We start from the raw sequence: 230686 nt of genomic DNA, 5'->3' as shown, positions 1-230686 counted from the left end.
ATGATTGGGACGGCTGGATCGCGCTGAACGAGGCCTTGGGGGACCGTGTACAGCTTGTCGGTGACGACCTGTTTGTGACAAACCCTGCCCGTCTGGCCGACGGCATCTCCCGCAAGGCCGCGAACTCGATGCTGGTAAAAGTGAACCAAATCGGTAGCTTGACGGAAACACTTAAAGCAGTTGAAATGGCGCACCGCGCGGGTTTCACCAATGTGATGTCCCACCGCTCGGGCGAGACAGAGGATGCGACGATTGCAGACCTCGCCGTGGCGACCAACTGTGGCCAGATCAAAACCGGCAGCCTTGCGCGGTCTGACAGGCTGGCGAAATACAACCAGCTGATCCGCATCGAAGAAGCGCTGGGTGCCACAGCCGAATACGCAGGCCGCAGCATTCTCAAGTAAGCAGGCCTGCTCAAAGACACGCACAGCGGCGACAAAATTCGCACGCCGCTGTGCACCCCTATTTCATTAAATATTAAAAGGTTACAGAATGACCCTCATCCGCCAAGCGGTTTCAGACGCTGATATTGCCGTGGTCGCGCAGATGGGCTGGGATTACCGCGCCCATGTCGCCTCCATCTCGCCGGTTGAAGCCGAGTTGATGGAAACATTCTACCCCATTCCGAAATACACCAAGCTGATGGATACGCTCGCCACAGCACATGCCCGTCCCCGCGGCATTATTCTGCTGGCTGAAATTGACGGTACTCCGGTCGGCTGCGCCATGACGCACGCACTGGATGAGACAACAGCCGAAATCAAGCGCCTGTATGTCACCGATGCCGCCCGCGGCCATGGGGTTGCCGCCAAGCTGATCCACGCGTTGATGGACCAGGCCCGCAAAGACGGCTATACACGTGTCGTGCTTGATACGTCCAAAAACCTCACACCGGCCCGCGCCCTCTATGCCAAGCTAGGCTTTGTCGAACGTGGACCCTATCAGGATATTCCTGACACGGCCTTGCCGCACCTCGTCTTTTTCGAGGCCGCTTTATGACCCGAAAACGCACTATTGGCCTTGCTGCGATTGCGTTACTGACCGCTTTCGCCCTGATCGACATAGTCACCCACCGCGATCCGGTTTTCCCTGCCACTGTGATCGGTGTTGTCGAGGAACAGCGTTCAAACGGCGCGGATCATTGGTTTCTGGATATCGCGCTCCCCGAGGACGAGACCTTTCGTATAAAATACTACAGCCTGCGTCCCAACCGGACCCTGGGTGAACGTGTTTGCGTGCAAAAAAGCAAACGTGGTCTGTTCGGCACGTCCTATCAGGTTACAGCACAGATCAACTGTTAAGTTACGGCAGGCTCACGATGCCGCCGCCGACTGCGGCCCGCACGCCTGTGGTGCCCGCACAGCTGGTAGGCAAACCGCGCGCGACCCGCACCGCAAGATAGGCAAATGCCTGCGCCTCAAGCATATCACCATCCAGACCGACCTCTTCGATGGCAGCGACTTCGCAATCCAGCGACACACGTAGCATTTCCATCAACACAGGGTTTTGCCGACCGCCTCCCGTGACCAGCACGCGGGATGGCGGACGCGGGCAATGCTGCATTGCTTCGGCAACACCAGCGGCACACATAGCAGTCAGCGTGGCCGCCGCATCGGCATCCGGCAGTTCTTCGACCAAAGCCACCATTTCGGCGAAATCGTTTCTATCCAGCGACTTGGGCGGCATTTTCGCAAAATACGGCTCTGCCAGAAACAGCTCAAGCGCGCCGGTCTCAACCGTACCACGCCGTGCAACAGCACCGTCGCGGTCATAGGGTTGGCCCAGCCGTGTTTGCATCAGATCGTTCAGCGGTGCATTTGCGGGGCCTGTATCAAATGCCAATAACGCCCCTTCAATCTGCGGCTCGGCCACCTGTGGGTCCACCCATGTCAGATTTCCGACCCCGCCAAGATTGAGAAAGGCAACAGGTTCCTGTGCGCCGATAAATTGCGCGCAGGCGTGGTGAAAGAACGGCGCCAAAGGCGCGCCCTCGCCGCCCATCTGCACATCCGCGCTGCGAAAATCCCAAACCACCGGCACGCCCAACTCACGGGCAAGCATCGCCCCGTCGCCGACCTGCAAGGTGCCTTGCGCGCGCGGCGCGTGGGAAAGGGTCTGCCCGTGAAAGCCGATCAGATCGACATCGGTAAACTCTGACAGCACCGCCAGATGCGCATGCTCAACGACCTGTGCGGCGGTGTCGACCTCTGTGCCGGACCATTTGCCAAAGCCTGCGGCGATTGCAGCGCGTTCCTCCGCATCATAGCTGCGGTAGGCGCTGCGGCCAAAGCCTGCGATCTGTCGCCCGTCCGTCCGCAACACCGCAACATCCACGCCGTCCAGCGATGTGCCCGACATTGCGCCTGCTGCGGTCACGACACCTGTCTTTGCGATGGAATTCATAACTGCGCCCCGCCCATATTCTTGCCTTTTCCTTTGGCTTTGCCCGCCCTATAGATGCCCTGCAATCAAACCCGAGGGCAAGAGCCATGACATACCATCCGAAATCCGAATTTGTCGCCGTAATGATCGAACGGGGCTTCCTTGCCGATTGCACCGATTATCAAGGTTTGGATGAGGCGCTGCTCAAAGGCGCACAGCCTGCGTATATAGGGTATGACGCCACAGCAAAATCGCTGCACGTGGGGCATTTGCTGAATATTATGATGCTGCGCTGGTTGCAGAAGTCCGGCAACAAACCGATTACCCTGATGGGCGGCGGCACCACCAAAGTGGGCGATCCCAGCTTTCGCGCGGATGAGCGCCCCTTGCTGTCACCTGAAATGATCAATGAAAACATTGAAGGTATGCAAAAGGTATTTGCGAAATACCTGAACTATGGCGACGGCCCGTCTGATGCCATCATGCTCAACAATGCCGAGTGGTTGGACAATCTCAACTACCTCGAATTCCTGCGCGACATCGGCCGCCATTTCAGCATCAACCGGATGTTGTCATTCGAATCCGTGAAATCCCGTCTGGACCGCGAGCAAAGCCTCAGCTTTCTCGAGTTCAACTATATGATCCTTCAGGCCTATGATTTCATGGAGCTTAACCGTCGCTATGGCTGTATCCTGCAGATGGGCGGCAGCGATCAATGGGGCAATATCGTCAACGGGATCGACCTGACGCGGCGTGTGATCGATAACGAAGTCTACGGCCTGACCTCGCCTCTGCTGACCACTTCGGACGGCAAGAAGATGGGCAAATCCCAAGGCGGCGCGATCTGGCTGAATGGTGACATGCTGTCGCCTTACGAGTTCTGGCAGTTCTGGCGCAACACCACGGATGCGGATGTGGGTCGCTTCCTCAAGCTGTATACCGAGCTGCCCGTGGATGAATGTGACCGCCTCGGCGCGCTGCAAGGGTCCGAGATTAACGAGGCGAAAATCCGTCTAGCCAATGAAGTTACCGCACTGCTGCACGGTCCCGATGCAGCCGCAGCTGCCGAAGCCACAGCCCGCGAAGTCTTTGAAAAAGGCGGCGTTGGGGATGACCTGCCCACGCTCACGCTCTCGGCTGCGGATATTGGCGATGGCATTTCGATCGTGCAACTCATCGTTAAATCCGGTCTTGCCGGCTCAGGCAAAGAGGCCAAGCGCCTCATTTCCGAGAATGGCGCACGGTTGAATGATGAACCGCTCAGCGATGCGGGCATGATGATTGATGCAGCGGCTCTTGCTGCGCCGATCAAATTGTCGGCGGGCAAGAAACGACACGCTTTGGTGCAATTGGGCTAAGACTTGGGGCGGCATTAAGCCGCCCTTAACCAAGCCAAGGCGATGCTGAGCATATGTTTGATGCCAGCCCCTCGTCCAAATCACACGCCTTGATGCAAGACCACAGCTTTGCCGCGGCATTGCGTCTTTGTGGTCAAACCCCTGTGACCTTGCCCTCGGGCCTTGTGCTGTTGCGCCGCCGCATTGCCGGTGCGCCGTTGCTGATGCTACCGCGGGCAAAGCCCCCCGCCGATCTGGACGTGCAGCTTTCACAGGCTGGGCTGCACCGCCTGCCTTTGATCCTATCGCCAGAACACCCTTGTAAAATTTCCCAAAGCCTACGCCTGATGGCACCGCGCAGCTTGTTTGATGTTGATTTGAGCAGCCCCAAATCCGAACGCCGCGCACGGCTGCATCAAAACTGGCGTCACCAGCTCAAACAGGCCGAAAACGGCCCGCTGCGCGTGCTGCACCGCCCGCTTGAGCCGCTGCATCCGCTGCTCACCCTTGCGGCCACCCATGCGCGCAAGCACCGCTATGCCACATGGCCCACAGCACTATCCGCCGCCTTTGCCCGCGCAGCGCCTGAGAAAACGCATCTGTTCACCGCGCTCCTGCGGGGGCATCCTGTGGCCTATATGTTGTTTTTAACCCATGGGGACCGCGCGACCTATCATATAGCATACAACACCGATGCGGGACGCACTGAGCGTGCGCATAACCTGCTGATGTGGGAGGCGATGAACGTGCTGGCGGCACGCGGCATCACGCGGTTGGACCTTGGGCCAGAAACAACGCCAGAAATTGACCGCTTCAAACGCCGCGCTGGTGCGATTGCGCAGCCCACAGGCGGCACATGGATCAGATGGACGCCGCTGGCACGACGCCGTGCCTAGCTACCGGCTTTTTCTTCCAGCATCAGCCATTCTTCTTCGGCCTCGGCCAGCTTTTCATGGCGCTGCACCAGCGCATCGCTGGCTTTCTGGAACTTTGCAGGTTGTTCAGTGAACAAGGCCGGATCGCCCAACAGCTCTTCGAGCTTGGCAATCTCTGCGCCCAAACGCTCGATCTCGGCGGGCAGCGCCTCAAGCCTGTGTTTTTCGGTAAAGCTCAGGCCTTCGCTTTTCTGCGTTTTCGCTTGGGCTTTGGGTGTAGAGCCTTTGGCCTTTACAACGCTCTCAGAGAAATCTTCCATCCCGCGCTGTGCAATATAATCGCTCCAGCCGCCAGCATAGACCGTGGCTTTGCCGTCGCCTTCCATGGCGATGGTCGTGGCTGCAACGCGGTCAAGGAAGTCACGGTCGTGGCTAACCAGAATAACCGTGCCGTCATAGCTGCCCAGCAGTTCCTGCATCAGATCAAGAGTTTCGACATCCAGATCGTTTGTCGGTTCATCGAGCACCAGCAGGTTGCTTTCGCGTGCCATGAGTTTGGCCAGCAATAGACGCGCGCGTTCCCCGCCAGACAGGCTGCGCACGGGGGCGCGGGCCTGTGCCTCGTCAAACAGGAATTCTTTGAGGTAGCCGACAACGTGTTTGGGGTTGCCCCGCACCAAAATCTGGTCGGCCTTGCCACTCACCCGCATTTCAGGATCGCCTGTCAGGCTGTCCCATAGGGTCATATCGCCGTCCAACTGCGCGCGCGCCTGATCGAACAACGCCAGCGCCAGATTCGTGCCAAGCTTGACCTCACCACTGTCGGGCTGTTCTTTGCCGATCAGCATGTTCAGCAGCGTGGTTTTACCCACACCGTTTGGCCCCACCAGTGCGATTCTGTCACCGCGGTTCACCGTCAGGGAAAAGTCGCGCAGGATAACCTTATCGCCAAAACCTTTGGAGATGTTGATTGCTTCCATGACCTTGCGGCCGGATTTCGGTCCAGCCTCCAACGCCATCGCAGCAGTGCCTTGGCGTTTGATCTGGCTGCTGCGTTCGGCCCGCAGCTCTTGCAGGGCGCGCACGCGGCCCTGGTTGCGCTTGCGCCGCGCAGAAATGCCTTCAACCGCCCACCGCGCTTCTGACTTGATCTTGCGGTTCAGCTTGTGGCGCTGCATGTCCTCTTCTTCCCAGACTTGATCACGCCATGCCTCAAATCCCTGAAAGCCGATTTCCTGACGGCGCACAGCACCACGGTCAATCCACAGGGTGGCACGGGTCAGCGCATTCAAGAACGCGCGGTCGTGGGAGATAATCAGATAGGCCGCACGGGTCGATTTCAGCTCATTCTCGAGCCAAGCAATCGCTTCGATATCAAGGTGGTTGGTAGGTTCGTCCAACAACATCAGCTCGGGCTCCAGCGCCATCAAGCGCGCCAATGCCGCGCGCCGCCGTTCTCCGCCCGATGCTGTGGCCACAGGTCGGTCAGGGTCGAATTTGAGCCCCTCGCCTGCCCGCTCGACCTTATAAAGCTCACCGGGTTCCAACCCATGCGACGCAAATTCGCCCAAGGTCTCGAAACCCGTCAGATCGGGGTCTTGCTCCATATAACCGACGCTGACGCCGGGGCCTGCGGTGATGACGCCGCTATCGGCCTCTATCGACCCGGCCATGACTTTCATCAGGGTCGACTTGCCCGAACCGTTGCGGCCCACAAGGGCCAGACGGTCATGCGGCTGAATCACCAGCGACAAGTCATCAAATACAGGATCGCCGCCAAATGTGAGGGCGATTTCGGAGAGCTGGAGAAGGGGTGCGCGTGCCATACCTGTCGCCTACTGCGGACAGCCCGTCACGTCAATCAGACAAGTGCGCGGAGCAGCCTTTTACGCGCCGGCGGAATCGCGTCGATCTCGACGGCGGTGAACACATGCAGTGTGCCCAGATCGCGATCAATGACCGCATGATCGCTCACCCAGCCGCCCATCATCAGATAGGTCCGCAACAACGGCGGCATAGCAGCTGTCGCGCGCGCCAGATCGGGTGCGGATTGCAAAGTCATAGCATAGGGATAGACCTCGACGGCCTTTTGCTGTGCCCGCCATTGCGCAGGTGCCAGATGCCGCGCCTTGAGCAGAGCAAAGGCATCCTGATAGGGTGCCGGGTCCGTTCCCTGGAACGAGGCGCAGCCAAACAGCAGCTTTACCCCCGTCTGGTCCACATGCGCGGTCAGCGCCGCCCATGCGAGCCGCAAAATATCGGGGTCGTAATATTCGGGATGGACGCAAAAACGCCCCAGCTCCAGCAACAGCCCTCCGAAATTTTCAAGCGCGCGGATATCGTAATATTGCGAGGCATAGGAGTTCGAAAGCTGCGAGGGTTCTAATACCGACATTCGAAAGGCGGCAACGATCTGATCTGTTGTACCATCACAAACGACAACCTGTTGCGCGGTCGTATCAAAGCGATCTTCGGCCCCGCCTGCTATCCCAAAGCATTGCATACGCAGCGCCAGAACCGCCTGCATATCCATATCCCCGCCCACCAAACGGGCAGAGTATTTTCCTTTTTTCAGGGGAGTCATCTGCGCAACGTCACGCCCATTGCGCGACACTGCCAGACAATCAGCTACCAATGACCGATGCGGGGTTGAACCGGCCGATACCGCTCAACAACTGACGCAGGATGCTCTTATCCCTGACGCCCGCTGTGGTCACACGGCGGGTCAATGGCACAACCTGCCCCCGTTCCAACCCAAAGCTTTCGATATTGGTGACAACGCCTTCCGAACTAAAGCTGATGGCCAGAACCGTCCGTTCGATTTCTTTGGGCGCAAAAGCCCCAAGCGTGCGACGACGGCTGCGCACATAGTAAAATCCGCTATCATTCGCCACACCAGCCGTAGAGGGCGCGCCAATGCTTTCGGCTACAGTTTCGCGGGTGTCTACACCGATTGTGATCTGCTCAAGATCTTCGGCGGGCGGGATATAGCCATGATTCTTGAATTGGGGTGTGCAAGCCCCCAGTGCGACAGCAAATCCCGTTGCAAGCAGCACATGGCGCATCGCGCCTTTAGTGTTTGAGATACCCATGGTACGACTGCCCCTTGCCCTTAACTAGTCCGGCTTTTATCCCGCTTACACCAAATACCTCCCATGGTTCAAGAAACGAAAGCAGATGCGCATGTCACCTACTCCTCCTAATGCGACCGCCTTGCGTGTTGCAGCCCTGTCCCAGTCAACGCCGACAGCGTTTTCGCTCATTCCAGACGCGGCCGAGTTCGCGGCGCTGGTCGATGCCTTAGGTCTGGTTGGGCTGCGCAAGCTACGTTTTGAAGGCACTGTGCGCCCGCTTGGCACCGCGGATTGGCAGCTAAAGGGCAAACTGGGCGCGACTGTCGTGCAATCATGTGTCGTCACGCTTGAACCGGTCACAACTCGTATTGAGGCCAATGTGCTGCGCGTCTTTTTGAGGGACTATCAGGACGTGGATGAAGCCGAGGTAGAGATGCCCGAGGACGAGAACGCCGAACCATTGGGCGTCTGGATCGACCTTGAGGCAATCATGGAAGAAGAGCTGGCACTTGCACTGCCGGCCTACCCCCGCTGCGATGACAGCCCCGAACCCACAACCCTGCGCGTCACCGAACCGGGTAAAACCCCGATGACCGACGAACAGGCCCGCCCCTTTGCCGGTTTGGCCGCACTCAAAGCCGAACTTGAGGATAAAGATAAAGAATAATCCTCGCTAATCCCCCTTTATTGCAGGCCCGACTGGCAAAAACCGGCTTGCAGTAACGCAATTTCGCAGTATTTTGCGACGAAACCCCGAATTAGCGTTGGACAAGCGACCGGCACTTGCCTAAACGCACCCCACGCCCTTCATGGGATTGACCCGAAACCCCGGCCACCGGCACCCGACGTGCAGGCACTGGCCCCGAATACAAAGGCACCAGTCATGGCTGTCCAACAGAATAAAGTCTCCAAATCACGCCGCAACAACCGTCGTGCGCACGATTCGCTGACTGCAGCGAACCCGAACGAATGCACCAACTGTGGTGAGCTTAAGCGCCCCCACCACGTTTGCCCTTCTTGCGGCCACTATGCCGACAAAGAAGTGATTGCACAGGTCGACGAGATTGATCTCGAAGACGACGCGGCGTAAGCTGATCTAACCTACAACAACTAAAGGCATTCGCACGCGATGACGGCCCCGACCGATCAGACATCAGCGACTGCCCGCACCCTCATCTCGGTCGATGCGATGGGGGGAGATGAAGGGCCGGCAGCCGTGGTTGCCGGTTGTCTCATTTCGGCAAAGGCAAACCGCGATATTTCGTTTATCCTGCACGGCCGCGAGGCCGAGCTGCGGCCGCTTGTGTCAAAGCACCCCGAGCTTGAGATTCGCACTCAAATTCGCGATGTGGAGGGTGTGGTAAGTATGGACGACAAGCCCAGCCTTGTCGTCCGTTCGGGCAAAGACACCTCTATGTGGTCCGCTATTGATTCCGTGCGCACCGGCGAGGCCGCTGTTGCCGTTTCTTGCGGGAACACAGGCGCGTTGATGGCCATGTCCACGATCCGGCTGCGCAAGCTGCCCGGCGTGAACAGACCTGCTATTGCGGTGCTCTACCCCTCCTCCAACCCCCAGCGTTTCAACGTCTTGCTAGACGTTGGTGCAGATATTCGCGCCGATGCCGATGATCTGCTGCGGTTTGCCATGATGGGCAGTTCTTATGCGCGCAACGGCATGGATATTGCGCGGCCTCGTGTCGGGCTGCTCAATGTCGGGGTTGAGGAACACAAAGGCCGCGTCGAGCTTAAAGAAGCCTATGATCTGATTCGCGACCGCAGTCAGGATTCGAATTTCGAATTCGTCGGCTTTGTTGAAGGTGGTGATATTTCGGGCAACCGTGCGGATGTCATCGTCACAGACGGTTTTACCGGCAATGTCGCGATCAAGACCGGCGAAGGTACTGCCAGTATGATCGGCAGCCGCCTGCGCGAAGCCTTCAAGCACTCGATCTTCTCACGACTTGCTGCCTTGTTGGCCTATGGGTCATTGTTGCGCCTGCGCAAAATGGTTGATCCAAGCCGTGTGAATGGTGGCGTTTTCCTCGGGCTGAACGGGACGGTTGTAAAATCCCATGGCGGTGCCGATGCCAGAGGAATTTCGGCCGCAATCAAACTGGCCGCGCAACTGTCCAAAAACGGCTTTAACGATAAGCTGGCGGCGCGTGTTGCAACCACCCTAGCCTCGCAGGAGCCTCCCGCCCAATGACACTGCGCGCCGTCGTAAAAGGGGTGGGTCACTACCTTCCCAGCCGAGTAGTCGAGAATGCCGAATTCGAGGCAACGCTTGATACAAACGACGAGTGGATTCGCACACGGTCAGGCATTGAACGGCGCCATTTTGCAGCCGAAAACGAAACAACATCCAGCATGGCCACAGCAGCCGCACAGGCCGCATTGGATATGGCACAGCTGACTGCCAATGATGTGGATGCGCTGATCGTGGCCACTTCGACCGCCGATCTTACATTCCCCTCTGCAGCAACAATGGTTCAGGCCCAGCTTGGCATGAAATCCGGATTTGCCTTTGATATTCAAGCTGTTTGCGCCGGTTTCATCTTTGCGCTGAGCAACGCCAATGCGCTGATCCTATCCGGTCAAGCCAAGCGTGTTCTTGTTATCGGTGCCGAGACTTTTAGCAAAATCCTTGATTGGACCGACCGCAGCACTTGCGTGTTGTTCGGTGACGGTGCCGGGGCTTTGTTGTTAGAAGCGCAAGACGGCGAAGGGACAAGTGCCGACCGGGGGATCCTGTCAACGGACCTTAACTCTGATGGCACCTACCGCGATCTGCTTTACGTTGATGGAGGTGTCTCTACGGGCACGTCTGGCTACCTCAGGATGCAAGGAAATCAGGTCTTTCGCCACGCGGTTGAAAAACTTAGCTCAAGCGCCACTGCCGCCATGACCGCTGCCAAGGTCGAAAGCGCGGATGTCGATTGGATTGTTCCGCATCAAGCAAATATCCGGATCATTCAAGGCACGGCAAAAAAACTGGGCCTGTCGATGGATAAGGTCGTTGTCACCGTGCAGGATCACGGAAACACCTCAGCTGCATCGATTCCACTGGCGCTATCGGTCGGCGTCGCGCGTGGTCAGATAAAACAGGGTGATCTGCTGGTAACCGAAGCCATCGGCGGTGGTTTGGCCTGGGGCGCGGTTGTACTGCGCTGGTAGCCGCCACTCTATCGCCGCGACATGGGAATATTGCAGTGCTGTATTGACTTGCAAGCCCAAGCTAGCCAAAGTTTCCCTAAACTAATGAGGGCCAAGATGACCAATAACACACTGACACGCATGGATTTGAGCGAAGCCGTTTTTCGTGAAGTCGGGCTTTCCCGTAATGAGAGCGCCCAATTGGTCGAAACGGTTCTCGAAGAAATGTCTGACGCGCTGGTGCGGGGCGAACAGGTCAAGATTTCGTCTTTCGGGACGTTCTCGATCCGCGATAAATCTGCCCGCGTTGGTCGTAACCCGAAAACCGGCGAAGAGGTTCCAATCAACCCACGCCGCGTGTTGACCTTCCGTCCCTCTCATTTGATGAAAGACCGCGTCGCAGACGGGAACAAGTCCTGATCTGATGCCCAAATCCCCTGACGCTTTTCGCACCATCTCGGAAGTTGCTGACTGGCTTGGTATTCAGGCGCATGTCCTGCGGTTTTGGGAAAGCAAGTTTACACAAGTTAAACCGATCAAACGGGCCGGTGGGCGTAGGTATTACCGCCCCGTTGATATGCAATTGCTGGGCGGCATCAAACGTCTGCTGCACGATGACGGCCTAACGATCAAAGGCGTGCAAAAAATCCTGCGCGAAGAAGGCATGAGCCACGTGGCCGCACTTTCCGGCCCGCTTGACGATGCAGATGGCGAGGCGACGATTGAGACACGGCCAACGCCTGCCCCGCAACCCGAGCCCCAGCCAGAAGCTGTTGTTCTGCCCTTCGAGGCCCCGAAAGACCCCGCAGAGGATGCGTCTGCCACCCAAGCCGAGGATGCGACGGTGCAGGAAGCTCTGCAACCGGAAGAGCAGCCAACAATTGCCGCTTCTTCGTCAGATCCCGAAGAACCTGCAATCCAAGATGAAACCCAGCCGGAGGAAGACTCCGGTGCGATTGCCGATCCTGTTCCACAGGATATGGCAGCGCCCGAGCCCGAAGCCCCCCCTGCGGATACGGCCCCAGAGGCAACAGAAACAGCTGCTTCCCTATCCGACCACGACGATCCTCTGCCCACGGCACAGGACAGTACCGCGTCCCCTCAGGAACCAACGCCTCAAGCAGATGTCTCATCCAAGGACGAGCCTGCAGCCGAGCCGGAGACCGCAGCAGTAGACAGCCCGCAGCCCGAAGCGCCTACGGCCGCCGCACCCGAGATCGCAGCGGCAACCGAAACCTCTCTGGAAGACGCCCCTTCAGAGGAACCAGTTTCAGACGTGCCCGATGTGCAGCCCACTGCAGATGCCGCAGAGGAAGACAACGCCACGAAGACACAACAGGACGCGATCGAGGCCCAACCGGAGCCCGATGACGAGGCCCCTGTCGAAACCTCCGCATCAGAGGAATCGCCACAGATCGAAACCGAGGCCGCAACAAAACCTGTCGAAGAAAATTCGACGCTGGACATGTTCGCGGATGAGCTTCCTCAGCAAAATGAAACACCGTCAGACGCGGAAAAAGCGCCAGAGCGGCCAGAACCGCTGCAAGAGCCTGAATCTGATGACGCGTCAGAGGAGACAGCGCAGCAGACCGCAGAACCGTCGCCTGCCATCGAGGAAGAGGCACAAGAGAGCCCCCAAGCGCTCGAAGAAGCGGCGGCAAAGCCAAAGCCACGCGATATCGGTATGCCCTTTGTTGCCTCGGAAACCGATATCCCCGCAGACGTGGCCACCCTCACCCATGCACATCGTGTAACCGCTCTGGATGCTGAAACCGCAGAAAAAATGAAACCACTGCTGGCGCAATTGTCCGCTTTGCGCGACCGAATGGCTGCGCAGCGCGGTGGCGGCCAAGCAAATTTCTGAACCATCGAGCAAATGCATGAAATTGCCTCTTGCGCGCCTGCGTTTATAAGGTATGAACAGCGCCATGTCGGGCTATGGCGCAGCCTGGTAGCGCGTCCGTCTGGGGGACGGAAGGTCGCAGGTTCGAGTCCTGCTAGCCCGACCACGACATACTCAAAACGCTCGCATCCCCTCGGGTGCGGGCGTTTTGTGCATCTGAGGACCACGTATCAAAAGGACCGCCCATGCCCGGTGTAATTCCCAACCAACAGCTTGAAGCGATGATCCGTGATGGTGCGATTACCGCAACGCCAGCCGTAGACGCGGCACAAATCCAACCCGCCAGCCTGGACCTTCGGTTGGGCACAGTGGCCTACCGCGTGCGCGCGTCCTTTCTGGCAGGGCATGGTGCAAAGGTTTCCGACCGCTTGCAGGAATTCGAAATGCACCGCATTGACCTGAGCCAAGGTGCCGTTCTGGAAAAGGGCGCGGTTTACGTGGTGCCATTGATGGAGCAGCTCGCCCTGCCCCAAACTGTGAGTGCGGTCGCCAATGCAAAAAGCTCGACCGGGCGGCTGGACCTTCTTACCCGTACCATCACCGATGGTGGCGCGGAATTTGACCGCATTGCTGCGGGATATCATGGCCCGCTTTATGCAGAGATATGCCCTCGTTCTTTCTCGGTGCTGGTGCGTCCGGGCATGCGACTGAATCAGATCCGTTTTGGCACCGGCAATGCCGTATTGGATGACGATGCCCTGCGCGCCCTGCACACCGAGATACCCTTGGTGGACGGTACTGCCGTGATCGACGAGGGTTTGGGTTTTTCTGTTGATCTGCGCCTGAAGGATACCACGCTGGTGGGTTACCGCGCCAAACCCCATACCGGTGTGATCGATCTGGACCGCATTGGCGAATATGCCCCTGCGGACTATTGGGAAGAAGTGCACAGCGATAATGGTCAGATTATCCTCGACCCCGGAGCGTTCTACATTCTTGTCAGCCGCGAAGCAGTGACCATCCCGCCCAACTATGCCGCCGAAATGGCTCCTTACCTTGCTATGGTCGGGGAATTTCGCGTGCATTACGCCGGCTTCTTTGATCCCGGTTTCGGCCATGACACAGCAGGTGGTGCGGGATCACGCGGGGTGCTGGAAGTGCGGTGTCATGAGGCACCATTTGTATTGGAGCATGGGCAAGTTGTCGGACGTCTGGTGTATGAACGTATGGCCGAAGCACCTTCGCAACTGTATGGCGCGGGTATTGCGTCAAATTATCAGGGACAGGGATTGAAACTGTCCAAGCATTTCAAAGCGCCCTAGGCACCAAAGGGGGCGCTGCCCCCATGGGCCATATGGCCCATCCCCCCGGAGTATTTCGGGCTAGAGAAAATAGGGTCAGAGCTTGCCCACGCGACGGGCGACTTTCATGGCCTGCTTGGCCTGTGCAGCACCCTGTTTGTTTTGCCTTTTTGCGCGCCGCGCTGCGCGTACTTCTTGCTGGGTCGGGCCGTCAGGCTGATTACCGTAGTCGTCGAGCTGCGGCTGTGGTTTACGGTTGCGTCCTATGCTGGCCGCTTTGTTGAAGCCGGCATCAATGCCTTTGTTGAGCATTTTACGCATCACGATACGCATCACCATGTTGATAATCTGGTTCATCTCGCGTTCCTTTGACTGGCCTTTGATTGCTAACATAGCGTGAATTGCGGCGATATTGGGGTTAATCTTCGAAAAGTTCGCTTTGGCCTTCTGTAGCCTCTGGTTCGTCCTCTCCATCGCCGACCTGTGGCATCAGGCCCATGGGCGGACGGTTTTCCAGCAACCCGGCTGAGCGGAGCTCTTTGAGGCCCGGGAGGTCGCGGGCATTCTCGAGACCGAAATGGTCGAGGAACGTTTCTGTGACCACAAAAGTCACAGGGCGTCCCGGGGTCATCTTGCGGCGCCCGAAACGGATCCATTCGAGTTCCAGTAATTGATCTACCGTGCCGCGGCTCACGGAAACGCCACGGATTTCTTCGATTTCGGCACGGGTGACCGGCTGTTGGTAGGCAATGATGGCAAGGGTTTCGATTGCCGCGCGGCTGAGCTTGCGCACTTCAACCGTTTCCTTCTGCATCAGATACCCCAGATCGGCCGCAGTTCGCATCGCATAGGCATCGCCGATTTTCATCACCTGTACGCCGCGTCCTTGGTAGCGACGGCGCAGGTATACCATTGCTTCGGCGGGATCCGAGCCATGGGGCATACGGGCCTGGAGTTCTTTGATCGTCACAGGTTCCGCGCTGGCAAAAAGCACGGCTTCGATCATCCGCTCTTGTTCGGCCATAGGAAGTGCCGCGAAAAGGCTTTCTTCTTTTTCTTCAGTGTGTTCGGTCATTCTATCAATCTTTCTTGCGCAACTGGATCGGTGCGAAAATATCGGATTGGCGGATCTCGAGGTGGCCTTCTTTGACCAATTCCAATGAGGCCGCAAAAGTCGCAGCGGTGGCCGAGCGGCGTCGCACCGGATCGACCTCCCAGCCCTCGGGCAGGTAGCTTGTCAGATCGCCCCAATCGCCGGCAAAGCCAATCAAACCGCGCATCCGGTCCAAGGCTTCCTCCATGGTAAAGACGTTTTCGCGGTCCATGACAAAGGGGCGGAATTCGTCCCGGGTGCGGGTACGGGCATAGCCCTGCATCAAATCCAGCAATGTGGCAGTATATGTGACGTGGCGCACGCGTTCGACTATCTGCACCTCGCCACGGGCGAAGAAATCCCGCCCCAGCTGGTTTCGTGCCATAAGACGGGCTGCCACATCGCGCATCGCCGCGAGCCGCTCGAGCTGGAAGGCAAGATGGGCGGCAAGCTCCTCGCCGCTGGGTCCCTCATCTGCGGGATCGGGGGGCAAAAGCAGACGTGATTTCAAGAAGGCGAGCCATGCCGCCATCACCAGATAATCAGCCGCAAGTTCAAGCCGCAGCGCTTTGGCCTTGTCAACAAAGGTAAGATACTGGCGCGCCAGCTGGAGTACCGAAATAGCACGCAAATCGACCTTCTGGGTACGGCTAAGCGTCAGCAACAGGTCAAGCGGCCCTTCAAACCCCTCGACGTCGACAATCAATGCCTCGGCAGCCACCCGTTCGGCGACCGATACGGCATCTTCTTCAGCGGTGTTTTCAGCCATGCACGCCCTCGCCCAAAAGCGCCTCTAGCTGCGCTTCGAGGGCGGTAATATCAATATCGTCGGGCTTTTGGCGATAGCTAAGTGCACGCTGCGCGCGGCGTAGCGCGGCTTCGCCCATCTCGCCTGCGGCCTGTGCGACCTCAGCCCGCTCGGCCAGCGTGCCGTTACAATGGAGAATTACATCACAGCCCGCAGCGATTGCTTCACGGCTGAGATCGCTCAACGAACCGCTGAGCGCCTTCATGGAAATATCATCGGTCATGATTAGATTGTCGAAACCGATATCATCCCGAATAACCTGCATCATACGCGTGGAAAGCGTGGCCGGTGCCGTATCGATGGCTTCGTACACCACGTGGGCAGTCATCCCCATGGGCGTGTCGCGCAGGGCTTTAAAGGGCGCAAAATCCACCCGTTCAAGATCGGCATGGGGTGCCGTCACCCGGGGCAATTCGAAATGGCTGTCTGCAGTGGCACGGCCATGACCGGGGATATGTTTGATCACCGGCAGCACACCGCCCGCCAGCATCCCGTCATTAGCCGCCTGCCCCATCATCGCAACCGATGCTGCATCCAACCCGTAACAGCGATTGTACAGGAACTCATGCGTATCCACGCCGGGCACGTCTACCATGGGTGCGCAATTGCTGTCGATTCCGAGTGCGTAAAGCTCATGGGCAATCAGACGAAAGCGGATATACATCGCTTCGGCTGCCTTCGCACCCGCGGCCTTTACAAAATCCAGCGGAGGTTGCCATTCGCGCCATGTGGGCGCACGCAGGCGCTGTACACGGCCGCCTTCCTGATCAGTCGTGATCGGTGCATCATGGCCTGCAGCCTCGCGGAAATCATCGCATAGGGCGCGTACCTGATCGGGCGTATCGATATTACGGGCAAACAGGATAAAGCCAAAAGGCTTGCTGTCGCGGAACAGCGCCTTTTCATCTGCCGTCAGGCGGTGGCCTTCGGCATCAAGGATCGTGGCACCAAAACTATTCACCGTGTCACCACAGGGATGCAGTCGACGCTTTCGGCCAGCAGAGCCGAGCAGAACCGGCGGGCTTCGCCGATATCATCAAAACCATGCGCGCGCAGGCGATAGAACGTACGGCCGCCTGATTTGGCTTCCATCACGACACGGTCTTTACCTTCCATGAAAGGCGCAAACCGCGCACTCAACTGCCCCCATTGGGCGCGGGCGATTTCAGGAGAGTCGAACGCCCCCAGCTGAACCAGCCGCGTGCCGACCGGCAAGCTGCTTGCGGGAATTTCTTTCGGGCCGGATGAGGCCGCCGGAGCAGTTGCTGCAACCTGTGTCGGGCGCGCCGCACGGCTGGGGCGCAGGGTCGGACGTAGCGAAACACGTATGCCCGCCCCGCCAAGTTCGGCACCGGAAATCGAGGCTTTTACAGGGATTGTTTCCCCCTCAAGCGGCTCAAGCGGCGCGACACCGTTGGTCAATTGCGCGACAAGATCTTCTACCGAACCGTCCTCGAAGGCTTTCGCGACGTCTTGTACCACCGCAGCCTCATAGACCTGCTCGGGCGATGGTGCGGGTGTCTCCGGCGTCGCGGCAACATCTTGAGGAATAAGGATAGGCTCGTCTTCTTCAGCAAGTTCAATGGGTTTCGGCGCGAGCTTCAATTGATCAGCGTGGGCTTCTGCTGCGCCGACTTCGGCGACGTTGTTCACCGAAAGGCCCTGATGCTGCGCCAATTGGCCGCCGGGCTCTTCGGGACGCACACGCATCTCACCTGCGGCGGCGCGCACGACGGGGATGCCGCTCACGTCGCGAACCAAAAGCTTATATCCCCAGACACCGACACCTACCACAAGCGCCAGCGAAATGGCGGCACCTGCTATATTTGTCGCCTTACTCAAGGGGTTGGACGGAGCCACAGCGTACTCGGATTGCACATGGGGGGCCACGCCCCCATAGGGGGATTGGTTGTAATCTGCCATCTTTGCCTCTCTGCCCGCGCGATACATTGCCGCTTGGGTCTGGTCGTCGTTTGCCTGCTGCCCTGCGGCGCGATGCTTAACGCATCTCTTCCGCAGGGGTCACGCCCAAGATACCCAAGCCTGCCGCGATTACAATCGCGACGGCACGGGCAAGGGCAATTTTCGCCTGTGATGTTGCAGGATCGTCCTCCTGAATGAAACGAAGGCCTGTTTCGGCATTCCCCAAATTCCAGAAACCGTGCAAATCCCCTGCGATTTCATATAGATAAAAGGCAATCCTATGGGGTTCATTGCTGCGCGCGGCCGTTTCAACAAGGCGCGGCCATTCTGCAACTTTACGCAGCAGCGCCAGCTCGGCCGCATGGTCGAGCTTTGTCAAATCGGCAGATTTCAGCGCCTCATCGCTCACATCAATCCCCGCAGCACTCGCCTTGCGCAGCACACTGGCCACACGGGCGTGGGCATATTGCACATAGAATACAGGGTTCTCGCGCGACTGCTCCATCACCTTGCCGAAATCGAAATCAAGCGGCGCATCATTCTTACGGGTCAGCATGACAAAACGCGTTACGTCTTTGCCGACCTCCCGGATCAAGTCGCTCAGCAAGACAAAGTTGCCTGCCCGTTTGGACATCTTGAACTCTTCGCCGTTCTTGAACAATTTCACCAGCTGGGTCAGCTTGATGTCCAATGGCACTTTACCATCGGACAGCGCGTGCACGGCCGCTTTCATCCGTTTGACATAACCGCCGTGATCCGCACCAAAGACGTTGATCAACTGGTCATAACCGCGTTCGACCTTGTCATAGTGGTAGGCAATATCAGGCGCGAAGTAGGTCCATGCGCCATCATGCTTTTTGATCGCACGGTCCTGATCGTCCCCGAATTCGGTGGATTTGAACAGCGTTTGTTCGCGCGCCTCATAATCGTCGGGCAGCTTGCCTTTGGGGGGCTCCAATGTGCCCACATAGATCAGGCCCATCTTATCGAGCTTATCAAGGCATGCTTCGATCTTGCCGGTGTTATACAGCGACTTTTCAGAAAAGAACCGGTCCATTTCAACACCAAGCAACGCCAGATCTCCGCGGATCAGCTCCATCATTGCATCGGTTGAAAAATCACCAATCGGGCCCAGCCAGACGCTTTCGGGCTGGTCGATATATTGCTCACCCACCGTTTCTTTGAGCTTTTGCCCAACCGGAATAAGGTAATCGCCCGGATAGGTCCCGTCAGGAAAGGCCACTTCGCGGCCGTGAGCCTCAAGATACCGCAGATAGACCGACCGCGCCAACATCCCGATCTGGCCACCGCCGTCGTTAATCACATATTCGCGGGTCACATCCCAACCGGCAAACGCCAGCAATGATGCCAGCGCGTCACCAAACACCGCACCACGCGTATGACCCACGTGCAGCGGGCCCGTAGGGTTTGCCGATACATATTCGACATTCACGGTTTTGCCTGTGCCAATGGTTGCACGGCCATAATCCGTACCGCTTGCCAGAACGTCTGCGGCAAGGTTCTGCCACACCGCGGGCACCAGCCGCAGGTTCAGGAACCCTGGTCCGGCTACTTCAGCGGCGGCGATCCGCGAATCTTCGGTCAGGCGTAGTGCCAATTTATCCGCAATATCACGTGGTTTCATGCCCGCAGGCTTTGCCAGCACCATCGCGGCATTGGTTGCCATGTCGCCATGGGCCGCATCACGCGGCGGCTCGGCGGTGACGTTATCTGTGCTCAGACCGGCAGGTAGGTCGCCAGCAGCGACCATGGCGTCAAGCGCGCTAATAACAAGGGAACGGATATCGGCAAAAAGATTCATGTCACTGCTTTCGGGGGTCATGGTTTGCCTTCATGTACCATTTAGACGCCCCGCGTCAATCACAGCCGCAATTCTGTCCCATTGAGCGGTCCCATTGACCGCGCCAGCAAGCCGATCACTGCCGGACGCGCCGCAGCATCGGCTCGGGTGCCCATATTCACAAGGTTAAGCGCAAGCCCGTCACGCCGCAGGGCATCAACAAACGCCCCCTGCGTAGACAGCAACGCGGGCACCATCGCCCCTGCCTGAACCTCCAACGCCTGTTCAGGGCGGCGCGCCACGGTCACGATCTGCCCCTCACTCGCCGTCAGCGCGGGCATAAATGCCTGCACTGCGGCCTGTAAGACGGCCACATTCAAATCTATCCTGCCCGGTTGGCGCAGCGGCATCAGGTTGACGACCGCATCCAGCCGCGCCTCTCCCCATGCGCGGCCCACGCGGCGCAATGCGTCTTCCGGCTCTCCTTTGAGGGCCAGAGCTACGGCTTTTCCGATCCGGTCAAGGCCCTCACCGGCAGCGTCGGCAACCACAACCTGCGCACCGCAGCCCATCATGGCGCGCGCCATGCTGCGTCCAAAACCGCAACAAGCCCCAAGAACGATGATCCGCTTGCCGTGTAAAATACCTTTGGCCTTTGGTCTTTCGGCCTGTTCCATCTGTCTGTCCAACATAAAGGTCCCCTTCCCTCAGGCGCCCGCGCGGGGGGTGCCCCCGATCAGACGGCTATGTTCATGCAGCGCAAAGCGGTCTGTCATGCCGGCGATATAATCGGCCACGGTGCGCGCCAACATTGTACGATCATTGCCCGCCACGGCAATATGTTTCGCCCAATCTTCCGGCATCAATTCGGGCTGATCCACAAACAGGGCAAACAACCCCTCGACCACGCTACTGACCTCTGCGCGGATTTTCATCACCGAGGGCGCGCGATACATCCGCGTAAACAAAAACCGCCTTATTTCACCCAGATCGCGCCACATACCGTCTGAAAAGCGGATCACCGGCCTGCCAAGCCTGCGAATATCCTCGACAGAGTGCGCTTCGCACAGCACCAATTGATGGCGCGATGTGTCAATCACATCAGCGACCATCATGCCAAACACCCGCCGCAAGGCCTCGTGGCGGCGGCGATAAGGGTCGAGTTCGGGGTACAACGCATCGACTTCGGCAAAGGCGGTGCCGACCAGTGGCAGCGCGGCAATCTCTTCTTCGCTGAACAGCCCTGCCCGCAGCCCGTCGTGCAAATCATGGTTATTATAGGCGATATCATCCGACAGCGCGGCAACCTGCGCCTCGGCGCTGGCGTGGGTGTGCAATTCAAGATCATGCAGCGCGTTGTAGTCAGCCAAAGCATGGGGCAACGCTGCAGGCGCGTCACTTAAAGGCGCGGCAATGACGGGGCCGTTATGTTTGGCGATACCTTCTAGCGTCTCCCACGTAAGGTTCAGCCCGTCGAACTCGGCATAGTGACATTCCAGCGCTGTCACAATCTTGATCGCCTGCGCGTTATGATCAAACCCGCCATAGGGCGCCATCAGCGCATGCAGCGCATCCTCGCCAGTGTGGCCAAAGGGCGGATGACCCAGATCATGGGCCAGCGCGACGGCCTCGGTCAGCTCGTCGTTGAGATAAAGCGCCCCTGCGATCGTGCGCGCGACCTGAGCGACCTCGATACTATGGGTCAGGCGTGTGCGGTAGTAATCGCCCTCATGCTCCACGAACACTTGGGTCTTATGCTTGAGCCGCCGGAAAGCGCTGGCATGGATGATCCGGTCACGATCCCGTTGGAAGCAGGAGCGGAAGCTGCTTTCCTCCTCCGATATGCGCCTGCCACGGGCACGGTCGGGGTCTGAGGCGAAAGATGCACGCATGAACCGGGTCTCCTGTTGCGTCGGTGCTTGTACCGCGCTTATGGGCTTTCTATATTACGAGCGTGACCCAATGGAAACACTGCGGAGTGACCGACATGAACCTGCCCCCAAAAGTGACCGACCGCGCCTTTGAACGACTCGCTGAAATTGGCGCTGCCACTGACGGCAAAGCGCTGCGCATCGCTGTTGAGGGTGGCGGCTGTTCCGGCTTCCAATACGAGATCGCGCTGGATGAACCCAAAGATGACGACCTCAAACTGCAAGGCGCGGGTGAGACCGTTGTGGTTGATTCTGTCTCCCTGCCGTTTCTGGCAAATGCCGTGATTGATTTCAGCCAAGAGTTGATCGGCGCGCGGTTTGTGATCGAAAACCCCAACGCCACATCCTCCTGCGGCTGCGGCACGTCGTTTTCAATGTAGCAACCGCCACCGCGGGTCCAACTACGCTCGACCAGCCTGCTTGCCCCTTGTGCGCATTTGCGCGATAGCTTGCGCTATCCACGCATAAGGAGCCTTGCCCCATGAAGATCGCCACATTCAACATCAACGGTATCAAGGCCCGCATCAACGCCCTGCCCGACTGGCTGGATGAGGCGCAACCCGATGTGGTTCTTATGCAAGAGATCAAATCCGTGGATGAGGCTTTCCCCCGAGAGATTTTCGAGGACCGTGGTTATAACGTCGAGGTCCACGGGCAGAAGTCATTCAATGGCGTGGGCATCCTGTCCAAACTGCCCCTAGAGGACGTCACCTGTGGCCTACCCGGTGACGACAGCGACGAACAGGCCCGCTATATCGAGGCGACAGTCGTCGGTGAAAACCACTCCGTGCGGCTGTGCGGTTTGTATCTCCCCAATGGCAACCCTGTTGAGTTGGAAGAAGACGGCACGCCCGTTGCGGGGGGCAAATACGCCTATAAGCTGGGTTGGATGGACCGGCTTCACGCCCGCGCCCAAGAGCTGCTGGCCGAAGAAACGCCATTTCTGATGGCCGGCGATTATAACATTATTCCCCAACCCGAAGACGCCGCCAAACCGGAAAGCTGGGTTGGCGATGCTGCTTACCGCCCCGAGAGCCACGCCAAATGGCGCAACTTGCTGAACCTTGGCCTGACCGAGGCCTTCCGCGCCCGCCACCAAGGCCCCGGGCACTATAGTTTCTGGGACTATCAAGCGGGCGCATGGAACCGCAACAACGGCATCCGCATCGACCATTTTCTGCTTTGCCCCTATACAGCCGACCTGCTGCGCGATTGCCAGATAGACAAGGACACCCGCGGTCGTGACAAGCCCAGTGATCACGTGCCTGTCTGGATTGAACTGGACCTGTGACCGCTCCTCTCGCAACATTTCCGGAAGTTTTCTTGGAACGTTAACGGCTGCGCCTCGTTGTATAACCAGCACCCCGCGACGATGGGGAAATAAACTGGAGTATAACGATGACTAACTTTGTAGTGAACACAACCGCCGCCGTAGCCCTGACCCTGATGGGCACCGCATCCTTTGCCGATAGCCTGACCACATCGGCGTCTGCCACCGCTCTGCCCACCGTCGACAAGATCGAAGTGACCACAGAGCTGGACGCAGTCGAGAACGCTGAAGCGGCAAAAGTATGGGCCAACATTGACGACGACCTGACGGCCAAACTGGTTGACCGCCTGCAAGGCCGTGCCGACACAGAGGGTTCGGACATCGTGATTGATATCGACGAAGTCTCGCTGGCCAGCAGCTTTGAACAGGCCGTCGGTGATGAAAAAGCATATCTCAAAGGTGATGTTGTCCTGCGCAACCCCGGCCCAGACGACAACGAATATTACACGCTGACCGTCCATGCGGAACAAGCACAGGCTTATTTCCCCGATGGCAAAGTCGTAACAGACCTGTCTACAGGCAGCCGTGTGTATTATCAGGCCATGCTGGATGCTTTCGCCGATAACGTCATTCTGAACCTTGATAAGTCCAATCTGAACAAGGGCTAATCAACCCAAAGTCAGAAAATAGCGCCGCTTGTCGGCGCTATTTTTTTGTCTGCCCTTCCGAGAGTTCCACGCAGACAGGTATAAAGCCGCCTTTGGCGTCTTGGACGCCGCGATCAATCCGCACAAATTGCGCCTCACCCATCCCCCTGCGCCAAGCGACAAGGCTTGACCGGCCCTGCGAATAGCTTAGAAATGTGGGGATTTCCTAAAATAAGGTCCCCTGCCATGGCCGCTGCCCCTTTGTCCCAAGATCCGCACCGTATCCGCGAAGGGCGCGAAAAAGTTCTGGAGGTTGCGATTGGCCGCGAAGTACGCGCGCACCGGCGCAAACAGGACATCACCGTGGCGGATCTATCGGTCTCGACGGGCCTCTCAATCGGAATGTTGTCCAAAATCGAGAACGGCAATACTTCGCCCTCACTGACCACGCTGCAATCGCTGGCAAATGCACTGGCGGTGCCGATCACATCCTTCTTTCGCGGGTTTGAGGAAGGACGCTCGGCCGTGCATACAAAAGCCGGCGAAGGCGTCGAGCTCGAGCGCGAAGGCACCCGCGCCAATCACCAATACAATCTGTTGGGTCATATCGGATCGAACTCTAGCGGCGTGATCGTCGAGCCCTATTTGATTACTCTAAACGAGGAATCCGACATCTTCCCGACCTTCCAACATGGCGGGATCGAGACGATTTACATGTTAGAGGGCGAAGTGGATTACCGCCACGGCGATGCTGTCTATCCGCTCAAACCTGGTGATACGCTATTTTTCGACGCGGATGCGCCGCACGGGCCCGAGGTATTGGTCTCCCTGCCCGCGCGGTATTTGTCGATTATCAGCTACCCGCAAAAGGCCTGACAGCTCAGGTCTGCAACGGTGGCTCTGTCTCCGGTTCGGGAAAGATGCCCGGACTTGTGGGCAACCCGTCGTCAAATTGCGACAGATAGTCCAGCATCATCGGCCGGTTGTCGATAAACCCCTTATAGGTGGCCAATTCATCGGGCAGATCGCGCACGACGCGGTGCAAGCGGCGGCCCCATTTCGGCATGGTCATCAGGTCCTGAAAACTGCACAGGTAACAACGGATCGGAAAGGCCAGCGCATTCGAGCGCGGCAAGCGGTAAAATGTTTGCAGTTCAACCCGCAGATGTTGCTTTGATCCGATATTTTCCGGCGTCAGTTCGGTCTTTTGGATGCCCCATTTATGGTAGTTCTCGGGCGAGGTATCCAGCAGCGGGTTCACCGTCATTGTCCAGTTCAACCGTCGCCCCGGAGAGCCCTGCGGGATGTTGAGCAAATATTTCAACGCGCGTTTGAAAATACCCAGCTCATGGGCCATCGGCACGGGCGCGTGCCATTCGAAAAAGTTCATACCGATGTCAAAATCAAGCGACCAATCCGCCTGCGTCGTGATCATCCCTGCATCCATCCACAGGTTGTTTTCGCGCTGATCCAAAATCGCGAAATCCCCTTGGGATTGGCGGGTGATGTATTCCATGGGGCCGTACGGCAGTGTATCTTCATCAAGGAACGTAAATGTATCATCAATTCCAAGCGGCTTGTTGATCCAGCGCCATGTATTGCCATCGCGGTGCAATTCGAACAGGTCGGGATAGTCTTCGGATTTCGAGACCATGATCAGCTCCAGCAGGTCCCACCCCGCCAGCGTCATATGCGGCAAAGACTGGCAGCGCAGCGGATCATCCGCCAGTACCTGCGCGCGGTCACGCATCTCGGACACATAATGCTCATCCACGTCAAAGCGTTTTTCATAGACCGAGCCTTCGGGCCCGCCGCGGTGCTGCTCGGCGTTCATGGAGTACATATAGCTGTCTTCATGAAACGGGAACGGAAAGCGTTTGATCGCCCATTCCGAGTTGTGGAATGAGTAATCATCGCGGAACGTCTCATTGTTGAACTGGATGCTCATCGGTCAATCTCCAACATTTCGCCGACAAAGCGGCTGACACAGGGCATGATCTTTTTGCCGCTGGCACGGTCATCATCCTCGAGCCAGTGGTCGCGATGGACAAACGCGCCATCGGCGGCAACCACAGGGGTCTCACACTGGCCGCATGAACCGGCGCGGCAAAGAAACGGTGCATCAACGCCTTCACGCTCCAATGCTTCGAGCAGGCTTTCATCGGCCCCCACGGTGATGGTTTTGTCGGATTTGCACAGACGCACCTCAAACGGCGCACCCGGCTCTGGTGCAAGGAATTCTTCGGCGTGTAGATGCGTATCCGCCCACCCCAGCCCCAAGGCCGCATCGCGCACCCCGTCGATCAGCCGCTCTGGCCCGCAGGTATAGGCGTGGGTGCCAAGGGGTTGACCCGCCAACACATCGCCAAGCGCCACGCGCGCGCCCGCGCTGCCGTCATACAGATGCACTTTAGCAGGGTGTTTCCCCTTGAGCATATCGCCGTAAGCAGCTGATAGCGCATCACGGCTGGTACAATGCAACTCCCAGCGGCCGCCGGTCTGCTCAAGCTGGGCAATCATTGCCATAAATGGTGTGATCCCGATGCCGCCCGCAAAAAACAGATGCTTTTTGGCGCGTAAATCAAGGCTGAACAGATTGACGGGATAGGCGATGGTCATCGCATCGCCCGGCCGCACCTGTGTGTGCATGAATAATGATCCGCCGCGCCCCTCATCATCACGGCGCACGGAAATGGCATAGGTCGACAGATCGGCAGGGTCTGACATCAGCGAATAGGGGTTCAGGCGGGTCACGTCGCCGTCTTGCATGCTGACAACCGTATGCGCGCCGCCCGAAAACGGAGGAAAGGCGCCGCCATCGGCGCGGGTGAATTCGAACCGTGTGACCAGATCGGTCACGGGCACAACGGCGCTGACAATCACGTCAATCTGGGCGGGGCCTGCTTTGGCTTTTTGCGGCGCGCTCATTCGTAGATCCCCTTGGGTGTGGGGACGTTTCCGGGGTCTTCTGCATCTACGCAAACCGCCTGATAGGCGGCCAAACGGCGCGAATAATGATCGCGCACAAACAGGTTCAAGCCGCAATGACTGCACTGGAACGGGTCTATCTCGACATCCTCGGTGAAGCCTTTGCAGTGCACGCATTGCATCCGCCGCGCGGTGGAGCCGCGATGCTCTGTCTGGATCGCGTCCAGCGGCACACCCGCCGAAGTGGCCTCGTTCATCGCCTGCCCCATCAGGCTTTCTGTGCCGGACAGATAGACCTGAAGCCCCATCTTTGCATCGCTCAGAACCCGCTTGATCCGTGGCAGCGCAGCGCCATAGCTTGGCCCCTCATAGAATTGCGCAGGTGCCAGCGCGCGCAGCTGTTCGCTGTAATCCGCACCACGGCTGATAAAGATGATGTGAGACTGCGCCATCAGCTCAGGCGTGGCCATATCCACGATCGCCTCGGCACCTTGCGCATCCGCAATGAACAGATGCGCCGCGCCTGCACGCGGGGTCAGCACGCCCCAGACGGGGCGGCTTGAGATGCTGGGTGGAAACGCAAACTTTGCCATAACGCCCCTCCTCAGCCTTTCGCCGTGCGGATGGTTTTATCCTTGTCATAAAACGGCATTTCTTCGGCTGTCGCTGCCAGTTCGGTGCCGTCAGGTTGTACCACGACCAGCTTTGTACCCGGCACAGCCGCATCAGGGGCAATCCGCGCAATGGCCACGGAATAGCCGTTCAGCTCGGAGGACAGCCCATAGGTGATCACGCCAATATCTGTGCCATCGCGCAGCACGCGCGCGTTCATTTCCATCTGCTCCATACTGTCAGACAGCTTTACGCCGTAAATCTTGAACCGCTCTTTGCCTTCCATGGCATAGTGGTTTTCCGCGCCGATAAAGCCCGTCTTGCCCGGTGATACGGTGAAATCGAGGCCCAGCTCCCACAGGGTGTCGCCGCATGGCTCATCCGCAAAGGGGAAGGTTTCCGAGTTGTCGCCCGGATAAAACAGCAGGTAGCTTTCAATGCGCAGCATATCGAGGGTGGAGAATTGCACAGGGCGCACGCCCATATCCTTGCCCGCCTCCAGAATGCTATCCCACAGATGGGTGGCATCCTTGGCGCGGCAGAAAATCTCATACCCCCGCTCGCCGGTATAGCCCGTGCGGCTGATCATCACGTCACGACCGTAAAGGCGCGTTTGCATAATGCCGAAATAGGCCAGATCGCGGATGCCGGGGATTTCTTGCGCCAGCAGGTCAACCGAAACGGGACCCTGCAGCGACATGTCATGCAGATCATCGTCAAACAGGATTTCACAACTTTTGCCCGCCGCAACGCTGGCAAGCTGTTCCATACCCGTGCCTGTGCCGTGCACAACCAGCCATGAATTCACCGCGAGGTGGTAGATGATGCAGTCGTCGACGAACTTACCATCCGCGTTCAGGATAGACGCATAGGTCGAGCGCCCCGGCGCGATTTTCTCGACATTACGGGTGGTGACACGGTCGATCACATAGGCCGCATCAGCCCCCACAACATGCACCTTCTTAAGGCCGGACACATCCATCAACCCTGCCTTGGTGCGGATCGCCTCATAATCGGCTTTTGCGCGTTCTGGCGTGTCGTCATAGAACCACGCGGTGCCCATCCCGTTCCAATCTTCCAGCTCCCCGCCGATCCCTGCGTGCCGGTGTGCCAGTGCGGATGTTCTCCAAATAATCGCCATGTCTTTTCCAGTCGAAGTTTAATTTCGTTAAATCCAGTCAGCCTTAGACTGGCCTGACAGGTCAAGACTGAGAGTTAATAAAATTTCCTCCAAAGCAAAAAGGGCCCGCAAAGCAGGCCCCCATGCATCATAATTCAGCGCCTTACTTGGACTTGCCGTATCGCTTGTATTTGGCATAGCTTTTCGCTTCGGCTTTTTGCCCGATCACAAGGGCCGCTATACACAGCACGATCGAAATCACGCTAAAGATACCGGGCCATGCGCCACCCAAGCCCATAAAGATCGCGCCAGAGACGCCTTCCCATGTCGCAGTTTCAAATGGAAATCCCATAGTAGTTACTCCTTAAATTCAGGCTTTTGTTGCACTTGGGGCAGAGATCGAAATCCCTTCGGGGTAGGCTTGCGCAGGCACTTTCACAGTGTCCAGACCGGCCAGCTCGGCGGCAGCGGGTACGCGCAACATGCCAAACATCTTCAGCACAAAGGAGGTCGCGAAACCGGTACCAAAGCCAAGAATGATAAAGACGACACAACCGACAAACTGCCCGACAAGGCTGATGGTTGGTGCGTCCGGTCCACCCAAAGCAGGATAACCCGCCGCAGTAATCCCGAGAACCAACATGCCGTAGATGCCGCAAGTACCGTGAACAGTCACCGCGCCAACCGCGTCATCAATGCCGAATTTCTCCAACAGACCAGCCGCAGGTTTCAGCAACAGACCGGCACCAACAGCAATGATAAACGCCAGACCGGGCCAGTAGAAATCAATGCCGGAAGCGGTCGAGATAATACCAGCCAGAGCGCCGGACATCATCCAGAACGGGTCTTTGGTGAATACCCATGCGCCGATGATACCGCCGCCGATGGCCATCAGGACGTTGAACGCCAATGCGCCAAGGTTGGTTGGTGTGCCGTAAATGGTGGCATAGTTGCCGCCCCACGACCATGCTTCACCGCCGACAACGACGCAGCCCATCAAGAAGCCCCAGAAACCAACGATAATGATCATCAGACCAGTAGCCGTCAGCGGCATGTTGTGACCGGGCAGGTCATTTGCCGTGCCGTCTTCATTGAATTTACCAAGGCGTGGACCAAGGTTGATCAGAACACCCAAAGCAAAGAAGGCCGCGACCGCGTGCACAAGCCCCGCCGCGCCAAAGTCATGCACACCCCACTGTGTGACCAACCAGCCATCCGAATGCCACGCCCATGCGGCCGCCAGCGTCCAGCTAAACCCGCCAAGGACAATGGCACAGATCACAAAGCCGACCGTCTGGATCCGCTCGATTACCGCGCCGGACATGATGGACGCAGTTGTTGCCGCGAACAGAGCGAACGCGCCCCAGAACACACCATCAATCTGGTCTTCGGTGTTTGGCCCCATGTAGGCGGCGCTTTCGCCCCATGGCCATGCAATCGCATTGGCATAGGCTGCGCCGGAAATGCCGTTTGCCCCTTCGGACAGGGTCAGACCTGTGGGGAAGCCCCAATAGACCCACCAGCCAAAGAAGTAGAACGCCGGAATGACAAAGGCGAAGGCGAGAATGTTTTTCACACCGGACGACAGCGCGTTTTTGGCCCGCGATGCGCCCATTTCATACGCAAGAAACCCTGCGTGGATAATGATCATCAGCGGGATGGTCAGATAGTAATATAGCTCTGCAAACATCGTGTTCGTCAGATTGCCTTTCGTTTCTATCGCAGCGACCTGCGCCACCAATTCGGCAAGTTGTTCTTCCACGGTATTGTCCCCTTGTTTTCCCTGTAGGTTGTAGACGGGCCCTGTTCATGTCGGGCCACTGCAAAAAATGAACCACGTGTTAACTTACGTGAAAAGAACTTTTTGCCCCCCATGAATAAAAGTTTCTTATTGTTGATAACGGCAAATCACAGTGATAGTTTTCGATTCGACCAACCTGCGCTGTGCAGGAAATTTTATGAGGGTAACAAAATGTGTGGGATTGTCGGGTTATTCCTGAAAGACAAGGCGCTGGAACCACAGCTGGGCGCATTGCTGACGAAAATGCTTGTGACGATGACAGATCGCGGCCCCGACAGTGCGGGCATTGCGATTTATTCAGATGATTCAACGGCTAAGTCAAAGATTGTCGTGCAGTCCGACACGCCTGATGCCGATTTTGCAGAACTTGATACAGCCCTTAGCAGCGCCATCGGCGCGCCTGTGACCATGACGACGGCCAGCACGCATGCGGTTTTATCAATTCCGCTGGGCGCGATTGAAAACGCCCGCGCGGCGTTGAAAACCGTCAATCCTGCCCTGCGCATCATGAGCCGCGGCGATAATCTAGAAATCTACAAAGAGGTCGGCCTGCCCAAAGATGTGGCAGCACGCTTTGATATTGAGCAGATGGCAGGCAGCCATGGCATCGGTCACACCCGTATGGCAACAGAATCAGCCGTCACGACGATGGGTGCTCACCCGTTCAACACCGGTGATGACCAATGCCTTGTGCACAACGGGTCGCTGTCCAACCATGCCAGCCTGCGCCGCAAGCTGCGCCGCGAGGGCATTCACATCGAGACCGAGAATGACACCGAGGTCGGTGCTGCCTATCTCACATGGCAGATGCAAAAGGGCGCGACCTTGGGCGAAGCCTTGCAAAGCAGCCTTGAGGATCTCGACGGGTTCTTCACATTTGTTGTCGGCACCAAGGACGGCTTTGGCGTCGTGCGCGACCCTATCGCGTGCAAACCGGCGGTGATGGCCGAAACCGATCAATATGTGGCCTTCGGATCAGAATACCGCGCATTGGCCGACCTGCCCGGTATCGAGAACGCCCGCGTCTGGGAGCCGGAGCCCGCAACCGTTTACTTCTGGAGCCATACGGACCAGCCCACTCAAGAGAAAGTCGCCTAAATGCAGACGATAGACATGGCAGTCACCGAGCTGCGCGAATTGAACGAGACCCTTCACGCACAGGCCGAAAATACAAACCAGACCGCTTGGGAAATTCTGAACCCCAAGGGGGCCCATGCGATTGCCTGTGGTCTGGATGCGCCGATCGAGGTCACGGTAAAGGGCTCGACGGGGTATTACTGTGGCGGCATGAACCAGCAGGCCACGATCAACATCAAAGGCTCCGCCGGTCCGGGCGTGGCCGAGAATATGATGAGCGGTGCCATTGTGATCGACGGGGACGCCAGCCAATATGCCGGTGCCACAGGTCATGGCGGGCTGTTGGTGATCAAGGGTAATGCCTCGTCGCGCTGCGGAATTTCCATGAAGGGGATCGACATCGTTGTGCATGGCAATATCGGGCATATGTCGGCCTTTATGGCGCAATCGGGCAATCTGGTGGTCTGCGGCGATGCGGGCGACGCATTGGGCGACAGCCTGTATGAAGCGCGCCTGTTTGTGCGCGGCTCGGTCAAATCGCTTGGCGCGGATTGCATCGAGAAAGAAATGCGCCCCGAGCATCTGGAAATTCTTGAGGATCTGCTGGCACGCGCAGGCGCGGACGCCAAACCGGAAGAGTTCAAGCGCTATGGATCGGCGCGCCAGCTGTATAATTTCAACATCGACAACGCATATTGAGGACCAGCCATGACTGATACATCTAACGGCGCGCCTCGGACTGCGCCCATTCAATCCGCGACATTCTCTAACCCGGTGAACGCCGAAATTCGCCGTGCAGCGGCGACAGGCATCTACGACATCCGTGGCGGTGGTGCCAAACGCAAGGTACCGCATTTCGATGACCTGCTGTTTCTGGGCGCTTCTATGTCGCGCTACCCGCTCGAAGGCTACCGTGAGAAATGCGAGACATCCGTGACCCTTGGCGGCCGTTTTGCCAAGAACCCGATCGAGCTGGATATCCCGATCACCATTGCGGGCATGTCCTTTGGTGCCTTGTCCGGCCCTGCCAAAGAGGCGCTGGGCCGTGGTGCGACCCTTGCGGGCACCTCGACCACCACAGGCGATGGTGGCATGACCAATGAGGAACGCGGCCACTCAAACAAGCTGGTCTATCAATATCTGCCCTCGCGCTATGGCATGAATCCTGTAGACCTACGCCGCGCCGATGCGATCGAGATTGTTGTGGGCCAAGGGGCCAAGCCCGGCGGCGGCGGCATGTTGCTGGGTCAGAAAATCAGCGACCGCGTGGCCGAGATGCGCAACCTGCCAAAAGGCATCGACCAACGCTCGGCCTGCCGCCATCCTGATTGGACCGGCCCTGACGATCTCGAGATCAAGATCCTCGAGCTGCGCGAGATCACCGGTTGGAAAGTCCCGATCTATATCAAAGTTGGCGGTGCGCGGCCCTATTTCGACACCACACTTGCCGTCAAAGCGGGCGCAGATGTTGTTGTGCTGGACGGGATGCAAGGCGGCACGGCAGCCACGCAGGATGTGTTTATCGAAAACGTGGGCCAGCCCATTCTGGCTTGTATTCGCGAGGCTGTGCGCGCGCTGCAAGACCTCGGCATGCACCGTGAAGTGCAACTGGTTGTCTCGGGCGGTATCCGCACCGGTGCGGATGTTGCCAAAGCTATGGCCATGGGCGCGGATGCCGTTGCCATCGGTACCGCAGCGCTGATCGCCCTTGGCGACAATGATCCCAAATGGGAGGCCGAGTATAACGCATTGGGCACCACGGCTGGTGCCTATGACGATTGGCACGAGGGCCGCGACCCTGCGGGCATCACCACCCAGGATCCCGAGCTGATGAAACGCTTTGACCCGATCGAGGGCGGGCGCCGCTTGAACAACTATCTCAAGGTGATGACGCTGGAGGCGCAAACCATCGCGCGGGCCTGTGGTAAAAACCACCTGCACAATCTCGAACCCGAGGATCTGTGCGCGCTGACAATGGAGGCCGCTGCCATGGCCAAAATTCCGCTGGCCGGCACCGATTGGTATCCCGGCAAGCCCGGCACATCCTACTGAACCTAAAACGAGGGCGCGGCCATGCGGCACGCGCCCCTTTCTTTGCACCACAGGGAACACCGCTATGACCACAGATCTGGCCCAATTTGCCGCCGACAATAACGTCAAATATTTCATGATCAGCTTTACCGACCTTTTCGGCGGCCAACGGGCCAAACTGGTGCCCGCCCGCGCCATCGCCGATATGCAGGAAGACGGCGCAGGCTTTGCCGGTTTCGCCACATGGCTTGACCTGACCCCTGCCCACCCCGACATGCTGGCCGTGCCTGACCCCGAGGCGGTGATCATCCTGCCATGGAACCGCGAGATCGCATGGGTGCCCGCCGATTGCGTGATGGAGGGCGAACCCGTCGCCCAAGCACCGCGCAACGTGCTGCGCCGTCTTATCGCCGAGGCAGCCGATGAAGGCATGCGCGTGAAAACCGGCATCGAGGCAGAATTCTTCCTGCTCACCCCCGACGGCGAACAGATCAGCGACCCTTTCGATACCGCCGCCAAACCCTGCTATGATCAGCAGGCATTCATGCGCCGCTTGGAGGTCATTCAGGAAATCAGCGATCACATGCTCGAGCTGGGCTGGAACCCGTACCAGAATGACCATGAGGACGCGAACGGCCAGTGGGAAATGAACTGGGATTTCGACGACGCGCTCAAGACCGCTGACAAACACAGTTTCTTTAAATTCATGGTCAAAACCGTCGCGGAAAAACACGGCTACCGCGCGACCTTCATGCCCAAGCCTGTTGAGGGTCTGACAGGCAACGGTTGTCATGCGCATATCTCGGTCTGGGATCTGGACGGCAAGACAAATGTCTTTGCCATGGAAGCAAACGACAGTAGCCAGACGGCTGAATTGGGCCTGTCCGATCAGGGGCGTAACTTCCTTGGCGGGATTATGAAACACGCAAGTGCCCTGCCCGCCATCACCAACCCGACCGTCAACAGCTATAAACGCATCAACGCGCCGCGCACCATGTCAGGGGCCACATGGGCGCCCAATACGGTCACATGGACCGGCAATAACCGCACCCATATGGTGCGTGTGCCCGGCCCCGGCCGGTTTGAGCTGCGCCTGCCTGATGGTGCGGTAAACCCCTATCTGTTGCAGGCGGTCATCATCGCCGCCGGTCTGTCCGGCGTGCGCAGCAAGGCCGACCCCGGCCCGCGCCATGACATCGACATGTATGCCGAAGGCCATCTGGTCAAAGACGCGCCGCTACTGCCGCTCAACATGCTGGACGGGCTGCGCGCGTTTGACGCCGACAGCGGGCTCAAGGGTGCCATGGGCGACGAATTCGCGGCCTCCTACATCAAGATGAAGACGCAGGAATGGGACAGCTTTGTCGGTCATTTCAGCCAATGGGAAAAAGACAACACATTGGATATCTGATGTGCCTAGTTGCGCGTCACCCTGTGGTGGCGCGCGCTTTGTGTGGCCCTTTTATGTTGAGGGCCACGCCTATTTGTGATCGACTTTACCTATGATTTACCGCGCAGACATCGGCAGCCAACGCTTTACATGGCCCTCCCTGAAACAGCTTTTGGCCCATGCAAGCCCTGCGCGCACGGGCGATGCTTTGGCGGGGCTGTCGGCCAGCGGCCCTGTAGAGCGTATTGCAGCACAACATTGCCTTGCAGATGTGCCGCTCAAGGCATTTCTTGACGACATTCTCGAAGTTGATGGCGATGATGTTACCGCGCTGATCATGGACCAGCATGATCCTGCGGCATTTGCCGTTATCTCGTCGTTGACTGTGGGCGGTCTGCGGGACTGGCTGCTGGACGGATCGGTCACCGGCGATGATCTGGCGGGGATTGCATGGGGGCTGACGCCGGAGATGGTCGCCGCTGTGAGCAAAATCATGCGCGCACAAGACCTGATCGCCGTGGCCGCCAAAATCGAGGTTGTGACCAAGTTCCGCTCGACCATCGGGCTGCGCGGGCGGCTGTCTACGCGCAACCAGCCCAATCATCCCGCCGATGACAGCCGCGGCATCGCGCTGTCGGCGATTGACGGGCTGTTGATGGGCACAGGCGATGCGGTGATCGGCGTGAACCCTGCCACAGATACCGTGCCCGACTATATCCGCATCTGCGAGGTACTGGAGGCCATCCGCACCCAGCTTGATATCCCCACACAGCATTGCCTGTTGGGCCATGTCAGCACCGCGATCAAGGCCATGGAGCACAACGCCCCCGTTGATCTGGTGTTTCAGTCGGTCGCGGGCTCCACCAAAGCAAACGCCGGCTTCGGGGTCACCCTGCCGATGTTGGACGAGGCTTTTGACGCCGTGCACAGCCTGAACCGCGCGCCTGCGGGCAGCAACCTTATGTATTTCGAGACAGGACAGGGTGCCGCCCTGTCGGCGGATGCCCATCACGACATGGACCAGCAAACCATGGAAACCCGCGCCTACGCCGTGGCGCGACAGTATAAGCCGTTGCTGGTCAACACCGTCGTCGGATTTATCGGGCCGGAATATCTGGCGGACGGCAAACAGATCATTCGCGCAGCGCTTGAGGATCATTTTTGCGGCAAGCTGTTGGGTCTGCCGATGGGGGTTGATGTCTGCTATACCAACCATTCCTACGCGGATCAGGAAGATATGGATGTGCTGCTGACAGTCCTGTCCGCCGCTGGCGTCAGCTTTGTCATTACTGTGCCTGGCTCGGACGATATTATGCTCAACTATCAAACGCTTTCGCATCACGATGCGCATTTCATCCGCGACACGCTGCATCGCCCGCCTGCGCCGGAATTCGAGGCATGGATGGCGCGGATGGGCATTGGCACCCCTGATGTCGCATTACCCTCGATCGAGGGCGCGCTGGGGCAGCTGAGGTTGCCAGCAGCATGAGCGATGATCTGACCCCGCGCAGCGCCCTCCGCGCCATGACCCAAGCACGGCTTAGCTTTGGTCCGCCGCGCCGCGCAGCGGACACCTCCACCACGCTCAATTTCGCGCTGGATCACGCCCGCGCGCGTGAAGCTGTCACCTCCGAGCTGGATCTGGGCCGTATCACTGCTGATCTGGCCAAGGCGGGGCTGGCGCACGATCTGGTCACCAGTGCCGCGCAGAGCCGCGATACCTATATCACCCGCCCTGATTTGGGGCGGCAACTGCCCGAGGCACAGGCAAAACAGCTCTCGCAGCATCCCACGCCGGATGTGGCCATCGTACTGGGAGACGGGCTATCTGGCGTGGCGGTCGCGTTGAACGGTGCGGCCTTTGTGGCGCAGCTGAACACGCTTCTGAGCGATGCCGGAGTGTCCTGTAGCCCCGTGATCCTTGCCCAACAGGCGCGTGTCGCCTTGGGTGATAAGATTGCACAGGCCATGGGCGCAAAAACCGTGGTGATGGTGCTGGGGGAACGCCCTGGCCTGTCGGCAGCGGATGGGTTGGGCGTCTATATCACGCAAAATCCCGACGCACAGACGGCCGATAGTGCGCGCAACTGTATCTCGAATGTGCGCGCCGAAGGTCTGCCCATCGACAAAGCCGCCCAGCAAACCTGTGCGCTGATCCGGGAAATGCGCGCTGCGGGATGCAGTGGCGTGGCCCTCACGCAAACCCGCAGCCTGCCGCTCAGTTAACGCAGCCAGCCGCGCGCCCGTGCCGCCCGCGCAATTACCAAAAACACCACTGCAACAATCAGCGATACGGCCAAGCTCAGGATCACATTGCCAGCCATCCCCAGCGCCGCAGCCGTATAGGCCAATGCAACAGCCCAAGCAGCCAATGACAGCCCGAACAATTGCACCGCCACACGGCGCCGCAATAGCAACAAGATACAGCCCACCGCCCCCGCAAATGCCGCAACAATAAACACAGCCGAAGCCCAAACGGGCCGTTGCGCGATAAACCCCTGATAGGGCTCGGGCAATTGCCCCAAAGAGGCCGCAGCCGTTTGCGACAGGTAGTTCATGCAGCCCATCAGATGCCAAAGCAGCCCCAACACCGCAATCGACCAGTAGCTCAAGCTTGGTTTAGTCATACCCGTCCTTTTATCCTGCGTTACTTGGCCAACAGACGCCTGCTGCAGCGGAAAAATTTTGAAAGCGCTGAAGTTTTGTTCACCATAAAGAATATTTATTGACTTATAGTATCATTCGCGCTGCACTCCGGCAACTGACAATAAAAGGAACCTGCCATGACCAAACGCATTGCCATCCTCGGTGCAGGCCCCTCCGGCCTTGCCCAGCTTCGCGCATTTCAATCCGCCCAGGCGAACGGCGACGAGATTCCGGAAATCGTCTGTTTCGAGAAGCAATCGGATTGGGGCGGGCTTTGGAATTACACATGGCGCACAGGGTTGGATCAATACGGCGAACCTGTGCACGGCTCTATGTACCGCTATTTGTGGTCAAACGGTCCAAAAGAGGGGCTGGAATTCGCGGATTATTCGTTTGAAGAACATTTCGGCAAACAGATCGCCTCTTACCCGCCGCGCGCGGTATTGTTCGACTATATCCAAGGACGCGTGCAAAAGGCGGGCGTGCGCGACTGGATCCGCTTTGAAACCGCTGTGCGCTGGGTCAAGAAAGACGGCGACAAGTTTCAGGTCACGGCCTGCCACCTGCCCGAAGACCACACCTATACCGAAGAATTTGACCATGTGATTGTCTGCACAGGCCACTTCAGCACGCCCAATGTGCCGCAGTTTGACGGGTTTGACGCCTTCAAAGGCCGCGTGCTGCATGCCCATGATTTCCGCGATGCGATGGAGTTCAAGGATAAGGACATCCTGATTGTCGGCACCAGCTATTCCGCCGAAGACATCGGATCGCAGTGCTGGAAATACGGCGCAAAATCTATCACCGTCAGCCACCGCACTGCCGCTATGGGATATGACTGGCCCGACAATTGGGCCGAGGTGCCGCTCCTGACCCATGTGGACGGCAACACGGCCCATTTCAAAGACGGCACATCAAAAGACGTCGACGCCGTGATCCTGTGCACCGGTTACAAACACCACTTCCCCTTCCTGCCGGACGATTTACGCCTCAAGACCGCAAACCGGTTGGCAACGGCAGATCTGTATAAAGGGGTCGCTTATGTTCATGATCCGGCGCTTTTCTACATCGGGATGCAGGACCAGTGGTTTACCTTCAACATGTTTGATGCACAGGCGTGGTACGTCCGCGATGTGATCATGGACCGCATCGCCGTGCCGGATACAGACACGATGAAGGCAGATGTTGCGGACCGGATCGCGCGCGAAGACGCAGGTGAGGATGACTATGACGCAATTTGGTATCAGGGAGATTACATCAAAGAGCTGATCGCGGACACGGATTATCCGACCTTCGATGTCGAGGGGGCCTGCAAAGCCTTCAAGGAATGGAAAGGTCACAAGAAAAAGGGCATCATGACCTTCCGCGACCACGGCTATAAATCCGTGATAACGGGCACCATGGCGCCCCAGCACCACACCCCGTGGAAAGATGCGCTTGACGATAGTCTTGAGGTTTACCTACAGAACTAGCTGGGTTCACTACAAATACAGACGCCATGCCGACCGCCCCTGCCAGTTGGGGCGGATACCGGTGCACCAACACGGTTAAACACGAATACAACTTCAACAGGACTTCTAATGAGCAAATACGCCCTCACCGTGACATGCCAATCCCGTCGCGGCATCGTCGCAGTCATTGCAAATTACCTCGCGGATAACGGGTGCAATATCACCGATTCTGCGCAGTTCGACGATAAGGAAACCGGCAACTTTTTCATGCGCGTCAGCTTTGAAACCGAGACTGACGTCACGCTGGATACCCTGTCCGAAAAACTAGTCCCCACGGCGGACGAATTCGGCATGGACTATGAATTCCACGACGAAGGGCAAAAGATGAAAGTCGTGATCATGGTATCGCGCTTTGGTCACTGTCTTAACGATCTGATGTACCGCTGCAAAATTGGTGCGCTGCCGATTGATATCGTGGCGGTGATTTCAAACCACATGGATTATCAAAAGGTCGTCGTGAACAACGACATCCCCTTCCACTGCATCAAGGTCACCAAAGAAAACAAACCCGAAGCCGAGGCCAAGATCATGTCAGTGGTCGAGGAATCCGGTGCCGAGTTGATCGTATTGGCGCGCTACATGCAGATCCTGTCGGATCAGATGTGTCAGAAAATGTCGGGTAAAATTATCAACATCCACCATTCTTTCCTACCCAGCTTCAAGGGGGCAAACCCCTACAAGCAGGCGTTCCAACGCGGCGTAAAGCTGATCGGGGCAACATCGCATTATGTGACTGCTGATCTGGATGAAGGTCCCATCATCGAGCAAGACACCGTGCGCGTCACCCATGCGCAATCGCCAGAGGATTATGTATCCTTGGGCCGCGATGTGGAAAGTCAGGTTCTGGCCCGCGCAATTCACGCGCATATCCACCGTCGTGTCTTCCTGAACGGCAACAAGACTGTCGTCTTCCCGGCATCGCCAGGGTCATACGCCTCCGAACGGATGGGTTAACAAAACATCGAACGCCCGCGATCAGGATCGCGGGCGTTCTTTCTTTGGATCATAGGCTGCCAGATCGGCACGGACGACCGCGGGCAGCCGTTTCTGGTGTCCATCCAACTTACCAATCTCGACCGCTGTGCCAGCCTCGGCATGCGCCACATCAATCCGCGCCATTGCAATATTCTTACCCAGCAGCGGCGAACGCATGGCCGAAGTCACCTCGCCCACCTGAGCGCGGCCGATATGGATGCAATCGCCATGGCCCACCTCGACCTCGCTGCCGATGTCGAGACCGACCAGCTTGCGCATGGGGTGCTCCTTGCGCCGGATCAACGCGTCACGGCCGATAAAATCGTCAGGCTTTGACTTCAGCAGCACGGTAAAGCCGATGCCCGCTTCGAACGGGTCCGTTTGATCCGAGAAATCATAATCCGCAAAAACTAGCCCCGCCTCGATGCGCACCATATCCAGCGCCTCGAGCCCCATAGGGCGCAGGCCATATCCCTGCCCCGCCTCCCAAATCGCGTCAAAAACCTCGGTCGCGTGTTTCGGGTGGCACATCACCTCATAGCCCAGCTCGCCGGTGTAACCGGTGCGCGAGATGACAAAGGGCGTGCCCAGCTCATTGCGCAGGCGCGCAGGGCAGAAACGGAACCACGCAAGCTGGTCGAATTCGGGGTTATGCGGCGCGGTCCAGACCAGATCACGCAGCAGGTCGCGCGACTTTGGCCCCTGCACCGCCACATTGTGCAACTGATCTGTCGAAGAACGGACCAAAACCTTCAGCCCCAGCTTGTCCGCCTGTTCGCGCAGCCATTCGCCGCCGTAATCATTCCCGCCAATCCAGCGGAAGTTATCACGCCCCAGCCGGAAAATTGTACCATCGTCGATCATCCCGCCGTGCTCGTAGCACATAGCCGTATAAACAACGCCGCCCACGGGCAGCGTTTTCATGTTGCGGGTAAAGACATACTGGCACAAGGCTTCGGCATCAGGGCCGTTGATCTCGAATTTGCGCAGGGGGGACAGATCCATGATCACCGCATCGCGGCGGCAGGCATGATACTCGGCGATTGGCCCTTCACCCGCAAAGCAATTGGGCATCCAATAGCCGTTATATTCAACGAAATTGCGGGTATGTTTGGCAAAACTCTCGTGGAAACCGGTTTGCTTGGTCATCTTGGGCTCCGCATCTGGGGTCACGCGTGTGGCGATTGCGCGTTGAAAGGTTTCTTTGCCGGAGTAGGTCCGGATGTGGATGTCTGTGGGGTTCCACCCGTTGGCGGCAGTGGTGTCATCGGGGCACGCGCTTGAGACGCAGACAATATCGGTAAGCGCACGCAGAAGCACATAATCACCCGGCCGCGACCATGGCTCATCCGCGTACATGACGCAGTGGGCATCAATGCCGGTGTTGAAGAAAAAATTGATCGCCATCCAACCGGGGCGCCCTGTGACGCCGTATTGCGTCAAGGCCGTGTTGAAGTTGTCTGAACAATTTACATGCCCCGGATAGCCGATATCATCGTAATATTTAGCCGAACACGCCAAGGCAAACGCATCATGACGCCCGCAGGTGTCTTGGACCACCTCAACCAGCGGCACCATTTCCTGATCGTAGTATTTCGCGTGCAGACCCGGCATCGGGTAGGCGTGGCCCATCAGGGTTCGCGTGGTGGTGACATCCAACGCATGCTCGATCCCCTTATCCAGCTTACGCGCGCTGAAACATTCAAAATCAGTGCATTGCCGCCCGTCCACATCCAGAATTTGGATGTAATCCCCGGCCTTCACAAAATAGGCTTCGGCGGTTTGGGAATGCACACGGATGTCCTGCAATGGATCGGCAAGCGGTGTGGGCAACTCGAACCGCACCGTTTGCTTTATCACAGCACGTTTAATCGTAACCGTCAGCGGCGTGCAGGTATCTTGCGCCTCAAGGTCCATGATGCCACCCGGTGCCGCGATGATCACACAACCATCGCGCGTCGCGGTAAAGCTTTGCTCGGTTTTCGCCGGTGTGGTTGCCTCAAACAGATGCACAGCCCCTGCACCACCGATGTCGATCTTGCGGGCGTCCAATCCCATGCGCAGCCCCCGCAACGAGCGATCATCGCCCGTCAAAAGCGATTGCAAGCCCCTAGCAGGTCCCTGCCCCTGCGCGCCAATGATACCTGCATCAATCCGCCCCGCGCCATCACATGCCAAAACCTCGCAGCGCTGCCCCCCCTCGTCATTTGAAATGGTGATCAGGTCCCCGACGGACAATGCCAGCAACACCGCGCCGCCACCTTCAACAGGATAGCGTTCCGTCCCGGCAGGCAATGAAAACACGCGAGGCTCAAAAATTCCGCTTGGCTTTGGTGGCCCTGAGCGTAGTCTAAAGAAATCGTCCTGCATCATCGCCTCGCATGTTGCATCACTGGAAATAATATTTAACGTCAAGAATGCATTCAAATGCAACATCCGACAGATGAATCAGACACTGCGGACATGGAATTCGGGATCGCCTGCCCAAACGGACAGCGCATCCCCTGATTTGGAATAGGTGATTTTTGATCTCTCTTGCTTTTGGACTGGTCGCGGCGGCGTGCTGGGGCATCCACGATTTTTGCATCCGTTTCATCAGCCAGAATATACCCGTAAGCGCGAGTATGCTTGCGGTTATGGTGTTTGGGCTGATTTTCCAGCTGGGCCTTCTTGTGGTGACTGGCAGCTACACCAGCATCCCCGCGCAAGGCGTCTTGCCCCTGATCGGTGCAGGCATTTCCTTCACGCTTGCCAATGTGGGGCTATATCTGGCCTTTCAACGTGGTCCCGTCTGGCTGGCGGCCCCTTTGGTCGCCTGTTTTTCGGTCTTCTCGGTCGGAATTGCGATAATTGGCGGGGCCAGCTTTTCGATCGGGCAAGGCGCTGCAATTTTGTCGATCCTTGCAGGGATCACGATCATCGCCGTACTGGCAGACAAGGAACTCGTTCCCACCGAGGGAAAAATCTGGACGGTCATAACAGCATTGTTAGCAGCAGCCGGTTTTGCAGCGACATTTGCCTTTGGACAGATTGCCACCGAAATGACCAACGGGCTTGTCTCATCTGTCGTAATGCGGGTCGTCGCAATCGGGATTATCCTGACAGGTATCCTTGCGCTCGGGCTGCCGCTTTGGCCCAAGGCAGGCACATGGCGCATTCTGGCCATCATGGGGGTTCTAGACGGTATCGCGATTTTATCTGTGGTAACCGCAGGGAATTACCCCAATCCCGAATACGCAGCGGTTGCTACGGCCATCTACGGTCTGCCCACCATCTTGTTGGCCTCCGTCTTTCTCAAAGAGCGGATCAACGCCAAGCAATGGGCCGGCTGCCTGCTAGTCTTTAGCGGTATTGCCTATCTGGCGCTTTAGCCCGGGCGGTCAGGAGACCCGTTTCCCCGCGCTCCATGTTTCGTGCAATACAGGCAGGCCGTCAGAGATACCAAAGCGGATGATGTCAGCCCGCTGACCGACGGCCAGCCGCCCCCGATCTTTCAGTCCAACCGCGCGCGCGGGAGCAGAGGTAACCGTGCGCATACCCCGCGCGAGATCCCCCCACAGATCGCCAAGCTGCACCGCTGCCAACAACAGTCCCGCAGGCACATAATCCGATGATAGAATATCCAACCTGTCCATTTTCGCCAGATCAGCCGCCGCGACATTCCCAGAATGAGACCCTCCGCGGATCAGGTTAGGTGCGCCCATAATCGTTGCAATGCCGCGGGCATGGCAGGCATCGGCAGCCGTGGCAGTGGTCGGGAACTCTGCCACCCGCACACCGTAAAAATGGCTTGTGCTGACCTGTTCGCCGGTTGTGTCATCATGACTGGCCAATGTCGCGCCCAGCCGTTTGGCTGCGGCAACGGTTGCCGCCTCATGTTTAATGCCCAAGCGTGATTGAAGATCATACAAAAACGCGACATAAGCCTCCCACTCGGTATCCGAATAGCGACGTTTGCCGCGAATGTAGGTTTCGAATTTCGACACATCAACGAATTGCCGTTGACCCGGTGTGTGGTCCATCATTGATACAATGCCGATACGGTCCCGGGATGTGAATTCGTCCAGCTCTTCGATAAGCGTCTCGGAGCAGATTTCGGCGCGCAAATGGATATGGTGACTGATCCGGAACAAACCTTCCGCCTGCACGGCCAGAATTTCATCCGTCATCTGGCGTGCGTATTTGGCATAGCCCGCCCCCGTATTGGACACGATCGAGCCTACACGAATAGCGTCGAAAACGGTGGTAATCCCGACACCGGCCAATTCGCGGTCATGCGCCAAGATCGCTGCACGAAAAGGCCAGTTTACCTTTGGGCGCGGCTCTAGATGGCGCTCGACGTTGTCGGTGTGCAGCTCTACCAAACCCGGCGCAAGATAATCCCCGCCCACGTCAACCGCGCCCTTGGGCACAGTGCTGCCGCTGCCAATATCTGTGATTACACCATCGTTCAAAACCAACGAACCGGTGACAATTTCGTCGTCGAGGATCAGCTTGGCATTTGAAAAAATCATGCTGTTTGTCATATCTGGCTCACGGTTGTTGTGCAGGTGCAAGCATCTACGGGAATGTTAAAGGCGTCGGGTTGGAGAAAGATGCCCAAATCTCGACCTCCCCTATGCGCTGACCGGATAGAGCAGATCGCAGACCCGTTGAACCGTATCAGACAAAGCGCCGCTGTTATCTACAGTATGAACCCGAAGTCCTGTCGGCAAAGGCGATCCCACGCGGTCAAGGCGCTCAGCGATTTGCGCCGCAGTTTCGCGCCCGCGTGCCCTCAGCCTTTGTGCGAGGATATGACGGGTTGCTGTCAGCTGCACCACCTCCAGATGCGCAAAGCGCGCATGCGCCAGTGGCAATACCGTGCGTGAGAGATTGGCCAACACATCTTTGCCCATCAACAGATCGGCCTCGGCCTTGCATGCAATGGCATAAGACAGACCATGGGCAGACCAATGCAAGGCGAACCCATCCGCAGCTAAAGCCGCGTCATATGCGGCCTGCGTCACCGCATCGAAATCCTCTCCGCCCGCGTCGGCAGGTCGGGTGATCATCCGGCGCGCCAGAACCATGCGCGGCTCTTTTGCGGCGATGGCCCGCATGACGCTGTCCTTGCCCACCCCTGACGGACCGACAACCGCAATAAAGCGCCCGCTCACGCCGCCAGCCCCGGTGTGTAGCCCGTCAGGTCAAACTGTTTATCGCAGATGGCGTCGCGGGCAGCATGATCGTGGAAAATGCCAATGATCGCTGCTCCACGTGCCTTGGCTTCACTGATCATCTCCAACACGGTTGCGCGGTTGGTCGGGTCTAGACTGGCCGTTGGTTCATCCAGCAACAGCGCCGGATAAGGAAAGGCAAAACCGCGCGCGATGTTGACCCGTTGTTGTTCACCGCCTGAAAATGTCGTTGGGCTTAGCTGCCATAGACGTTCAGGGATGTTCAAACGGGTCAGCAGCGCCGCGGCTTTATCATGCGCGCCCCCACGGTCAGTGCCGGTGGCAAGCAATGGCTCTGCCACAACATCCAAGGTCGAAACCCGCGGCACCACACGCAGGAACTGGCTCACATAGCCAAGGGTGTCACGGCGCAGGCGAATGATCTCCCGCGGGAGGGCTGTGGCCACATCCACCTTCCCCACAATGATCCGCCCCGAAGCGGTCAGGTAGTTGCCGTAGATCATCCGCATCAGCGTAGATTTCCCCGCACCAGAGGCCCCGACAAGCGCGACACATTCACCGGCTGCAACTGTAAGGGATGCCTCCTGCATGACGGGTATTTCGGCTGCACCCTGATTGTGCAGCACGAATGATTTTGAAACATTTTCAATGGAAATCATGTAATTACACCTGCAAAACGGATGAAACAAGAAGCTGCGTATAGGCGTGCTGTGGATCGTCCAGCACCTGATCGGTCAGGCCAGTCTCAATTACACGCCCGTCTTTCATCACCATCAACCGATCCGCCAACAACCGCACAACGGCCAGATCATGGGTCACGATGATCGCACTCAGGTTCATCTCGCGGACCAGACCGCGCAGCAGATCCAGCAGTCGCGCCTGTACTGAGACATCAAGCCCGCCTGTCGGCTCGTCCATGAACACCAATCGTGGGCCCGTCACCAGATTGCGCGCGATCTGCAGCCGTTGCTGCATTCCGCCCGAGAAAGCTGTGGGGCGGTCGTCAATGCGGTCTTCGGTAATTTCCACCCGTCCCAACCAATCAATCGCCTCAGCGCGGATATCGCCATAGTGGCGGGCGTTCACAGCCATCAGGCGCTCACCAACATTGCCGCCGGCACTTACGTTCATGCGCAGACCGTCGCGGGCATGTTGGTGCACAAATGCCCAATCGGTGCGGCCCAGCATCCGGCGTTCCGGGTCGGACATGGTGAGTGTGTCGCGCAAGCCTTCGGCGCGGGTGTCAAAACGCACCGCGCCACGGTCCGGCGTCAGATGTCCGGCCAGACAGTTCAGCAATGTCGACTTCCCCGATCCGCTTTCGCCGACGATCCCCAACACTTCGCCCGGATAGAGATCAAAAGACACATCCGTGCAGCCGATCCGCGCACCGTAGTTTTTGGCGATATTTTCGACCTGTAGCAGCGGGGTGGTCATGCCGCGTCCTCCGTATGGGGCAAGCCTTGCGCGCCGATATGGCCATCTGCACGCCGCGCGCGGCAATAATCCGTGTCCGAGCACATAAACATGCGCCCGCCCTCATCATCGACAATCAACTCATCAAGATAGCTGTCTTGCGCTCCGCATAGATCACAGGCGTGATCCGCCTTGCTCGGCTCGAACGGGTAGTCCTCGAAATCAAGGCTCACCACCTGCGTGTAGGGCGGGATTGCGTAAATGCGCTGCTCGCGTCCTGCCCCGAACAGTTGAATACCCGCCATTTCCAGCTTGGGGTTGTCGAACTTGGGGATTGGTGACGGGTCCATCACGTAGCGCCCCTCAACCTTGACCGGATAGGCATAGGCTGTGGCGATATCGCCGTGCTGGCTGATATCTTCATAGAGCTTCACATGCATCAGCCCGTATTCCTCAAGGCTGTGCATTTTGCGGGTTTCGACCTCTGACGGCTCGAGAAAGCGGAGCGGTTCGGGAATGGGCACCTGATAGACAAGGATCTGATCCGCGCGCAGCTTTTTCTCGGGGATGCGGTGGCGGGTCTGGATGACGCTCGCCTCTGCTGTGGCTTCGGTCACGGCAACACCTGCGGTCTTTTGAAAAAACCGCCGGATCGAAACAGCATTTGTTGTATCATCAGCCCCTTGGTCAATGACCTTAAATCGGTCATCCGGCGTCAGCACAGCGGCAGAAACCTGCACCCCGCCCGTGCCCCAACCATAAGGCATGGGCATCTCGCGGCTGGCAAAAGGCACCTGATAGCCGGGGATCGCCAGGCCTTTCAGGATCGCGCGGCGGATCATGCGTTTGGTCTGCTCGTCGAGATAGGCAAAGTTATAATCGCTCATTCTGCGGCCTCCTGCGCGGTGCTTGCCTGTGCCTCGCGGCGCAGCTTGCGGATCAGTTCAAGCTCGGACTGGAAATCGACGTAATGGGGCAGTTTGATATGTTCCAAGAACCCCGTCGCCTGAATATTATCGCTGTGATAGAGGACAAATTCCTCGTCCTGAGCAGGTGCGCCAAGGTTATCCTCACCAAGCTCTTGCCAGCGCAATGCGCGGTCAACCAAAGCCATCGAAATCGCCTTGCGCTCAGACATGCCAAACACCAACCCATACCCCCGCGTGAATTGTGGCGGCTGGGTCTTAGAGCCTTGGAACTGGTTCACAGTTTCACATTCCGTTACCGTGATCTCGCCAATATCTATCGCAAAGCCCAGCTCGGGGATGTCCATCTCAACCGCCACCGCACCGATCCGCAGCTCTGCGACAAAAGCGTGGTTGCGCGCATATCCACGTTGCGTGGAATAGGCCATGCCAAGGATAAACCCTTCGTCCCCACGGGTGAGCGCTTGCAAGCGCAAGGCGCGACTGGCGGGCAGCTCAAGCGGGGCACGGGTCAGATCGTCGGGTACATCCGCGCCCGATGGTTCGGGCTGGATCAGGTTTTCACGATCCAGAAACGACATGATATGCGGGGTGGCCGTTTGCTGTGCTGTAGCACCGGGTGCTTGCCCCGCCTCCCCGTCCGCGGCCAGTTTAAAATCCAGCAAACGGTGCGTGTAATCAAATGTCGGCCCAAGGATCTGGCCACCGGGCGCGTCTTTGAACGTCGCGGACACGCGCCTGTCGCATTGCATATCTTCGGTCGCGATCGGGATCGAACCGCCAAAACGCGGCAATGTCGTTCGGTAGGCCCGGACAAGAAACACCGCCTCGATCAGATCGCCCCTCGATTGTTTGATCGCCAGCGCAGCAAGGTCGGGATCAAAAAGAGACCCCTCGGCCATGACGCGATTGACTGCCAATGCCATTTGTTCGCGGATTTGATCCACGCTCAGCTCGGGTACATCCACATCGCCGCGCCGCTCTTCAGCGAGCCACGCATGTGCGTTATCAATCGCGCGCTCGCCCCCTTTTACCGCAACATACATCAGCTTACCTTTGTCGTACGGGGCAGCGCCGCAAAGCGGTCTGCGCTAGTAAAAATAAAGTCCAACCCCAAAGGAAATCGCCGCGCATTGTGCTGAAAGGCTTGTGTTTCGGGCAATGATAGCTGCGCGTGTGTCTCGATCCCCGGCCCGGTGAGCATCATACCTGTGGCGGTTAGATCAGCCTGCTCGACAATCAAAGTGGCCGAGCGATCAGGGTATTCCGGCGTCCCGCATGAAAAGTCACCCAAAGGCAGATCCCTCCAAGCGCCGATCGCAAACATTGCATCCTGCGCCCGCACGAATGGCGCACCGATATGAAAGGTGATCCAGTCGCGCAGCGGGCCCGTGTCATATCCGCCACCCAGAAAAATCGGGGTCTCGGGGTCGCACAGGGTCAGGAGGACAACCCCAGCAGCAACGCCAAGCGGTGCAGGTGGCTCCGCCCCGCCTACGCTCAGGATATCACCGGGGCGCGCCATCGCTGTCATCACCGCGCGAAACGCATGCGAAGCATCCACTGCCGGATCGTCAAAACCGCCCTCAAGAACATCCGCCTGCATCAATCTTCCCCCCGCACCATGGTAAAGAAATCCACTTTTGTGGCCGCCGCTTTGGCCAGACGGGTGTTTTTGCGTTTGGCCATAGCATTGCGCAAAGGGGTCAGCACATCCGCCTCCAACCTATCGGCCATGTCCGTTTGCATCAGCGCGTCGATCAAGGCGGCCTGCGTTGCATGGGCTTTGTCCCTGCCCTGCACATACCCATGACCAACCGCTCCGCTGTCCAGCTTGACCGAGGCCCGCGTGACAGTCATTTCGCCCAGATTGAAAGGCGCACCCACTGCGCCTGCGCGCCCTCGCACCATGACGCCTCCGATTTCGGGGGTGCGCAAGACAGTACGCACGGGGGCCATATCCAGCGCCGTCCACAGCCTGGCCACATCACCTGCGGGCGATTTTGCCAACAAGCTCAGCCATTCTTTACGGGCGGAGTTTGGATCGCTCATCACATTCATCTAGACACCTTCCGACCATAACTATACAACTAGACAAATACTAGCTAGTAATGCCTCTTCCGCCAACCCTGCATAGTGTGAAGTTTTAATGACATGACCTCCCGCACCCCGATCTGGAAAGCCATCGCAACAACCCTGCGCAGCGAGATTGCCGAAGGCATGTATCAAAAAGGGGATAAGTTACCGACCGAGGCCGCCTTTGCCGCGCGGTTTGGTGTGAACCGTCATACGGTACGTCAAGCCGTTTCGGCCTTGGTGGCGGAAGGGATTGTTCATTCCCGCCGCGGCGCTGGTGTGTTTGTAACCATGCAACCGGCAGATTACCCCATTGGACGCCGTGTTCGGTTTCACCAAAACCTGACCGCCGCAGGCCGCACGCCGGCCAAATCCGTTCTATCGCTTGAAACGCGTATTGCCCGCCCCGCCGAAGCCGAGGCGCTTGACCTTGAGCGTGATGCGATGGTCCACAGCTATGAGGGGCTATCACTGACCGAAAACCAGCCAATTGCCCTGTTCCGCAGTGTTTTTCCCGCTGAGCGCTTTCCACAGATGTTGGACCATCTGCGCGACAACCCGTCAGTCACAATGGCGCTCGCGCAGTTTGGCATTGATGACTACACCCGTGCCTCCACGCGGATTAACGCAAAGCTGGCAACAGCGACCCAAGCGCTGCACCTGCGGATAGCCGAAGGCGCGCCGATTTTACGGACAATCAGCGTAAATGTGGCCACAGACGGCACGCCCGTTGAGGTCGGACGCACCTGGTTTGCGGGGGATATGGTGACGCTGACGTTATCGGACGATTAAGGCGCGTTTATGCGTAGCGTTCCAGAAAAGCCTCGGCACCCAAGGTCCGGAAATCATCCAACGCCGTGCACAGCCGCTCATGCGGCCAGTCCCACCACGCCAGCGTCATCAGCCGCTCCGCCACCGCGCTGGTAAATCGCGCACGCAAAGGAACCGCCGGCACACCCGCCACAATCATATAGGGCGGGACATCCTTGGTCACAATTGCTCCACTGGCAACCACCGCGCCGTGGCCGATTGTAACGCCCGGCCGAACCTGTGCGCCGTGGCCCAGCCATGTGTCATGGCCAATCGTCGTGCGCCGGCTACGCCTGTGGACGAACCATGCCTCGTCATTGCTGGCATCGTCAAAATAGTCGCCTGAACGATAGTGGAAGTGATGCAGACTCGCCTTCTCCATCGGGTGATCCGTTGCCCCGATCCGCACGAATGCCGCGATATTCGAGAACTTGCCAACAGTGGTATTGGCGATGTCGCAAAACCGATCGCAATACGTGTAATCGTCGAAATGACTATGGGCCATGCGGGTGGCGCGCCCGATCTCGACGTATCTGCCAAAGCTGGCATCGGTCAGCTCACACTCGGGGTGCACAAACGGCTGGTCTGCTCGCAGACGGGCCATAATTAATGCCCTCCCTCGTCGCCCTGGATCAGCTTGCGGCGCAGCCAACCGGACAATGTATCCATCGCCATCACCAACATAATAATCAAAACGATGTAATATGTGACCTCTTCCCAGTCCTTCTGCGTGGCAATCGCCTGTGTCAGCAGCAAACCGATACCGCCGCCGGTAATTGCGCCAATGATCGTCGCCGAGCGGGTGTTGGATTCGAGATAATAAAGGATCTGGCTCAGGAAAACCGGCATCACCTGCGGGAAAACACCAAATCGGTAGCGTTGCGCAGGCTTCGCCCCTGTCGAGCTGATGCCTTCGATCTGCTTGCCGTCCACATTCTCCAGTGTTTCGGAGAACATTTTGCCGAAGGTGCCGGTATCTGTCAGCAAAATCGCCAAGGCACCGGTGAGCGGCCCGGGCCCAAAGGCGCGGCTTAGCACAATGGTCCAGATCAACCCGTCCACGCCGCGCAAAAAGTCGAACACCCGACGCGCGGCAAACCGAAATACGCCAAGGGGCGTGAAATTCCGCGCCGCTAGAAACGCCAATGGCAAAGCGACAATGGCCGCACCGAATGTTCCCAAAAATGCCATCAATAACGTCTCAAGCAATGCCCAGAACACATCGCCATGCCGCCACATCTTGTTGGTCCAGAAGTCCTGTACAATGGCACCCGCCTCGCCATGCAATGCACGGTCCAGCAATTGCAACAAACCCATGCCGTGATAGGGGCTGTCGAGTGTGAAAAAGAACAATTCCCAGCCGTAGCTATATTTGAAAACCTCCGCACGGGCGCGGGTGATGGTCAGCCGCCCTGCGTCTGTGGCAATCATCACGCGGTTCTTAGAGGCATTGATATAATCGGGCAGATCGCCCGCCGGAAAGACTGCATGTACGCCGCTGCGATCCGGCCGCGCTGTCACCAGCCCGTAATCCGGGATGTCATAGCGAACCTGCGGGCCAAGCGTGACCACGTTACCCTCACCAAGATCGACAATTGTCTCCTCGCCCAAGGTGACCCAATCAGGGGCCATGCCTTCGGGGTATTGGCCCTTGCGTTCACCTTCGACCGCAATTGTGACCGCGCCGTTGCGGTTATCCTGCTGCACATGGGTTTTGTAACTATAGCTATCGGACACTAATGTACGCGCGTTATCAAGATTGATCCGCTGGCTAAGACCAGCCACATCGAACGAAACACAGATATAGGCAAAATAGCCAAGAACCACCAAAGGCGCGGCAATCGCCAAACGTGTTTTGCGGCTAAATTGCCTAGTCGTAGCGGCATAGATGCTGGCCGAGGTCATGCGGTCACCTGTGAAGTTGCTGTGCCATGTGTCAGCCGGTTGCGCAGAACGCTGGAAAGTTGATCGACTGCGACAATTGTCAAAAAGAGCAGGATAAAGATTGCTGCGGCCTCGTCATATTTTCCGACGCCCCAGCTCATTGTGTTGCGCAGGTCATAGCCGATGCCCCCTGCCCCGACAAAACCCAGAATGGCCGAAGCACGGATGTTGACCTCAAAGCGCAGCAGCGCATAGCTGAGGTAATTCGGGGCCACCTGCGGGATAATGCCCAGCCACATCTGCTGGCTCCAGTTTGCCCCGACCGAGGCGAGCCCCTCTATCGGCTTGAGAGAAGCATTCTCATTCACTTCTGAGAAAAGTTTACCCATCGCGCCCACCGAATGCAGCGCAATGGCGATCATTGCAGGGACAGGCCCGCCGCCAAGTGTAAAAATCAACACCAGAGCGATCACAATTTCAGGGACCGCACGCAGAATATCCAGCAGGCGCCGCAGCGGAGCCACAAGCCACGGCACAGGGGCAAGGCCGCGGGTCATCATCAAGGACATCAGCAACCCCAAAAGCCCGCCAAGCAAAGTAGACGCCGCAGCAATATTGATCGTTTCAATCAACGAAGGGAAGTATTTCACAAGGTAGCCCGGCATCAGCGGAGCCCGCTCGACCGCTTCGCTCAGCATTGCTGCGGGAAAGTCGAAGATATTGCTGATCCCGTCCCAGAACCCGCCTGCATTGCGGCTATCAGCGGTGTAGAATCCCGATACCAGCAGGGCCAGAAAAACAATCAGGAAGATGGAGTTCATCAACCGCTTGCGTTTGATCTGCGCAAGATATGCTTCACTGCGCTCCACGGCCTGTACGCCGCGTATTCTTTTTTCAGCCATGCCGGCCCCCGTGAAAATAGCTGGCCCCGGATGAGCATCCGGAGCCAGTATTTATTGCAAATTCAGTAGCTTTAATTGGATTTAGCCAAACGGGCCGCAACGATGGACGTATATGCATCATGGGTGATCGGATCAAAACCGCTGACCTCACCGCCCGCCAGTGCAGTTGCGCAATCGGGGTCGGTTTCGCCCATTGTGTCGATGATTTCGGTCACTTTCGCACGTACGTCGTCAGGCAATGCATTGCGAAGAACCACAGGCTCACCGGGGATCAGTTTTGAGCGCCAGATCTCAGAAATGTCGTTCATATCGATCAGACCGGCATCAACTGCCTTGCGCAGCGCGCCGAAGGTATAGCCGTCTTCCCAGTCACCCTGTCCATCCGTCCATGTCACACCTGCATCCACATCGCCATTGTTCACGGCAACGATGGTTTGCTCATGGCCGCCAGTGAATTTCACTTCGCCGAAATAGTCGCCATTTTCCATCGTCGCATTGATCTGGCCAGGGATCTCGACCGAGGGGATCAGATAGCCGGAGGTCGAGTTCGGGTCACCGAAACCGAACACTTTGCCCTTCATGTCATCAAGCGATTTTACGCCGCTGTCATTGCGTGCGAAACCAACCGAATAGTAACCTGTGCTGCCGTCAACATTCACTTTCACTAGGATCGGGGACACTGCATCTTTATCTGCGATGTGAACCGCTGCGTAGGATGACGGGCCCATCAGCGACAGATCAATTGTGCCGCCCAGAAGCCCCTGAATCACCCCGTTATAATCCGCAGGCGCGAAGAGTTTGGTCGGCACGCCAAGCGCATCTTCGATTTTGGTGCGCAGGCATTCATTGCTGTTCATACGGTCTTGGGCATTTTCCCCGCCCAGAATACCGATGCGGAATTCATCAATGGCTTGCCCTTCGGCGAATGCGCCAGTGGCCAGTGCAGTGGTCATAAGGGCAAGGGTGATCGTCTTTTTCATCTGTCTTCTCTCTTGAATAATGCACCTGCAGGTGCGCGTTTTTCGGGCGTGTTACTGGGCTGCAATTGCCGAGACAGCATGCAACGCAGGCGCGGCTGTCTCGATCTGCGTAGAGGTTGTGGCTTCGGAAAAGCTTGCGTCCGCGCCATAGATCTCGCGGGCGGTATCGGTGGTAAGTTCCTCTGGAAGGCCATCAAAAACGATCTGACCGCCGCGCATACCAATCACACGGTCGCAATAGCGGCGTGCCGTATCCAGCGTGTGCAGGTTGGCAATGACCATCCGCCCGTCTTGTTCATGGATGTCGCGCAAGGATTGCATCACGACCTGCGCATTCATCGGGTCGAGCGAAGCAATCGGCTCATCCGCCAGAATAATCCGCGGATCCTGCATCAAGGCGCGCGCAATAGCGACACGCTGTTGCTGGCCTCCCGACAGGGCTTCGGCGCGTTTTGGCGCGTGCTCGGCAATGCCCAGACGCTCCAGAATATCAATGGCGCGGTGAATGTCCTCATCAGGGTACAAGTTGAACATCGTCGCCATAGTCGAGCGTCGGTTCAGGGTCCCGTGAAGCACATTGGACACCACATCCATACGCGGCACCAGATTGAATTGTTGGAAAATCATCGCGCATTGCGACTGCCAGCGGCGTTTGGCTGCGCCACGCAGCCCCGAAACGTTTTGCCCGTCAAAGCTGATACTACCCGAAGAGGTATCTGTCAGACAGTTCAGCATTCTCAGCAGCGTGGACTTGCCCGCCCCTGATCGTCCGATGATACCGATCATCATGGGCTTATCGACGACAAAGCTGGCCGCGTGTACGGCGGTGTTTGCTCCAAATGTTTTCGTGACTTGATTAAATTTCAGCATAGCAATCCCCTACGTTGGAAGATCCCTACGGTGTCGAGGAGACACATTTGCGATAATTTAATTAAGCTATTGTAACAAGGTTTACTAAAACTGCACCAAACCGGAGCCATGCGCCATTGGGACGGCTGCATATATATCACACACATAAACCTGTGCGTGCCTAGTTAAATCTCCTTACAAATTATTAACGTTTATATCTCCATGTTTACATTATGATGCTAAAAATATTGACAAATTGCCGACACATTCAGGTGTTACAGTATAACTGGACATCCATCAAAGAAAGCCCACGCTATCGTGAACACACCCGCCACCTTCACGGCTTTCGTATCTGAAACAAAAATGGCAAGCCGCCCCGAAAATTCCCCAAGCACCGAACGCCAATCCGGACTATACTCATGGTTGTAGTTCACCGCTCAGAATCACATGGATCCTCAAAGTGACGCAGAATTTAGAAAACCTTTCTTACGAAGAGCGCATTGCGCAGGTTCGCAAGCGTTTCATCCATACGCTGGAAGAAAAGTTGGGTGATATTGCAGATGCTATTCAAATGGCACCTGAGACCTGTTCTGACGAAACCCAAGCCCACAAGCTCCACCGAATGCTCCATGACATGGGCGGAAATGCTGCTATGCTTGAATTTGACGAAATTGAAAAAATCATCCGTTACGGCGTGGATATAGCCGAGAAGGCGGATATCGAGGGTTCCGAATTGACCCAAGACCAAAAGACCCGCCTCGCTGCGATTGTGGATGATGCTATTGCCGCCGGTGCCCTATTGAGAGAGCAGTATTGAGATTATGAAGAACTTTTTCCTTCTGACCGCGTCGGTTAGTTTTTTAGCACTTGGTGCTCACGCTCAACCCCTCACCGCACAGCAAGGCACCGCCCCGGCGGCGCAGCAGCCTGCTTTGGGTACCTTAATTCGCAACACGACATTTCGTGATCTAGGTTTCAGCGAAGGGGTGTCATTCACCCAGCTGTCCGGTCAGTCAGAGCTCTTTTTCCCGATCCCCGATGCGGCGCCGCTGCGCGCGGGCGAACTGACACTGAATATCGAACACGGTGCCACCAACGCTGTGGAGCGCTACCTGCAGGTCAAGATCGGCAACCGGATTGCCGCCTCAATCGGCCTTGAGGTCGAGGGCGGCAAGATTACCCTGCCTGTCGAAATCCGCCCCGACGACATTCGCAACGGATTTTTGACAGTAGGCCTAGCCTATTCCGGCGCATTTTCCGAATTCATCTGCGTAGACGAACGTGCCTCGGGTGATTTTGTGCAAATCGCGCCCGACTCCGCACTTTCGCTTACACTGGACGCGTCCGAGATTGACACACCTGTCGAATTCAACGGCTTTCGCCCGTCTAAAGTATACGTAAAGACACCCTCGGGCACTGAGGCTGCCGGCCTCGCGGCGCTTGTCCGCGCGGCAACCCTGTTCGGGGCCGAACAAGGCGGCGTGGCATTCGGCGCAGCACCACTTGCACCGGACGGGGCTGAATGGACATCCAGTGCCATTGCGTTGGATGTGACGACAACTGGCCCCGAAAGCGAGATGGAAGTCGTTCAATCCGGCACCCGCCTCACCTTGCAAGTAAGCGGCACCGATCCCCAACTGGGGCTGTCACAACTGGCGTCACAATGGGCCGGTCTGGCCGATGGGGACACCAATGTGGTCCGGACCATTGATACCCCGACCACCTCGGCCAATTCAGTAAGCTTGGCCACGCTGGGTGGTGATCTGCGTGAAAAGCTGATCATTTCGTCCGATCAATATGTGATCCCGTTCCAATCTTCGGATTTACCCGCAGGCAAGACAGTCTCACAAGTGGACCTTATGCTGGCCGCCGCACTTGATCCTTCGGGGACCGGCGCGAGCGCGACCGTCTATCTGAACGATACGCTTCTTGGCGCACGGTCATTGGAGCGCGGGCAGCCCGAACGTGTAAAATTTGATGTACCTGATGGGTTGATCAGCCGCGACAACGTCTTGCGCGTCTCCTTCCAACGCCAACCCTCGGGCGGTCAATGCCGCGTGAAACCCCAAGGGTTTGCCGTACAGCTACTGCCCGGCAGCACACTGGAGCTAAAAAACCTTCCGGGCGGGGATGAGAATTTCTTCCAGCTTCGTCAGGAATTTTCCCGAGGCGCGCAGGTCTTTGTGGATCCCGCACTTGAACTGAGCCAAACTGCCCTGATGCCTTGGCTTGGCAGCGTCGCAGGCACGATCATTCCCGACAGCGCCCCGATTATTGCACGCAACGCGCTGGTCGACATTAACGCTGACGCGCCATTCCTGATCGTATCGGCCGAAAATCCGGGCGATGGTGAGCCGCTGATAACAGCCGACAAAGGCCGCATTGAGATACGCGACCGCAACGGCGATCTGATGTTTGACGGCGAGGCGCTGGAGCGTTTCGGCATCGTACAGATGATCACCCGTAATGGTGTCAACGGTATCTGGCTTCGCCCCGGCACAGGGCCGGCCCCTGATGCGTCCCAACAAACGCCCTTTGTTCTGGACCGTGGCGATTTTGCCTTGGTCGGGCAGGAAGGTGTGGTCGTGTCCACATCTACCCGGAGCAATTCGTTGATTGATGTCGTCTATCCCGACCAGACGACCTTTGTAGAGATCCTTGATAAATACCGGCCATGGATTGTCGGCGGTGTCTGGCTTGCCCTGACGTTGATGGTTCTGGCGGTTTTCCAGCGGATCTATCGCCGCCGCCGCGACGCAAAGACGGACGCCTAGACCGTCATGGCGCTTGATGCCGACAGTGAAGCCATAGGTGATTTGCTGCTCGATCGGGAGGTGATTTCTCCCGATCAGTTGCAAGCCGCCGAAGAGCTTGCCGAAGACTGGGGTGTATCCTTGGTCAAGGTGCTGCTGTCGCGCCGTTGGCTCACCTCGGACCAACTGTATGAAAGCCTTGCCTTTCACTATCAGCTTCCCCTGCTCAATCTGATGGAGCAACCACCCGATGATGCGCTGATCAGGCAGTTTGATCCGCGCACGATGAATGACCGGATGACCGTCCCGTTGGCCAAAGCGGATGGCGTGATCACAGTCGCCACAGCCCGCCCCGGACCGGCCACTCTTTTGCATGTGCGCGAAACATTCGGGGCTGATACACAAATCGTTATCGCCTCGCATTTTGATATCTCATGGTCCTTGCAGCGCGCCTTTCGCGAACAACACTCCCATGATGCGGTTTTTGCATTGGCCGAATTAGACCCCGAAATGTCGGCGCAAAACGTGATTACGCCGCCGCAAATTCTGGTGCTCTACTTACTCTTGTCCGCCTTTTTGCTGGGTATGATGTTTGCGCCTATCGGCACGCTTATCGCGATCAACGTTGTACTGACCGTGTTTTACACCGGCAATTTCCTGTTCAAGGCGATACTGGTCTGGGTTGGCGGCTCCGCACAGGAGCATTCCTCCCGCGCGATTGCTGCAGAGGCCGGATTGCTGCGTGACGAAGACCTGCCCACCTATACCGTGCTTGTGCCCATGTTCCGCGAGCCCGAGGTGTTGCCCATCCTCACCCAAGCGCTGCGCAATCTGGACTATCCTTTGGCCAAGCTCGACATCAAGATTGTGCTTGAAGAGGACGATCACGAGACGATTGATGCCGCACGTAGCCTCAATCTCGAGGGGGTGTTCGAGATCATCCGCGTGCCAGCCTCGCATCCTCAGACCAAACCCAAGGCGTGCAACTATGCCCTGCGGTATTCACAAGGTGATTTTCTGGTTATCTTCGACGCGGAAGACAAACCCGAACCCGATCAGCTGAAGAAAGTTGTGGCGGCATTCAACCAGTCACCCGATAATACGGCCTGCATCCAATGCCGGCTGAACTACTACAATGCCCGTGAAAACTGGCTGACGCGGATGTTCACGCTGGATTATTCTCTGTGGTTTGACCTGATGCTGCCGGGCCTTGAAAAATTGAAAGTCCCGATCCCTTTGGGTGGCACGTCAAATCACTTTCGTATGGACGTTTTGCGCGAACTCAACGCCTGGGACCCTTTCAACGTCACCGAAGACGCGGACCTCGGCATTCGCCTGACGCAAAAAGGCTATCGGGTCGGCGTGATCGACTCCACGACCTTTGAAGAGGCAAACGTATCTATCCCCAACTGGATCCGGCAACGCTCCCGTTGGATCAAAGGGTATATGCAAACCTTTCTGGTCCACAGCCGCCGCCCCGTTCACCTGTGGCGGACGGTCGGTCCGGCCGGTGTCTTTGGCTTTATCTTCTTTATTGGCGGCACTTTTCTGTCCGGTTTGCTGAATCCGGTTTTCTGGTCGGTCTTTGCCATCTGGATGATCTTTGGCGAAGACGTAATCAGCCCCTATTTTCCGCTTCCGGTGTTGTATCTGTCGCTGCTCAACTTGCTGGCAGGGAACGGGCTGCTGATCTATCTCACGATGGTGGCCCCGTTCAGGCGCCGCTGGACCGATCTGGCCCCTTGGGGAATTACCGTGGTCGGTTATTGGGGCTTGATGACAGTTGCCTCCTACAAGGCGTTGTCCCAACTTGTCTTTAACCCCTTCTATTGGGAGAAGACGCAGCACGGCCTGTCCAAACACACAGCCAGCGAAGTCGCCGAGGCCAGCCTCGAGAGCGAGGATGCCACCGGATGACGCGCCACGCGGGACAGCTTGCCTTTTTTATCCTGATTTTCATTGCGCTTTTGCTGACATTGGCATGGGCGCAAGGGCATGGGTTTGTGGCCGAGAGGGTCACTGTCTTATGGGCCAAAGCGATCATGCAGGTCGACGGACCCGTTAGATATAATGCCACCGATGCGTTTTTCCCGCCCTTACCCTTTGTGCTGACAATCGGGCTCCAGTGGATCACAGGCGGCACAGCGGTGCCGACACCCTTTCTTCTGTCAGCCGCACTTGGCGCTTTGATGGTCATGATGTTCTATAACAATCTGCGCGACAACGGCGGTGTTTCTGCTCTTACCAGCGCGGTTTCGGTCCTACTTTTGACGGTGAACCCGTTTTTCCTACGGGCCTTGGCAGATGGTCCCGAGGCCATCCTGACGCTGATCGGTACGTGGGTGTTTGCCCGCGGGATCGTAAACTTGCGGATTGCAGGCAATGCGCCTGATATGATGAAAGTCGCTGTCGGCTTGTTGATCGTGTCGTTGTCCAACAGTTACGGGCTGTTGATTTGTCTGGGCTCCCTGCCCTTTATGATTGTGGCTGCAAGGCCCAGTATGCTGACCGCCTCGCCCATCGGGTATCTGGTGGCTATGTTCTACCCCGTTTTGGCCGCGATCCTTTCGTTGATCTTTATATCCAAGATTTTCGACAGCGCATTGATGCCGCAGCTCGTAGAAGCGCCGCTGAACATTACCCTATGGGGGCATTTTGCAATCCTTGCCGGGCTTGCTCCGGTGACGTTGTTGGCGGCTCTGCGCAACATCGTGACGCCACAATATGTTTTGCCGTTGATTGCCGCCTTCGGGACCGTTCTCGGAGCATATTTGCTCAATACAATGTTACACGTTGAATCCGACCCGGCCTTGGCAATCGCACCGATGCTTGCGGTTCTGGTTGCCGCGATCCGTTTCTGGCCTCTCAACGCGCCCCGCGAACCTATTATCATTGCATTGCTCGCGCTGAGCCTGCTGCTGTCCCTGCTCTCACTGCGCGCCAGCCCTGACACGGAAACACGCAACTGGTTTTACGCCGCCCAAGGCAACAAACTCCCCGGCGCAAATTTAACGCAAGATGTAGCAAATTTTCTCGAGGGAAAAGACGGCATTATGGTAGACGTCGAACGAAACCCACAGATCGTGCCCACAATTGATAATATGTCACGGTTCATCGTGTCCGGACAGACGATGTACGATTGGGCTTTGCAAGGAGGCTTGATGCGTGCACCGTATATTCTACTGCGAAACACCCAAAAGGATGGCGTGGAAACTGATCGTATTGCACGACGTTTTCCAGAGCTTTCCACAAATGAGATGCCGTTCTACGACGTGGTTTTTTCGAATGAGCGTTGGCGCGTTGCAAAGCGTGTTGGTTTAAAAGGAGCGACAGAATGAACCAACGGATTATGGCGATTGACGATTCTGATATCGCGCAAGATTTTATTCGCAGCAATCTCGTTGAACTTGGCTTCAACGATGTGGTCAGCTTTCTTGACCCGCGCGAGGCACTCGAGGCCATCGAGGCTGGCGAAACCAATGCCGACCTGATTTTGATGGATATCATGATGCCGGTTATTGACGGCATCGAACTTTGCGCGCGGATCAGGGGGATCGACGCATGGCGTGATGTTCCCATCATCATGCTTACCAGTCGCAAGGATATGGATGCGCTGACCCGTGCCTTCATGGCCGGCGCGAATGATTTCGTGACCAAACCGTTCAACCGCATCGAACTGCAAGCCCGCATGAGAAGCAGCCTACGCCTGCGCGCAGAAACCGGCCGAAGACGGGCAAGCGAAAGCCGCGGCACCAAAAGCCCCGCCTCCGGTTTCGGCGGACGTGCGCAGGGCGACGCCCAGCAGAACATGCTTGGCACACAATTGGGGCTACAGAATGATCTGATGGCTTTATCCGCCGATGCGCAGTCCTCTGTTGGTATAATCGCGCTCAAAATCGACAACCTCAAAAACGAGGCCGATCTGCCAGAGGCCACGACCTCCCAGATCATTCAGGATGTGGCGCAAACACTATCCAAGGTGAACATCCGCGCCGGAGATAGCTTTGTCCATTGGGAAGATGGCCTGTTCTGTTTCGCCGGGGCCGGACTGGCTGATGATCTGCTAAAGGCGCAAGCCGAAAATTTCATCCAAGCCGTCAAAGACGCCGACCTATCAACACCACAAGCCTGGCGGCAAGTGCCCGTCACCATCAGTGCCGCTGTTTGTGTGGCCTGCGAAGCCACCACCGTTGGTCACCGCCTTGGGCAGGCGCTGAAACTGCTCGAGACGCAGACATCAGTAGACACGGCTGGCACAGTTCAAATCGTAAATGTTTAGAAAATTAATGCATACGCTATCATGAAATTGCATCGTAGTCTGGGGCGGAACAACGCCCGAAAAGTAGACGGGCGTTCCTTTCTTCCGTCGATAGCTCTGCTTTTGGTCGTCTTCATTGTCGGGACGACCTATATGGTCCGCTACGATTATACCCGTACGATGACGGACGCGCGCAACCAGCTTGCCAGTGTCTCCGAACTGTTTGAACAGTCTCTTGATTCCAAATTTGCAATCGCCAATGTTCAGATGTGGAATTTGATCAAGCTCTACGCATCCAGGCCCTCCATCGCGATTGAAGATGTCGAAGCACGCTATGGCGATCTGATGCGTCAGACCCTTCAGCAGATTGATCAGATCGACAGCCTGTTATTGCTCGACACGGACGGAACAGTTACATGGGCCTCCGTCCCCCAGATGGCCGGCATGCAGCTTGCGGATCGTCGATACTTTCAAACAGCATTAGAACTTGGCCTGAATGAATATGCTGTTGGTGTCCCGATTTACTCCAGCAGAACGGGCCGCCGCCTGACGCCAATTGCCTGGCCTGTGGTCTCTCCCTCTGGCGAGGTGCTTGGCGTGATTGCGTCCTCTCTGAGCGAGACATATTTTTCCGATGCCCTCACTCTGGAAGACATTCCCGAAGACATGCATGTCGAAATCCTCGCCGCCAACGGGGCACCTGTATTCGAGTCCCAAGAATTGGCGCAGGAGGCGGGAAAAAAAGAAATCGTCGAGTCCCGTAAAATCTCTACATTGGGCCTCACGATCAATGTGACGCGGTCGCATAACTCTGTTTTGTTACCATACTACAAACGTACATTGGGCTTTCTTCTGATCGCGACGACCCTTTTCGTAAAATCGATTAGCATGGCAATGAAGCTAAATGCCAAATCGATCCAGCTTTCCAGCAGCCTCAAGCAATCGCGCGAAACCAACCACAAACTACTCGCCGCACAACGCGAGTTTAATGCAATTTTCGACAGTGTCGGCGAAGGCATCGTGATCTTTTCCAAAGATGGCAAATTCAACCGGACAAATAGAATTGCACGCGAACTTTTAAGCCAGCAGGATAATGATCTCGCGATTGAACAGCTACGTGCCATGCTTCCGGATTTCTCTAAGATTCCCAAAGAGCTACATGTACACCGCTGCACGACCCCCGATGGTCGGGCAATCAAATGCCGCATGATGAAACTGACGTCGAACAATCAGGACGTCGCATATTGCGTACTTGCCAATGCAACCGATGAGGAACGTCTGGCCGCGGCAAGGGACAGCTTCGTGACCTCGGTAAATCACGAATTGCGCACGCCGCTTACGTCCCTATCAGGTTCGTTAAACCTGCTGGAGAACCGGTTTTCGGACGGCATTCCCGACCCTGCCAAACGTCTCATCGTCCTTGCCTCACGAAACGCCGAACGGCTTTTGATGCTGGTGAATGACATTTTGACCCTACAGGCGATTGATCAGGGGCAATTCAACCTGCGTACCAGACCGGTTATGGCCAGTGACGCGTTGGAAGAAGCCGTGGCATCAAATTCGGGATACGGATTCAATGCCCAAGTGAATCTGGCCTGCGAGCGGAGCGAGGAAGCGATCATCAACGCCGACCCTGACCGTTTGCAGCAAATATTCTCTAATCTGATATCCAACGCGATCAAATATTCCCCCCCCGGTAGCACGGTGAATATTGGCGCGGTTCAGAACGGTGATGCCTTGACTTTCTATGTGCGTGACAATGGCCCCGGCATCCCGAGCGTCGCACGTGAACGGCTATTTGACCGCTTTGCCCTGCCAGTGCACGATGGCGATGTTCAGGTCAGCGGCACAGGCCTTGGCCTTGCGATCACAAAACAGCTTGTCGAACGGCAAGATGGCAACATTAGCTTTGACACCCAAACCGCCGTTGATGATACCGGATCGACTGGTACAGTGTTCTTTGTGACATTCCCGTGCCATATCGCACACACCGCGCCCACGGAGGAAGATACATGAAAGTTCTGTTTGTCGACGACGAGGCCGATATTCGCGAGCTGATCGAGATTTCGCTGATGGTAGAGGACGACATCGACACTACGTTTGCCGCGACGGGTCAGGAAGCGATCGAATTACTCAAAGCTCAGGATTTCGACGTGATCTGTCTGGATGTTATGATGCTGCCACCCGACGGCAAAGAAGTCCTTCGCACCGCACGCAACATGGAGCGCCACGCCCAGACAAAGATTGTCATGTGCACTGCCAAAACCTCTCAGGAATCCGAAATCGAACTGATGTCTTTGGGCGCAAACCAGATTTTGCACAAACCGTTTAAACCCGTTAAGCTTGCTGAATACTTAAGAGCCGTATGAGCACGCATTTCAACCCGACCCGCCTTTCGTAAACTCTGTGACCGGTCAACGACAATATCCCCCCTACAGTTACCGAACCTTGAATACCGAAAAGCAATCTAACCTAAAAAGGTATTACCCGTGCCAAACTTTAAGCCGTTATCCTACGCAAGCGCAGCTGCCTTATTGTCATTCAGCTTATCGAACGCAGCCCACGCTGATGCCTTTCCACGTGGCGAAGGCCGGACCTTTCTATCGACTTCGATCCAGACGGAAGTGGACGGCGGCAGCTCGTCATTTGCATCGTTGTTTTATGAATACGGGCTGACAGAGGATTTGACCTTTGGCATCGACGGCGGCAGCAATGTGGCCTCGCAACAGACCACCGGAATTGCGTTTCTGCGCAAAACGGTCTCCTATGGTACACATCTGTTTTCATACGGTCTTGGGGTCGGCGTCGAAGATAGCGACGATGGCCAACATGGTGCCATTCGCCCCATCGCAGCATGGGGGCGCGGGTATAGCGCGTCTTGGGGGAACGGCTGGTACGGCATCGAAGGCAGGCATTCATTCTTTACCAATGGTGACGAGCTAACGGGTATTGATACCACTTTTGGCATCAACAACCCCGACAGCTCGCTTTCGATCATCCAGCTGCAATATTCCAAGCGCTCGAACGAGCGCAGCTTTATCGCTTTTGCGCCCTCCTATGTTTTCAAACTGACGCCGGTGTTCTCGGTCGAGCTGGGGGCGAATTACCAATTCAGGACTGACACAACCGCGCTCAAAGTCGGACTTTGGACCCAGTTCTAGGGCCCGCGCGGCAGCAGCTATCCTGACGCATCGTTTTGCAGGTTTCTGCGACAGAAATACAATGCGGTAACGTATCAGCAGTAATGCGTTACAACAGTAGGATATTTCCGATGGCACAACCGGCACACCAACTATGGCTGGTTACAGCCTTTCTTTGCTCCGCGCCTGTAGCAGCCTTCGCACATGCAAACACCGATAGCGTTGCAGATACGGCCTTGGTCGAACCGGCCAAGATTGTCGACTGCACATTGGAAAACGGCGATACGGCGCAATGCGCCGCCTATGAGGTCAAATACCTGCCGGACACCCTTGAGATCGGCCCGTTTTGCCCTGCAACGCTGGATGATGTCGGCGGTATCTGGGACTGGGACGGCGAAAATGCCGGTCTGTACCGTATTGATGGCGCGTTTCTTAGCATGCTTTCGGATATGGGCTATACGTTCTACGATGAGAATGGCGTGGTAAATATGTTTGATATTCGTGTGGAAGGGCCTGAGGCCGATCACGAATGTATCTCGGCATCATTGGATTCAGAGGTTAAGATGACCCTCCTTATCCCCGTCAAACCCGTCATGGCCGATGCGCCCCAGCAGCTTGGGACAGTTTCAAAAGTTGGCATTGGCCTTGATGGGGTGCCTATTTTCTCCGATGCCCCTTCCGTGCTGGACAGATCACATATGCCCGCACTTGATACCTGCGGCGGGCATGTCGATCCCGGTGGCTGGTATCACTGGCACACAACCGCGACCGATATTGACACGGTCTACTCGAACGAAGACGTCGCCGCCTCCTGTGAAAATGTTACCCAAGACCCAAGCGCACAATTCGCTTATGCTTTTGACGGCTTTGCAATCTATGGCTCACGCGAAGCAAATGGCAGCGAACCTGTCGGGCTTGACCAATGTGGGGGGCATGTCGATGCCGAAACCGGTATCTACCATTATCACGCCAGCGATACCTTCCCGAACCTGCCCAGCTGTCTTGTCGGGGTTGTGGCAAAAGACAATTTCTCCACCACTGCCAGTGCGGGGATTGGCTCAAAAAATGCGCAAGGCGGGCCCGGAGGCAGACGTCCCGACCTCACAGCTATTGCGGCAAAACTGGGTGTGGCGACCGGTGATTTACGAAGTGCGATCAAGGCCGAAGGCGGTCCGGGCGCTAATCTTGCACAGGTTGCCGAACGCCTTGGAATCTCTGCAAGCAAGCTCCAAGCAGCCTTCCCCCGCCGACCTTAAGACAGGCCGCCCAAACGACACAAGCAGGCCGGTCAGCCCACCGCGATATTGTCGATCAGTCGAACGCCAGCCAACCATGCGGCAACAAACAGACGCGCGGGAACGTCGGGTCTTTGCAGCAGGCGCAAATCATCGCTGGCGCGCAGCTCAAAATAATCAACCTTGGTAAAACCTGCACGCTCCAACCGCGCCAATGCCGCCGCACGGGCCTGCGCCATATCATTTCCCGCCAGAACACTTTCGGCGACATCCTCCATCGCGCGGTTTAACTCTGGCGCGTAAACCCTTGCACGATCTGACAAAAGAAGGTTTCTGGATGACATCGCCAAGCCGTCTTCCTCGCGGATGGTCGGACATGGGACGACCTTAATCGGAATATCCAGATCACGCGCCAAACGTGTGACCACTTGGACTTGTTGAAAATCCTTTTCTCCAAAAAACGCCTGATCCGCCTGACTTTGCAGAAAAAGCTTGGTCACAACCGTGGCGACCCCGTCAAAATGGCCAGGACGTGCAGCACCGCACAACACATCCACCACCCCGCCAACCGACACAGTCGTCGAAAACCCTTCAGGATAGATTTGATCCCCATCCGGCACATAAAGCGCATCCACATTGAACGGCTTGAGCTTTTGGGCGTCCTGCTCTTCGGTCTTTGGGTAATTCGCCAAATCCTCGGCCGAGTTGAACTGGCGCGGGTTTACAAAGATCGTCACAATCACCCGGTCGCAGGCGGCTTTTGCTGCTGCGACCAGTGATAGATGCCCCTGATGCAGCGCGCCCATTGTCGGGACCAAGCCGATGGTTTCGCCCGCTGCTTTCCAGCTGGCAACCTGCGCGCGCAGATCGCTAAGCTGGCGTATCATCGGCGCGGTCATGATTTCGCCTCTGGCGCCGCATCACCAAAGACGTGCTCGACCGCCGGAAATTTCCGCGCGCGGACCTCATCTGCGTATGCGGACACCGCCGCACGGGCATCATCGCCCAAGTGGGCATAGCGTTTCACAAATTTCGCCTTGAACGCCGTAAACAGCCCCAACATATCGTCCACCACAAGGATTTGACCATCACATCCCGCCGATGCGCCGATCCCGATGGTCGGGATCGCAATTCTGGCTGTGATATCATCCGCAAGGTTCTGCGGCACTTTTTCCAGCACAACGGCAAATGCGCCCGCGTCACTGACCGCCTGTGCATCCGCCAAAAGCTGCTCTCCCGCGTCACCGCGCCCTTGAACCTTATAACCGCCAAGCGTGTTGATGCTTTGGGGTGTCAGGCCGATATGGGCCATCACCGGAATACCTCGTACGACAAGAAAGGCGATCGTGTCGGCCATCTCCACGCCCCCTTCCAGCTTGACCGCACCTGCGCCGGTCTCGGCCATGATGCGCGCCGCATTGGCAAAAGCCAGCTCGCGGCTTTGTTCATATGAACCAAAGGGCATGTCCACCACCATCATCGAGCTATGCAGCCCACGTGCGACGGCCTGCCCGTGCAGGATCATCATCTCCATCGTCACGCCCAAGGTCGACGGCAAACCGTGCAGCACCATGCCCACTGAATCGCCAACCAGCACAAAATCGCAAACACCGTCCATCAGCTCGGCCATTGGAGTGGTATAGGCTGTCAGCGATACCAACGGCACGCCGCCTTTACGGGCACGGATGTCATCTGGCATCGGTGCTCTTTTTGGTGCGGTTGCGCTCATATCTTGGCTCCTTTGAGGCAGCGGGTCGGCGTCGCGTTTACCAATCCTGCGCCCCTACCGCCAGCCCCTCCCTCACGGCAGCGCGAGTTGATGTTGATATCGCGGCACCAACACGGACAATCGCAAAGGTATAAACCTGCGTTACCTCGCCCTTTGGCCTTAGCTTCCGAGAATTTCCTTCAGCGTTGCACCCACATCATGTGATTTCGGCAGCTCGATCGAGGAATGTAGATCAACCAGATGGCTCCGCATGAGGGCTTCGGCGGTCTCTGCCTCATTCGCCGCGATTGCGTCGACCAGCGAATGATGCGCATGGCGCTCACACAGTGCGCTTTCCCGCTTCCAGTAGAGCGCGACAATCAGCGATGAGCGGGCAATCAGATGTTCGATAAAGCCCGATATCGTCGTCTGGTCCGCAATTCGGGCAATATGCACATGCAATTGTCCTGACAAATATAAGGCGCGGCCGGAATCGGACTGTGCCAATGCCTCATGTTCTTGTGCGATATGTGCACGCAAAAGCGCCACATCGGCCTGTGTGGCCTTCTGTGCCGCCATATGCGCAGTGCGCGGTTCAAGTAGCTCCCGGGCCTCGAAGATCTCGCGTGCTTCTTTAGGGGTAGGTTTGGCGACAAACGCGCCGCGATTGCGCCGGATCTCGACAAGCTGGCTATGAGCAAGAGACTGTAACGCCGCACGGATGATGGTGCGCGACGTCCCGTAGATCTCTGCTAGGTCCCCCTCGCCCAGCTTTGTCCCCGGTGCCAGACGATGTTCATGAATGGCACGCGACAGGGCAGCGACCACAAAATCGCCTGAGGGTGATGTACCGCGCCCGACAAGCGCAGCAGCAGCGTCGTGAGTGCTCATGCCGATTTCCTTCTATTCGCGTCATGCCACGGCTTTGTCTGATCAACAAGAGCATCACCGATTGAGCACAATCGTCACCACAGTTGTATACAATATTGTGCTCAAAAAAGTGGCCGCGATATAAGATCGGCGATTAAACACGCGCCACTTGCGAAACCAGCTAAAGATTTCGTCGATTTTTCCTTTCAGAATCTCCCGACGGCCCGCGTTGTTAAGCGCAACAAGGGGGTGTCATGGTCGCAATAAAACAAGATCTGGAGCTGGTCTCAGTCGTCAAAACCTATGGCGCTACGGTCGCGGTGGATCACGTGAGCCATCATTTTAAAACCGCAAGCTATACCTGCCTTCTGGGGCCATCGGGCTGTGGCAAATCATCAACGCTCCGCATGATCGCAGGTCACGAGACAGTGTCGGACGGGTCGATCCTTTTGGCAGGGCGGGACATTTCACACCTGCCCCCCGCCAGCCGCGGCACGGCAATGATGTTTCAGGATTACGCGCTTTTTCCGCATCTGAGCGTGCTCGACAATGTATCTTTCAGCCTCAAAATGAAGGGGATCGACAAGGTCGAGCGCCACAAAAAAGCAGGTGAGATGCTGGAACTGGTTGACCTTGGTGCCTTAGCCAACCGCCTGCCTGCGCAATTGTCCGGGGGGCAACAACAACGTGTCGCCCTTGCACGCGCATTGATAACGCGGCCGCAGGTTTTGCTGCTTGATGAGCCGCTCTCGGCTTTGGATCCGTTCTTGCGGATCAAGATGCGCAGCGAATTGCGCAAGCTGCAAAAAGAACTCAACATCAGCTTTTTACACGTCACCCACGGGCAGGACGAGGCGCTTGCGCTGGCCGACGAGATTGTGGTGATGAACAACGCTGTCATCGAACAGGCCGGGCCTGCGCGCGATGTCTTTAATGCACCCAAGACCAAATTTGTGGCCCGTTTCATGGGCGGCCACAACGTGATCGCCCTGCCCGAGGGCCATGTCGCGGTGCGCACAGACGCGGTAAAGACCACCGCCCCGCAGAAAGGGCGCGTCGATGCCGTGGTTCTGGGCGTCGAATATCAGGGCACCCATGTATCCATCCTCACCAAGATCGCAGGCGATCAGGAAGTCACCGCGCTGATGCCCGACGCTGACTTTTTCGCCAAGCCCCACCATCCCGGAGATCAGATTGGTCTGATCTGGGATCACACGAACCAACATAAATTGACCGCATAAAATGCGGCATTCACGACCGACAAGGAGAGACTGATGACACTTTATACCAAACGTAACGGCCTTAGCCGCCGCACCATGCTCAAATCCGGCGTCGCCGCAGCTGCCGGCACATTGGCCGCGCCTATGGTCTGGGCGCAGTCCAATATCGTTCTGCGACAAGCCGGAACAGGCGTATCCGCCTTTAACGAAATTGCCGCCAAAGCCAAGGAAGATCTTGGCATCACAATGGAAATGACCGCGCTTGATTCCGACAGCGTGACACAGCGCGTGGCCACACAGCCCGACAGCTTTGACATTGCTGACATCGAATACTGGATCTGCAAAAAGGTCTGGCCCACAGGTAATCTGCAGGCGATGGATACGTCCAAGATCAAGAACTACGACAAGATCGCAGCCACATTCACCACAGGCAAGCTTACCCCTGACAGTGTCGTCGCCCAAGGCACCGCGCCCAGCACAGTCGGCTTTGTCGAAGGCAAGGACGGCAAACAATTTGTACAAGAAGAATCCGGTTGGATGACGCTGATCCCGACGATCTATAACGCGGATACATTGGGCATCCGGCCCGATTTGATCGGACGCCCGATCAAGAACTGGTCCGAGCTGTTGAACCCCGAGTTCAAAGGCAAGGCATCCATCCTTGATATTTCCTCTATCGGGATCATGGATATGGCAATGGTTTGTGAGTCCATGGGCGAAATCGCATATGGCGACAAAGGCAATATGACCCGCGAAGAGATCGACAAAACCATGGCGATCTTCACCGAAGCCAAGAAGGCCGGCCAGTTCCGCGCGTTCTGGAAATCGTTTGACGAAAGCGTCAATCTGATGGCCTCGGGCGAGGTCGTGATCCAGTCGATGTGGTCTCCTGCGATCACCGCGGTCAAAGGGCAAGGCGTTGAATGTATCTATCAACCGCTTGAGGAAGGCTATCGTTCATGGGGCGGCGGTATGGGGCTTGCAGCCAGTCTTGAAGGGGCGAAACTTGATGCCGCCTATGAATATATCAATTGGTATCTGTCAGGCTGGACCGGCGGTTTCCTGATGCGGCAGGGCTATTATTCGGCTGTTCCCGAGACCTCAAAACTATTCATGTCCGAGAATGAGTGGGGCTATTGGTACGAAGGCAAAGCCGCTACCGATACCATCACCTCGCCCACGGGGGACACATTGGCACAGGCAGGTGAAATGCGCGATGGCGGGTCGTTCCATGACCGTATGGGCGCTGTGGCGTGCTGGAACTCTGTCATGGATGAAAACCAGTATATGGTCCGCAAATGGAATGAATTCATCTCGGCCTAAGCCCCATGGGAGCGCCACGTGGCGCTCCCGCACTCCCTCAACGTGCTGGATAAAATGCAGAAAATATTCAAGAATAACGCGATCGTGGGCTGGTTGATGATATCGCCATTGGCGATTGTCCTGCTTATTTTTTTGGTTCTACCCATCGTGATGATCACGGTTGTCAGCTTTTGGCAGGCCACCGAGTTCTCGATCACCCCTGCTTTCCAGTTCGAGAATTACGAATTTCTGTTCGGCTCACCGGTGACCTATACGGTGTTCGTAAACACGTTCAAATACGCCATTCTGACGTGGGTTTTTACCTTTCTGATCGGGTTTACCGTGGCCTATTATCTGGCCTTCCATATCCGCAGCCAGACATGGCAAATCGCTCTGTTCTTACTGTGCACGATCCCTTTCTGGACATCGAACATCATCCGCATGATCAGCTGGATTCCGTTTCTGGGTCGTAATGGCATCGCCAATTCGACTCTGATTTCATGGGGTGTGATCAACGAACCGTTGGAGTGGCTGCTGTTCAGCGATTTCTCGGTCGTGCTGGCCTTTGTGCATCTTTATACGCTGTTCATGGTCGTTCCTATCTTCAACACCATGATGCGCATCGACAAATCCTACATCGAAGCCGCCCGTGACGCGGGTGCCTCTGGCGCGCAAATTCTGTGGAACGTGATCATCCCGCTGACCAAACCCGGTATCATGATCGGAACAATCTTTGTTGTGACTTTGGTGATGGGCGATTTCTTTACCGTACGGATCATGTCAGGCAGCCAGTCGGCCAATGTGGGGCGTCTGATTTCGAATGATATCGCGTTGCTGCAATATCCCAGCGCCTCCGCCACGGCGATTGTCCTGTTGCTCACGGTGCTGATCACCATCGGGATTTTGCTGCGCTTTGTCGACATCCGCAAGGAGCTATGACCATGCCCAACGCACTCTTCAGAAACAAGTTTTCCGCGCGGGTCTGTGACAACCGCGGCCTGCGCACGCGCCCCCTAACACTTCTCAGACAGGAGGCGACCTGATGGAACCGCGCCCCCGCTCGTTCTACTTTCTCACGGGGTTCTTTATCCTGTTTGTGGCCTTTCTTTACGGCCCGACGATCACCATCGGCATCTTGTCGTTTCAAGGGCCGGGCGGTGGCCTGACCTTCCCTATGCGCGGGGTGTCGTTGTATTGGTTTTATGATCTGTTTCAGGATCAGGCGGTCGGCGATATCTGGGGCAGCTTCCGACGATCAATCGTGCTGGGCCTGATGGTCATGATCACCACCGTCACGGTATCGGTCATGGGCGGGCTTGCATTTCGCAAACGGTTCCCCGGCTCAACGGTGTTGTTTTACCTGATTATCACGGCCCTTGTGATCCCCTCGATCCTGATCTCGCTGGGGGTCGGTCTGTTATTTTCCCAAGCGGGTATCAACGTGCATTGGGCAACCTCCGGCTTTGGCGCACAGCTCACATGGACCTTGCCCTTTGGTTTGCTGATCATGTTTGCTGTCTTCAACCGTTTCGACAAAAGCTATGAAGAAGCGGCCCGCGACCAGGGTGCCACTGCATGGCAGACAATCCGCTATGTCGTTTTGCCAATCATTGCGCCCTCGCTTATCGGGGTGGCCCTGTTCGGCTTTACGCTCAGCTATGATGAATTTGCGCGTACCCTGCTCACATCGGGTAGCCGCAACACATTGCCGCTCGAAATCTACGGCATGACGACCAATGTCACCTCGCCGGTGCTCTATGCGTTAGGCACGCTAACGACAGTTTTTTCACTGTTGATTATTGGTGGGTTCCTCGGCTTTGCCGTGCTCGTCAACCGGCGGCGCGCGTCCAAAGGTAACGATGCGGGCAAAGGCATGATATGATCGTCATCATCAACCCCAACAGCACCCACTCGATGACTCAGGCCATGCTCGACACCGCACGGGCCGCCTGCCCCGACATGTCTTTCGAAGGCTGGACCTCACATGACGGGCCAGCAGCGATTCAAGGCCCGCAGGATGGCGAGGCCTGCATCCCGCCGCTGCTGCGCCTTGTAGATAAGGCATCTGCACAATCCGCCCGTGCCATCATCATCGGTTGTTTTGACGACACCGGACTTGAGCAAGCCCGACAGGTCGCAAATTGCCCTGTGATCGGGATCGGTCAGGCCGCCTATCATTTCGCCTCCATGGCAGGCCCCCGTTTTTCAGTGGTCACGACACTGCCGGTCTCTACGGCTATTCTGCAAAACAACATCCAAAACTATGGGCTGGCCGGTAATCTTGGCCGTGTGCGAGCGTCAGGCGTGCCGGTTCTGACGCTAGAGACAGAGGCAGACACTGCCGCTGCCCGCGTGCTGGACGAGATACACGCCGCACAGACAGAGGATGACGTTCAATGTGTGGTGCTGGGCTGTGCTGGCATGTCCCATATCCCTGCCCGCGCAGGTCCGCAGATCACCGTGCGCCTCATTGATGGTGTCATTGCCGCAGCCCATATATGCGCCGCGCTTTAGCCCCACCGCAGCCGTGCGGGCCTATCGTCGCAACCCCTCCCGCATGGCTCGGGCTTAGCGCCATGATAGGGTAATGGTCGTCCCTTGCGGTGTCATTTCAATATCAAAATCGGCCGAGACATTTCTGGCCCGCTTTTTCATATTGGGTATGCCAAAACCGCCATTGACCCCGACAGGACGATCAGCCATCTCCGATTTCTGCCCTACGCCGTTATCCGACACAATCACTGACTTGCGGTCCATTTTAACGGTAATAAGCGTGGCATTGGCGTGTTTGACCGAATTTGTAACGGCTTCCTGTACAATGCGCAGAACATTAAGCACCAATGAAGGTCCAGTGACAGGCGCTTCGAGTTCTTCTTCGATTTGCCAATTGAACGACACTCCGGCGCGGCCCAGCAGTGGCTCCAACCGCGCCCTCAGCATACCAAGCGATGCCGCAAGGCTGTCGTGTAATTCATGGCTGTCGATCATCAGGGCCAGATCCTGCAATGCCCCCTCAATAGCCTCTTGGACGCGCACATCAGGGGCCGGATGGGATTGCATATAGGCAAGCGTATTCACCAGATGCCCTGCGACCCCGTCATGTAATTCAAACATGATGCGCTGCCGCTCTTTGTCGAGCATCTCGAGCTGGCGGACTTCGGCAAGCTCATCGTAAGATGCCTCCAACGCCTCGCTGGCCGCCTCGACCTTGGCCTGCAACCTCCGGTTCAGATCCTCGTTTTGGCGCATCGAACGCGTAAGATCTCGCAAGATCTGCCATGCGGCGACCCCCATGATCAGCGGCAAGGCCAAATGCCCCGCCTGCACATTAACGGGCGACGGGCGCAAATAGAAAAACATCAAATCGCTGATGCCAGCGGCCAGCGCCATTGAGAAGGAAAAGAACGGAACAAAGAATACGAAGAACCCGTCGCGATGATAATACCTCACATGCCGCAGCAACCCCAATGCGACGATAACCCCCGTCACAATGCCAAGCACGCCAACCATCTCGAGCAGATATTCCTTTGGGCCGAAAACCAGCGCAAAGGTGAAAAAGACCACAACCATCCAATATCTGCGTTCGAACGGTTTCGGGGCGTCCCCCAGTGAGGATTGCGAGAAGCGATATAATCCGCACACAAAGACATGCAGCGTCAGGCTCCACACAATCGTCCATGTCTCAAAAGAAAAAGGTGGAACAATCACTGCATAATTCAGCGCAAAAACCGGTGCGGCGGTGCTGACCAATGCCAGCCAGCGGTATTCCTCAACCTTAGGGCTGGCGATAATGAGGGTGCAGAAGGCCAATGCCGACAGAACCATCAAGGCAAACCCGATAATCGCCATATCTTCGGTGAAAAAAACGCGCAAAAGGTAATGGCTTTCCAATACCTCCGCAGGACCAAAGTAAAACGGGTGCAGGCCGGTTCCCTCTTGCGGATATCCTGCTGTGACAATCTCGACAGTGTTTCGGGGCTCCAAAAGCACCGATGGCACAGACGCAAACACCGGTCGTGACCAATGGCGCACCGGCGGCGCGTTTATATCACCTGATTCATAGATGAGCTGGCCGTTCACCTTGATCCAGACCGCATCAGCGATCTTGGGCAGGTACAACGCAAAAATATCCGCACTGCGCGGCGGCATGGCCAATTCGGCCTTAAGGGTCATCACAAGATGTGATGGCGCATGTCGGTCACGGTAGAGCGTGGGCAGCTCTGCCGCCATGTATTTGGAGTTGTCTGAGCAAGCCTCACCGACCGGCGCGATTTGCGTGCAGCGTGATGCCGTATCGACCAGCGCAGCCCCCTTGATGGGTTGAGGGCTCTGCCGCGAAAAGTACAAAACAGCAGCAAGTTCAATGCCGACAATGAATATAACCAAAAGCATCTGTTTCGAATGCATCAGAAGCTTGGAAACGGTCATAATATTCCCAGCGAATTCGCCTCTGAAACAGCCTCGATGCCAGAGCGCACCTCAAGCTTTTTGTAGATATTGTTTATGTGATTACCGACGGTTCCGATTGCGATGCCCAGAATGTCGGCGATCTCTTCCCGCTTAAAACCTTTTGCAATTGCGTTGAGGATCTCGACCTCGCGCGGGGTCAATGAAACAGCGCTGCCAGCGGGCTGTTTGGCGGAGGGTGAAGAGGTGAACTGGCTAATCAGATGCCGCGCGATCTTGGGGCTGATCGGGCTGCCCCCTGCGATCACCGATAAGGTATCGCGGGCGATATCCTCATTGGGGCTATTCTTGAGAATATAGCCCTTTGCCCCTGCGCGGATCGACCTGAGTATCCGCTCTTCATCCCCGAAAACACTGATCACAAGACAATCACAGGTCCACTCAGCCGCTGCGATCGCCTTCACAATTTCGATGCCGTCACCATCCGGCAGGCCCAGGTCAGTCAGAACAATGCGTGGTTTATGCAGCGCCAACGCGTCTAACCCTGTGCGCAGATCATACGCAATTGCACAGGTCGCAAGCGCAGGCTCTGCGTCAATGCTGGCACCGAACCTTGCGGCTGTATGGACGTGATCATCGACAATCAGGACCGAATAGACATCGTTCTGCATGGCATCATCTAAAATCATTGCAATCATGGATGCTAGCTATTTCGCGCCACAGTTGCAAAAATTCCGATCCACCGTAACGAAAACTAAAGGCCAACCATAATGCCGGACATAGATGTTTCCATGCATAGCCTTCCCCGCCACACGCGGTAGCTATTGCGCCACCGACACACAGCGGAGGGAATATTATGAGCCGCATATGTCACAGGCTATCGCAGTTTAACGCCTTTACAGCATCTGATCTTTCTATCGGCGACGGGAATTGGATCAGACCCGGGGACCGCGTCGTCCTGCCCGCAGATGCCTCGGCCCGGATTTCGGTCCCCGACAGCGGACGTTTTGTTTTGGGATCTGATTACGTCAATCAGACCGGTGACGACCCACGCGGCGAAAGCGTCGACATTGCATTGAATGGCGTATTGATCGTCCGCAATGTCCAGGTCTACGCCGGAGATTACTACACCCTGCAAACGCAGGATGGGCAACGTCACTGCCTTGTGGAGATCGAAGTAATTGGCGGTGCGCCGACACCGCATGATTGTTATTTTGCCTTCGATGGCCCGCAGCCGCCCAGCGAGGCAGAGCTGATCGTGGTTGGCCATTACACCGCTCTGCACAACACTGCATCACACAATGCCATATCGTCTGAATCAATTCCTGCCTGAACGCCCTCGAGGTTGGCGCAAAGGCTTTCGTTAACCGCCCCCCGTCAGGCCGTGCCAGATCCCCGCGCGACATCGTCAAGGCACTCAACGGCTTTCTCGATGAAGGTGCCCTCGTATTCACGCAGATAGGAGGCAGACAGAGTGAGCGAATTGGGGCTCCAGCCGGGGTCGAACAATGCGACACGCCCGCTTTCGATGCTCCTGTGTGATGTTAATTTGGGAAAAGCCCCCGCGCCGATCCCTGCCCCCACCAATTCGAACCCGGTCGACAAGGCACTTGATGGGAAAACACGTACACCCGACCCATGCAGACGCGTCAAATGGGCGTGGATTTCCTGAAACGGTCGGGATTTTCGGTGAAATGTGATCACGGGGGTCCGGGATAGGTCAGGATCATCCGTTCCCGCCTGTTTGAACCACCCCATTTCCACAGATGGGAGCGGTACATTGCTCACTGTGTAATCCGATATAGGCCCCATCAACACCGCCAGATCAAGCGAGCGTTCCAAAATCTGTTCGCGCAGGTTCACCGAGATATCGACCGACACCTCGACCACGACACGTGGGTAAAGACGGTGAAACCGCGTCAGAAATTCCGCAAGCCAGCTTTCCGCAGCTGTTTCAATCACGCCCAACCGCAGAACGGATTCGAACAATTCTGACGACGCCAGCTCGGCGCTGATTCTGTTCATCGTCTGCTCGAGCACCTCGGCATGGGGCACCAGCAAAATCCCCGCCCTGCTAAGCTGCATACCGCCGCCACTCCGGTCGAAAAGGGTGACGTTCAAATCCTTTTCCAATGCACGAATTCTATTTGAAACAGCTGGTTGAGATACATTCAACGCGGCAGCAGCACGGCGGACCGCGCCCAAGCGGGCAATCGCAAGAAAGGTTTTGACCTGATCGAAATTCATGGTTCACGCGCCCGTGGTGATAACTAAAGATTATCAGCTGATATCATAATTTAAAATTTGACAAAATACCCTCCTACATTGAGCCTTACGGCAAGGATGCTGCCATTGCGTCCATCGCCAACAGAGGTTTCCCCAATGAACAAAATTACATTCACGCTTGCCGCCGCCTTGCTTGGCACCGCAGCCCACGCCCAAGACAGCCTGTCTGTCGTCGGCAGCTGGAGCGGTCTGCCGTTGCACAAAAACTTCGAGGCCCCGTTCTGGACCACCGCCTTACCGCAGGCCGCCGGCGGAGATATCGAGGTTGCCTTGACCACCCATGACCAGATGGGCATCGCCGGGGGCGATGTATTCCGGATGATGTCACAGGGTGTGTTTGACGTCGGGATGACAGCCGCAGATTACGCCGTCTCGGACAGTGCTGCGCTCGAAGGGCTCGACGTTCCGCTGGTGGCCAGCGATGCCAACGAGGCAAAAGCTGCCCTCGATGCCGCCCGTCCCATGATGGATGATATTTTCGAAACCGTATTTAATGCCCATGTCATCGGCACCGCGCCCTATCCTGCACAAATCGTTTTTTGCAATGCGCCGATCACAGGCCTTGGTGATCTCAAAGGTCTGAAGGTCCGCGCCTCTGGCCGGATGACCGCCAATGTTCTGGAAGGTTTGGGTTCGGAAGCGGTTACCATGGCCTTCGGTGAAGTGCCCGGTGCCCTTCAGCGCGGTGTGATTGATTGCGCCGTGACAGGTGCCGGATCGGGCTATAGCTCCGGTTGGTGGGAGGTTTCCACACATCTGCTTCCGCTCGCACTTGGTGGTTGGGACCCCGTGGTTGCCGCCATCCGTCTGGACCGCTGGAATGCGATGGACGCAGACATGCAAACTACCCTTACCACATCCTTTCAAGAGCAGATTGAAGCACCTGCATGGGCCGAGGCACAGGCAAATATGTCAGCCGAAATCGCCTGTTTGACCGGCGGCGCGGAATGCCCCTTGGGTGACACGCGTGATATGACGCTGGTCGAGGCGACCGCCGCAGATGAAGCGCTGGTAAAAGATCTGTTGATCACGACCATTCTGCCAGAATGGTCAGCCCGCGCAGGCGGCGACTGGGGTCAGCGTTGGAATGATACCGTTGGTGCGACCACCGGCGTCACTTTCGTCGCGAACTGAGGCGCGTTGAATGCAGGGCCTTGTCCAGACCTTATCGCGCATCAACGGCTACATAGCCCTTGCTGCGGGTGTCATGCTGCTCATGGCGGTGATTGCGATCCTTGCAGATGTAGCGATGCGCGCCTTTGGGCATCCGCTGGGCGGCACCGATGAGCTGTCCGGCTATGTCATGGCGATTGCGACCGCTTGGGGAGTTAGCTACGCGCTCACCGAGCGGGCCCATGTCCGCATCGAGCTGATCCGCAACAAACTGGTCCCCGCGGGGCGCGCATGGATGGACCTGCTTTCATTGGCCGCTATGGCCGTCACCGCCGTAATTATCGGATGGCGTGGGTGGGGGGTTCTTGCCTCCACCCTTGCGAATAATTCGCGGGCGAATACCGCATTGGCAACGCCTCTGGCATGGCCTCAAACCTTGTGGTTTGCCGGATGGTTGTGGTTCGCAATCTCTACGCTGCTGCTTTTGATCTGTGTTGTGGCGTTCATGCTTAAACGGGACTGGAACGCGGTTGACCAAGCTGCCGGATTTGAGGGTGAGTTATGATCCTTTTTACAACAACCGGCCTGTTCACGCTGCTTTTGGCCTCCATTCCCGTGGGGATCATTCTGATCCTTCTATCCATCGCTCTTGATACTTTTTTCTCTCCGTTTCCTTTGATGCGCGGGTTGGGTCAGGTGGTCTGGTCCTCGTCCAATTCCGGCACGCTAATCGCCATTCCCTTCTTTGTACTTCTTGGCGAAATACTTGTCCGCAGTGGCGTGGCCAGCCGGACCTATAACGCATTGAACAGTTGGCTGTCGTGGCTACCGGGCGGGTTGATCCACGCCAATATCGCCACATCGACGTTGTTTTCGGCCACCTCGGGCAGCTCGGTTGCCACCGCCGCGACTGTTGCCACTGTTGCGACACCCCAAGGAGACAGGCTCGGCTATGATCCGCGCCTGTTCACAGGGGCCATTGCGGCCGGGGGTACGCTGGGAATTATGATTCCGCCTTCGATCAACCTGATTGTCTACGGGTTTCTCACCGAGACCTCGATCCCGCGCCTGTTTCTGGCGGGATTGCTTCCGGGGATCCTTTTGGCCCTCTTGTTCATGGCCGTGGTCATTGGCTTATGTGTCTGGAAACCTTCGCTTGGCGGGCAACGCCCTGACTATAGCTGGGGTGAACGGATGCGCGGGCTTCCCGATCTGCTGCCGGTGATGGGCCTATTCGCGACAATTGTTGTCACGATTTACGCAGGCATCGCGACACCCACAGAATCCGCAGCATTGGGGGTGGTTTTTGCATTGGGAATTGCCGCGTTGAACCGGGCGGTCACGCGCGAGATGCTCAATGACGCGCTGCGCGGCACTGTCAAAACCACCGCTATGATCATGCTGGTGGTGATCGGTGCCTATGTCCTCAATTTTGCCCTGACCGCTTTAGGGATCAGTCGACAGCTGCAACAGTTGCTCGAAGGTTTGGGACTGGGCGCTTATGGCACATTGCTGGTGATCGTGTTGATCTACATCGTGCTGGGCTTTTTCATCGAAACATTGTCGTTGATGGTGGCCACTATTCCGATTGTTGTGCCGATCATCGAAAGCTTTGGATTTGATAAAATCTGGTTTGGCATCCTGATGATTGTGCTGATCGAAATGGCACTGATCACGCCCCCCGTCGGGTTGAACCTCTATGTCGTCCAATCGGTGCGCAAACGCGGCAAAATGGCTGACGTCGTCGCAGGAGCCATTCCCTTTGTTCTCGTCATGCTGGCCATGGTCGGACTTCTTATCCTCATTCCGGGACTGGCCCTATGGCTGCCCGAAACCCTTTAAATACATAGGACTATCATGCGCTTTGAAACACCTACCGGTCCCGTCACATTCGACATTGATCACCTTGTCGTTGCGGGCTGGACCGGCCGCGACCAAGAAAAAGTCCAACATCATATTGATGAGCTGGCCGCAATTGGCGTGGCTCCGCCCTCGCAGGTTCCCTTGTTTTACCGCACATCCGCAAGCCTGACGCAACAAAGCGATCACATTCAGGTTCTCGGTGCAGGCACATCCGGTGAAATCGAACCCCTGATCGTCCATGCAAACGGCACCTTCTGGTTGGGCCTTGGCTCAGATCATACCGACCGCCCTCTTGAGGCCCATTCAGTGGCCGCATCAAAACAGGCCTGCCCCAAACCGGTTGGCACATCTCTTTGGCCGCTGGACGAAGTCAAAGACCACCTTGGTACGCTAGAGCTACACTGCGAGATACAAGAAGACGGCGCGTGGGTTGTGTATCAAACGGGAACCCTATCCAGCATCCGGCCGCTGACAGAGTTGATCAATAGCTCCAAACTGCCGAACGGAGGTGCCATGTTATGCGGCACATTGGGCGCGATTGGCGGTGTCCGCGAAGCAACCGCCTACCGTATGCGATTGGCCGACCCTGTCCTGAAACGGGAAATCACACTGACATATACCGTTGAAACCCTGCCGGTCATTGCATGACACAGCCCCCGCACCACAGCCTCGGGCGTTTCCGCCTGACACCTGCACCGAGGCGCGCCTAACAGATGGCCGAGCTGCCGCCCACACTGCGCGGGATAGATCCGACGAGGCACGCCAAACGGCGTGCCGCATTGCTCGATCTGGCCAAAGAACAGCCTGTTGCGGTCTTTGGCATGGGCAGCGCCACAGGTGCAGGCACACGATCACACGGTGGCATGCGGTTCCTGACCGGTTGGGACAGCCACGAAAGCAACGCGCTATTGTTACTGAGCCAGCATGAAACGCGCCTCTTGCTGACCAGCCCTTTTATGCTCCCCTCGGCCCTTGAAACGGTCCCTGACCTATCTCCTCAATACCTGCCCGCCGCGCAATTGCCCCAAACAGTCGCGGCATTCATGGACGGACAGACACCTGCCTTGATCGGTGTCGACGAGATGCCAATGGGCATGTACCGCCTTCTGGCCCCCTATTGGGACAACGGCAGCGACTTCACATCGCGCCTTGATGATTTGCGACAGGTAAAAGCCCCCGCAGCCCTCGAACTCCACCGTTACGGGGCCGCTATTTGCGACAGGATTTTTGCGGCATTGCCAGAGGTCATCCAGTACGGGCGGCGCGCCCGTGACAGCCAGCGCATTCTGGAAAACCTCGCGCGCGAACAAGGTGCCGATAGCTGCCGCACGTGGCTGACCATCGGACCGCAGGCTGACTACCCGCGTTATTGGCCCGAAGAAACCCAAAGGCCCGCCCAAGCAGGCGATCAGATGTTGTTTGGCGTTGCCTTGACCGTCGATGGGCATTGGGCACACGGGCTGCGCATGGGGCACATTGGTGCGGTGCCACCAGCCATTTCACGGCTTCATGCCGGGGTCGCGAACGCTATGGATCTGGGAAGGGCTGCGTTGCGCCCCGGACGGTCGATATCGGATGCGGTAAAGGCCATGGCATCCTGTCTTGATGCTGCCTCCGATGGGGCAAAAAACAGCAGTTTCCGGACAGGCCATGGATTGGGGCTGACCTACGAAGAACCGGGGCTGACCGCTGCATTTCCGCAAAGTTTTGGCGCGGCTCCCGAACCCCACCCCCTCGATGACGGGCCAATACTGAAGGCCGGCATGATCCTTGAGCTGCACCCGAACCTCTTCATAAACGGTATTGGCGGGGCGGCATTGGGCCAGATGATCGAGGTCACGCAGACCGGCGCGAAACCCCTCCTGAAATCGCCACTGGAGCTGATTACACTGGTGTGATGGCGCGGCATTTCCAAGCGGCGCACAGGCTAGGCAGGCAAACGGTTCAAGCGCGCGGAATCGTTCCCAACTGCTGATGTTCGACGGTGACCTTACGCCAATGGGCCAATCCGCACGCAATGCAGGTAATTTCAAAAGACAGCCGAACAAGCCTCAACAAAACGATGTAAGTATATATTTCAAATGCATAAATAGATTGTTGATTAAATTAATAAGATTTGGAGTTGATGCGATAGATTTTTCATGACACCAAGTGGCCAACATTTTTATTTTGTTAACCCCTCGGAGACTCACCATGAAATCTACTGCTCTTTCAGTGATCGCGCTGATGGCTGCTTACGCGTCACCTGCCCTCGCCGACACCCGTACAGATGTCGTCACCAACTATGCAAATATCGCTGCTGCCGGTTACGAAGACAGCGCCATCACGGCCAAGACACTGCAAGCCGCCGTTGACGCGTTGATCGCCGATCCCTCCGAAGTTACCCTGCTGGCCGCGCGTCAGGCATGGCTGAACGCCCGCGTGCCCTACATGCAAACCGAGGTCTTCCGTTTCGGCAATCCCATCGTGGATGACTGGGAAGGCAAAGTGAACGCATGGCCCCTTGATGAAGGGTTGATCGACTATGTAGACAGCAGCACAGTCTTTGATGACGGTGAGAACGCTGCCGCGACCTTGAACGTGATCTCGACCCCTACTTTCGAGCTGAGCGGAAAAACCGTCGATGCAACAGTTATCACAGCCGACCTGCTTGAAAACATCCTGCAAGAAGCTGACGAGAACGAAGCCAACGTGGCCACCGGCTATCACGCCGTTGAGTTTTTGCTGTGGGGACAGGACCTCAACGGCACCGGCGCAGGCGCAGGTGAGCGTCCCTATACCGATTACGTGCAAGGCGATGACTGCACCGGTGGCAACTGTGACCGCCGCGGTGAGTTCCTGAAAGCCGCAACAGATCTGCTGGTGGCTGATCTGGAGTGGATGGCCGCACAATGGGCCGATGGCGGCGATGCGCGTGCAGCTGTGACAGGCGATGCAGATGCAGCTATTTCTGCCATGCTGACCGGCATGGGCTCACTGTCTTACGGTGAGCTGGCGGGCGAACGCATGCGTCTTGGCATCATGTTGAACGATCCCGAAGAAGAGCACGATTGCTTCTCTGACAACACCTACAACAGCCACTACTACGACGCTCTGGGCATCCAGAACGTTTATCTGGGCAACTACACCCGCGTAGACGGCACCAAAATCAGCGGCGCATCGCTTGCGGATCTGGTTAAGGAAGCCGATGCCGGCCTCGATCTGGAAACGCAGGTAAAGCTTGGCAACACCATGCGCGCCATGGCCGAAATGAAAGCCGTTGGCGAAGCTGGCGTAGCTTACGACCAGATGCTGGCCCGTGGCAACGGATCCGGCGAAGCGGTGATCATGGCCGGTGTGAACGGTCTTATTGATCAGACCAAAACATTTGAACGTATTGTGACTGCATTGGGTGCCAACGTAGGCGGATTTGAAGGCTCCGACAGCCTTGATGATCCAAGCAGCGTCTTCGAATAAACCGTAAATACAAGAATGATTTGACCGGTGCCGATTACAGCATCGGTCAAATCACCCATACCCAGCAGGAGACCCCTATTTAGTGGTCGAATGCGCCCCCTCCCTTAACGAGTAAAAAATGCCGGCCCGGGCCGTCCCTCCGGCGTTGTATTTTATAGGATAATCCAATGCAGCACGCTTTCTCCCTTGGTCTTGCCATACTGGCATTCACCGCGCCCCAAGCCTTTGCGCAAGACGCCAAGCTGGGCTTCTCCGCCGAGTTTTCGGTCGAAGTCGAAAACGATTTCACCTTTGACGCTACCGATAGCGGTGCCGAGGTGAATAACCTGAACGCCACAATCGAAGGTGCCATCACCTACCGTTTCTCACCGTCTACCTATCTGCATCTGGGGCTGGTGTTTGAACAACTGGGCGACCCCGAAGGCGATTCAGAATTCGAAGATCACGGCCTATATGCCGAAGAGCTATTCCTCAGCCATGATTTCGGCCGCTTTACCGGCTATACCGGTAAATTCAACGTTGCATATGGTTTGGCCAATGACGAAGCGCCCGGCATCTATGGCACCGATTTCGTCGAAGACTACGAGATCACCGAAAGGGTTGGTGCCGGTCTGTCGATCCCTGTTGAATTCGCAGGCGGCAGCCATGAAATCTACGGCGCTCTCTTTCAGGCCGACCGCTCGTTCCTGAGCGATTCAATCGGCTTTGAGCGCGGCCAGCTTGATCTGGATGACGGCGGTGTTTCCAACACCAAATCCCTCAGCTCCTTTGTTGCCGGTATCACGGGCGAAGTGTCAGGCACTGCCTACTCCTTTGCGGTTCAGCGACAGGCCGAAGGCGAAGGCGATACAGACGACCAGACCGGTGCAACATTCAGCGCCACACATGACTTCGGTCAGTTTGTCGGCATCGGCGAAGTCGCCTATTTCGACAGCTTTGATGGCACAAACGACTCCGCGACTTACATCTCGGTCGGGGCTGCGGTACCATTGGCTGACAACATCAACCTGTCGGGTGTCTATGGTTACCGTGACATCGAAGGCGGCACGGAAGACACGCTTGCCACCCTTACGGTAGAGTATGAATTTACCAGCGGTGTTGTTGCGGCAGTCGGATATCGCTACGGGGATGAAGACGGCGTAAAAAGTGACACGCTGGGTGTGCTGGTCGGCTACGAGTTCTGATCACAGCCGGATCATTTGAACAAAAAAGGGGACAGTCATGATGAAGTTGAACAGACGGGCTGTCCTGCTTGGAACCGGTGCAATTGGGGTCGCTGCCTTGGGCGGCAGCCTATTGGGTTCGGGGCGCCCTGCCCAAGCGGCCACCGCGATCAATTTGACCACGCGGCGCACCTCTTTTGCCTTTAACGGCCCGACAACACAGGGCGTTGTCAGCACCGTCGACAACGCCCCGCCGCCGGTCCTGCGTCTTAAGCAGAACGTCGAGGCCGTGCTGAATTTCACCAACGGGTTGCCCGATTATACGACCATGCATTGGCACGGTATGCGCATACCCAACGCCATGGATGGCGTGCCCTATCTGACACAATTCCCCATCGCCGAAGGGGAGACATTCGAATACCGCTATACCCCGCCCGATGCGGGGACATTCTGGTATCATCCCCACTGCATGACCGGTGACCAGATGGCCGAGGGTATGACCGGCCTGCTCATCGTGGATGAGGCCGAAGACCCCGGTTTTGATATTGACCTGCCATTGAACCTCAAAGGGTTCAGGCTGGCCGAAGATGGCAGCTTCCTTCCCTATTATACTGCACGCGGCGCAGCACGTGGGGGCACCAACCCTAATGTCATGACCACCAATTGGGATATCTCCCCCACTTACGAAGTTCCGGCGGGCGGGCTTGCAAGGATCCGCCTTGGCGTGACCGACATCACACGGGTCTACAAGATCGTATTCCCCGATGTAGCGGGCCGTATCATTGCGTGGGATGGCCATCCGATTGAGGAAGAGGTTCCTTGGCCCACCGCCGAGGCACCGCTCATTCTGGGTCCCGGCCAGCGCGTAGACGTGGCCATCGAGGCACCCGCCGACGCGGAGGTTGAGCTTGTCTTCAACCACATAATCGGTGCACGCAGTATGCCTTTGGCGACCCTCCGCACTACTGGCCCCGCTTTGGGCCGGACATTGGCACAGCTGGCCCCGTTGCCGGAAAATCCAATTGCAAAACCCGATATTGAAAACGCTGAAGTCATCGAAATGGTGTTTGGTTGGTCACCCTCCGACCAGATCCCCTATAACGGGTTTTGCGGTGGCCTACCCTTTACGTTCTGGTCAATCGACCGCAGCCCATGGCCCGGCGATGCAGCAGACGGTACAGGACCCGTAGCGACGCTGGAGATGGGCAAGGACTATATCCTGCGGATGCGCAACGAGTCCCCCAATGACCACCCGATCCATCTGCACGGGCTTGTCTTTGTGCCGATCAGCTCGAATAAACGGAAAATTCCGGCCAATTATACGGATACGGTGCTGCTGCAAAAAAGCGAAACCATCGAGGTCGCCTTGCGTGCGGACAATCCTGGCGATTGGGCTTTCCACTGCCATGTGATTGAACATCAAAAGACCGGTCTGGCCGGATTTATCCGTGTGGTTTGATCCGGCGTGCGCATTGCAGGCCCTCATCTGACAGAGGGCCTTGCAATACTGTTTATTTCGTCAAAATCAGCTTGCCTGCACGGGTGATCCGCAGGGTATAGACCGCCCCATCAAGGATCAAATGGGCTTGTCCGCCTTCTTCAACAATGTCGCGCACATCATATCCCGGCAATACAGCCTGTTGGGCGGGTGCCGCAACGACGCTTGGCGGTTTCATGGTTATCGTCATCCTACCATCCTTTTCATTTCCTTGCCCGAGGCCACCGATCGCCACAGCCCTGTGGCCGCGCACATCAACGGAATCCCCCGATCTCTATATTTACAAAATACTACTTTAACTGGATACGCAATATTTCTGACTAAATTAGTCAGTTATATTTCCAGAAAATCCCAGACTCTGCACTTTTTGCGTCAATGCCCTATCGAAGTCGCCATTTGCGGTAGGATGAAGGGCATATTCCCCGCTGGGAGGGCATTTGCTTTTAGGGTGCAGCGATAGGCCTGCGATAGCGTTTCATCGGTCATAACCTTTGCCGGCGTATCTGACGCAATCAACGAGCCACCTGCCATCACCATCACACGGTCCGCATACATCGCGGTGAGGTTCAGGTCATGCATCACCGCAATCACCCCCCCGCCAGCATTGGCAAAGTCACGAAGGATTTGCATCACTTGCAACTGATGTCCGATATCAAGGCTCGACACAGGTTCATCGACAAAAAGCCAACGAGGTACACCCTCTTGCACGGGCTGCCAAACCTGCGACAGCACGCGGGCCAATTGGACCCGCTGCTGCTCTCCGCCGGACAGATCATGCAGGTGCCTGTTCGCATAGCACTCAAGGCCCACGCGCCCTAATGCGGCCAAGGCGATGTGTTCGTCCCCACCAGCGGTGCTTTGCTGGAGCCCCATACGCACCACCTCGATCACCGTAAAGGGAAACGCCAACGTGCTGGCCTGAGGGAGTACCGCGCGCAGGGATGCCAAATGCCATGCAGGCAAGACGGAGATATCAGCCCCGCCCAGCGATACACGGCCCTGATAGGCAACATCTCCGGTCACGGACCGCAATAGCGTGGTCTTGCCGGACCCGTTTGGCCCGACAATCGCAGTGAGCTGGCCTGCCTCGGCCTTGAATGACACTCCGTTAAGGACAGGCGTGCCGCCTAATGAGACCTTAATTTCGCTTGCCTCGAGCATATCAGAACTCCACCAATCCGCGCTTGCGCAGCAGGATCCACAAAAACACCGGAGCACCAAGAACAGCCGTGACAATGCCAATCGGCAATTCCGCCGGTGCAATGACAACACGGCTGATCATATCTGCGATCAAAAGCATACTGGCCCCCAACAGCGCCGCATTGATCAACAACGTCCGGTGATCAGGTCCGGACCAAAGCCGTAAAAGATGCGGGACCACGATCCCGATAAAACCGATACCACCTGACACAGCCACCGCTGCCCCTGTGGCTGCAGCAACTGTCAGGATCGCGATGTTCTTCATCCGCTGGACCGGTATCCCGATATGATGCGCAGTTGCTTCGCCCAAGGCCAACCCGTTGAGCCCCCGCCCCAGCGTACATGCAATACCAACGGCCAGTATAATCAATGGTGCCGCGACCATTACCTTGATCCAGCTGGCCCCCGCCAGTGACCCCAGCCCCCAAAATGTCAAATCCCGCAGCTGGTCGTCATCAGCGGCATAAACCAACAGCCCCGATGCAGCGCCGGCCAATGCACCCAATGCGATCCCCGCCAACAACATCGTCGCCACCGAGGTACGCCCCGCGCGTGTTGCGACGCGGTACAACACCAGCGTGGACAACCAACCGCCCAGAAAGGCCGCGACCGGCACCAGATAATTGCCAGCCCATGCGGCCAGTGAGACCGGCAACAAGCCGCCCAGCACAATCGCACTGATGGCCCCCAATCCAGCCCCCGCACTCACCCCGACCAGCGCAGGATCGGCCAGCGGGTTGCGAAACAACCCCTGCATCACCGCACCGGACACAGCCAATGCAGCGCCGACGCAGATGCCAAGGACCAGCCGCGGCATGCGGATATCCCACAACACGACGACTTCGGTCTGTGTCAGGGCGCGACCTTGCAGGAGTTTGACCATGACCTGCATCAAAGATGTCCCCGACGCGCCACTTGCAAGGCTAGCACAGCTCACCACAGCCAGCAAAATCGCCAGCCACACGTGCAAACTGCGCGCCGTTTGAAGACGGTCCAGAACTTGCGGGGGATTGCTCAAAACCGCCATGATACTAACCTCCGTAAAGGGCGGCGTTCAGGTCAAGCGCTGCCTGCGCCGTGCGAGGACCAAAGCCCAACAGGTAAAGCCCGTCCATCCGTACAACCGATCGCGTCTGTGCCGCAGCCGTCGTAACGATCGGAGCCATTGCAAAAAGCGCATTATCATCGGCACCGTGACCATCTGATCGGTCCATCATCAAAATCACATCTGGTGCAGCAAGAGCGACGGCTTCATCCGTGAGAGGTTTATACCCTTCGAATGCCGTGACCGCATTCACCGCGCCTGCCATCTCGATAATGCCATGTGCTGCGGTTCCCGTCCCCGACGCAAGGATACGACCACCTTGGGTGCTCAGGATAAAGAGCACCCGTTTAGGATGCTCCACCTCCGCCATGCGTGCCTCTGCCTGTGCGAAATCTGTGGTGATTTGCGCGGCAAGCTCCTCTGCTGCCTTCTGTGCATCCAATGCCTGTCCCACGGCCGTGATTTTGGCAACAACACCTTCGGCGCTATATTCATCCGGGATCGTGACAAAAGGGATCGCGGCCGCTTGCAATGCTGCGATCGTTTCGGGCGGCCCTGCGCCCTCTTCTGACAATATCAGTTCGGGGGCGACCGATAGCACCCCTTCGGAGGAGAGCGCGCGCATATACCCTACATCGGGCAGGTCATTCGCCTCTTGTGGGTAAGTTGATGTGCTGTCGCGCGCAACAAGACGGTCCTGTTGCCCCAAAGCATAGACAATTTCGGTCACAGAACCACCAAGCGCCAGAACCTTCTCCGCCTGCGCCTCTTCACCTTTGCCAATGGACGGCAAAGCACCAATTGCAAAAGCCAACGCAAGCGCGCCAGCGCCCAAACGGAACTGTGCCGATTTAGAGAGAACCTGCCGCATCATGCCGAAATCCCCTCTTCAAGACCTTCAAGCTCGCCCACGATCTTTTGCCATTCAGGCCGACTGTCACGGCCCTGTTTGCCAACACCGAACACCTGCATAATCAGCGCCCCGTCCTTGTCGAAGGCTTCGACTGACACGGCCATGCCGCGTTGCGTCGGCTTTTCAACGGCCCATGCTTCAGCAATGTGATCAAGGCGCAGATGAAGATTGAATCTCGGGTCCAGCACGTTCTGCCATGGCCCCATGCTGCGCAATGTTTCAATCGGGCCGGTGTGTATCTGGATGCAGCCCTTATTCCCGACGAAAACCATCACCTCGATCCCGCGCTGCTGCACAAGGCCCAACATCTGATCCACCGCCAGCGGCAGCAAGGGGCGTACAAAGGGCGCACCCGCAATCCGGTAAGCACCAAGACGGTTCATCTTGAGCTTGCTGCACAAACGCAAAAACTGATGGGTATCGGTCAAACGCGCCCATTCCTTGCGCAGGACATCCAGCTTGGACAAGTCGGACTTTGGTGCCTCTGGCGCCTGACGTGAATCAAGCTCTAGCGTCTGGCTTTGGTCCGCCAATGCCAGTTTTTCCTTGATCTGTTCCCATGCGTCGATCCGCGCCTCATCACGTAAAAATATCTTATGGACCGCATCACCTGCCCCATCAAAGACCTGCAAGGAACGGCGCAAGCCATTTTCGGTCTCGGTTTCGACCGCAAAAGCATGGCGCCAGTGCTGTGGAAAAATGCGCAGATCAATATCTTCGGTAAGCACCATCCCCGCGTGCGGGCCGGGATGATAATTGGCATAGGTGCCTGTCTTTTCATGCACACATGACGCCATGCGCGTCAGGGCCATCACCTCTCCCAGCTCTTGTGCGGCGCCGATAATCCGGTCCGGATGCGCATCCAGACGGGTGGTGCTCTGCCCTGTATAGGCCGCCAGCAATGCCGCCTCGGAGATTTTGTTTTGTTCGGTAAAATCACGCGCGCGCAGGTTCGGGCTGCGTTCTCGCATGTTGCGGATGTCGTTCGGGGTCAGCTCGGTCATGGTGATACCTCGGTCCAATGCAATTCGGGAATGGGTGTTGAATCGGCTGGCACAAGAAAGCGGCTGGCTTTGATCGATACGCCTCGATCATTGTTGACAGTTTTAATCAGGTATTGTAGCGACTGCAAGAGGGTGAAAGCACCCGACCAAAAACCAATTAAATTTCACGACACGCCAGCCTCACCGCAAGCACAGTCGAAGGACATGTTTGTTAGGGGACCAAATGTCTAATCCATCCACACGCGCAGCATTGCGCGCAACGACTGCTTGCCTGCTCACAATCGGCAGCGCCTCCATCGCTTTTGCTCAGGACGAAGATATTGATCTGGGCGTGATTGTGTTGGGCGAAAGCAAGCGCGCAGTCCAGACAGATACCGCGACCGCCGTGACGCAGATTGACCAGGAAGAAATCCTGGACCGGCAACCCGGCACCATTGCAGAGCTGATCGATACTGTACCGGGCGTTAATCTGGTCAACGGCTCAACCCCGCAAGGATCAGGCATTAACGTCCGCGGCTACGGCGCGAATAGTACGTATGGCACCGACCAGAAAGTTGCCGTCATTGTCGATGGAGCCTCGGTCGGGGCAGAGGAAATCTACCGGATCGGCACGCAACTGTTTACCGACCCCTTCTTGTATAAATCTGCCGAAGTGATCCGCGGCACTGTAGGCAGCTTTGAATATGGCTCTGGTATCGTGGGCGGGGTGATCAAGCTCGAAACAAAAGACGCTTCAGACTTCACCGGTGGTGAGCTTGGCTTTGCGGGCTCGCAGACGCTGGAATTTTCGTCCAACGGCGAAGGCATCACCAGCTCGACCAATCTGGCATGGCAACCGACCGATCAGCTTGAATTCCTGCTCAATTACACATGGCGGGATCAGGACACACAGCAAAGCGGTAACGGATCTGACATCGGCAACAGCGCGTTCAACCTGCCCTCCTACCTCATAAAAGGGCGCTACACCTTCGGTGATAACCGCGAGCACTCAATCTCGTTTTCCTACACCGACTCCGAGACAGACGAATCCGATGTACCCTATGACACATTCCTCACCACCGGCGGGGTATTCGGAAATGTGGACCGGACAGTGAATTCGCGTACCGCTGCGCTGACTTACACCTATAATCCGGCCAATGAGCTGATCGATCTCGAAGTTATCGCGTCCTACGCGGATCAGGAAATCGACCAGGAATATGTAGAAGGGTCATCAACCTGTGATGATCCAAGCAATCCTTGTGGATTGCCCGGCGGCTTTACAGCTGGCGGCTTTGGCACCGTCAACGCCGACCACCGGTATGAAACGGCCAAACTTACCGTCAAAAACACCGCCGCTTTCAACACCGGCAGCGTTGGGCACGAATTGCGCACGGGGGTCGAGCTGATCCATAAAGAACGCAAGGACGCAGATTCCGCCCCGGGTGGCACCGACAAACGTGTGGCAGTCTTTGCGGTCGATACAATCTCGATCAATGATGCATGGACCATCACACCTGCCGTCCGTTACGAGCATTCGCATATCGAAGGCTCGACCGCTCCGAATGACGATACCTATAACAACGACGCGCTTATGGGCGGCGTGTCGCTACGCTATGCCTTCGGGAACGGGTTCGCTGTGTTCGGTAGCGCCGCCTATACTGAAAACCTACCGATCCTCGATGATCTGGGCACAGTCGCCTACATGACCCAATCTGAAAAATCGCACACATTCGAACTGGGTGCCTCCTATGCGGGCCACGATCTGATCCGCCCTGATGATAGGTTCGCGATCAAGGCCAACCTGTACCATACCGAATTGCGCGATGTGACATCCTACTCGGTCTTGGGCTCGGCGACGATTGACCGGATTGAAACCGAAGGTCTGGAGCTGGAAGCCTCTTATGCCATGAGCAGCGGGTTCTATATCGACATGAACACCAACATCGTGAGCGGAACGGAATTCCAGTCAACCGGAGACGAGATCGACTGGCGCGGCCTTCCTGCGGACAGTATGCGGCTGACGCTTGGCAAAAAGTTTGGCAAAAAACTTGATGCCAGCTGGGAAGTTGTAGGCAATCGCCGCTTTGAAAGTGACGACGAAACCGTACCCGGTTCTGTCATTCACAATTTGCGTGCCACGTACAAACCCCAGCGCGGTTTTCTGGAAGGCAGCCAAATCCGGTTTGGCGTCGAGAACCTGTTCGACAAGGAATACACCCCGCGCCTGTCCACGCGCCCTGCCCCCGGACGTAACTTCAAACTGAGCATGTCGACCACATTCTAAGTGGTCGACCCTCTCTAGAAACCGTCCAAGAAAGGTCGAAAAATGAGCCCGCAGAACAAACCTTCACATCAAACCCATAGCAAACGCGACATCAAAGGCCAGATAAAGGCACTGGTCGCCGATCAACGCTATGACGAGATCGAGCAGCATCTGCTGGAGACTGCGCGGCTATTTTTCGTGGCGTTCAGTCATCCGGAAACCCAGTTCTGGATGCACGCCTACCGCTATTGCGAGGCCGCCTTCCCCCAAGAACAGGGGGCAGCGATAGCGCAAAGCATTCTGCACATGCTTAACGTGATGCGTACGACCCGCCCGCATACATTCAACTACACCGATCCTCGGTGCCGTGCGTGCAGTAAATTCCTCACACCCGAAGAGCGATACCTGATGCAAAGCTTCCGCCAAATCCGCGCAGGAAAAATGCAGCTCGCCCATATGAACGCGCTGTTGCTGTGTGAGGGAAAAGACCCGGCGCGTTTTCTACAAGCAACACAAGAGCTAGACCAGCGTTTCGCAAGCTTCGTCCACTAGCCACAAACAAGGCGGGGGCATAAGTTGCTGCATGCCCCCGCGACCTGAAGCAACATATCAAAACCACATAGCAAACAACCAGATACCGCGACGGCACCTGCGAGTGTAATATCTATGATACTCCGAAAATGAGTATAGCGGCCGGTGAGCCAAAACCAAACTACAGCGGAGTTTCGGAGACCACATGTATTACTCCGAGCGATATTTGTGGCAATATTTTCCTCCAAGATACTGGATCCTGCCACATCAAACCGGCCTGCCAGGCCCCTTCCCGCTTTAGAATAGCTAATTTTCCCTAGCGGTTTGTGGCCGCCATTTCACGGCGCATCCAGGCTACGAAAGCTGAAGCACCGGGCGTGATGCGTTCTATCGGTGGCGTTACGGTCAAATATTCCCCGAATGAAAGCGTGGCGTTTCCAAAGGGACGTGTAATCCACGCCTTCGACAACGCCTCTGCACCAATGATGCCGTCGTTGATCGCAAAACCCGAACCGGCCATCGCAAGGGAAAGGGCCGCCTGTGTACCCGAGGCGTAAATTGCGCGGCGCGGTTTGATCTGCTCTGCACCGACAGCAGCGAACCAACGCGCCCAAATCTCTCCGTCATCCTCGTGGATCAAGGTTTCGCCTTCCAAATCCTCTGGCACCATCTTGCGATCTGGCCCCGGAGCGCACACAGGAAACATTTCAAGGCGTGTTAATGTCTCGACACGCATGCCCTCAAATTGAGCGTTGTTGAAAACAACGGCCGCGTCGACCTGAGCCAGATCCGATGATGTTGCGGCCGATGCAACCCTCAACGAAAACGTCAAATCCGGGAACAGCTCCAGAAAGCGCGGCAAACGCGGCACCAGCCATTGAGAGCTGAAGGCCGAGGTTGCAAGAACTGTCAGGCTCGAGGAGAACGCATCCTCGCTTACTTGCGTGGCCGCTGCCGAAATCGCCTCAAGCCCTTGTTTCACTGCAATAAGAAAACGTTTCCCATCAGGTGTCAGCGCAAGGCGGCGTCTGTTTTCTTCAAACAGCGGACGCCCCAGAGCTTTCTCCAAAGTACGCACCTGATGGCTGACTGCACTTTGTGTCAGGTTCAGCTCTTCGCCTGCGCGCCGCATATTCAAATGCCGCGCTGCGGCTTCGAAGCCCTGTAGCGCATTAAGCGGGAGATGTTTTGAACCGATACGCATTAAGACAAATATTTTTTGTTGAATTCGGGAAATATCATCATTTTACACAAACCAATTTTGCTCGCAACCTTTTGGAAACCTCTAACATGACAGGAGCAGATTCGATGGAAGCCAGTTTCTCACGCCGCAAGCTCGTGGCACCCACCCGCATGCGTGAGCTAATGCAACGCTCCGATTTGCGCGGCGCGCTTCAGCTCGGCAGTCATTTTGGAGCTATCGTGGTCACAGGTGTCGCTCTCTGGACCCTATGGGGCACATGGTGGACGGTGCCCTTGTTCATGATGCATGGCGTGTTGCTTAATTTTCTCTACGCGGGCCAGCATGAATTGAGCCATGAGACCGTCTTTAGAACGAAATGGCTGAACGAGGCCTTTGGTCGTCTGATCGGTTTTTTGATGATCTTCCCCCGTGATTTCGACAAAATACAGCACTGGGCACATCATCAGCACACCCAAAACTGGGACAAGGACGGCGAATTGGTGCGCGAACCCTACACGCTACGCAGTTACCTGTTGTGGTTCTGGGGGCCGACCTATTGGTACTCGCGCGTAGCTCGCATCGTGCGCTTTTGCCGCGGCGTTGTGATCGAACCCTACATTCGTGAGGGCGAGCACGCAAAAGTCATCCGCGAAGGGCGCATTCACGCCGCACTTTATGCCGCCATCGCAGTTGTCTCACTGATCAGCGGCAGTTGGGCAGCTGTGATCTTGTGGATCGGACCTATGGTCGTGATGAAGCCCGTGCACCAGCTACAAAACACCATTGAACACCTTGGTCTCAGCCATAAAGACGACATTCTTGAAAATACGCGTTCGACGCGCACCAATGCGGTGATGCGCTGGCTGTGCTGGCAGATGCCCTATCACACCGCGCACCACACATTTCCCAGCGTGCCATTTTGGCAATTGGCCAACTTGGACGCCGAAATCCGCAACAGCGGCGCGGTCCCGTATAAAATGGGATGGATCGAATTCCAGATCGAAGTGCTGCGTAAGTTGGCATCGAAATCCGAAGACGAATACCCCTATGACGAGGTATGGATCGTTCCGCGTGCGAATGGCGGCACCCAGCGCATCGAGGCCGCATGAGACGCCTGCAAGTTTATCAATCGCTCTGGTCCATGCAGCCCCATGATGCATCCGGCGAGATGTTACCGCTGGACCGCATTGCCGGGATGGTCGCCGATGCAGGATACGCAGGTCTGGCGATTGATCTGGGCGCGTCGGATGTCGAGGTGGCCCATGCCATGCGACCCCACCTCGAGCGCGAAGGGCTGACGCCTATGATCGTGGCCTTTCCGCGGTCCGTTGAAAGCCTGCGTGAGACGCTGGTCATGGCACAGGATTTCGGCGCGCCATACGTGAATGTGGTCGGTCAGGTTTTCCCGCTCACGGTTGAGGGCGCGATCCCCGTCATTCGCAAGTGGATCGAAATGTCGGACCAGATCGGCATGCCGATCCACTTTGAAACACATCGCAACTGTATCACCAATGACCTCTTTGCGACGCTGTCGATGCTGGATGCCATCCCCGAGATGAGGCTGGCAGCAGATCTTTCGCATTACATGGTGGACCGCGAGTTCAAACTGCCGCTGGCCAAATGGGAGCGGGATTTGATGTCGCGGTGTCTGGCGCGCTCGGACAGCTTTCAGGGGCGGGTAGCAAGCCGCCAACAAATCCAGTTACAGATCGACTTTCCGCAGCACGCACAATGGGTTTCCCTGTTTCAAGAGTTCTGGCGCGAGGGGCTTGCTGACTGGCGTGCCCGTAATGCGCAGGGCGATGTCGTATTCCTGTGCGAACTCGGCCCGCCGGAATATGCGATGACCGGTGCGGATGGGCGCGAGATGTCGAACCGCTGGGAGGAAGCGCTCAAAATCAAGGCAATGGCCGAAAGTATATGGGCTGATTTGGGTGGGAATGCGTGACCGGTCGCAAGTCAATGCATAGGCTGGGAATGTCCCTATGACGACGAAAGATGCTCATATGACCAGTCGCAAACAGGCCGCGGAAATTTGTGCAACAGGTATCGGCAAGCGCTTTGGCACGTTCGATGCTCTCAAGGATATCTCCCTCACGATTGGTCGCGGAGAGTTCTTGACGTTTTTGGGCCCCTCTGGCTCTGGCAAATCGACCATGCTGATGGTGCTGGGCGGGTTCGAGCCCGCTTCCTCCGGGACCCTTTTGCTCGACGGTGTCGACGTGACCCACCAACCGGCCGAGGCGCGCGGATTTGGGATGATGTTTCAAGGCTATGCCCTGTTCCCCCATATGACCGTTGCGCAAAACATTGCCTTTCCGCTCAAAGTGCAGCGGCGGTCCGCCGGGCAGGTAAAACGGCGCACTGAAGAGATGATCGAGATGGTGGGCCTTGGCGGGCATGGCCATAAACGCCCCGCGGCCTTATCGGGTGGCCAGCAACAACGTGTGGCTCTGGCGCGTGCGCTCTCTTATGAGCCTCCTGTTCTTCTGCTCGACGAGCCATTTTCGGCGCTTGACCGGAATTTGCGCGGCCAGATGCAAGACGAAATGCGCCGCATCCATCGAGACACCGGAACGACATTTGTCTTTGTCACCCACGACCAGTCCGAGGCGCTGGCCCTGTCCAGCCGCATCGCTATTTTCAGCGCTGGTACATTACAGCAAGTCGCCACACCCCGCGAGATATACGAGCGCCCAGTCAACCGATTTGTTGCGGAGTTTCTGGGCGACATCAATATCCTTCCCCTTCAGGACGTAAAGCAAAGCAGCACGAGCACGGCCGCGTGTTTTGAAGGATCGATCCTCCATGCAACGCCAGATGCCGGCACGCCAACTTCCCTACTGGCGATCCGCCCCGAACATATGTCGATCACTTCATCCCCCCCCGAGCAAGGCAACGCCATTCCGGCGAAAATTGCAGATGTGACCTATATGGGGGCCGAGACACGACTGTCGGTCCTGACCCCCGCGGGCCAAGCGCTGACTTTGACCGCAGGAACAGAATACATGTCCACCCCCTTGCAAGCGGGCAACGATATCTGGGTCAGTTGGCCCAAGGAACGCGGCGTCTTTCTATAAATAATTACAAGATAACAGACCGGAAAACGGCATCCTTTTATCCAACGGAGAAAAAACATGAACGATCCCTTTATAAAAGACAGCATTGAAATTCTGGCGGACAAAGCCCGCAATGGGCGCATTTCGCGCCGCCAGTTCACCCAATTGGCCGCAGGTTTTTTGGGTACCACAGCGTTGGCGACCACCGGCATGCCGGTGATGGCTGCCGACGGTCAATTGGTGTTTGTAAACTGGGGCGGAGATGCCATGACTGCATATGACACCACCATGGGCGCCCCCTTCACCGAGGCGACCGGCATCAAGGTCCTGCAAGACGGGTCCGGCCCGACTGAAGGTTCTATGAAGGCACAAGCCGAAAGTGGTAGCCCCAGCTGGGACATCTGCGATGCGGACCCGTTTTCAGCACAAGCGCTTGGCAAACAGGGCCTGATGGAAGAGATCGACTATAACGTCGTCGACCCCGCGAAATCGCGCGAAGGATTTGGATGGGAATACGCGGCTTCCACCTACTTCTTTTCTTATGTCATCGCCTATGACAGCACGCAATTTGACACACCTCCGACCAGCATGGCGGATTTCTTTGATGTCGAAAAATTCCCCGGCAAACGCGCAATGTATAAATGGGGTGCAGGCATGTGGGAGGCTTTGCTACTAGGCGACGGCGTGGCCCGCGATGCCCTTTATCCGCTGGATCTGGAGCGTGCGCATGCAAAACTCGAGGCGTTCAAGGAAAATGTCGTCGCATTTTGGGGCGGCGGTGCCGAAAGCCAGTCTTTGATGCTGAACGGCGATGCCTCAATGGCACTAGTCTGGTCCACCCGCGCCAAGATCCTCGAAGAGGACTCAGAGGGTGATATCAAGTTTATCTGGGATGACGGTCTCATCTCGCCCGGCTCTATGGCGGTGATCAAGGGCAACCCTGCGGGCCGCGACGTAGCCATGCAGTATATTGCCGCGGCTCAAGACCCTGAAAAGCAGCTCAAGATGTTTGAATTGGTTGGGCAAGGTCCCAGCAATCCGGCAGCGGATGCGCTGGTACCGGAGGAACTCAAACGCTTTAGTCCGGCGGATCCTGCCAACTTCTCCAAACAAGCCGCGCTTGATATGGGCTGGTATGAGGACAACTATGGCGCAGCACTGGATGCCTATCTTGGCATCGTGTCAGCATAAGGGCTTGGGTGCCACAGCATTGTCTGTGGCACCCGTCATATGATGTCCCCGTCCTTGCGCACCTGCATTCTCATTGGCCCGCTGATCCTGTTTCTGGCGGTCTGCTACTTGCTGCCGTTCATCGGCATCTTGGGGTGGAGCGTAACCCTCCCCGAACCCGGCATTGGTCAATATGAAACCGCCCTGACCGACCCGTTGGTGCATTCCGTCGCGTGGCGGACCTTGCGCATCTGTGCGCTGGTGACCGTGTTCTCGGTTATTGCCGCCTATACGGTTTCGCTGGTCTGGGTGCGTGGCAGCCCCCTGCAGCGCATGCTGGTCGAGCTGTGTATCTTGATCCCCTTCTGGATATCGGTCTTGACCCGCGCATTCGGCTGGCTGTCACTTTTGTCAAATCGGGGGATCATCAATACATTTTTGCGAGATATCGGCCTGATTGATGCGCCCTTGGCGCTTGTGCGCAATGATTTCGGTGTCGTGATTGGTATGGTGCATTTTCTCATTCCTTTCGCCGTCTTCCCCATCGCTTCTGCCATGCGCAGTGTGGACGAGCGTGCCTTGATGGCCGCGCGCGGCATGGGTGCGGGACGCAAACGCATATTTTGGCAAATATTTGTGCCCATGACGATGACCGGTATCATAGGGGCCGCGCTGATCGTCTTCGTGTTTGCGCTTGGCTTTTTCGTCACCCCCGCAATCCTTGGGGGCGGACGTAGTGTGATGATCGCCGAGCTGATCTATCTACGTATCTTTCAAAGCCCGAATTGGGGTCTGGCCGCCGCAATTAGCGTGCTGATGATGCTCGCCGTAGGCATGTTCCTGTCGGCCCTCATGCGTCATCTTTCTCCAAGGTCTAACCAATGAAGAGCCGCTTGAGCCCCATAGCCGTTATCTGTGCTGCCTTTGTAGGCGCCTTTCTGCTGCTCCCCCTCATCGCGGTTATACCTGTGTCCTTCACGCCCAAGCGGTTTCTCTCCTTGCCGGAAGATGTTTGGTCACTGCGCCATTACGAGGCGTTGATCGACAAGCCGCAATGGTTAGAGGCCACTCTGACCTCTGTGCAAATTGCCGCCCTGTCGGGGCTGCTGGCAACCAGTCTTGCATTCGCCTTTAGCCTCGGGATCTGGATGATGCGCCCGCGGTATGCCGGATTGCTGATTGGCATTGCGTTGTTACCGATGGTGGCGCCACCGGTTGTCTCGGCCTTGACGCTGTATTTCTTCCTCATTTTGATCGGCAAGGTGAATTCACTGATAGGGTATGACAATATGGCTGGGGTTGTACTCTCACATACGGTGATGATCGTTCCCTTCGCGGTGATCTTGATCTCGGTCTCGCTCGCACAGGTGGATCGACGCATTGATCTGGCGGCACGGGCCATGGGCGCAGGTCTGCTCACGCGTATCTTCGTCGTGCTTCTACCCAACATCCGCTTTGCGGTTCTTACGGCATTTTTTCTGACCTTTGTGCTGTCATGGGAGGAAATCGGCGTAACGATTTTCATCACCTCCGTGCAGGTAATAACCTTGCCGCGCTTGATGTGGATGGGGTTGCGGGACAACATTGATCCGGCGATTGCAGCAGCATCGGTGGTACTGATCGCCATCGTGGCACTTGTTATCGTCTCTCGTGCGATCCTAACCGCTATTTTCGCAAACGAACGCCCTCACGAGTAAATATTCATTCCCCTTCTTTGCCCAATCACAAGAAAGGTCAGCACCATGACAGACGCTCCGATCTCATTCCAACCCGTGTCTGCTATGGAGGTTCCGCGGTTTGCGGGCGTGCCTACATTTATGCGTATGCCTTTTGTCCCGCTCGAGTCCCCGCATATCGCGCAGGTCGATATAGGACTGGTCGGCGTGCCTTGGGACACGGGCACAACCAACCGGCCCGGCGCGCGCCACGGGCCGCGTCAATTGCGTGACTTGTCCACCATGATCCGCGCCCGCCACCCTGTATCGGGAATGGAACCGTTTGGTACGCGCAATTGTGCAGACCTTGGCGATTGCCCGGTCAATCCTGCTGACACCGTGGATACGCTTGATCGGGTCACCGCTTACTTCAAATCACTCAAATCTGCGGGCATTACGCCTTTGGTGGCAGGTGGCGACCACCTTATCACTTTGCCGGTGCTGCGCGGATTGGCTCAAGACGGCCCTCTTGGACTAGTGCAGTTTGATGCACATACTGATCTCTTTGATAGCTATTTCTCAGGGTGCAAATTCACCCATGGCACCCCATTTCGACGGGCTATCGAGGAAGGCCTGATAGATCCTAAACGCATGATCCAGATCGGCATCAGAGGCACGCGCGGCGGCGACGATGTGGAATGGGGTTTGGAGCAAGGAATACGGATCGTCACCATCGAAGAACTCTACGACCTAGGACTGGATGCGGTAATGGCAGAAGCCCGCAGCATTGTAGGCGACAAACCAACCTATCTGACTTTTGACATCGACAGCATCGACCCGTCTTTTGCGCCGGGTACAGGCACCCCCGAAATTGGTGGATTTACCACTTTCGAGGCGCAGAAAATGGTGCGCCAGTTGTCGGGACTAAACCTCGTGGGTGCTGATGTAGTTGAAGTCAGCCCCCCCTTCGATCCGTCAGGCGGCACCGCTTGGGTCGGTGTGTCGATGATGTTCGAAATGTTGTGTTTGTTGTGTGAGTGAACTTGGGTGCAAGTGCAGCCATTCAGCATTTCCGATAGTGTTCCCGCTGCTTGCGATTGCCTGCAATTCACTTGGCGTGCTTCATCATGTCAGGGCGCGCCAGCACTCGACGCCGCCAGCCCTTTATTTCAGAGCGGGCTGGGACTGGCTCATCTCATATCGAAACTGTGCCGCTTACAATATCGCCCTCTGGTTTGATCTTAATATCTAAGCCGCGCAAAACTATTAAACTTGCGCGGGGACATTGGACAAAACCGCAAGGCGACCGCTTGGCAATATCCATCAAGTTTTCTTTGTTGGCATGGATATAGGATGTTGTTTTGGGAAAAACTACACTCCAGTGTGGAGTTTTATGGCGGACAGACAGGGATTCGAACCCTGGAGACGGTCTCCCGCCTACACACTTTCCAGGCGTGCGCCTTCGACCACTCGGCCACCTGTCCGTTGGGCGTCTTTAACAAGCCTGAGCATCAAAGTGCAAGCCCGAAAATGGCCTAAAGCGCTGTAAAAAATCAGCTGTCCAGATGAAGGTAGATACGGCGGTTCATACCGCCCTTTTTTTCGATCTTGCCCAAGCGCAACGCACCGATCTCGCCAGTACGTGCGACATGGGTGCCGCTGCAAGGTTGCAGATCAATCCAGTCGCTTTCTTCACCGATGCGAACCAGCCTGATATCGCCTGCCCCGCGCGGTGGCTTTACCGCCATTGTCCTGACCAGCTGCGGGGCCGCAACCAGCTCGGCTTCGCTGATCCAGCCATCGCTGACGCGGGCGTCCTGTTCGACAAAATCATTGAGCGCCTGTTCCAGTGCCTCGCGGTCATCAGGGGCGTCGGGCATGTTGAAATCAAGCCGCCCGTAAGTGGCCGATATCGCCCCGCCTGTTACCGCGAAAGGCACTGCGACCGACAGAAGGTGAAGCGCCGTGTGCACGCGCATATGTTTGTGCCTCCGGTCCCAATCCAGATGCTGCATCAGGTGGGCACCGACAGGCGGCAGGGCAACGGGTTCGGAAGGGACAAGGACGATCTGACGTCCCTCCCCCTTAACCGCCGTAGCGATGGGAAGACGCGAACTCCCCCACTCAAGCCAGCCGCTGTCGCCCGGTTGCCCACCACCCGTGGGATAAAAAACCGTAGCTTCCAGCACCACACCGCCTTCGGCTGTATGGGCTACAACATGCGCTTGGGCATCGCGCATATAAGGATCATCGCGAAACAACATACGGGTCATTGATCACCGTCCCCGTCCGGATCGCCGTCTGTCGGGTCGGGCTGTGGTACAGACCCCTTGCTGGCGGGCGCTGCCTCCGCGCCCTCCTCCGCCGCGGGTCGGGCCGCTGGTACCGGGGGCTGTAGCACTTCGGGATTACGCAGCCAGACATCCTGCTGAGGAAAGGGAATCTCGATCCCTTCTTCGGCAAAGCGGCGGGCAATTTCGTGGTTCACATCGTTTTTCACCGAGTTGATCCAGCTGATATCACGCAGGAAAATACGGATTTCAAAATCCAGAGACGAAGCGCCAAAGCTCAGGAATAGAACCTGTACTTCGGGGATAGCCAACGCCATGGGCTGCGCATTCGCGATCTCGAGCAGGATTTTTTCGACTTTGCGTGTATCGGTACCGTAAGCCACGCCTACCGGAATAATCACACGGCCCAGCGTATTGCCCCGTGTGTAGTTAATGACCGTGCCGCTCACCAGATCGGCGTTAGGTACGATCACATCGGTACGGTCGAAGGTTTCGATCCGTGTAGAGCGCACCGAGATGTCGCGCACATAACCCATCTGGCCGCCAGTAACCTCGATCCAGTCGCCCTCTGATATCGGGCGTTCAATCAACAAGATGATCCCCGAAACAAAATTGGACACGATGTTTTGCAAACCGAAACCGATCCCGACCGATAATGCACCAGCCACGATAGCAAGGGAGCTTAGATCAATGCCCGCACCGGTGATCGCTGCAAGGGCGGCGAGGAAAATACCGACATAACCCACGCCAGACACGATGGCGTTCTGGCCGCCTTTGTCGATCCGGGTCTTGGGCAGGACATTGGACTTTAAAGCCCCTTGTGCCAAACGGGTGGCAAAATAGCCCACCGTAAAAATCAGCGCAAATGCCAGAAAATCCGTAGGCGATATGCGCGAGTTACCGATTTCAAAACCACGACGAAAACCGGTCCAGATCTCTGTCAAATCAGCAACACGAGCCCCCCAAGCCAGTGCCAGAACTGGCAAGGCAAGCAAAAGCAGGAAAAGCCCCAGAAAGATCGGGAACAAGGCTTCGCGAGCCTGTTTGCCCTGCCCCGTGATGGCACCATAAACATCCGCCCCGAACCGCTGGAGCGCCAACACCAGCCCCAGAATGGCAAGGGTCAGAACCGTCGGGCGCAGGATGTAGGTCGCCGCATTGTAATAGCCTGTGGCCTGTAGCAATGGCGCAAGAACCGCCACAATAACCGCCAATGTCCCGAGGCTGCGCACCAAACGCCCCATCGTGCTGGCGCGGGTCATTTCGTCGTCGTTATCCTCAGGCTCAGGGTTATAACGCCGCAAGACCAGACCGATGCAAAACACCCCGATGGCGATCAGCACCGTTAGCGGGAAGCTGGCGACGGTTGTGGACACCGTATCACCGCCGCTCAGCTTTAAAACGCGCATCAGCAGGGTGTTGCAAACAATCATCAAGGTGACCATGCTGACATAAAACCGCGCTTCGCGGCGGTCTTTGGCCGGTAGCGTGATCAGTGCCTCGTCGTCTTCACGGGCGAACACCTGATCCGCCACCCAGCGAAAGCCCAACATGACCCCGCCCAGATAGGGGATCAACGCAACCAGATCATCCCCGCGCGCGCCCAGATACCCCGTCGCCTGCGCAGCATAGGCCAGCAGGTACAAACCCAAGAGCGGGAATGCGATGCGCAGCAGCGACACAATAAAACGCCACACGTTTAGGCCACGCGTCCCGATCTTGCGCAGGCCGCTTACAATAATATTCGACCACAAACGTCCGCGGGCGATCAGGATAAGCCCTGCGATTGTCGCAAAAACGATGAGCGGCAGATTGCGCAGCAGCGCCGCACGGCGCTCTTTTGCGCCGGCTGGGTCCAAATGGTTCCAAAGCTCTGAAAAGGCCGTCTTTATGGAACTGATCGCAACGGGCCAATGAACCGGATTGATCGGGCTTTCGACCACTTCGAACAATGCCTGCGTCTGGCGTGTCCGCAAAATTCTGTCGATCTCCTCAACCAGCCCGTTTGCCCGGGTAAATCCGGTTTCAGCGACTTGGACAGGCGCGGTAAGCACCCCAAGCTGGGCCTCCAGATCTTTGCGGCTGGCGGTAATATCAGCGGGTTCAACAGCGGTTTCGCCATCGGTTGACGTGGTGGGCTCCAGCTGTGCGATCTGGTCGCGCAAACTGGCGATCCGACTGGCGTTAGCACCGCTAGCCTGTGAAAACTGACTGCGATATGAAACGATTTCATCGCGCAGCCTCTCAAGCACCTCATCGCTGGTATCGGCATCATCCACCGCAGCTTCGGCACTTTCAGCCAGCTTGCCCCATGCGGCCATATCGATGGCCGAATTCTCCTGCGCGAAGGCAAATGTCGTGCAGAGTAAAAGCAGGCTGGCAATCGCGGCCAGCCGTTTGATAATCGCGGTCATTGCGCCTCGTACATCACCGGCAGATCGGCGGCGTCGCGATCCAGCCACTCGGGAACGGGTAATCCTTTTTCACGCAGGAACGCGGGATTGAACAATTTTGTCTGATAGCGGGTGCCATAGTCGCACAGGATGGTCACGATGCTATGGCCCGGCCCCATATCGCGCGCCATGCGGATCGCACCCGCAATATTGACGCCCGAAGACGCGCCCAGGCACAGCCCCTCATTGGCCAGCATGTCAAAAACGATTGGCAGCGCTTCTGAATCGGAGACATTACACGCGAAATCCGGGGTGAACCCCTCAAGGTTACGGGTGATGCGCACCTGCCCGATGCCCTCTGCGATCGAGCCCCCCTCGGTGGCGAGCTCTCCTGTGGTGTAATAGCTATAAAGCGCAGCCCCGTCCGGATCAGCAATGCCGATCTTCACGCTCTTGGGCTGAAGCGCCATGCCCACACCGGCCAATGTCCCCCCCGAGCCTACAGCACAGATAAAGCCGTCAACCTTACCGCCCGTCTGTTCCCAGATTTCGGGGCCGGTTGTCTCGATATGGGCTTGGCGGTTGGCGGTATTGTCAAACTGGTTGGCCCAGATCACGCCCTCATTGGTCGTGCGCGCCAGCTCTTTGGCCAGTCGTTCGGAGTAATGGATAAAGTTGTTGGGATTGCGGTAAGGTGCCGCGGGCACTTCAACCAGCTCGGCCCCGGCAAGGCGCAACATCTGCTTTTTCTCATCCGATTGCGTTTCAGGGATAACAATCACAGTTTTGAACCCCATCGAGGCGCCCACAAGCGCAAGACCGATGCCGGTATTGCCTGCTGTGCCTTCCACGATGGTCCCGCCCGGTTTGAGCTCCCCGCGCGCGATGGCGTCGCGGATGATGAACAAGGCCGCGCGATCCTTGACCGATTGGCCCGGATTCATGAACTCGGCCTTGCCGTAAATGTCACAGCCCGTAAGCGCGCTGGCCGCGCGCAATTTGATCAGGGGCGTATTGCCCACTGCGTATTCCAGATCGCGCGCTACATGCATGACAAAACCCTCACTTGTGTTCTTTAAACAGGTGTATCCTCGCCGCTCTCGGACCTCAACCTGCTTCGGTGATGGGCCAGCCAATAAGCCAGCAACGTCAGAGGCGTATTCGCCAATGCCTGACGTTCCGCCATTGCGATAAATTCATCCAATGGAATCAAGCGCGAGCGGATGTCTTCATGCTCTGTAGCCAGCCCGCCCAAGCCCGCAATTTTTTCTGGCAGATCCGCCAGCCCCACAAAAATATGAAAATAGCCGGTTGAATCGCCCGGGCTGGGATAGCCACGCGCAACAATCTCGAGCCGCTGAATATCAAGCCCCGCCTCTTCTTGCGCTTCACGCAGCGCGGCCTCTTCGGCGGTTTCACCGGGATCAATACGGCCTGCGACAGGTTCCAAATGCCACACTTCGGAATCGCCACGCCCCAGCGGCCCCATGCGCATCTGCTCTACCACCAGCACACAATCGCGCACCGGATCATAAGGCAGCACCAATGCCGCGTCCCCTGCGATAAAATAGGACCGCGCCAGTTCGGGCGACCATGTGCCGTCAAAACGCGAATGGCGCAGGTCAACTTCGTTTACTGCAAAATAGCCGGTGTAGGCGCGACGCTGCGCGATGATCTCGATCTCGCCTGCGCGTACAGCTTGCCCCGCGTGGGTTTGCCCACCTAGAACCCGCGACCATGCCCGCCCGCGGATTTGCGGGAAATGCGCGGCAACCTGATCACGGGTCAGGCTGCCATAATGGCCCATCACCTCTACAGCGGCATGGCACGACATTTCGCCCCAGCGCGCGCACCAATCCTCGAAATCCCACGGTCCTTGCTGCTCCCACCGATCGGGCGCACAAATATAAACCTGCGCCATCGTCCCGCTCTCAAGCACGACCTCAACCAGATCATAGTCAAAGCCGCCTTCGTAAAAATCAAGCCGCGCGATATCTTGCGCGGTGAGCCCCGTCACGACCAAGCCATCAGCACGCGCGCCCTGCTTGGCAATCAATGTCGGAAACGGCCCTTCGGCAACACGGTGCACGCCGTAGTCGTTCAAAACAGCATCTTGAATGGCAATCCCGTCAGCCTTGTGCCCCAAAACGATCTCGAGCAGCGGCTTGTGGCGCAATGTGCCGTAGAAAAACAAACTGTCGGTCAATGCCTTAGCGCCATGTCTTTGCAGCATATTCTGTAGCCAACCCGACAACCACCGCACCAACAAGCGCGGCAAGCAACATAGGAACCGTGGCAATCATATACGCAAACTCCGATGCGATCAGGAAGATGCCGGCAATCGCTTCCATCGGGCCGTCATACCGGTTGCGCATCGCAAGGCGGAACATTTCATAGCACGCATGCGTGCCAATCGTCCAAATGAACAAAAGCGCCGTGCCTGTCAGCCCGTTGTTGATCCCCGGCACCAAGCCGCGCCCGCCACGGCTGCCGACCGCGACCCAGCCAACGCACAGGCCGATAAAAGCATTCACATAATTAAAATATCCGAAATCAGTACCTTCAGGCATCAACGGCCGCACCAGATCCGACAGGATATAGGCGAGAGCGGCCATTAATATCGCGGCAACTAGTCGTGCAGCTGTGGGCATAGAGGAGTTCCTTTGATCCGCACCGCGCCAAGGATTAGCCCGGTTTGCGTACCGTAATCTGCGTCACGTCGCAATTTCCACTATCAAATGTTGCAGCGCAAGAAGTGAGGTAAAAATTCCACATCCGCTTGAACCGCTCATCAAAGCCCAATGCGGCAATCTCTTCCCAGCGATCGTTGAATGTCTGATGCCAGCGGCGCAGCGTGATGTCGTAGCTTTTGCCGAACTCTACTGATTTCTCGACATGCAAACCCGCTTTTGTGATCTGTTCGCGCAAAATCACAGGACTGGGCAGCATGCCGCCCGGGAAAATGTATTTTTGAATAAAATCGACGCCGCGCTTGTAGACATGCCAGCGACGGTGAGCGACCGTAATGATCTGGAACGTCGCCGTCTTCCCTGGTTTGAGCCTGTCGCGCACGGTCTGGAAATAGGTCGGCCAATATTGCTCGCCCACGGCTTCGAACATCTCGATGCTAGCGATGCCGTCATAAACGCCTGTCTCGTCGCGGTAATCTTGCAACTTGATCTCAACAACATCGGAAAGACCTGCCTTTTCAATGCGATCTACCGCATACTTAAACTGTTCCTCAGAGATCGTAAGACAGGTCACCCGCAGGCCACGCTGACCTGCGGCGTATTCTGCAAAACCGCCCCAGCCACAGCCGATCTCGAGCACATGATCGCCGGCGGCCACCCCCATTTCATCCACCATGGATTTATATTTCTCGATCTGGGCGGATTCCATGCTTTGCTGTGGATCGCGGAAAATCGCGCTGGAATAACTCATCGTTTCATCCAGCCACAGGCCGTAAAAATCATTGCCCAGATCGTAGTGGAAAGAGATGTTTTTGCGGGCCTGCTTTTTGGAATTACGCTGCAACCAAAATCGCAACTGCTCGAACCGACGCACAAGGCCCATACCCGGGAAGCCGTCATAGACATCTTCATTGTCCGCATGGATGAAATCCATAAAGGCCTGTAAATCAGGTGTGCTCCACCAGCCATCCAGATAGGCATCGCAAAATCCGAGATCCCCCTCCCGGATCAGCCGCGCAAAAAGATCCGCATTATGAATGTCGATCTCGGCGATGGGCCCCGGGTTTTCACCTTCTGCGCGAAACCGGCGGCCATCAGGCAAAACAAAATTAATCTGGCCATAGCGCAGCGATGAGGCCATGCCCATAACCCGCGCAAAATAACGCGGCAGGTTTTTCTGGCCATGCGTAGAGGTCAAAATCATTCAATAGTCCATTCTGTCTGTCGTCGATAATATTCTAGGGTCGGTTTTTCGGAAAAAACAACTAGAACCCTCTGTTTTCATAGGCGTGCAACGCCCGCTTTCGCCCATCGGCGACATCAACAACAGGGTCGGGATAAAGATCATCAGCTGCCATCGGCCAGCTTTGCGGGATCGCGTCGAAATACGACAATGCCGTATCGCTTGGGTCCTGCATGCCTTCGGCAATCCATCGGCCCGTATAATCGCGATTTTTATCAAACTTATCCAGCTGCGTGACCGGATTGAAAACACGAAAATATGGCGTCGCGTCAGGACCCGATCCAGCCGACCACTGCCACCCCATAGCGTTGGCTGCCGGATCCCAGTCTATCAGGCAGTCTTCGAACCATTTTTGCCCGATACGCCAATGGCATAGCAGATGTTTGGTAAGATAGCTGGCCACAATCATACGACCGCGGTTATGCATGCGCCCCGTGACATACATCTCTCGCATGGCCGCATCGACAAAGGGAATGCCCGTGCGTCCTTGCTTCCATGCCTTTACCTCGGCGCGCCGTTCATCCTCGTTCCAATCGAACGCTTGCCATTCCTCGCGCCAGTTTTCGGTCAGGATGCGGGGCGTGTGATGCATCAGATGGTAGGCAAACTCACGCCAGACGAGTTCTTTGAGAAAAACCTCCGCATCGCCTTTTCCCTCGTGCAATGCGCGTTGGCCTGCGTGCCAACACTGATGCGGGCTTATTTCACCCAGCGCGAGGTTTTCACTCAGACAAGAAGTCCCATCCACCCCCGGCAAGTCCCGGGTAGTATTGTATTTATCCACCTTTTCTCCCAGAAACACGGCCAGACGGTTCTGTGCTGCTTCCTCGCCCAATTGCACATAGGGGCGCAATACATCCGCGCCGCGCCGCATCGCAGCAGCCATCCGCCAATCCTCTAGGGCATCTGACGCGGGCCAGCTTTGTGGCGGGTTCATCGTTGAGGGCGCAGCCAGCGGTGCCTCGACGTCGCGGGTTTTAACCGCACGCCAGAAAGGCGTGTAGACCTTGTAATAGCCGCCTGTCTTGGTCTCGACGGTCCAGGGCTCAAACATCAGATGCCCGCCGAAGGACCGCGCCTCGACCCCTTGTTCGCGCAGCGCCTCTTTCGTTGCCGTGTCACGCTTGATCGCATCGGGATCATATTGCCGGGTCCAGAACACGGCCCCCGCGCCTGTTTCGTCGACCAGCTTGCGCAACTCGGTCAAGGCATCACCGCGCCGCAGGATCAGACGGCTGCCCCGCTGCTCGAGCGTCTTGCCGAAATGTTCAAGCCCCAGACCAAGCCGGAATTTTGGGGCCGCGCCCAAGGTTTCACATTGCGGATCAAGAATAAAAACCGGGATGACAGAGCGCCCGCTCTCAACAGCAGCAGTAAGCGCGGGATGGTCACTAAGCCGGAGGTCACGGCGCAACCACAGCAGTACGGGAGATTTATCGCTCAACAATATCAGCCTTTTCTTAACACATTGGGAGTGAGTTAGCTCACCACCGCAAGGATCAAGGCATACCAGCTACAAAACATCCATCAGAGCAGTCGAAAACGGCCATTTTCATCTATCGAGGGAGAATAGCAGCAACAAACGCGCAGCTATTCCCCCAAAATCCAAATCATCACCGCCATGGCCAATGGCGCAGATCAGGCGTTTACATCAACGACCACACGCCCTTTGACCTGACCGTTCAGAATATCCCCCCCAAGCTTGGGCAGATCCGAAAGCGTCGCAGGAACCACCATCGCCTCAAGCTTGTCCATAGGCAGGTCTTTTGCGATCCGCTCCCATGCCCGCAGACGGTTATCATAGGGCTGCATCACGGAATCGATGCCCAGCAGGTTCACGCCGCGCAGCAAAAACGGGATAACACTTGCGGGCAAAGCCGCTCCGCCTGCCAAGCCCACAGCCGCTACCGAGGCACCATATTGCATCTGTCCCAACAACCGCGCCAGCATTTCACCGCCCACAGCATCCACACAACCGCCCCAGACTTCACCCTCCAGCGGGCGCTTGACCGTCTCGTTGAGCTCTTCGCGCGCTACAATTTTCGTAGCCCCCAAGGACGCCAGATAATCCCCTGTTTCGGGGCGCCCTGTGACAGCGGCCACCTCGCACCCCAGCGCGGCCAATATCGCCACCGCAACCGACCCTACGCCACCCGCAGCGCCCGTGACCAAAACCGGCCCCGATTTGATACCATGATCCTCAAGCGCCATTACCGCCAACATCGAGGTAAAGCCCGCTGTGCCCACGGCCATTGCCTGCCGCGCATCAAGCCCAGTTGGCAGCGGCACAAGCCAATCGGCTTTGACCCGCGCCTTTTGCGCATAGCCACCCCAATGCGCCTCTCCGACGCGCCAACCTGTCAGGACAACCTTGTCCCCGGCCTTGTACCGCCCATCTGATGACGCCTCTACAGTCCCTGAAAAATCAATGCCTGGAACATGCGGGTAATTGCGGACAAGCCCGCCACCGCCAGCGCTCATGCACAGGCCGTCCTTATAGTTCACGGTGGTATATTCCACCGCTACCAGAACCTCTCCTTCTGGCAGATCATCCACGGACATCGGCGCGATTGCCGTCGATGTCTGCCCCGCGTCGTCCTTGTTCACAATAAGTGCGTTAAACATTGTCTCTCCTTTTGGGGCAAAGCCCCGTTATATTATCTGATCAACCAAACGCCGGCGGCGTCACATGTCATGCGGCACGAACACCGGATCGCTCTCCGGCGGATCAATCGCCCTAGCGTGTAACATCGGGCTAATTTGACCGCGGTGCTGGGTCTGCTGGTTAGATACACGGGTCACGCAAAGACCTTTTTAGCAGCGTGGAACCCTACCCCATAGCATGCAAACTGTAACTTTATTTTCAAACCACAATACATTGATTTAAATATATTAATAGGCATTATATCCCCCTTCTAGATCATCCCTCTCCATCCCCTCTGATCACCTATGCAGGTCAATCCTCCCGACCAGCCAATGCCCCTCCCCAAAGGCGTTGCAAAAGTAATGTCAGACATTTAAAGTTTTGCCAAACATTAAATGTAAGACATATGAAACTTGATCCTGAAAACACTGCCGATCTCTCGGCGCAAATTGCCACATCAATCCGGGACGAGATCGTTTCGGGACGCCTGATCGTAGATGCGCGCCTGCCCTCGGAAGCTGAACTGGCCGACCATTTCGCGGTCTCGCGCCCGACTGTGCGCGAAGCGCTCAAACGGCTAGCCGCGCAATCGCTGATCCGAACACAGCGCGGCGCCACAGGAGGCGCGTTCGTCAATCGCCTCAGTTTTCCTGACGCCTACGCCCAGCAGATCACAACGTCGACGCTGTTGCTGTCCATGAACGACGTGAGCTTCGAGACCGCCTGCGAGGCGCGGTTCGCCCTTGAGCGGTCCTGTGCCATGCTAACGGCCCAACGGCGCAGCGCTGATCACCTTGCCGGTATGCGTGCTGAAATCCACCGCCAGTCCCAGCCAGAGCTGACCGATGTGGCATTTTGCGCCTCCGACATCGCATTTCACCGCGCATTGGTGGATGGTGCGGGCAATCCGGTCCTATCCTACCAACTTGCCGGTGCGGTAGAGGCCATGCAACCGCTGATGAACATGATCACCTTTGGTGCCCGTGACCGCGCACGCATCGTGGATTTGCATGTAAACATCGCCGATGCCGTGGAGGCCCGCGATGGCAAAGCCGTTAGCGCAGGCCTCACAGCACTCGAGGAAGAAACACAGCAGCTTGGCGCAGGTGTTTTTGCCGCTCGCGCCGCCCGCCCCTAGGATACGAAACCCATCATGCCCCTTGAACTGCGCGCCCCTTGCCTCTACTTGTGAGATGTCCTTCGGGACTATGGATATAAACGCGCTCGTAATAAGCGGTTCGGACCCGGGGGCGGTACCCGGCGACTCCACCAATCATCCGTCATTTGCGGATCATGGGGTCGAAACAGGATCGACGAACGTCTAAAGGGGTTAGCTTTATCTCGGCTGGGTGCCACCGTATCGGCCCAAAATGTACAATTGCAAATGACAATCGTGCTCCAATGGCGATGGCCGCGTAAGCGACCGGAACTATTGAAACCTTAAGTCCTAGCGTTTAGCGACCCTAGGCGGGGCCCGCCGGAGCCTGGCAACAGAATCCGGCACTTTCCCCTCTATATCAACACATTGCTCATCCACGTTGACGCCTTTCTTAGCCGGTGAGAGAGTGCCGCGAAAAGATATGGTGCGGGTTTTCGAGCGGACCGGCCTGTTTTCTCTTGGTGGGCCCGCGCAACGGATCACCCTGATGCACCGCGAATTGGTCGAAACCCGCGACTGTTCAAGCAAACACGGCTTTTGCGCGCGCTTGGCCTGTGCAGGTTTTGGTCGTCACGGTATTTTGTGCGCTCGCGCTCACGCTCATCTAACGGCAGGCCCTTTCATCCCGCCCGGAATCACCTATGATGATGCGAATAGAAAGAAACACAGGGGATAGGCCATGAGCCGCACCATCGATTATGGCAACCTCATGCATGACGCTATGCGCGGCCTTATCCGCAATGTATTGCAGGATGTTGCCGACAATGGGCTGCCAGGCGCGCACCATTTCTTTATCACCTTTGACACCTCGCACCCCGATGCCGAATTGGCCGACTGGCTGTCAGACCGCTATCCCGACGAGATGACGGTGGTCATGCAGCACTGGTATGACAACCTTGAGGTTACAAAGGACGGGTTCTCCATCACGTTGAATTTTGGCGATGCGCCCGAGCCACTTTATGTGCCCTACGACGCGATCCGGACCTTTGTCGATCCGTCGGTGGAATTCGGACTGCGGTTCGAACAGCAGGACGAGGAAAACGGCACCGCCGGCATCCATGAGGTTTCCGACGAAGACGAAGACGCCCTGCCCCAAATCGAAGAATCAGAACTAGAAGTCGAAGAAGCACCTGCAAAGGCCGCAGAAATCGTATCTTTGGACAGTTTTCGCAAAACATAAGGTGGCGCGATGCGCCGCTTGCGGCTAAACACGCTCTGACCATTCAAAGATCAGGAGCGCCCCATGGCCGATACCCGTACCGAGACCGATAGCTTTGGCCCGTTGGAAGTGCCGTCCGACAAATATTGGGGCGCACAGACACAACGCTCGATCATGAACTTCCCCATCGGCTGGGAAAAACAGCCCGTCGCCATCGTGCGCGCGCTTGGCGTGATCAAGCAAGCCTGCGCCGAGGCCAACATGGCCCAAGGATCGTTGGACGCAAAGCGCGGTGAAGCAATCGTTCAGGCCGCATCCGAAGTGGTGGCAGGCAAGTTTGACGATAACTTCCCGCTGGTGGTTTGGCAGACCGGTTCTGGCACACAATCCAACATGAACGCCAATGAGGTCATCGCGAACCGCGCGATTGAAATCATGGGCGGCGTCATCGGATCAAAAGACCCCGTGCACCCCAATGACCACTGCAACATGGGCCAATCGTCAAACGATACCTTCCCCACAGCCATGCACATCGCCACAGCGACCACCGCGCGCGATGTACTGCTGCCCGGTCTGAAAAAACTGCATGCAGCGCTGCAGGCCAAAGTCGAAGAATTTGACGGTATCATCAAAATCGGCCGTACCCACACCCAAGATGCCACCCCCCTGACGTTGAGCCAGGAGTTCTCGGGCTATACCCATCAGGTTGCCATGGGGATCAAACGCGTCGAAGAAGGTCTGGGCCGTATTTATGAGCTGGCCCAAGGCGGCACCGCCGTTGGCACCGGCCTGAACACCAAAAAAGGTTGGGCTGAAACTGTAGCTGCCAACATGGCGCGGATCTCTGGCCTGCCCTTCATCACAGCCCCTAACAAGTTCGAAGCGCTGGCCGCCCATGACGCGATGGTGGAAATCTCTGGCCATCTGAAAACCGTTGCCGCATCCCTGTTCAAGATCGCCAATGACATCCGCCTGCTCGGCTCTGGCCCGCGCTGCGGCTTGGGTGAACTGATCCTCCCCGAGAACGAGCCCGGCTCGTCCATCATGCCCGGTAAAGTGAACCCCACCCAATGCGAAGCGCTGACCCAAGTTTGCGCACATGTCTTTGGCAATGACGCCGCTGTCGGCTTTGCCGGTTCGCAAGGCCACTTCGAGCTGAACGTCTACAAGCCCATGATGGCCTATAATGTTCTGCAATCCATGCAGCTATTGGGCGACGCGGCCTCTGCGTTTACTGACAACCTTGTTGTAGGCCTTCAGGCGGACGCTGACCGTATCGAAAAACTGATGCGGGAGTCGTTGATGTTGGTCACTGCGCTGGCCCCTGAAATCGGCTATGACAATGCGACAAAGGTTGCCAAAACCGCGCATAAGAACGGCACCACACTGAAGGAAGAAGCAATCGCTTTGGGCTTTGTGGACAGCGAAACCTTTGACCGCGTCGTGCGCCCAGAAGATATGATCGGGCCAAAATGACCACTCCGCTGAACCTGAACAAATTTCGCAAGGAACGTGCGCGCGCCGATCGTAAGGCGCGCGCGGACGAAAATTCTGTTCGGTTCGGTGAAGGCAAAGCGCAAAAACAAGCGCGCAAAGCAAGCGAAGCGCAGGCCGTCCGCGTGTTGGACGGCCACAAACGCACCATATGAGCGCACGACCCGTCAAGCACTCTGTGACCTTGCACGGGCACCGCACCTCAATATCGCTCGAGGCCCCCTTTTGGGAAGAACTGCGCCTCATCGCAAAAGAAAAATCATTACCTATCAACGCATTAGTCGCGGAAATTGATGCTGAACGCGGCATGAATTCCGGTCTGGCCTCGGCCATCCGCGTTTATGTTCTTGAGACAATAAAAGCCCGCTAAACAAGCCATACCATTGGAAACGCGGGCCGGATCATCATCCCAAACAGACAAGAGCCGCCCCGCGTATTCATAAAGCCGTCATTGCAAATGCTTCACCGGTCAACCGATTGGCACGCCCTGCCTGCTATGCCACTGATGCGGCGTAGATCTTTTCGATGTTGGTGCCCAATACTTGGCTAAATTCAGCGTCGGACATTTGAAAAGTCAGCCCCTCGGCCAAGGCGCGGCTGAAGCTTGCGATCATCTTGGGGTTTTTGGATAGCAAGGCAGAGGCCTCATCCGTCGAATACCCGCCCGACAGCGCGACAACCCGCAGCACACGCGGATGATCGGCAAGCGTGTCATACAGCCCCGCCACAGTCGGGATCGTTAGCTTTAAAATTACATCAACATCAGCTGGCAAGGTATTGAGATGAGTTGAAATCTCAGCCTTCAGGATTTCCTCGGCCTCTGATTTCGTATCGCTATTAATGTCTACTTCCGGCTCAACAATCGGGACCAAACCAGCAGCAGCCACCTGACGTGCCACGTCGAATTGCTGCGCCACGACATCCGCAATCCCTTTGGCATTGGCCTCAAGGATCAAGGAACGTTCCTTGGTGCCAAAAATACCCTTTGTATTCGCCTTGGCCAAAAGTGCATCCAGATCGGGCATGGGTTTGAGCATTTGCACCCCGTCTGCCTGATCTGCGAGACCCTTGTCGATCTTCAGAAAGGGCACAACGCCACGATCTTCCCACAAGACCTCAGCGGTGGGTTTACCGTTGATATCGCTATCCATGGTACGTTCGAACAGGATCGCGCCAATCACCTTTTGCGATGAAAACGTGGGATCGGTGATGATCCGGCTACGCATGGCATGAACGGCGGCGTACATTTCCGCTTCACCACTATAATCGGATGGCTGGACCCCATAGGCCGCCAATGCCTTTGGCGTTGATCCCCCCGATTGATCCAACGCAGCAATAAAGCCGGGGTCAGTTGAAATACGGGTGCGTTGCGCATCTTTCGAGGACATATTGTTGCCTTTTGGTTCAGAAGTTTCCGATACAAGTCCTAGAACACTCATTCCCCCTGCGCCAGATGTCACAGCGATGTTATCGCAAACTAGTATACCTGTTAGCGCTCACGCCGCGTAAGAGATAGCCGAATCCCGTCTTTTGACCGTACCGTCAGGTGTGCAACAGGCACCGGAACGGCATTTGAAGCCACTTTATAGTCGCGTAGAATCCGACTCAAGATCAGGGGTCCTTCAATCATCGCAAAACCGGCACCGGGGCAAACCCGAGCGCCCGCGCTAAACGGTATAAACGCTTCGCGTTGACAGGTTTTACCATTTTCGGTGGCCCAGCGGGTCGGGTCAAAGCCGTCAGGATTATCCCATAACCGGTTGTGCCGATGTAGATGCCACGGGCTTACCACCAATTGCGCGCCCTTGGGCACGGTACGGTCGCGCATCTGTTGCGGGCAGGTGTTCTCACGCACCATCATCGGCACAGGCGGATAAAGGCGCAGTGTTTCGCGAAATACATCGCGGCTTAGCCGCAGTTTGGACATCACGTTGAAATCGCATGTCTCCATGGCCTGTGCTTCTGCTGCCAAACGGTCCTGCCATTCGGGATAAAGCGCCATCAGGTACAACGCCCAGGCAAGGGTCGAGGCGCTTGTCTCATGACCTGCAAGGAAGAATATCGCAACCTGATCCACCATTTCTTCGGTGCTAAAGGTCTCACCTGTTTGCGGATCAACTGTTGTCATGATCTTGGTCGCAAGATCATCGGGCGCGCTGCCGGCGTGAATGGCTTCGGCCCGATCCTGGGTGAGTTGTGTGATCAAGGCGCGGATGCGCGCCGCGCTGCGGGTTGTGTCCCGACGAAACAGCCGCGGCATCCAGCGCGGCAATGGAACAAGCGCCGCAAGGTTCAGGATCGGCTGGCTGCGTTGATAAGTTTTAAATTCCTCGAACACATCGCGCGCCAAATGGTGTTCAATCGGCAAGGAAAACAATGTGCGAAAAATCACATCCGCAGCGGCATGGCTGGTTTCTTCCTCAACCTCGATCTGCGTCCCTACCCGCGCATCGAGCCGCGCAGCACAGGCCTCTGCTGCGTCCCACATGGCAGGAAACGTCTCACGCAAACGCCCCCCTTCAAACGCAGGATCAATAATGCGGCGCTGGCGTTTCCATGTTTCACCATTGGTGACAAAGACCGAATTCCCCAGCAAAGGCCGTAGCCCTTCATTCACACGGGTCGATTTGGGGAAATCATCAGGGCGCTCTTTCAGGACCCGCGCCACCAGATCAGGCTGGTTGAGTAGATAGCTGCGGAAAAAAGGCGTGCGAAACTCGGCCATCCACGCGCGGTATAGCCTTGCCGGTTGTGCCGAAAGGATGTCTGCGCGGAATAGTTTGGCATACTGCCAAAGCGATACTCGATCCGGTCGGCTGGGGGGTTTGGGGGGCTGTATCACGTGCCTATGCTCGTAAATTTATTCACCGCTGCAGTGATCCGTGATCGGGAATGACCGCGACCGTGATAGCGCGCAGCCAGTGTTTGGGGGCCCGCCGTGATGCGGAAATAGTCATAATCGCGCGGGCGATCAAAGGCGCACATATATTGGAAATGCAGACGGAAGAACTTCCACCGCAGCGCCTTCCACCGCTCGGGGCTTAGCGTTTGGGTGAAGGCGGCGGAAAACACCAAAGGCCAACGTTGATCACTGGCGGCGACGCCACTCACCGCGACCGGATCGCATAGCGCAAAGGCGCAGCCATCCCCAGGTGCCGTCACATCTACCCATGTCAGCGCATCCGAACTGCCCAAATACGCAAGATCGCCCCGCAGCCGATGGGCATTCTCCAGAAAAGACACCATAGGCACCACCTGACCCAATGATAAAAACCCCAAGGCGGGGCCGTTCTTGGGCACCTTGCCTGCACGGATAAGATCTGCCAGCACGGATACCCCCAGATGCGCGCCCGATGAATGGCCAACCACCAGCACTTCATCCACATCATCTGCCAGCGCCTCGGCAATCGCATCACCGAACTCAGCCATGCGCGCCTCTAACGCAGGCGTATTCGCGCCGCGTGTCGCAGCACCATAAGCATAGTCATGCATCAGGTAATAAGCGAAAAACTTGCCATCTTTGGCCTTGAACCAACGCAACAGCCCGATAAACACAGCAAGCCCGATCAAAACGGCAATCGCCGATGCCGCCCCCGCCAGCAGCGGGGTTAAAACCGCCGTGATCACATAGAAGGACACCCTTCCAGCCAGATAGGCCAGCAACAGCTGCCCAAGAAGCATCAAGACAGGGTAAAGCGCGGCCAGCACCGGACCTTTGCGCAACCGCATCAACCGCCATAGCGCGCCACTGCCCATATAAACCCAAGCAGTGCGTAAAAGCTGACCATAGGTGCCGATGATCGAGGTATCCATGCTGTCGCGGACGATATCGGACCAGACCAATACATCAACGCTCGCAGCGACCTCGCTGCCCTCTATCGACGCTGCCACATCCCAACCGTATCGCGCCCCGCCCTGACGGGCATGAAGGACGATATCATAGCCCGATATCGCCGCCTGTGCTGCGGATTCTTTGCGGTAAAGTTCGCGGTAGCGGCGCGGATGGATGGGGTCATAGCCGGGGATGTAGAACACCCGCCGGCGCGACACTGGATTGTCAGGGACAGCCATGGGTCTGCATCAGGCCTCGTTATTGTTTGGCCAATGCTAGCGTGCGTTTTCGGCCAAAGTAAGGCCTTTGGTTAACCCAAATTCCCCAGCGCCGGGAAACTTTCCAACAACCAGAAGCTAAAGGTGGTGAATGCACCTGTAAGCATCGCAATCCCCACAACCAAAAGCAGCAACCCCATGCCGCGCTCGATCGCTTTCATATGGCGTTTGAGGTGGTTCATCACACCGGTTGCACGGCTCATGAACATCGCGGCCAGCAGGAAGGGAATGCCCAGACCCAGCGCATAGACACCCAACAAAAGCGTGCCTCGTGCCACCGAAGCCTCACCCGCCGCAAGCGACAGGATCGCGCCAAGTTGCGGGCCGATGCAAGGCGTCCAGCCAAAGGCGAACGCAAGACCAAGAACATAGGCACCAAAGGATGATCCGCCTTTGTCACCCGCATCCAGACGGGCTTCGCGCTCAAGAAACGGGATGCGGAATATTCCAAGGAAATGGATACCGAAGATAATCACCACAACACCCGATATCTGGCTGAACAGGATCTGGTTTTGCAGGAAAAACGCGCCAAAAGCCGATGCCGTAAACCCGAGGATCAGGAAAACCGTGCTAAGCCCCATGACAAAGAACAACGCCGCCATGGTTGCCTTGCGGCGTGCGACCTTTTCCGAACTCATATCATTGAGGCTAACGCCGCTCATATAAGCCAGATACGGCGGCACAATGGGCAGCACACAGGGCGACAGGAAACTAATCACACCCGCCACAAGGGCGATGGTGATCGCGGGAAGAAGACTTGCGTCTATGATATCGATTCCAAACATATGCCACAGCTATACGCTGGATCGCGGACCGTCACCTGTCAGATGGTCACAAGGTTGTGGACAGGCTGTAACATGCAGCCTACATCCAGATGCATGATACATGACCTTGATGCCACGGGCCTGCTGTGCCCCCTTCCCGTCCTCAAAGCCCGCAAACGTCTGGCCGGATTGGCCGCCGGCGACCGCTTGCGCCTGCGCGCGGATGATCCCGCAGCAGTCATTGATGTGCCTCATTATTGCGCGGAATCCGGTCACATGCTGATCGAGAGCACCCAAGAAGGCGACACGCAGATCTATCTGATCGAAAAATCCGGTTAAATCCGGCGACACAAAACAAAAAAGGCAGGCGCTATGCCTGCCTTTTCTCGTTTCAGGATGCGGCGGGCTTACCCGCGTCCAAGTGACCACCACCCCTTGCGACGCGGCTTGGCCGCTTCTTCTGCAGGGGCTTCAGCGGCTTTTTCCTCGACCGCAGCACTGACCACTGGATCTGCTGCAGGCTCGGACGCAGGCATTGGTGCTGCTTCGGCCGGTTTGACCTCTGCTACCTCAGGCTCTGCTTTCGGAGCTTCGGCCTTTGGTTCTACTTTTGCCGGCTCGGCTTTCGGCTCCTCAACAGCGGCTTCAGCCTTGGTCGGTGCTACCGCGTCATCAGCTTCTGGTGCTGCTGCCGCTTTCTTGGTTGTAGTCGTACGCGGCTTACGCGGCGCACGGGGTTTGGGCGCAGGTTTGGCCTTTGGCTCTGCTTCGGTTTCGCCCTTCGCAGGTGCATCCGCCCCTGTGGCCTCTGCCTCAGCTGCGGCTGCCGCTTCGGCGGCAATTGCCGCTTTGGTCTTGCGCGGTGCACGGGTGCGCTTGGGCTTTGGTGCCGGTTCTTCTGCGGCTTCCGGCGCAGCCTCAGTGGCTTCTTCTGGCGCAGCGGTCACTTCGGCAACCGGGGTTGGCTCTTCCTTTGGCTTGCGCGTGCGAGAACGGCTACGGGTTTTGGGCTTGGCCGCCTCTTCCCCATCGGGTGTCGCCGGCGTTTCAGTGGCCGCTTCTTCTGCCTTGGCTTCACCCTCGGCAGATTGCGCGTCTGATTGCGTTTCTTCGTTTTGCGTCTCTTCAGTGGTCGTACGGCCACCACGGCTGCGACGACGACGACGACGCTTACGCTTTGGTTTGGCCTCACCATCCTCACCGACGGTTGCAGATTGATGACCACCCTCAGCTGTTTTGGCCTCTTCTGCCCGATCCGCAGCCTCCGCTGCTTCGGCTGCGGCGGCATCGGCTTCGTCGATCTGATCCATCAACGATGTATCTACGGATACAACATGGTTGGACGCAGCCACCACGCGGGTCGCCGTCTTGAATTTCTCCATCGAGAAATCAGGGCTGACCAAATGGGGGTCCCCCTCGATCCGGACGCTCATGCCGTAACGGGCTTCGATATGCGCGATATGTTCGCGCTTCTGGTTCATCAAGAAGTTGGCGATCCCGATAGGAGCCTTGATCAATACCTCACGAGAACGGCGGCGTGTGCCTTCTTCCTCGATGGCGCGCAGGATCGACAGCGCAAGGTTGTCGTCCGAACGGATCAGGCCGGTACCATGACAGGCGTGACAAGGCTGTGTTGTCGCCTCGATCATGCCAGGGCGCAGACGCTGACGGGACATTTCCATCAGGCCAAAGCCGGAGATGCGGCCCACCTGAATGCGCGCGCGGTCCGTCTTGAGCTTGTCCTTCATCATTTTTTCGACGGCAGAGTTATTGCGCCGCTCGTCCATGTCGATGAAGTCGATCACGATCAGGCCCGCAAGGTCACGCAACCGCAGCTGACGTGCCACTTCGGCAGCAGCTTCAAGGTTGGTCTTCAGAGCGGTCTGCTCGATGCTGCCCTCTTTCGTCGCACGGCCCGAGTTCACGTCAACGGCCACAAGCGCCTCGGTGGTGTCGATCACGATATAGCCGCCCGAGGGAAGCTGAACCGTGGGATTGAACATCCCCGCAAGGTAGCCTTCAACCTGATAGCGCGCGAACAGAGGCAGCGTTTCCTCATAGCGCTTCACGTTTTTCGCGTGGGACGGCATGATCATCTTCATGAAGTCCTTGGCGATGCGGTAGCCGCGCTCACCCTCGACAAAGACTTCGTCGATGTCGCGGTTATACAAATCGCGGATCGAGCGTTTGATCAGATCGCCTTCTTCGTAGATCTTGGCAGGCGCGATGGATTTCAACGTCAGCTCGCGGATCTGCTCCCACATACGTTGCAGATACTCATAGTCGCGCTTGATCTCGGCCTTGGTGCGCTTGGCCCCTGCTGTACGCACAATAAGGCCGGCACCTTGCGGCACTTCGATCTCTTGCGCGATTTCTTTGAGCTTTTTGCGGTCGGCAGCATTGGTGATCTTGCGACTGATGCCACCGCCACGGGCTGTGTTCGGCATCAAAACGCAATAACGCCCTGCCAGCGACAGGTAGGTCGTTAAAGCAGCGCCTTTGTTGCCGCGTTCTTCCTTGACGACCTGAACCAGCAAAATCTGGCGTACCTTGATAACTTCCTGAATTTTATAGCGGCGAGGACGGGGTTTACGTACTGGACGGATGTCTTCGCTGTCGTCTTCATCCGCGACCGATTCAATGGTCTCGTCTTTTTCGGCAGCATCACTTTTGCCAGCCTCTGAGGCGTCATCGTCGCTGTCATCACTGTCAGCTTCTTCGCTTGTCTCAGGTGTTTCGACAGGGGATTCCTTGACCCGCTCCATCGGCGAAGACGCCTCATCCTCGGACACATCTTCCTCGTCCAGATCGACGGTTTCCATGCCGTCAATCTCGGTTGAGGTCTTTGCATCCTCGGTGACTGCTTCTTCTGCCTTGGGCTTGCGTGATCGTGTGCGGCGCTTGGGCTTTGGCTCTTCTTCATCCTTAGCGGCTTGCGCTTTGGCATAGGCCCGCTCTTCTTCCAGCAGCGCCTCGCGGTCGGCTACAGGAATCTGGTAGTAATCAGGGTGGATTTCCGAGAACGCAAGGAACCCGTGACGGTTGCCGCCGTAGTCGACAAAGGCCGCCTGAAGCGACGGCTCTACGCGCGTTACCTTGGCGAGATAGATATTGCCGGCCAGCTGGCGGCGATTCTCGGATTCGAAATCGAATTCCTCGACTTTGTTTCCGTCGACCACAACAACGCGGGTTTCTTCCGCGTGGGTGGCATCGATAAGCATTTTCTTAGGCATTTTACTCTTCTGCACAGGCGCGACGGCGCTGGCCTCCCTAAGGGGGCTAGGCGGTGCGATATGTGTCTTGTCAGGGCGATGTATGACGGCACAGCGGTGCAGGCCCGTAGGCCGCTCCCGATACTGTATTCAGTTTTTGCGCGCGTCATCGCGGTTCTTCTCCGATGCAGGGTGCGCAACCCGAACAGGCAGGGCGCGCCGAACATCCATTAAAAACTGTGTCATTTCCGGCGATAAACCATCAAATTCCATCAGCGTCTCACTGCCGTTTCCGGCACTATCGGTCTGTGGCACATCCGATATGTCGGATGGCAACAGCGAAACTCATCTTTCGGGGTACATAGGTGGCGTATTTCACGCGAGCTATGCCCTTCGTCCTAAGTAAAAGCACGCGGGGTGCAAACACAATGGGCAATCACGCTCAAATACGTGCAAACCCGTAATTAGAATGAAATTCTGCGAGGATATGCTCATGGTTTCCCCATGCATGCATGTTGCCGCCCGAGTTTATTAGGGATACGGTTATTTGAAACAATCAAGGTGCATGCGCACCAATGCTGCACTTCAGGAGACACAATGACGTTACTTTCCCGCCCCGCCGTATTTGGCTGTATGGCTGCCCTCGCCCTCACTGCATGTGATGTGGCCGAGTTCGATAAAGATCCCGAAGTACGCCGCGAAGCACGCGCAGCACGTACCTGCATCAGCGCCGTGAAGAACCAGACCAAATCGGACGCAACGCTCAACACTACCCTGCCCGTGATCGAGGTAAACCAATATATCGTTGATGCGCCCGCTTTGCAGGAACGCTGGATGTGCCTGACCGATGATGAAGGCAACGCGCAGCAATTGGTAAAAATGGACGCCAGCTAAAGCTTTTTAGCGCAATACACGACATTCAACAAAAAGGGGCGCATCCGATGCGCCCCTTTTTCGTAGATCATTACGAACAGGTTACAGGTAGTCGGATCGCTGCAACTGATATTTGGCCATTTTTTCGTTCAACGTCCGGCGCGGCAGACAAAGTTCATCCATGACACTGGCGATTGACCCTTTGTGCCGGCGCATGGTGTTGTCGATCAGCATACGTTCAAAGGCTTCCACATATTCTTTGAGCGGCTTGCCTTCTGTTGTCATCACCTGCTGCATCTCGTCATGATCCGACATCAACAGCGACGCGATAGTGCCCGAACCGCGGCGCGATTGCAGAACAGCACGCTCTGCCACATTGATCAGCTGGCGCACATTACCCGGCCAAGGGGCCTGTAGCAGCTGCGCGGCCTCTTGTGCGGTGACTTGAGGCGCTTCACAGCCATATTCATCCGCGAACTGGTCACTCAGACGGGTGAACAGGGTCAAGATATCTTCGCCACGCTGGCGCAGCGGTGGAACGGTAATCCGCAAGGCCGCCAATCGGTAAAAGAGATCAGAGCGCAGCACATCCTCGGATGTGCGCCCTGCCTCCTGCAGGTTTGATATCGCCACGATGCGTGTTTCCGCAGGGGTCCCCTGTTCGTTGATCGCGGAAAGCAAACGTGCCTGCAAAGTCTCTGAAAGCGCCTCGACATCCTCAAGAACAAGCGTTCCGCCGCGCGCCTGCTCGATCGCGGGCAATTGCGCATCCTCGGGCATCATCGGGCCGAACAAACGCTTGGCCAACGCCTCTTCTTCAAAGGCGGACGCGCTGACCAGAACAAATTTCTTACCCGCACGGCTACCGACTGCATGCAGCGCATGTGCCACCAGCGTCTTGCCCGTGCCCGTTTCACCGTCAATCAGGACATGACCATCAGCCTGCCCCAGATCAAGGATATCCTCGCGCAAACGCTCCATAACGGGGCTTTGGCCAATCAGCTTTTTCATCAGCTGCCCACCATCGCTCAGCTCGCGGCGCAGCAGACGGTTATCCATCACCAAACGGCGCGATGCTGTCGCCTTTTTGGCAAGCTCGCTCATCCGGTCGGGATTGAACGGTTTTTCGAGAAAATCAAACGCCCCTACACGCATGGCTTCGACGGCCATGGGCACGTCGCCGTGACCAGTGATCATGATCACCGGCAAGGCAGAATCCGAACCCATCAGTTTTTTCAGAAACTGCATACCGTCCATGCCCGGCATCTTGATATCAGAGATCACAATGCCCGGATAATCCGGCCCCAATACCTTGAGCGCATCCTCAGCGCTTGGAAAGGTTTCCGTGTCATAGCCTGACAAGGCCAGCCATTGGCTGATGGACTGCCGCATATCCTGCTCGTCATCCACAATCGCAATCTTCATCGCCTGAGCCATTATATTACTCCGCCGCTTGTGTTTCTCTTTTGCCATCATAGACCGGCAATTGTATCTCGAATACCGCGCCGCCCCCTTGGCCGTTGCGCGCCGTCAGTCGACCACCAAGGTCGCTGACAATCCCCGACGAAATGGCAAGGCCAAGCCCCACCCCATCGCCGGGCTGTTTGGTAGTGTAGAACGGCTCAAAGAGCGCATCCAAGTCTTCAATCCCCGGACCGTTGTCGCGCACTGTCAATGTTACTGTCTCTCCTGCGCTCAACATAATCTCTACTTTCGGGCTCCGCTCTGATTTGGTGGCATCCAATGCGTTGCGCAAGAGGTTGACCAAAACCTGTTCCAACCGCATCCGGTCACCCAACGTATACACCGGCGTATCAGGCAGGATTTGCGCGATCTGCACCTGCCTCTGACGTAGCTGCGGCTCCATCATCGACAAGGACCCACTGAGCGCATCCGCCATATTTACCGGAGAAAAGGCCTCTTGCCCCTTGCGGGCATAGGATTTCAACTGGCGGGTGATGGCCCCCATACGTTCGATCAAGTCGTCAATGCGCCCGAAACTGCTGAGCGCCTCATCGGGGCGGTTGCGGCGCAAAAGCAGGCGTGCGCCTGCCAGATATGTTTTCATTGCTGCAAGCGGTTGGTTCAATTCATGGCTTACCGCCGCCGACATTTCGCCCAATGCTGCCAGTTTGCTTGATTGCTCCAGTGTCTGTTCCGCCACAGCCAGCGTTTCCTGCACGCGCTTACGCTCAGCGATTTCCCGCTGGAGTGCGGCGTTCAATGCGCGAAGCTCTGCCGACTCGCGTTGGAAAATCGCCGCGCGGCCCGCCGTACGGCGGCTGAGGAAATAGAAGGCCAGCGCCAACAGGATCGCGAATCCCATAACCTCAAGCGCAAGCACCCCGTTCACACGTTCGCGTACGCTGGCGTATGTGGTGTAGCTCACCATCCGCCAGCCGCGAAAATTGACCCGTGCATCCAGACGCATCACCGCCTCGCCCTGTAGATAGGCATCGGGCGGCAAGGCAGTCCAATCTGCGGTTGCCTGAATTGCACGCTCGATCGCGCTTTGAGGGGTCTGGTTTGCCAGCGCTTCTGCTTCTGTCTCCCCGCGCCAACGCGGTTCGGTCGCCAAAAGAATTTGCCCCGTGCTGTCAGTCACGATGACCGCGTCGGAAATCCCCGCCCATGCGCGTTCGAATTTCTTGAGATCGACCTCTACCGCAATCACGCCAATGGTGTTGCCACCATTCTGGATACGGCGGGAATAAAAGAATCCATACCCCCCTGTTTCCAGCTCGATCACACTGAAGATGGTCGAATTCGCCCGAATGGCATCCACAAAATATGCCTCGGACCGAAAAGACGAACCAAGGCGGTTGCGATCCGTGGCCGCAACAATGCGCCCGTCATTATCCAACAACATCAAAGATGCAGCGCCGATTTCCTCAACAAAGGAGATCAACCGCTGGGTAGAAAGCGAATAATCGGCACTTTCCAATGCAGAAATAAGCGTAGGGTCACGGCCCAAAAGCTGCGGCACAATCGCGTTCTGTCGCAGTTCGGCCAGAAGGTTGCCGCCATAAAGCGCGATGCGCAATTCGGCACGGTTGCGTGTGCTTTCGGTGAAACGATCTGTCAAAAGCCGGTTGGTGATCGAGATGACAACAATCGCCAACACCAAAAGGCCAACTAATGCGATGCGCACCCGCCAGCTGATTGCCGACGGCTGCCATGTATCGGGATCACGGAATTGGGTTTGGTCCATTCCTGCACTCTATCACACAGTAAAGCGTGCTCAAGTCAGGCTGTGGTCAGTGCACCCGCCAATGCGCGGAAGAGCGCCACACCATCGGTGCCACCATGGCCAGCATCCGCTGCCCGCTCGGGGTGCGGCATCATACCAAGCACGCGGCGGTTGTCCGACAGGATGCCTGCGATATCATCGCGTGCGCCGTTCGGGTTGTCCGTGTAGGTAAAGGCCACACGGTCCTCGCCCTTCAGCATCGCCAAAGTGTCGTCATCCGCGAAATAATTGCCATCGTGGTGGGCAATCGGAATGTCGATCACATCACCAGCGTTATAGCCTGCGGTGAAATCGGATGCCGAAGTCTCGACCTTCAAACCAACGGTCTTGCAAATATATTTCAGCCCTGCGTTGCGCAACAAGGCACCAGGCAGCAGGCCGGTTTCGGTCAGGACCTGAAAACCGTTACAAATCCCCAAAACATACCCACCGCGTCCGGCATGGGCCGCAACGGATTTGCAGATCGGAGAGTTTGCCGCAATCGCGCCACAACGCAGATAGTCGCCATAAGAAAACCCGCCCGGAACGCCGACAATGTCGACACCTTCGGGCAGTTCGCTGTCCTTGTGCCAGACCATGGTGACATCGGCACCGGCCTGCTCAAAAGCGACAGCCAGATCGCGGTCACAATTGGACCCGGGAAATACAACGACAGCAGCGCGCATCAGGCCAGCTCCACCGAATAGCTTTCGATCACCGTATTCGCTAGCAGCTTTTCACACATCTGCTCAACGTCAGCCTCTGTGGCACCGTCGGCCAGATCCAGCTCGATCACTTTGCCTTGGCGAACGCCTTGCACACCGTCAAAGCCCATGGCCCCAAGCGCGTGGCGCACGGCCTCGCCTTGCGGGTCCAGAACACCGTTTTTCAACATCACATGCACCCGAGCTTTCATCGTGCCACACCCTTTTCTTTCGTTTCCAGATCCGACGCAGGCGTCAGTTGATCAGCGTTGGTTTTGTAATCGGCGTTGAGGTTTTAGGCATAACACCCAACCGTTTAGCCACTTCTGTATAAGCATCCGTGAGCGACCCCAGATCGCGGCGGAACACATCTTTGTCCAGCTTTTCACCGGTCTCGATGTCCCACAAACGGCAGCTATCCGGCGAAATCTCGTCTGCAACGATCAAACGCTGGAAGTCACCATCAAACACACGGCCAATCTCGATCTTGAAATCGACCAGTTTGATACCGACACCGTACATGACACCGGACATGAAATCATTCACCCGCAGCGCGAGGCTCAGGATGTCTTCCATGTCTTGCTGGCTGGCCCAACCAAAGGCTGCGATGTGCTCTTCGCTGACCAACGGATCGCCGAGGGAATCATCCTTGAGGCAATATTCCACGATCGGGCGCGGCAATTGCGTGCCTTCTTCAATGCCCAACCGCTTGGACATGGTGCCCGCAGCATAGTTGCGCACGATCACTTCCAGCGGCACGATCTCGACCTGACGGACCAGTTGCTCGCGCATATTGAGTCGCTTGATGAAATGCGTCGGTACGCCGATCTGGTTCAGACCAGTCATAAAATACTCGGACAAACGGTTGTTCAGGACACCTTTGCCGTCGATCACGTCCTTTTTCTGCGCATTGAACGCAGTGGCGTCATCTTTGAAGTATTGCACAATCGTGCCAGGCTCCGGGCCTTCATAGAGAATCTTTGCTTTGCCTTCGTAGATTTTCTTGCGGCGGGCCATGGGCGTCCCCTGTCTGGATGGGTGCGGGACAGTCCCGCTGCGTGTTTGCGCCTCTCTTAGTGTATGGGCGGGTGTGCTGCAAGCTTCCAGCGCTGACATCGGCTGCAAGCCATGGACACGCCGGCATTTTGAGGCCACCTCATAAACAAGATGAAGAATATGAAGTTGCACTCAAGTCCAGCACATGAAAGCAGCGCAGGGAAATCTTCAGGACATATTCCCATGAGCAATCTTTTTGACGATCTACTTGCCGAAAAAGGCTTCCTGCTGGCCGATGGGGCTACGGGCACCAACCTGTTCAACATGGGTCTGGAATCAGGCGAGCCGCCAGAGTTCTGGAATACAGAAAAGCCGGATAATATCCTCAAGCTCTATCGCGGCGCTGTGAATGCGGGCTCGGACCTGTTTCTGACCAACAGCTTCGGCGCCAATGCCTCGCGCCTGAAACTGCACAATGCGGCCAAACGCGCCCATGAGCTGAGCCGCGTCGCAGCCGAGCTGGCCCGCGAAGTCGCCGACACCGCAGGGCGCAAGGTCATCGTTGCAGGCTCCGTCGGTCCCACGGGCGAGATCATGGAGCCCGTAGGCACGCTCAGCCATGCCAGCGCTGTCGAGATGTTCCATGAGACGGCAGACGGACTAAAAGCAGGCGGTGCCGACATTGGATGGCTCGAGACAATCTCGGCCCCCGAAGAATACCGCGCCGCGGCCGAAGGCTTTGCGCTGGCTGGTCTTCCCTGGGTCGGCACCATGAGCTTTGACACCGCAGGGCGCACGATGATGGGCCTTACCTCTGCCGGCATGGTCGAAATGGTTGGCCAGATGCAGGCCGCCCCGCTGGCCTATGGGGCCAACTGCGGCACCGGCGCATCCGATCTGCTGCGCACCGTGTTGGGATTTGCCACTGCGGGTGCCACCCACCCGCTTGTTGCCAAAGGCAATGCAGGCATTCCCAAATACCACGATGGCCACATCCACTATGACGGCACGCCCGAATTGATGGCAACCTATGCCGTGATGGCGCGCAACTGCGGCGCGCAGGTCATCGGCGGATGCTGTGGCACCATGCCCGCCCACCTCGAAAAGATGCGCGAAGCTCTGGACAGCACCCCAAAAGGCAGCCTGCCCGAACTGGCCGAGATCTCCAGCGCTCTTGGCGCGTTCTCTTCCGAAAGCGACGGCACAGACGGCGCTGGCCCCACCCGTGCGCCACGCAGAAGCCGCCGACGCGCCTGAGCAAGTAAAATCTGCGACACCGCGTCGCGGCTTGCCGCTGTGAGGTCGCAAATGATTTAGTATTTTGGTCGCAACCTGCGAAAACAGAATTTACCAGGTTCAAAAGCCCAGCAATAAAGGGGAATGCCATGTCTGACGAAGACGAAATCATCCTGTCCGAACTCGACGACGAAGAACTTGTCCAGCAAATGTTCGACGACCTGTATGACGGTCTCAAAGAAGAGATCGAAGAAGGCGTGAACATCCTGCTCGAACGCAAATGGGCCCCTTACGACATCCTGACCAAAGCGCTTGTCGGTGGCATGACCATCGTAGGAGCGGATTTCCGCGATGGCATCCTTTTTGTGCCCGAAGTGCTGCTGGCCGCCAACGCCATGAAAGGCGGTATGTCTATCCTCAAACCGCTGCTGGCCGAAACCGGTGCCCCCCGCGTCGGCAAAATGGTTATTGGCACGGTAAAGGGCGACATCCACGATATCGGCAAGAACCTTGTCGGCATGATGATGGAAGGGGCCGGCTTCGAAGTAGTCGATCTTGGCATCAACAACTCCGTCGAAGCCTACCTCGAAGCGATGGAAAAAGAAGGCCCTGACATCCTCGGCATGTCCGCGCTACTGACAACCACAATGCCCTACATGAAGGTCGTGATCGACACGATGGTCGAACAAGGCATCCGCGACGACTATATCGTGCTGGTCGGCGGCGCGCCCCTGAACGAAGAATTCGGCAAAGCCATCGGTGCAGACGCCTATTGTCGTGACGCAGCCGTGGCTGTGGAGACAGCAAAAGAGTGGGTCGGCCGCAAACACAACAGCATAAACGCCTGATCCTGGCATATGCGCTTCCCCAAAGGCCCTGCATGATGCGGGGCCTTTTTTCGTGGCTCATCCCCGCCTATCTTACAAAGGTAAAGGAGACATCCATGCCAATCCAATCCTTCGCTCTTCTTCTTGCTGCTGTGATATCAGCCAGCGGCATCACCCTCTGGGCTATATCCCTTGGCGGTGCCAGCCTCATGGCCCTTCCCCTTCCTGCCCTTACGATTGCAACCATCGCGGCGCGGGTTGCTCTCAAATGACCCTTAGTGACACCCAACTGACCGAGGCAGGCCTGCCCCTCGCTGCGCAGCAAGGGCGTGTCCTGATCATTGCCTGCGGCGCCCTCGCCCGCGAAATCCTAGATCTAAAAGCCGCAAACGGCTGGACCCATCTGGACCTTACCTGCCTGCCGGCCAACTATCACCTCTACCCCGACAAAATCACCGATGCCGTGCGCAATGCTGTCGCCAAACATCGCGACTCTTACGCCGACATCTTCGTCGCCTATGCCGACTGCGGCACAGGCGGCCACTTGCAAGCCGCCTGCAAAGAACTTGGCGTGCAGATGATAGCAGGGCCTCATTGCTACAGCTTTTTTGAAGGCAACGACCGCTTCGCCGCCTCCAGCGCCGATGAAATCACGACCTTCTACCTAACCGATTTTCTCGTTCGGCAATTCGACGCATTTATCATCAAACCCATGGGGCTCGATCGCCATCCCGAACTGCGCGACATGTATTTCGCCAATTACGAAAAACTCGTCTATCAATCCCAAACAGAAGACCCTGCCCTGCTCGCCCGGGCCAAAATCTGTGCAGATCGCCTCGGCCTTGCGTTTGAACACCGGCATACCGGCTACGGCGACCTGAAAACCGCCCTCTCAAACCTCTGATCCCTATTTTCTCTAGCCGGAAATACTCTGGGGGAATTGGCCAAAGGCCAAGGGGGCAGCGCCCCCCTTCCTTGCTAAACCTCTCGCGCCGCCGTTTCGCGCACCCGCTCGATCATCGCCCGTAATCCGTTTGATCGCTGTGCCGATAGATGCTCATTCAGCCCCAACCGTCCCAATTGCGCCCTTGCGTCCACCGCCATCACCTCGGCAGGTGTCAGCCCGTTATAGAGCGTGCGCAAGACCGCGATCAGCCCCGAAACAATCATCGCATCAGAGGCACCGTCAAAATGCAGCCGCCCGTCTTTCATCTCGGCATGAAGCCACACCTGACTGGCACAGCCATCCACCTTGGTCGCCGGAACGCAAAGCGCTTCTGGCAATGCCTCCATAGCCTTACCCTGATCAATCACATGGCGGTAACGATCCTCCCAATCCTCGAGAAATTCGAAATCCTCAACCAATTCTTCAAATTGCGCGGTGCTCATGGCCTGCTCCTGTGATGTCTTATCCGCTCTGAGGTATGCCTTTGCGGCACTCAGGTCCAGTGCTGCCTCTTTTCTTGTGCGCCTAGATGAAGTAGGTCACAAAGGAACGGCAGTATCATTCGGCAGGTCCCATGCGCATTTCACTTTCCGCCCTTCTCGTTGCATCTCTTACGCTTGGCGCTTGCGGCGGTTCTTTGAACCCTTTCGGCTGGTTCGGGCGAAGCACATCCGAAGTTGCCCCCCCCCAAGACGACCGGCCGGTGAATCCGCTTATCCCGACAGGCGGCGATCGGAGCCTTTTGAAAAGCGTCACAGGCATCGGGGTCGAACCTGTCTATAACGGAAAACCCTTCGGCGAAGTGGTCCAACTGGTGGTTGAGCGTCGCGATGGCGGGGCGATCGTCCGTGTCACCGGTCGCTCTGACCGTCAGGGCGTCTACGATGTACGGCTGACCACAATGAATGAAGACGAACAACCCGTAGACGGTGTGCTCACTTACCGTCTTGAAGGGCTTGAGCCGACCAATACCCGCGTGGGCAGCCCTGCCAGCCGTGAGGTGACAGTTGCGCGCAGCCTGACCGACCAGAAGTTGCGCGGCGTGCGTTCAATCCGGGTCGAAGGGCTGCGGAACTCCCGCGTGGTACGCCGCTAAAGACGCGCTGCACCTCGCGTCATCTTAGCGCGCAATCAATTGAATTATATTATAAATTTGTGCAGGCTTAGACCTGCACAACTTTGACTTCATTGCCAGCGGCGGTAAGCGCAATCTTACCCTCGCATAGCGCCAGCGCATCAGTACCGAATACCTCCATACGCCAGCCGCTCAACGCCTGCACATCCCGCGCACCCGAGGCAATCGAATCCAGATCAGCCGCAGTTGCGATCAATTTCGCCGCCACACCGGCGCTCTCGGTTTTCGCCTTCAGCAAGACGCGCAGGAGATCGGCTAACGCAGGGTTTACCTGCAATTTCTCACGACTGCGATCGGGTTGCGGTAGCTTGTCATTCGGACAGGCAACACCTTCGGCCACCGCTTTGAGAATACCCTCTGCAATCTCGCCCTTACGCGCATCGCGCAGCAAAAGCCGCGCGCGGCCCAGCTCTTCGTGGTTCTTAGGCTTGTTGGATGCAAGCTCGACCAGCGCATCATCCTTGTAGACACGGCTACGCGGGATGTTGCGTTCTTGGGCATATGCCTCCCGAAAGGCCGCCAACTCGCGCACAATTGCCAAAAAGCGCCCCGAGCTGGTGCGGGTTTTTACCCGCTTCCATGCATCTTGCGGGGCGGTGATATAGGTGTCCGGTGATGTCAGCACCTTCAGCTCTTCTGCGACCCAGCTGTGGCGGCCTGTTTTCTCGAGCTTGGCCGCAAGGAATTCATAGATCTGCCGCAGATGGGTTACATCCGCCAAGGCATAGCTTTTTTGGGCCTCTGTCAGCGGGCGGCGGGACCAATCGGTAAAACGCGATGTCTTATCCACGCCTTCCTTGGCAATCTTGCGCACCAGCGTTTCATAGCCCACCTGCTCTCCAAAGCCGCAGACCATTGCAGCAACCTGCGTATCAAACAGCGGTTCGGGAAAGACTTGCGCATCGACATAGAAAATCTCAAGATCCTGCCGCGCCGCATGGAAGACTTTGACCACGGATGTATCGCGGAATAATTCATAAAGCGGCTCGAGCGACAGGCCTTCGGCCAGTGGATCCACCAACACAGCACCGCTGTCATCAGTGCCCGGCATGGCAAGCTGCACTAGACACAGTTTAGAGTAATACGTCCGCTCGCGCAGGAATTCGGTATCAACGGTGACAAAGGGATGGGTTGCTGCCTCTGCACAGTACTCTGCAAGGTCTTGAGTCGTTGTAATCGTACGCATATCGCTAAATTCCTGTGGCTTACCCTAGCGGTACAACCTACGCGCGGGATTTACCAGTCAGCTTTGCAACATCACTGGTGTACGATCACCCGCTGCAAAGCGGCGCAGCACCGTAGGATACAGGCGGTGTTCCTGCACCAGCACACGCGCAGCAAGGGTTTCGGGCGTATCACCGGCTAAAACCGGTACTTCGGCTTGGCCTAAAATAGGGCCATCATCCAACGCCGCTGTGACTTCATGCACACTGCAACCATGTTTACTGTCACCAGCCTCCAACGCCCGGGCATGGGTGTGTAGGCCTTTATATTTGGGCAACAGCGATGGGTGGATATTAATCATCCGGCCGGTCCACTGTTCGATAAACCCACCCGTCAACACCCGCATAAAGCCCGCGAGGCAAATCATATCGGGCGCATAGGGTTCAAGCGCCGCTGAGATTGCCGCTTCAAATGCTGTACGGTCGCCTTTGAACGGGCGGTGATCTACGGCCACTGTCGGTACACCACGTTCGCGCGCGCGCTCCAGCCCACCCGCATCAGCACTATTGGCCAGCACCACGCAGGGCATACCTGCATGGCCGCTACGCGCCATATCATCCAGCAGCGCCACCATATTCGAGCCGCCACCGGACAGAAAAATCGCAACCCGCTTCATTAAACGAGGCTACCCTCATAGGTCACACCTTCGTCTTCGGTCACCTTGCCGATTACGAAAACAGTCTCACCCGCGTCCTCAAGCATCTTGCGCGCGGCATCTGCTTTGTCGGCAGGCACAACAGCAATCATGCCAATGCCGGAGTTATATGTCTTGAGCAGCTCGGTCTCATCCATACCGCCATGCGCTGTCAGCCAGCGGAAGACAGGTGGCAGTTCCCAAGCATTCAGATCAATCTGCGCGCCCATCCCGTCAGGCAGGACACGCGGCAGGTTTTCTGTCAAACCGCCACCGGTAATATGGGCCAGCGCATTCACCAAACCTGCGCGGGCAGCCTCAAGCGTCGATTTCACATAAAGCTTTGTGGGCGTCAGCAACACTTCACCCAATGTACCGGCATCCCATGGGCACGGGTCATCCCAGCTTAGGCCCGAATGCTCAACGATCACCCGCACAAGGCTGTAGCCGTTGGAGTGCACTCCATCGCTGGCCAGCCCCAACAGAACATCGCCTGCGGCCACATCGCGGGGCAAAGTGCCGCCACGCTCCATCGCGCCAACACTGAACCCTGCAAGATCAAAATCACCCTCGGGGTACATGCCCGGCATTTCAGCGGTTTCGCCACCGATCAACGCACAACCAGACAGTTCACACCCTTTGGCGATGCCTTCGATGATGCGGGCAGCCACATCAAGGTCAAGCTTGCCAGTGGCAAAATAGTCCAGGAAAAACAGGGGCTCTGCGCCTTGGCATACCAGATCGTTGACACACATGGCCACCAGATCAATGCCCACGCCGTCAACATTGCCGGTATCGATCGCGATGCGCAGCTTGGTGCCGACACCGTCAGTCGCTGCGACGAGAACCGGATCATCATATCCGGCCCCTTTGAGGTCGAACAACGCGCCAAAACCACCCAGACCGGACATCACCCCCGGGCGTGAGGTGCGTTTGGCGGCCGGTTTGATCCGTTCCACCAGTTCGTTTCCGGCGTCAATATCCACCCCTGCGTCTGCATAGGTGATCCCGTTTTTCTGGTCGCTCATAGCTTTATGTACCGTTTGCCCGTTTGCGTTGCACACCCGATACCGCAGATGCGCACCGTGAGCAATGCAATCACACAAGCGAACTGCCGTCTTGCCCGCGCTGGCCGCATAAATGCAAAAGGGAAGGCCCGCTCGGCCCTCCCTCCCGCCTGGATGGGATCAGGCTTGCGCTGGTTCCAGCTCGACCGACCAAAGCTCGATATCCGCGCTATCCATCAACCGCACGGTCATCACCCCCGTATCTGCCGCAATGTCGACCTTGCCAAAGAATTGCATCCCATCACTGGGAGGCAGGTTCGCCTGCCCTTCCTCGGGGTGTTTGGCAAAACGCACTTCGGGCCCGAAGGTATTGTCATAGTCGGAGGGGCCAAATGTGCCTGCATGCAGGGGGCCGGACACAAACTCCCAGAATGGGTCAAACTCCTGAAATACCGCACGATCAGGAGAGTAATGATGCGCTGCAGTGTAATGCACATCCGCAGTGAGCCAGACAGTATTCAGGATTTCAGCCGTTTTGATAAACGACAACACGGCTGCAACGTCCTTTTCACGCCCCAGAACCGGACCATCCCCGTTTGTCCCGTTTTCCATATTGGCTTCGCCGTCGCGCACCATCATGCCAATAGGCATATCAGAGGCGATGACCTTCCACGTAGCCGTTGAATTAACCATCTCGCGCTTGAGCCACGCAAGCTGCTCTGCTCCCAGATAGGGCGTGCCTTCGGCTTCGGTATTGGCCGTGTTGTCACCACGGTAGGTGCGCATGTCGATGATAAAGATATCCAGCAACGGCCCGTATGACACCTTGCGATAAACGCGATTCGGCTCTGCAAGGTTCTGACGTGTCGGCATCATCTCGTGGAACGCATGTGCCGCGCGGGCCGATAGCGTCTGTAGGGATTTGACCGTATAGCGATCATCCGCTGCCAGCACCTCGTTCGGGTACCAGTTGTTGGTCACTTCATGATCATCCCACTGCGCAATGATCGGCACATTGGCGTTGAAAGCACGCACATTGCGATCCAGATAGTTATACAGATGCTGCCCGCGGAATTCATCCAGCGTCTCGGCCACTTTGCGCTTTGCGGGGGTGACAATATTCTTCCACAGGCTCCCGTCGTCCAGCGTGACTTCCTCCTGCATGGGCCCATCCGCATAGACGGTATCCCCCGAATGCAAAAAGAAATCAGGGCTGTGGCCCTGCATTGTGGCATAGGTCGTCATGCCGCCACGGTCCTCATCAATACCCCAGCCCTGCCCCGCAGTATCCCCCGACCAGACAAAGCTCACGTCCCGGTTGCCCATGGGCGCAGTGCGGAAGGTGCCTGTGGTAGGCTCGGACATTGTGCCATCGGCCAGATCGGTCATCGTCACGCGGTAAAAGATATCCTGATCGCTGGGGAGCCCCGTCAAGGCCAGCTTGCCCGTGTAATCGGACGGCGATCCAACTGCCAAAGCAGGCACTGCCCGTGCATCTGTCATGCTTTCCGAGGTGGCCCATTCCACCAGCATCTTGGCCTCACGGTCAGCACGGCTCCAGATGACGGCACCGTCATGGGCGACATCACCCGACATAACTCCGTGGGTAATTACAGGGCGCGCGCTCGCCCGCGACAAGGACGGCACCGCCAATGAGGCACCAAGGGCGGCAGATCCAAGAAGGGCATCGCGGCGTGTAAAAGAAATACGTGGCATGTGAACGCTCCAGAGCTGTTGATACAGCCTGCTGTGTCCGCCTTGCCAGTAACGGTTCATTGACAGGGATATGACAGCTTGATGAAGTTTTGTGCCCGCACATACCGGATATCACAAAAATAGACGGCCAATGCGCAATCGCACAGCCAGAAAAACGGAAGGTTTGAGAATAGGCGGTTTCAGCTAAGTCGCTGAAAATGTTGGTAGGCCCGGCAGGACTTGAACCCGCAACCAAAGCGTTATGAGCGCTCTGCTCTAACCAGTTGAGCTACAGGCCCGCCTGGTGCTTGGGTATTGCGGTCGCTTTTCCGCGTCAAGAGGGGATGCGGGATAAATGCTTAATTACGGATCGGACTGACGTACCAGTTAACCTTCATCTCCACGACCGTTTCGTCCTTCGCGTTGCGAATATCGATCTCTACATCAAAAGCCACCTTGCCATCACGATCAATCAACGCCATCAGATCAGCGCCCTTGTGCGATGTTGTTGCTGTCGCATAAAGCGTACCTTCGGCGAACTTTTTATAGGTAATTTCCGCCATCGCAGCGACCGGGCGCATCTGCAAAATAACCGGTGCCAAAGCGCCGGCTACAGCAGCGCCCGATGCCGCCTCGCCCAATGTGAACATCGCGCCTGCGTGCTGGCCCTTGATATGGTTTTCCGTATCCCGACGCTGCGCCAGCCGCGCTTTTGCACTGCCGTCCGAGATCTCGAGCAACTCGACACCTGTGTGGGTGGCATAAGGGACTGCCTGGCCCAGATGGGCTTTGATCAGCTCGTAAGGATCCATAACTCACTCCAATCTGAGGTTGAAATATGATGACACAACCAAGTAACCAGTCAACGGCATGAGCGGCTTACCGCCCGACAACGATATCGGCACGAAGCCCGCCCAACCGCTCGGATACGCCAAGGCGTAAAACGCCACCGTGGCTTCGCGCCACGTCCACAGCGATCGCCAGCCCCAGACCTACGCCGCCGCCCTTATCTTGATTGCGTGCAGGGTCCAACCGGGTGAAGGGGCGCGTGGCCTGTTCGCGTTGTGCTTCGGGAATACCCGGACCATCATCCTCAATCCGAATACGCAGGGTTTTATCGGTCAACATGACCGAAACCTCGGCCCGCGCGCCATAGCGCACACCATTGGAAATCAGGTTATCGACGGCGCGGCGCATGGCAACCTCACGCATGACGACCGGCCCCTGCCCCTCACCCTCTGCGGTGAGCAAGGTGACATCACGCCCGCCGCGCTGTGCTTTTTCCACGATATCAGCGATCAGGACATGCGGATCAACGGACGCGGGTTCCCCTTCGGCAGCACCTTTGGCAAAACTGAGGAATTCATCCAGCATCCCCTGCATATCCGCCACATCGCGCAGCATTGGCTCCGCTTCCTCATCATCCAGCATGGACAGACCCAGCCGCAAGCGTGTCAGCGGTGTGCGCAGATCGTGGCTCACCCCCGAAAGCATGAGGGTGCGCTGTTCAATATGCCGCTCAATCCGGTGGCGCATGTCCAGAAAGGCACTGCCCGCCGCACGCAGCTCAATCGCGCCGGCAGGCGTATAAGGAACATGCTGCCCCCGCCCGAATGCCTGCGCCGCACGGGCAAGCCGCTTGATCGGGCGCAATTGCTGGCGCAGGTAAATCCGCGCCACAAACGTCAGAATCAATCCGAAAAATATTGTGTAAACGAACATCTGATGTGGATTGCTGGCCGATATGCGCCGCCGCTCAAACCCCAACGCGAACAAGCCCTGATTGTTCTGCACAAATACGGTGACGCTTTTGTCGTCCCTCAAATCAACGCCCACGACCCCTTCGAGCATCTCGCTGAGCCTTGGGGTGAGAACGCTGCCCGAGTAGTCATACCACCGGCGCGCGGTCACAACGTCATCGGGATCTGCGGTTGCAAAAGTGATATCCAGCGGCCCAAGCTGTCGGGCTACGGCCTCTTTTGCTGCTTGAGGCGTAGGCTCGGCCTGTGCCACCTGCATCACCAGCCGCAGCTCGCGCACCACCGTATCAGTCATCTGATGGGTCACGCCTTCAAAGTGGCGCTGTGCAAAAATGACCGTGACAACAAGCTGCAAGATCACCACTGGCAACAGAAGGATCAGCGTGGCGCGCCCGTAAATGCCCCGCGGCATATAGCGTTTGAGATAGTCTTGTAACATGGGCTAAACCTAGGCCACCCCCCCTCCAAGCGAAAGGCCAAACCTGTGCAAGCCCCCGATGCCTTTGATCCCCCTGTTGGCGAGGTGATTACTCTCGAATCCGGTCTCCGCCGGATTGTGGCCCCCAACCCTTCCCCCATGACCTATCGCGGGACCAACACCTATCTACTGGGCACGCGCGGTCTGGCTGTCATTGACCCCGGTCCACAGAACCCCCAACATCTCGAAGCAATCCTTGGCGCACTAGGGGCCGAACAATATATCAGCCACATCCTTGTCACCCATACGCATCTTGACCACTCACCGCTGGCCGCCGACCTTAAGGCCCGCACTGGTGCACAAACACTCGCCTTTGGCCCGGCCCAAGCCGGCCGCTCATCCGTCATGCAGGCCTTGGCCGCGACAGGCATGGCCGGTGGTGGTGAAGGTGTTGATACCGCCTTTACCCCCGATCAGTGCCTTACGGACGGTGAAATTATCTCCGGCGATGGCTGGACCCTGCGCGTCATTCACACGCCGGGCCATATTGGCAATCATATCGCGCTGGGATGGGGCGATGTGTGCTTTACCGCAGATCACGTGATGGGCTGGGCCTCTTCGCTGGTCTCTCCGCCCGACGGCGACCTTACCGATTTCATGTCCTCTTGCGCCAAGCTTCAGACGGACCCGTGGCGCGTATTCTACCCTGGTCACGGCGCGCCGATCGACTCACCTGCGCAGCGACTGGAATGGCTTATCACCCACCGCCGCAACCGCGAGGCACAGATTCTGACCCTGCTCCACAAAGCGCCACAGTCCGCACCCGCACTTGCCCGCGCTATTTATACGGAAACCCCCGAGGCCCTACTGGGTGCCGCGACACGCAACGTGCTTGCCCACCTCATTGATTTACACCAACGCGACCTCGCCGATTGCAATTCCCCCCTCTGCGAAACAGCCATTTTCAGCCCCTCTCAAGAAAAATGAACTTTTTTTTGCAAAAACCGGTCAAAAGCCTCTGGACGCCCAGAATCCTCGGCGCTATACGATGCAGACCGTTCCGACGTAGCTCAGCGGTAGAGCAGTTGACTGTTAATCAATTGGTCGTAGGTTCGATCCCTACCGTCGGAGCCATTAAATCTTATATACCTGATTTATATGGCAGTCCCCCCCCCTTTTTTCGAGGAGTTAGTCGCTTGGCACAAAACCTGTCCTTCCTCTTGGCACAGGCGTCGCAAACTTGGGCATCCCGGTCACATCACAACTTCATCTCGAAAACCGAAAAACCGGTTTTCATTGGCGTAGACGCCTTGTTGAATGATGCCGGCTGGCAAGTGAATAGCCTTGGCGCCCTTTTGGATCGACGATTGCAAGAATAGAAAAACGTTGGGTTGATCAAACAGCCACCAGATGCCCTCCCCCCAATGAGCGGTACTTTAGAAGTTCGGGAGATTGCCCTTTTTCTACAATCGGGCTTCGCAGCTCATATCCATGCCCTTCGCGTGGGGGAAGCACACGATCAGGATCCGGGAATGGTGCTGCAGCAATGAGTCGCCGCGTGTACGGATGCTGTGGATTCCCAAAGACTTGTGAACTGGAACCCAGCTCGACGATTTGCCCCAAATACATGACCGCGACGCGATCTGCGAAATTCTCTACGACGGCCATGTCATGTGATATGAATAGATAGGACATACCAAGCTCGGCCTTCAACTCTTGTAAAAGCTCCAGGACCGTTGCCTGTACAGATACATCCAGAGCCGAGACACTTTCGTCGGCGATTATCAGTTTTGGGTTCAGAGCTAAGGCTCGCGCGATGCATATCCGCTGGCGTTGCCCTCCGGAAAATTCGTGAGGGTAACGATCGAGCGCTTCTGCGCCAAGGCCAACACGCTCAAAAAGCTCGGCGGCACGTTTTGTGCGGCTTTCGGCCGTGCCTATGTCGTGGATTACCAAAGGCTCTCGCACCAAATCCCCTACTGTCATACGGCCATTCAACGCGGCCATGGGGTCTTGGAAAACCATTTGCATGGCGCGGGTATTAGCTAATTGAGATGCGCGGTCGCGCAGAACAGGTTTACCCTCTAGTTTTATGATGCCTTGATGAGGCACAAGACCCGTTAAGGCGCGCGCTACAGTGGATTTTCCGCAACCACTTTCACCGACCACTGCGAAGGTTTCACCTGGAAAAATGTCGAAATTAATCTTTTCGACCGCATGAACACGGGCTTGTACCCTGTCGAGGACCCCACCACGTAGATCATAGGTGACTTTCAGATCTCTGGCTGAAATCAACGGCTGCAAGGATGTGTCCACCACGCTCTCACGCCCTTTTCCCATCCGCGGCACGCTTGAGAGCAGTTGCTGCGTGTAGGGCATCTTTGGCGCGGCGAACAAGGTACGCACGTCTGCTTCTTCAACCAGTTGACCTTTTTGCATGACAAGGACCCGGTCAGCCATTTCCGCAACAACCCCCATGTCATGGGTGATGAGGATCAACGCCATGCCCATTTCGGCAGTCAGTACACGCAACAGATCTAAAACCTCGCGCTGAACCGTCACATCCAGCGCGGTCGTTGGCTCATCCGCGATCATTACATCGGGGCGCAGTGCGATGGCCATCGCAATGACCACGCGTTGACGCATACCGCCTGAAAGTTCGTGCGGATATTGTTTGAGCCTGCGCTCAGGTTCGGTCAAGCGGACAGCCTTCAGGGCTTCCAAAGCGCGGATGCGCGCGGCGCGGCCAGACATCGGCTCATGGGCACGGATAGCTTCCGTCAACTGATCCCCAATCCGCATCACAGGGTTCAGCGCGGTCATTGGTTCTTGGAATATCATCGCGATGCGGTCACCACGTAGGCTTTGCATCTTGCTCTCTGGGAGCTTCGTCAGATCGGAGCCATCAAATATAATCTCACCGCCAGCGACATGCACCGCAGGCGGTGGCAGCAGCCCCATGATCGCCAATGACGTAAGGGACTTTCCCGATCCGCTCTCGCCAGCAATCGCCAATGTCTCTCCCCGCTTCAAATCGAAGCTGAGGCTTTGGACAAGTGGCACAATGCCCGCCTCGGTCCGTACCGAAATATCAAGTTGCTGCACGGACAGGACCGTGGGCTGTTCATCGGCGGCCACTGAGGCCGCCGAATTTATTTTAACACTCATGCTCATTCGAACACGCAGCGCGGGAAGTAGAAGGACACAATCCAGTTCGGCATATCAACAATCTCGGAAATGCGCAGATCGCCGCAGGTGGACACTAGCATATAAGCGTCAACAGCCGACAACCCTTGGGTTTTGCAGAGTAATTCCACCATCTGACTGACCGCTTCCTGCGCGCCTGTCATCAAGTCGGGACCGATACCTGTCGTGACCTCGTACCCTTTTGCATCGAGGTGATTGGTCACGGGACCAGGTGTGGTGAAACGCGGCATTTTCAGCCCCGCATCCTTGATCAGATCAAGCGTCACTGTCGCGTCCATCGGGCTTTCGATTGCGGTGCCACAGACCTCACCGTCACCTTGGGCGGCATGCGTATCGCCGATAGAGAACAACGCGCCCGCGACTTCAACAGGTAGGTACAATGTTGTTCCTGCTGCCAAATCACGAATATCGAGGTTTCCACCCACGCGACGTGGAGGCACAACCGAATGCAGACCCGGCTCAGCCAAAGCACAGCCGATGGTTCCCGCAAATGGCTTGAGCGGGACGCGCCCGTTCTTGCCAAACAACGCAGGTTCCAAAGTATCAGGATCGTATTTCCAGATTGTCAGCGCGGGATCTTCGAATTGATCTGCCAACAGCCCGAAACCCGGGATATTTGCAGTCCAACCAAAGCCGGACGGAGCAAAACCCTCAATCGTGATCTTCAACGCATCACCCGGTTCGGCGCCGTCCACATAGACGGGGCCAGAGACAGGATTAATCTTGCCAAAATCCATCGCCGCAACATCAGCAACTGTGCTGTCAGCCGTCAGCTGGCCAGCAGAGCTATCGTGGCATTTGAACTCGATTGTCTCACCCGGTGCTACCGTGATGGCCGGGACAAACGAGTTGTCCCAGCCAAAATGATGGCTTGCGCCGTGAATGGTGTAGTCAGGACATTTATTGCACATCGTTTACATACACATAGTCATAATTAACAGGGATCGAGACCGGATCGACATAGAGCTTGTCATCGCCGCCCATACGCTCGGACTTCATGGTATAGCGCTGTTCATTGAACACCGGCACCCAAGGCGCGTCTTCCATGACCTTCATATAGATATCCGACCACATTTTCAGGCGCTCATCTACTTTTGCTGGATCTGTCATGCTATCGGCCTCAATTGCCATCGCATCCGCGTCAGCGTTGCAATACCACGACCAATTCCAACCGCCCTGCACTGCCCCGTCACACCCCAAGATAGGGCCATAAAAGTTTGATGCATCGGGGAAATCCGCGATCCAAGCCATACCGCCTGACCAGATCATCGGCGCTTGATCCGCTTCGCCACCTGCCGCAATGACGCTGGCCTGTGCAAGGGACTGGATGGACGCTTTGATCCCGATCTTGGACAGGTCCTGCTGAATTGCTTGAGCGATGCGCGGGTTGGGATCAGTATTCATCACAAACAGCTCGGTCTCGAACCCATCCGCAAAACCGGCGTCAGCCAACAAGGCCTTGGCCGCGTCAGGATCATAGGCATAGCCTGCATAACCCTCGGTATAGCCCGGCATGGAGGGTGGCAGCGGCTGGGTCGCTGGTACAGCTCGGCCATTGATGACTTGGGTAATGCGCTCTTTGTTGATCGCCATGTTGACTGCTTTGCGCACATCAACATTGTCGAATGGAGGCATTTTTACATTCAATGTGATGTAGCCCGTATGTAGCTGACCACCTTCGATCACGCGTGCTGCTTGATCTGGGTCACCCATCACTTCTTGGAATTTGGCAGGTGGAATGCCATCGCCGGGAACATCCACTTCACCATTCTGGAGACGCAGCAAAGCGACGATAGGCTCCTGCCCGACTTCGAATGTTACGCTGTCCAGATACGGCAGACCATCGCGCCAGTAATCTTCGTTCTTGGCGAAGACCAGCTTTTGACCAATGGTCCAATCTGCCAGCTTGAATGCGCCTGTGCCCATTGCGGTCTTGCCAAAATCGGCACCAGCCGCTTCTACCGCTTCTTTCGCAACAACCGACGCAAAGTTCAGCCCCATCACATGTAGGAAGGTCGCGTCAGGGCGCGATAGCGTGATTTCTACCGTTTGGTCATCAACTACTTTGACGCCGGAAAGGTCTGTTGCCTCACCGGAAGATACCGCATCATACCCCGCGATGGAGCCAAAGAAGCCTGCGCCGGGGCTTTGTGTTTTTGGATCAGTCACACGGTCCAGCGAGTATTTAACATCCTCTGCCGTCATCACGCGACCGTTGTGGAACTTCACGCCCTCACGCAGCTTGAAGGTAAACACCATGCCATCATCTGAAATGTCGTAGCTTTCGGCAAGACCTGGGCGCAACTCGGTTGTGCCCGGTTCATAGTCCATCAGACCGTCATAAAGCGATTTGATCATGGACCAGTTCTGCCAATCATAGCCAATAGCGGGGTCCAGTGTGGCTACGTCATCTTTGTAAGTGACGGTGATATTACCACCGGATTTCGCATTTGGATCGAGGCTGGAGTCGCTTTGTGCAGCCGCCAACTGTGGCAGGCCGAGTGCAGCTACGAGAGCCGAGGTTGTAAGCAGTTTCTTCATTCAGATTTACTCCTGTTGGGTTGGTATTTTTAGCGAACCTTGATCCGCGGGTCGGCAAACAAAGACGCGATATCCGCGACCAGATTGCCAATGACGATGGCGCAAGCTGAAACCAGCGTGACGCCCATGATGATCGGGATGTCCACGCGCTGAATGGCCTGCCACGCGAGCTGACCGATACCCGGCCAGCCAAAGACAGATTCAACAACGACGATCCCCCCCATAAAGATGCCCACATCGATACCGATCATCGCAATAATCGGCAGGATCGCGTTTGGCAGCGCGTGACGCATGAGGACGCGCATACGGCCAAGCCCTTTGGCCCGCGCGGTACGGATGAAATCCTGCCGAAGCACATCAATCATCGAAGAACGCATCATGCGGCTGTACCAGCCTGATCCAAGGATCCCCAAAGTGATGGACGGCAAGACCAGATGCGCAAAAGTCCCATAGCCGCCAATCGGGAACCAACGCAGCTGTACGGCGAATACATAAAGCATCAGGAGGCCCACAACGAATTGCGGTGCCGACACACCGATGAAGCTGGCCATCATCAGACTGTTATCGGTCGCTGTCCCACGGCGCAGCGCAGCCACCACACCCATCGTGATGCCCAGGATCAGCTCACAAACAATTGCGCCCAACATCAGCAACAACGATGCCGGCAATCGAGAGGCGATCAACGTGCTGACTTCCGTCTTTTGCAGATATGAACGTCCAAGGTCACCCTGAACAAGGCTTCCGAAGTACCGCGCATACTGAACGATAAAGGGCTTATCGAGACCAAGCTGAGCTCGAATGCTCGCGACGGTTTCGGGAGTGGCTGAACGGCCAGCGATTTGGCGCACAGGGTCCGCAGGAAACAAATACAGCAGCGCAAATGTGATGAACGAGACACCCAGCAGAATGAATACAGACTGGATCAGACGTTTGACAATAAATGCAAGCATTACACGCGACCCCGCTGCGTAGGGTCAAGCACATCGCGCAGAGCATCCCCCACAAGGTTGAACGCCAGAGCCAATGTGACAATCGCTAATCCCGGAAAGAACACCAACCAAGGAGCCGCTTGGAAATAGGTTTGGTTTTCGAAGATGATATTGCCCCAACTCGGCGTCGGAGGTTGGACCCCTACCCCCAAAAAGCTGAGTGTTGCTTCGAGCAGTACGGTGGTTGAAATACCCAGCGTTCCCCAAACGATGATTGTCGGTGTGAGATGCGGAAGGATATGGCGAAACAGAATGCGGATATTGCCCGCACCCAAAGTGCGTTCGGCCGCGATGAATTCACGCTCTGACAGGCTGGCGGTCTCTGCATAAAGAACGCGCGCCGTTTGCACCCAGTTCACAGTCGCGATGACCATAGCCACAATCCAGAGTGAAGGCTGGAAAATCGCAGCTAAACAAATCGCCAAAAGCAATGCCGGAAAGGCCATCATCAAGTCGGTGAAGCGCATTAAGACACTCCCCCAGAGACCACCGAAATAACCGGCCGTAACACCCACAAAAGTACCGATGATAAGAGCGACGCCATTGGCGACCAAACCGATGATCAATGACGTGCGCGCGCCGTATAGAATCCGCGTCAACAGATCACGGCCCAACAGGTCTGTCCCCAATGCAAATTGCGCGCCAGGTGCCATAGGCGCGCCTTGCATCGTCAGCCCGTCAAACATCTGATCGTTCGGCTCATAAGGTGTCAGGTAAGGCGCGCAGATTGCGCCAAACAAGGTAAGAAAAATCAACGCCATCCCGAACAAGGCCAGTTTGCGTTTTCTCAGGCGTTGCCAGACTGAGGGTGGCAACAGCGCAGGGGTGGTCTCAGCTAATGCCACGGTTTTCTCCTGTCGCCTCTTTGTGTTTCACGATCTGCACTGCGGCGTCTTCCATTGTCATTTTCCAAGCCATCGCAAGCTGGCGTAAATCGTCATATGCCGTCTCTTCCGAGCCAGTCTTTTTCGCCAAAAGCGATACGGCCTGCACAATGGTTTGGCGGGCAGACAACCGATCCCGCAGGGCACTGACCTCCGCCAACAGAGCCTTTCTGCGCTCAAAAGACTGGCGCGCCATAAGCAGCGAGGCAAACACGCCACTGGCGGCCAAAGGCTTGACCAGCAACGCGTCCGCTCCGGTTCTGGAAGCCCACTCAATGCGCCCCGGTGCTTCTGATCCGACAAGGGCAATCATCGGCATAGGCGATTGTCCGGCAGGCCATGGAAACTGTTCATCATGGCCCGCATCAGTGTCATACAGAATGAAATCAGCAGTGATTGCAGAGGTAGGCAACAGCGGCCAAGCAACCTCAACCTCCAAGCCGATCGCACGCAACTGGCGCAGCAAAACGGGCAAACGGTCATGATCGGGATGCAGGACAATCGCCCGCGCGCCCTCCAATCCCGCGATGTCGATACGCTTGCTCATGCCTGCACCACAGACAAGGTGGGGCTATCAAATTGCGGGTGACGCGAAGGCCGCGTGAGATAGGGATCGGGCGCGATATCTGACCAACTATGGAGGATTTCAAACGCACCATTGCGGACCTGTGCGATGTGCACATCAAGGGTCTTGTGTTGCGTGGCAGGGTCAATACCGTAACGGCCACCATGTTCGGCCAAATAGCTGTCAAATGAGCCACTGACACCTTGGGCAAGCACGGAAGCCAAGGTGAGGACTGACTGATAGGCAGTCCGCTCCAACGACGACCCCCGACCATCGGCGGTTGGCATCTTACAAAAAGATGGACCGACAGAGATAAGCCCTTCTGCTGCATCACCCAGCGCTGGCAGCTCTGCCTCGGTCAGATTGCAGGACAGCAACGGGCAATTTCCCGGCGCAAAATGCGGATCTCGGTGCCCTAATTCAGCATAGGCCTTGATGAAGGCATAAGAGGATGCGCCAACCAGAGAATTGAGAATGAACTTGGGCCGGCTCCGTTCAATGTCGCTGATTAAGCTGTCAACAGATGTGTCCCCCAACGGAAGGTAGCGTTCGCCCAAGACCGCTCCACCCGACGCCTCAAGGCGTGTTCGCATCACTCTGCAGGTTTCCCAGCCCCAGATATAGTTGGACCCGACGAGATAGGCAGACATACCAAAATGGCGCATAGCCCACCCCAAGATTGGTAAAATGTTCTGGTTTGTAGCCGCATGTGAATAGACAACACGCGCTGATGTCTCGAACCCCTCGTAGGGTACATTGTACCACAGCGTCGCATGGGCACGGTCAAGCTCGGGAATAACTTCTTTTCTGCTTGAAGACGTAACGCAGCCTACCACGTGTTTGGCGTCCGATGTGTTCAGAATATCCGCGCACATGGGCGCATAGTTTGTGAGGTCACCGGCTGGGTCACGGACAACAGGGTTAAAGATTACCGGTAATGCGCTGTCTGAATTCACGTCATCGATTGCAGACATCGCCCCTACAAACAACGGTTCGGACAGCAGCTGGTAGGTCCCCGACCGGGAGTACAAAACACCAATATCAAAGTTCTCGGACATGGATTCCCCATAAAAAAAAGCCCCGACGCAGCAACTAAAAGTTACTTTTGTCGAGGCCCGGATGCCTGATTGGCGATTGCCAATGCGTGATCTGATTTAAGAACGCACTTCAGCGTTGGGACAAAATGGGATCAATCGCAATTTGTAATTTTAGTTTTTTGTGAAAAAGTCTGAACCCTAAGTTGCATTGCCCGATATTTAAGCGTGATGCAGGAGCTATAGAGCCCCCAAAAAAGCACAAAGCTGACCCGTTTCATATGTTAAGGTAGCATCCCTCGGAAGAAAAACTCCAAAAGATCCCGTCGCAAATCCACAGGAATCGTTGATCTGAAGCTTTCTCTGGGGCGGCCGGCCTCAGTATAGCGCTTTTAATGTTCCGTAAGATCAGTAAGGGGAGCCATATTGTGCTTGAATGACTGGAAAAACGGAAAATAGCGCCGTAGGGGCCATGTTCTGCCGGAAGAATCTTACCCGCTCCCTCTCGGGGTCATGCTTTGTATAACCCTTCCCGACAGTGAACAGCGCCGTTTGCACCATCAAAAACAAGCCGCATGATCAATCACAAAAACGGCCCGAGCTTCCAATGCTCAGGCCGATCTGATGTTCGAATTTATATGACGACGTGCAGTTAATTCTGCTCAAGGTGCAAGCCACACTCGCGGTTTTGGCCGAAGAAACGCGTGTCTTCTTCGCGCATGCCTTCTTCAAGCTTGGTTGTCGTATGTGTGTCACCCACACTGACATAGCCTTGCTCCCACAGCGGGTGATAAGGAAGGTCATGCTCTTTTAGATACATATGGATGTCGCGGTTGCTCCAATCCACGATCGGGTGGAATTTTACACGGCCATGTTGGAACTCAAGGATCTTCCGGTCAGCACGGCTGTCGGCCTGCGCACGACGCAATCCGCTGTACCATGTCCCTGCCCCGACAGAGGACATCGCACGCTGCATGGGCTCGACCTTGTTCATTGAGTTGTATTTTTTCAGGCCGTCCTCGCCCTGTTCCCACAGATTGCCAAAGCGGGCTTCTTGCCATGCCGCACTCATTTCCGAGCGAAAGACATGCAAATTCAGCTTCAGCCGCTCTGTCAGGTCATCCACAAAGCGGTAGGTTTCAGGGAACAGATAACCCGTATCAAACAACAAAACAGGGATTTCCGGCATTTTCCTGGTCATCATATGCAACATGACCGCAGACTGGATACCAAAACTGGACGACACAACGTGATCGCGCGGCAGGTTTTCCAACGCCCACTCAACCCGAATTTCCGCCGGTTGCTGCTCTAACCATTCATTCGCGGCTGAGAACACCTTTGGGCCCTCTGCAACGGTCTTTGAGATAATTTTTTTATTAGCCTGGGTCACAACAATTCTCTCCTGCTACGTAGCTTCAATGTCAAAGCTTTGTATCCTTGCCCCCATATATCAAAGCATGAGGGCTGCGTTACAATACGGCCGCGCCCGGAAAGAAACGAAGTGGTAAAACCTTTCCCGTTTCCGAAACAAGCACCCTGATTTCCTAGAAAAACCGGAAAAATATCTACCGCATGGTGACTATATTTACCGGCATTACATGCGTCATCCAGCAAAAGCCGGAGCTTTGCCGGGTCTTAAGCTATCGGTAATTCCGGATAATTTCGTTCAGCTGTCCGACTACTGAGCGGCTAGAATCCAGCGAGCAGCCTTTTCCGCAATCATGATTGTTGGTGAATTGGTATTGCCGCTGGTGATTTCAGGCATGACCGAAGCATCTACCACACGCAGCCCGGCCACCCCCTTGAGCCGGAGAAAAGGATCAAGCACAGCGGTGGGATCGTCAGCGTGTCCCATTTTTACCGTACCGACAGGGTGAAAGATCGTGCTGGCAATATCACCGGCCAGCCGCGCCAGATCTGCATCGTTTTGATATTGCACGCCCGGCTTGAATTCCTCCGGCGCATAGCGCTCCATTGCCGGCTGGGCCATAATCTTGCGCACCTGACGCAGGCTTTCCGCGGCCACTTTTCGGTCCTCTTCGGTATCAAGATAATTCGGTGCAATCTTTGGCGCGTCGCGGAAGTTTCCCGAGGCAATGCGCACATGGCCGCGACTGGTCGGGTTCAGGTTGCACACGCTCACCGTCATCGCCGGAAAGCGGTGCAAATCCTCACCAAATGCCTCAAGGCTAAGCGGCTGCACATGGTATTGCAGGTTCGCATGGGTCCGTGCGGGATCGGACCGCGTGAATGCACCTAACTGGCTGGGCGACATGCTCATGGGGCCGGAGCGTTTGAAAAAATATTCCAGCCCGATCTTTGCCTTACCAAGCATGGAATTGGCCAGCGTATTCATCGTTCTGGTGCCGTTTACCTTATACACGGCCCGAATTTGCAAGTGGTCTTGCAGGTTTTCACCCACATAGGGCTGGTCCAGAACCACGTCGATATTATGCTGTTTCAAAACCTCCGCCGGACCAATGCCCGACAATTGCAATATCTGGGGCGAGTTTATCGCACCTGCGCATAGCACTACTTCTTTTGAGGCCGTAACTGTGACCGACCGGCCAGCGTGCTGTACTTTGGCCCCCAGACAACGCAACGCGCCAGCCGCATCTTTTGCGCAGGTCAGCTTTTCAACCTGCGACTGCGTCCAGATCGTCAGGTTCTTACGTTGCTTGGCAGGGCGCAGAAACGCCTTGGATGTATTCCAGCGCCAGCCGGACCGTTGGTTGACGTCGAAATACCCAACCCCGGCGTTATCACCGGTATTAAAATCTTCGGTATGCTCGATGCCTATCTGGTTGGCTGCTTGGGCAAAACTATCCAGCGCCTCCCACCGCAGCCGTTGTTTTTCGATACGCCATTCGCCCCCGTGGCCATGCATATCCGAAAAGCGGCTGTTATCCCCTGTCACCGGATTGGCACCGTCATCCAACTTGTAATGATCCTCATGGGCCTTGAAATCCGCCAGAGCGTTGTCCCAATTCCACGCGGGCTCATCGGTCAAAGCAGCCCAATTGTCATAATCCCGCGCCTGCCCGCGCATATAGATCATACCATTGATCGACGAACATCCCCCCAGTGTCTTGCCCCGTGGATACAGCAAACTACGCCCGTTCAGCCCCTTTTCGGCTTCGATCTTATACATCCAGTCCGCGCGCGGATTACCGATACAATAAAGATACCCAACAGGGATATGTATCCACGGATAAGTGTCCGCCTTACCCGCCTCTAAAAGCAGAACACGATTGGCCGGATCCGCGCTGAGCCGATTTGCCATCAGGCAACCCGCCGTTCCTCCGCCCACCACGACATAGTCGAACCCGTTTGTACCATCACCCATCATGTCCACCTGTTGCCGCCATCAATACCACGGTGGGGAGAACATCACGTTCAGCGGTGCATTCGGCGCAAACGAGCGCCGGCATTATCCAAACCTTTGCGCGGCCCTCCCGGCTCGCTATTGACCATGATTGGGTCCCAATCTCCCAAAAGGCTAATGACTTTTGCCACCGAGGCATATTACAAAAATTTATATGGAAAGAATTTCAAACGCTAACACGATCCTCGCCTTTGTAACCGTCGCGCGCGAAGGTAGTGTGTCGCGCGCCGCAGATGTGCTGAGCCTGACGCAACCCGCCGTCAGCCACCAAATCAAACGACTGGGAAAAGAGCTTGGCGTGACGCTTTTTGACCGCACCACCACCGGCGTGCAGCTTAGTGCGGATGGTGCAGCAATTCTGACCAAAGCAGAGCATGTGCTTGATGCGCTGTATGAATTCCAACGCAGCGCGCGCCAGCAATCGGGCCAGTTGAGCGGTAAACTGCGGCTTGGCACAATCGTAGATCCGGAATTCATCCGTCTGGGTCGCATGTTGGCCGGACTGCGTCACGACCACCCGAACATCGAAACCGAGCTAAGGCACGGCGTCAGCGGAGATATCATGCTGTGGCTCAAAAAAGGCCGGATTGACGCCGGTTTTTATCTCTGCGCGCCAGATGATCTGTCTCTTTTGGGCGCGGGTGGTGACGATGCAATCCATGCGATCAAGCTGGCAGATTTCAATTACCGCGTCATCGGCCCAGCGGGATGGCAGGATAAAATCGAGAATGCCGATTGGAACGCATTGGCGAAACTGCCATGGATCGGCACCCCCGAAACTTCGGTGCATAACCGGCTGCTGAATAAAGTATTCGCAGCCTCACCCACGCCTCGAAACCTTGCCGCATTGGTCGATCAGGAGGCTTCGATGCTGGAAATGGTACGCTCTGGCATCGGCCTGAGCCTGAGCCGCGAAGCAATCGCACTGCATCAACGACAAGCTTTCGGCCTATCCATATGCAATACCGTGTCCGTCCCCGCGTGTTTGTGCTTCGTGGCTTTGGCGCGCCGCATGGACAATCCCGTCCTCAAAGAAGTTTTCAAGGCGATGCGCACCTCTTGGTGACGGGCATAGGCGACCCGGTAAACCCCGCAGACCGGCCCGCTACCTCGGCCCTGCTACGCTGGGATTTTCGCCCAACATTGCGTAATAACGGTCTGTGCTGTTTTATTCTGGACCGTAAAATCCGTGTCTTCGGGCCCGCCGCCCTCAGGGTCGCTGAACCAGCGCCAGATCCAGACATCGCGGATCCCCCGCGCCTCAAGCGCGGAAAGCCAGTGTTTCAACACCTGCGCCTGAAGCGCCATATCAGGCGGTGAGACCCGCTCTTCGGCGCTTTCCCATGGCTTGAGGGCAGCCCCTTGCGCAGACCGGATACCGATTTCGGCAATCCAAACCGGTTTGCCAAAACTCCGTGCAACTGCTTCCACCCGATCCAATTGCTCGGCCATGGCACGGTCCCAATCACCAAAGGCATCATCCGCCCCCAAAACAGGGTAAAGCGATACGGCAACCGCATCCAGTTCCGGCCAAAACGCCACTTCCTCGGCTTCGTCTGCACCGTGGGCCACATACGTGATCCGACCAGAGAAGATATTGCGCACCTTGGCGATAATCGCCTTCCACTCGGACGCGCCGGACACACCGCGCAGCTCTGTGCCGATTACCAATACTTCCGCTTTGGCCTGCTCTGCCGTCTTGGCAACGTCTTGCAGAATTTCACCATAAGCCGCGTACCACCGCGATCTCGAAGTGGCCTCCGGCTCAATGGCCCCTGCCCAGCTTTCGGGCACCCAGACATGAGGCTTTACGATCGCTGCCAAACCAGCTGCATGCAACTGCTCCACTCCGGCAACAATGCGTTCTGGAGGCAGCGCATTGCCCATCTCGATATCGCCAGCATCAGCCGTTTCCTGCCACAAGAAAGGGATCACCGCCGCAGCCGTTGCCCCCGTACCTGCCAGCATCTCAATGCTTTGCTGTGCCGCCGCACTGCCAAAGGGCACTTCATCCGTTTCAACAAGGTTAAAACCACGCAAAGCCACTTGGTCCCCCTGCGCGGCAAATAACTGGCCAGCAGGCGCAAGCGCAGCCGCGCCAAAGGCAGAAAGAAGTGTTCGTCTATCAAACATAGGGTTGGTTAACGCGATTAGCCACCCAGCACAACATTACCCTACGCCACCCCCTATCAGGCCTCCAGCTCTGCATCCCAATACAGAAAATCCATCCAGCTGTCATGCAGGTGATTTGGTGGAAATTTGCGACCCAGATTACGAAGCTCTTCGGATTCCGGTTGGCGTGGCGGTTTGCGCAGTCTCAAATCTGTCTGATGCAACGCTTTGGAGCCTTTGCGCAGGTTGCACGGGCTACAGGCAGCGACCACATTTTGCCAGCTCGTCACCCCGCCACTGGCGCGCGGTACCACGTGGTCAAACGTCAACTCGCCCCTTGCACCGCAATACTGACAGAGAAATTCATCCCTCAAAAATAAATTAAAGCGCGTGAAGGCCACGCGCTTTTGAGGTTTTACATAATCTTTGAGCACAACCACTGAAGGGATGCGCAGGGTCGTTGTGGGCGAATGTACGCAATCATCGTACTCGGCCACAATATCCACCCTATCGAGGTATTTGGCCTTCACCGCGTCCTGCCAACTCCACAGTGACAGCGGATAGTAACTCAACGGTCTGTAGTCCGCATTGAGCACCAGCGCGGGCTTATGCTTTAGCCCGCCCGGACTTCGTGTAAATTCAACTCTAAAATCGCCGTCCATTCGCACGCCATCCCTTAGTCGTTTGAACTAACTATATCTCGTGGTTTGAAGCTGGCAAGTGTGTTGATGGCACAAGATGTCGCATTCAGGTCTATTGCCTGATTTTGCACCAACCCTGTACTACCGCATCGCATCGACTGACTTCTTTTGCCAAACCTCGTTGGTATGACAGATGTTTATCCACCAAACGTAACAGCAATTTGACAGCGCCCCGTTGTTACAGGTTGAGTTTGTCGCGCATAAACGCCAGCGCCACAGACAGGCCATCGGGTGCAATGCCGTGGCCGGTGCCCTTCATGACATGCGCAAACACGTCTTTCCAGCCAGCTTCCTGCAGCGCCTCTGCGGCTTCTGGCAGGGATTGCGGCGGCACGACATCGTCCTGATCGCCATGGATCAGCATGATCGGAGGACGCGAGACCGCTTCATCCGCCAAAGATTCAGGATTGAGCAACCGTCCCGAGATAGCCACCACGCCTGCCACTTCATCTTCGCGGCGCGCTGCGACATGCAGGCTCATCATTGTGCCTTGGGAAAACCCGAATAGCACAACCTGCTCGGGCAACACATCCTCATCCACCATCAGCGCATCAAGATAGGCATTGAGGTCATCCACCGCCTGCGCCATGCCGCGCGCGCTTTCTTCCTCGCTTGAGCCATCAATCCACGGGATCGGAAACCACTGATAGCCATTGGGCATACCGGGAATGCTTTCGGGCGCATCGGGCGCGATGAACAACGTATCGGGGAGATGCTCGCTCAACGGATCGGCAAGGCCCAGCAGGTCGGCACCATTGGCCCCATAGCCGTGCAGAAATACGACAACTGACCGCGTCTCGCCTGAAACCGGTTCGCGGCGCATCGAATTAAGGACTCGTGTCATGTTATGCCTTCCCGTTGTTTTTCAAATCGGTAGTAAGTGAACAAAAGCCGCGCTGCAACTGCCCGCCACGGCGACCACTGCACGGCCATCTGCGTCAGCGCACCCGCTGTGGGACGCTCGGGCAGCTCGAACAAGATCCGCGCGGCCTCTTGCAGGGCCAGATCACCGGGGGCAAAGACATCTGCGCGGCCCAGATTAAACATCGCATAGACTTGGGCCGTCCAGACGCCGATGCCGCTTACCGCGGTGAGTGTTTCGACCACCTGTGCGTCACTGGCGCTGCGCAACGCGACATAGTCAATGCGCGCCTCGGCCAGCGCACGGGCGTATTTCACCTTTGGACGGCTCAGCCCCACGGCACGCAGATCATCGTCGCTGGCGGCGCGCACAGCGCTCTCGTCATCCAGCCCCGCAGCCTGCACTCTGGTCCAGATCGCGGCCGCCGATGCCACCGACACCTGCTGGCTGACGATTTTGTTGAACAAAGCGCCAAAACCATCAGGTGCAAGGCGCAAGGGCAACGGCCCAATCTGTGAAAGGGCTGTGGCAAAACGCGGCTCGGCCTGTGCGAGCCATGCAGCCCCCTGTGCCACATCGGCGTCGCAGGTAACCCGTCCCGTCATAAACCCCGCACCCACTCCAACGCAGCCCCTACATCGGCCACACTGGCTGTGCCCTCCGGTGCAGCAGGCCGGTCGATCAGGATCACATCAAGGCCAAGCGCGTCCGCCGCATCCAGTTTCGGGCGGCTGGCCGCGCCACCAAGATTACGACAGATCAGGGTGTCGACGGACAGGCGTTTGAATAGCGCCTGCTCATCGTGTGCATTGAAGGGCGGATCACCAAACACCAGCTCGACAAAGGGATAGGGTGCCAAACGGCGATGCCGCCGCGTCTGGCGCAACAGCAAAACCTCACCGGCAAAGCCCGCATACCCCGACAAGCTGTCCCAACCGGTTGCGCAGAATACCCGCGCCCCTTGGGAAATGCGGGCATTGCCTTGCGCCACGTCAGGCACCCTGCACCAATGCGCCCTGCCCTGCGTCTCCCATGCGGGGCGCTCAAGCCGCAGATAAGGCAAATCCAATGCCTGCGCTGTGGCCACGGCCTGATGCGTTACGCTGCGGTCAAAGGTATGGCTTGCGTCCATCACAGCCGTAAATCCACCTTCAGCAACTGCCGCCTGCATCGCCGCCCCATCCGCGAAAGGGCGCAGCAGTGGGACCTGTGGCATCATCGCGCTGCCGCGTGGTGCCTCAGACAACCACGCCGTATATTGCAGACCTTGCTCCGAAAGCTGCTCGGCCAGATGTCGCGCTTCGAAACTGCCCGCGAGCAATAAAATATGAGGGGTCTTTGTCATGCACCTAGCTTTAGCTTGGCCTGCGCTGGACGCAAGGGGATGCAGGAGGGGTTGCCCAGCACCGCACCGCAGTTTAGCGATGGAACATAACCTAAGGATGTGCACCCATGATTGATGACACCCGCGCCAAACGTAACGTGGCCGTATTGGTCGCAGCCCAAGCCATTTTGGGCGCGCAAATGCCGATGGTTTTTCTTGTTGGCGGCTTGGCAGGGCAATCACTGGCCAGCAATATCTGCTTTGCTACATTGCCGATTTCCATGATCGTTCTAGGGTCAATGATTTCGGCAACACCGGTGTCTGCGATCATGCAACGCTATGGCCGGCGCGTGGGCTTTTTCGTCGGCGCATCGGGCGGCGCGGCCGGTGCCCTTATCGCGGCTTACGGGCTTTTTGTATCCTCTTTCGCGATCTTTCTTGCCGGATCGTTCCTTACGGGGATCTATATGTCCGCCCAAGGGTTCTATCGCTTTGCCGCTGCCGATACCGCATCTGATGAATACCGCGCCAAGGCGATTTCCTATGTAATGGCAGGCGGTCTTGTTTCGGCGCTCATCGGGCCACAGCTGGCGTCTGCCACGTCACTTAGCCTGTCGGCCATTCCTTTTGTTGGCACCTATGTGGCCGTGGCCGCGCTGAATATTCTTGGCTCGTTGTTGTTTCTCTTTATCGACATCCCCAACCCGCCAAAGCTCGCAAAGGACAGCCCCAAAGGCCGCAGCCGGATGGAGATGCTGCGCACGCCGCGTATCGCCGTTGCCGTGATTTGCGCCATGGTATCTTACGCCTTGATGAACCTAGTGATGACCTCGACGCCGCTGGCCGTTGTTGGCTGTGGCATCTCCGGTGATACCAGCCTGCCACCGTTCTTTGCCGATATGTTCTCGGGACAGGATACTTCTGCGATGTTCAAGATTATCGCGGGGTTTGTGGTGACCGGTCACGTGCTGGCGATGTTCGTGCCCTCTTTTTTTACTGGCCATCTGATCAACCGCTTCGGCGTGGAAAGAATTATCGCGTCGGGCCTTGCTATCTTGGGTCTGGCGGGGATTGTGGCGCTGAACGGCGTCGAGCTCGAGAACTTCTTTGTAGCGCTCGTTTTGCTGGGCATCGGCTGGAACTTCGGGTTTATCGGCGCGACCTCCATGCTGGCCGGTAGCCATGCACCAGAAGAACGCGGCCGGATACAGGGCCTGAATGATTTGCTGGTCTTTGGCGGGGTGACAATGGCCTCACTTGCCTCGGGTGGATTGATGAACTGCTCGGGCGGCTCACCGCAGGCTGGTTGGGCCGCTGTGAATTATGCCATGATCCCGTTTCTGATCCTCGCTGCTGGTGCGTTGCTGTGGCTCATGCTGCGCGAGCGCCGCGTGGTCGCCTAAGCGCGCTACCAACGACCTGTGGCGGCGCGCAGAGTGAACCCCACGCCCACCTCGGGTAACGCCCCCTCCACCACGGCTTGCGGCTGTTTGATTGCCGCGCGCAATGCCGGCTCGGCAGCAGTAGCAAGCAATAGCGCAGGTGCACAGCTGCGCGGGATTTGGCTGCGGTCCTTGCGCGCCTGGATCAATGCATCCTTGCCCTGCTGGGCCAGCGCCACAACACCCGCAGGTGTTCCATCCAATAGCGGCACACGGTTCGCGGCCTCCAATGCCGGGATAGCGCGCAACCACGCCCCCACACCAGCCGCAAAGCCTGCACGGCGCACGGGCGTTTCCACCGCCTGTCCCAACAAATTCGCCGCAACCCACATCAGATGACCCGCGGTCTGATCAATATAGCGCTTTAGGTGCACTTCATTCTCGAATGCATCGCGGTAGATATCCCAACGCCGCGCAGCCACCAGAGCATCAAGCATTTTGGCCTGATCCGGCGTAATCGCAGCCGCCAGTGGCGTGGCCACCTCGTGACGGCGCACGGTGCTCCCCGCAGCGATCTCTTCCAGAACATCCCGCCACCATTGCAAGCGCATCTCGGCAATCATCCCCTCACTGGTCACCCACGGGGCGCGGCTGACCTCGACGTTGAACGCATAAAGCGCAAACAGCGCACCGCGCTTGGCCACAGGGGCCAGCATCGCTGTGCGAAACCGCAGCGGATCGCCACGCTCGACGATGGCGGCGCAGGCGTTCAGATCATTGGACCAGTTCACGCAGGGACCACGACATTCAGCAAATAGCCATACTCGGCTTTATGCGCGCGCCAGCATGCAGCCTCTTGAGCCGCCTCATCCAGAACGGCCGCGACCCCCTCGGACGCCCCTGACCGCAGCATTGCGATACGCGCATCAAGCGGTGTGAAATACGCCTCCCATGCGGCATCATCCAGCCGGCGCTGGCCTATGATCTTGTAACCTGCCGCCTTGATCTGCGCACTGACGCCCGCTTCATCCGTCATATCGGGATAGCTTTGCGCCCAATGCGATTGCGCGCGGGGCGACGGGCAGTCAGTGAACCAGCAGGCCTCGGAAAAGGCAATCGCCCCATTGGGCAACAGCGCCTTGCGCCACGCCTTCAAAGCGGCCTCAACCCCCATGAAATAAACAGCCCCTGCGCACCAGATCAGATCGTATTGGTTCGCCACTACCTTCATATCCGCCTTAAGGGCGGTAACGCGGTCATCCTCGGCCCAATCATTGCGAACGGCCTGCACAAAATGCGGCACCTTATCCAGTGCTGTGATCCGCGCTTCGGGCACAGCGTCCAGCAAGGCGGCAATGTCGGCACCTGCACCACAAGCCACATCGGAGATCTGCGCACGCGCAGGCAGGTCCAGCAGTGAAGTGGCCCATGCCACATCCTGCGCACTGCCCGGCCCTTCGCGCAGCAAATCGCGGTGCAAGACAAAGAAATCGTCCATTGTATAACTAGAACTCATCAAGAAACCCTTTGATTATGCCCAATGTGCGTGGATCATCCACCACACCCAGATGGGACGCCCCAAGAAGCAAGTCATACCGCCCCTTGTCGGTGACCGCCCCCATAGTGGGCGCATATTGGTCGGCAACAGATAGCGGATCCGCCGTCCCCGCGATCACGATGAAAGGCGGCAATGCCGCCACATCGGCAAGGTAATCCCTGTGCGGACCGTAAGAGGCGTTGAGATTGTAGGAATAGGATGTGGTGGCTGTGTCCCCGATCGGACCGTCCAGCACATCCTTTGGCATATTGATCTGGACCACTGGCAGATGGTTGAGCGCCGTAATCCCGAAAGAATTGAGAAAGCGCAACCCGAGAATACGCCGCGACAGCACATGGTTCCATCCGTCAGATGTTTGCCGCACAGTCACCGCCTTCGGCCCCAGCGACGGCGCCAACAGCACCGCCCCGTCAAGCAAACCACCAAACGGCCCGCCCGCAAATCGCATCACCAGACCGCCACCAGCCCCATGGCCTGCCATGATGATCTTTTGATCCGGCTTTTTGAGCATGTAAATCATGCGCGCCAGATCATCCTCGAACTCACCGATATAGCTAAGCGTGCCCCGCTCCCCCGGAGAGGTGCCGTGGCCGCGCAAATCAGGCACGATCACATCAGCATGGCCAGACAAGCCATTGGCAAGCTTATCCAACCCAAGCCCATGCCACCCCGCTCCATGCAGGATCACCAGCAAAGGCACATTGTCAGCACCCCCATAGGTGCGCACCATCAGATCATACCCATCCGCCATGCGCAGCGGTTGCAGCGGCGCTGCATCTTCCCCGCTGTCATTCGCCCACAGGCTGAAATCAGCCGCGCTCTGGCCAGACATCTCTTTGGGGTTTTGGGTGAAAATCAGGCCCAGCGCCCCCGTAAAAGCAAGAACGACAGCAAGAACAGCCCCTGTTATAATCCGCCAGATCATCAGCCTAGACTCCGGCCTTGTCGCGGATCAGCTTCCAGCGGATGGCATCGGCAAGCGCTTCGAACGAAGCGTCCACAATATTGGCCGACACCCCCACGGTGGACCACCGCCGGCCCTGCCCGTCTTCGCTATCGATGATCACACGGGTCACCGCCTCGGTGCCGCCTTGGGTAATGCGCACCTTGAAGTCCACCAGCCGCCAATCCTCCAGATACTCCGAATAACGGCCCAGATCCTTGACCAATGCACGGCTCAGCGCGTTCACAGGGCCACGGTCGCTGCCGGTCTCATCCATGCTTTCTGAGACAGACAGCCGCTTTTCGCCATCAACCTTCACCACCACAACAGCCTCCGAGAGGCTGATCATCCGGTCATATTTGTTTTTGCGCCGCTCTACGGTCACGCGGTAGCGTTTGACTTCGAACAGGTCAGGCATTTCACCCAGCACCCGACGTGCCAATAATTCGAAACTCGCCTGCGCGGTGTCAAAGCTATAGCCTTCGGCCTCTCGCGCTTTTACCTCGTCAAGGATCTGCGCCAACGCCGGATCGCCTTTGGCTACCTCCAAACCCGCACTGGACAGGCGGCGGCGCAGGTTGGATTGCCCCGCCTGATTAGACATCGGAATAATCCGCGCATTGCCGACCACAGCGGGGTCAATATGTTCATACGTGCTGGGGTCTTTGAGGATCGCACTGGCATGCAACCCCGCCTTATGGGCAAAGGCCGAAGATCCGACAAAACCCGCCTGCTTTTGCGGCACTCGGTTGAGAATTTCATCCAGCATCCGCGAGGTGCGGGTAAGCGCCTTCAAGGCATCCTCACTCACGCCTATCTCATACAGGCTGGCATAGGGCTCTTTCAGCTTGAGGATGGGGATCAGCGTGGTCAGATTGGCATTCCCACAGCGCTCTCCCAAACCGTTCAGCGTCCCTTGGAGCTGCCGCGCACCTGCGTCGATAGCGGCCAGCGTACAGGCAACAGCATTTTCCGTATCATCATGCGTGTGAATGCCCAGACGATCACCGGAAATGCCCGCGGCGATAACTTCGGCGGTTATACGGCCAATCTCAGACGGCAGCGTGCCGCCGTTGGTATCACATAGCACAACCCAACGCGCGCCCGCTTCATAGGCGGCGCGAATGGCCTCCAGCGCATAGGCGGGGTTGGATTTGTAACCGTCAAAGAAATGTTCGGCGTCAAACAGCGCCTCGCGGCCTTGGGCCACCAGATGCGCGATGGATTTTGCGATGTTTTCGGTATTCTCGGCCAATGTGATGCCCAGCGCCGTTTTAACGTGGAACTCATGGGTTTTCCCCACCAGACACACACTAGCGGTGCCCGCATTCATTACAGCGGCCAGCACATCGTCGTTTTCGGCAGACATACCGTTGCGTTTGGTCATGCCAAAAGCCGTCATGCGCGCGCTTGTTTCGGGCGCGGCGTCAAAGAACGCACTATCCGTCGGGTTTGCCCCCGGCCACCCCCCTTCGATGTAATCAACGCCCAGCGCATCAAGCGCCGCAGCAATGGTGACCTTTTCCTCGGTCGAGAATTGCACACCTTGAGTTTGCTGGCCGTCACGCAGGGTGGTGTCATAGAGTGAGAGGCGTTGCTTGGTCATTGGCTGGCCTCATTTTTCTTTTTCTTAAGTTCGTGCGCATGGCACGAACAGCGCCAGTCCGCCCCCGTTTTGCCAGAGGCAAACCAAAGGTGAAATGGGTGGCGCTTCATGCCCCCTCTCGGACTGTCTCCGTTCTGTGTTGAGGTGCGGGTCATTTGAGGGCTTCCAGTTTCGATGCATCAAAATTGCTGTCGGGTTTGAGCGATACACCCGTTTTGCTCATTTGCACTTGAACACCAGCGGCCATAAGCATGGTCTTGATGCGGTCTACCTCTGAAAAGTCTTTGGACTCCATTGCGGTTGCACGGGCATCGGCCAAAACTCTTTCATAGGTCGATAAATCAAACGATACCTCAGCAGCCCAGTCTGGAGTGTCTTCTTCCAACAGCCCAATCAACTGTGCCGAAGCTAAGAAACTTGGAAGATCATATTTCTCATTAACTACTAATCCGGACGGAAGAGGGCTTGTAGCTCCCAAAAACATTTTATGAAGCACGCTAATAGATTCCGGAGTGTTCAAATCTGATTTTAATGTGTTTAAGAATTCTTCCACAGGCGCTGAAGGAACCACTCCCCTCGTTGCCTTTCGCCACTTCCGCAGTGTCTTTTCCGCCTCTTGCGCCTTCTTCTCCGTCCAATCCATCGGCTTACGGTAATGCGTGGACAACATCACAAAGCGGATCACCTCACCCGGCACGCCCTGATCCAGCAAATCGCGTACGGTGAAGAAATTGCCCAAGGATTTGGACATCTTCTTGCCCTCTACTTGCAACATTTCGTTGTGCAGCCAATAGTTGGCCGATGCGTCTGAACCATCACAGGCTTTGCACTGCGCCATCTCATTCTCGTGATGCGGGAACAAAAGGTCTAACCCGCCACCGTGAATGTCAAAACTTTTGCCAAGCAACTGCCGCGACATGGCAGAGCACTCAATATGCCAACCAGGTCTGCCAAATCCCCAAGGGCTATCCCAGCCAGGTTGCTCTAATGTCGAAGGCTTCCAAAGAACCGAGTCCATAGGGTTGCGCTTACCCTCGCCGACCTCGCCTCTGGACCCTGTGATCATATCTTCGACAGAACGACCTGAGAGCGAGCCATAACCGACCCTCTCTCTATCAGTCTCCATTTCATCAACCGACAAAAATGCGTGGGCAGGTATTTTGCTGCTATCGGTGTACACATATTGAGCCTGAGAGTTATGACCGATTGTAGCCGCAACCGAATAGGCGAAACCTTTGTCGATCAACTCACTTATCATATCTTGCATTTGAGGAATGTATTGCGTGGCTCTCGGCTCCACATCAGGGCGCAGCGCACCTACCGCATCCATGTCAGAGTGATACCACTCAATTGTCTCTTCAGTGCGTTGGGCGATCAGTTCTTCCAACGTCCCTTGCGCACCTTCCTCACGGCGTTTTAGGGCGGTGGCGTTAATCTTGTCATCCACATCAGTAAAGTTGCGCACATAGGTGACCTTACCCTTATACTCATGACGCAGCAGACGGTTCAGCACATCAAACACAATCACAGGGCGGGCATTGCCCAGATGGGCACGGTCATAGACCGTAGGGCCACAAACATACATCCGCACATTGTCGGGGTCGATCGGCACAAAATCCTCGCGTTGGCGGGTCTTTGTGTTGTGCAGTTTAATCTGTGTCATAGCAGTAGGTCCTATCGGCGCGGGGGTGCGCGGGACATGGCACAGTTTTGGTGAAATTAAAACAACGTGTTCAAGGCCCGCGAGAAGTATCTCAGCAGGTAATCGTACAGCAAATAATGATCATCATCGTTGTCATAGGGTTTGCCTAGCCCATCGCACCCACAGCGGTCAAGGTTGATTGACAAACCCCGACACCTCTGCGCCCCTGCACATGAACGAGTAAGAGGACACGACATGCAGGCTTCAAAGCGGATCAGCAACATTCTGGGTGGCGGCTCTGACGGTTGGGAGGTGTTTTTGCGCGCGCGGCAGATGATCGCCAGCGGCACGCCGGTGACCGAGCTGACAATTGGCGAGCATGACATACGCACCGCAGCCCCCATCCTGCAAGAAATGCACCGCACTGCGATGGCCGGCCATACGGGCTATGCCGCCGTGCCCGGCATCGACAGCCTGCGCGATGCTGTCGCCGCCCGCGTCCAAGCACAAAGCGGCGTTCCCACCACCCGCGGCAACGTCATCATCACCCCCGGTGGCCAGGCGGCGCTCTTTGCCGCCCATAGTGCCGTGCTCGACCCCGGCGACACCGCGCTTTATATCGATCCCTATTACGCAACCTACCCCGGTACACTGCGCGCAGCCTCTGGCACCCCCGTGGCGGTCCAGGCACGGGCCAGTGACGCCTTTCAACCGCGTGCCGCTGATATCGCAGCCCTTGCGGCCGGCGCCAAAAGCCTATTGGTCAATTCCCCCAACAACCCTACCGGTGTTGTCTATAGCCGCGAGACATTGCAAGGCATCGCAGAGGTCTGCCAAACACATGACCTGTGGCTGATCTCGGACGAAGTGTACGACACCCAGATCTGGGAAGGTGCACATCTATCCCCACGCGCGCTTGATGGCATGGCTGAGCGGACCTTGGTCGTCGGCTCGATGTCGAAAAGCCATGCGATGACCGGATCACGCATTGGCTGGATCGTGGGGCCAGAGGATATGATCGAGCATCTGACCAACCTTGCCACCCACACCACCTATGGGGTTGCGGGATTTATTCAGGATGCAGCTTTGTTTGCATTGGCCCAAGGGCCAGATTTCGAGACGCAGATTGCCGAACCATTTCGCCGGCGCCGCGATATCGCGCTTGATATCCTGCGCGCGCAAAACGTCGTTAAATCCGTACCCAACGGCGGAGCGATGTATATGATGCTGGATATCTCGGCCACGGGGATGGATGGCGAGGCCTTTGCCAATGCCTTACTCGACGCCCATCACATTGCGACCATGCCCGGCGAAAGCTTTGGTGCCGCTGCGGCGGGCCACATCCGCGTTGCGATGACAATCGAGGACAATGCATTTGCAACGGCAATGCAGACCCTTTGCGATTTCGCCAAAAGCCGGACCTGAAACGTAAAAATGCGCCCCTTGCAGGGCGCATTCTTTTGATCGTTCTATACCGTCTTAGAAGCGGTAGCCGAGACGCAGGTTGAACGTTGTCGCGTCAATGTCGTTTGTGGTGCTACCGACATTGTTGAAACGGTTCTGCAGGATCTCACCACCGACAGTGATGTTTTCGGTTGCTTTATACGCTGCACCTACACCGGCAAAACCACCTGTCTGGTTGCCGAAAGATGTGTCCACATAGGCAACACCGGCTGTGGCGTATACCAGTGTATTGCCCAGATCATAACCGGCGCGCAGTTTACCGCGTGTCACGTTGTTGATCTCTTCGCCGCCGCCCAGGCTGATGTCGGACTCGTCGTATTCGATTTCTGCACCCAGCACGTAATCGCCAAAGTCATAGTCGTAACCGAAGTGTACACCGTAAGTGACATCATCACCGTCCAGACCACCGTCTGCGTCGTAGTCGCCGTAACCCAGGTTCAGACCACCATAGAGACCTGTCCAGTCAGACGAAGCTACAACTGGCGCAACTGTTGGTGCGGGTGCTGTTTCCACGATCGGCTCTTCCAGCGTACCGGCAAAAGCGGCGCTACCCAGTACGAAAGTTGCGACTGTTACTGCACCGAGTGTTTTGATCATTGTCATGAGTTTATCCTCAAAAATAGTTAATTCGTCGGGCAAACCTCTTGCCCGTCGGGTTGTTAACACCCTGCTGTGCCGAAGGTTCCAGCCCGTAACAAAGCTGTGATAAAAAATGGCACTAATTGGCCGAAACCCTTTTGAGAGCAGGCTAATTACCGCCACTCTTGGTGATATGATGAAACCGTCATCACGTCGCAAACAAGACAGACCCCTGCCGTCTCGCCCCGCAAACTGGAACCAGAGGGAGGAGCGATATGCAGCATGTTATCTGCACGTTTATTCTGGTGATCCGCACCATCGGCGCGGAGCGGGGCAATGCGGCACGCGGAGCACCCGAGAACAGGTCAAAACGACTATTTCCTGTTAATTTCTTCAGAAAGTGCTCCTTATGAATGTTCAAAACACATCCCGTTCCGGCGGCCGCGCCGCGCGCCGAGCCGCACGTGCCACCGCCCTGCCCGAAAACCTGCGCCCTGTGCGTGCTGGCCTTGAAGGCGGGCAATACAAGCCTCTTTCAGAAGCTCATGTGCTCAAAATCCATCACGCTGCACTCGACGCGCTTGAAACAATTGGCCTTGCAGATGCTCCTAAATCCGGTGTGGACTACTTGACGAATGCGGGTGCAATACAGGGTGCGGATGGGCGCATTCGCTTCCCCCGCGCCTTGGTCGAAGACGCATTGGCCAAGGCAAATCGCTCCGTAATCTTGATGAGTCGCGACGGTCTGACCGATCTGGATCTGTCAGGCGACCGCGTTCATTACGGCACAGCGGGCGCTGCCGTGCATTTGGTTGATATCGACGGCAAGCATTACCGCGATTGCGGCGTACAGGACCTGCATGACGCGGCAAAGATCGTGAACAGACTCGACAATGTACATTTCTGCCAACGCCCGATGGTCTGCCGCGACATCACCGATAATCTGGAAATGGACTATAATTCCATTTACGCCTGCGTGTCCGGCACCACCAAACACATCGGCACATCCTTTACCGATCCTGCATTCGTCAATCCCGCAATGGAAATGCTGCATATGATCGCCGGCGGTGAAGACAAATGGCGCGAGCGCCCTTTTGTGTCCAACACAAACTGCTTTGTCGTCCCGCCCATGAAATTCGCGACTGAATCGTGCCTGGTCATGGAGGAATGTATCAAACACGGCATGCCTGTGCTGCTGTTGTCCGCCGGCATGGCGGGGGCTACGGCCCCCTCTACTATTGCCGGTGCAATTGTACAGGCTGTGGCCGAATGCCTTGCGGGGCTGGTTTACGTGCAGGCCGTCAAGCCGGGGCATCCGACGGTATTTGGCACATGGCCCTTCGGGCTTGACCTGCGCACCGGTGCGATGACAGGCGGCTCTGGCGAGCAGGCATTGCTGACCGCTGGCTGCGCCCAGATGCATAGCTTTTATGACCTGCCCGGCGGGGCCGCCGCAGGCATCGCTGATAGCAAGCTGCCCGACATGCAAGCAGGATGGGAAACCATGTGTTCGAACGTGATGGCGGGGCTGTCGGGATGCAATATGATCTATGAAGCCGCGGGGATGCACGCTTCGTTATTGGGGTTCTGCCACGAAAGCCTGATCCTCGGGGATGATGTTATCGGTCAGGCCTTGCGCTGTGTGCGGGGAATTGAAGTCACCGAAGAAACACTGGCCCTCGACCAGATTGCCGAAGTATGTCTAGGCGGCCCCGGTCACTACCTTGGCACCTCTGCCACGCTGAGCCGGATGCAAAGCGATCACTGCTATCCCACCTATGGCAACAGGATGTCGCCCAAAGAATGGGTCGAACGGGACAAGCCTGATCTGCTGGAAACAGCCACCGCGAGAAAACATGAAATTTTGAATGCCCCTTCGGCAGCCATGTTTGATCCCGCCCTTGATCGCGCCATCCGCGCAAAGTTCAACATCCATCTCCCGGCCTAACGCAGGAGGAAAGAGAAATACCGCAGGCCAGAACTCTGGGGGACATTCGGGCCTGCGATGCTCTGCCCGCGCGCTGCCACGCGCAAACAAATTCTTATGCCTTAGCCATCGGCCATCAGGCCCGCCTCTTGGGCTGCCTTTACCTCTACGTCTTCCAACAACCCGTCACCATTCAGATCAAGCGTGAGAAATTGATCTTCGGTTACGTCGGGATAAGCCGTTTGCACCTCGGTAATGCTGAGTACGCCATCCTTGTTCACATCCGCCTCTTGCGCATTTTTCGCCATGGCATAGGCAGGCAGGGATATAACGGTTGCGGTTACGACGGCGAAAGTTTTGAGATGTGTCATGGACTGCTCCGATCTGGTTCTGGGGGGATAAGATCCTCGACGCGCTCATGCCGCATCAAAGCGCATCGTGCCACAACCCATTCCGCAACCAGCCCGCGAACGCGGCGCCCCGCCGATCTGCCGCTTTGGCATGGGCGCCGCACCGCCGAAAAAGCCCCGCCCTGTGGCATCGGCGGAAATACCCCGATCAGACCGCCCCAGATAGCAGCCCCTGTAGCCAGACCAGCGCCGGATAAGACGCCACCCACGCCCAGACAAAGCGGTTCAATCCAAAGAGCATCCCGTTCACCACATGGAACACGGCGCCCAGCACCAGCATAGCCAGCAGCACCCCTTCCCACAGTAATCCCAGCGGAAAGGCCAGCTCGAACAGGATCACCACCCATGACCCAAGCCACATCAGGCGGGGTTGTTGTGCCGCCCTACGCAATTGGCAACTGACCGGATAGGCGGAATAGTCGAACACCTCGCACAGCGCCTGTCCGCTGCGCCACTCGGTATTTACAACCTTTACCCAGCCTGACACAAAATAAGAAAGCACGACCTGAAGGCCCAGATAGCTAAACACAGCTGCCTGCGCAGGCCCCTCGGGCAGCAGCGCCGCCGCACACAGGCAGAAAAGCACCAACATACCCATCTTGTCGCTACCGCCGTTATAGGGGCCATTGAAATAATGCAGCAACACCACCGCATGCAACACCAACCCCACCAGCACATAAGGCACAAACCAGCCAGCCAGCAACGCCAGACTAAGGACAATGCGCGGCGCAAACAGCCACCGCTCGGCACGAGCGCCTGCCATATGCTCGGTCGATTGCTGCAAAAACGCGAGCGCCAGCAGGATTTCAGATAGCCGCAGCGCCGCATCCAGCTCTAGCATAAGGCATCCTCTGACAGGGGCAGCAGATCAGAGGTAAAGGGTATATCGGCAACCATCTGTGCGCCTACCCGCTGCACGAACACCACGCGAAACCGGAAAGCCATCCCCACCTGCGCCGCGTTGCTGGCCAAAATTTCGCGCGCCAGCCGCGCTGCAATCTGCTTTGCGCTGTGAGGATCCGCATCCAGATGCAACCGCTCGGCGCAACTGACCATATAAAGTGCCTCGTTCCGGCGTGGGTTCCACAACAGCCGCCACAGCATCGCACCGACCGTTACCCGCAGGGGTCGTGGGCGATAGCGGTGCCACTGCCCCGCCCCGTCGGCCAACATCCATTCGATCCTTGGCGATGGTTCTACAGTTTTAAAAAACCGCCATGACGGCAGCAGTATGGGCAGGATCAGGGAAACCGTTTTCAACATAGATCAGGGTTAAAGCGCACAAGCGTGAAACAACCGTTAGGAACATAGTTGGGAAGACCACTTGGGACTGGCCTGTGGCGGCGGCTCTGTCATATCTGTGTCATGTGCTTGGGTCACAATACCGCAACCCGCCGGAGGCATCATGTTTGAACGATACGCAGTCTTTTACACCCCGACAGGAGCATTTGCCGATTGGGGAGCTGCATGGCTGGGCTGGGACAGCGCGGGGGGCTGCCATGTGCCGCAACCGCAGCTTGCCGGCATTGATGTGCCCCGCATCACCGCGATACCGCGCAAATACGGGCTGCATGGCACTTTAAAGGCCCCGTTTCATTTGTCTGAAGGCCGCTCAGAGGCAGAGCTGCACAAAGCCGCGGAGCACTTTGCCGCGCATCACCCCCCCGCCACAATTGACGCATTGGCCTTGCGCCATACCAACGGGTTTGTCGCACTGCGCCCGACCACCGACGCCCAAAGCCTGAGTGTGCTTGCAGCACAGGTTGTGCGCGATTTTGACGCCTTCCGCTCCCCGCTGAAGGATGAGGATATCGCGCGCCGGCGCAAATCACGCCTCAGCCCGCGTCAGGACGCACAGCTTTTGCGCTGGGGCTATCCTTATGTCTTCGAGGACTTCCACTTTCACCTCACCCTGAGCGGGCGGATGCCAGCGCCGCAAGCCGCCGTGCTGATCGATACTTTGACGCCGCAGATCGACACTATGCTTCCTGCGCCCTTTGTCGTCGATGCCATTACATTGATGGGGCAAGACGCTGGCGGAATGTTCCACCAGATTGCCCGCTATCCGCTTACCGGATCACAATCGGTCTAAGGTGCAGGGCTCAGCCGGATGTTACGAAAAAACCCGTCGCTGTTCGTGCGGGTGTTATCACTGTCACAAAAGAACCCGATCACGTCCAACCGCGCATCGCCGATGCCGCCAATGTCGGCGTAAAGCTTGCGCAGATCGACAGTTTGATCGTGCCATGTGCCGACATTCGCATCCAGACCGTTGGCAACAAGATGATAGAAATCGCCAATGATCTTGAAATCTCCGGCTGCGTATTTCTTGTTGCTCCAGATAATTTCGGTGCTTTTCTCTTCGCCTGTGTCATTCACAAACCGTAGATAATAGCGCAGCGGGTGGTCGTCGCCCTCATGTGTGTCTTCGTCCAGCGTGCTTTGGATCGGCTGTGTCACCTTCCACTGCCAGCTGAGGATGGCCAGATCATCAAGAGCGATATCCGTATCGCGTGCAAGGATCGAGGCACCGTGGTTGGTCGTACAGCGCAATGCGGGCGCATCATCCTCGGTTGTCATGCGGTAATCCGTCGGGGTGACACGGAAAAACCGTCGTTCTTTCCAGCCCTCTGTAAGGTTACCGGTATCCAGATCAGCCAATAAATCCACCGGAGCGCTACCGGCCCGCAATGGTGCGCCGGTTTGCCAGAACGGCGGCTTTAACGCCGTATAGCCTGCATAACCAGCAGCCACCACAATGGCAGCCGCTGCAATTTTTACCACAGTTTTGGGCATGATATGTCCTTAAACTCAAACGGTCGGCGCGGGCGTCCCGCGCATACCGTCGATGGTATAGCGGTCATAGCTGCGCAGGATGAACAAAGCGATCACACATCCAAGTGCAGGCACAGCCGCCCACATCAGGTTGTTGGGGTATTGCGTAAGGTTCATCAGGTTCGGGATCGACGCCAATACACCGACCCCCTGCATCAAGGCCATGATCCCGTAGCTGATCGTCCGTTTGAAGCCTAACACAAATGCCAATAGCAACAGCAGCTGAATAGCGCCAACAATCGCTGCCATGCTACCCGATATAAAGGACAGCCCGTAAAAGTTCTGGAACACATTTTCAAACCATTCAGGGCGGGTGAACTTAAGCGAGGTCCAAGCGCCAAAGAATGCTGCAATGCCCAACCGCATGATGAGAAGAGAAATAGAAATTTTCGGATCCTGCGTCATCGCAAAAGCCTCCACTATCGAGTTAAATAAAGTCACCGAAGCGCGACAAGATGAATACACCGCCGCGTTGCGCGTACCAAGCCACATATGCGCTGGATATTCGAAACACAGTCTCGTGATAACACAGCCCTCGCAACCACCAACAGGCCAGCGGCAGATGTCCCCTGCTTTTACAAAGAAAAAGGGTGCCATAAAGGCACCCCGAGGTTCGCATAACCAAGCTCATTAGTTTACCGCTCGTTTTGTTTTATGCCTGCGGCCTGATTAGCGTCAGGGGGCAAGCGCACCTGCCCCTTGTCTGGATGGGCGGGCGCGCAATATGCGCCCTGCCCTTGTTCGGTTAGCTGCAGCCGGAGGTGCCGCCGCATGTGTTGCACTTCATGCAGGTGCCGTTGCGCACCAGCGTGTAGTTGCCGCACTCGCCACAGGCTTCGCCTTCATAGCCTTGCATCTTTGCTTTGGTCCGGCTGTCCATTGAAAGCGACCCCGAGGAAAGCGCTGTCGTATCGCTGACCTTGGTCGGAGCCATGGTTACGTTGCCCGGAGCCATCGCCGCCGCCGGTTTTTGAGCGCCTTGCAGCATTGTCAGGTTTTGCGGCACGCGGTTGCGCAGATAGCCGGGTGAAGTGATCTGGCGCAGAACTTCCAGAGATTGGGCCGCTGCATCCTCGCTGAGTTGCGAAATATTGGCCACGCCTTCTTCCTCGCCACGCCCCAATGCATCGAAAGTCGCCCCTTCGGGCTGCACATGCGCAAGGTCGGTCCGGTCCAGATAGCTCACCGCCAGCTCGCGGAAGATATAATCAAGGATCGAGGTTGCGGATTTGATGCTGTCGTTCCCTTGCACCATGCCAGCGGGCTCGAATTTAGTGAAGGTAAAGGCATCGACGAATTCCTCAAGCGGCACACCGTATTGCAGGCCCACGGAAACGGCGATGGCAAAGTTGTTCATCATCGCACGGAAGCCCGCGCCTTCCTTGTGCATGTCGATGAAAATCTCGCCCAAAGAGCCGTCCTGATACTCGCCCGTGCGCAGGTATACTTTATGCCCGCCCACATTCGCCTTTTGGGTATAGCCCTTGCGGCGCTGAGGCATCTTTTCGCGGTGCGATTTAACCAGCTCTTTGACGATGATCTTCTCGACCACTTTCTCTGCAAGAACCGCGGCCTTTTCCTGCATCGAACCGTTCTCGAGGACTTCTGCCGCCTCGTCGTCATCCTCAACCAAGGATGCAGCCAAGGGTTGGCTCAGCTTCGAGCCATCACGGTACAGCGCGTTGGCCTTGATGCCCAAAGACCAAGACAGTTCATAGGCTTTCTGGCAGTCCTCGATGGTCGCATCATTCGGCATGTTAATCGTCTTGGAGATCGCCCCCGAAATAAAGCTTTGCGCGGCGGCCATCATGTAGATGTGGCTGTTGACGGACAGATAGCGTTTGCCCTTTTTGCCGCAAGGGTTTGCACAGTCAAAGATCGCGTAATGCTCGGGCTTGAGGTGCGGCGCACCTTCCAGCGTCATCGTGCCACAAACATGGTCATTGGCCGCATCCACATCCGCTTTGGAAAAGCCCAGCGATTTGAGCAGATCAAATGTCGGATCGTTCAGCTTTTCAGTCGGGATGCCCAACACCTGAGTGCAGAAATCCTCGCCCAGCGTCCACTGGTTGAACACAAAGCGTATATCAAAGGCCGATGCCAATGCCGCGTCAATTTTGGCCAGCTCGCTGGGGCCAAAACCGTGGCCCATCAGCGTCGTGTGGTTGAGGCCGGGCGCGTTGCCGATGGTCCCATGCCCTACTGCGTAGCTGACGATCTCTTCAATCTGCGCCGACCCATAGCCGAGCTTTTCTAGTGCTGCAGGAACACTTTGATTGATGATCTTAAAGTAACCGCCACCGGCCAGCTTCTTGAATTTCACCAAGGCAAAATCAGGCTCGATCCCGGTGGTGTCGCAATCCATCACCAGACCGATAGTTCCGGTCGGCGCGATCACCGACACCTGAGCGTTGCGATAGCCGTTACGCTCCCCCAGTGCCAAAGCTTCGTCCCAGATGGACATTGCCACCTCAACCAGATCGCCCTGCGGGCAGTTGCCATGATCCAGCGCCACGGGCTTCACGCTCAGCTTTTCATAGCCGGTTTCATTGGCATAGGCTGCGTTGCGGTGGTTGCGGATCACGCGCAGCATATGCGCGCTGTTCTTGGCATAGCCCGGGAAGGCACCCAATTCGCCCGCCATCTCGGCAGAAGTTGCATAGGACACACCCGTCATCACGGCTGTCAACGCACCACACAACGCGCGACCCTCGTCGCTGTCATAGGAATAGCCCATGTTCATCAGCAAGCCGCCGATGTTCGCATAGCCAAGGCCCAATGTGCGGAAGTCATAAGACCGCTGAGCGATCTCTTTGGACGGGAATTGCGCCATCATCACCGAGATTTCCAGCGTCACGGTCCACAGACGCGAAGCGTGCATATAGTCTGCGGTCTGGAATACGCCGTCCTTGAGGAAGGTCAGCAGGTTCATTGACGCAAGGTTACAGGCCGTGTCGTCAAGAAACATATATTCCGAGCACGGGTTAGAACCGCGAATGGCACCATCTTCGGGGCAAGTATGCCAGTCGTTTACAGTGTCGTGATACTGGATCCCCGGATCAGCACAGGCCCATGCGGCGTGGCCGACCTGATCCCACAGATCACGGGCGCGGATCGTCTTGGAAACCTTGCCGCTTGTGCGGTCCAACAGTTCCCAATCAAGATCTTTCTCGACGGCTGTCAAAAACGCGTTTGTGACGCGGATCGAGTTGTTGGAGTTCTGGCCGGAGACAGAGTTATAGGCTTCTGAGTCCCAATCAGTGTCATAGGTCGGGAACTCGATCGAGGTATGGCCCTGCTTTGCATAATCCAGCACGCGCTTGACGTATGTCTCGGGGATCATGGATTTTTTAGCAGCGCGAATGGCGTCTTTCAGCTGTTCGTTCTTGGCAGGATCATAAGCGTCCGTTTCCAAGCCATCCCAGCCCGCAATGGCCTTGAAGATCAGGTTGAGCTTTTGCTCGTGCATTTTCGAGCCTGCGACGATCGACGCCACTTTTTGCTCTTCAAGCACCTTCCAATTGATAAAGTCTTCGATATCCGGGTGATCCGCATCCACGATCACCATTTTGGCCGCGCGCCGTGTGGTGCCGCCTGATTTGATCGCGCCCGCAGCACGGTCACCGATTTTCAGAAAACCCATCAGGCCGGAGGATTTACCGCCACCCGACAGTTTCTCACCCGCGCCGCGCAGCGAGCTGAAGTTCGTGCCCGTACCAGAGCCATATTTGAACAGGCGCGCTTCGCGGACCCACAGATCCATGATACCGCCATCCCCCACCAGATCATCCGCAACGGACTGAATGAAACAAGCGTGCGGCTGTGGATGCTCATAGGATGAGGTCGAGCGCGTGAGTTTACCGGTTTTGTAATCAACGTAATGGTGGCCTTGGGCAGGGCCATCAATCCCGTAGGCCCAGTGCAGGCCAGTGTTGAACCATTGGGGAGAGTTCGGAGCAGCACGCTGGGACGCGAGCATATAGCGCATCTCATCGTAATAGCTGCGCGCATCTTCTTCGGTGGTGAAGTAACCACCCTTCCAGCCCCAATAGGCCCATGCGCCTGCCAGACGGTCAAACACCTGCTTGGAGGAGGTCTCTCCGCCCATTTCTGCGCCCTCTACGGGCACAGAGCGCCACAAGAACTCAGGCACACCTTTTTCTTTAACGCGTTTCACTTCTGAGGGGACGCCAGCCTTGCGGAAATACTTTTGCGCGATGACATCGGATGCAACCTGGCTCCAGGAACGGGGCACTTCGACATTGTCGAGGTGAAACACAACCGAGCCGTCGGGGTTGCGAATCTCGGAGACTGTTTTGACGAAATCCAGATCCGCGTAAGCATCTTGGCCCTGAGTAGTAAAATTACGTTCTATTTTCATAGCGCTGCCCCATTTTCCAGCGTTCCCATTGCAGATGCTTTGTGACATCCGATTTGATACTGGGCCGCAAAGCCAAGCCCGTGCTCACGTCAGGTGCTATCGCACACCGACGCAGCCGATTTAAACTGCCATTTCGACCGTTGCCTGTTCTTTGCTGCCAAGCCCGCCAGTTGAGCGTTACCCACTACATCTAGTGGCGTGACTATCAGCCCGCACAACTTGGCGTATTCCACCCCGACGGGTCAACGCATTTATTGTCGAAAAATCCAGATTTTGATGCTTGACGTAATCCTCTGATCACGCCGCCCTCACAGCTGCGTGGGTCATCTTTGACTGTGGATAAAATTCCAAATTTTTACGACCCGTGGAAAATGCTTTAAATCATGCCGATTACGACAACATCCAACACTGATAGATTCCGTTCTTCGCGTTTTCCGCGCTCCGAATCTCTTGATCTGTGGCGCGCGGAAAAAAAAGGCACGTGCCTGCGACAGCACCGCGCACTGCGACACCGGCACAACATAGCAACAACGGAAATGAGACTTTCAGTCCATATATCGCAACCGACAGGCGACCAAACACAACATGTAGCGAATGAGAGGCGAGTTGGCCCGACATGCGATTCTAACACAGATGACAGGTAGGGTTAAAACACCTTGTGGCCCTTCCGTGAAACGGAAGAGCCAAACAAGATACTGGGTTTTAGTAGAAGTGGTCGGGGCGAGATGATTCGAACATCCGACCCCCTGTACCCAAAACAGGTGCGCTACCAGGCTGCGCCACGCCCCGACTGAGGCTTACTTAGCGAAGCTTCATCGGATTGAAAAGCCGAAAACAGCACAACAGTCAGGAAATTTTATTCCGCGCAATTCCATGGCTCTTCGCGGCTCTCAAAGGCTGGGTGGCGCAGCACATCCCCCACCTTGATCCCCAGCCGTTTAGCCAGACCGCCGTTGATTTCCAGAACACCGACAAGCGGGATACTACCCGGACTGATGACTGTTTCGTCATGGGGTTGCGCGCGGTGATGGATGTGTTTGATTTCGCCGAAACCGTCGACGAAAATCATATCCAGCTCGATCAGCGTGTTGCGCATCCAAAAGCTGAGCGGTTGTGGTTTTTGATAGACGAACAACATGCCGGCGCTCAACGGCATCTGCGCCACATGCATCAACCCCTGTGCGCGGGTTGGTTCGTCGTCAGCCACATCAATATTGAATGCCGCTGTACCGAATTCGCCGTTAATGGTGACCCTGTCGGTCGGGCACGGCGCCGCCAAAGGCGTGAGCGCAACCGAGGGCCCTGCCCCCATAACGCTCCATGCCGTTAACGCTGCGAGCAGCTCTCTTCTTCTAAAACAACCGTTTCCCATGCGCGCACCTCTGCTGCCATCAAACCACGTTTACCATCAATGACCCTTAGCACGATCGCCTCGCCCGGGGCCATATCCGACAGGCCGGATTGGCGCAGCACATCCATATGCACGAACACATCTTCGCTACGACCAAAGATATTGGCAAAGCCAAACCCCTTTGATTTGTCGAACCACTTGATCCGCGCCGGCAACAAGGGCGAGCGGGCAACTTCTTCCTTATCCAGCTCGATAATATCAGGCAGTGACGGCTGCACCCCTACCGGTGGCGTGATAGAGGTCACTGCACTGGCCTGCACACCACGCTCGGTCACCTGAACCAACAGCTCAATGCGCGCACCGTCAGCGACCGAGCTTTGCCCAAAATTACGCAGAACGTTCACATGCAGCAAAATATCTGCCCCACCGCAATCGGCGACAACAAACCCAAATCCCTTTACCGGATCAAACCATTTAACCGTACCTTGCACACGGGTTTGCGGAATCTCAACGTTTTCTGACTGCGCCATATTGGACATACCATTTCTAAAATTGGATTTCAGTGCCGTAATTGGCCCTGCCGCTAAAACATGCGGTTTACTCGTAACTTTAAGGGTTCAGACGTGTGACGCGCCAAGGCGTCTCTATGGTATCACGCACCCATTTAAACCTGTTGTGAAGCCGGGCATCACCATCTGCCCAGAACTCCATCTCCAGAGGAATAAGCCGAAAACCGCCCCAGAATGGCGGCCTTGGTGGCGTATCCCCATATTTTTGCGTCGCCACTTCCAACGCGTTTTCAAGTGTCTCACGACAATCAAGCGGCTGTGATTGGTCAGATGCCCAAGCACCCAACCGGCTTTTGAGCGAACGCGAATTATAATATTTATCCGCTTTCGCATCATCAACGCGGCTAATAAGGCCGCGCGCCCGCACCTGACGGCGCAAGGACTTCCAATGCATCACGAATGCAGCTTTACCGCTACTATCCAGTTCGTGCGCCTTCACACTATTGAAATTTGTGTAGAAGACGAATGCACCTTCTTCGATTTCTTTCAACAAAACGATACGCACATTGGGCATGCCGTCCGGATCTACCGTGCTCAGCGCCATGGCGTTGGAATCATTAATCTCCTCTGTGCGCGCCAAAGCAAGCCAGTCACGCGCCAGCGCAAAAGGATCATCCCCAGAGAATATGCCAGTACGGTCCATCAACGCGGCCCCCAATGCCCAACGCAAACAACCAGGACGAACACAATTCGTCTCGGTTACGCATCATCTGTATAATATAATCCACAATCATAGATACAAAACAAAATCTGTACAGCCCTTTCATGCAACTTCAGGTCGAACAGCACCCGCGTCACTTGATGGCCCCTATGCAATGGCGTAGACCGTATCGAAGCACATGAAGAACGGAGTATGCAGCGATGTCAAATAACCTGATGGCAGGCAAACGGGGGCTAATCATGGGATTGGCCAACGACAAATCAATTGCCTGGGGCATTGCAAAGCAATTGGCCGATGCAGGCGCAGAGCTTGCGTTTTCCTACCAGGGGGATGCCTTGAAAAAGCGGGTCGATCCGCTTGCCGCTCAATTGGGGTCCAACATCGTATTGCCCTGCGATGTCAGTGACGAAGCATCCATTGATGCGCTATTCGAAGGCTTGGCCGAGCAATGGGACAGTATGGACTTTATCGTCCATGCGATCGGCTTTTCGGACAAAAACGAACTGCGCGGCCGTTATGTCGATACAAGCCGCGCCAATTTCGCGCTTTCCATGGATATCTCGGTCTTTTCCTTCACATCCGTCGTCAAACGCGCCGAAAAGATGATGAAAAATGGCGGCTCTTGCCTGACCCTCACCTATTACGGTGCCGAAAAAGTCATGCCACATTATAATGTTATGGGCGTGGCCAAGGCCGCGCTTGAGGCCAGCGTTCAATACCTCGCCGAGGATCTGGGCAAGGACGGCATCCGCGTCAATGCGATCTCTGCCGGTCCGATCAAGACACTGGCCGCCTCTGGCATTGGTGATTTCCGCTATATCATGAAGTGGAACGAGCATAACTCGCCACTGCGCCGCAACGTGACCATCGACGAAGTCGGCAAATCCGCGCTGTTCTTGTTGTCCGATCTCGGCTCGGGAACGACAGGCGAGAACCTGCATGTGGATGCAGGCTACCACATTGTCGGTATGAAGGCCGTTGACGCGCCTGACATGTCCAAAGCCTAGGATGGCCCGGCGGTGACCTCGGCTCATCTAATCGCGTTTAACGCGGTGTTGATTGTCTCGATCCTGAGCCCGGGTGCCGCCTTTTTGATGGCTGTGCGCAGCTCTGTTGCGAACGGGCGACGCGCGGGCATCGCCACCGGTCTGGGCCTTGGCATTATGGCCAGCCTTTGGACGCTCGCGGCCTTGTTGGGGATGGATGCGGTATTTGCGCTGTTCCCATGGGCTTTTGCCACACTGAAGATCGGCGGCGCGCTCTATCTTATCTATCTCGCTATAAAAACGTGGCGGGGTGCCGCTGCCCCGTTGGGCAGCACCCCCAAAGCCGCCGGCCGCGCCTTTATTGGCGGTTTCCTGGTCAATCTGGGAAACCCGAAATCAGTGCTTTTTGCCGCCGCTGTGCTGGTGGTAATCTTTCCGCCGGACCTTGGCGCAGGTGAAATCGCCATTGTCACCTTGAATCATCTGGTACTCGAGGTGGTTTTCTACACCGCCTGTGCCTTTATCCTCACCGCGCCCGCTGCGCGCGCTCAATTCTTACGTGCCAAACCCGTCATCGACCGCACCGCCGCGGTGCTGCTTGGCGGGCTGGGCCTAAAACTTTTGCTACAAAGGTAAATCCTATGTCCGATACCCGTCTGCCCCATGAAAAGGGGTTTCACATCAGTTGGGACCAAATCCACCGCGATAGCCGCGCGTTGGCATGGCGTCTGGATGGCAAAGGCCCCGATGACGGAGGATGGCGCGCCGTTGTGGCGATCACCCGCGGCGGCATGGCCCCTGCGATGATTGTCGCCCGCGAACTGGATATCCGCACTGTGGATACGATTTCAATCGTCTCTTACCACTCGGGCGGCGGCAAAGCCGACCAGCGCCGCGAGGCAAAGGTGCTCAAGTCTCCTGATGCCGAAATGATGGGTGACGGCAGTGGTATCCTGATTATCGACGATCTGGTCGACAGCGGCAAAACCCTCGAACTGGTCCGCAAGATCTATCCCAAGGCCCATCTTGCCACTGTTTACGCCAAACCCGAAGGCGAGCCGATGGTAGATACCTTCATCACTGGCGTCAGCCAAGACACGTGGATCTTCTTCCCGTGGGATATGGCCTTGCAATACGTTGAACCCTACCGCGGCAAAGACTAAACCCGCATTTCCAAATTTCCCCGGACGGACCCCCATCATGAGAACATCGCGTACTTCCACAACCTTCCCGCCCCCCGTGATGGAGGCCCGTCGCTGGCTTGACGGGGTGGATTTCCCGCCCGAGCGCCCCCTCATCAACGTGAGCCAAGCCGCGCCGGTTGAACCGCCCCACCCCGACCTGCGTCAGGCCATGGCCGATGCGGTGCTGCAAGACGACAGCGCCCATCTTTATGGTCCGGTGCTGGGCAATGATGATCTACGCGCAGAGCTTGCCGCGCGGACATCGCGCATTTACGAGGGTAGCGTCACACCCGCGCAAATTTGCATCACCTCGGGCTGCAATCAGGCTTTCGCGGCGGCCATCGCCGCGCTTTGCGGTGAAGGGGACGAGGTGATCGTGCCGGTGCCATGGTATTTCAACCATAAAATGTGGCTTGATATGGCAGGAGCGACCGCTGTTCCGCTGACCTGCACCGCCGACATGACACCCGACCCACAGGCCGCGGCCGCGCTGATCACCCCGCGCACCCGTGCGATTGTGCTGATCACCCCCAACAACCCGACCGGAGCGGAATATCCCGACAGTCTGGTCACTGCGTTCTACGACCTTGCCCGCGCCCATGGTATCAAGTTGCTGGTGGATGAGACATACCGCGACTTCCACAGCCGCAGCGATGCGCCCCACAGTCTGTTCAGCCTCCCAGATTGGGATGAAACGCTGATCCACCTTTATTCCTTTTCCAAGGCATACCGCCTGACAGGACACCGCATGGGGGCGATGGCCGCCTCGCCCGCCCTGATGGCCCAAATTGAAAAGTTCCTTGATACCGTCGCCATCTGCCCTGCTCAGGTTGGTCAACATGCAGCCCTATGGGGGATGCAGAACCTTGATCAATGGCTGGCCGGCGAACGCGACGAAATTCTGCGCCGCCGCGCCGCGATCCAGACCGAGATGCCGCGCCTTGAGGCAAAGGGTTGGTCCTTGCTTGGCCTTGGTGGTTATTTTGCCTATTTGCGCCACCCCTTCGCGATGAGCAGTGCGCAGCTTGCACCGCTTTTGGTGCGCGAATTCGGGGTGTTGTGCCTGCCCGGGACAATGTTCTACCCCGATGATGCCACCGCTGGCGCATCCGAGCTGCGCATTGCCTTTGCCAATCTCGATGTCCCCGGGCTCAGCGCTCTCTTCGACCGCTTGCAAACAGTTGATCTGGCGCTCCGGTAGCGCCCTCTTGCCCCTATGCGGTCAAGTCCTTAGACAGTCATAAAACACCAAGCGGGAGCGCGAAGACATGGCAAAGAAATCAGGCGTCGGTAAAACCGCCATGTGGGGGCTTATGGGCCTGTTGTTTCTGGGTCTGGGCGGCTTTGGCGCGGTCAACCTGACGGGCAACATCCGTACCATCGGCACGGTTGGTGACAAATCCATTGATGTGGATACATACGCGCGCCAGATGCAGCAGGAACTCAACGCGATCAGCCAACAGACCGGATCGCCCATGAGCTTTCAGCAGGCGCAACAGCTGGGTCTGGATCGCGCAGTCCTGCAACGGATCATGCGCGACCGTGCATTGGATAACGAGGCCACCGAAATCGGCCTGTCAATTGGCGACGAAGAACTGCGCGAGCGCATCCTGCAAGTGCCCGCCTTTCAGGGTATCAACGGCGAATTCGATCGCGAAGGCTATGCCCAATCGTTACGTTCAGCCGGTTTGACCGAAGCCACCTTTGAAACGAGCCTGCGCGAAGAAGCAGCCCGCCAACTGCTGTCCGGTGCCATCATTAGTGGCGTCGAGATGCCCGCAGTTTACGCAGAAACTCTGGTAAGCTATGTCGGCGAAGAGCGTGACTTTACATGGGCCACGTTCGACGAAGCCGCCCTTGAGGCGGAAATCCCCACGCCTGATGCGGAAACGCTGCAAGCCTATTTCGACGAAAACGCCGACAGCTTTGTCCTACCCGCCACCAAGAAAATCACCTATGCGTGGCTGAACCCTTCCGACATCATTGATCAGGTCGAAATCCCCGAAGAAGACCTTCGTGCGGAATATGACGCACGGTCCGACCAATATAACCAACCCGAACGCCGTCTGGTCGAACGTCTTGTGTTTGCCGATCAGCAAAGCGCTGATCAGGCTGCTGCAGCGCTCGAAGTTGGAGGCACAACCTTTGAAGCACTGGTCGAAGAACGCGGCCTGTCGCTGCAAGATATTGATCTGGGCGATGTGACCGAGGCCTCCTTGGGGGCGGCCGGTGCGGACATCTTTGCAGCGCAAGCCGGCGACGTGACCGGTCCCGCAACCAGCAACCTTGGCCCCGCCCTGTTCCGCGTGAACGCGGTGCTGCCTGCGCAGAACATCACATTCGAGCAGGCCGAGCCTGAACTGCGCGACGCGCTTGTCGCAGACCGCGCGGTCCGTATCGTTGCAGCACAGGCAGAAGATCTTGACGACCGCCTTGCAGGTGGCGCAACCATCGAAGAGCTTGCCACCGAAAGCGACATGGTTCTGGGCCAGATTGACTGGACCACAGACAGCAGCCACGGCATTGCAGCTTACGAGGCCTTCCGCCAAGCAGCAGCAACCGTGAACGCCGGTGACTTCCCACAGATCGAAGAACTGGACGATGGCGGTATCGTTGCCCTTCGTCTGGACGAAGCCCTGGACGAGCGCCCTGCAACCTTTGACGATGTTGCCGATGAGGTGACCAAACGCTGGCACGAAGAGCAGGTCATCACCGCTCTGACAGCGCAGGCCGAGACAGCCAAACAAGCGCTTGAGGCTGGCAGCTCCCTTCCCGAACTGGGCCTGACCGCCCGCGAGGAAACCGATCAGATGCGCAGCGCCTTTATCGGCGGCACTCCGACCGGCTTTATGAATGAAGTATTCGAAATGGCCATCGGCGATATCCGCATCATAGAGGGCGAAACTTCAGTTGTTCTGGTACGTCTGGATGCGGTCAATGCTGCCGGCGACAGCGAAGAAGCCACTGCGCTTGTCGCCCAACTACGCACCCAGCAGAACGAAGCGCTGGCGCGGGGACTGTTCGACATCTTTGCCGATGACGCCCTGTTGCGCGCAGGCCAATCCATTGATCCAAACGCCATCAACGCCGTGAATGTGAATTTCCATTAAAATGAACCTTACACCTGCTTTTGACGCTTTCGAGGACCGCTATACTGCGGGCCACCATCAAGTTGTCTATACCCGCCTTGCCGCCGATCTCGACACGCCTGTCTCGCTTATGCTCAAGCTGGGCGGCGCTGCCGAGAATGCCTTTATGCTCGAATCCGTCACGGGCGGAGAGGTACGCGGGCGCTATTCCATCATCGGCATGAAGCCCGATCTGATCTGGCGCTGTCGTGGCACAACCTCCGAGGTCAACCGCACAGCGCGTTATGATGCAGACGCCTATACTGCCATGGATGGCAACCCGCTGGATGCTCTGCGCAGCCTGATCGCCGAAAGCAAGATTGATCTGCCCGCGGACCTGCCGCAATCAGCGGCGGGCCTGTTCGGCTATCTTGGCTATGACATGATCCGGCTGGTGGAACGCCTGCCCGACGTGAACCCCGATCCGCTGGGCTTGCCTGATGCGGTCATGCTGCGCCCGTCGGTGATTGCCGTGCTGGACGGTGTCAAAGGCGAAGTGACCGTTGTCTCCCCTGCTTGGGTCGTCCCCGGCCAATCCGCCCGCGCCGCATATGCCCAAGCGGCCGAGCGTGTGATGGATGCCGTGCGCGACCTTGATCGTAGCAACGCAGGCACCTCTCGTAATCTGGGCGAAGCCGCCCCCGTGCCTGAACCGGTCAGCAATTTCACCAAAGACGCGTATAAAGAGGCCGTTCTCAAGGCCAAGGAATATATCACCGCAGGCGATATTTTTCAGGTGGTGCCAAGCCAACGCTGGGCACAGGAATTTCCGCAGCCGCCCTTTGCACTATACCGGTCCTTACGGCGCACCAACCCCTCGCCGTTTATGTTCTATTTCAACTTTGGCGGCTTCCACGTGGTCGGTGCCAGCCCTGAAATCCTTGTGCGGGTCTTTGGCCAAGAGGTCACTATTCGCCCCATCGCGGGCACCCGACCACGCGGCAAAACCCCGGAAGAAGACCGCGCACTCGAAGCCGATCTGATGGCCGACAAGAAAGAACTGGCCGAGCACCTGATGCTATTTGATCTGGGTCGTAACGATGTGGGCCGCGTAGCCAAAATCGGCACTGTGCGCCCGACTGAGGAATTCATCGTCGAGCGGTATTCACATGTCATGCACATTGTCTCCAACGTGGTAGGCGAACTGCGCGAGGGCTGTGATGCGCTGGATGCCTTCTTTGCGGGGATGCCGGCAGGCACCGTATCCGGCGCGCCAAAGGTACGTGCGATGGAAATCATCGACGAGCTCGAGCCCGAGAAACGCGGCCTTTATGGCGGCGGCGTCGGCTATTTCAGCGCGGGCGGCGATATGGACATGTGCATTGCCCTACGCACGGCCGTGATCAAGGATGAAACCCTTTATATCCAAGCAGGCGGCGGCGTTGTCTATGACAGCGACCCCGAGGCCGAGTATATGGAGACAGTGCATAAATCCGGCGCCATCCGCCGTGCAGCCGAAGATGCCGCACGCTTTGATGACGGGAGCAACAGTTAAGGCGCGGCAAACGCCGCACCTTCTGATCCTTTTAATGTAGACAAAAACAGCTGTTGTCAGGGCTTAGCGTTGCGACAACAGCAGCGCCGATACAGGTGCCAATGCCACGGTGCCCGCGCGGTCGGCCAGCCCCCAGACCAAAAGCGCCTCGATCGTTTCGGGGCGCAGACGGCCCAGCATGATCACGCCACCCTCCTGCCCCGCCTTAAAGGCTGCCTGATCCAGAAAGCGCCGGATCACACGGGGCGTTTGGCCCTGACTGTCGAAATCCCGGAATACCGGAGCCGCAGGCACCCCTTCTTTCACCGCAAGCTTGGGCATCGAATTCAACCCCTTGCTTTGCGTAACAAGCCCGTGCCCGCTGGCGCGCAGGATCCCTGTGACCTGATCGGCCACGTCACGCGAGCTTTGCAGCCCCTCGCCCGTTCCCTCAATCACGCCAACCACTTCGGGCAGATCGTTCAGGGTCACCGCCAATGAAACCTCGGCATCCGTAGGCTGGGCCGCTTCGGGCAGGTCCAGCATGGCCAGCACTTCAAAGCCTTCGGTGCGGTAACGTGCCATCCGCTCAGCCGCATCCGGCAAGGACGCGTTTACTGCAAAACTGATCGGATAGGGAAAGCTGGACAAGGCGGGCAAGCCGATCTCGGCAGCATCAAGATCGCCACCGCCATCAATCAGCACAATGCTCATCAGCGGTTTGCCTTCGGGGTTCTGGAACGGCTGCGCATAACGCTGCACAGGAGGTAGCGCGGAAGGATCGGTTGGCGTTGTTCGGTTGATGCTTTCGATAGGTGCGCTCTCTGCCTCGGACGGGGAGCGGATCAAAGAGCTGGCAGGTGTGCCGACGCGCGGGCGCGCATCATTGCCCAATGTGACAACCCGCGCGCCGGGAACATCTGATACCCTCGCGCCGGGGGTCTCTACGATGCGGGGTAACGGTGCAGGGTCAAGCGGTGTGACCTCCTCCGGTGTCTGGTCTATCGGAGCCGGATCAACTGGTGCCAGATCACTGATTTCGATCTCTTCATCTGGCACCTGCGATTCTGCTTGCGATGCCTCGGGCACTGGCGAAGTCGCGGGCGCTTCAGGCACGACGGCTGTGATCACTTCATTTTCTTCAACATCTTCAACAGGCAACGCGGGTGCGCTTGCTTGCTCGGCGATTTCCGCATCTGCGCCGCCATCAGGAATCATCGGTGCCAACGCCTGTGGGTTAGGCAAAACAGGATCGGTTTCACCAATTTGCGCCGCTTGCGTTTCAGGCAGCGCATCGGGGGCTGGAAGCTCTTCGATGTCTCCTGTGCTCGGCTGTGCCGGCAATGGTTCGGGCTGTTGCGGAGCCGCATCGGCGGTCTCGCTCTCCAACACTTCCAACGGCACAGGGCGCGGGGCAAGTGGGGCTGCCTGCTCAGACGGTGCTGTCGCGGGGGCATCATTCAACAATGCTGTTTGTTCCGGCCGCTCAAGATCGGTCGCCACCTGAGGTGACTGGGCCGCCGGCATTGGCTCGATCGGCAAACTCTGCTCAAGCGGGGCGCTTGGCGTAACTGGGGGCTGGTCGGGAAGTGCTGCGTCATCATCCCGTGTGACAATGGCCTCTACCTGAGGCACCGCTGCTTCCGGTGGGGCGACGCCCTCTGCTGTGCCGATCTGCGGAGCCGGAGAGGGTTGTATCGGTACCAAAACCGAAATCACGCCTGCTGCCCCGATGCTAAATACCGCACCAAGAGCTATTCCGCTCAAAACACCCTGTGCCATGGCTGCTTTTTCCTTGTCCTGTTACATGCCGTTCACGAAGTTACGAGCTATTAAGCACCCGTTTTTTACCCGATCCGGCGGCCCTGCCTCTTGACGATTGCCCCCAAGACTGACCATCTACCCTCCATATCTATACACGTCCACCGCCCTCATTCTCCAGTCCTAATACGAAGATTGCCCAAGATGCTCCTGCTGATCGATAACTATGACAGTTTCACTTATAATCTGGTGCACTATCTGGGCGGCCTTGGCGCGCAGATGGAGATCCGCCGCAATGACACGCTAAGCGTCGATGATGCACTGGCCATGCGCCCCTCGGGCATCGTGTTGTCACCGGGTCCTTGCGATCCGGCACAGGCAGGCATTTGCCTTGGCCTGACACGGGCTGCCGCTGACGCGGGCATCCCCTTGTTGGGGGTTTGTCTGGGCCACCAGACCATCGGCGAAGCCTTTGGCGGCAAGGTCGTGCGCGCAGATGAGATTGTGCACGGTAAAATGGGCCAGATGCACCACACTGGCAAAGGCGTTTTTGCCGGTCTTCCCAATCCCTTCCAAGCAACCCGCTACCACTCCCTCACCGTTGAGCGGAGCAGCCTGCCCGATTGTCTTGAAATAACCGCCGACCTCGAAGACGGCACGATTATGGGCCTGCAACACCGCGAATTGCCCATCCATGGCGTACAATTCCACCCCGAATCGATCCGCTCCGAGCACGGTCATGCCTTGCTGGCAAACTTCCTCAAAGAGGTGAAAGAGCCGGCATGAGTGAACGTCTCAAACCGCTGATTGATGCGGCGGCCAACGGCCCGCTGACCCGCACGCAGGCCGAGGAAGCCTTTGGCATCCTATTTGACGGGGAAGCCACCCCCAGCCAGATCGGCGGGTTTTTGATGGCGCTGCGCACACGTGGCGAGACGGTGGATGAATATGCCGCCGCCGCCGCCGTGATGCGCGCCAAATGCACCCCTGTGAATGCCCCCGAGGGCGCAATGGATATTGTCGGCACCGGCGGTGACGGCAAAGGCACGCTCAATATTTCAACCGCGACGGCCTTTGTTGTCGCTGGCGCAGGTGTTGTTGTGGCCAAACACGGCAACCGCAACCTCAGCTCGAAATCCGGCGCGGCAGATGCCTTGACGCAGATGGGCCTAAACACAATGGTCGGCGCGCCCGTGGTGGAACGGGCCCTGAACGAGGCGGGTATCGGATTTATGATGGCGCCCATGCACCATCCCGCCATCGCCCATGTCATGCCCACACGGGCCGAGCTGGGCACGCGCACGATCTTTAACATTCTTGGCCCGCTGACCAACCCTGCGGGCGTCAAACGCCAACTCACCGGCACCTATCTGCGAAGCCTCACCCGCCCTATGGCCGAAACGCTGTTGGCCTTGGGGTCCGAGGCAGCATGGCTTGTGCATGGCTCGGATGGCACGGACGAGCTGACCATCACCGGTGTAAGCTGGGTCAGCGCGCTCAAGGATGGCACCATCACCGACATGGAAATCCACCCCGAAGACGCTGGCCTGCCTGTGCATCCGTTCAAGGACATCATCGGCGGCACACCTGAAGAAAATGCCGTGGCCTTTAACGCGCTTCTGGATGGTACGCCCTCTGCCTATCGCGACGCTGTATTGCTGAATTCGGCCGCAGCGTTGGTGGTTGCGGATAAGGCCCCGGACCTGAAATCAGGTGTCGAAATGGCCCGTACCAGTATCGATTCCGGTGCCGCACGGGACAAGATCACTGCCGTTGCACGAATCACTCAAGAAGGGTGATGTTCGATCTCAGCCGTTTGGGCGCATGGGCTGCGCTGCCTTTCTTTAACGACACGCTGCCCGCGATCCAGACGAACCTAAGCACAGAAACCCGCAACATCCTGCCCCCTGCCCATCTTGTGTTCAACGCGCTGGAGCAGGTGCAACCGGACGATGTGCGCGTCGTCATCCTTGGACAGGATCCCTACCATACCCCCGGCAAGGCGCATGGGTTGGCTTTCTCCATCACCGATGAGTTCGGCGGCAAGCTTGATAGCCTCGGGAATATCTTCAAAGAGCTTGAAAGCGACCTTGGCCTATCACGCCGCACAACCCAGTTAGACGATTGGGCCGCTCAGGGTGTGCTGTTGCTCAATACGATCCTGACCGTACCCGAAGCCACTCCGAAGGGGCATGCCAATCTGGGATGGCAAAGCTTGCCTGACCAGATATTCGCACGTCTGGCCGATCAGCCACGCGCCTATCTGCTGTGGGGTGGCCCTGCGCAAAAGGCTGCCCGCGCTGTTGACCCGCAAAGCAATCTAAAACTCGAGACCCCGCACCCTTCGCCCCTATCCGCATATCGAGGCTTCTTTGGCTCGCGCCCCTTCAGCCAGACCAATGCGTGGTTGCGCAGCCGAGGGCATCCCGCCATAAACTGGGGCGACCCGGAGGATTTATGACACAGACCATTCTCGACAAGATCAAAACATACAAGCTGGAAGAAATTGCCGCTGATAAAGCTGCGGTGCCCCTCGAAGAGGTCGAGGCGATGGCCGCTACTGCCCCACCGGCTCGCCCCTTTGCCCAGATGTTGTTTGACGCGACCAAGGAAGGCTATGGCCTGATCGCCGAGATCAAAAAAGCCAGCCCCTCAAAAGGTCTGATCCGTCCTGATTTCGAACCTGCGGAGCTTGCCAAGGCTTACGCCGCCGGCGGTGCGACCTGTTTGTCTGTTCTGACCGACACGCCCAGCTTTCAGGGAGCCAAGCAGTTTCTGGTGGATGCCCGCGCGGCCTGTGATCTGCCGATCCTGCGCAAGGATTTCATGTATGATACCTATCAAGTGGCCGAGGCCCGCAGCCTTGGGGCCGATTGTATCCTGATCATCATGGCGTCTGTATCAGACGCCCAAGCGGCCGAGCTGGAAGATGCGGCGGCCCATTACGGTATGGACGCGCTGATCGAGACCCATAACCAAGAAGAGCTAGAGCGCGCCCTGATGCTCAAGTCGCGTTTGATCGGGATCAATAACCGCAATCTCAACACCTTCGAGACATCGCTGGATGTGACCCGCACCCTGTCCAAACACATTCCCGGAGAGCGGATGATTGTCTGTGAAAGCGGCCTGAACTCTCCCGAGGATCTGAGCGACATGGCGCTTTATGGCGCGCGCAGCTTCCTTATTGGTGAAAGCCTGATGCGGCAGGAAGATGTGGCCGCCGCCACCCGCCATCTGCTCGCAAACCCACTGCGCGCAGGAGGCATGTAATGGCCCTTACCCATTTTGACGGCGATGGCCACGCGCATATGGTTGATGTATCGGAAAAGGCAGTAACATCGCGTATTGCCACCGCCGAAAATCACATCAAGATGCAGCAAGAAACCTTTGATATCATTACCGAAGGCCGCGCCAAGAAGGGGGATGTTCTGGGGGTGGCCCGCCTTGCCGGCATTATGGCTGCCAAACAGACTTCAAACCTCATTCCGCTGTGCCACCCGCTGCCGATCACCTCTGTTTCCGTCGATCTGGTGCCGGACCCCGATCTGCCCGGCATCCGCATTACGGCCACGGTGAAAACCACCGGCCAAACCGGTGTCGAGATGGAGGCGCTCACCGCGGCCTCGGTCACCGCCTTGACTGTCTATGACATGAGCAAAGCTGTCGATAAGACGATGGAAATCGGGGGCCTGCGCGTCACGCTCAAGGATGGCGGCAAATCAGGCCGCCACACGCACCCATGATCCCCGTTGCCCAAGCGCTTGAGGGGCTTTTTGCCCTCACACGGGTCATGGATATCGAAGAAGTCCCCCTGCGCCACGCCGCCGGTCGCGTGCTGGCGCAGACGGTCACTGCACAGCGCACCCAGCCGCCTTTTGCCGCATCTTCAATGGATGGCTACGCCCTGCGCCGCGCCGAGGTCGAACCGGATGCCATGTTCAAGGTCATTGGCGAAGCCGCTGCCGGTCACCGTTTTGACGGGATCGTAAAGGCAGGCCAAGCGGCACGCATTTTCACAGGCGCGCCTGTGCCCGAGGGTGCCGATTTCGTGGTCATCCAAGAAGATGTCACCCGCCGTGGCAATCTGATTACGCTGGGCCATAACATCGGTGACAAGGATAATATCCGCCCCGCCGGTGGTGATTTCATGCAAGGCACCCCAATGGCTGCGCCACGTCGCCTGCGCCCTGCCGATATCGCGCTGCTTGCCTCGATGAATATCGCCCGCGTGCCTGTTTACCGCAAACCTGTGGTCGCAATCCTTGCCACCGGTGACGAGCTGGTCCAACCCGGCGAGACCCCGCGCGAGGACCAGATCATCGCCTCCAACAGCTACGGCCTTGCTGCCATGCTGGATGGGTTGGGGGCAGAGACACGGCTCTTGCCTATTGCAGCTGACACTGCACCCGCGCTCATGCGGAGCTTTGAGCTGGCTCAGGGGGCTGATTTGATTGTGACCATCGGAGGTGCCTCTGTGGGCGACCATGATCTGGTCGCGCCTGTCGCCGCCGAAATGGGCATGGAGCAATCATTTTACAAAGTTGCCATGCGCCCTGGCAAACCTCTGATGGCGGGCCGTCTAGGCACATCCGCAATGATTGGCCTGCCGGGCAATCCGGTATCCGCCATGGTATGCGGTACGGTATTTGTGGCCCCGATGATCCGTGCCATGCTTGGGCTTGGCCAGAATGCGGCCCCGCGCATAACCGCCCCATTGGCGCAGGATATTCCCGCCAACGGCCCGCGCGAACATTACCAGCGCGCCACCATCACCGATGGGGCAATTACGCCCGAGGCTCGTCAGGACAGCTCGCTCTTGTCGGTGCTGGCTGGTGCCAACGCCCTACTGGTGCGCCCGCCTCATGATCCGGCAAAACCCGCAGGTACACTTGTCGAGGCCATTAATCTTTGATCCATTGACACAAAACAAGAACGTCCCTAGAACAAAATGTGATACAACAGGTAAGGGATGTGCACGTGCTGACGAAAAAACAACTCGATTTACTGGCGTTTATTCACAAACGGGTGCAGCGCGACGGCGTCCCGCCCAGCTTTGATGAAATGAAAGAGGCGCTTGATCTGCGCTCCAAATCCGGCATTCACCGCCTGATTACCGCTTTGGAAGAACGTGGGTTTATCCGCCGTCTGGCCCACCGCGCCCGTGCCATCGAAGTTGTGAAGCTGCCCGACAGCATAAGCGGAGCGGGTTTCAAGCCCCGCGTGATTGAAGGCGACCTGCCAGATACCCCGCCCCCCGCAGCCACCCTGCCCGTCACAACGGTCGAGGCAACAGAACTCCCCGTTATGGGCAAGATCGCTGCCGGTGTCCCTATAGAGGCGATCAATCAACGCTCCCACGGGGTGACGGTGCCCAATGGGATGCTAAGCGGCGCAGGTGAGCATTATGCCCTCGAAGTCAAAGGCGATTCCATGATCGAGGCCGGCATCAATGACGGCGATGTAGTCATCATCCGCGAAACCGCCGTGGCTGACGATGGCGATATCATCGTGGCCCTTGTCGAAGACCATGAAGCCACGCTGAAACGCTTTAAGCGTAAAGGCGCGGCCATCGCCCTCGAGGCGGCCAACCCTGCCTATGAAACCCGCGTCCTGCCAGCGGATCAGGTGAAGGTACAAGGGCGCCTCGTTGGTTTGATCCGCTCATATTGATCGACTTATGCCATGCCGCGGCCGGATGCGGCGGCATGGCATGCTAGGATCCCCCTTTTGTCGAGGGGTCCGGTTCGGCCTGCGCCATAACCGATTGTTTTTTATCCGGCCAACGGGTCCAAAGCCGATCACCGGTGATGTCGCGCGCAGTGTGCAGGATCACCGGCCCTTGCGGGCCAGCGCTTAGCGCAAGCGCGCCGGTATATCTGAGTGTATCGGGATCATGTACCACACAAGGCAAGTTTCGCTGAGCCAGTGGCACAGAGCTAACCACGACCTGCCCCTCGCGGCATCCGTCAAACGCCGCCACGGCGCGTTTTCCCGATAGGTGAATAACATCACCGCTGCCATCCCAACGTGCATTTGCGCTGAATTGGTCCTGCCCGTCCCCGTCATTTTCCAACCAGTTACGTGCTGCAAACCCTGCGCCGCGTTGTTTGCTGAGTGCGCGACCTTCCGGCGTCATTATTCCGACAAGTGTCCCGCTGTCCGAGATCAACACATCCGGGCGCTGAGTGCCGGACCACAACACAAACGCCCCCGCCATTGCCACAGCGCCTCCCCAACGCAGACGTCCCCGCCACAACAGTAAGGTAAGAAACCCCAGCGCAAGCAGCGGCAGCACCGCCGCGTTCGGCCCTATGACATAGCTGCGCGCCTGCGGTAGCTGTGCCACAAAATGCGCGACGCCTAAAATCCATTTGACGCCAAAGCTCATGATCCAAAGGCCAACAACCTCCAGCCCGAAAGGCGCCAGCGCCGCCGCGACGACCGCCGCAGGGATAACAAGTGCCCCCATCAACGGCACAGAGGCCAGATTGGCGAGCAACCCGTATTGCGCTACCGCGTTAAAATGCGCCGCTGCGATCGGAGCCGTGGCAAAACCGGCAACCGCCGAGGAAATGACCACCGCCACCACTGGCTGTAGCCACGTCGGCCCGATCTTGACCTGACCGTCACGCATCCAACCAAAGACAGCCACCAGCGCAGTGGTGGCAGCAAATGACATCTGGAACCCCGGCCCCATCAGCGCCTCGGGACGCAGGACCAAAACAATTATCGCCGCAATCGCCACGCCGCGCAGGCTGATTGCGCGGCGGTTGATCATCAGCGCACAAAGAGCCACAGCCACCATCACAAAAGCGCGCTGTGTAGCGACATTTCCCCCCGACAAAGCCAGATATATCGCCGCCGCAATCAACGCACCTACCGCCGCGATGCTGCGCGCAGGCACCCGAAGTGCCAATGGCGGCACCAGCGCAATCGCAATGCGCAACGTTGCGAAAACAACCCCTGACATCAGCCCCATATGAAGGCCCGAGATGGCCAGCAAATGCGCCAGATTGCTGGCACGCAAATCATCCAGCGCCCCCTGACTGATCGCAGAACGGTCACCTGTGGTAATCGCAGCTGCAAACCCACCGGCATCTCCTCCCAGCACCTGCTGGATGCGCGCAGTGGCCGCCATACGCAGCCTGAAAACCCCAAGGCCGCTCGCAGGCTCGGACGCGCCCATTAACGGCGTTCGCGCATAACCGACCGCACCCAGCCTTGCGAACCATGCGTGGCGCTGGAAATCGAATCCCCCCGGCTCGACCGGACCGGAGGGAGGCGACAAATGGCCAGTCACCATCACCCGCAAACCCGGCTCAACCGCGATATCGGCGCTGCGATCTGAATGTAGCGAAATACGCACCCGCTGTGGTGTCTTATGTGGTGCCACGCGGTCCAGCTTTACATGATCAAGCGTCAGGCGCAGCGCGTCGGACTGGCTCCGGTCGATGGCAACAATACGCCCCTCAATCGCACCGTAATACCGGAACTCAAGCACAGGCCCTGCCACGTAATGCGCACGCGCAGAGGTCAGCAAAAAACCTGCACACATCAAAGCGAAAGCCAATGCAATAGGGCGAACCGTTTCAGGCGCAATGCGGGTCAGGCAGCCTAAGACAAATCCGGTGCCCCCAACCCGTGCAAGCCCCATAGGCGAAGGTTCAAAACCCAGCTGAAAATAAATTCCGATCCCGATGGCCAGACAGACAGGAACCCAACCGAACAGCGCGCCGCGTTGGGCGCGCATCATGTCGGCAAGTAATTGCATTGCACCCATTACTTGCCCCCATTCGTTGCACTGGATAAACAGACCCGAACCTTAGGCCTTGCGTGGTTACCAAAGGGTAAAAATGACCCAAGCGTTAACGCAACTGCCTGCCAGAACACCCCCGAAAGGACCGCCCCATGTGCGCCGACATCGTCACCCGCTTTGCCCCGTCTCCCACCGGATTTCTTCATATTGGTGGCGCGCGCACTGCGCTGTTTAACTGGCTCTATGCGCGCGGGCGGGGCGGTAAATTCCTGCTGCGGATCGAGGACACGGACCGCGCGCGCCACACGCCCGAAGCAACCGAGGCGATTCTGGAAGGCATGGCGTGGCTGGGCCTTGACCATGACGGCGAGATTGTCAGCCAGCACGAAATGGCCCCCCGCCATGTAGAAGTGGCCAATGCCCTGCTGGAAAAAGGCGCGGCATTCAAATGTTTCGCAACCCAGGAGGAAATTGAAGCCTTCCGCGAAACCGCCCGTGCCGAGGGCCGCAGCACGCTCTACCGCTCGCCGTGGCGCGACGCGGATGCTGGCACCCACCCCGATGCGCCCTTTGTTATTCGCATCAAAGCGCCCGATGGCGGCCAGACCGTTATCCGCGATGCGGTGCAAGGCGATGTGACCATTGATAATGCACAGCTTGACGACATGATCCTGCTACGCTCGGATGGCTCTCCGGTTTATATGCTGGCCGTGGTGGTAGACGATCACGATATGGGCGTCACACATGTCATTCGCGGCGATGACCACCTGAACAATGCGGCCCGCCAGATGATGATCTATCACGGCATGGGTTGGGACGTACCGGTTTGGGCGCATATTCCGCTGATCCACGGGTCCGACGGCAAAAAACTGTCTAAACGTCACGGCGCATTGGGCGCACAAGAATACCGCGCCATGGGCTACCCCGCCGCAGGCATGCGGAATTATCTGGCCCGCCTCGGCTGGAGCCACGGCGACGATGAATTCTTTACCGATGCTCAGGCACAAGAATGGTTCGATATCGACGGCATCCGCAAAAGCCCCGCACAATTCGACCTCAAGAAGCTCGAAAACATCTGTGGGCAGCATATCGCAGCCGCAGATGACGCTACGTTGCGGCACGAAGTTGAGCAATATTTGGAAGCAGCAGGCCTGCCTGCGTTCACATCTGTGCAATCTGATGCATTAGAAAAGGCGTTGTATTGCCTCAAAGAACGCGCGAAGATATTCCCCGAACTTATTGAAAAAGCTCACTTTGCCCTGACCTCACGTCCGATCCAACCCGATGAGAAAGCAGCCAAGGCTCTCGATTCGGTATCCCGTGGTATACTAGGCGAATTGACCCCACAGTTGCGAGATGTTAGCTGGGACAGAGAAACGCTTGAGGAGGTACTCAACGGCTTTGCTGCCGCGAAAGATACCAAATTCGGCAAGCTGGCCGGGCCGCTTCGTGCAGCCCTTGCCGGCCGCGCTGTGACCCCTTCGGTGTTTGACATGATGCTGGTGCTAGGCCGTGAAGAAAGCCTTGCCCGCCTAAGCGACGCTGCATCCTGAGACAGTCATAAACCTGTCATTAAGGGTGCGCTAATAGTAAGAACCGGATGCGCAGACACGTGTTTACGCACTGCAGGGGCAAAACGCCTTTTGTAACCAACCTATAAGGGGAAATACCATGGCCGAGAGTACGAAATCAGCGACGCTGACCATTGGAGATCAATCAATTGAACTGCCGATCTTCACCCCCACGTCCGGCCCCGATGTCATCGACATCCGCAAGCTTTACGGCCAAGCGGGTGTGTTCACCTATGATCCCGGCTTTACGTCAACCGCCTCTTGCGACAGCACCATCACCTTTATTGATGGCGGCGAAGGTATCCTGACGCACCGTGGTTATTCCATCGGTGAGTTGGCCGAGAAATCCCATTATCTCGAAGTCTGCTATCTGCTGCTTTATGGTGAGCTGCCCTCCCCTGCAGCGCTGGAAGATTTCGAGCACCGTGTGACAAACCACACCATGCTGCACGAGCAGATGATGAACTTCTTCCGCGGTTTCCGCCGCGATGCCCACCCGATGGCCGTTATGGTTGGTGTTGTTGGTGCGATGTCCGCATTCTACCACGATTCCACTGACATCAATGACGAATGGCAGCGCGAAGTCGCCTCCATCCGCCTGATCGCCAAGATGCCGACAATTGCAGCCATGGCGTATAAATACACCATCGGTCAGCCGTTCGTGTATCCACGCAATGATCTGGACTATGCCTCCAACTTCCTGCGCATGTGCTTTGCCGTGCCAGCCGAGGAATATGTGGTTGATCCGATCCTGAGCCGTGCGATGGACCGTATCTTTACCCTGCATGCCGACCACGAGCAGAACGCCTCGACCTCCACTGTGCGTCTGGCATCTTCTTCGGGTGCGAATCCATTTGCCTGTATCGCCGCGGGTATTGCATGTCTCTGGGGCCCTGCCCACGGCGGTGCGAACCAGGCTTGCCTCGAGATGCTTAAAGAGATCGGCACACCGGACCGCATCCCTGAATTCATCGCACGCGCCAAGGATAAAGATGATCCGTTCCGCCTGATGGGCTTTGGTCACCGCGTTTATAAAAACCGCGATCCGCGTGCCACGGTGATGAAAGAATCTGCTGACGAGGTTCTGGAGCTGCTCGGCGTCGAGAATAATCCGATCCTGCAGGTCGCCAAAGAGCTTGAAAAACAAGCGCTGGCCGATCCGTATTTTGCAGAGAAGAAGCTGTTCCCGAATGTGGACTTCTATTCCGGCATCATTCTCGAAGCGATGGGCTTCCCCACGTCGATGTTCACACCGATCTTCTCGCTTGCGCGGACTGTTGGTTGGATTTCCCAGTGGAAAGAGCAGCTCAACGATCCGCAGCTTAAAATCGGCCGCCCACGCCAGCTGTATCTGGGTGCTGATGTTCGCGAGTATGTGGATATCGAAAACCGCTAAGCTGAACCTTTAGCGACGCGAAATTGCCCCGGATGTATACCGCATCCGGGGCTTTTCTTTGCTTTGCGGAAATAAGGCATAATTACGGCAGCTCCGACATGAAATGTGGCACCTCTCCCCCCAGTGCCCCAATCAGGCACATGGGAAAACCGTGCTAGATCCAAACGGTATATTTTACGGGCCAATTCAATCCGGCACTGATGAAACCTTTAAAAAGTACCAAGTTTTACAAATCCGAATCGCAGCAGCGACCCTCCCTTGGCAGATGCGCCCTGCTTTAGGTCGTTGAACCAATCTTTGAATAAGCCTTGGACTGTCGCCATTCAGCGAACAACGTCGACAACAGAATCTCTGAAAAAGGGGCGAAAATAAGGCATTGTTGCGAGTGGTTACACAATAGTTAACATATTATTGACCGCCCCAATCAAGGTTACATAGTCAGCCTCAAGAATAAATTTGGGGGTTACAAAAATGTTAATGCTTCTCGGACTGGGACTACCGCTCGCCTTTTTGGCCATCAGCATGGACGACGACGATGACGACAGCAACGTGATCGAAGAAGGTGGCGAAGGGGATGATACCCTTGAAGGCGGCTCTGGCGATGATTTTCTTGACGGGCAGGCAGGTGATGACATTCTGCACGGCCGCACCGGCAACGACACGATCTTTGGCCGCGACGGCGATGATGTGATCGAGGGTGCCGATGGCGATGACATGCTGTGTGGTGGTGAAGGTGAAGACGTTTTGACCGGCAACCGCGGCAATGACCTGATCGAAGGACAAGGCGGCGACGATTTGGTGTCGGGCGACTATGGTGCCGATACGGTCCGCGGCGACGAAGGCAACGACACCGTTCTGGGTGGCCGCGGTATTGACGTTGTGGATGGCGGTGAAGGCGATGACATCGTCTTTGGCGGTATCATCGAAGGTGTACCGCTGAACCTGGAAGAGCTCGAAGCCCTGCGTGATGGGGGATCATTGGAAGAACTCAATGGCGACATTGATTTGCGCGATGACAGCATCGGCAACCAGGTTGACGGCGGCGAAGGGGATGACGAGCTGATTATCGGCTCTGGTGATGTTGCGGATGGCGGAGAAGGTGCAGACACCTATCATATCATGTCCGAACAAGTGAACGCCGATTCAGTCGGTGAAGCCACCATCTCCAGCTTTGATCCAGAAGAGGATTCCATCACCGTCATCGTCGAAGACGTCGAAGATGATGCGGAAATCACCGTAACGGATGATGGAGAAGATGCGGTTATCCGATTGGGTGACACGGTTCTGGCGCGCGTCGAGGGATCAGCCGGCACGCTCACCGAAGCTGATGTCTCATTGATCTCGGAATCCTTTGTCGAAAGTCTCTTTGATCCGAATGGTTAACTCCATTCGGTCGTGGGAGCGGGATTTGCCGCTCCCCTTGTTTGCTCAATTAGTGCGGCAGGAGAGTACATTGCCCAATCCCCCCCTACATAACCAAACCTACCAATGGTCCGAAGCAAAAAGCCTTATGCCTGCTCAAGCCAAAAACGAGACAGGTATCACAGGCGCATTAGTTCCCGACAGCCAAGGTGACACCGATCATATTGCAGTCGTATACGACAAGGGCGAGGTCCCTCCCGAAATCACGATCAAGCAAATCTCGGGATCGGTTCACAGCGTTCTGGCTGACGGAATTGCCGTCGCAGTGATTGCCCGCGCCAGCGGCACTGCACCAAGCCCCGAAGATGTCCTTTTGGTCGAACGTCGCGTTCAAATTTAACGCGTAGTTTCAGACATGTAAAAGGCCGCTGACCTTATCGGGTACAGCGGCCTTTTACCTTTTCGCACAGGCCCGTTAACGCCCCTCGAACGAGGCCTTACGTTTCTGCACAAAGGCCATCACACCTTCTTTGAAATCACGCGAGTTGCCGCATTTCCCCTGTTCGCAGGCCTCTAGTGTCATCTGCTCTTCAAAATCGTTTTGCCAGCTTTCGCGCATGACTTTCTTGACCGAAGCATAGGCTGCTGTCGGCCCCGCAGCCAGATGCGCCGCCTTTGCACGCCAATGGGCATCGAAATCTTCATCCGGTACGGCCTCCCAGATCATGCCCCAATCATCGGCTTGCTGGGCGCTGATCTTATCGGCAAACAGCGCCGCGCCCATGGCCTTGGCCATCCCCATCTGCCGCGGCATTGCATAGGTGCCCCCTGCATCAGGGATCAGGCCGATCCGAGTGAAAGCCTGCAGGAAATATGCGCTTTGCGTGGCAAAAACCACATCTGTTGCCAAGGCCAGGTTTGCGCCTGCACCGGCTGCCGGACCGTTCACGGCGGCGATCGTGGGCACAGGGCAATTGGCAATGGCCCGCAACATAGGGGTATATTCGTCGCGAAGGGTTCGCTCCAGGTCGATTGAGTTGCTGGCGATACTATCGCCCAGATCCTGCCCCGAACAAAACGCCTTACCGGCACCGGTGATCACCACCACCCGCGCGTCACGTCCCGCCTCATTAAAAGCATAGGCAATTTCGGCGCGCATCTGGGTAGAGAGGGCATTGTATTTTTCAGCCCTGTTCATCGTAATGACAGCCATGCCATCGCGCAGCGCGTAGGTGATCGTCTGGTAATCCATAAGGCCCTCTGAATGTTTGTTTGAGTTAGCATAGCAAAGGAGTAAGCCGCGCCGCCAGCACGACGGCGCGTTACATTGGCCAAGTCTATTTGTTCAGGATCTCCCGAAGGGCGGCTGCTTCGTCGTCGCTAAGCCCTGCATCTTGCGGCGCATCCGCCCTGCTCCGCCCTCGGACATAGGAAACACCCATCACCGCCGCCAGCAAAAGCATCAAGGGCCCCGCCGCCCAAAGTAGCCAGTTTGCACCGCCAAATGTCGGCTTGAGCAGCACAAATTCACCAAAGCGCGCAACGATATATTCTACCGTCTGCGCATCCGTATCACCTGCCAACAACCGCTCGCGGACCAGCAGTCGCAGGTCTTTGGCGATAGGTGCATTGCTTTCGTCGATGCTTTCGCTTTGACAGACAGGACAGCGCAGCCCTTTCGACAGCTCAAGCGCGCGCTGCTCCAATAGCGGATCAGACAACACCTCGTCAGGCTCGACCGCCGCAAGCGGGCTGGCCAGCAGCATCAGGACAAAGGCCAGACGTTTCATTCTGCAGGCACCCCTTTGAGCCGCTTGGGCGCGCTCACCGCGACGCGGAAACGGCGATCAAACAGGCTAAATACACCGCCAAGCGCCATCAGCGCACAGCCGATCCAGATCCATGATGTCATGGCCTTGATATAGGTCCGCACGGCCCAGCCGCCATTGTCCTGCTCATCCCCGATCACCACATAAAAATCCCGTTTGAGATTTTGGTGGATTGCCGCCTCGGTCGTGGGCATCTGGGCTACGGGATAAAATCGTTTCTCGGGGGAGAGCGTTGTGAGAAACTTGCCCCCCTGCGCTACGTCGATAACCGCCGTTGTGGCCACATAATTCGGCCCGTCCCCACGGCTGACGCTGCGCAGCGTCAACTCATAGCCCTGCACTTCAAAGGGCACGTCGATCTGCGCCACATGAATATCCTCGGTGGTCCAGGCATAAATACCCGCGATACCCATCATAGTCACACCAAGGCCCGCATGGGCAATTGCCTTGCCCCAATCGGCCCCCGGCAGGCGGAACAAACGGCTCAAGCGGTTCGGCCCCCGCCCCGTGCGCTGTGCCAGATCAATCACGACACCCATGATCACCCAAGCACCCAGAAACATCCCCACAGGTCCAATCAGGCTGCGCCCTGTCTGCATCGACCACGCCAGCCCGCCCACCGCAAGCGCCGCGGCAAACGCATAGCGCAGCGGATATAACGCGCGCTTCATCGAGGCACGCTTCCACGGCATGGAGGACCCGATTGGCAGCGCAATCCCCAATAGCACCATAAAGGGCGTAAAGGCGGCATCAAAAAATGGTGGCCCAACGCTCAGCTTGCGGTCAAAAAACATCTCCGCCACCAGTGGCCACATAGTACCCACAAAAACCACAAAACAGGATACGGCCAACAGCAGGTTATTCACCACAAGCGCGCTTTCCCGACTGGCCAGACCGAATACGCCCTTGGCCTCCATCGCGCCAGCGCGCAGCGCATAAAGCACCAGCGCACCGCCCATAAAGAAGGCCATAATCCCCAGAATGAAAATCCCGCGGTCAGGGTCATTGGCAAAGGCATGCACCGAGGTCAGCAACCCGGAACGGACGATGAAAGTCCCGATCAGGGAAAAGCCGAAGGCAAGAATAGACAGTAAAATAGTCCAGCTTTTTAGTGCCTCGCGCTTTTCCACCACAATGGCCGAATGTAGCAGCGCCGCCGAAAGCAACCATGGCATGAAGCTCGCGTTTTCAACAGGATCCCAGAACCAGAACCCGCCCCAGCCCAGCTCATAATAGGCCCACCAAGAGCCAAGTGCGATGCCGATGGTCAGGAACACCCATGCGGCCAGCGTCCATGGCCGCACCCAACGCCCCCATGCGGCATCCACACGCCCCTCGATCAGCGCGGCAACGGCAAAGCTGAACGCCATGCTCAACCCGACATAGCCAAGGTACAAAAATGGTGGGTGAAAGGCCAAACCGGGGTCTTGCAGCAGCGGGTTCAGGTCCTGGCCATCGAATGGCGGCACAGGAAGGCGTTCAAACGGGTTAGAAGTCAGCAAGATGAACGCAAGAAACGCCACCCCGATCGCGGCCTGAACAGCGAGCACCCGCGCACGCAGGCTTTCGGGCAACTGGCCACCAAACCACGCTGCCATCGCACCAAACAACGCGACAATCAGCACCCACAACAGCATAGAGCCTTCGTGATTACCCCAAGTCCCTGAGATTTTGTAGATCATCGGTTTGAGCGAATGGCTATTGGCCACCACCACTGCGAGGCTGAAATCAGACGTCACAAATGCCCATGTCAGCGCGCCAAAGGATGCCCCTACCAACAAGAACTGCACGGTGGCCGCAGGCTCGGCCACGGCCATCCAGCCGGACCAGCCCTTCGCCGCCCCCACCAAAGGTACAATCATCTGAATAAGCGCCACACCAAAGGCAAGCAGCAGGGCGAAATGTCCGAGTTCTGTAATCATGCGCCGAATATACGCGGCCCGCGATAGGGTTCCAATCACATTCGCATGGTCAAAGAGCCGCAGGTCGCTACTGCGCCGCGCGCCACGCGCGCAGGGCGAGGTTGTCCTCTGGCTGCAACGCCTGTGTGGCCAGTCGGGCATCAGTGCCGACATCCGCTGCCCCCACAGAATCTGCCCGCAATTTGCCAATCGCTTCGATATTCTCCAACACTTGCGGCACATGTTTGATCGTCTGCACGATACTATGCTGGAATTCTTGCGCCTTAACCTGATGGCGCGCGCCAAAGTAGAAGGACACAATCACCCCCAACAACCACCAAAGCGGCTCTGGCACCAGCGCGATCCCTTGCATCCGCTGCGCAAACCACAAAGGCGCCACCATCGCCGAGATAAACAATCCCAGCGTACCAAGCGCCAGCGCGGGACGCGGCAACCTGTTCAGCCCATCCATAAAGCGATCAAATCCCCCTTTGGCCGGTGCCGCAAATTCCTGACCATATTGGGCCATTGCTTGCCCCTGCACCACGGCTCCGCGCGCAGCGCCTGCCTCGGCGTTCTCGCGGAACACCTCGACTGTGTCGCGAACCACATTGCGCTCCGCACCAAAGGCTACATCCACAACTCTGCCAATCAACCCCATGCTGCAGTCCTTTGGTTAAATTCCTCTTGGGTCAGATGGTACTTGGCGGAAATGAACTCCTCCGCCCGCTTGATCCAGCCCCCCTTACCGCCTGCCCGCGCGCGCGCATATTTGCGACTTGCCACACGGCGGTCAGCCAAACGAAAATAATAATTGCGCCGCGCTATGCCATAAGCATCCACCAGATGCCCCGCACCAGCACGGTAAGCCGCCCGCACCGCTGCCAGCGATTGCGGCCCAAGCGCGCCATCCACACTGACCGCATAGCCCATTTCGACCAGAAGCTGCTGCAAAATCTTCACCGCATTGCTGCCCGCATTAACATACATGTCAAACACCGACGGCTGTATCGCATCCGGCAGCTCTGCAATCAGCGGGCGCTTGTAATAATATTCCAGAAAAATATCTTCGGCCTGCGCCCGAGTGAGGCGGCGCACATCCGCAGAAGTAATCACCCCGTCCCGATCCAGATCAAGCCCGAGACGCCGCATAGTATGGATCGTTACGCCGAAATTCGTGGCACCACCCGGATCATCAGGATCATTCACATAGCCCCCCTCACGGGCGACAATCTCTTTGGCAATCTGCTTGACGCTGGTCATGATATCTCCCCTCTACCTGTGGGGAAACAAGGCCGCAAAATTGTTAACGCGGCCTCACCTGAGCGGGCGCACTCAACCTTCGGGTGCGACGTAGACGCCTTGCTCTTTCAGCGCGTCGACAACCTCTTTCGGCATGTAGGTCTCGTCATGTTTAGCAAGTATTTCAGTCGCTTCAAAGACGTTATTAATGTAGCGACCCGTACCAACCATGCCCTCGTTCTCTCCGAACAGATCAGGCAACACACCGGTATAGACCACCGCAACACTGGCCCCGCCATCCGTCACAGAAAACCGGATCTGCTCTCCCTGACCACGTTCAAGCGTGCCTTCCTCGACCAGCCCACCGATGCGAAACACCTCGGTCGGCGCTGGCGGATCTGCCAATACCTGAGAAGGCGCACGGAAAAAGTTGATGCCATCGCGCATACCATATCCGATCAGCGCGGTAGAACCGATCAAAGCGACCACAGCCACGGCGATCAACTGGATACGGCGCTGTTTCTTCAGGCTTTTCATCGCGACACCTCGATTACGGGAACAAGGGTGCCATCATCAGCCCCTCGGTCTCGGCGATGCCTAGCATCAGATTGGCATTTTGCAAAGCTTGGCCCGATGACCCTTTCGTCAGATTATCCAACGCCGCCACAACAATCGCCCGCCCCGCGATGCGATCAGCACTCACCCCGATATGGCAAAAGTTCGAGCCACGGATATGGCGGGTCGACGGGGCTTCGCCAAAGGGCAGAACCTCGATGAATGGTTCGGTCTCATAGGTGGCCGCAAGCGCGGCATGAATAGCAGCCGCATCGCCTTTGACATAGCAGGTTGCAAGGATACCCCGGTTGGCCGGCACCAGATGCGGCGTAAATTGCACCTGTACAGGACGCCCTGCAATCGCAGAGAATTCCTGATCAAACTCGCCTAAATGCCGGTGCGTGCCACCCAGCGCATATGCGTGATACCCTTCAGACAATTCCGCATGCAGCAGGTTTTCTTTCAGCGCACGCCCCGCCCCCGAAACAGCGCATTTCAGATCCAGGATAATATCATCCAGATCAATCAAACCTGCCGCGATCAGCGGCCGCATGGCAAACTGCCCGGTCGCCGCGTTGCACCCGGTGCCAGCCACCAACCGCGCGGATTTGATCTCGGAGCGGTAGAATTCGGTCAGCCCATAAACGGCCTCTGCCTGCTGCTCCAGCGCTGCATGGGGATTGCCATACCAACGTGCGTATTCCTCAGGATCCCGCAGCCTGAAATCCGCTGAAAGATCGACGATCTTCAGGTCCTTTGGCAACTTTGAAATCACCTCTTGCGAGGTCTTGTGCGGCAAAGCGCAGAAACACAGATCAATGGCAGAAAAATCAATCTCATCCATCGTCACCAGATCGGGCAGGTCCAGATGGCGCAGATGCGGAAACACCGATGCCATAGATTGCCCCGCCTTCGAGTTCCCCCCCAAGGCTTTGATTTGCATAGAGGAGTGGCCAGCGATCAGCCGGATCAGTTCGGCACCGGTATAGCCCGAAGCACCAAGAATTGCGATGTTATACATGATATTGGTCCGTTGTGTCAGAGTTTCGTATGATCGGCCTTAGGCCGCAGTAAACGAAATCTGTCGTCGTAAGAATTGCGTGGCACGGTCGCTGACCCGCTTGGGATCGCCCGTGGTCAAAAACGCCGCCTCGCCCGTACCGTGTTTGTCGGGGTGGCGGGCCAGATAATCGGCAAGGCTCTCGGCCACCAGATCAGCCTGGCTGAAAACACGCGCATCATTGCCCAGCGCATCCTGAAATGTCTCTTTCAGCAACGGATAATGGGTGCAGCCCAGAATAGCGGCATCCGGTTGAGGCATCTTGCGCATCAGCGCATCCACATGGCTGCGCACCAGTGCCTCGGCCAAAATCATATCCCCGTCTTCAATTGCGTCAACAACACCGCCACAGGCCTGCGCCTCTATGTCGACGCCGATCGCGCGGAACGCAAGCTCGCGCTGGAACGCACGCGACGCAACAGTGGCAGGCGTGGCAAACAGCGCCACGTGCTTTACATCCACTTCGCGCGGGGGTGAATTATCGCCCCACTGCCGTTCAGTCAGCGCCTCGATCAACGGCACAAACACCCCCAGAACACGCTTGTCGGCTGGCACCCAGCCTTCCTGCATGCGCCGCAAGGCAGCCGCCGAAGCCGTATTGCAGGCCAGTACAACCAGATCACAGCCAGCATCGAACAGGCGCTGTGTCGCGGCCACAGTCAGATCATAAATATCATCCGCATTGCGCACGCCATAAGGCGCATGCGCGCTATCCGCGAGATAGATAAACTTCTGTTCCGGAAGCCGCGCCTGCGCCGCTTGCCAAATTGTCAGCCCGCCCAATCCGCTGTCGAAAATGCCTACCGCCATTTGCCTTACCGGCGCGCGCGCCGGTCCTCAAAATCATAGCCCGCATCGAAGGAGTCGAGCGGTTCTGGTGCAAGCTCATACGTTGCTTTGCGCAAGAAATCCATCATCCCTTTTGCGTCGGGCAAAAGCGGCTCAAGCTGGGCACGCGAAAAGGGTTTTCCAATCGCCAGACGCACGGGCGTATCCACACGGCTGCGAAACTCTTTGATAAGCAACCCCAAGCGCAATGTCGCATGCATATGGCTGGCAATCTGGAACATCCGGCTGGTGTGCCCGTCAAAGTATATGGGCAGCACGGTGGCATTCGACTTTGCAATCATTCGCGCCGTAAAACTGCGCCAACTTGGGTCCATAGGCCTTGAGAACGGTTTGGCACCCGTGCTCACCGTGCCACCGGGGAAAATGCCAATGGCCCCGCCCGCCTGCAGATAGGACAATGACTCCCGACGTGTTGCCAGATTAGTAGCAACAGCCGCGCGGTCTTCGTCAAAGCTGATGGGCAGAATATGATGCTGAAGACCCGGTCCCTGACTGAAAACCGAGTTGGCCAAAATCTTGAATGTGCCTCGTCTCCGGCTAAGGACATGCCCCAACACCAACCCATCGAGAATGCCATATGGGTGGTTTGCAATCACGACCAGCGGCCCGTCATGCGGAATATCATCCAACGCCCCGCGCACCACGTCCAGCTCAAGCCCGTAGCGCGCCACCATTATGTCAAAGAAATTTGCCCCCGAGGCAAGTTCCTCTTCATACCCCCGCACCCGCTTGAGTAACGATCGCCGCCCGGTGCTGTTCTCGATCAATCTGATCAAGGCCTTCCCCCCACGGCTGCGCGCAGAAGTAGCATAGCTCAACTCGCGGGTCGGCACAGTGCGCTGAGTCACGCTCATATCACAGGCTCCTTTTTCTCTGCTCTACAGCGTAACCGTAACAAATTTCCTACATTACTCAGCCGCTTTATCCTGACGCGGCCCACCCGCGCGGATCACGCTCAACAGCTCCTCGCGGCGCTTGGCCGCTTTGACCTCATTTGCCTGCTTCACATGGCCAAAACCACGGATTTGCAAAGGCAATGCAGCAAGCGCAATGATGGCGTCCCGCGTGCCGCCCTCCAGCTTGGGCAATACCTCGCCCATGTCATGCTCGTATTGCTTGATCAAAGCGCGCTCCATCTTGCGCTCGGCAGTATAGCCGAACACGTCCAAAGGCGTGCCGCGCAGGCGCTTGAGCTTGGCCACCATGCGCAAAGCCCGCTCAAGCCATGGGCCAAATTCCCGCTTGGCCGGATGCCCGTCCGCCCCCGTTCGGGAAAGCATTGGCGGAGCGAGATTGAAGCTCATCTTGAAGTCCCCCTCAAACTCGGCCTGTGCCTTTTCGCGACTACTCAGCAACAACCGCGCGACCTCGTATTCGTCCTTATAGCTGAGAAGTTTATGATAGCCCGTGGCAGCCGCTTCCCGCACGTCACGGTCTGCAACCTGCGCCAACAGCTTGTCATAGCGTTTGGCCAGCCCCTTACCCTGATAGGCGATAAGATGATCGCGGCGGAACGCAATCTTCCCCTCAAGCGTATCGGGCAAGACCACCACATTCGGTGTCAGCACAGATTGCGCATGCTCGGGAAAAAGCACCGCCCAGCGCCCGATCTCGAAGGCGCGCAAGTTCCGCTCAACCGCGGCCCCATTGAGACGGATTGCCGCCTGTACGGCCTCCAACGTCAACGGAATCAAACCGCGCTGCCATGCCCCGCCAAAGATCATCATGTTGGAATAGATCGAATCGCCCAGCGTAGCGCGCGCTAGTTCAGAGGCGTCAAACATCGCCAGCTTGTCGTTAATCCGCGCTTCCAGCGCCAGCTCCAGCCGATCATAGGGCATCTGGAATTCCGTATCACGGGTAAATTCCCCCGTGATGATCTGGTGGCTGTTTACAACCGCCCCCGTACGGCCTGTTGAGGTCAGCCCCAATGTCTTATTCCCTGCGGAGACAACCAAATCCCCCCCCACAAGCGCATCACATTCGCCCGTGGCCACGCGGATGGCAGAAATATCATCAGGGCGATTTGCCAGACGACAGTGGATGCTCACCGCGCCGCCTTTTTGGGCAAGGCCTGCCATCTCCATCATTCCGGCGCCCTTACCGTCGATCTGCGCCGCCTGCGCCAGCACGGCACCAATGGTCACCACGCCAGTGCCGCCAACCCCTGTGATCACCACATTATAAGTGCCGTTGATCGCAGGCAGCTGCGGCATCGGCAGATCAGGGATTTCCACCTCTGTTGTGGCCTCCTTTCGGATCGTCGCGCCCTCCAGCGTCACAAAAGAAGGGCAGAAGCCATTCGCGCAAGAGAAGTCCTTGTTACAGGAGGATTGGTCAATCGCCCGTTTGCGGCCCAATTCGGTCTCGGCGGGAACGATAGAAACGCAGTTGGACTGCACTCCGCAATCGCCACAGCCTTCGCAGACGTCTGTGTTGATGAACAACCGCTTGTCAGGGTCAGGAAACGCCCCGCGCTTGCGGCGGCGGCGCTTTTCGGCAGCGCAGGTTTGCACATAGACAATGGCGCTCACGCCCGTGGTCTTGGCCATGCGCTCCTGTACGGATTGTAGCTCTGCGCGCTCATGCATCTCTACCCCGTGAAAATCTGACGCTTGCACATCTTCTTTCTCGTCATAGACGACACAAAGGTTCTTGATCCCCATGGCCTTGAGCTCGGCCACAATACGCGGCGCGTCCAGATCACCCTCGTTATGCTGCCCGCCTGTCATGGCAACAGCATCGTTATAGAGGATTTTATAGGTGATATTCGTCTTGGCCGCGATGGCCGCGCGGATCGCTTGCGCCCCTGAGTGGTTGTAGGTCCCGTCCCCAAGGTTCTGGAACACATGTGGTGTGGTCGAGAACGGTGCCTCACCGATCCAATTCGCGCCCTCGCCCCCCATATGGGTAAATCCCAGCGTCTCACGGTCCATCCATTGCACCATAAAGTGACAACCAATCCCCGCATAGGCGCGGCTGCCATCGGGTACTTTGGTAGAGGAGTTATGCGGGCACCCCGAGCAGAAATATGGCGTACGTCCCGCCAGCTCTTCGGCGTTATCCGCACGCCTCGCCTCCGCCAGATCAGCCAACCCTTGTAAAACACGTTCTGTCCCGCGCCCTTCGTCACAAAGAACGGCACCCAGCTTTTCGGCGATATCCAAAGGATCAAGCGCCCAAGCGGCCGAGAACAGCTCATCCATCCCTTTGCGCCCGCCGTAAACCCGTGGCCGGTCCATACGGTCAAACAGCGCTTCCTTGATCTGTACCTCAATCAGCTTGCGCTTTTCTTCAACCACAACAATCAGATCGAGATCTTCTGCCCATTCGTTGAATCCACGCATATCCAGCGGCCAGACCTGCCCCACCTTATAGGTGGTGATCCCCAAGCGCTCGGCCTCATCTGCATCAATCCCCAGTAAAGACAGTGCATGGACCAAATCGAGATAGTTCTTCCCCGCCGCGACCAAGCCGATCTTGGCCCCTTTGCGCCCCCAGACCCGCTTGTCTATGCCATTGGCATAGGCAAAAGCCTCAGCGGCAAAGCGTTTATAATTGACCAACCGCGCCTCCTGCGCGATCCGCTCATCCACCAGACGGATATTTAGCCCCCCTTCGGGCATTTCAAACTCCGGCTCGACAAAGCTCAAGCGGTGCGGGTCTCCATCTACGACCGATGTGACCTCTACCGTGTCCTTCATCGTCTTGAGCCCGACCCAAACGCCCGCAAACCGCGAAAGCGCCCAGCCGTAAAGGCTGTAATCCATGATCTCTTGCACACCGGCAGGAGACAGCACAGGCATATAAGTGTCGACCATCGCAAAATCGGACTGGTGCAACACGGTCGAGGATTCGCCCGTGTGGTCATCCCCCATCGCCATTACGACACCGCCGAATTTCGAACTGCCCGCCATATTGGCATGGCGCATCACATCACCCGAGCGGTCCACCCCCGGCCCTTTGCCATACCACAGGCCAAATACACCGTCATATTTTCCCTCACCGCGCACCTCGGCCTGCTGCGCGCCCCAAAGAGCGGTAGCCGCCAGATCTTCGTTCAGTCCTGCCTGAAACGTCACCCCCGCTTGCGTCAGTTGCTTTTCCGCGCGGGCCATTTGCATATCCACAGCCCCCAGCGGCGAGCCGCGGTAGCCTGTGACCAAACCCGCTGTATTCAGCCCCGCCGCCCTGTCGCGCGCGGCCTGCATCAGCATCACCCGCACCAGCGCCTGCGTGCCATTCAGCAGCACGGACGATTTCTCCAGATCAAAACGGTCGTTGAGTGTTATCTTCTGCGTTGTCATGGCATTCCCTCCCAAGAAACCAAAGCGGCCTCCACCGCCTGAACCTGCATAGTATTACAGCACAATAGGTCACATTTACTGACCTGCATAGCTCCTTATCCACATGTTACACTTTTCTGTTATAGTTCCCCCTGTGTCTGCTAGCGCAAACAGTTTAAAAGGCCGGCAACAGTGAGGGGAGCATCATGGACTGGGACAAACTAAGGATTTTTCACGCGGTAGCTGACGCCGGGTCGCTAACCCATGCCGGGGACAAGCTAAACTTATCCCAATCCGCCGTGAGCCGGCAGGTGCGCGGGCTGGAAGAACAGCTGAACACCAATCTGTTCCACCGCCACGCACGCGGACTGATTCTCACTGAACAGGGTGAGTTATTGTTTGACGCGACCCGTGCCATGTCAAAGCGCCTTGATACGGCATCCGCGCGTATCCGCGACAGCGAGGAAGAAGTCTTTGGCGAATTGCGCGTGACCACCACAACGGGATTCGGCACCATGTGGTTGGCCCCGCGCCTGTCCAAGCTGTTTGATAAATACCCCGACCTCAAGGTCGACCTGATGCTTGAAGAACGCGTTCTGGATCTTCCTATGCGCGAAGCAGACGTTGCGATCCGCCTCAAAGAACCGTCACAGGCCGATCTCGTGCGCAAACGCCTGATGAGCGTGCGCATGTGCATGTACGCCAGCCCCGAATATCTCGCAGAAAACGGCACGCCGCAAACCGTAGAGGAAATCGGCGACTACCGGCTCATCTGTCAAAGCCCCGCGAGCGATCAGGTAGGCGCAGGCCTCAATCTTGTTCAACGTCTGATGATGCATGACATACGTTCTTTGCTCACGATGAATAACTATTTCGGGGTGCTGCAAGCAGTGCTCAACCACTTGGGCATCGGCGTACTTCCCGACTATCTGGCACAGGACTTCCCCCATCTGGTGCCGGTACTTCCACACATTGTTTCCGGCGAAGTCCCTGTATTCATTGCCTATCCCGAAGAGCTTCGGCAATCAAAACGCGTCGCTGCATTCAAGGAATTTGTTCAGGACGAGATTATTTCCTACCGTAAGCAACTGCGCTCGCTCTCCTAGGACACAACGAGCCATGCACAAAATGCATAGCGGGCATGCTTTTATACGTACATAATCTGCATTGAATTTAAGCAACACGCACCCTAACTGACCCTCATAAGGATGGCGGCACCTCCCGTGCCCGTCCTTATACCTCCCTGTTGGACTTGGCCGGGCCATTGTGCCCGGTCTTTTTTTATCTTCAGCCCGGGGCAACGATAAGCATGCGTTAATGCATAAACAGCCCTTCCCACCTGCCCGCTCCTGCCCTAAGAGGGTGGCCAAGTTTTGTAGCCCTCGGGGAGCACACCATGTCAGAGCCGGAAATCACCCAAGAGATCATTTCAGCCCACGGGCTAAGCGATAGCGAGTATCAGACGATCCTTGATCTGATGGGCCGCACCCCCACATTCACCGAACTGGGAATCTTCTCGGCGATGTGGAACGAGCATTGCTCCTATAAGTCTTCCAAGAAGTGGCTGCGCACCCTGCCCACGGACGGCCCTCAAGTGATCTGCGGCCCCGGTGAAAACGCAGGCGTGGTTGATATCGGGGACGGTCAAGCGGTCGTGTTCAAGATGGAAAGCCACAACCACCCCTCCTATATCGAGCCCTACCAAGGCGCCGCCACCGGCGTTGGCGGCATCCTGCGCGATGTCTTCACCATGGGCGCGCGCCCCATCGCCTCGATGAACTCGCTCAGCTTTGGTGAGCCGTCACACCATAAAACAAAGCAATTGGTGCACGGTGTTGTTGCCGGTGTTGGTGGCTATGGCAACTGCTTTGGCGTGCCTTGTGTCGGCGGCGAAGTCCGTTTTGACAAATCCTATAACGGCAACTGTCTGGTAAACGCCTTTGCGGCCGGCCTCGCGGATGCCGATAAGATTTTCTATTCCGCCGCATCCGGCGTCGGCATGCCTGTTGTCTACCTTGGGGCCAAAACCGGCCGCGACGGTGTGGGTGGCGCGACCATGGCCTCGGCCGAGTTCGACGATACCATCGAAGACAAGCGCCCCACCGTACAGGTTGGCGATCCCTTCACCGAAAAGCGCCTGATGGAAGCCACGCTAGAGCTGATGGCAACCGGCGCTGTGATCTCTATTCAGGATATGGGGGCCGCTGGCCTGACCTGTTCTGCTGTTGAAATGGGCGACAAGGGCAACCTTGGTGTGATTCTCGACCTTGAGAAAGTTCCCACCCGCGAGCTGAACATGACCGCCTATGAGATGATGCTGTCAGAATCCCAAGAGCGCATGCTCATGGTGCTGCGCCCCGAGCTGGAAGCCCAAGCCAAGGCCGTCTTTGACAAATGGGACCTCGACTTTGCCATCGTTGGTGAAACAATCGCCGAAGACCGCTTCTTGATCCGTCTGAACGGCGAAGTGAAAGCCGACCTGCCGCTCAAGGCACTTTCCGGCACCGCCCCTGAGTATGACCGCCCATGGGTCGAAACACCTGCCGCAGCGCCCCTGACGGATGTGCCGACAGTTGATCCCATCACCGGCCTGCGCGCGCTGCTGGGCTCACCCAACTATGCCGGCAAATCCTGGGTTTATGAGCAATACGACACAATGGTCATGGCCGATAGCGCCCGCACACCGGGCTGGGGCGCAGGCATTATCCGTGTTCATGGCACAGATAAGTCGCTGGCCTTCACCTCGGACGTGACCCCGCGATATGTAAAAGCCAACCCCGTTGAGGGCGGCAAGCAGGCGGTGGCCGAAGCCTACCGCAACCTCACAGCTGTTGGTGCTGTGCCATTGGCCACCACCGACAACCTCAACTTTGGTAACCCCGAAAAGCCCGAGATCATGGGCCAGTTTGTCGGCGCCATCAAAGGTATCGGCGAAGCTGTGGCCGCGCTCGACATGCCAATCGTCTCTGGCAACGTGTCGCTTTATAATGAAACCGACGGCTCGGGCATTCTGCCCACACCGACAATCGGCGCGGTTGGCCTGATCAAAAATAGCGCGGATATCATCGGTTTTGACGTGGCCACGGGCCATGTCGCACTGGTCCTCGGTTCTGGCGCTGGCCACCTCGGCCAATCCGCCCTGCTTGCCGAAGCCTTTGGCCGCGCTGATGGCGATGCCCCTGCGGTTGACCTTGCCGCTGAGGCCGCTCACGGCGATTTCATCCGCGCAAACCGCGCGCTGATTGCAGCCTGTACCGATCTGGCAGATGGCGGCCTTGCGCTTGCCGCCTTTGAGATGGCCGAGCACGCAAAGCTTGGCCTCACCCTCGATAGCGAAGACACAGCCGCCTTGTTTGGCGAAGACCAAGCACGCTACCTGATCGCTGCAACCCCTGAGAATGCAGCCAAGCTCATCGCCGCTGCAGAGGCCGCAGGGCTGACATTGGCCCAAACTGGCACATTCGGCGGCGACATGCTCAGCTTTGGCACCAGCAGTGCCGCACTTAGCGAGCTTGCCACGGTTTACCGCGCCAGCTTTGCCCAAACGGTAACCTAAAGCGCCATCTCGCGCAGCAGCCGCGTTTTCTCGCCCGTATCGTCGGGTTTAGAGATCGCGGCTGCCAGCGCTTCCAAAGATGCAATCGAATGCCCTGCGCGAAAACTGTCCACATGGGGCAGCATCGCGCGGATACCTGCGGCCTTGGGCGCAAACCCGTCCCAACGCAGCAATGGATTAAGCCAGATCACGCGCCGCGCAGATAGATGCAGCCGCTGCATCTGCTTGGCCAGCGCCTCCGGCGCGTCACGATCCAGCCCATCGGTAATCAACAGCACAACAGCGCCCTGCCCCAGCACCCGCCGCGACCAGTCGCGGTTAAAAGCGGCCAGCGACTGCCCAATGCGCGTGCCCCCTTCCCAGTCCTGAGCCTCGGCACCTGCAGCCTTGAGCGCCGCATCCACATCGCGGGTCCGCAAATGGCGGGTGATATTGGTGAGCTGCGTGCCAAAGGTAAACGCATGCACCTGCGCCCAGCCAGCAGCACGTTCATTGGCAACAGCATGGATAAAATGCAGAATGATACGGCTGTATTGGCTCATGGAGCCTGAAATATCGCTCAGCACAACAAGATTGGGCCAGCGCGGCTTGGGCTGTTTATGCGCAAGCCTGTGCATTTCGCCCCCTTGCCGCAAAGCGGCACGCAAGGACCGCGCGCCGTCTACACGCCCTTGCCCAAAGCTGGGTGCGGTGCGGCGTGATGGCAGCGGGCGGATCGGCAGGCTCAACCGCGCAAGCATCCGTTTGGCCTCGGCCACTTCGGCAAGGCTCATCAATTCAAAGTCCAGCGTCTTGAGGCGCTCCGAACTGGACGTCGTCAACGAGGCATCGACCTCGATCAGATTTTCCTCTTCTGGGCGCTCCGGTTCATCACGTGGCGGTGCCTGTGCCCCATCCAACAAGGCCTCCGCCGCGCGCTTTTCGGCGGCTTGTGCAGGGCGTTCTTCCTGCACGCCGCGAATGGCAGGCAGCATCGCGGCCATCATATGCTCCAGATACCGCGGATCGCGCCAATAGAGGCGGAAAAGCTGTGCAAAGACGCGGCTATGCTCAGGCCGGCTCACAAAACAGGCGTGCAGCGTCCAGTAAAAATCCCGCTTCTCGGTAAATCCGGCAACCTCAACCGCGCGGATCGCATCAATCACCCGCCCCGGCCCGATGGGCAGCCCCGCACGGCGCAACGCACGGGCGAAATGGGTGATATTGCCCGCAAGGCGTGGGCTATCGGGGAGTTCGAGCGGGGTATGTTCAACCAAACGCCACCTCCTGTGCGGTTTTTGACTGCGGGATTGAGTATTTATGGCTAGAGAAAATAGAGGACAGGTAGATTTGGCACCCGCATCGCACTTCGCAGGGGCCCGCGATCATGGTGCGAGGCTGGCGCGGGCTTCGTCTAGCAGGCGCTTGGCCTCAGAGCCTTGTAGTTTTGTGATGTCGTCCTGATATTTCAGCACCGCCCCCAGCGTATCGGCGATGACTTCGGGGCTGAGCGTGAGCACGTCCAGCGCCAGTAGGCATTTGGCCCAGTCGATGGTCTCGGCCACGCCAGGCTTTTTGAACAGGTCTTCGGTACGCAAGCGCTGCACAAAGGCGACGACTTCGCGGCTGAGCGCTGTGGCCGCTTGCGGCGCGCGGGCCGTGAGGATCTCCATCTCGCGTTCGAAATCCGGATAATCGACCCAATGATACAGGCAGCGGCGTTTAAGCGCATCGTGGACTTCGCGGGTCCGGTTAGAGGTCAAGATGACAATTGGCGGTTCGGGGGCTTTGACACTGCCCATTTCCGGGATTGTGACCTGAAAATCGCTCAGAGCTTCGAGTAAAAAGGCTTCGAATGGGGCATCGGTGCGATCCAGTTCATCAATCAGGAGCACGGGCGGCCCCGCATCATGCGCGCGCATGGCTTGCAGCAGCGGGCGCTCGATCAGGAATTCTTCGCTGAACAGTTCGGTGTTGAGAGTCTTGCGATCAGCCCCGCCGGCGGCTTCGGCTGTACGGATCGCAATCATCTGGGCTGCAAAGTTCCATTCGTAGACTGCTGTGGTCGCATCCAGCCCTTCATAGCATTGCAGGCGGATCAGACGGCGCCCCATTGAGGCGGCAAGGGCTTTGGCGATCTCGGTCTTGCCGACGCCTGCTTCACCTTCCAGAAACAGCGGCCTGCCCAGTGACAGGCTTAAAAACACCACTGTGGCCAGTGGGCGGCCGCAGACATATCCCTGTGCGGCCAGCATTTTTTGCACGGCGTCTATAGATGAATAATCGTCCATGGCCTTTGCCCCCCCCTCAGCCTGCGCTGTCTCACAAGGGCATCTGATCCCGCCCGGGTCAAGTCGGCAATGATAGATATGTCACGACATTTGCCTCCGATGTGCTGCACAGATTGACGCGTTTCCCCCTAGATGGCATCGTGTTAACGAGCAAAAAAGAGGTTTCCGGTCATATTGACACTGAAACCCGTAACGAGGCGGATATGGTAAAAACAATGCAATTTGCAGGGGACTGCAATGGCATCTGAGCTGAGCATCACAGCGGTCACATGCGTGAAAAACGAGGGCCCGTTCCTATTGGAATGGATCGCGTTTCATCAGTGCATCGGGGTGACTGACTTCCTGTTTTACTCCAATGATTGCGACGACGGCACGGATAGCCTGCTTGATGCGCTGGCCGAGCTAGGGCATGTCACCCACCTGCCCAACCCCGCAGAGGGGCGCAATTACCAGATGGAGGCGCTCAAAGACGCAAAAGGCCAGAGTGTGGTGCAAGATGCGGATTGGATCTGGATCGCGGATGTAGATGAATTCCCGAACATCCATGTAGGCGATCACAGTTTTGCCGCCCTCATTGACGCCTGCGGCGACCCCCAGGCCATCAGCCTGAATTTTCAGTTTTTCGCCAACAATGACATTGATCAATTCGAAGACCGGCCCGTGATTGAGCAATTCACCCACAGCCACAACCCCGATATGTGGTGCGGTGAGGCCGCCATCGAAGTCAAGTCATTGGTGCGCAGCGACTTTCCGCTTCATTACTATGGCGCACATCGTCCGTTTTTCAAAAATAGCATCAAGAAAAACAAACGCCCTGTCTGGACTGATGCCTCTGGGCGCAATGTGCCCCACCGGTTTCTGGTAGCAGCCAATCCGCGCCGTATCCGCCGCTTTCCCGCGGGCGGATCGCGGGCTCATGCCACGTTGAACCACTATGCCTTGCGCAGTCTCGATAGTTATCTGGTCAAAAACGACCGCGGCGATGTGAACCGTGAAAACCGCGCCTTTGATGATACCTATTGGCGAGAACGGAATGATCCTGCGTGGGAGGATACATCGATCCAGCGCTATCTGCCCGCACTGCGCAAACAGATTGACGCGCTTAAAGCGCAGGGGCAGATCGCCGAATTACATGACGCTTGTGTTGCAGCCCATATTGCGCGCCGCGATACTTTACTGGAGCGTCCCGAATACCGTGAGATGCAGCACCAGTTGCGCAGCGCCTCGAAGCTCCCGCCGCAAGAAGAAGACATGCTGCGCGGCCTCGGCCTGTTGGAAACGGCCACATGACTAAGCTCAAGGTCGTTAATCTGGGCCTTCCCAAAACCGGCACCACAACGCTGGCGCGTGCTCTAAAGATCGCGGGCTTTCGCGTGGCCGATCACCGCATACGTCCGCGCCAGACAGAAACTGCGGCGTTGAAAGATGCATTTGTTGCCGAGCTGCTCTATCGCGGGCTGTTCCATAACGGCGACCCCGCAGAATTTCTGGAAGATTTCGACGCCGTGACCGAGATGAGCTGTTTGCGCAAAGATCATTCGCTCTGGCCGCAGATGGATTTCGCGATGATTGATGCGATCCGTAAACATCACCCCGATGTGCGCTTTGTCGCCTCGCGCCGCGATGCGTGGGATGTGTCGCAATCCATGCTTGCGTGGTCCGATCTGGGTACGGAGCGGCTGCACCGCGCCACCGTTCCCGGCCTGCCCGCAGGCTATGGTGAAACGTCCGCCGAACGGGTGACTTGGATCGAAGGGCATTACGCGCATCTGGACAGGCTGTTTGCAGGCGACACGGCATATCTGGAATTCAACGTGGCCGACAGTGGCGCGCAGGCGGCGGTGGCGGCCCATTTGGGCGTGGATCTGCCATGGTGGGGTCGGGCCAACGCCAACTCCAAAAATAGGGCTAGTTGATGCGTATTTTTCTACATATCGGACCTGAAGAGGTCAGCGCAGAGCGCATTCAATCCGTGCTTGCAGGCAAACGTGATCAATTGGCGCGTAAGGGTGTCCTTTTTGCCCGCAGCCCGGGCAACAAGAACCACACGCGGCTGTTCATGGCAGCGACCGATCCCGAACACGTAGATCCGTTGCGTTTTAACCGCGGCTACATCACGGCGCAAAAACAGGCCGAACTGCGTGAAGCCGTTATTAGTGAGCTGGCCCGCGAAGTGGCCCAGCATACCCCCGAGACATTAATCGTCTCTTGCGCGCAATTGGGCGCAAACCTGTACAGCACCTCCGAGCTGGCCCGCCTTCATGAGATGCTCCGCCCGCTGTCAGAGGACATCACGGTCATCGCCCATGTGGACCTGCCCGTGCGGATGCTTGCGCGCAGCTACGCCAACCAGATCCTCGAAGGGCGCGGCTTGTCTTTGCAGGCCGAACTCGACCTTGTGGGCAGTGATAGCTGGCGCGCAGCAGCCCTAGCAGCAGCCCCGCGAATTGACCCCGCCGCCGGCGTCTTTGCCGAAACGCAAGCCCCCCTTCCGTGGATTGATCTGCCTGCATTGGTCGCCTTTTGGGAGGCCGAATTCGGGTCGGGGAAAGTGCATTTGCACAGCTATGATGCTGACCGGTTTTCAGGCCCAGAGGTGGTGGACGACATCGCAAATGCCTTTGACGTCAAAGATATCGGAGCCAAAGCCACGCCCGTTATTTTGCCCTCATCGACACCAGATGCCGCATTGGCACGGGGTCGCCAGCTTAATGCGCTGGTGCTGCGTGTGTTGGCCAGCGGCCAGCGTATCTTGCCGCGACAGCTTTGGCGTAGCTTTGTGCAGGATGTGGCCATCGATGGCCCGCCAATGGACCTTGCCAGCCTGCACCCGATCACCAGACATTTCGCCGCTGGCCTTAAAGACCTGATCAAACAACAGCCCACTCTGCACAAGGACACATTCAAAGCCCCCCGCGCCAAAGGGCAATGGGCAGAGGCCGATCCGCTGTTCGGTTACCGGCCTTCACAATATTTGCTGGGCTTTATGTGGCGCATCGACAAAGCCACCCGCGAGGAACGGCAAAAGCGTGCTGCCGATCTGGCACAGCTTGCGGGCGCGCCCGTCGAGCTATCGCAAGCGCCCGCCCCCGATGCGGCCCCGCGAAGCGAAGCCGACGCCCCTGCCCAACTAAGCGAGAGCGCGCGCAAGTTGATGCCGCCGTTGGCCGTGCAGAACTTTGAAAAACTTCGCATCTCGACCTTTGCGCCGCACAATAAAATGGGGTCGGTCAACGAGGAAGAACTGGCCACAGCCTATACCCCAATCCCCCCGCGCAGCCTGCCCGCAGGGAATAGCGGCAATGTTATCGTCGGCTGCATGAAGAACGAGGCGCCCTATATCGTTGAATGGGTCGCCTATCACCGCGCCATGGGCGTGGATAATTTCCTCATTTATACAAATGGTTGCGAGGACGGCACCTCGGAAATCCTTGACCGCTTGCAAGAAATGGGCGTGCTGCAACACCGCAACAATGACGACTGGAAGGGCAATTCCCCGCAGCAACATGCGCTTAACTGCGCCCTTGAAGAACCTGTCATCAAGAATGCCGAATGGATCATCCACATTGACGTGGATGAATTCATGAATGTGCGCTGTGGCAATGGCACCGTGCAGGATTTCCTTGCCGCTGTGCCAGACGCCACAAATGTCGCGATGACCTGGCGGCTGTTTGGCCATAACGGCGTGACAGAGCTGAACGATGACTTTGTGCTTGATCAGTTCGATACTTGTGCGCCGAAATTCTGCCCCAAGCCGCATACCGTCTGGGGCTTTAAAACGATGTTCAAAAACATCGGGGCCTATGAGAAAATCTCGTGCCACCGCCCCAACAAGCTTGATGATGCCTTTGTCTCCAAGGTCAAATGGGTCAACGGCTCGGGCAAGGATATGACAAAGGACGTGGCCACCAACGGCTGGCGGTCCTCCAAGAAAAACATCGGCTATGACCTGCTACAGCTCAACCATTATGCGTTGCGCTCGGCCGAGAGCTTCTTGATCAAACGCCAACGTGGCCGTGCGCTGCATGTGGACCGCTCTATCGGGATCAATTACTGGATCCGCATGGATTGGTCGGATTTCCGCGACGTAACCATCAAACGGAACCTGCCGCGCCTGCGTGCCGAATACGACCGCCTAATGCAGGATGACGTGCTGCGCGGTTGGCACGAGACCGGCCTCGACTGGCACCGTGCAAAGGCCGAAGAGCTTCATAAAAATCCCGAATTCGCCGATCTATACCGCGATGCGCTCGCCGTTAAACTGACCGAGACAGAGCGGGTGGCCTATGCGCTGGCTCTGGACATGGAGAGTTGAATGAAAGGCCCGCAGATCACGGCAAAGCCATCCCGTTTGCGGAACAAGCGGTAGCATGAGCCATCTTGCCATCCTTTGCGTACGTAACGAAGCTGCCTTTTTGTTGGAATGGCTCGCTCATCACCGCGCTGTGGGCTTTGATAACTTCCTGATCTTCTCGAATGACTGTCAGGACGGCACTGACGCCATGCTGGACCGGCTGGACGCGATGGGCATCGTCACCCACATTCGCAACGATGGCCCCTATGACAAAGCAGGCATACAGTTCACCGCGCTCAAAGCCGCGGCCAAGCACAGTCTCACGCGGAAGGCCAAATGGATATTGCCGCTGGATGTGGATGAGTTCGTCAATATCCACTGCGGTGATCACACATTGGAGGCGCTGCACGCCGCCATCCCCGATGCCACGGCCATTACCCTCACATGGCGTCTGTTTGGCGCAGCCGCTCAGGTCCGCTACAAAGATGCCCCCGTGCTTGACACCTTTACACGCGCAGCACCTGCTGTGCTCTATTGGCCGTGGCGCGCCTCAATGTTCAAAACGCTCTACCGCAACGATGGCATATATAAAAAACCCGGCGTGCACCGCCCGCGCGACAGCAATGACAGCAGAATGGCAAAGGCCCGCTGGTTTGACGGCAATGGTGCCCCCCTGCCAGAGCAATTCGTGAAAAACCGCATCTTCTCGAATTTTGGCAAAGACAATTACGGCTTGGTCCAGCTAAATCACTACCCGCTTGGCGCGATGGAGAGCTTTGTTCTCAAAGCCGACCGTGGCCGCGCCGTGCACAGTGATGATATGCTGGGGCTGGATTACTGGGTCGAGCGGAACTTTAACACCGATGAAGATATCAGCGTACAAAGCCTTGCTACCCCCCGTGCAGCCCACCATGCGGAACTGATGGCCGACGAAACCCTCGCCACATTACACGCCCGTGCCGTCGCATGGCGCAAATCACGCTTTGATACACTCATGCAGCAAGAACCGTTTCGCGCGCTCTTTGGTCGGCTTATGATGACCCCGCCGTCACAGCCGGTTTCACAGCAAGCCGCCCAATTCATGATCAAACATGCCAATCTAGGTCGCGCCCGTAGAAAAACCGCGCCATAATTTTGCGCCTATTCACCTCAATTTTGCCAAAATACCAAGGTATATCCGGCCCGGAAACCGCATGCGTACACCGATATGCGGAGCAGATTGAGGACAATTCGATGCCCGAGAACAGCTTAACCTTCGACACGTCGCTCGCCGGTATGAAAAAAGCCGACTGGCTGGCAGCCGTCGAAGAACTTTGCGCCCAAGATGGCACGTTCGAGCAATTGGGCCGGCGTCATTATGCGGCTTTTATTGAAAAATCCCCCACTTTGCTTGTCTCTTTCGAGACATTGCAGGGCATCCCTGCCCTGTCCTCCCTCGCCCAGCCGCTGGGATGGGAGATGATGCAGGAGTATGACTGGTCCAGCCTGTGCATAGCCTCAAACGGCGACACGTGGTTTCGCGACGAAGCGGTATATGCCTATTTCGACCGGCTGATCGACGACGGGTTCTTTGATGAATTCGACCAGATTATTTTCTACGGTGCTGGCCCTTGTGGCTATGCCGCTGCTGCCTATTCGGTCGCCGCACCCGAAGCCAGCGTTCTGGCTGTCCAACCCCAAGCCACGCTTGATCCACGGGTCACCGAATGGGACGACCGGTTCGTCGAAATGCGGCGGACAGACTTCACATCGCGCTATGGGTATGCACCTGACATGCTCGATGGGGCCACAGCGGCCTTTGTCGTCTATGACCCCCGCCAGCAGCTTGATGCGATGCACGCTGCCCTGTTTACACGCGACAACACCCGCAAATTACGCCTGCCCCATATGGGCGACGCGATCCAGACCGACCTGCTGGAGATGGAGCAACTTGGCCCCCTGCTTGATGCGATCGCAAAAGACAGTCTGGATGATGTCCGTTTTGCCAAGATGATGCGCGCACGGCGGCTGCACCCGCCCTATCTGCGCAACCTGCTTGCCGCTTTGGATGCGCAGCGACGCGAAACACTGGCCCTTGCTCTGGCACGCAATGTGACCACGCGCATGCACGCGCCGCGCTTTGCCCGTCGCCTGACCGCTGCTGCCGCCTCCCAGACCGACAAAGACGACTAGCGCGGGATGGGGCAGCGTGCTAGCACCCTGCCCATGACACAAACCCTTACGCTTCGACGTCCCGATGACTGGCACCTGCATTTGCGCGACGGCGACATGCTGCGCGCTGTGCTGCCTGAGACCACGCGCCATTTCGCCCGCGCGATCATTATGCCCAATCTTGTACCGCCTGTGGTGACAGCCGCTGATGCCCGCGCTTACCGCGACCGGATCATGGCCGCAGTGCCCAACAGCGATAGCTTCAAGCCGCTGATGACGCTGTATCTCACCGAGGATACCGATCCCGAGGATATGGCCGCCGCCCATGCCGAAGGCCTCATCACGGCGGTAAAGCTGTACCCCGCCGGAGCCACCACAAATTCGGCCTCTGGCGTGTCCAACTTTGACAATGTTGCCAAGGTTTTGGAAAAAATGGCCGAAATTGGCCTGCCTCTGTGCACCCATGGCGAAGTGACCGATCCTGACGTAGATATCTTTGACCGCGAAGCTGTGTTCATCGACCGCGTCCTTGATCCGATCCGCCGCAAACATCCCGAATTGCGCGTGGTAATGGAACATATCACCACGGCAAACGCGGTGGAATATGTACAGGCCAACGACAAGAACCTTGGCGCGACAATCACCACGCACCATCTGGTGATCAACCGCAACCACATCCTCGCCGGGGGGATCAAACCGCATTACTACTGCCTGCCAGTGGCCAAACGCGAGAAACATCGCCTAGCCCTGCGCGCTGCTGCGACCTCGGGCGATGCACGGTTTTTCCTCGGGACAGATTCCGCGCCACACACCGACGAGAACAAGCTGCTCCCGTGTGGTTGCGCCGGCTGCTTTACCGCGCCCAACACCATGTCGATCCTCGCGCAGGTATTCGAAGACGAAAACGCGCTTGATAAGCTCGAGGCCTTCACCTCCCTTAACGGTCCGGCATTCTACCGTCTGCCCGTCAATGAAGAAACGCTTACCCTGACGCGTAACGAGGCGACATTCCCGCCCCATATCCAGACGCCCGATGGCCCCGTCACCGTCTTTGATCCGCAAATGACGCTGCATTGGACCGCCTGAGCCATAACCTGACCCTCAAGGACTGCTTGCTATGATCCCCAACTCCTACCCCGACGCTGCCGAAATGGCGCGCCTTACCGCCCGTATGCTGCTGGAAATCGGCGCGGTAAACTTTAACACCGATGAGCCTTACACGCTGGCCTCCGGCTTGCCTTCACCCAGCTACATCGATTGCCGCAAACTGATCTCCTATCCGCGCATCCGCAGCACGTTGATGGACTTCCTGACCGTGACAGTGATGCGCAACGCGGGTTTTGAGGCTTTTGACAACATCGCCGGCGGCGAAACCGCAGGCATCCCCTTTGCCGCGTTGGTCGCCGAACGGATGGCCCTGCCAATGACCTATGTGCGCAAAAAGCCCAAAGGCTACGGTAGAAATGCCCGCATTGAAGGCGACATGAGCGAAGGACAGCGCGTGCTGCTGGTCGAAGACCTGACCACCGATGGCGGCTCGAAACTGAGCTTTGTCGATGCGATCCGCGATACAGGTGCTAGCTGCGGGCATACGGCCGTGATTTTCTACTACGACATCTTTCCCGAAACGGAAAAGACACTTGGCGATCATGGCGTAGCGTTGCACCATCTGTGCACATGGTGGGATGTACTGGCCGAGGCCAAGCGCCAAGGCAGCTTTGCCAAGGAAACGCTCGACGAGGTGGAAAACTTTCTCAAGTCTCCCCGTGAGTGGCAAGAAGCACGGAAGAAATAATACCATTGGTTGACGCGCGCAGCGGAAGTATCGCAAGATATGGTGCGCGCGTTTCCTCCACAGGTTATCCACAGAAAATATACAATTTGCGCGCCCGCACCCCACTCGTTATGTGAAACGACGGGGCAAATCAGGGTACACCATGAACGAAATATCGTCTTTAGAAACAACTGGAATTGCTGTTCAAGCCGCTGAAACGATGCCTCATTCTATTGAGGCAGAGCAGCAGCTTCTCGGTGCGATCCTGACCAATAACGATATCTATGACCGCGTTGCCAGTGTCATCGGCCCCAAGCATTTCTATGATCCTGTGCATGCGCGAATCTTCGAGATCGCCGCCGCCCGTATTGCAAAGAACAACCTTGCCAGCCCCGTAACGCTCAAGGCGTTTATGGAGGAGGATGAAGGCCTACAGGAACTTGGCGGCCCCGCCTATCTGGTGCGTCTCGCAGGTGCTGCGATCTCGGCCTTTGCCGTACGCGACTATGCGCAGATGATCTATGATCTCGCTGTGCGCCGCGACCTCATTCAATTGGGCCGCGATATCGCAGCCAAAGCCGCCACCGTCGACGTTGCGAATGAACCACGCGAACAGATCGTCGAAGCCGAACAGCAGCTGTATAAACTGGCCGAACAAGGTCAGGCGGAAAGCGGATTTCAAAGCTTTCTCAAGGCTGTAACCGACGCTGTTAATGTAGCCAACACAGCCTATCAGCGCGATGGTGGCCTGTCCGGTGTATCCACCGGCCTGATCGACATGGACAAGAAGCTTGGCGGTTTGCACCGCTCTGACCTTTTGATCCTCGCCGGTCGCCCCTCTATGGGGAAGACCTCGCTTGCGACAAACATCGCGTTTAACGTGGCCAAAGCCTATAAGCGCGGGCAATTGCACGACGGCAGCGAAGGCGCTGTTGAAGGCGGCGTCGTCGGCTTTTACAGCCTCGAGATGAGCGCCGAACAGCTCGCCTCACGGATCCTGTCCGAAGCCTCCGAAATCCCCTCCCAACAGATCCGCTCGGGGGATATGACCGAGTCAGAATTCCGCCGCTTTGTGGACGCCGCAAAGGCACTGGAAGCCTGCCCGCTCTATATCGACGACACGCCCGCCCTGCCCATTTCCCAGCTCGCTGCCCGTGCGCGCCGCCTGAAACGGACCCATGGCCTTGATGTGCTGATCATCGACTATCTTCAGCTCGTGCGCGGCACCGGCAAAAGCGAAAGCCGCGTGAACGAGATTTCCGAGATTACGATGGGCCTCAAGGCGATCGCTAAAGAACTCGATATTCCTGTTATCGCCCTGTCCCAGCTGTCGCGTCAGGTGGAAAACCGCGAAGACAAACGGCCACAGCTGTCTGACCTTCGTGAATCCGGTTCGATCGAACAGGATGCTGATGTGGTGATGTTCGTGTTCCGTGAGGAATATTATAAGGAACGCGAAAAGCCAGGCGATCACGAGCTGGACAAAATGGCGATCTGGCAAGAAGAAATGGAACGTCTGCACGGGCGGGCCGAGGTCGTAATCGGCAAACAGCGCCACGGCCCTATCGGCACGGTCGACCTGAGCTTTGAAGGGCGCTTTACCCGCTTTGGCAACCTTGTGAAACCATGGCAGCAGGACGGCGGCGAAGAAGAATTCTAGCCGGTGTATAACTCTGTGCAAAATTTCCGCTGATACCGAACTCAGGCAGCAAATTCAGCTGATTAAAGCGCGAACTTCACGTGCATTCATTTGTGTTGCGCGGTCTTCGTCCGTGACCTTATCCACAAAAACGCCGGACCTCTTGGCGCGGCGTTTGGATTGTACAAAGTGATTTTGTTTTGGGCTACTGCGGCCTTTTCACTTCAAAACGCAGACCCTTGGCCGTGCCCTCGGCGAAGCCCTTCCAATAGCTATGCTCATCGGTTGGCTTCCCGTCTTCATCGACCGACCAAACCCCATCATTCGAGCTTTCGGTCAAATCAAGATAGCTGCCAGCCTCCGCATCCCCCTTCAGCTTTTCATTCAGCCACGCGGTCGTGAAATGTTGCAGGATATTATTCATTCGCACCGTATCCCAGACAGCATCAGAGTAATGCTCCGAGATATTGAACCCTTTGTCTTCGTTGAAATAATAGCTCTCCTTTGGCGCGGGCATCGGCGCGCCGGCGTTGTGTCCGGCGTTCACATAGGTGAGCAAAGCGCTCTCGACCGTGTTCACGTTCTCCCAGATCGCGCGCACACCGGTTTCATATTCCGACACGTCATCCTCGCTGCCCGCCACAAACAAAGTCGGAATTTTTACGCCGGAAAGGCCTTCGGCATCCCAAAAACCACGGTTCATACCCCAAGGGCCGACCGCCACCACGGCTTTGATTCGGTCATCAAATAGCTCTGCATGGCTTGTTGAACCGGACTGATGAATGCCAAGCGTGCCGAACGGTCCGCCCCAGTCATAGGCAACAGATGCCTCGGTCACGCCACCACCTGCGGTGATGATTGCCCCATATCCCCCCATGGAATAACCGATCAAACCGGTGTTATCCGCGTCATACAGGCCCGCAAACACCTCGCCTTCTTGGGCCATATCCGCCATTTGCTGCAGGACGAACAGCTGGTCCAGCGGCCTGTTCACCAAGGTTGATCCAAATGCAGCTTGCGTCCGGTAGGTGCTGTCGGTGTGGTCAATCGAGGCTACAACATAACCCTTGGAAGCCAGGTTTTCCGCCAGATGGCTGAGTAAGAACCGGTTTCCGGGATAACCGTGACTGACCAGAACCAGCGGATAGGGCATCTCGCTGACGGCTGGTGCCGCATCACGCATCGCCCGGCCTGTAAGGGTAACTTCGGTGGTGCCGTCCCGCAAATATGTGCGCAGCTCGGTCGTGCCTGTTGCGTCATTGTCTGCCGGATACCAAAGCTCGACCGTCAGAGGGCGGTCATACCGTGGCAGAGTTTCGGGCTTCTCGCCGGCAGGGTCTATGGCAAGAATATTGACCTGATCAGCGTTGACCATCTCAAGCTGGCGCACCCCAACGGGATACGCGCCATACCCTGCAAGGGCCGGCGCGTTTGGCAGCTGCGTATCAATCGGATTGGCCCAAGCTGCACCGCTTGCAATCAGCGCGATTGGCAAAACCGACTTTGTCACCTTAGTCATTGATATCTCCTTATCTTTGCGCGCACCCTACTGCGCCCTGACCGACCCGCAAGTGACAGTTCCATGACATATCCCGCATGTCACCGGTGTCGTTATCGTCGCACCGGCCCCCGATACATGCAAAAACTTATGCCCCTCGGACAGGATATTCCGCCTGGCCTGTGCACAGCGTCTTGACGCCGCGGGCGGCTCTGTTCAAACGTGGCGCATGAGTACAGGAAAATTAACCATCGATCTGGCCGCGGTCGCCGCCAACTGGCGCGCGCTGGCAAAAATTTCGCAAGTCGAAACAGGTGCCACTGTCAAAGCGAACGGCTATGGCCTCGACATGGCCCGTGTGGGCCAGCATTTGGCAAAAGCAGGCGCGCGGCAATTTTTTGTGGCAACGGCCGAAGAAGGCGTGGCCCTGCGCCGTGCTCTTGGGAACGGACCCACGATCTCGGTCTTTTCGGGCCATATGGCGGGCGATGCGCAGGCGATTGCGGGTGCGAATCTGCATCCGATGATCAACTCGGTTGACCAAATGCTGCGCCACGTCGAAGCGCTGCCGGGCCATCCTTTTGGCCTTCAGCTCGACACCGGCATGAACCGCCTCGGCATGGAACCGGACGAATGGTCCGCACTGCGCGACATTGCCCTCGCGCAAAACCCGGTTCTGATCATGTCCCATCTGGCCTGCGCCGATGAGCCGGACCACCCCATGAACAAACATCAGCTTGAGCAATTCGAGGCCATGACTGCAGGCCTTGATGTGCCTCGCTCATTGGCCGCCACGGGAGGGACGTTGCTCGGATCAGATTACCATTTCGACATTGTGCGCCCCGGTATCGGGCTTTATGGCGCGCTACCGTTCGAGCAGGCCCAACCCGTTGTGACCCTTGATATACCCGTGATCCAGATCCGCGAAGTCGCCAAAAGCGAAACCGTTGGCTATGGCAACACATGGACCGCACCCGCGCCAAGCCGGATCGCCACAATTGCTGCCGGTTACGCGGACGGGCTGATCCGTGCCATGGGTGCAAATGCCATGTTCTATCACGGCTCCCAAGCAGTGCCTCTCGTGGGCCGGGTGTCGATGGATTCCATCACCGTCGATATCACCTCTCTGTCGGATTTTCCTGAAAGCCTGCAACTGATCGGCCCGCATCAAAGCGTTGATCAGGTTGCGGAATTCGCAGGCACTATCGGCTATGAAATCCTGACCAACCTCGGCGGGCGCTACGACAGGACATGGGTAAGCTGATGCGACTGCTGCGACTGCTAAACCTGTCGCTCCTTGTCTTGTACCCTCTGTCCTGGTTCGCCCCCTTGATGCGCGCGGGGTTATTGCCGCTCTTCGGATTAAGCGAAATATCGGTTATGACCGGGCTGCAATCCCTTTGGTCATCAAGCATGTTTCTGGCGATCCTGGTCGCGCTGTTTGCGCTGGTGGCCCCATACGTCAAAACGATCGGGCTGGCATTGATCCATACAGGGCGAATTGGCCCGCGCCTCAAACCGGTACTGGACGGATTGGGACGGTTGGCCATGGCGGATATCTTCCTTATCGCGCTCTATATCAC

At 57.1% G+C, this 230686-nt stretch carries 220 protein-coding genes, 5 tRNA genes and 1 other RNA gene (2 of these 226 only partly in view); 108 read left to right on the top strand and 118 right to left on the bottom strand.

The window, feature by feature from the left end; genetic code table 11:
* The 3 genes from eno to ABJM03_RS11160 all read left to right on the top strand — a co-directional run.
* A protein-coding gene (eno, locus tag ABJM03_RS11170; protein ID WP_348417486.1) for a phosphopyruvate hydratase crosses the window boundary here: on the top strand, positions 1–404 show its final stretch. The gene continues 871 nt to the left of window position 1, outside the view; the window shows 404 of its 1275 coding nt (coding positions 872–1275); its start codon lies off the left edge, out of view; the stop codon is at positions 402–404.
* Between the two features lie 88 nt (positions 405–492).
* A complete protein-coding gene (locus tag ABJM03_RS11165) occupies positions 493–999 on the top strand; it encodes a GNAT family N-acetyltransferase (protein ID WP_348417485.1) in 507 nt (168 codons plus the stop codon).
* Positions 996–1301 (top strand): hypothetical protein, encoded by a 306-nt coding sequence (locus ABJM03_RS11160; RefSeq protein ID WP_348417483.1) that lies wholly within the window; start codon positions 996–998, stop codon positions 1299–1301. The genes ABJM03_RS11165 and ABJM03_RS11160 overlap by 4 nt, the downstream gene beginning before the upstream one ends.
* A gap of 1 nt (position 1302) precedes the next feature.
* On the opposite strand, the gene ABJM03_RS11155 is transcribed toward ABJM03_RS11160, so the two are convergent.
* Entirely contained in the window at positions 1303–2403 is a 1101-nt protein-coding gene (locus tag ABJM03_RS11155; RefSeq protein ID WP_348417481.1) for an anhydro-N-acetylmuramic acid kinase, read from the bottom strand.
* A gap of 86 nt (positions 2404–2489) precedes the next feature.
* On the opposite strand from ABJM03_RS11155, the gene tyrS reads away from it, so the two are divergent.
* Together tyrS and ABJM03_RS11145 are read left to right on the top strand one after the other, a co-directional pair.
* Positions 2490–3740, top strand: a complete 1251-nt coding sequence (tyrS, locus tag ABJM03_RS11150) for a tyrosine--tRNA ligase (RefSeq protein WP_348417480.1) — start codon at positions 2490–2492, stop codon at positions 3738–3740.
* A gap of 53 nt (positions 3741–3793) precedes the next feature.
* Entirely contained in the window at positions 3794–4615 is an 822-nt protein-coding gene (locus ABJM03_RS11145) for a GNAT family N-acetyltransferase (RefSeq protein WP_348417478.1), read from the top strand.
* Here the strand turns inward: ABJM03_RS11145 and ABJM03_RS11140 are convergent.
* Genes ABJM03_RS11140 through ABJM03_RS11130 form a run of 3 tightly spaced genes read right to left on the bottom strand, consistent with a single transcriptional unit; the run spans position 4612 to position 7686 of the window.
* Complete coding sequence (locus ABJM03_RS11140) at positions 4612–6420, bottom strand: ATP-binding cassette domain-containing protein (RefSeq protein WP_348417477.1); 1809 nt, start codon at positions 6418–6420, stop codon at positions 4612–4614. The genes ABJM03_RS11145 and ABJM03_RS11140 overlap by 4 nt on opposite strands.
* Positions 6421–6455: 35 nt before the next feature.
* Positions 6456–7178: a GNAT family N-acyltransferase gene (locus ABJM03_RS11135; protein WP_348417475.1), complete on the bottom strand. Its 723-nt coding sequence runs from the start codon at positions 7176–7178 to the stop codon at positions 6456–6458.
* 40 nt (positions 7179–7218) lie between these two features.
* Positions 7219–7686: an outer membrane protein assembly factor BamE gene (locus ABJM03_RS11130; RefSeq protein WP_348417473.1), complete on the bottom strand. Its 468-nt coding sequence runs from the start codon at positions 7684–7686 to the stop codon at positions 7219–7221.
* A gap of 91 nt (positions 7687–7777) precedes the next feature.
* Here ABJM03_RS11130 and ABJM03_RS11125 point away from each other — a divergent pair, with 91 nt between their 5' ends.
* From ABJM03_RS11125 to ABJM03_RS11090, 8 genes are all read left to right on the top strand, one after another.
* Positions 7778–8335 (top strand): DUF177 domain-containing protein, encoded by a 558-nt coding sequence (locus ABJM03_RS11125; RefSeq protein WP_348417472.1) that lies wholly within the window; start codon positions 7778–7780, stop codon positions 8333–8335.
* Positions 8336–8551: 216 nt separating this feature from the next.
* Entirely contained in the window at positions 8552–8758 is a 207-nt protein-coding gene (rpmF, locus tag ABJM03_RS11120; RefSeq protein ID WP_348417470.1) for a 50S ribosomal protein L32, read from the top strand.
* Between the two features lie 39 nt (positions 8759–8797).
* Complete coding sequence (gene plsX, locus ABJM03_RS11115; RefSeq protein WP_348417468.1) at positions 8798–9874, top strand: phosphate acyltransferase PlsX; 1077 nt, start codon at positions 8798–8800, stop codon at positions 9872–9874.
* A complete protein-coding gene (locus ABJM03_RS11110) occupies positions 9871–10842 on the top strand; it encodes a beta-ketoacyl-ACP synthase III (protein ID WP_348417466.1) in 972 nt (323 codons plus the stop codon). The genes plsX and ABJM03_RS11110 overlap by 4 nt, the downstream gene beginning before the upstream one ends.
* Before the next feature lie 84 nt (positions 10843–10926).
* Positions 10927–11241 carry an integration host factor subunit alpha gene (ihfA, locus tag ABJM03_RS11105; protein WP_348417464.1) on the top strand — a complete coding sequence of 105 codons (315 nt, stop codon included), beginning with the start codon at positions 10927–10929 and terminating at the stop codon, positions 11239–11241.
* 4 nt (positions 11242–11245) lie between these two features.
* The gene (locus tag ABJM03_RS11100; protein ID WP_348417462.1) at positions 11246–12685 is read left to right on the top strand and encodes a MerR family transcriptional regulator; all 1440 of its coding nucleotides are present in this window, start codon (positions 11246–11248) and stop codon (positions 12683–12685) included.
* A 68-nt stretch (positions 12686–12753) separates the two neighbouring features.
* Positions 12754–12830 (top strand) — tRNA-Pro (locus ABJM03_RS11095).
* 79 nt (positions 12831–12909) lie between these two features.
* Complete coding sequence (locus ABJM03_RS11090; protein WP_348417460.1) at positions 12910–13986, top strand: 2'-deoxycytidine 5'-triphosphate deaminase; 1077 nt, start codon at positions 12910–12912, stop codon at positions 13984–13986.
* Positions 13987–14061: 75 nt separating this feature from the next.
* Here ABJM03_RS11090 and ABJM03_RS11085 read toward each other — a convergent pair whose 3' ends face one another.
* The 8 genes from ABJM03_RS11085 to ABJM03_RS11050 form a co-directional block, all read right to left on the bottom strand.
* Complete coding sequence (locus ABJM03_RS11085) at positions 14062–14322, bottom strand: hypothetical protein (RefSeq protein ID WP_348417459.1); 261 nt, start codon at positions 14320–14322, stop codon at positions 14062–14064.
* A gap of 61 nt (positions 14323–14383) precedes the next feature.
* On the bottom strand, positions 14384–15040 hold the full coding sequence (scpB, locus tag ABJM03_RS11080) for an SMC-Scp complex subunit ScpB (protein ID WP_348417457.1): 657 nt from the start codon (positions 15038–15040) through the stop codon (positions 14384–14386).
* A gap of 4 nt (positions 15041–15044) precedes the next feature.
* Positions 15045–15827 (bottom strand): ScpA family protein, encoded by a 783-nt coding sequence (locus ABJM03_RS11075; RefSeq protein ID WP_348417455.1) that lies wholly within the window; start codon positions 15825–15827, stop codon positions 15045–15047.
* On the bottom strand, positions 15820–16827 hold the full coding sequence (gene nagZ, locus ABJM03_RS11070; RefSeq protein WP_348417454.1) for a beta-N-acetylhexosaminidase: 1008 nt from the start codon (positions 16825–16827) through the stop codon (positions 15820–15822). The genes ABJM03_RS11075 and nagZ overlap by 8 nt, the downstream gene beginning before the upstream one ends.
* A complete protein-coding gene (locus ABJM03_RS11065; RefSeq protein WP_348417452.1) occupies positions 16824–17789 on the bottom strand; it encodes an SPOR domain-containing protein in 966 nt (321 codons plus the stop codon). The genes nagZ and ABJM03_RS11065 overlap by 4 nt, the downstream gene beginning before the upstream one ends.
* 76 nt (positions 17790–17865) lie before the next feature.
* On the bottom strand, positions 17866–19611 hold the full coding sequence (gene argS / locus ABJM03_RS11060; protein ID WP_348417450.1) for an arginine--tRNA ligase: 1746 nt from the start codon (positions 19609–19611) through the stop codon (positions 17866–17868).
* Positions 19612–19670: 59 nt separating this feature from the next.
* Positions 19671–20282, bottom strand: coding sequence for a hypothetical protein (locus ABJM03_RS11055; RefSeq protein WP_348417448.1), 612 nt, complete (start codon positions 20280–20282; stop codon positions 19671–19673).
* Between the two features lie 15 nt (positions 20283–20297).
* Complete coding sequence (locus ABJM03_RS11050) at positions 20298–21482, bottom strand: deoxyguanosinetriphosphate triphosphohydrolase (RefSeq protein WP_348417446.1); 1185 nt, start codon at positions 21480–21482, stop codon at positions 20298–20300.
* 95 nt (positions 21483–21577) lie between these two features.
* Between ABJM03_RS11050 and ABJM03_RS11045 the strand changes: the two genes are divergently transcribed.
* The 4 genes from ABJM03_RS11045 (at position 21578) to ABJM03_RS11030 (ending at position 24314) form a co-directional block, all read left to right on the top strand.
* On the top strand, positions 21578–21901 hold the full coding sequence (locus ABJM03_RS11045; RefSeq protein WP_348417444.1) for an iron-sulfur cluster assembly accessory protein: 324 nt from the start codon (positions 21578–21580) through the stop codon (positions 21899–21901).
* Between the two features lie 101 nt (positions 21902–22002).
* A complete protein-coding gene (xth, locus tag ABJM03_RS11040) occupies positions 22003–22812 on the top strand; it encodes an exodeoxyribonuclease III (RefSeq protein ID WP_348417443.1) in 810 nt (269 codons plus the stop codon).
* 107 nt (positions 22813–22919) lie between these two features.
* Positions 22920–23459: a hypothetical protein gene (locus tag ABJM03_RS11035; protein ID WP_348417442.1), complete on the top strand. Its 540-nt coding sequence runs from the start codon at positions 22920–22922 to the stop codon at positions 23457–23459.
* 225 nt (positions 23460–23684) lie between these two features.
* A complete protein-coding gene (locus ABJM03_RS11030; RefSeq protein ID WP_348417441.1) occupies positions 23685–24314 on the top strand; it encodes an XRE family transcriptional regulator in 630 nt (209 codons plus the stop codon).
* A gap of 4 nt (positions 24315–24318) precedes the next feature.
* Here ABJM03_RS11030 and ABJM03_RS11025 read toward each other — a convergent pair whose 3' ends face one another.
* The 6 genes from ABJM03_RS11025 to ABJM03_RS11000 form a co-directional block, all read right to left on the bottom strand.
* Entirely contained in the window at positions 24319–25386 is a 1068-nt protein-coding gene (locus ABJM03_RS11025; RefSeq protein WP_348417439.1) for a DUF3445 domain-containing protein, read from the bottom strand.
* On the bottom strand, positions 25383–26366 hold the full coding sequence (locus ABJM03_RS11020; RefSeq protein ID WP_348417438.1) for a PDR/VanB family oxidoreductase: 984 nt from the start codon (positions 26364–26366) through the stop codon (positions 25383–25385). The genes ABJM03_RS11025 and ABJM03_RS11020 overlap by 4 nt, the downstream gene beginning before the upstream one ends.
* Positions 26363–26959, bottom strand: coding sequence for a dimethylamine monooxygenase subunit DmmA family protein (locus ABJM03_RS11015; protein WP_348417437.1), 597 nt, complete (start codon positions 26957–26959; stop codon positions 26363–26365). Before ABJM03_RS11015 ends, ABJM03_RS11020 begins: the two co-directional genes overlap by 4 nt.
* 11 nt (positions 26960–26970) lie before the next feature.
* Positions 26971–28119, bottom strand: coding sequence for an aminomethyltransferase family protein (locus tag ABJM03_RS11010; RefSeq protein WP_348417436.1), 1149 nt, complete (start codon positions 28117–28119; stop codon positions 26971–26973).
* Positions 28120–28261: 142 nt separating this feature from the next.
* Positions 28262–28450 (bottom strand): hypothetical protein, encoded by a 189-nt coding sequence (locus tag ABJM03_RS11005; RefSeq protein WP_348417435.1) that lies wholly within the window; start codon positions 28448–28450, stop codon positions 28262–28264.
* Between the two features lie 18 nt (positions 28451–28468).
* Complete coding sequence (locus ABJM03_RS11000; protein WP_348417434.1) at positions 28469–29860, bottom strand: ammonium transporter; 1392 nt, start codon at positions 29858–29860, stop codon at positions 28469–28471.
* Positions 29861–30070: 210 nt separating this feature from the next.
* Here ABJM03_RS11000 and ABJM03_RS10995 point away from each other — a divergent pair, with 210 nt between their 5' ends.
* The 6 genes from ABJM03_RS10995 (at position 30071) to eutC (ending at position 36623) form a co-directional block, all read left to right on the top strand.
* Positions 30071–30997, top strand: coding sequence for a glutamine amidotransferase family protein (locus ABJM03_RS10995; protein ID WP_348417433.1), 927 nt, complete (start codon positions 30071–30073; stop codon positions 30995–30997).
* On the top strand, positions 30998–31675 hold the full coding sequence (locus tag ABJM03_RS10990) for a GXGXG domain-containing protein (RefSeq protein ID WP_348417432.1): 678 nt from the start codon (positions 30998–31000) through the stop codon (positions 31673–31675). It begins immediately after the preceding gene.
* Positions 31676–31684: 9 nt separating this feature from the next.
* Positions 31685–33028, top strand: a complete 1344-nt coding sequence (locus tag ABJM03_RS10985; protein ID WP_348417431.1) for an FMN-binding glutamate synthase family protein — start codon at positions 31685–31687, stop codon at positions 33026–33028.
* Between the two features lie 64 nt (positions 33029–33092).
* Complete coding sequence (glnT, locus tag ABJM03_RS10980) at positions 33093–34418, top strand: type III glutamate--ammonia ligase (protein ID WP_348417430.1); 1326 nt, start codon at positions 33093–33095, stop codon at positions 34416–34418.
* Positions 34419–34509: 91 nt separating this feature from the next.
* Positions 34510–35886, top strand: coding sequence for an ethanolamine ammonia-lyase subunit EutB (locus ABJM03_RS10975; RefSeq protein ID WP_348417429.1), 1377 nt, complete (start codon positions 34510–34512; stop codon positions 35884–35886).
* Complete coding sequence (gene eutC / locus ABJM03_RS10970) at positions 35883–36623, top strand: ethanolamine ammonia-lyase subunit EutC (RefSeq protein WP_348417428.1); 741 nt, start codon at positions 35883–35885, stop codon at positions 36621–36623. The genes ABJM03_RS10975 and eutC overlap by 4 nt, the downstream gene beginning before the upstream one ends.
* On the opposite strand, the gene ABJM03_RS10965 is transcribed toward eutC, so the two are convergent.
* Positions 36620–37024: a hypothetical protein gene (locus ABJM03_RS10965; RefSeq protein WP_348417427.1), complete on the bottom strand. Its 405-nt coding sequence runs from the start codon at positions 37022–37024 to the stop codon at positions 36620–36622. The genes eutC and ABJM03_RS10965 overlap by 4 nt on opposite strands.
* 156 nt (positions 37025–37180) lie before the next feature.
* On the opposite strand from ABJM03_RS10965, the gene ABJM03_RS10960 reads away from it, so the two are divergent.
* On the top strand, positions 37181–38515 hold the full coding sequence (locus tag ABJM03_RS10960) for an NAD(P)/FAD-dependent oxidoreductase (protein ID WP_348417426.1): 1335 nt from the start codon (positions 37181–37183) through the stop codon (positions 38513–38515).
* 108 nt (positions 38516–38623) lie between these two features.
* Positions 38624–39508, top strand: a complete 885-nt coding sequence (gene purU, locus ABJM03_RS10955) for a formyltetrahydrofolate deformylase (RefSeq protein WP_348417425.1) — start codon at positions 38624–38626, stop codon at positions 39506–39508.
* Positions 39509–39529: 21 nt separating this feature from the next.
* Here the strand turns inward: purU and ABJM03_RS10950 are convergent, their stop codons facing one another.
* Entirely contained in the window at positions 39530–41902 is a 2373-nt protein-coding gene (locus ABJM03_RS10950) for a DUF1989 domain-containing protein (protein WP_348417597.1), read from the bottom strand.
* Positions 41903–42054: 152 nt separating this feature from the next.
* On the opposite strand from ABJM03_RS10950, the gene ABJM03_RS10945 reads away from it, so the two are divergent.
* Positions 42055–42900: a DMT family transporter gene (locus tag ABJM03_RS10945; protein WP_348417424.1), complete on the top strand. Its 846-nt coding sequence runs from the start codon at positions 42055–42057 to the stop codon at positions 42898–42900.
* A 9-nt stretch (positions 42901–42909) separates the two neighbouring features.
* On the opposite strand, the gene ABJM03_RS10940 is transcribed toward ABJM03_RS10945, so the two are convergent.
* The 8 genes from ABJM03_RS10940 to phnG all read right to left on the bottom strand — a co-directional run bounded on the left by ABJM03_RS10940 (position 42910) and on the right by phnG (position 49112).
* A complete protein-coding gene (locus ABJM03_RS10940) occupies positions 42910–44055 on the bottom strand; it encodes an alpha-D-ribose 1-methylphosphonate 5-triphosphate diphosphatase (RefSeq protein WP_348417423.1) in 1146 nt (381 codons plus the stop codon).
* A 90-nt stretch (positions 44056–44145) separates the two neighbouring features.
* Complete coding sequence (gene phnN, locus ABJM03_RS10935) at positions 44146–44688, bottom strand: phosphonate metabolism protein/1,5-bisphosphokinase (PRPP-forming) PhnN (RefSeq protein ID WP_348417422.1); 543 nt, start codon at positions 44686–44688, stop codon at positions 44146–44148.
* Positions 44685–45368, bottom strand: a complete 684-nt coding sequence (gene phnL / locus ABJM03_RS10930; protein ID WP_348417421.1) for a phosphonate C-P lyase system protein PhnL — start codon at positions 45366–45368, stop codon at positions 44685–44687. The genes phnN and phnL overlap by 4 nt, the downstream gene beginning before the upstream one ends.
* Before the next feature lie 4 nt (positions 45369–45372).
* Positions 45373–46146, bottom strand: coding sequence for a phosphonate C-P lyase system protein PhnK (gene phnK, locus ABJM03_RS10925; RefSeq protein WP_348417420.1), 774 nt, complete (start codon positions 46144–46146; stop codon positions 45373–45375).
* The gene (locus ABJM03_RS10920; protein WP_348417419.1) at positions 46143–47012 is read right to left on the bottom strand and encodes an alpha-D-ribose 1-methylphosphonate 5-phosphate C-P-lyase PhnJ; all 870 of its coding nucleotides are present in this window, start codon (positions 47010–47012) and stop codon (positions 46143–46145) included. Before ABJM03_RS10920 ends, phnK begins: the two co-directional genes overlap by 4 nt.
* Positions 47009–48097: a carbon-phosphorus lyase complex subunit PhnI gene (locus tag ABJM03_RS10915; RefSeq protein WP_348417418.1), complete on the bottom strand. Its 1089-nt coding sequence runs from the start codon at positions 48095–48097 to the stop codon at positions 47009–47011. Before ABJM03_RS10915 ends, ABJM03_RS10920 begins: the two co-directional genes overlap by 4 nt.
* Entirely contained in the window at positions 48097–48657 is a 561-nt protein-coding gene (gene phnH / locus ABJM03_RS10910) for a phosphonate C-P lyase system protein PhnH (RefSeq protein ID WP_348417417.1), read from the bottom strand. The genes ABJM03_RS10915 and phnH overlap by 1 nt, the downstream gene beginning before the upstream one ends.
* The gene (gene phnG, locus ABJM03_RS10905) at positions 48657–49112 is read right to left on the bottom strand and encodes a phosphonate C-P lyase system protein PhnG (protein WP_348417416.1); all 456 of its coding nucleotides are present in this window, start codon (positions 49110–49112) and stop codon (positions 48657–48659) included. Before phnG ends, phnH begins: the two co-directional genes overlap by 1 nt.
* Positions 49113–49205: 93 nt before the next feature.
* On the opposite strand from phnG, the gene phnF reads away from it, so the two are divergent.
* On the top strand, positions 49206–49919 hold the full coding sequence (gene phnF, locus ABJM03_RS10900) for a phosphonate metabolism transcriptional regulator PhnF (protein ID WP_348417415.1): 714 nt from the start codon (positions 49206–49208) through the stop codon (positions 49917–49919).
* Between the two features lie 7 nt (positions 49920–49926).
* Here the strand turns inward: phnF and ABJM03_RS10895 are convergent, their stop codons facing one another.
* The 5 genes from ABJM03_RS10895 to phnC form a co-directional block, all read right to left on the bottom strand.
* Complete coding sequence (locus ABJM03_RS10895; RefSeq protein ID WP_348417414.1) at positions 49927–50541, bottom strand: chloramphenicol acetyltransferase; 615 nt, start codon at positions 50539–50541, stop codon at positions 49927–49929.
* A gap of 2 nt (positions 50542–50543) precedes the next feature.
* Positions 50544–51842 (bottom strand): phosphonate ABC transporter, permease protein PhnE, encoded by a 1299-nt coding sequence (gene phnE, locus ABJM03_RS10890; RefSeq protein WP_348417413.1) that lies wholly within the window; start codon positions 51840–51842, stop codon positions 50544–50546.
* A complete protein-coding gene (gene phnE / locus ABJM03_RS10885) occupies positions 51839–52723 on the bottom strand; it encodes a phosphonate ABC transporter, permease protein PhnE (RefSeq protein WP_348417412.1) in 885 nt (294 codons plus the stop codon). The genes phnE (ABJM03_RS10890) and phnE (ABJM03_RS10885) overlap by 4 nt, the downstream gene beginning before the upstream one ends.
* A 71-nt stretch (positions 52724–52794) precedes the next feature.
* Entirely contained in the window at positions 52795–53703 is a 909-nt protein-coding gene (gene phnD, locus ABJM03_RS10880) for a phosphonate ABC transporter substrate-binding protein (protein WP_348417411.1), read from the bottom strand.
* A 51-nt stretch (positions 53704–53754) separates the two neighbouring features.
* Positions 53755–54573 (bottom strand): phosphonate ABC transporter ATP-binding protein, encoded by an 819-nt coding sequence (gene phnC, locus ABJM03_RS10875; protein ID WP_348417410.1) that lies wholly within the window; start codon positions 54571–54573, stop codon positions 53755–53757.
* A gap of 439 nt (positions 54574–55012) precedes the next feature.
* On the opposite strand from phnC, the gene ABJM03_RS10870 reads away from it, so the two are divergent.
* The 9 genes from ABJM03_RS10870 (at position 55013) to ABJM03_RS10830 (ending at position 65959) form a co-directional block, all read left to right on the top strand.
* A complete protein-coding gene (locus ABJM03_RS10870; protein ID WP_348417409.1) occupies positions 55013–55369 on the top strand; it encodes an Hpt domain-containing protein in 357 nt (118 codons plus the stop codon).
* A 115-nt stretch (positions 55370–55484) separates the two neighbouring features.
* On the top strand, positions 55485–57326 hold the full coding sequence (locus ABJM03_RS10865; protein WP_348417408.1) for a cellulose biosynthesis cyclic di-GMP-binding regulatory protein BcsB: 1842 nt from the start codon (positions 55485–55487) through the stop codon (positions 57324–57326).
* A 6-nt stretch (positions 57327–57332) separates the two neighbouring features.
* Positions 57333–59222, top strand: coding sequence for a glycosyltransferase family 2 protein (locus ABJM03_RS10860; RefSeq protein WP_348417407.1), 1890 nt, complete (start codon positions 57333–57335; stop codon positions 59220–59222).
* On the top strand, positions 59219–60643 hold the full coding sequence (locus ABJM03_RS10855) for a hypothetical protein (protein WP_348417406.1): 1425 nt from the start codon (positions 59219–59221) through the stop codon (positions 60641–60643). Before ABJM03_RS10860 ends, ABJM03_RS10855 begins: the two co-directional genes overlap by 4 nt.
* Complete coding sequence (locus tag ABJM03_RS10850; protein WP_348417405.1) at positions 60640–61584, top strand: response regulator; 945 nt, start codon at positions 60640–60642, stop codon at positions 61582–61584. Before ABJM03_RS10855 ends, ABJM03_RS10850 begins: the two co-directional genes overlap by 4 nt.
* Before the next feature lie 21 nt (positions 61585–61605).
* Positions 61606–63579 carry an ATP-binding protein gene (locus ABJM03_RS10845; protein ID WP_348417404.1) on the top strand — a complete coding sequence of 658 codons (1974 nt, stop codon included), beginning with the start codon at positions 61606–61608 and terminating at the stop codon, positions 63577–63579.
* Positions 63576–63932, top strand: coding sequence for a response regulator (locus ABJM03_RS10840; RefSeq protein ID WP_348417403.1), 357 nt, complete (start codon positions 63576–63578; stop codon positions 63930–63932). The genes ABJM03_RS10845 and ABJM03_RS10840 overlap by 4 nt, the downstream gene beginning before the upstream one ends.
* 120 nt (positions 63933–64052) lie before the next feature.
* Positions 64053–64724 carry a hypothetical protein gene (locus ABJM03_RS10835; protein ID WP_348417402.1) on the top strand — a complete coding sequence of 224 codons (672 nt, stop codon included), beginning with the start codon at positions 64053–64055 and terminating at the stop codon, positions 64722–64724.
* A gap of 110 nt (positions 64725–64834) precedes the next feature.
* Positions 64835–65959 carry a YHYH protein gene (locus ABJM03_RS10830; protein ID WP_348417401.1) on the top strand — a complete coding sequence of 375 codons (1125 nt, stop codon included), beginning with the start codon at positions 64835–64837 and terminating at the stop codon, positions 65957–65959.
* 32 nt (positions 65960–65991) lie between these two features.
* On the opposite strand, the gene panC is transcribed toward ABJM03_RS10830, so the two are convergent.
* From panC to ABJM03_RS10815, 3 genes are all read right to left on the bottom strand, one after another.
* Complete coding sequence (gene panC / locus ABJM03_RS10825) at positions 65992–66837, bottom strand: pantoate--beta-alanine ligase (RefSeq protein ID WP_348417400.1); 846 nt, start codon at positions 66835–66837, stop codon at positions 65992–65994.
* The gene (panB, locus tag ABJM03_RS10820) at positions 66834–67667 is read right to left on the bottom strand and encodes a 3-methyl-2-oxobutanoate hydroxymethyltransferase (protein ID WP_348417399.1); all 834 of its coding nucleotides are present in this window, start codon (positions 67665–67667) and stop codon (positions 66834–66836) included. Before panB ends, panC begins: the two co-directional genes overlap by 4 nt.
* A gap of 159 nt (positions 67668–67826) precedes the next feature.
* The gene (locus ABJM03_RS10815; protein ID WP_348417398.1) at positions 67827–68537 is read right to left on the bottom strand and encodes a GntR family transcriptional regulator; all 711 of its coding nucleotides are present in this window, start codon (positions 68535–68537) and stop codon (positions 67827–67829) included.
* Between the two features lie 233 nt (positions 68538–68770).
* Between ABJM03_RS10815 and ABJM03_RS10810 the strand changes: the two genes are divergently transcribed.
* From ABJM03_RS10810 to ABJM03_RS10790, 5 genes are all read left to right on the top strand, one after another.
* Positions 68771–69757, top strand: coding sequence for an ABC transporter ATP-binding protein (locus ABJM03_RS10810; RefSeq protein WP_348417397.1), 987 nt, complete (start codon positions 68771–68773; stop codon positions 69755–69757).
* A gap of 33 nt (positions 69758–69790) precedes the next feature.
* On the top strand, positions 69791–71059 hold the full coding sequence (locus ABJM03_RS10805) for a PotD/PotF family extracellular solute-binding protein (RefSeq protein ID WP_348417396.1): 1269 nt from the start codon (positions 69791–69793) through the stop codon (positions 71057–71059).
* A 54-nt stretch (positions 71060–71113) separates the two neighbouring features.
* A complete protein-coding gene (locus ABJM03_RS10800) occupies positions 71114–71977 on the top strand; it encodes an ABC transporter permease (protein ID WP_348417595.1) in 864 nt (287 codons plus the stop codon).
* A gap of 103 nt (positions 71978–72080) precedes the next feature.
* Positions 72081–72920, top strand: a complete 840-nt coding sequence (locus ABJM03_RS10795; protein WP_348417395.1) for an ABC transporter permease — start codon at positions 72081–72083, stop codon at positions 72918–72920.
* Complete coding sequence (locus tag ABJM03_RS10790) at positions 72917–73552, top strand: aspartate/glutamate racemase family protein (RefSeq protein WP_348417394.1); 636 nt, start codon at positions 72917–72919, stop codon at positions 73550–73552. Before ABJM03_RS10795 ends, ABJM03_RS10790 begins: the two co-directional genes overlap by 4 nt.
* Positions 73553–73606: 54 nt before the next feature.
* Here the strand turns inward: ABJM03_RS10790 and ABJM03_RS10785 are convergent, their stop codons facing one another.
* Together ABJM03_RS10785 and ABJM03_RS10780 are read right to left on the bottom strand one after the other, a co-directional pair.
* On the bottom strand, positions 73607–75466 hold the full coding sequence (locus tag ABJM03_RS10785; protein ID WP_348417393.1) for an ATP-binding protein: 1860 nt from the start codon (positions 75464–75466) through the stop codon (positions 73607–73609).
* A complete protein-coding gene (locus ABJM03_RS10780; protein ID WP_348417392.1) occupies positions 75463–76143 on the bottom strand; it encodes a response regulator transcription factor in 681 nt (226 codons plus the stop codon). Before ABJM03_RS10780 ends, ABJM03_RS10785 begins: the two co-directional genes overlap by 4 nt.
* A gap of 158 nt (positions 76144–76301) precedes the next feature.
* On the opposite strand from ABJM03_RS10780, the gene ABJM03_RS10775 reads away from it, so the two are divergent.
* A complete protein-coding gene (locus ABJM03_RS10775) occupies positions 76302–76778 on the top strand; it encodes a hypothetical protein (RefSeq protein ID WP_348417391.1) in 477 nt (158 codons plus the stop codon).
* A gap of 44 nt (positions 76779–76822) precedes the next feature.
* Here ABJM03_RS10775 and ABJM03_RS10770 read toward each other — a convergent pair whose 3' ends face one another.
* On the bottom strand, positions 76823–77692 hold the full coding sequence (locus ABJM03_RS10770; RefSeq protein ID WP_348417390.1) for a LysR family transcriptional regulator: 870 nt from the start codon (positions 77690–77692) through the stop codon (positions 76823–76825).
* 135 nt (positions 77693–77827) lie between these two features.
* Here ABJM03_RS10770 and ABJM03_RS10765 point away from each other — a divergent pair, with 135 nt between their 5' ends.
* The 8 genes from ABJM03_RS10765 to ABJM03_RS10730 all read left to right on the top strand — a co-directional run bounded on the left by ABJM03_RS10765 (position 77828) and on the right by ABJM03_RS10730 (position 86785).
* Positions 77828–78865 carry a TRAP transporter substrate-binding protein gene (locus tag ABJM03_RS10765; RefSeq protein ID WP_348417389.1) on the top strand — a complete coding sequence of 346 codons (1038 nt, stop codon included), beginning with the start codon at positions 77828–77830 and terminating at the stop codon, positions 78863–78865.
* A gap of 10 nt (positions 78866–78875) precedes the next feature.
* Positions 78876–79409 carry a TRAP transporter small permease gene (locus ABJM03_RS10760; protein ID WP_348417388.1) on the top strand — a complete coding sequence of 178 codons (534 nt, stop codon included), beginning with the start codon at positions 78876–78878 and terminating at the stop codon, positions 79407–79409.
* The gene (locus ABJM03_RS10755) at positions 79406–80686 is read left to right on the top strand and encodes a TRAP transporter large permease (RefSeq protein ID WP_348417387.1); all 1281 of its coding nucleotides are present in this window, start codon (positions 79406–79408) and stop codon (positions 80684–80686) included. The genes ABJM03_RS10760 and ABJM03_RS10755 overlap by 4 nt, the downstream gene beginning before the upstream one ends.
* A gap of 15 nt (positions 80687–80701) precedes the next feature.
* On the top strand, positions 80702–81355 hold the full coding sequence (locus tag ABJM03_RS10750) for a DUF2848 domain-containing protein (RefSeq protein WP_348417386.1): 654 nt from the start codon (positions 80702–80704) through the stop codon (positions 81353–81355).
* Positions 81356–81420: 65 nt separating this feature from the next.
* Positions 81421–82605, top strand: coding sequence for a M24 family metallopeptidase (locus ABJM03_RS10745; RefSeq protein ID WP_348417385.1), 1185 nt, complete (start codon positions 81421–81423; stop codon positions 82603–82605).
* Positions 82606–82900: 295 nt separating this feature from the next.
* Positions 82901–84163, top strand: coding sequence for an imelysin family protein (locus ABJM03_RS10740; RefSeq protein ID WP_348417384.1), 1263 nt, complete (start codon positions 82901–82903; stop codon positions 84161–84163).
* Between the two features lie 167 nt (positions 84164–84330).
* Entirely contained in the window at positions 84331–85347 is a 1017-nt protein-coding gene (locus ABJM03_RS10735) for a hypothetical protein (RefSeq protein WP_348417383.1), read from the top strand.
* A 37-nt stretch (positions 85348–85384) separates the two neighbouring features.
* Positions 85385–86785, top strand: coding sequence for a multicopper oxidase family protein (locus tag ABJM03_RS10730; protein ID WP_348417382.1), 1401 nt, complete (start codon positions 85385–85387; stop codon positions 86783–86785).
* 52 nt (positions 86786–86837) lie between these two features.
* Here ABJM03_RS10730 and hemP read toward each other — a convergent pair whose 3' ends face one another.
* The 5 genes from hemP to ABJM03_RS10705 form a co-directional block, all read right to left on the bottom strand.
* The gene (gene hemP / locus ABJM03_RS10725) at positions 86838–87014 is read right to left on the bottom strand and encodes a hemin uptake protein HemP (protein WP_348417381.1); all 177 of its coding nucleotides are present in this window, start codon (positions 87012–87014) and stop codon (positions 86838–86840) included.
* A 182-nt stretch (positions 87015–87196) separates the two neighbouring features.
* On the bottom strand, positions 87197–87985 hold the full coding sequence (locus ABJM03_RS10720) for a heme ABC transporter ATP-binding protein (protein ID WP_348417380.1): 789 nt from the start codon (positions 87983–87985) through the stop codon (positions 87197–87199).
* Between the two features lies 1 nt (position 87986).
* Complete coding sequence (locus ABJM03_RS10715) at positions 87987–89051, bottom strand: iron ABC transporter permease (protein WP_348417379.1); 1065 nt, start codon at positions 89049–89051, stop codon at positions 87987–87989.
* 4 nt (positions 89052–89055) lie between these two features.
* Positions 89056–89943 carry an ABC transporter substrate-binding protein gene (locus tag ABJM03_RS10710; protein WP_348417378.1) on the bottom strand — a complete coding sequence of 296 codons (888 nt, stop codon included), beginning with the start codon at positions 89941–89943 and terminating at the stop codon, positions 89056–89058.
* Complete coding sequence (locus ABJM03_RS10705; protein WP_348417377.1) at positions 89940–90986, bottom strand: ChuX/HutX family heme-like substrate-binding protein; 1047 nt, start codon at positions 90984–90986, stop codon at positions 89940–89942. Before ABJM03_RS10705 ends, ABJM03_RS10710 begins: the two co-directional genes overlap by 4 nt.
* A gap of 223 nt (positions 90987–91209) precedes the next feature.
* Here ABJM03_RS10705 and ABJM03_RS10700 point away from each other — a divergent pair, with 223 nt between their 5' ends.
* Both ABJM03_RS10700 and ABJM03_RS10695 read left to right on the top strand, forming a co-directional pair.
* Positions 91210–93249: a TonB-dependent receptor gene (locus tag ABJM03_RS10700; RefSeq protein WP_348417376.1), complete on the top strand. Its 2040-nt coding sequence runs from the start codon at positions 91210–91212 to the stop codon at positions 93247–93249.
* Between the two features lie 42 nt (positions 93250–93291).
* Positions 93292–93780: a hypothetical protein gene (locus ABJM03_RS10695; protein ID WP_348417375.1), complete on the top strand. Its 489-nt coding sequence runs from the start codon at positions 93292–93294 to the stop codon at positions 93778–93780.
* Between the two features lie 295 nt (positions 93781–94075).
* Here the strand turns inward: ABJM03_RS10695 and ABJM03_RS10690 are convergent, their stop codons facing one another.
* Complete coding sequence (locus ABJM03_RS10690; RefSeq protein ID WP_348417374.1) at positions 94076–94963, bottom strand: LysR substrate-binding domain-containing protein; 888 nt, start codon at positions 94961–94963, stop codon at positions 94076–94078.
* An 86-nt stretch (positions 94964–95049) separates the two neighbouring features.
* On the opposite strand from ABJM03_RS10690, the gene ABJM03_RS10685 reads away from it, so the two are divergent.
* From ABJM03_RS10685 to speB, 7 genes are read left to right on the top strand one after another with little or no spacing between them, the layout of a single operon-like run.
* Positions 95050–96051 carry a fatty acid desaturase gene (locus ABJM03_RS10685; protein ID WP_348417373.1) on the top strand — a complete coding sequence of 334 codons (1002 nt, stop codon included), beginning with the start codon at positions 95050–95052 and terminating at the stop codon, positions 96049–96051.
* Positions 96048–96890, top strand: a complete 843-nt coding sequence (locus ABJM03_RS10680; RefSeq protein ID WP_348417372.1) for a sugar phosphate isomerase/epimerase — start codon at positions 96048–96050, stop codon at positions 96888–96890. Before ABJM03_RS10685 ends, ABJM03_RS10680 begins: the two co-directional genes overlap by 4 nt.
* A gap of 37 nt (positions 96891–96927) precedes the next feature.
* The gene (locus tag ABJM03_RS10675; protein WP_348417371.1) at positions 96928–98022 is read left to right on the top strand and encodes an ABC transporter ATP-binding protein; all 1095 of its coding nucleotides are present in this window, start codon (positions 96928–96930) and stop codon (positions 98020–98022) included.
* Between the two features lie 57 nt (positions 98023–98079).
* A complete protein-coding gene (locus ABJM03_RS10670) occupies positions 98080–99192 on the top strand; it encodes an ABC transporter substrate-binding protein (RefSeq protein WP_348417370.1) in 1113 nt (370 codons plus the stop codon).
* A gap of 39 nt (positions 99193–99231) precedes the next feature.
* A complete protein-coding gene (locus ABJM03_RS10665; RefSeq protein ID WP_348417369.1) occupies positions 99232–100056 on the top strand; it encodes an ABC transporter permease in 825 nt (274 codons plus the stop codon).
* Positions 100053–100868: an ABC transporter permease gene (locus ABJM03_RS10660; protein WP_348417368.1), complete on the top strand. Its 816-nt coding sequence runs from the start codon at positions 100053–100055 to the stop codon at positions 100866–100868. The genes ABJM03_RS10665 and ABJM03_RS10660 overlap by 4 nt, the downstream gene beginning before the upstream one ends.
* 45 nt (positions 100869–100913) lie before the next feature.
* Positions 100914–101867, top strand: a complete 954-nt coding sequence (gene speB, locus ABJM03_RS10655; protein WP_348417367.1) for an agmatinase — start codon at positions 100914–100916, stop codon at positions 101865–101867.
* Between the two features lie 353 nt (positions 101868–102220).
* Here the strand turns inward: speB and ABJM03_RS10650 are convergent.
* From ABJM03_RS10650 to acuI, 9 genes are all read right to left on the bottom strand, one after another.
* Positions 102221–102310 (bottom strand) — tRNA-Ser (locus ABJM03_RS10650).
* 69 nt (positions 102311–102379) lie between these two features.
* A complete protein-coding gene (locus ABJM03_RS10645; RefSeq protein ID WP_348417366.1) occupies positions 102380–103099 on the bottom strand; it encodes an alanyl-tRNA editing protein in 720 nt (239 codons plus the stop codon).
* Positions 103096–105531 (bottom strand): DUF3772 domain-containing protein, encoded by a 2436-nt coding sequence (locus ABJM03_RS10640; RefSeq protein ID WP_348417365.1) that lies wholly within the window; start codon positions 105529–105531, stop codon positions 103096–103098. The genes ABJM03_RS10645 and ABJM03_RS10640 overlap by 4 nt, the downstream gene beginning before the upstream one ends.
* Positions 105528–106562, bottom strand: a complete 1035-nt coding sequence (locus ABJM03_RS10635; protein ID WP_348417364.1) for a cysteine synthase A — start codon at positions 106560–106562, stop codon at positions 105528–105530. Before ABJM03_RS10635 ends, ABJM03_RS10640 begins: the two co-directional genes overlap by 4 nt.
* 23 nt (positions 106563–106585) lie before the next feature.
* Positions 106586–107716 carry an NUDIX domain-containing protein gene (locus tag ABJM03_RS10630; RefSeq protein WP_348417363.1) on the bottom strand — a complete coding sequence of 377 codons (1131 nt, stop codon included), beginning with the start codon at positions 107714–107716 and terminating at the stop codon, positions 106586–106588.
* 4 nt (positions 107717–107720) lie between these two features.
* Positions 107721–108161 (bottom strand): TrgA family protein, encoded by a 441-nt coding sequence (locus ABJM03_RS10625; protein WP_348417362.1) that lies wholly within the window; start codon positions 108159–108161, stop codon positions 107721–107723.
* Positions 108162–108195: 34 nt separating this feature from the next.
* A complete protein-coding gene (locus tag ABJM03_RS10620; protein WP_348417361.1) occupies positions 108196–109404 on the bottom strand; it encodes a cyclopropane-fatty-acyl-phospholipid synthase family protein in 1209 nt (402 codons plus the stop codon).
* A 61-nt stretch (positions 109405–109465) separates the two neighbouring features.
* Entirely contained in the window at positions 109466–110887 is a 1422-nt protein-coding gene (locus ABJM03_RS10615) for a deoxyribodipyrimidine photo-lyase (RefSeq protein WP_348417360.1), read from the bottom strand.
* A gap of 194 nt (positions 110888–111081) precedes the next feature.
* Positions 111082–112068 (bottom strand): acryloyl-CoA reductase, encoded by a 987-nt coding sequence (acuI, locus tag ABJM03_RS10610; RefSeq protein ID WP_348417359.1) that lies wholly within the window; start codon positions 112066–112068, stop codon positions 111082–111084.
* Between the two features lie 425 nt (positions 112069–112493).
* Here acuI and ABJM03_RS10605 point away from each other — a divergent pair, with 425 nt between their 5' ends.
* The 6 genes from ABJM03_RS10605 to ABJM03_RS10580 all read left to right on the top strand — a co-directional run bounded on the left by ABJM03_RS10605 (position 112494) and on the right by ABJM03_RS10580 (position 116269).
* Positions 112494–113225, top strand: coding sequence for an FCD domain-containing protein (locus tag ABJM03_RS10605; RefSeq protein ID WP_348417358.1), 732 nt, complete (start codon positions 112494–112496; stop codon positions 113223–113225).
* 18 nt (positions 113226–113243) lie between these two features.
* Positions 113244–113592, top strand: a transfer-messenger RNA (tmRNA) gene (ssrA, locus tag ABJM03_RS10600).
* Positions 113593–113925: 333 nt separating this feature from the next.
* Positions 113926–114426 (top strand): ClpXP protease specificity-enhancing factor SspB, encoded by a 501-nt coding sequence (locus ABJM03_RS10595; RefSeq protein WP_348417357.1) that lies wholly within the window; start codon positions 113926–113928, stop codon positions 114424–114426.
* A 63-nt stretch (positions 114427–114489) separates the two neighbouring features.
* Positions 114490–115881 (top strand): class II fumarate hydratase, encoded by a 1392-nt coding sequence (gene fumC / locus ABJM03_RS10590; protein WP_348417356.1) that lies wholly within the window; start codon positions 114490–114492, stop codon positions 115879–115881.
* Complete coding sequence (locus tag ABJM03_RS10585) at positions 115878–116054, top strand: DUF4169 family protein (protein ID WP_348417355.1); 177 nt, start codon at positions 115878–115880, stop codon at positions 116052–116054. The genes fumC and ABJM03_RS10585 overlap by 4 nt, the downstream gene beginning before the upstream one ends.
* Complete coding sequence (locus ABJM03_RS10580) at positions 116051–116269, top strand: ribbon-helix-helix domain-containing protein (protein ID WP_348417354.1); 219 nt, start codon at positions 116051–116053, stop codon at positions 116267–116269. The genes ABJM03_RS10585 and ABJM03_RS10580 overlap by 4 nt, the downstream gene beginning before the upstream one ends.
* A 124-nt stretch (positions 116270–116393) precedes the next feature.
* On the opposite strand, the gene ABJM03_RS10575 is transcribed toward ABJM03_RS10580, so the two are convergent.
* The 4 genes from ABJM03_RS10575 to ABJM03_RS10560 all read right to left on the bottom strand — a co-directional run bounded on the left by ABJM03_RS10575 (position 116394) and on the right by ABJM03_RS10560 (position 120794).
* On the bottom strand, positions 116394–117287 hold the full coding sequence (locus tag ABJM03_RS10575; RefSeq protein ID WP_348417353.1) for a fructose bisphosphate aldolase: 894 nt from the start codon (positions 117285–117287) through the stop codon (positions 116394–116396).
* Positions 117288–117388: 101 nt separating this feature from the next.
* On the bottom strand, positions 117389–118741 hold the full coding sequence (locus ABJM03_RS10570) for a cytochrome P450 (protein WP_348417352.1): 1353 nt from the start codon (positions 118739–118741) through the stop codon (positions 117389–117391).
* The gene (locus tag ABJM03_RS10565; RefSeq protein WP_348417351.1) at positions 118738–119970 is read right to left on the bottom strand and encodes a hypothetical protein; all 1233 of its coding nucleotides are present in this window, start codon (positions 119968–119970) and stop codon (positions 118738–118740) included. The genes ABJM03_RS10570 and ABJM03_RS10565 overlap by 4 nt, the downstream gene beginning before the upstream one ends.
* Positions 119971–120041: 71 nt before the next feature.
* Positions 120042–120794, bottom strand: a complete 753-nt coding sequence (locus tag ABJM03_RS10560) for a cytochrome c biogenesis protein CcdA (protein ID WP_348417350.1) — start codon at positions 120792–120794, stop codon at positions 120042–120044.
* Positions 120795–120866: 72 nt separating this feature from the next.
* Between ABJM03_RS10560 and ABJM03_RS10555 the strand changes: the two genes are divergently transcribed.
* The gene (locus tag ABJM03_RS10555; protein WP_348417349.1) at positions 120867–121112 is read left to right on the top strand and encodes a sulfurtransferase TusA family protein; all 246 of its coding nucleotides are present in this window, start codon (positions 120867–120869) and stop codon (positions 121110–121112) included.
* A 68-nt stretch (positions 121113–121180) separates the two neighbouring features.
* Here the strand turns inward: ABJM03_RS10555 and ABJM03_RS10550 are convergent, their stop codons facing one another.
* Together ABJM03_RS10550 and ABJM03_RS10545 are read right to left on the bottom strand one after the other, a co-directional pair.
* A complete protein-coding gene (locus ABJM03_RS10550; protein WP_348417348.1) occupies positions 121181–124006 on the bottom strand; it encodes a ribonuclease E/G in 2826 nt (941 codons plus the stop codon).
* Between the two features lie 129 nt (positions 124007–124135).
* Positions 124136–124321 carry a hypothetical protein gene (locus ABJM03_RS10545; protein ID WP_348417347.1) on the bottom strand — a complete coding sequence of 62 codons (186 nt, stop codon included), beginning with the start codon at positions 124319–124321 and terminating at the stop codon, positions 124136–124138.
* A gap of 261 nt (positions 124322–124582) precedes the next feature.
* Here ABJM03_RS10545 and ABJM03_RS10540 point away from each other — a divergent pair, with 261 nt between their 5' ends.
* On the top strand, positions 124583–124879 hold the full coding sequence (locus tag ABJM03_RS10540; RefSeq protein WP_348417346.1) for a hypothetical protein: 297 nt from the start codon (positions 124583–124585) through the stop codon (positions 124877–124879).
* Between the two features lie 81 nt (positions 124880–124960).
* Here the strand turns inward: ABJM03_RS10540 and ABJM03_RS10535 are convergent, their stop codons facing one another.
* From ABJM03_RS10535 to purC, 5 genes are read right to left on the bottom strand one after another with little or no spacing between them, the layout of a single operon-like run.
* Complete coding sequence (locus ABJM03_RS10535) at positions 124961–126295, bottom strand: sigma-54 dependent transcriptional regulator (protein ID WP_348417345.1); 1335 nt, start codon at positions 126293–126295, stop codon at positions 124961–124963.
* 4 nt (positions 126296–126299) lie between these two features.
* The gene (locus tag ABJM03_RS10530) at positions 126300–128069 is read right to left on the bottom strand and encodes an ATP-binding protein (protein ID WP_348417344.1); all 1770 of its coding nucleotides are present in this window, start codon (positions 128067–128069) and stop codon (positions 126300–126302) included.
* A gap of 35 nt (positions 128070–128104) precedes the next feature.
* Positions 128105–128773 (bottom strand): phosphoribosylformylglycinamidine synthase subunit PurQ, encoded by a 669-nt coding sequence (gene purQ / locus ABJM03_RS10525; protein WP_348417343.1) that lies wholly within the window; start codon positions 128771–128773, stop codon positions 128105–128107.
* Positions 128773–129003: a phosphoribosylformylglycinamidine synthase subunit PurS gene (purS, locus tag ABJM03_RS10520; protein ID WP_348417342.1), complete on the bottom strand. Its 231-nt coding sequence runs from the start codon at positions 129001–129003 to the stop codon at positions 128773–128775. Before purS ends, purQ begins: the two co-directional genes overlap by 1 nt.
* Before the next feature lie 43 nt (positions 129004–129046).
* Positions 129047–129808: a phosphoribosylaminoimidazolesuccinocarboxamide synthase gene (gene purC / locus ABJM03_RS10515; RefSeq protein ID WP_348417341.1), complete on the bottom strand. Its 762-nt coding sequence runs from the start codon at positions 129806–129808 to the stop codon at positions 129047–129049.
* A 222-nt stretch (positions 129809–130030) separates the two neighbouring features.
* On the opposite strand from purC, the gene bmt reads away from it, so the two are divergent.
* The 4 genes from bmt (at position 130031) to ABJM03_RS10495 (ending at position 132754) form a co-directional block, all read left to right on the top strand.
* A complete protein-coding gene (bmt, locus tag ABJM03_RS10510) occupies positions 130031–131044 on the top strand; it encodes a betaine--homocysteine S-methyltransferase (RefSeq protein ID WP_348417340.1) in 1014 nt (337 codons plus the stop codon).
* A 128-nt stretch (positions 131045–131172) separates the two neighbouring features.
* Positions 131173–131871 (top strand): B12-binding domain-containing protein, encoded by a 699-nt coding sequence (locus ABJM03_RS10505; RefSeq protein WP_348417339.1) that lies wholly within the window; start codon positions 131173–131175, stop codon positions 131869–131871.
* A gap of 95 nt (positions 131872–131966) precedes the next feature.
* Positions 131967–132122: a hypothetical protein gene (locus tag ABJM03_RS10500; RefSeq protein WP_348417338.1), complete on the top strand. Its 156-nt coding sequence runs from the start codon at positions 131967–131969 to the stop codon at positions 132120–132122.
* Positions 132119–132754, top strand: a complete 636-nt coding sequence (locus ABJM03_RS10495) for a DUF1638 domain-containing protein (RefSeq protein ID WP_348417337.1) — start codon at positions 132119–132121, stop codon at positions 132752–132754. The genes ABJM03_RS10500 and ABJM03_RS10495 overlap by 4 nt, the downstream gene beginning before the upstream one ends.
* A gap of 74 nt (positions 132755–132828) precedes the next feature.
* On the opposite strand, the gene ABJM03_RS10490 is transcribed toward ABJM03_RS10495, so the two are convergent.
* Positions 132829–133239 carry a SufE family protein gene (locus ABJM03_RS10490; protein WP_348417336.1) on the bottom strand — a complete coding sequence of 137 codons (411 nt, stop codon included), beginning with the start codon at positions 133237–133239 and terminating at the stop codon, positions 132829–132831.
* Positions 133240–133370: 131 nt separating this feature from the next.
* Here ABJM03_RS10490 and ABJM03_RS10485 point away from each other — a divergent pair, with 131 nt between their 5' ends.
* The gene (locus tag ABJM03_RS10485) at positions 133371–133892 is read left to right on the top strand and encodes a hypothetical protein (RefSeq protein ID WP_348417335.1); all 522 of its coding nucleotides are present in this window, start codon (positions 133371–133373) and stop codon (positions 133890–133892) included.
* 67 nt (positions 133893–133959) lie between these two features.
* On the opposite strand, the gene rnd is transcribed toward ABJM03_RS10485, so the two are convergent.
* The 7 genes from rnd to ABJM03_RS10450 all read right to left on the bottom strand — a co-directional run bounded on the left by rnd (position 133960) and on the right by ABJM03_RS10450 (position 140690).
* Positions 133960–135117, bottom strand: a complete 1158-nt coding sequence (gene rnd / locus ABJM03_RS10480; RefSeq protein WP_348417334.1) for a ribonuclease D — start codon at positions 135115–135117, stop codon at positions 133960–133962.
* A 57-nt stretch (positions 135118–135174) separates the two neighbouring features.
* Positions 135175–135771 carry a phosphoribosylglycinamide formyltransferase gene (gene purN, locus ABJM03_RS10475; RefSeq protein ID WP_348417333.1) on the bottom strand — a complete coding sequence of 199 codons (597 nt, stop codon included), beginning with the start codon at positions 135769–135771 and terminating at the stop codon, positions 135175–135177.
* Positions 135771–136817 carry a phosphoribosylformylglycinamidine cyclo-ligase gene (gene purM / locus ABJM03_RS10470; protein WP_348417332.1) on the bottom strand — a complete coding sequence of 349 codons (1047 nt, stop codon included), beginning with the start codon at positions 136815–136817 and terminating at the stop codon, positions 135771–135773. Before purM ends, purN begins: the two co-directional genes overlap by 1 nt.
* 159 nt (positions 136818–136976) lie before the next feature.
* Positions 136977–138512, bottom strand: coding sequence for an alkaline phosphatase D family protein (locus ABJM03_RS10465; RefSeq protein ID WP_348417331.1), 1536 nt, complete (start codon positions 138510–138512; stop codon positions 136977–136979).
* A 201-nt stretch (positions 138513–138713) separates the two neighbouring features.
* Positions 138714–138790 (bottom strand) — tRNA-Ile (locus ABJM03_RS10460).
* A gap of 60 nt (positions 138791–138850) precedes the next feature.
* A complete protein-coding gene (locus tag ABJM03_RS10455; protein ID WP_348417330.1) occupies positions 138851–139303 on the bottom strand; it encodes a DUF4442 domain-containing protein in 453 nt (150 codons plus the stop codon).
* Positions 139304–139370: 67 nt separating this feature from the next.
* Positions 139371–140690, bottom strand: coding sequence for an ATP-binding protein (locus ABJM03_RS10450; RefSeq protein WP_348417329.1), 1320 nt, complete (start codon positions 140688–140690; stop codon positions 139371–139373).
* 45 nt (positions 140691–140735) lie between these two features.
* Between ABJM03_RS10450 and ABJM03_RS10445 the strand changes: the two genes are divergently transcribed.
* Together ABJM03_RS10445 and ABJM03_RS10440 are read left to right on the top strand one after the other, a co-directional pair.
* The gene (locus ABJM03_RS10445) at positions 140736–141656 is read left to right on the top strand and encodes an MBL fold metallo-hydrolase (RefSeq protein WP_348417328.1); all 921 of its coding nucleotides are present in this window, start codon (positions 140736–140738) and stop codon (positions 141654–141656) included.
* A gap of 72 nt (positions 141657–141728) precedes the next feature.
* A tRNA-Asn gene (locus ABJM03_RS10440) sits at positions 141729–141803 on the top strand.
* 261 nt (positions 141804–142064) lie between these two features.
* Here the strand turns inward: ABJM03_RS10440 and ABJM03_RS10435 are convergent.
* From ABJM03_RS10435 to ABJM03_RS10395, 9 genes are all read right to left on the bottom strand, one after another.
* The gene (locus ABJM03_RS10435) at positions 142065–143843 is read right to left on the bottom strand and encodes an ABC transporter ATP-binding protein (protein ID WP_348417327.1); all 1779 of its coding nucleotides are present in this window, start codon (positions 143841–143843) and stop codon (positions 142065–142067) included.
* A complete protein-coding gene (locus ABJM03_RS10430; RefSeq protein WP_348417326.1) occupies positions 143840–144787 on the bottom strand; it encodes an acetamidase/formamidase family protein in 948 nt (315 codons plus the stop codon). Before ABJM03_RS10430 ends, ABJM03_RS10435 begins: the two co-directional genes overlap by 4 nt.
* Complete coding sequence (locus ABJM03_RS10425; protein ID WP_348417325.1) at positions 144777–146417, bottom strand: ABC transporter substrate-binding protein; 1641 nt, start codon at positions 146415–146417, stop codon at positions 144777–144779. Before ABJM03_RS10425 ends, ABJM03_RS10430 begins: the two co-directional genes overlap by 11 nt.
* Before the next feature lie 29 nt (positions 146418–146446).
* Positions 146447–147367 carry an ABC transporter permease gene (locus ABJM03_RS10420; protein WP_348417324.1) on the bottom strand — a complete coding sequence of 307 codons (921 nt, stop codon included), beginning with the start codon at positions 147365–147367 and terminating at the stop codon, positions 146447–146449.
* Positions 147367–148251, bottom strand: coding sequence for an ABC transporter permease (locus ABJM03_RS10415; RefSeq protein ID WP_348417323.1), 885 nt, complete (start codon positions 148249–148251; stop codon positions 147367–147369). Before ABJM03_RS10415 ends, ABJM03_RS10420 begins: the two co-directional genes overlap by 1 nt.
* Positions 148238–148837: an ANTAR domain-containing protein gene (locus ABJM03_RS10410; protein ID WP_348417322.1), complete on the bottom strand. Its 600-nt coding sequence runs from the start codon at positions 148835–148837 to the stop codon at positions 148238–148240. The genes ABJM03_RS10415 and ABJM03_RS10410 overlap by 14 nt, the downstream gene beginning before the upstream one ends.
* A complete protein-coding gene (locus tag ABJM03_RS10405) occupies positions 148834–149913 on the bottom strand; it encodes a transporter substrate-binding protein (RefSeq protein WP_348417321.1) in 1080 nt (359 codons plus the stop codon). The genes ABJM03_RS10410 and ABJM03_RS10405 overlap by 4 nt, the downstream gene beginning before the upstream one ends.
* Positions 149914–150541: 628 nt before the next feature.
* Positions 150542–151225: a phosphoadenylyl-sulfate reductase gene (locus tag ABJM03_RS10400; RefSeq protein ID WP_348417320.1), complete on the bottom strand. Its 684-nt coding sequence runs from the start codon at positions 151223–151225 to the stop codon at positions 150542–150544.
* A 342-nt stretch (positions 151226–151567) separates the two neighbouring features.
* A complete protein-coding gene (locus ABJM03_RS10395; RefSeq protein ID WP_348417319.1) occupies positions 151568–153235 on the bottom strand; it encodes a GMC family oxidoreductase in 1668 nt (555 codons plus the stop codon).
* Between the two features lie 193 nt (positions 153236–153428).
* Here ABJM03_RS10395 and ABJM03_RS10390 point away from each other — a divergent pair, with 193 nt between their 5' ends.
* Complete coding sequence (locus tag ABJM03_RS10390; protein ID WP_348417318.1) at positions 153429–154340, top strand: LysR family transcriptional regulator; 912 nt, start codon at positions 153429–153431, stop codon at positions 154338–154340.
* 53 nt (positions 154341–154393) lie between these two features.
* On the opposite strand, the gene ABJM03_RS10385 is transcribed toward ABJM03_RS10390, so the two are convergent.
* The 5 genes from ABJM03_RS10385 to ABJM03_RS10365 form a co-directional block, all read right to left on the bottom strand.
* The gene (locus tag ABJM03_RS10385) at positions 154394–155407 is read right to left on the bottom strand and encodes a hypothetical protein (protein ID WP_348417317.1); all 1014 of its coding nucleotides are present in this window, start codon (positions 155405–155407) and stop codon (positions 154394–154396) included.
* Positions 155408–155463: 56 nt separating this feature from the next.
* Positions 155464–156048, bottom strand: coding sequence for an HNH endonuclease (locus tag ABJM03_RS10380; protein WP_348417316.1), 585 nt, complete (start codon positions 156046–156048; stop codon positions 155464–155466).
* A gap of 217 nt (positions 156049–156265) precedes the next feature.
* Positions 156266–156931, bottom strand: a complete 666-nt coding sequence (locus ABJM03_RS10375) for an alpha/beta fold hydrolase (protein WP_348417315.1) — start codon at positions 156929–156931, stop codon at positions 156266–156268.
* Positions 156928–157554: a DNA-3-methyladenine glycosylase 2 family protein gene (locus ABJM03_RS10370; protein WP_348417314.1), complete on the bottom strand. Its 627-nt coding sequence runs from the start codon at positions 157552–157554 to the stop codon at positions 156928–156930. The genes ABJM03_RS10375 and ABJM03_RS10370 overlap by 4 nt, the downstream gene beginning before the upstream one ends.
* Positions 157551–158294, bottom strand: coding sequence for a precorrin-6A/cobalt-precorrin-6A reductase (locus ABJM03_RS10365; protein WP_348417313.1), 744 nt, complete (start codon positions 158292–158294; stop codon positions 157551–157553). Before ABJM03_RS10365 ends, ABJM03_RS10370 begins: the two co-directional genes overlap by 4 nt.
* 107 nt (positions 158295–158401) lie before the next feature.
* Here ABJM03_RS10365 and ABJM03_RS10360 point away from each other — a divergent pair, with 107 nt between their 5' ends.
* Positions 158402–159676 (top strand): MFS transporter, encoded by a 1275-nt coding sequence (locus tag ABJM03_RS10360; protein WP_348417312.1) that lies wholly within the window; start codon positions 158402–158404, stop codon positions 159674–159676.
* A gap of 5 nt (positions 159677–159681) precedes the next feature.
* Here the strand turns inward: ABJM03_RS10360 and ABJM03_RS10355 are convergent, their stop codons facing one another.
* The 5 genes from ABJM03_RS10355 to cysS form a co-directional block, all read right to left on the bottom strand.
* Positions 159682–160446 (bottom strand): squalene/phytoene synthase family protein, encoded by a 765-nt coding sequence (locus ABJM03_RS10355; RefSeq protein WP_348417311.1) that lies wholly within the window; start codon positions 160444–160446, stop codon positions 159682–159684.
* On the bottom strand, positions 160443–161171 hold the full coding sequence (locus ABJM03_RS10350) for a class I SAM-dependent methyltransferase (RefSeq protein ID WP_348417310.1): 729 nt from the start codon (positions 161169–161171) through the stop codon (positions 160443–160445). The genes ABJM03_RS10355 and ABJM03_RS10350 overlap by 4 nt, the downstream gene beginning before the upstream one ends.
* Positions 161161–162138, bottom strand: coding sequence for an alpha/beta fold hydrolase (locus ABJM03_RS10345; RefSeq protein WP_348417309.1), 978 nt, complete (start codon positions 162136–162138; stop codon positions 161161–161163). The genes ABJM03_RS10350 and ABJM03_RS10345 overlap by 11 nt, the downstream gene beginning before the upstream one ends.
* 4 nt (positions 162139–162142) lie before the next feature.
* On the bottom strand, positions 162143–163762 hold the full coding sequence (cimA, locus tag ABJM03_RS10340) for a citramalate synthase (RefSeq protein ID WP_348417308.1): 1620 nt from the start codon (positions 163760–163762) through the stop codon (positions 162143–162145).
* 151 nt (positions 163763–163913) lie between these two features.
* Positions 163914–165425 carry a cysteine--tRNA ligase gene (gene cysS / locus ABJM03_RS10335; protein ID WP_348417307.1) on the bottom strand — a complete coding sequence of 504 codons (1512 nt, stop codon included), beginning with the start codon at positions 165423–165425 and terminating at the stop codon, positions 163914–163916.
* Positions 165426–165659: 234 nt separating this feature from the next.
* On the opposite strand from cysS, the gene ABJM03_RS10330 reads away from it, so the two are divergent.
* A complete protein-coding gene (locus ABJM03_RS10330) occupies positions 165660–166829 on the top strand; it encodes an aminotransferase class I/II-fold pyridoxal phosphate-dependent enzyme (protein WP_348417306.1) in 1170 nt (389 codons plus the stop codon).
* A gap of 54 nt (positions 166830–166883) precedes the next feature.
* Here the strand turns inward: ABJM03_RS10330 and ABJM03_RS10325 are convergent, their stop codons facing one another.
* Positions 166884–167471, bottom strand: coding sequence for an outer membrane beta-barrel protein (locus ABJM03_RS10325; RefSeq protein WP_348417305.1), 588 nt, complete (start codon positions 167469–167471; stop codon positions 166884–166886).
* A 385-nt stretch (positions 167472–167856) separates the two neighbouring features.
* On the opposite strand from ABJM03_RS10325, the gene ABJM03_RS10320 reads away from it, so the two are divergent.
* The gene (locus tag ABJM03_RS10320; protein WP_348417304.1) at positions 167857–169395 is read left to right on the top strand and encodes a trimethylamine methyltransferase family protein; all 1539 of its coding nucleotides are present in this window, start codon (positions 167857–167859) and stop codon (positions 169393–169395) included.
* A gap of 101 nt (positions 169396–169496) precedes the next feature.
* Here the strand turns inward: ABJM03_RS10320 and ABJM03_RS10315 are convergent, their stop codons facing one another.
* The 3 genes from ABJM03_RS10315 to ABJM03_RS10305 all read right to left on the bottom strand — a co-directional run bounded on the left by ABJM03_RS10315 (position 169497) and on the right by ABJM03_RS10305 (position 170957).
* Positions 169497–169745: a hypothetical protein gene (locus tag ABJM03_RS10315; protein WP_348417303.1), complete on the bottom strand. Its 249-nt coding sequence runs from the start codon at positions 169743–169745 to the stop codon at positions 169497–169499.
* A 187-nt stretch (positions 169746–169932) separates the two neighbouring features.
* Positions 169933–170625 carry an HTTM domain-containing protein gene (locus tag ABJM03_RS10310; protein ID WP_348417302.1) on the bottom strand — a complete coding sequence of 231 codons (693 nt, stop codon included), beginning with the start codon at positions 170623–170625 and terminating at the stop codon, positions 169933–169935.
* On the bottom strand, positions 170619–170957 hold the full coding sequence (locus tag ABJM03_RS10305) for a hypothetical protein (RefSeq protein WP_348417301.1): 339 nt from the start codon (positions 170955–170957) through the stop codon (positions 170619–170621). The genes ABJM03_RS10310 and ABJM03_RS10305 overlap by 7 nt, the downstream gene beginning before the upstream one ends.
* A 232-nt stretch (positions 170958–171189) precedes the next feature.
* Here ABJM03_RS10305 and ABJM03_RS10300 point away from each other — a divergent pair, with 232 nt between their 5' ends.
* On the top strand, positions 171190–171876 hold the full coding sequence (locus ABJM03_RS10300) for a DUF1045 domain-containing protein (protein ID WP_348417300.1): 687 nt from the start codon (positions 171190–171192) through the stop codon (positions 171874–171876).
* On the opposite strand, the gene ABJM03_RS10295 is transcribed toward ABJM03_RS10300, so the two are convergent.
* The 7 genes from ABJM03_RS10295 to pdxH all read right to left on the bottom strand — a co-directional run bounded on the left by ABJM03_RS10295 (position 171873) and on the right by pdxH (position 179563).
* Positions 171873–172580, bottom strand: coding sequence for a DUF3047 domain-containing protein (locus ABJM03_RS10295; RefSeq protein ID WP_348417299.1), 708 nt, complete (start codon positions 172578–172580; stop codon positions 171873–171875). The genes ABJM03_RS10300 and ABJM03_RS10295 overlap by 4 nt on opposite strands.
* A 15-nt stretch (positions 172581–172595) precedes the next feature.
* Positions 172596–173024, bottom strand: a complete 429-nt coding sequence (locus tag ABJM03_RS10290) for a hypothetical protein (protein WP_348417298.1) — start codon at positions 173022–173024, stop codon at positions 172596–172598.
* 340 nt (positions 173025–173364) lie between these two features.
* The gene (locus tag ABJM03_RS10285) at positions 173365–177000 is read right to left on the bottom strand and encodes a vitamin B12-dependent ribonucleotide reductase (protein WP_348417297.1); all 3636 of its coding nucleotides are present in this window, start codon (positions 176998–177000) and stop codon (positions 173365–173367) included.
* Between the two features lie 712 nt (positions 177001–177712).
* Positions 177713–177789 (bottom strand) — tRNA-Pro (locus ABJM03_RS10280).
* Between the two features lie 67 nt (positions 177790–177856).
* Entirely contained in the window at positions 177857–178312 is a 456-nt protein-coding gene (locus tag ABJM03_RS10275) for a DUF192 domain-containing protein (protein WP_348417296.1), read from the bottom strand.
* Between the two features lie 14 nt (positions 178313–178326).
* A complete protein-coding gene (locus tag ABJM03_RS10270) occupies positions 178327–178890 on the bottom strand; it encodes a cold shock domain-containing protein (RefSeq protein ID WP_348417295.1) in 564 nt (187 codons plus the stop codon).
* A 70-nt stretch (positions 178891–178960) separates the two neighbouring features.
* Complete coding sequence (gene pdxH, locus ABJM03_RS10265; protein WP_348417294.1) at positions 178961–179563, bottom strand: pyridoxamine 5'-phosphate oxidase; 603 nt, start codon at positions 179561–179563, stop codon at positions 178961–178963.
* Between the two features lie 218 nt (positions 179564–179781).
* Between pdxH and fabI the strand changes: the two genes are divergently transcribed.
* The 6 genes from fabI (at position 179782) to trpE (ending at position 186374) form a co-directional block, all read left to right on the top strand.
* Positions 179782–180588 (top strand): enoyl-ACP reductase FabI, encoded by an 807-nt coding sequence (gene fabI, locus ABJM03_RS10260; protein WP_348417293.1) that lies wholly within the window; start codon positions 179782–179784, stop codon positions 180586–180588.
* A gap of 12 nt (positions 180589–180600) precedes the next feature.
* Positions 180601–181203: a LysE family transporter gene (locus tag ABJM03_RS10255; protein WP_348417292.1), complete on the top strand. Its 603-nt coding sequence runs from the start codon at positions 180601–180603 to the stop codon at positions 181201–181203.
* A gap of 5 nt (positions 181204–181208) precedes the next feature.
* Positions 181209–181730, top strand: coding sequence for a xanthine phosphoribosyltransferase (gene gpt / locus ABJM03_RS10250; RefSeq protein WP_348417291.1), 522 nt, complete (start codon positions 181209–181211; stop codon positions 181728–181730).
* 37 nt (positions 181731–181767) lie between these two features.
* Positions 181768–182952, top strand: a complete 1185-nt coding sequence (locus tag ABJM03_RS10245; protein ID WP_348417290.1) for an aminotransferase — start codon at positions 181768–181770, stop codon at positions 182950–182952.
* 67 nt (positions 182953–183019) lie between these two features.
* The gene (locus tag ABJM03_RS10240; RefSeq protein ID WP_348417289.1) at positions 183020–184861 is read left to right on the top strand and encodes a peptidyl-prolyl cis-trans isomerase; all 1842 of its coding nucleotides are present in this window, start codon (positions 183020–183022) and stop codon (positions 184859–184861) included.
* A gap of 1 nt (position 184862) precedes the next feature.
* Positions 184863–186374 carry an anthranilate synthase component I gene (trpE, locus tag ABJM03_RS10235; RefSeq protein ID WP_348417288.1) on the top strand — a complete coding sequence of 504 codons (1512 nt, stop codon included), beginning with the start codon at positions 184863–184865 and terminating at the stop codon, positions 186372–186374.
* Between the two features lie 63 nt (positions 186375–186437).
* Here trpE and ABJM03_RS10230 read toward each other — a convergent pair whose 3' ends face one another.
* Positions 186438–188135, bottom strand: coding sequence for a divergent polysaccharide deacetylase family protein (locus tag ABJM03_RS10230; protein ID WP_348417287.1), 1698 nt, complete (start codon positions 188133–188135; stop codon positions 186438–186440).
* A 183-nt stretch (positions 188136–188318) separates the two neighbouring features.
* Between ABJM03_RS10230 and ABJM03_RS10225 the strand changes: the two genes are divergently transcribed.
* The 7 genes from ABJM03_RS10225 (at position 188319) to lexA (ending at position 193784) form a co-directional block, all read left to right on the top strand.
* Positions 188319–188900 carry an aminodeoxychorismate/anthranilate synthase component II gene (locus ABJM03_RS10225; RefSeq protein ID WP_348417286.1) on the top strand — a complete coding sequence of 194 codons (582 nt, stop codon included), beginning with the start codon at positions 188319–188321 and terminating at the stop codon, positions 188898–188900.
* Positions 188897–189913, top strand: a complete 1017-nt coding sequence (trpD, locus tag ABJM03_RS10220; protein WP_348417285.1) for an anthranilate phosphoribosyltransferase — start codon at positions 188897–188899, stop codon at positions 189911–189913. Before ABJM03_RS10225 ends, trpD begins: the two co-directional genes overlap by 4 nt.
* A complete protein-coding gene (locus ABJM03_RS10215) occupies positions 189913–190575 on the top strand; it encodes a uracil-DNA glycosylase (protein ID WP_348417284.1) in 663 nt (220 codons plus the stop codon). Before trpD ends, ABJM03_RS10215 begins: the two co-directional genes overlap by 1 nt.
* Complete coding sequence (trpC, locus tag ABJM03_RS10210) at positions 190572–191384, top strand: indole-3-glycerol phosphate synthase TrpC (protein ID WP_348417283.1); 813 nt, start codon at positions 190572–190574, stop codon at positions 191382–191384. The genes ABJM03_RS10215 and trpC overlap by 4 nt, the downstream gene beginning before the upstream one ends.
* Positions 191384–191857, top strand: a complete 474-nt coding sequence (moaC, locus tag ABJM03_RS10205; RefSeq protein WP_348417282.1) for a cyclic pyranopterin monophosphate synthase MoaC — start codon at positions 191384–191386, stop codon at positions 191855–191857. Before trpC ends, moaC begins: the two co-directional genes overlap by 1 nt.
* A complete protein-coding gene (glp, locus tag ABJM03_RS10200) occupies positions 191854–193026 on the top strand; it encodes a gephyrin-like molybdotransferase Glp (RefSeq protein ID WP_348417281.1) in 1173 nt (390 codons plus the stop codon). The genes moaC and glp overlap by 4 nt, the downstream gene beginning before the upstream one ends.
* 65 nt (positions 193027–193091) lie before the next feature.
* On the top strand, positions 193092–193784 hold the full coding sequence (lexA, locus tag ABJM03_RS10195) for a transcriptional repressor LexA (RefSeq protein WP_348417280.1): 693 nt from the start codon (positions 193092–193094) through the stop codon (positions 193782–193784).
* A 43-nt stretch (positions 193785–193827) separates the two neighbouring features.
* Here lexA and ABJM03_RS10190 read toward each other — a convergent pair whose 3' ends face one another.
* Entirely contained in the window at positions 193828–195894 is a 2067-nt protein-coding gene (locus ABJM03_RS10190; protein ID WP_348417279.1) for a ComEC/Rec2 family competence protein, read from the bottom strand.
* A 128-nt stretch (positions 195895–196022) separates the two neighbouring features.
* Between ABJM03_RS10190 and gltX the strand changes: the two genes are divergently transcribed.
* The 4 genes from gltX to ABJM03_RS10170 all read left to right on the top strand — a co-directional run bounded on the left by gltX (position 196023) and on the right by ABJM03_RS10170 (position 200599).
* Entirely contained in the window at positions 196023–197423 is a 1401-nt protein-coding gene (gene gltX / locus ABJM03_RS10185) for a glutamate--tRNA ligase (RefSeq protein ID WP_348417278.1), read from the top strand.
* A 118-nt stretch (positions 197424–197541) separates the two neighbouring features.
* Positions 197542–198837 (top strand): citrate synthase, encoded by a 1296-nt coding sequence (locus ABJM03_RS10180; RefSeq protein ID WP_348417277.1) that lies wholly within the window; start codon positions 197542–197544, stop codon positions 198835–198837.
* A gap of 471 nt (positions 198838–199308) precedes the next feature.
* On the top strand, positions 199309–200220 hold the full coding sequence (locus tag ABJM03_RS10175) for a calcium-binding protein (protein ID WP_348417276.1): 912 nt from the start codon (positions 199309–199311) through the stop codon (positions 200218–200220).
* 70 nt (positions 200221–200290) lie between these two features.
* A complete protein-coding gene (locus ABJM03_RS10170; protein WP_348417275.1) occupies positions 200291–200599 on the top strand; it encodes a hypothetical protein in 309 nt (102 codons plus the stop codon).
* Positions 200600–200674: 75 nt separating this feature from the next.
* Here ABJM03_RS10170 and ABJM03_RS10165 read toward each other — a convergent pair whose 3' ends face one another.
* From ABJM03_RS10165 to ABJM03_RS10120, 10 genes are all read right to left on the bottom strand, one after another.
* Positions 200675–201451 (bottom strand): enoyl-CoA hydratase-related protein, encoded by a 777-nt coding sequence (locus ABJM03_RS10165; RefSeq protein WP_348417274.1) that lies wholly within the window; start codon positions 201449–201451, stop codon positions 200675–200677.
* A gap of 85 nt (positions 201452–201536) precedes the next feature.
* Positions 201537–201989: a cytochrome c-type biogenesis protein gene (locus ABJM03_RS10160; protein ID WP_348417273.1), complete on the bottom strand. Its 453-nt coding sequence runs from the start codon at positions 201987–201989 to the stop codon at positions 201537–201539.
* Positions 201986–203950 (bottom strand): heme lyase CcmF/NrfE family subunit, encoded by a 1965-nt coding sequence (locus ABJM03_RS10155; protein ID WP_348417272.1) that lies wholly within the window; start codon positions 203948–203950, stop codon positions 201986–201988. The genes ABJM03_RS10160 and ABJM03_RS10155 overlap by 4 nt, the downstream gene beginning before the upstream one ends.
* Positions 203951–204017: 67 nt before the next feature.
* Complete coding sequence (locus ABJM03_RS10150) at positions 204018–204590, bottom strand: holin family protein (RefSeq protein ID WP_348417271.1); 573 nt, start codon at positions 204588–204590, stop codon at positions 204018–204020.
* The gene (locus tag ABJM03_RS10145) at positions 204581–205192 is read right to left on the bottom strand and encodes a holin-associated N-acetylmuramidase (protein ID WP_348417270.1); all 612 of its coding nucleotides are present in this window, start codon (positions 205190–205192) and stop codon (positions 204581–204583) included. Before ABJM03_RS10145 ends, ABJM03_RS10150 begins: the two co-directional genes overlap by 10 nt.
* A gap of 72 nt (positions 205193–205264) precedes the next feature.
* Positions 205265–205708, bottom strand: coding sequence for a cytochrome c maturation protein CcmE (gene ccmE / locus ABJM03_RS10140; protein WP_348417269.1), 444 nt, complete (start codon positions 205706–205708; stop codon positions 205265–205267).
* A gap of 13 nt (positions 205709–205721) precedes the next feature.
* Positions 205722–206750 (bottom strand): N-acetyl-gamma-glutamyl-phosphate reductase, encoded by a 1029-nt coding sequence (argC, locus tag ABJM03_RS10135; RefSeq protein WP_348417593.1) that lies wholly within the window; start codon positions 206748–206750, stop codon positions 205722–205724.
* Between the two features lie 36 nt (positions 206751–206786).
* Positions 206787–207596 (bottom strand): aspartate/glutamate racemase family protein, encoded by an 810-nt coding sequence (locus tag ABJM03_RS10130; protein ID WP_348417268.1) that lies wholly within the window; start codon positions 207594–207596, stop codon positions 206787–206789.
* A gap of 5 nt (positions 207597–207601) precedes the next feature.
* Entirely contained in the window at positions 207602–208489 is an 888-nt protein-coding gene (locus ABJM03_RS10125; RefSeq protein ID WP_348417267.1) for a lysophospholipid acyltransferase family protein, read from the bottom strand.
* Between the two features lie 54 nt (positions 208490–208543).
* On the bottom strand, positions 208544–211942 hold the full coding sequence (locus tag ABJM03_RS10120) for an indolepyruvate ferredoxin oxidoreductase family protein (protein WP_348417266.1): 3399 nt from the start codon (positions 211940–211942) through the stop codon (positions 208544–208546).
* 185 nt (positions 211943–212127) lie between these two features.
* Between ABJM03_RS10120 and ABJM03_RS10115 the strand changes: the two genes are divergently transcribed.
* Together ABJM03_RS10115 and purL are read left to right on the top strand one after the other, a co-directional pair.
* Entirely contained in the window at positions 212128–213027 is a 900-nt protein-coding gene (locus ABJM03_RS10115; RefSeq protein ID WP_348417265.1) for a LysR family transcriptional regulator, read from the top strand.
* 290 nt (positions 213028–213317) lie between these two features.
* Positions 213318–215477 (top strand): phosphoribosylformylglycinamidine synthase subunit PurL, encoded by a 2160-nt coding sequence (gene purL / locus ABJM03_RS10110; RefSeq protein WP_348417264.1) that lies wholly within the window; start codon positions 213318–213320, stop codon positions 215475–215477.
* Here purL and ABJM03_RS10105 read toward each other — a convergent pair.
* A complete protein-coding gene (locus tag ABJM03_RS10105) occupies positions 215474–216733 on the bottom strand; it encodes a VWA domain-containing protein (protein WP_348417263.1) in 1260 nt (419 codons plus the stop codon). The genes purL and ABJM03_RS10105 overlap by 4 nt on opposite strands.
* Before the next feature lie 108 nt (positions 216734–216841).
* Positions 216842–217747: a MoxR family ATPase gene (locus ABJM03_RS10100; protein ID WP_348417262.1), complete on the bottom strand. Its 906-nt coding sequence runs from the start codon at positions 217745–217747 to the stop codon at positions 216842–216844.
* A gap of 249 nt (positions 217748–217996) precedes the next feature.
* Between ABJM03_RS10100 and ABJM03_RS10095 the strand changes: the two genes are divergently transcribed.
* From ABJM03_RS10095 to ABJM03_RS10060, 8 genes are all read left to right on the top strand, one after another.
* Positions 217997–219037 (top strand): glycosyltransferase family 2 protein, encoded by a 1041-nt coding sequence (locus ABJM03_RS10095; protein WP_348417591.1) that lies wholly within the window; start codon positions 217997–217999, stop codon positions 219035–219037.
* Complete coding sequence (locus tag ABJM03_RS10090) at positions 219034–219663, top strand: sulfotransferase (RefSeq protein WP_348417261.1); 630 nt, start codon at positions 219034–219036, stop codon at positions 219661–219663. The genes ABJM03_RS10095 and ABJM03_RS10090 overlap by 4 nt, the downstream gene beginning before the upstream one ends.
* Positions 219663–222062: a glycosyltransferase family 2 protein gene (locus ABJM03_RS10085; protein ID WP_348417260.1), complete on the top strand. Its 2400-nt coding sequence runs from the start codon at positions 219663–219665 to the stop codon at positions 222060–222062. The genes ABJM03_RS10090 and ABJM03_RS10085 overlap by 1 nt, the downstream gene beginning before the upstream one ends.
* A 55-nt stretch (positions 222063–222117) precedes the next feature.
* A complete protein-coding gene (locus ABJM03_RS10080; RefSeq protein WP_348417259.1) occupies positions 222118–223173 on the top strand; it encodes a glycosyltransferase family 2 protein in 1056 nt (351 codons plus the stop codon).
* 101 nt (positions 223174–223274) lie between these two features.
* Positions 223275–224213: a phosphoadenosine phosphosulfate reductase gene (locus tag ABJM03_RS10075; protein WP_348417258.1), complete on the top strand. Its 939-nt coding sequence runs from the start codon at positions 223275–223277 to the stop codon at positions 224211–224213.
* A gap of 33 nt (positions 224214–224246) precedes the next feature.
* Positions 224247–225278 carry a dihydroorotase gene (gene pyrC, locus ABJM03_RS10070; RefSeq protein ID WP_348417257.1) on the top strand — a complete coding sequence of 344 codons (1032 nt, stop codon included), beginning with the start codon at positions 224247–224249 and terminating at the stop codon, positions 225276–225278.
* 31 nt (positions 225279–225309) lie between these two features.
* Positions 225310–225987, top strand: a complete 678-nt coding sequence (locus ABJM03_RS10065; protein WP_348417256.1) for an orotate phosphoribosyltransferase — start codon at positions 225310–225312, stop codon at positions 225985–225987.
* Between the two features lie 142 nt (positions 225988–226129).
* Positions 226130–227626 (top strand): replicative DNA helicase, encoded by a 1497-nt coding sequence (locus ABJM03_RS10060; protein WP_348417255.1) that lies wholly within the window; start codon positions 226130–226132, stop codon positions 227624–227626.
* A gap of 184 nt (positions 227627–227810) precedes the next feature.
* Here the strand turns inward: ABJM03_RS10060 and ABJM03_RS10055 are convergent, their stop codons facing one another.
* Positions 227811–229124, bottom strand: coding sequence for a dienelactone hydrolase (locus tag ABJM03_RS10055; protein WP_348417254.1), 1314 nt, complete (start codon positions 229122–229124; stop codon positions 227811–227813).
* Positions 229125–229332: 208 nt separating this feature from the next.
* Here ABJM03_RS10055 and alr point away from each other — a divergent pair, with 208 nt between their 5' ends.
* Together alr and ABJM03_RS10045 are read left to right on the top strand one after the other, a co-directional pair.
* Complete coding sequence (gene alr, locus ABJM03_RS10050) at positions 229333–230367, top strand: alanine racemase (RefSeq protein WP_348417253.1); 1035 nt, start codon at positions 229333–229335, stop codon at positions 230365–230367.
* Positions 230355–230686: the 5' portion of a paraquat-inducible protein A gene (locus ABJM03_RS10045; protein ID WP_348417252.1), read on the top strand. The gene runs 130 nt beyond the window's last position; 332 of the gene's 462 nt are visible here — the first part of the coding sequence; the start codon lies at positions 230355–230357; its stop codon lies beyond the right edge, outside the window. Before alr ends, ABJM03_RS10045 begins: the two co-directional genes overlap by 13 nt.

This window comes from Sulfitobacter sp., assembly GCF_039977885.1.
In the GTDB taxonomy this organism is placed as follows: Bacteria; Pseudomonadota; Alphaproteobacteria; order Rhodobacterales; family Rhodobacteraceae; genus Sulfitobacter.
This window is presented reverse-complemented; position numbering and strand designations above follow the sequence as displayed.

Excerpts from the sequence above, each read along its gene's own strand:
- ABJM03_RS11165 (WP_348417485.1), top strand. The coding sequence starts at position 493 with ATGACCCTCATCCGCCAAGCGGTTTCAGACGCTGATATTGCCGTGGTC.
- ABJM03_RS11160 (WP_348417483.1), top strand. The coding sequence starts at position 996 with ATGACCCGAAAACGCACTATTGGCCTTGCTGCGATTGCGTTACTGACC.
- ABJM03_RS11155 (WP_348417481.1), bottom strand. The coding sequence starts at position 2,403 with ATGAATTCCATCGCAAAGACAGGTGTCGTGACCGCAGCAGGCGCAATG.
- tyrS (WP_348417480.1), top strand. The coding sequence starts at position 2,490 with ATGACATACCATCCGAAATCCGAATTTGTCGCCGTAATGATCGAACGG.
- ABJM03_RS11145 (WP_348417478.1), top strand. The coding sequence starts at position 3,794 with ATGTTTGATGCCAGCCCCTCGTCCAAATCACACGCCTTGATGCAAGAC.
- ABJM03_RS11140 (WP_348417477.1), bottom strand. The coding sequence starts at position 6,420 with ATGGCACGCGCACCCCTTCTCCAGCTCTCCGAAATCGCCCTCACATTT.
- ABJM03_RS11135 (WP_348417475.1), bottom strand. The coding sequence starts at position 7,178 with ATGACTCCCCTGAAAAAAGGAAAATACTCTGCCCGTTTGGTGGGCGGG.
- ABJM03_RS11130 (WP_348417473.1), bottom strand. The coding sequence starts at position 7,686 with ATGGGTATCTCAAACACTAAAGGCGCGATGCGCCATGTGCTGCTTGCA.
- ABJM03_RS11125 (WP_348417472.1), top strand. The coding sequence starts at position 7,778 with ATGTCACCTACTCCTCCTAATGCGACCGCCTTGCGTGTTGCAGCCCTG.
- rpmF (WP_348417470.1), top strand. The coding sequence starts at position 8,552 with ATGGCTGTCCAACAGAATAAAGTCTCCAAATCACGCCGCAACAACCGT.
- plsX (WP_348417468.1), top strand. The coding sequence starts at position 8,798 with ATGACGGCCCCGACCGATCAGACATCAGCGACTGCCCGCACCCTCATC.
- ABJM03_RS11110 (WP_348417466.1), top strand. The coding sequence starts at position 9,871 with ATGACACTGCGCGCCGTCGTAAAAGGGGTGGGTCACTACCTTCCCAGC.
- ihfA (WP_348417464.1), top strand. The coding sequence starts at position 10,927 with ATGAGGGCCAAGATGACCAATAACACACTGACACGCATGGATTTGAGC.
- ABJM03_RS11100 (WP_348417462.1), top strand. The coding sequence starts at position 11,246 with ATGCCCAAATCCCCTGACGCTTTTCGCACCATCTCGGAAGTTGCTGAC.
- ABJM03_RS11090 (WP_348417460.1), top strand. The coding sequence starts at position 12,910 with ATGCCCGGTGTAATTCCCAACCAACAGCTTGAAGCGATGATCCGTGAT.
- ABJM03_RS11085 (WP_348417459.1), bottom strand. The coding sequence starts at position 14,322 with ATGAACCAGATTATCAACATGGTGATGCGTATCGTGATGCGTAAAATG.
- scpB (WP_348417457.1), bottom strand. The coding sequence starts at position 15,040 with ATGACCGAACACACTGAAGAAAAAGAAGAAAGCCTTTTCGCGGCACTT.
- ABJM03_RS11075 (WP_348417455.1), bottom strand. The coding sequence starts at position 15,827 with ATGGCTGAAAACACCGCTGAAGAAGATGCCGTATCGGTCGCCGAACGG.
- ABJM03_RS11065 (WP_348417452.1), bottom strand. The coding sequence starts at position 17,789 with ATGGCAGATTACAACCAATCCCCCTATGGGGGCGTGGCCCCCCATGTG.
- argS (WP_348417450.1), bottom strand. The coding sequence starts at position 19,611 with ATGAATCTTTTTGCCGATATCCGTTCCCTTGTTATTAGCGCGCTTGAC.
- ABJM03_RS11055 (WP_348417448.1), bottom strand. The coding sequence starts at position 20,282 with ATGTTGGACAGACAGATGGAACAGGCCGAAAGACCAAAGGCCAAAGGT.
- ABJM03_RS11050 (WP_348417446.1), bottom strand. The coding sequence starts at position 21,482 with ATGCGTGCATCTTTCGCCTCAGACCCCGACCGTGCCCGTGGCAGGCGC.
- ABJM03_RS11045 (WP_348417444.1), top strand. The coding sequence starts at position 21,578 with ATGAACCTGCCCCCAAAAGTGACCGACCGCGCCTTTGAACGACTCGCT.
- xth (WP_348417443.1), top strand. The coding sequence starts at position 22,003 with ATGAAGATCGCCACATTCAACATCAACGGTATCAAGGCCCGCATCAAC.
- ABJM03_RS11035 (WP_348417442.1), top strand. The coding sequence starts at position 22,920 with ATGACTAACTTTGTAGTGAACACAACCGCCGCCGTAGCCCTGACCCTG.
- ABJM03_RS11030 (WP_348417441.1), top strand. The coding sequence starts at position 23,685 with ATGGCCGCTGCCCCTTTGTCCCAAGATCCGCACCGTATCCGCGAAGGG.
- ABJM03_RS11025 (WP_348417439.1), bottom strand. The coding sequence starts at position 25,386 with ATGAGCATCCAGTTCAACAATGAGACGTTCCGCGATGATTACTCATTC.
- ABJM03_RS11020 (WP_348417438.1), bottom strand. The coding sequence starts at position 26,366 with ATGAGCGCGCCGCAAAAAGCCAAAGCAGGCCCCGCCCAGATTGACGTG.
- ABJM03_RS11015 (WP_348417437.1), bottom strand. The coding sequence starts at position 26,959 with ATGGCAAAGTTTGCGTTTCCACCCAGCATCTCAAGCCGCCCCGTCTGG.
- ABJM03_RS11010 (WP_348417436.1), bottom strand. The coding sequence starts at position 28,119 with ATGGCGATTATTTGGAGAACATCCGCACTGGCACACCGGCACGCAGGG.
- ABJM03_RS11005 (WP_348417435.1), bottom strand. The coding sequence starts at position 28,450 with ATGGGATTTCCATTTGAAACTGCGACATGGGAAGGCGTCTCTGGCGCG.
- ABJM03_RS10995 (WP_348417433.1), top strand. The coding sequence starts at position 30,071 with ATGTGTGGGATTGTCGGGTTATTCCTGAAAGACAAGGCGCTGGAACCA.
- ABJM03_RS10990 (WP_348417432.1), top strand. The coding sequence starts at position 30,998 with ATGCAGACGATAGACATGGCAGTCACCGAGCTGCGCGAATTGAACGAG.
- ABJM03_RS10985 (WP_348417431.1), top strand. The coding sequence starts at position 31,685 with ATGACTGATACATCTAACGGCGCGCCTCGGACTGCGCCCATTCAATCC.
- glnT (WP_348417430.1), top strand. The coding sequence starts at position 33,093 with ATGACCACAGATCTGGCCCAATTTGCCGCCGACAATAACGTCAAATAT.
- ABJM03_RS10975 (WP_348417429.1), top strand. The coding sequence starts at position 34,510 with ATGATTTACCGCGCAGACATCGGCAGCCAACGCTTTACATGGCCCTCC.
- eutC (WP_348417428.1), top strand. The coding sequence starts at position 35,883 with ATGAGCGATGATCTGACCCCGCGCAGCGCCCTCCGCGCCATGACCCAA.
- ABJM03_RS10965 (WP_348417427.1), bottom strand. The coding sequence starts at position 37,024 with ATGACTAAACCAAGCTTGAGCTACTGGTCGATTGCGGTGTTGGGGCTG.
- ABJM03_RS10960 (WP_348417426.1), top strand. The coding sequence starts at position 37,181 with ATGACCAAACGCATTGCCATCCTCGGTGCAGGCCCCTCCGGCCTTGCC.
- purU (WP_348417425.1), top strand. The coding sequence starts at position 38,624 with ATGAGCAAATACGCCCTCACCGTGACATGCCAATCCCGTCGCGGCATC.
- ABJM03_RS10950 (WP_348417597.1), bottom strand. The coding sequence starts at position 41,902 with ATGATGCAGGACGATTTCTTTAGACTACGCTCAGGGCCACCAAAGCCA.
- ABJM03_RS10940 (WP_348417423.1), bottom strand. The coding sequence starts at position 44,055 with ATGACAAACAGCATGATTTTTTCAAATGCCAAGCTGATCCTCGACGAC.
- phnL (WP_348417421.1), bottom strand. The coding sequence starts at position 45,368 with ATGATTTCCATTGAAAATGTTTCAAAATCATTCGTGCTGCACAATCAG.
- phnK (WP_348417420.1), bottom strand. The coding sequence starts at position 46,146 with ATGACCACCCCGCTGCTACAGGTCGAAAATATCGCCAAAAACTACGGT.
- ABJM03_RS10920 (WP_348417419.1), bottom strand. The coding sequence starts at position 47,012 with ATGAGCGATTATAACTTTGCCTATCTCGACGAGCAGACCAAACGCATG.
- ABJM03_RS10915 (WP_348417418.1), bottom strand. The coding sequence starts at position 48,097 with ATGTATGTTGCGGTAAAAGGGGGCGAGCGCGCGATTGATAACGCACAT.
- phnH (WP_348417417.1), bottom strand. The coding sequence starts at position 48,657 with ATGCAGGCGGATGTTCTTGAGGGCGGTTTTGACGATCCGGCAGTGGAT.
- phnG (WP_348417416.1), bottom strand. The coding sequence starts at position 49,112 with ATGAATGTGATGAGCGATCCAAACTCCGCCCGTAAAGAATGGCTGAGC.
- phnF (WP_348417415.1), top strand. The coding sequence starts at position 49,206 with ATGACCTCCCGCACCCCGATCTGGAAAGCCATCGCAACAACCCTGCGC.
- ABJM03_RS10895 (WP_348417414.1), bottom strand. The coding sequence starts at position 50,541 with ATGGCCCGTCTGCGAGCAGACCAGCCGTTTGTGCACCCCGAGTGTGAG.
- phnE (WP_348417413.1), bottom strand. The coding sequence starts at position 51,842 with ATGACCTCGGCCAGCATCTATGCCGCTACGACTAGGCAATTTAGCCGC.
- phnE (WP_348417412.1), bottom strand. The coding sequence starts at position 52,723 with ATGGCTGAAAAAAGAATACGCGGCGTACAGGCCGTGGAGCGCAGTGAA.
- phnD (WP_348417411.1), bottom strand. The coding sequence starts at position 53,703 with ATGAAAAAGACGATCACCCTTGCCCTTATGACCACTGCACTGGCCACT.
- phnC (WP_348417410.1), bottom strand. The coding sequence starts at position 54,573 with ATGCTGAAATTTAATCAAGTCACGAAAACATTTGGAGCAAACACCGCC.
- ABJM03_RS10860 (WP_348417407.1), top strand. The coding sequence starts at position 57,333 with ATGGCGCTTGATGCCGACAGTGAAGCCATAGGTGATTTGCTGCTCGAT.
- ABJM03_RS10855 (WP_348417406.1), top strand. The coding sequence starts at position 59,219 with ATGACGCGCCACGCGGGACAGCTTGCCTTTTTTATCCTGATTTTCATT.
- ABJM03_RS10850 (WP_348417405.1), top strand. The coding sequence starts at position 60,640 with ATGAACCAACGGATTATGGCGATTGACGATTCTGATATCGCGCAAGAT.
- ABJM03_RS10845 (WP_348417404.1), top strand. The coding sequence starts at position 61,606 with ATGAAATTGCATCGTAGTCTGGGGCGGAACAACGCCCGAAAAGTAGAC.
- ABJM03_RS10840 (WP_348417403.1), top strand. The coding sequence starts at position 63,576 with ATGAAAGTTCTGTTTGTCGACGACGAGGCCGATATTCGCGAGCTGATC.
- ABJM03_RS10830 (WP_348417401.1), top strand. The coding sequence starts at position 64,835 with ATGGCACAACCGGCACACCAACTATGGCTGGTTACAGCCTTTCTTTGC.
- panC (WP_348417400.1), bottom strand. The coding sequence starts at position 66,837 with ATGACCGCGCCGATGATACGCCAGCTTAGCGATCTGCGCGCGCAGGTT.
- panB (WP_348417399.1), bottom strand. The coding sequence starts at position 67,667 with ATGAGCGCAACCGCACCAAAAAGAGCACCGATGCCAGATGACATCCGT.
- ABJM03_RS10815 (WP_348417398.1), bottom strand. The coding sequence starts at position 68,537 with ATGAGCACTCACGACGCTGCTGCTGCGCTTGTCGGGCGCGGTACATCA.
- ABJM03_RS10810 (WP_348417397.1), top strand. The coding sequence starts at position 68,771 with ATGGTCGCAATAAAACAAGATCTGGAGCTGGTCTCAGTCGTCAAAACC.
- ABJM03_RS10805 (WP_348417396.1), top strand. The coding sequence starts at position 69,791 with ATGACACTTTATACCAAACGTAACGGCCTTAGCCGCCGCACCATGCTC.
- ABJM03_RS10800 (WP_348417595.1), top strand. The coding sequence starts at position 71,114 with ATGCAGAAAATATTCAAGAATAACGCGATCGTGGGCTGGTTGATGATA.
- ABJM03_RS10795 (WP_348417395.1), top strand. The coding sequence starts at position 72,081 with ATGGAACCGCGCCCCCGCTCGTTCTACTTTCTCACGGGGTTCTTTATC.
- ABJM03_RS10790 (WP_348417394.1), top strand. The coding sequence starts at position 72,917 with ATGATCGTCATCATCAACCCCAACAGCACCCACTCGATGACTCAGGCC.
- ABJM03_RS10785 (WP_348417393.1), bottom strand. The coding sequence starts at position 75,466 with ATGACCGTTTCCAAGCTTCTGATGCATTCGAAACAGATGCTTTTGGTT.
- ABJM03_RS10780 (WP_348417392.1), bottom strand. The coding sequence starts at position 76,143 with ATGATTGCAATGATTTTAGATGATGCCATGCAGAACGATGTCTATTCG.
- ABJM03_RS10775 (WP_348417391.1), top strand. The coding sequence starts at position 76,302 with ATGAGCCGCATATGTCACAGGCTATCGCAGTTTAACGCCTTTACAGCA.
- ABJM03_RS10770 (WP_348417390.1), bottom strand. The coding sequence starts at position 77,692 with ATGAATTTCGATCAGGTCAAAACCTTTCTTGCGATTGCCCGCTTGGGC.
- ABJM03_RS10765 (WP_348417389.1), top strand. The coding sequence starts at position 77,828 with ATGAACAAAATTACATTCACGCTTGCCGCCGCCTTGCTTGGCACCGCA.
- ABJM03_RS10760 (WP_348417388.1), top strand. The coding sequence starts at position 78,876 with ATGCAGGGCCTTGTCCAGACCTTATCGCGCATCAACGGCTACATAGCC.
- ABJM03_RS10755 (WP_348417387.1), top strand. The coding sequence starts at position 79,406 with ATGATCCTTTTTACAACAACCGGCCTGTTCACGCTGCTTTTGGCCTCC.
- ABJM03_RS10750 (WP_348417386.1), top strand. The coding sequence starts at position 80,702 with ATGCGCTTTGAAACACCTACCGGTCCCGTCACATTCGACATTGATCAC.
- ABJM03_RS10745 (WP_348417385.1), top strand. The coding sequence starts at position 81,421 with ATGGCCGAGCTGCCGCCCACACTGCGCGGGATAGATCCGACGAGGCAC.
- ABJM03_RS10740 (WP_348417384.1), top strand. The coding sequence starts at position 82,901 with ATGAAATCTACTGCTCTTTCAGTGATCGCGCTGATGGCTGCTTACGCG.
- ABJM03_RS10735 (WP_348417383.1), top strand. The coding sequence starts at position 84,331 with ATGCAGCACGCTTTCTCCCTTGGTCTTGCCATACTGGCATTCACCGCG.
- ABJM03_RS10730 (WP_348417382.1), top strand. The coding sequence starts at position 85,385 with ATGATGAAGTTGAACAGACGGGCTGTCCTGCTTGGAACCGGTGCAATT.
- hemP (WP_348417381.1), bottom strand. The coding sequence starts at position 87,014 with ATGACGATAACCATGAAACCGCCAAGCGTCGTTGCGGCACCCGCCCAA.
- ABJM03_RS10720 (WP_348417380.1), bottom strand. The coding sequence starts at position 87,985 with ATGCTCGAGGCAAGCGAAATTAAGGTCTCATTAGGCGGCACGCCTGTC.
- ABJM03_RS10715 (WP_348417379.1), bottom strand. The coding sequence starts at position 89,051 with ATGGCGGTTTTGAGCAATCCCCCGCAAGTTCTGGACCGTCTTCAAACG.
- ABJM03_RS10710 (WP_348417378.1), bottom strand. The coding sequence starts at position 89,943 with ATGATGCGGCAGGTTCTCTCTAAATCGGCACAGTTCCGTTTGGGCGCT.
- ABJM03_RS10705 (WP_348417377.1), bottom strand. The coding sequence starts at position 90,986 with ATGACCGAGCTGACCCCGAACGACATCCGCAACATGCGAGAACGCAGC.
- ABJM03_RS10700 (WP_348417376.1), top strand. The coding sequence starts at position 91,210 with ATGTCTAATCCATCCACACGCGCAGCATTGCGCGCAACGACTGCTTGC.
- ABJM03_RS10695 (WP_348417375.1), top strand. The coding sequence starts at position 93,292 with ATGAGCCCGCAGAACAAACCTTCACATCAAACCCATAGCAAACGCGAC.
- ABJM03_RS10690 (WP_348417374.1), bottom strand. The coding sequence starts at position 94,963 with ATGCGTATCGGTTCAAAACATCTCCCGCTTAATGCGCTACAGGGCTTC.
- ABJM03_RS10685 (WP_348417373.1), top strand. The coding sequence starts at position 95,050 with ATGACAGGAGCAGATTCGATGGAAGCCAGTTTCTCACGCCGCAAGCTC.
- ABJM03_RS10680 (WP_348417372.1), top strand. The coding sequence starts at position 96,048 with ATGAGACGCCTGCAAGTTTATCAATCGCTCTGGTCCATGCAGCCCCAT.
- ABJM03_RS10675 (WP_348417371.1), top strand. The coding sequence starts at position 96,928 with ATGACGACGAAAGATGCTCATATGACCAGTCGCAAACAGGCCGCGGAA.
- ABJM03_RS10670 (WP_348417370.1), top strand. The coding sequence starts at position 98,080 with ATGAACGATCCCTTTATAAAAGACAGCATTGAAATTCTGGCGGACAAA.
- ABJM03_RS10665 (WP_348417369.1), top strand. The coding sequence starts at position 99,232 with ATGATGTCCCCGTCCTTGCGCACCTGCATTCTCATTGGCCCGCTGATC.
- ABJM03_RS10660 (WP_348417368.1), top strand. The coding sequence starts at position 100,053 with ATGAAGAGCCGCTTGAGCCCCATAGCCGTTATCTGTGCTGCCTTTGTA.
- speB (WP_348417367.1), top strand. The coding sequence starts at position 100,914 with ATGACAGACGCTCCGATCTCATTCCAACCCGTGTCTGCTATGGAGGTT.
- ABJM03_RS10645 (WP_348417366.1), bottom strand. The coding sequence starts at position 103,099 with ATGACCCGTATGTTGTTTCGCGATGATCCTTATATGCGCGATGCCCAA.
- ABJM03_RS10640 (WP_348417365.1), bottom strand. The coding sequence starts at position 105,531 with ATGACCGCGATTATCAAACGGCTGGCCGCGATTGCCAGCCTGCTTTTA.
- ABJM03_RS10635 (WP_348417364.1), bottom strand. The coding sequence starts at position 106,562 with ATGCATGTAGCGCGCGATCTGGAATACGCAGTGGGCAATACGCCCCTG.
- ABJM03_RS10625 (WP_348417362.1), bottom strand. The coding sequence starts at position 108,161 with ATGCCCACAGCTGCACGACTAGTTGCCGCGATATTAATGGCCGCTCTC.
- ABJM03_RS10620 (WP_348417361.1), bottom strand. The coding sequence starts at position 109,404 with ATGATTTTGACCTCTACGCATGGCCAGAAAAACCTGCCGCGTTATTTT.
- acuI (WP_348417359.1), bottom strand. The coding sequence starts at position 112,068 with ATGTTTAACGCACTTATTGTGAACAAGGACGACGCGGGGCAGACATCG.
- ABJM03_RS10605 (WP_348417358.1), top strand. The coding sequence starts at position 112,494 with ATGAAACTTGATCCTGAAAACACTGCCGATCTCTCGGCGCAAATTGCC.
- ABJM03_RS10595 (WP_348417357.1), top strand. The coding sequence starts at position 113,926 with ATGAGCCGCACCATCGATTATGGCAACCTCATGCATGACGCTATGCGC.
- fumC (WP_348417356.1), top strand. The coding sequence starts at position 114,490 with ATGGCCGATACCCGTACCGAGACCGATAGCTTTGGCCCGTTGGAAGTG.
- ABJM03_RS10585 (WP_348417355.1), top strand. The coding sequence starts at position 115,878 with ATGACCACTCCGCTGAACCTGAACAAATTTCGCAAGGAACGTGCGCGC.
- ABJM03_RS10580 (WP_348417354.1), top strand. The coding sequence starts at position 116,051 with ATGAGCGCACGACCCGTCAAGCACTCTGTGACCTTGCACGGGCACCGC.
- ABJM03_RS10575 (WP_348417353.1), bottom strand. The coding sequence starts at position 117,287 with ATGTCCTCGAAAGATGCGCAACGCACCCGTATTTCAACTGACCCCGGC.
- ABJM03_RS10565 (WP_348417351.1), bottom strand. The coding sequence starts at position 119,970 with ATGGCTGTCCCTGACAATCCAGTGTCGCGCCGGCGGGTGTTCTACATC.
- ABJM03_RS10560 (WP_348417350.1), bottom strand. The coding sequence starts at position 120,794 with ATGTTTGGAATCGATATCATAGACGCAAGTCTTCTTCCCGCGATCACC.
- ABJM03_RS10555 (WP_348417349.1), top strand. The coding sequence starts at position 120,867 with ATGCAGCCTACATCCAGATGCATGATACATGACCTTGATGCCACGGGC.
- ABJM03_RS10550 (WP_348417348.1), bottom strand. The coding sequence starts at position 124,006 with ATGCCTAAGAAAATGCTTATCGATGCCACCCACGCGGAAGAAACCCGC.
- ABJM03_RS10540 (WP_348417346.1), top strand. The coding sequence starts at position 124,583 with ATGACGTTACTTTCCCGCCCCGCCGTATTTGGCTGTATGGCTGCCCTC.
- ABJM03_RS10535 (WP_348417345.1), bottom strand. The coding sequence starts at position 126,295 with ATGGCTCAGGCGATGAAGATTGCGATTGTGGATGACGAGCAGGATATG.
- ABJM03_RS10530 (WP_348417344.1), bottom strand. The coding sequence starts at position 128,069 with ATGGACCAAACCCAATTCCGTGATCCCGATACATGGCAGCCGTCGGCA.
- purQ (WP_348417343.1), bottom strand. The coding sequence starts at position 128,773 with ATGCGCGCTGCTGTCGTTGTATTTCCCGGGTCCAATTGTGACCGCGAT.
- purS (WP_348417342.1), bottom strand. The coding sequence starts at position 129,003 with ATGAAAGCTCGGGTGCATGTGATGTTGAAAAACGGTGTTCTGGACCCG.
- purC (WP_348417341.1), bottom strand. The coding sequence starts at position 129,808 with ATGGCCCGCCGCAAGAAAATCTACGAAGGCAAAGCAAAGATTCTCTAT.
- bmt (WP_348417340.1), top strand. The coding sequence starts at position 130,031 with ATGAGCAATCTTTTTGACGATCTACTTGCCGAAAAAGGCTTCCTGCTG.
- ABJM03_RS10505 (WP_348417339.1), top strand. The coding sequence starts at position 131,173 with ATGTCTGACGAAGACGAAATCATCCTGTCCGAACTCGACGACGAAGAA.
- ABJM03_RS10500 (WP_348417338.1), top strand. The coding sequence starts at position 131,967 with ATGCCAATCCAATCCTTCGCTCTTCTTCTTGCTGCTGTGATATCAGCC.
- ABJM03_RS10495 (WP_348417337.1), top strand. The coding sequence starts at position 132,119 with ATGACCCTTAGTGACACCCAACTGACCGAGGCAGGCCTGCCCCTCGCT.
- ABJM03_RS10490 (WP_348417336.1), bottom strand. The coding sequence starts at position 133,239 with ATGAGCACCGCGCAATTTGAAGAATTGGTTGAGGATTTCGAATTTCTC.
- ABJM03_RS10485 (WP_348417335.1), top strand. The coding sequence starts at position 133,371 with ATGCGCATTTCACTTTCCGCCCTTCTCGTTGCATCTCTTACGCTTGGC.
- rnd (WP_348417334.1), bottom strand. The coding sequence starts at position 135,117 with ATGCGTACGATTACAACGACTCAAGACCTTGCAGAGTACTGTGCAGAG.
- purN (WP_348417333.1), bottom strand. The coding sequence starts at position 135,771 with ATGAAGCGGGTTGCGATTTTTCTGTCCGGTGGCGGCTCGAATATGGTG.
- purM (WP_348417332.1), bottom strand. The coding sequence starts at position 136,817 with ATGAGCGACCAGAAAAACGGGATCACCTATGCAGACGCAGGGGTGGAT.
- ABJM03_RS10465 (WP_348417331.1), bottom strand. The coding sequence starts at position 138,512 with ATGCCACGTATTTCTTTTACACGCCGCGATGCCCTTCTTGGATCTGCC.
- ABJM03_RS10455 (WP_348417330.1), bottom strand. The coding sequence starts at position 139,303 with ATGGATCCTTACGAGCTGATCAAAGCCCATCTGGGCCAGGCAGTCCCT.
- ABJM03_RS10450 (WP_348417329.1), bottom strand. The coding sequence starts at position 140,690 with ATGTTACAAGACTATCTCAAACGCTATATGCCGCGGGGCATTTACGGG.
- ABJM03_RS10435 (WP_348417327.1), bottom strand. The coding sequence starts at position 143,843 with ATGAGCATGAGTGTTAAAATAAATTCGGCGGCCTCAGTGGCCGCCGAT.
- ABJM03_RS10430 (WP_348417326.1), bottom strand. The coding sequence starts at position 144,787 with ATGTGCAATAAATGTCCTGACTACACCATTCACGGCGCAAGCCATCAT.
- ABJM03_RS10425 (WP_348417325.1), bottom strand. The coding sequence starts at position 146,417 with ATGAAGAAACTGCTTACAACCTCGGCTCTCGTAGCTGCACTCGGCCTG.
- ABJM03_RS10420 (WP_348417324.1), bottom strand. The coding sequence starts at position 147,367 with ATGCTTGCATTTATTGTCAAACGTCTGATCCAGTCTGTATTCATTCTG.
- ABJM03_RS10410 (WP_348417322.1), bottom strand. The coding sequence starts at position 148,837 with ATGAGCAAGCGTATCGACATCGCGGGATTGGAGGGCGCGCGGGCGATT.
- ABJM03_RS10405 (WP_348417321.1), bottom strand. The coding sequence starts at position 149,913 with ATGTCCGAGAACTTTGATATTGGTGTTTTGTACTCCCGGTCGGGGACC.
- ABJM03_RS10395 (WP_348417319.1), bottom strand. The coding sequence starts at position 153,235 with ATGGGTGATGGTACAAACGGGTTCGACTATGTCGTGGTGGGCGGAGGA.
- ABJM03_RS10390 (WP_348417318.1), top strand. The coding sequence starts at position 153,429 with ATGGAAAGAATTTCAAACGCTAACACGATCCTCGCCTTTGTAACCGTC.
- ABJM03_RS10385 (WP_348417317.1), bottom strand. The coding sequence starts at position 155,407 with ATGTTTGATAGACGAACACTTCTTTCTGCCTTTGGCGCGGCTGCGCTT.
- ABJM03_RS10380 (WP_348417316.1), bottom strand. The coding sequence starts at position 156,048 with ATGGACGGCGATTTTAGAGTTGAATTTACACGAAGTCCGGGCGGGCTA.
- ABJM03_RS10375 (WP_348417315.1), bottom strand. The coding sequence starts at position 156,931 with ATGACACGAGTCCTTAATTCGATGCGCCGCGAACCGGTTTCAGGCGAG.
- ABJM03_RS10370 (WP_348417314.1), bottom strand. The coding sequence starts at position 157,554 with ATGACGGGACGGGTTACCTGCGACGCCGATGTGGCACAGGGGGCTGCA.
- ABJM03_RS10365 (WP_348417313.1), bottom strand. The coding sequence starts at position 158,294 with ATGACAAAGACCCCTCATATTTTATTGCTCGCGGGCAGTTTCGAAGCG.
- ABJM03_RS10360 (WP_348417312.1), top strand. The coding sequence starts at position 158,402 with ATGATTGATGACACCCGCGCCAAACGTAACGTGGCCGTATTGGTCGCA.
- ABJM03_RS10350 (WP_348417310.1), bottom strand. The coding sequence starts at position 161,171 with ATGAGTTCTAGTTATACAATGGACGATTTCTTTGTCTTGCACCGCGAT.
- ABJM03_RS10345 (WP_348417309.1), bottom strand. The coding sequence starts at position 162,138 with ATGATCTGGCGGATTATAACAGGGGCTGTTCTTGCTGTCGTTCTTGCT.
- cimA (WP_348417308.1), bottom strand. The coding sequence starts at position 163,762 with ATGACCAAGCAACGCCTCTCACTCTATGACACCACCCTGCGTGACGGC.
- cysS (WP_348417307.1), bottom strand. The coding sequence starts at position 165,425 with ATGACACAGATTAAACTGCACAACACAAAGACCCGCCAACGCGAGGAT.
- ABJM03_RS10330 (WP_348417306.1), top strand. The coding sequence starts at position 165,660 with ATGCAGGCTTCAAAGCGGATCAGCAACATTCTGGGTGGCGGCTCTGAC.
- ABJM03_RS10325 (WP_348417305.1), bottom strand. The coding sequence starts at position 167,471 with ATGACAATGATCAAAACACTCGGTGCAGTAACAGTCGCAACTTTCGTA.
- ABJM03_RS10320 (WP_348417304.1), top strand. The coding sequence starts at position 167,857 with ATGAATGTTCAAAACACATCCCGTTCCGGCGGCCGCGCCGCGCGCCGA.
- ABJM03_RS10315 (WP_348417303.1), bottom strand. The coding sequence starts at position 169,745 with ATGACACATCTCAAAACTTTCGCCGTCGTAACCGCAACCGTTATATCC.
- ABJM03_RS10310 (WP_348417302.1), bottom strand. The coding sequence starts at position 170,625 with ATGCTAGAGCTGGATGCGGCGCTGCGGCTATCTGAAATCCTGCTGGCG.
- ABJM03_RS10305 (WP_348417301.1), bottom strand. The coding sequence starts at position 170,957 with ATGTTGGCCGACGGGGCGGGGCAGTGGCACCGCTATCGCCCACGACCC.
- ABJM03_RS10300 (WP_348417300.1), top strand. The coding sequence starts at position 171,190 with ATGTTTGAACGATACGCAGTCTTTTACACCCCGACAGGAGCATTTGCC.
- ABJM03_RS10295 (WP_348417299.1), bottom strand. The coding sequence starts at position 172,580 with ATGCCCAAAACTGTGGTAAAAATTGCAGCGGCTGCCATTGTGGTGGCT.
- ABJM03_RS10290 (WP_348417298.1), bottom strand. The coding sequence starts at position 173,024 with ATGACGCAGGATCCGAAAATTTCTATTTCTCTTCTCATCATGCGGTTG.
- ABJM03_RS10285 (WP_348417297.1), bottom strand. The coding sequence starts at position 177,000 with ATGAAAATAGAACGTAATTTTACTACTCAGGGCCAAGATGCTTACGCG.
- ABJM03_RS10275 (WP_348417296.1), bottom strand. The coding sequence starts at position 178,312 with ATGGGGGCAGGGCCCTCGGTTGCGCTCACGCCTTTGGCGGCGCCGTGC.
- ABJM03_RS10270 (WP_348417295.1), bottom strand. The coding sequence starts at position 178,890 with ATGTCCAATATGGCGCAGTCAGAAAACGTTGAGATTCCGCAAACCCGT.
- pdxH (WP_348417294.1), bottom strand. The coding sequence starts at position 179,563 with ATGGACCGTACTGGCATATTCTCTGGGGATGATCCTTTTGCGCTGGCG.
- fabI (WP_348417293.1), top strand. The coding sequence starts at position 179,782 with ATGTCAAATAACCTGATGGCAGGCAAACGGGGGCTAATCATGGGATTG.
- gpt (WP_348417291.1), top strand. The coding sequence starts at position 181,209 with ATGTCCGATACCCGTCTGCCCCATGAAAAGGGGTTTCACATCAGTTGG.
- ABJM03_RS10245 (WP_348417290.1), top strand. The coding sequence starts at position 181,768 with ATGAGAACATCGCGTACTTCCACAACCTTCCCGCCCCCCGTGATGGAG.
- ABJM03_RS10240 (WP_348417289.1), top strand. The coding sequence starts at position 183,020 with ATGGCAAAGAAATCAGGCGTCGGTAAAACCGCCATGTGGGGGCTTATG.
- trpE (WP_348417288.1), top strand. The coding sequence starts at position 184,863 with ATGAACCTTACACCTGCTTTTGACGCTTTCGAGGACCGCTATACTGCG.
- ABJM03_RS10230 (WP_348417287.1), bottom strand. The coding sequence starts at position 188,135 with ATGGCACAGGGTGTTTTGAGCGGAATAGCTCTTGGTGCGGTATTTAGC.
- ABJM03_RS10225 (WP_348417286.1), top strand. The coding sequence starts at position 188,319 with ATGCTCCTGCTGATCGATAACTATGACAGTTTCACTTATAATCTGGTG.
- trpD (WP_348417285.1), top strand. The coding sequence starts at position 188,897 with ATGAGTGAACGTCTCAAACCGCTGATTGATGCGGCGGCCAACGGCCCG.
- ABJM03_RS10215 (WP_348417284.1), top strand. The coding sequence starts at position 189,913 with ATGTTCGATCTCAGCCGTTTGGGCGCATGGGCTGCGCTGCCTTTCTTT.
- trpC (WP_348417283.1), top strand. The coding sequence starts at position 190,572 with ATGACACAGACCATTCTCGACAAGATCAAAACATACAAGCTGGAAGAA.
- moaC (WP_348417282.1), top strand. The coding sequence starts at position 191,384 with ATGGCCCTTACCCATTTTGACGGCGATGGCCACGCGCATATGGTTGAT.
- glp (WP_348417281.1), top strand. The coding sequence starts at position 191,854 with ATGATCCCCGTTGCCCAAGCGCTTGAGGGGCTTTTTGCCCTCACACGG.
- ABJM03_RS10190 (WP_348417279.1), bottom strand. The coding sequence starts at position 195,894 with ATGGGTGCAATGCAATTACTTGCCGACATGATGCGCGCCCAACGCGGC.
- gltX (WP_348417278.1), top strand. The coding sequence starts at position 196,023 with ATGTGCGCCGACATCGTCACCCGCTTTGCCCCGTCTCCCACCGGATTT.
- ABJM03_RS10180 (WP_348417277.1), top strand. The coding sequence starts at position 197,542 with ATGGCCGAGAGTACGAAATCAGCGACGCTGACCATTGGAGATCAATCA.
- ABJM03_RS10175 (WP_348417276.1), top strand. The coding sequence starts at position 199,309 with ATGTTAATGCTTCTCGGACTGGGACTACCGCTCGCCTTTTTGGCCATC.
- ABJM03_RS10165 (WP_348417274.1), bottom strand. The coding sequence starts at position 201,451 with ATGGATTACCAGACGATCACCTACGCGCTGCGCGATGGCATGGCTGTC.
- ABJM03_RS10160 (WP_348417273.1), bottom strand. The coding sequence starts at position 201,989 with ATGAAACGTCTGGCCTTTGTCCTGATGCTGCTGGCCAGCCCGCTTGCG.
- ABJM03_RS10155 (WP_348417272.1), bottom strand. The coding sequence starts at position 203,950 with ATGATTACAGAACTCGGACATTTCGCCCTGCTGCTTGCCTTTGGTGTG.
- ABJM03_RS10150 (WP_348417271.1), bottom strand. The coding sequence starts at position 204,590 with ATGGGGTTGATTGGCAGAGTTGTGGATGTAGCCTTTGGTGCGGAGCGC.
- ABJM03_RS10145 (WP_348417270.1), bottom strand. The coding sequence starts at position 205,192 with ATGACCAGCGTCAAGCAGATTGCCAAAGAGATTGTCGCCCGTGAGGGG.
- ccmE (WP_348417269.1), bottom strand. The coding sequence starts at position 205,708 with ATGAAAAGCCTGAAGAAACAGCGCCGTATCCAGTTGATCGCCGTGGCT.
- ABJM03_RS10130 (WP_348417268.1), bottom strand. The coding sequence starts at position 207,596 with ATGGCGGTAGGCATTTTCGACAGCGGATTGGGCGGGCTGACAATTTGG.
- ABJM03_RS10125 (WP_348417267.1), bottom strand. The coding sequence starts at position 208,489 with ATGAGCGTGACTCAGCGCACTGTGCCGACCCGCGAGTTGAGCTATGCT.
- ABJM03_RS10120 (WP_348417266.1), bottom strand. The coding sequence starts at position 211,942 with ATGACAACGCAGAAGATAACACTCAACGACCGTTTTGATCTGGAGAAA.
- ABJM03_RS10115 (WP_348417265.1), top strand. The coding sequence starts at position 212,128 with ATGGACTGGGACAAACTAAGGATTTTTCACGCGGTAGCTGACGCCGGG.
- purL (WP_348417264.1), top strand. The coding sequence starts at position 213,318 with ATGTCAGAGCCGGAAATCACCCAAGAGATCATTTCAGCCCACGGGCTA.
- ABJM03_RS10100 (WP_348417262.1), bottom strand. The coding sequence starts at position 217,747 with ATGGACGATTATTCATCTATAGACGCCGTGCAAAAAATGCTGGCCGCA.
- ABJM03_RS10090 (WP_348417261.1), top strand. The coding sequence starts at position 219,034 with ATGACTAAGCTCAAGGTCGTTAATCTGGGCCTTCCCAAAACCGGCACC.
- ABJM03_RS10085 (WP_348417260.1), top strand. The coding sequence starts at position 219,663 with ATGCGTATTTTTCTACATATCGGACCTGAAGAGGTCAGCGCAGAGCGC.
- ABJM03_RS10080 (WP_348417259.1), top strand. The coding sequence starts at position 222,118 with ATGAGCCATCTTGCCATCCTTTGCGTACGTAACGAAGCTGCCTTTTTG.
- ABJM03_RS10075 (WP_348417258.1), top strand. The coding sequence starts at position 223,275 with ATGCCCGAGAACAGCTTAACCTTCGACACGTCGCTCGCCGGTATGAAA.
- pyrC (WP_348417257.1), top strand. The coding sequence starts at position 224,247 with ATGACACAAACCCTTACGCTTCGACGTCCCGATGACTGGCACCTGCAT.
- ABJM03_RS10065 (WP_348417256.1), top strand. The coding sequence starts at position 225,310 with ATGATCCCCAACTCCTACCCCGACGCTGCCGAAATGGCGCGCCTTACC.
- ABJM03_RS10060 (WP_348417255.1), top strand. The coding sequence starts at position 226,130 with ATGAACGAAATATCGTCTTTAGAAACAACTGGAATTGCTGTTCAAGCC.
- ABJM03_RS10055 (WP_348417254.1), bottom strand. The coding sequence starts at position 229,124 with ATGACTAAGGTGACAAAGTCGGTTTTGCCAATCGCGCTGATTGCAAGC.
- alr (WP_348417253.1), top strand. The coding sequence starts at position 229,333 with ATGAGTACAGGAAAATTAACCATCGATCTGGCCGCGGTCGCCGCCAAC.